The organism is Aporhodopirellula aestuarii (genome assembly GCF_023701485.1).
Lineage (GTDB): Bacteria > Planctomycetota > Planctomycetia > Pirellulales > Pirellulaceae > Rhodopirellula > Rhodopirellula aestuarii.
Window position 1 is genome coordinate 1 of sequence record NZ_JAMQBK010000060.1, and the last position, 230,686, is coordinate 230,686.

Annotated in this window: 172 protein-coding genes, 2 tRNA genes and 2 rRNA genes (1 of these 176 cut by a window edge); 73 read left to right on the top strand and 103 right to left on the bottom strand. The window is 55.3% G+C overall.

All coding sequences use genetic code 11. The features are described from left to right. Window positions 1-71: 71 nt before the first annotated feature. The 3 genes from NB063_RS20640 to NB063_RS20650 are packed head-to-tail and all read right to left on the bottom strand — an operon-like array spanning window position 72 to window position 4,992. The gene (locus tag NB063_RS20640) at window positions 72-2,108 is read right to left on the bottom strand and encodes an IRE (iron responsive element) (protein ID WP_250930663.1); all 2,037 of its coding nucleotides are present in this window, start codon (window positions 2,106-2,108) and stop codon (window positions 72-74) included. Next, on the bottom strand, window positions 2,105-3,994 hold the full coding sequence (locus tag NB063_RS20645; RefSeq protein WP_250930664.1) for an ABC transporter permease: 1,890 nt from the start codon (window positions 3,992-3,994) through the stop codon (window positions 2,105-2,107). Before NB063_RS20645 ends, NB063_RS20640 begins: the two co-directional genes overlap by 4 nt. After that, window positions 3,991-4,992, bottom strand: a complete 1,002-nt coding sequence (locus NB063_RS20650) for an ABC transporter ATP-binding protein (RefSeq protein ID WP_250930665.1) — start codon at window positions 4,990-4,992, stop codon at window positions 3,991-3,993. Before NB063_RS20650 ends, NB063_RS20645 begins: the two co-directional genes overlap by 4 nt. 123 nt (window positions 4,993-5,115) lie before the next feature. Here NB063_RS20650 and NB063_RS20655 point away from each other — a divergent pair, with 123 nt between their 5' ends. Beyond that, complete coding sequence (locus NB063_RS20655) at window positions 5,116-6,738, top strand: bifunctional folylpolyglutamate synthase/dihydrofolate synthase (RefSeq protein ID WP_250930666.1); 1,623 nt, start codon at window positions 5,116-5,118, stop codon at window positions 6,736-6,738. On the opposite strand, the gene NB063_RS20660 is transcribed toward NB063_RS20655, so the two are convergent. Further along, window positions 6,735-7,508, bottom strand: a complete 774-nt coding sequence (locus NB063_RS20660) for a 4'-phosphopantetheinyl transferase family protein (protein WP_250930667.1) — start codon at window positions 7,506-7,508, stop codon at window positions 6,735-6,737. The genes NB063_RS20655 and NB063_RS20660 overlap by 4 nt on opposite strands. Window positions 7,509-7,544: 36 nt before the next feature. Here NB063_RS20660 and NB063_RS20665 point away from each other — a divergent pair, with 36 nt between their 5' ends. Together NB063_RS20665 and NB063_RS20670 are read left to right on the top strand one after the other, a co-directional pair. Next, window positions 7,545-8,018: a hypothetical protein gene (locus NB063_RS20665; RefSeq protein WP_250930668.1), complete on the top strand. Its 474-nt coding sequence runs from the start codon at window positions 7,545-7,547 to the stop codon at window positions 8,016-8,018. Between the two features lie 56 nt (window positions 8,019-8,074). Continuing rightward, entirely contained in the window at window positions 8,075-8,554 is a 480-nt protein-coding gene (locus NB063_RS20670; protein ID WP_250930669.1) for a dihydrofolate reductase, read from the top strand. A gap of 59 nt (window positions 8,555-8,613) precedes the next feature. On the opposite strand, the gene NB063_RS20675 is transcribed toward NB063_RS20670, so the two are convergent. From NB063_RS20675 to NB063_RS20690, 4 genes are all read right to left on the bottom strand, one after another. Beyond that, window positions 8,614-9,672 (bottom strand): AI-2E family transporter, encoded by a 1,059-nt coding sequence (locus tag NB063_RS20675; protein WP_250930670.1) that lies wholly within the window; start codon window positions 9,670-9,672, stop codon window positions 8,614-8,616. A 207-nt stretch (window positions 9,673-9,879) separates the two neighbouring features. Further along, window positions 9,880-13,413, bottom strand: coding sequence for a DEAD/DEAH box helicase (locus tag NB063_RS20680; RefSeq protein WP_250930671.1), 3,534 nt, complete (start codon window positions 13,411-13,413; stop codon window positions 9,880-9,882). 39 nt (window positions 13,414-13,452) lie between these two features. Next, complete coding sequence (locus tag NB063_RS20685) at window positions 13,453-14,202, bottom strand: sulfite exporter TauE/SafE family protein (RefSeq protein WP_250930672.1); 750 nt, start codon at window positions 14,200-14,202, stop codon at window positions 13,453-13,455. A 246-nt stretch (window positions 14,203-14,448) separates the two neighbouring features. Further along, window positions 14,449-15,954 (bottom strand): sulfatase family protein, encoded by a 1,506-nt coding sequence (locus tag NB063_RS20690; protein ID WP_407652686.1) that lies wholly within the window; start codon window positions 15,952-15,954, stop codon window positions 14,449-14,451. A 272-nt stretch (window positions 15,955-16,226) separates the two neighbouring features. On the opposite strand from NB063_RS20690, the gene NB063_RS20695 reads away from it, so the two are divergent. The 3 genes from NB063_RS20695 (at window position 16,227) to NB063_RS20705 (ending at window position 18,675) form a co-directional block, all read left to right on the top strand. Beyond that, on the top strand, window positions 16,227-17,252 hold the full coding sequence (locus tag NB063_RS20695; RefSeq protein WP_250930673.1) for a hypothetical protein: 1,026 nt from the start codon (window positions 16,227-16,229) through the stop codon (window positions 17,250-17,252). A gap of 91 nt (window positions 17,253-17,343) precedes the next feature. Next, complete coding sequence (locus NB063_RS20700) at window positions 17,344-18,021, top strand: DUF4190 domain-containing protein (protein WP_250930674.1); 678 nt, start codon at window positions 17,344-17,346, stop codon at window positions 18,019-18,021. Window positions 18,022-18,141: 120 nt separating this feature from the next. Beyond that, entirely contained in the window at window positions 18,142-18,675 is a 534-nt protein-coding gene (locus NB063_RS20705) for a DUF3299 domain-containing protein (RefSeq protein ID WP_407652687.1), read from the top strand. Window positions 18,676-18,737: 62 nt separating this feature from the next. Here NB063_RS20705 and NB063_RS20710 read toward each other — a convergent pair whose 3' ends face one another. Then, window positions 18,738-19,076 carry a hypothetical protein gene (locus NB063_RS20710; protein ID WP_250930676.1) on the bottom strand — a complete coding sequence of 113 codons (339 nt, stop codon included), beginning with the start codon at window positions 19,074-19,076 and terminating at the stop codon, window positions 18,738-18,740. Between the two features lie 182 nt (window positions 19,077-19,258). Here NB063_RS20710 and hpt point away from each other — a divergent pair, with 182 nt between their 5' ends. The 3 genes from hpt to NB063_RS20725 all read left to right on the top strand — a co-directional run bounded on the left by hpt (window position 19,259) and on the right by NB063_RS20725 (window position 22,243). Continuing rightward, entirely contained in the window at window positions 19,259-19,798 is a 540-nt protein-coding gene (gene hpt, locus NB063_RS20715) for a hypoxanthine phosphoribosyltransferase (protein ID WP_250930677.1), read from the top strand. Then, a complete protein-coding gene (locus tag NB063_RS20720; RefSeq protein WP_250930678.1) occupies window positions 19,795-21,066 on the top strand; it encodes a glycosyltransferase in 1,272 nt (423 codons plus the stop codon). The genes hpt and NB063_RS20720 overlap by 4 nt, the downstream gene beginning before the upstream one ends. Window positions 21,067-21,130: 64 nt before the next feature. Continuing rightward, window positions 21,131-22,243: a glycosyltransferase family 4 protein gene (locus tag NB063_RS20725; RefSeq protein WP_250930679.1), complete on the top strand. Its 1,113-nt coding sequence runs from the start codon at window positions 21,131-21,133 to the stop codon at window positions 22,241-22,243. A gap of 40 nt (window positions 22,244-22,283) precedes the next feature. Here the strand turns inward: NB063_RS20725 and NB063_RS20730 are convergent, their stop codons facing one another. Then, window positions 22,284-22,790 (bottom strand): DUF1499 domain-containing protein, encoded by a 507-nt coding sequence (locus tag NB063_RS20730; protein ID WP_250930680.1) that lies wholly within the window; start codon window positions 22,788-22,790, stop codon window positions 22,284-22,286. A 38-nt stretch (window positions 22,791-22,828) separates the two neighbouring features. On the opposite strand from NB063_RS20730, the gene NB063_RS20735 reads away from it, so the two are divergent. Next, window positions 22,829-24,163, top strand: a complete 1,335-nt coding sequence (locus NB063_RS20735) for a replication-associated recombination protein A (protein ID WP_250930681.1) — start codon at window positions 22,829-22,831, stop codon at window positions 24,161-24,163. A gap of 123 nt (window positions 24,164-24,286) precedes the next feature. Here the strand turns inward: NB063_RS20735 and NB063_RS20740 are convergent, their stop codons facing one another. The 3 genes from NB063_RS20740 to NB063_RS20750 form a co-directional block, all read right to left on the bottom strand. Further along, complete coding sequence (locus NB063_RS20740) at window positions 24,287-25,729, bottom strand: aldehyde dehydrogenase family protein (RefSeq protein WP_250930682.1); 1,443 nt, start codon at window positions 25,727-25,729, stop codon at window positions 24,287-24,289. Window positions 25,730-25,851: 122 nt separating this feature from the next. Then, window positions 25,852-26,985 (bottom strand): acyl-CoA synthetase family protein, encoded by a 1,134-nt coding sequence (locus NB063_RS20745; RefSeq protein ID WP_250930683.1) that lies wholly within the window; start codon window positions 26,983-26,985, stop codon window positions 25,852-25,854. Between the two features lie 342 nt (window positions 26,986-27,327). Continuing rightward, on the bottom strand, window positions 27,328-28,572 hold the full coding sequence (locus tag NB063_RS20750; protein WP_250930684.1) for a carboxypeptidase-like regulatory domain-containing protein: 1,245 nt from the start codon (window positions 28,570-28,572) through the stop codon (window positions 27,328-27,330). A 114-nt stretch (window positions 28,573-28,686) separates the two neighbouring features. Between NB063_RS20750 and NB063_RS20755 the strand changes: the two genes are divergently transcribed. Next, on the top strand, window positions 28,687-29,079 hold the full coding sequence (locus NB063_RS20755; RefSeq protein ID WP_250930685.1) for a hypothetical protein: 393 nt from the start codon (window positions 28,687-28,689) through the stop codon (window positions 29,077-29,079). Window positions 29,080-29,215: 136 nt separating this feature from the next. On the opposite strand, the gene NB063_RS20760 is transcribed toward NB063_RS20755, so the two are convergent. Both NB063_RS20760 and NB063_RS20765 read right to left on the bottom strand, forming a co-directional pair. After that, the gene (locus NB063_RS20760; RefSeq protein ID WP_250930686.1) at window positions 29,216-31,840 is read right to left on the bottom strand and encodes a DNA gyrase subunit B; all 2,625 of its coding nucleotides are present in this window, start codon (window positions 31,838-31,840) and stop codon (window positions 29,216-29,218) included. A gap of 167 nt (window positions 31,841-32,007) precedes the next feature. Beyond that, window positions 32,008-33,789 carry an outer membrane protein assembly factor BamB family protein gene (locus NB063_RS20765; protein WP_250930687.1) on the bottom strand — a complete coding sequence of 594 codons (1,782 nt, stop codon included), beginning with the start codon at window positions 33,787-33,789 and terminating at the stop codon, window positions 32,008-32,010. Window positions 33,790-34,030: 241 nt separating this feature from the next. Here NB063_RS20765 and NB063_RS20770 point away from each other — a divergent pair, with 241 nt between their 5' ends. After that, complete coding sequence (locus NB063_RS20770) at window positions 34,031-34,615, top strand: DJ-1/PfpI family protein (protein WP_250930688.1); 585 nt, start codon at window positions 34,031-34,033, stop codon at window positions 34,613-34,615. Between the two features lie 28 nt (window positions 34,616-34,643). Further along, window positions 34,644-36,356, top strand: coding sequence for a vWA domain-containing protein (locus NB063_RS20775; RefSeq protein WP_250930689.1), 1,713 nt, complete (start codon window positions 34,644-34,646; stop codon window positions 36,354-36,356). A 72-nt stretch (window positions 36,357-36,428) separates the two neighbouring features. Here the strand turns inward: NB063_RS20775 and NB063_RS20780 are convergent, their stop codons facing one another. The 4 genes from NB063_RS20780 to NB063_RS20795 form a co-directional block, all read right to left on the bottom strand. Beyond that, the gene (locus NB063_RS20780) at window positions 36,429-37,535 is read right to left on the bottom strand and encodes a DUF3500 domain-containing protein (RefSeq protein ID WP_250930690.1); all 1,107 of its coding nucleotides are present in this window, start codon (window positions 37,533-37,535) and stop codon (window positions 36,429-36,431) included. 65 nt (window positions 37,536-37,600) lie between these two features. Then, entirely contained in the window at window positions 37,601-38,653 is a 1,053-nt protein-coding gene (gene truB / locus NB063_RS20785) for a tRNA pseudouridine(55) synthase TruB (protein WP_250930691.1), read from the bottom strand. After that, entirely contained in the window at window positions 38,650-39,879 is a 1,230-nt protein-coding gene (locus NB063_RS20790; protein WP_250930692.1) for a flippase-like domain-containing protein, read from the bottom strand. The genes truB and NB063_RS20790 overlap by 4 nt, the downstream gene beginning before the upstream one ends. 6 nt (window positions 39,880-39,885) lie before the next feature. Beyond that, window positions 39,886-40,161 (bottom strand): 4Fe-4S dicluster domain-containing protein, encoded by a 276-nt coding sequence (locus tag NB063_RS20795; protein ID WP_250930693.1) that lies wholly within the window; start codon window positions 40,159-40,161, stop codon window positions 39,886-39,888. Between the two features lie 263 nt (window positions 40,162-40,424). On the opposite strand from NB063_RS20795, the gene NB063_RS20800 reads away from it, so the two are divergent. The 6 genes from NB063_RS20800 to NB063_RS20825 all read left to right on the top strand — a co-directional run bounded on the left by NB063_RS20800 (window position 40,425) and on the right by NB063_RS20825 (window position 47,294). Beyond that, window positions 40,425-41,909 carry a class I SAM-dependent rRNA methyltransferase gene (locus NB063_RS20800; RefSeq protein ID WP_322975260.1) on the top strand — a complete coding sequence of 495 codons (1,485 nt, stop codon included), beginning with the start codon at window positions 40,425-40,427 and terminating at the stop codon, window positions 41,907-41,909. A 178-nt stretch (window positions 41,910-42,087) separates the two neighbouring features. Next, window positions 42,088-42,747, top strand: coding sequence for an FHA domain-containing protein (locus NB063_RS20805; protein ID WP_250930694.1), 660 nt, complete (start codon window positions 42,088-42,090; stop codon window positions 42,745-42,747). Between the two features lie 10 nt (window positions 42,748-42,757). Beyond that, a complete protein-coding gene (locus NB063_RS20810; RefSeq protein WP_250930695.1) occupies window positions 42,758-44,533 on the top strand; it encodes a hypothetical protein in 1,776 nt (591 codons plus the stop codon). Between the two features lie 95 nt (window positions 44,534-44,628). Then, window positions 44,629-44,781: a type B 50S ribosomal protein L36 gene (gene ykgO, locus NB063_RS20815; protein WP_250930696.1), complete on the top strand. Its 153-nt coding sequence runs from the start codon at window positions 44,629-44,631 to the stop codon at window positions 44,779-44,781. Between the two features lie 204 nt (window positions 44,782-44,985). After that, complete coding sequence (locus NB063_RS20820; RefSeq protein ID WP_250930697.1) at window positions 44,986-46,170, top strand: GNAT family N-acetyltransferase; 1,185 nt, start codon at window positions 44,986-44,988, stop codon at window positions 46,168-46,170. Between the two features lie 161 nt (window positions 46,171-46,331). Further along, complete coding sequence (locus tag NB063_RS20825; RefSeq protein ID WP_250930698.1) at window positions 46,332-47,294, top strand: hypothetical protein; 963 nt, start codon at window positions 46,332-46,334, stop codon at window positions 47,292-47,294. A 19-nt stretch (window positions 47,295-47,313) separates the two neighbouring features. On the opposite strand, the gene NB063_RS20830 is transcribed toward NB063_RS20825, so the two are convergent. The 10 genes from NB063_RS20830 to smpB form a co-directional block, all read right to left on the bottom strand. After that, entirely contained in the window at window positions 47,314-47,607 is a 294-nt protein-coding gene (locus NB063_RS20830; protein WP_250930699.1) for a hypothetical protein, read from the bottom strand. A gap of 116 nt (window positions 47,608-47,723) precedes the next feature. After that, window positions 47,724-48,083 carry a hypothetical protein gene (locus tag NB063_RS20835; RefSeq protein ID WP_250930700.1) on the bottom strand — a complete coding sequence of 120 codons (360 nt, stop codon included), beginning with the start codon at window positions 48,081-48,083 and terminating at the stop codon, window positions 47,724-47,726. 60 nt (window positions 48,084-48,143) lie between these two features. Continuing rightward, window positions 48,144-48,863, bottom strand: a complete 720-nt coding sequence (pgl, locus tag NB063_RS20840; RefSeq protein ID WP_250930701.1) for a 6-phosphogluconolactonase — start codon at window positions 48,861-48,863, stop codon at window positions 48,144-48,146. Between the two features lie 150 nt (window positions 48,864-49,013). Next, window positions 49,014-50,951 (bottom strand): membrane or secreted protein, encoded by a 1,938-nt coding sequence (locus NB063_RS20845; protein ID WP_250930702.1) that lies wholly within the window; start codon window positions 50,949-50,951, stop codon window positions 49,014-49,016. Window positions 50,952-51,193: 242 nt separating this feature from the next. After that, on the bottom strand, window positions 51,194-52,564 hold the full coding sequence (locus NB063_RS20850; protein ID WP_250930703.1) for a porin: 1,371 nt from the start codon (window positions 52,562-52,564) through the stop codon (window positions 51,194-51,196). 377 nt (window positions 52,565-52,941) lie between these two features. After that, window positions 52,942-53,349 carry an SseB family protein gene (locus NB063_RS20855; RefSeq protein ID WP_250930704.1) on the bottom strand — a complete coding sequence of 136 codons (408 nt, stop codon included), beginning with the start codon at window positions 53,347-53,349 and terminating at the stop codon, window positions 52,942-52,944. 313 nt (window positions 53,350-53,662) lie between these two features. Further along, a complete protein-coding gene (gene arsS, locus NB063_RS20860; protein ID WP_250930705.1) occupies window positions 53,663-54,664 on the bottom strand; it encodes an arsenosugar biosynthesis radical SAM (seleno)protein ArsS in 1,002 nt (333 codons plus the stop codon). 20 nt (window positions 54,665-54,684) lie between these two features. Then, window positions 54,685-56,046, bottom strand: coding sequence for an ABC transporter permease (locus NB063_RS20865; RefSeq protein ID WP_250930706.1), 1,362 nt, complete (start codon window positions 56,044-56,046; stop codon window positions 54,685-54,687). A gap of 4 nt (window positions 56,047-56,050) precedes the next feature. Next, entirely contained in the window at window positions 56,051-56,728 is a 678-nt protein-coding gene (locus NB063_RS20870) for an ABC transporter ATP-binding protein (RefSeq protein ID WP_250930707.1), read from the bottom strand. Between the two features lie 99 nt (window positions 56,729-56,827). Then, on the bottom strand, window positions 56,828-57,406 hold the full coding sequence (gene smpB / locus NB063_RS20875) for an SsrA-binding protein SmpB (RefSeq protein WP_322975262.1): 579 nt from the start codon (window positions 57,404-57,406) through the stop codon (window positions 56,828-56,830). A 159-nt stretch (window positions 57,407-57,565) separates the two neighbouring features. On the opposite strand from smpB, the gene lipA reads away from it, so the two are divergent. Next, a complete protein-coding gene (lipA, locus tag NB063_RS20880; RefSeq protein WP_250930709.1) occupies window positions 57,566-58,513 on the top strand; it encodes a lipoyl synthase in 948 nt (315 codons plus the stop codon). A 293-nt stretch (window positions 58,514-58,806) separates the two neighbouring features. Beyond that, the gene (locus tag NB063_RS20885) at window positions 58,807-60,153 is read left to right on the top strand and encodes an O-antigen ligase family protein (protein WP_250930710.1); all 1,347 of its coding nucleotides are present in this window, start codon (window positions 58,807-58,809) and stop codon (window positions 60,151-60,153) included. Here NB063_RS20885 and NB063_RS20890 read toward each other — a convergent pair. From NB063_RS20890 to NB063_RS20920, 7 genes are all read right to left on the bottom strand, one after another. Then, window positions 60,137-61,657: a sulfatase family protein gene (locus NB063_RS20890; protein ID WP_250930711.1), complete on the bottom strand. Its 1,521-nt coding sequence runs from the start codon at window positions 61,655-61,657 to the stop codon at window positions 60,137-60,139. The genes NB063_RS20885 and NB063_RS20890 overlap by 17 nt on opposite strands. Before the next feature lie 69 nt (window positions 61,658-61,726). After that, on the bottom strand, window positions 61,727-63,481 hold the full coding sequence (locus NB063_RS20895; protein ID WP_250930712.1) for a C25 family cysteine peptidase: 1,755 nt from the start codon (window positions 63,479-63,481) through the stop codon (window positions 61,727-61,729). Between the two features lie 82 nt (window positions 63,482-63,563). Then, window positions 63,564-64,100 (bottom strand): Holliday junction resolvase RuvX, encoded by a 537-nt coding sequence (gene ruvX / locus NB063_RS20900; protein WP_250930713.1) that lies wholly within the window; start codon window positions 64,098-64,100, stop codon window positions 63,564-63,566. Window positions 64,101-64,194: 94 nt separating this feature from the next. After that, entirely contained in the window at window positions 64,195-64,710 is a 516-nt protein-coding gene (locus NB063_RS20905; RefSeq protein ID WP_250930714.1) for a hypothetical protein, read from the bottom strand. Window positions 64,711-64,771: 61 nt separating this feature from the next. Then, entirely contained in the window at window positions 64,772-65,290 is a 519-nt protein-coding gene (locus tag NB063_RS20910; protein ID WP_250930715.1) for a Crp/Fnr family transcriptional regulator, read from the bottom strand. 205 nt (window positions 65,291-65,495) lie between these two features. Then, entirely contained in the window at window positions 65,496-67,298 is a 1,803-nt protein-coding gene (locus NB063_RS20915; RefSeq protein ID WP_250930716.1) for a glycoside hydrolase family 71/99 protein, read from the bottom strand. Window positions 67,299-67,535: 237 nt separating this feature from the next. After that, the gene (locus NB063_RS20920; protein ID WP_250930717.1) at window positions 67,536-69,455 is read right to left on the bottom strand and encodes an ATP-binding protein; all 1,920 of its coding nucleotides are present in this window, start codon (window positions 69,453-69,455) and stop codon (window positions 67,536-67,538) included. A 238-nt stretch (window positions 69,456-69,693) separates the two neighbouring features. Here NB063_RS20920 and NB063_RS20925 point away from each other — a divergent pair, with 238 nt between their 5' ends. After that, window positions 69,694-70,734, top strand: a complete 1,041-nt coding sequence (locus NB063_RS20925) for a hypothetical protein (RefSeq protein ID WP_250930718.1) — start codon at window positions 69,694-69,696, stop codon at window positions 70,732-70,734. Window positions 70,735-70,751: 17 nt separating this feature from the next. Here the strand turns inward: NB063_RS20925 and rsmH are convergent, their stop codons facing one another. The 3 genes from rsmH to NB063_RS32765 form a co-directional block, all read right to left on the bottom strand. Next, entirely contained in the window at window positions 70,752-71,666 is a 915-nt protein-coding gene (rsmH, locus tag NB063_RS20930; protein ID WP_322975263.1) for a 16S rRNA (cytosine(1402)-N(4))-methyltransferase RsmH, read from the bottom strand. 149 nt (window positions 71,667-71,815) lie between these two features. Further along, the gene (locus tag NB063_RS20935; protein ID WP_250930719.1) at window positions 71,816-72,205 is read right to left on the bottom strand and encodes an acyl-CoA thioesterase; all 390 of its coding nucleotides are present in this window, start codon (window positions 72,203-72,205) and stop codon (window positions 71,816-71,818) included. A gap of 147 nt (window positions 72,206-72,352) precedes the next feature. After that, window positions 72,353-72,976: a hypothetical protein gene (locus tag NB063_RS32765; RefSeq protein WP_250930720.1), complete on the bottom strand. Its 624-nt coding sequence runs from the start codon at window positions 72,974-72,976 to the stop codon at window positions 72,353-72,355. A gap of 6 nt (window positions 72,977-72,982) precedes the next feature. On the opposite strand from NB063_RS32765, the gene NB063_RS20945 reads away from it, so the two are divergent. Next, window positions 72,983-76,603, top strand: coding sequence for a proline dehydrogenase family protein (locus NB063_RS20945; protein WP_250930721.1), 3,621 nt, complete (start codon window positions 72,983-72,985; stop codon window positions 76,601-76,603). 397 nt (window positions 76,604-77,000) lie between these two features. On the opposite strand, the gene rrf is transcribed toward NB063_RS20945, so the two are convergent. The 4 genes from rrf to NB063_RS20965 all read right to left on the bottom strand — a co-directional run bounded on the left by rrf (window position 77,001) and on the right by NB063_RS20965 (window position 81,141). Further along, a 5S ribosomal RNA gene (rrf, locus tag NB063_RS20950) occupies window positions 77,001-77,109 on the bottom strand. Window positions 77,110-77,219: 110 nt separating this feature from the next. Next, a 23S ribosomal RNA gene (locus tag NB063_RS20955) occupies window positions 77,220-80,104 on the bottom strand. An 805-nt stretch (window positions 80,105-80,909) separates the two neighbouring features. After that, window positions 80,910-80,982 (bottom strand) — tRNA-Ala (locus tag NB063_RS20960). Between the two features lie 85 nt (window positions 80,983-81,067). Next, window positions 81,068-81,141: transfer RNA gene (locus NB063_RS20965), tRNA-Ile, on the bottom strand. 396 nt (window positions 81,142-81,537) lie between these two features. Between NB063_RS20965 and NB063_RS20970 the strand changes: the two genes are divergently transcribed. Together NB063_RS20970 and ald are read left to right on the top strand one after the other, a co-directional pair. Further along, window positions 81,538-83,475: a TlpA disulfide reductase family protein gene (locus NB063_RS20970; protein ID WP_250930722.1), complete on the top strand. Its 1,938-nt coding sequence runs from the start codon at window positions 81,538-81,540 to the stop codon at window positions 83,473-83,475. Window positions 83,476-83,598: 123 nt separating this feature from the next. After that, window positions 83,599-84,678: an alanine dehydrogenase gene (gene ald / locus NB063_RS20975; RefSeq protein ID WP_250930723.1), complete on the top strand. Its 1,080-nt coding sequence runs from the start codon at window positions 83,599-83,601 to the stop codon at window positions 84,676-84,678. A gap of 100 nt (window positions 84,679-84,778) precedes the next feature. Here the strand turns inward: ald and NB063_RS20980 are convergent, their stop codons facing one another. The 3 genes from NB063_RS20980 to NB063_RS20990 form a co-directional block, all read right to left on the bottom strand. After that, window positions 84,779-86,074 (bottom strand): hypothetical protein, encoded by a 1,296-nt coding sequence (locus tag NB063_RS20980; protein WP_250930724.1) that lies wholly within the window; start codon window positions 86,072-86,074, stop codon window positions 84,779-84,781. Window positions 86,075-86,147: 73 nt separating this feature from the next. Beyond that, window positions 86,148-87,599, bottom strand: a complete 1,452-nt coding sequence (locus NB063_RS20985; protein WP_250930725.1) for a hypothetical protein — start codon at window positions 87,597-87,599, stop codon at window positions 86,148-86,150. Window positions 87,600-87,761: 162 nt separating this feature from the next. Next, a complete protein-coding gene (locus tag NB063_RS20990; protein ID WP_250930726.1) occupies window positions 87,762-88,661 on the bottom strand; it encodes a TrmH family RNA methyltransferase in 900 nt (299 codons plus the stop codon). 171 nt (window positions 88,662-88,832) lie between these two features. On the opposite strand from NB063_RS20990, the gene NB063_RS20995 reads away from it, so the two are divergent. The 3 genes from NB063_RS20995 to NB063_RS21005 all read left to right on the top strand — a co-directional run bounded on the left by NB063_RS20995 (window position 88,833) and on the right by NB063_RS21005 (window position 93,555). Next, the gene (locus NB063_RS20995; RefSeq protein ID WP_250930727.1) at window positions 88,833-90,011 is read left to right on the top strand and encodes an N-acetyltransferase; all 1,179 of its coding nucleotides are present in this window, start codon (window positions 88,833-88,835) and stop codon (window positions 90,009-90,011) included. Window positions 90,012-90,130: 119 nt separating this feature from the next. Continuing rightward, on the top strand, window positions 90,131-92,128 hold the full coding sequence (locus tag NB063_RS21000) for an ATP-dependent DNA helicase (RefSeq protein WP_250931169.1): 1,998 nt from the start codon (window positions 90,131-90,133) through the stop codon (window positions 92,126-92,128). 116 nt (window positions 92,129-92,244) lie between these two features. After that, window positions 92,245-93,555, top strand: coding sequence for an alpha/beta hydrolase family protein (locus NB063_RS21005; RefSeq protein ID WP_250930728.1), 1,311 nt, complete (start codon window positions 92,245-92,247; stop codon window positions 93,553-93,555). Between the two features lie 88 nt (window positions 93,556-93,643). Here NB063_RS21005 and NB063_RS21010 read toward each other — a convergent pair whose 3' ends face one another. Further along, the gene (locus NB063_RS21010) at window positions 93,644-96,475 is read right to left on the bottom strand and encodes an SdrD B-like domain-containing protein (protein ID WP_250930729.1); all 2,832 of its coding nucleotides are present in this window, start codon (window positions 96,473-96,475) and stop codon (window positions 93,644-93,646) included. A gap of 240 nt (window positions 96,476-96,715) precedes the next feature. Here NB063_RS21010 and NB063_RS21015 point away from each other — a divergent pair, with 240 nt between their 5' ends. After that, window positions 96,716-98,443: a BBP7 family outer membrane beta-barrel protein gene (locus NB063_RS21015; RefSeq protein ID WP_250930730.1), complete on the top strand. Its 1,728-nt coding sequence runs from the start codon at window positions 96,716-96,718 to the stop codon at window positions 98,441-98,443. Between the two features lie 38 nt (window positions 98,444-98,481). Here the strand turns inward: NB063_RS21015 and NB063_RS21020 are convergent, their stop codons facing one another. The 3 genes from NB063_RS21020 to NB063_RS21030 form a co-directional block, all read right to left on the bottom strand. Then, window positions 98,482-100,545 carry a M13 family metallopeptidase gene (locus NB063_RS21020; protein ID WP_250930731.1) on the bottom strand — a complete coding sequence of 688 codons (2,064 nt, stop codon included), beginning with the start codon at window positions 100,543-100,545 and terminating at the stop codon, window positions 98,482-98,484. Between the two features lie 310 nt (window positions 100,546-100,855). Next, window positions 100,856-104,356 carry a hypothetical protein gene (locus tag NB063_RS21025; RefSeq protein ID WP_250930732.1) on the bottom strand — a complete coding sequence of 1,167 codons (3,501 nt, stop codon included), beginning with the start codon at window positions 104,354-104,356 and terminating at the stop codon, window positions 100,856-100,858. A gap of 34 nt (window positions 104,357-104,390) precedes the next feature. Continuing rightward, window positions 104,391-106,067: an MFS transporter gene (locus tag NB063_RS21030; RefSeq protein WP_250930733.1), complete on the bottom strand. Its 1,677-nt coding sequence runs from the start codon at window positions 106,065-106,067 to the stop codon at window positions 104,391-104,393. Between the two features lie 259 nt (window positions 106,068-106,326). On the opposite strand from NB063_RS21030, the gene NB063_RS21035 reads away from it, so the two are divergent. The 4 genes from NB063_RS21035 (at window position 106,327) to NB063_RS21050 (ending at window position 112,143) form a co-directional block, all read left to right on the top strand. Then, window positions 106,327-107,337, top strand: a complete 1,011-nt coding sequence (locus NB063_RS21035; RefSeq protein WP_250930734.1) for a LacI family DNA-binding transcriptional regulator — start codon at window positions 106,327-106,329, stop codon at window positions 107,335-107,337. Window positions 107,338-107,564: 227 nt separating this feature from the next. Next, window positions 107,565-108,761: a DUF1559 domain-containing protein gene (locus NB063_RS21040; protein WP_250930735.1), complete on the top strand. Its 1,197-nt coding sequence runs from the start codon at window positions 107,565-107,567 to the stop codon at window positions 108,759-108,761. Between the two features lie 107 nt (window positions 108,762-108,868). After that, window positions 108,869-109,054 (top strand): hypothetical protein, encoded by a 186-nt coding sequence (locus NB063_RS21045; RefSeq protein WP_250930736.1) that lies wholly within the window; start codon window positions 108,869-108,871, stop codon window positions 109,052-109,054. A gap of 44 nt (window positions 109,055-109,098) precedes the next feature. Further along, window positions 109,099-112,143 (top strand): FG-GAP-like repeat-containing protein, encoded by a 3,045-nt coding sequence (locus NB063_RS21050; RefSeq protein ID WP_250930737.1) that lies wholly within the window; start codon window positions 109,099-109,101, stop codon window positions 112,141-112,143. 172 nt (window positions 112,144-112,315) lie between these two features. On the opposite strand, the gene NB063_RS21055 is transcribed toward NB063_RS21050, so the two are convergent. Together NB063_RS21055 and NB063_RS21060 are read right to left on the bottom strand one after the other, a co-directional pair. Continuing rightward, entirely contained in the window at window positions 112,316-112,819 is a 504-nt protein-coding gene (locus tag NB063_RS21055; protein ID WP_250930738.1) for a tetratricopeptide repeat protein, read from the bottom strand. A gap of 209 nt (window positions 112,820-113,028) precedes the next feature. Then, on the bottom strand, window positions 113,029-114,084 hold the full coding sequence (locus NB063_RS21060; protein WP_250930739.1) for a LacI family DNA-binding transcriptional regulator: 1,056 nt from the start codon (window positions 114,082-114,084) through the stop codon (window positions 113,029-113,031). Window positions 114,085-114,170: 86 nt separating this feature from the next. Here NB063_RS21060 and NB063_RS21065 point away from each other — a divergent pair, with 86 nt between their 5' ends. The 3 genes from NB063_RS21065 (at window position 114,171) to NB063_RS21075 (ending at window position 119,101) form a co-directional block, all read left to right on the top strand. After that, window positions 114,171-115,478 (top strand): glycoside hydrolase family 2 TIM barrel-domain containing protein, encoded by a 1,308-nt coding sequence (locus NB063_RS21065; RefSeq protein ID WP_250930740.1) that lies wholly within the window; start codon window positions 114,171-114,173, stop codon window positions 115,476-115,478. 168 nt (window positions 115,479-115,646) lie between these two features. Beyond that, window positions 115,647-116,882 (top strand): ABC transporter substrate-binding protein, encoded by a 1,236-nt coding sequence (locus tag NB063_RS21070; RefSeq protein WP_250930741.1) that lies wholly within the window; start codon window positions 115,647-115,649, stop codon window positions 116,880-116,882. Next, a complete protein-coding gene (locus NB063_RS21075; RefSeq protein WP_250930742.1) occupies window positions 116,879-119,101 on the top strand; it encodes a response regulator in 2,223 nt (740 codons plus the stop codon). The genes NB063_RS21070 and NB063_RS21075 overlap by 4 nt, the downstream gene beginning before the upstream one ends. 80 nt (window positions 119,102-119,181) lie before the next feature. Here NB063_RS21075 and NB063_RS21080 read toward each other — a convergent pair whose 3' ends face one another. Next, the gene (locus NB063_RS21080) at window positions 119,182-122,232 is read right to left on the bottom strand and encodes a DUF7133 domain-containing protein (protein WP_250930743.1); all 3,051 of its coding nucleotides are present in this window, start codon (window positions 122,230-122,232) and stop codon (window positions 119,182-119,184) included. A gap of 436 nt (window positions 122,233-122,668) precedes the next feature. Here NB063_RS21080 and NB063_RS21085 point away from each other — a divergent pair, with 436 nt between their 5' ends. Then, a complete protein-coding gene (locus NB063_RS21085) occupies window positions 122,669-124,102 on the top strand; it encodes a cryptochrome/DNA photolyase family protein (protein WP_250931170.1) in 1,434 nt (477 codons plus the stop codon). A 115-nt stretch (window positions 124,103-124,217) separates the two neighbouring features. Here NB063_RS21085 and NB063_RS21090 read toward each other — a convergent pair whose 3' ends face one another. Further along, window positions 124,218-125,042, bottom strand: coding sequence for a hypothetical protein (locus NB063_RS21090; protein ID WP_250930744.1), 825 nt, complete (start codon window positions 125,040-125,042; stop codon window positions 124,218-124,220). A gap of 276 nt (window positions 125,043-125,318) precedes the next feature. On the opposite strand from NB063_RS21090, the gene NB063_RS21095 reads away from it, so the two are divergent. From NB063_RS21095 to NB063_RS21105, 3 genes are read left to right on the top strand one after another with little or no spacing between them, the layout of a single operon-like run. Beyond that, a complete protein-coding gene (locus NB063_RS21095; protein ID WP_250930745.1) occupies window positions 125,319-126,188 on the top strand; it encodes an HAD family hydrolase in 870 nt (289 codons plus the stop codon). Window positions 126,189-126,219: 31 nt separating this feature from the next. Then, the gene (locus NB063_RS21100) at window positions 126,220-127,485 is read left to right on the top strand and encodes a glycosyltransferase family 4 protein (protein WP_250930746.1); all 1,266 of its coding nucleotides are present in this window, start codon (window positions 126,220-126,222) and stop codon (window positions 127,483-127,485) included. Then, complete coding sequence (locus NB063_RS21105) at window positions 127,482-129,293, top strand: sugar phosphorylase (protein WP_250930747.1); 1,812 nt, start codon at window positions 127,482-127,484, stop codon at window positions 129,291-129,293. The genes NB063_RS21100 and NB063_RS21105 overlap by 4 nt, the downstream gene beginning before the upstream one ends. Before the next feature lie 22 nt (window positions 129,294-129,315). Here the strand turns inward: NB063_RS21105 and cutA are convergent, their stop codons facing one another. Then, window positions 129,316-129,657: a divalent-cation tolerance protein CutA gene (cutA, locus tag NB063_RS21110; RefSeq protein ID WP_250930748.1), complete on the bottom strand. Its 342-nt coding sequence runs from the start codon at window positions 129,655-129,657 to the stop codon at window positions 129,316-129,318. Between the two features lie 467 nt (window positions 129,658-130,124). Here cutA and dnaN point away from each other — a divergent pair, with 467 nt between their 5' ends. From dnaN to purH, 4 genes are all read left to right on the top strand, one after another. After that, a complete protein-coding gene (gene dnaN / locus NB063_RS21115; protein WP_250930749.1) occupies window positions 130,125-131,243 on the top strand; it encodes a DNA polymerase III subunit beta in 1,119 nt (372 codons plus the stop codon). 9 nt (window positions 131,244-131,252) lie between these two features. Then, window positions 131,253-131,597 (top strand): DUF721 domain-containing protein, encoded by a 345-nt coding sequence (locus NB063_RS21120; protein WP_250930750.1) that lies wholly within the window; start codon window positions 131,253-131,255, stop codon window positions 131,595-131,597. A gap of 162 nt (window positions 131,598-131,759) precedes the next feature. After that, a complete protein-coding gene (gene hisF / locus NB063_RS21125; RefSeq protein WP_250930751.1) occupies window positions 131,760-132,530 on the top strand; it encodes an imidazole glycerol phosphate synthase subunit HisF in 771 nt (256 codons plus the stop codon). 93 nt (window positions 132,531-132,623) lie between these two features. Then, window positions 132,624-134,186, top strand: a complete 1,563-nt coding sequence (gene purH, locus NB063_RS21130; protein WP_322975273.1) for a bifunctional phosphoribosylaminoimidazolecarboxamide formyltransferase/IMP cyclohydrolase — start codon at window positions 132,624-132,626, stop codon at window positions 134,184-134,186. Between the two features lie 300 nt (window positions 134,187-134,486). Here the strand turns inward: purH and NB063_RS21135 are convergent, their stop codons facing one another. Genes NB063_RS21135 through NB063_RS21180 form a run of 10 tightly spaced genes read right to left on the bottom strand, consistent with a single transcriptional unit; the run spans window position 134,487 to window position 142,368 of the window. Further along, entirely contained in the window at window positions 134,487-136,205 is a 1,719-nt protein-coding gene (locus tag NB063_RS21135; protein ID WP_250930752.1) for a Na(+)/H(+) antiporter subunit D, read from the bottom strand. Then, entirely contained in the window at window positions 136,189-136,461 is a 273-nt protein-coding gene (locus tag NB063_RS21140) for a hypothetical protein (RefSeq protein WP_250930753.1), read from the bottom strand. The genes NB063_RS21135 and NB063_RS21140 overlap by 17 nt, the downstream gene beginning before the upstream one ends. An 18-nt stretch (window positions 136,462-136,479) precedes the next feature. Beyond that, window positions 136,480-137,991 (bottom strand): proton-conducting transporter transmembrane domain-containing protein, encoded by a 1,512-nt coding sequence (locus tag NB063_RS21145; RefSeq protein ID WP_250930754.1) that lies wholly within the window; start codon window positions 137,989-137,991, stop codon window positions 136,480-136,482. A 1-nt stretch (window position 137,992) separates the two neighbouring features. Beyond that, window positions 137,993-139,483 (bottom strand): monovalent cation/H+ antiporter subunit D family protein, encoded by a 1,491-nt coding sequence (locus NB063_RS21150; RefSeq protein WP_250930755.1) that lies wholly within the window; start codon window positions 139,481-139,483, stop codon window positions 137,993-137,995. Between the two features lie 34 nt (window positions 139,484-139,517). Continuing rightward, entirely contained in the window at window positions 139,518-140,012 is a 495-nt protein-coding gene (locus tag NB063_RS21155; protein ID WP_250930756.1) for a sodium:proton antiporter, read from the bottom strand. Next, a complete protein-coding gene (locus NB063_RS21160) occupies window positions 140,012-140,449 on the bottom strand; it encodes a Na(+)/H(+) antiporter subunit B (protein WP_250930757.1) in 438 nt (145 codons plus the stop codon). Before NB063_RS21160 ends, NB063_RS21155 begins: the two co-directional genes overlap by 1 nt. Beyond that, window positions 140,446-141,012, bottom strand: a complete 567-nt coding sequence (locus tag NB063_RS21165; RefSeq protein ID WP_250930758.1) for a DUF4040 domain-containing protein — start codon at window positions 141,010-141,012, stop codon at window positions 140,446-140,448. The genes NB063_RS21160 and NB063_RS21165 overlap by 4 nt, the downstream gene beginning before the upstream one ends. After that, window positions 141,009-141,356 (bottom strand): monovalent cation/H(+) antiporter subunit G, encoded by a 348-nt coding sequence (gene mnhG / locus NB063_RS21170; RefSeq protein WP_250930759.1) that lies wholly within the window; start codon window positions 141,354-141,356, stop codon window positions 141,009-141,011. Before mnhG ends, NB063_RS21165 begins: the two co-directional genes overlap by 4 nt. Beyond that, complete coding sequence (locus NB063_RS21175) at window positions 141,353-141,682, bottom strand: monovalent cation/H+ antiporter complex subunit F (RefSeq protein WP_250930760.1); 330 nt, start codon at window positions 141,680-141,682, stop codon at window positions 141,353-141,355. The genes mnhG and NB063_RS21175 overlap by 4 nt, the downstream gene beginning before the upstream one ends. After that, window positions 141,682-142,368: a Na+/H+ antiporter subunit E gene (locus NB063_RS21180; RefSeq protein ID WP_322975264.1), complete on the bottom strand. Its 687-nt coding sequence runs from the start codon at window positions 142,366-142,368 to the stop codon at window positions 141,682-141,684. The genes NB063_RS21175 and NB063_RS21180 overlap by 1 nt, the downstream gene beginning before the upstream one ends. A 172-nt stretch (window positions 142,369-142,540) precedes the next feature. Between NB063_RS21180 and NB063_RS21185 the strand changes: the two genes are divergently transcribed. The 4 genes from NB063_RS21185 to NB063_RS21200 all read left to right on the top strand — a co-directional run bounded on the left by NB063_RS21185 (window position 142,541) and on the right by NB063_RS21200 (window position 148,416). Next, the gene (locus NB063_RS21185) at window positions 142,541-143,410 is read left to right on the top strand and encodes a hypothetical protein (protein WP_250930762.1); all 870 of its coding nucleotides are present in this window, start codon (window positions 142,541-142,543) and stop codon (window positions 143,408-143,410) included. 249 nt (window positions 143,411-143,659) lie between these two features. Further along, complete coding sequence (locus NB063_RS21190) at window positions 143,660-144,817, top strand: AAA family ATPase (protein WP_250930763.1); 1,158 nt, start codon at window positions 143,660-143,662, stop codon at window positions 144,815-144,817. Further along, window positions 144,810-147,236 carry a DUF5682 family protein gene (locus NB063_RS21195; RefSeq protein ID WP_250930764.1) on the top strand — a complete coding sequence of 809 codons (2,427 nt, stop codon included), beginning with the start codon at window positions 144,810-144,812 and terminating at the stop codon, window positions 147,234-147,236. Before NB063_RS21190 ends, NB063_RS21195 begins: the two co-directional genes overlap by 8 nt. Next, on the top strand, window positions 147,211-148,416 hold the full coding sequence (locus NB063_RS21200; RefSeq protein WP_250930765.1) for a VWA domain-containing protein: 1,206 nt from the start codon (window positions 147,211-147,213) through the stop codon (window positions 148,414-148,416). Before NB063_RS21195 ends, NB063_RS21200 begins: the two co-directional genes overlap by 26 nt. A 70-nt stretch (window positions 148,417-148,486) precedes the next feature. On the opposite strand, the gene NB063_RS21205 is transcribed toward NB063_RS21200, so the two are convergent. The 9 genes from NB063_RS21205 to trpB all read right to left on the bottom strand — a co-directional run bounded on the left by NB063_RS21205 (window position 148,487) and on the right by trpB (window position 159,540). Beyond that, window positions 148,487-148,915 carry a hypothetical protein gene (locus tag NB063_RS21205; protein WP_250930766.1) on the bottom strand — a complete coding sequence of 143 codons (429 nt, stop codon included), beginning with the start codon at window positions 148,913-148,915 and terminating at the stop codon, window positions 148,487-148,489. Between the two features lie 180 nt (window positions 148,916-149,095). Further along, entirely contained in the window at window positions 149,096-150,751 is a 1,656-nt protein-coding gene (locus NB063_RS21210) for an arylsulfatase (protein WP_250930767.1), read from the bottom strand. A gap of 399 nt (window positions 150,752-151,150) precedes the next feature. Beyond that, entirely contained in the window at window positions 151,151-152,362 is a 1,212-nt protein-coding gene (locus NB063_RS21215) for a DUF1559 domain-containing protein (RefSeq protein WP_250930768.1), read from the bottom strand. A gap of 74 nt (window positions 152,363-152,436) precedes the next feature. Continuing rightward, a complete protein-coding gene (locus NB063_RS21220; RefSeq protein ID WP_250930769.1) occupies window positions 152,437-152,682 on the bottom strand; it encodes a hypothetical protein in 246 nt (81 codons plus the stop codon). Between the two features lie 826 nt (window positions 152,683-153,508). Next, a complete protein-coding gene (gene pepF, locus NB063_RS21225) occupies window positions 153,509-155,320 on the bottom strand; it encodes an oligoendopeptidase F (RefSeq protein WP_250930770.1) in 1,812 nt (603 codons plus the stop codon). Window positions 155,321-155,413: 93 nt separating this feature from the next. Beyond that, window positions 155,414-155,950: a pantetheine-phosphate adenylyltransferase gene (gene coaD / locus NB063_RS21230; protein ID WP_250931172.1), complete on the bottom strand. Its 537-nt coding sequence runs from the start codon at window positions 155,948-155,950 to the stop codon at window positions 155,414-155,416. Window positions 155,951-155,998: 48 nt separating this feature from the next. Beyond that, window positions 155,999-157,114, bottom strand: a complete 1,116-nt coding sequence (locus NB063_RS21235; RefSeq protein ID WP_261367522.1) for an aminotransferase class V-fold PLP-dependent enzyme — start codon at window positions 157,112-157,114, stop codon at window positions 155,999-156,001. 68 nt (window positions 157,115-157,182) lie between these two features. After that, window positions 157,183-158,238 (bottom strand): methyltransferase domain-containing protein, encoded by a 1,056-nt coding sequence (locus NB063_RS21240; RefSeq protein WP_250930772.1) that lies wholly within the window; start codon window positions 158,236-158,238, stop codon window positions 157,183-157,185. 66 nt (window positions 158,239-158,304) lie between these two features. Continuing rightward, the gene (gene trpB / locus NB063_RS21245) at window positions 158,305-159,540 is read right to left on the bottom strand and encodes a tryptophan synthase subunit beta (RefSeq protein WP_250930773.1); all 1,236 of its coding nucleotides are present in this window, start codon (window positions 159,538-159,540) and stop codon (window positions 158,305-158,307) included. A 39-nt stretch (window positions 159,541-159,579) separates the two neighbouring features. On the opposite strand from trpB, the gene NB063_RS21250 reads away from it, so the two are divergent. The 3 genes from NB063_RS21250 to NB063_RS21260 all read left to right on the top strand — a co-directional run bounded on the left by NB063_RS21250 (window position 159,580) and on the right by NB063_RS21260 (window position 163,319). After that, window positions 159,580-160,515 carry a DUF429 domain-containing protein gene (locus tag NB063_RS21250; RefSeq protein ID WP_250930774.1) on the top strand — a complete coding sequence of 312 codons (936 nt, stop codon included), beginning with the start codon at window positions 159,580-159,582 and terminating at the stop codon, window positions 160,513-160,515. Window positions 160,516-160,611: 96 nt separating this feature from the next. After that, entirely contained in the window at window positions 160,612-161,346 is a 735-nt protein-coding gene (locus tag NB063_RS21255; RefSeq protein ID WP_250930775.1) for an NAD(P)H-hydrate epimerase, read from the top strand. Window positions 161,347-161,453: 107 nt separating this feature from the next. Further along, entirely contained in the window at window positions 161,454-163,319 is a 1,866-nt protein-coding gene (locus tag NB063_RS21260) for a chloride channel protein (protein WP_250930776.1), read from the top strand. A 102-nt stretch (window positions 163,320-163,421) separates the two neighbouring features. Here the strand turns inward: NB063_RS21260 and NB063_RS21265 are convergent, their stop codons facing one another. From NB063_RS21265 to NB063_RS21275, 3 genes are all read right to left on the bottom strand, one after another. Continuing rightward, complete coding sequence (locus tag NB063_RS21265; RefSeq protein WP_250930777.1) at window positions 163,422-165,056, bottom strand: alginate export family protein; 1,635 nt, start codon at window positions 165,054-165,056, stop codon at window positions 163,422-163,424. 1,304 nt (window positions 165,057-166,360) lie between these two features. Then, entirely contained in the window at window positions 166,361-167,395 is a 1,035-nt protein-coding gene (locus NB063_RS21270; RefSeq protein WP_250930778.1) for a tetratricopeptide repeat protein, read from the bottom strand. Between the two features lie 71 nt (window positions 167,396-167,466). Continuing rightward, on the bottom strand, window positions 167,467-170,556 hold the full coding sequence (locus NB063_RS21275) for a hypothetical protein (protein ID WP_250930779.1): 3,090 nt from the start codon (window positions 170,554-170,556) through the stop codon (window positions 167,467-167,469). Window positions 170,557-170,733: 177 nt separating this feature from the next. On the opposite strand from NB063_RS21275, the gene NB063_RS21280 reads away from it, so the two are divergent. Continuing rightward, window positions 170,734-173,292, top strand: coding sequence for a hypothetical protein (locus NB063_RS21280; protein WP_250930781.1), 2,559 nt, complete (start codon window positions 170,734-170,736; stop codon window positions 173,290-173,292). 289 nt (window positions 173,293-173,581) lie between these two features. On the opposite strand, the gene rplL is transcribed toward NB063_RS21280, so the two are convergent. From rplL to rplA, 3 genes are all read right to left on the bottom strand, one after another. Then, the gene (gene rplL, locus NB063_RS21285) at window positions 173,582-173,995 is read right to left on the bottom strand and encodes a 50S ribosomal protein L7/L12 (protein WP_250930782.1); all 414 of its coding nucleotides are present in this window, start codon (window positions 173,993-173,995) and stop codon (window positions 173,582-173,584) included. Between the two features lie 78 nt (window positions 173,996-174,073). After that, window positions 174,074-174,601: a 50S ribosomal protein L10 gene (rplJ, locus tag NB063_RS21290; RefSeq protein ID WP_250930783.1), complete on the bottom strand. Its 528-nt coding sequence runs from the start codon at window positions 174,599-174,601 to the stop codon at window positions 174,074-174,076. A 172-nt stretch (window positions 174,602-174,773) separates the two neighbouring features. Further along, window positions 174,774-175,451, bottom strand: a complete 678-nt coding sequence (rplA, locus tag NB063_RS21295) for a 50S ribosomal protein L1 (protein ID WP_250930785.1) — start codon at window positions 175,449-175,451, stop codon at window positions 174,774-174,776. Between the two features lie 444 nt (window positions 175,452-175,895). On the opposite strand from rplA, the gene NB063_RS21300 reads away from it, so the two are divergent. The 3 genes from NB063_RS21300 (at window position 175,896) to NB063_RS21310 (ending at window position 178,161) form a co-directional block, all read left to right on the top strand. After that, window positions 175,896-176,660 carry a glycosyltransferase family 2 protein gene (locus NB063_RS21300; protein WP_250931173.1) on the top strand — a complete coding sequence of 255 codons (765 nt, stop codon included), beginning with the start codon at window positions 175,896-175,898 and terminating at the stop codon, window positions 176,658-176,660. A 46-nt stretch (window positions 176,661-176,706) separates the two neighbouring features. Continuing rightward, on the top strand, window positions 176,707-177,522 hold the full coding sequence (locus NB063_RS21305; RefSeq protein ID WP_250930787.1) for an Fpg/Nei family DNA glycosylase: 816 nt from the start codon (window positions 176,707-176,709) through the stop codon (window positions 177,520-177,522). 258 nt (window positions 177,523-177,780) lie between these two features. Then, the gene (locus tag NB063_RS21310) at window positions 177,781-178,161 is read left to right on the top strand and encodes a hypothetical protein (protein ID WP_250930788.1); all 381 of its coding nucleotides are present in this window, start codon (window positions 177,781-177,783) and stop codon (window positions 178,159-178,161) included. Here NB063_RS21310 and NB063_RS21315 read toward each other — a convergent pair. From NB063_RS21315 to NB063_RS21355, 9 genes are all read right to left on the bottom strand, one after another. Further along, the gene (locus tag NB063_RS21315; protein ID WP_250930790.1) at window positions 178,079-178,981 is read right to left on the bottom strand and encodes a hypothetical protein; all 903 of its coding nucleotides are present in this window, start codon (window positions 178,979-178,981) and stop codon (window positions 178,079-178,081) included. The two genes, NB063_RS21310 and NB063_RS21315, sit on opposite strands and share 83 nt — an antisense overlap. A gap of 5 nt (window positions 178,982-178,986) precedes the next feature. Next, window positions 178,987-179,832: a DUF1559 domain-containing protein gene (locus NB063_RS21320; protein WP_250930792.1), complete on the bottom strand. Its 846-nt coding sequence runs from the start codon at window positions 179,830-179,832 to the stop codon at window positions 178,987-178,989. 141 nt (window positions 179,833-179,973) lie between these two features. Then, window positions 179,974-180,357: a hypothetical protein gene (locus tag NB063_RS21325; protein WP_250930793.1), complete on the bottom strand. Its 384-nt coding sequence runs from the start codon at window positions 180,355-180,357 to the stop codon at window positions 179,974-179,976. Next, on the bottom strand, window positions 180,354-180,848 hold the full coding sequence (locus tag NB063_RS21330; RefSeq protein ID WP_250930795.1) for a prepilin-type N-terminal cleavage/methylation domain-containing protein: 495 nt from the start codon (window positions 180,846-180,848) through the stop codon (window positions 180,354-180,356). The genes NB063_RS21325 and NB063_RS21330 overlap by 4 nt, the downstream gene beginning before the upstream one ends. Continuing rightward, the gene (locus NB063_RS21335) at window positions 180,845-181,225 is read right to left on the bottom strand and encodes an acyltransferase (protein WP_250930797.1); all 381 of its coding nucleotides are present in this window, start codon (window positions 181,223-181,225) and stop codon (window positions 180,845-180,847) included. Before NB063_RS21335 ends, NB063_RS21330 begins: the two co-directional genes overlap by 4 nt. Before the next feature lie 18 nt (window positions 181,226-181,243). Further along, a complete protein-coding gene (locus NB063_RS21340) occupies window positions 181,244-182,524 on the bottom strand; it encodes a type II secretion system F family protein (protein ID WP_250930799.1) in 1,281 nt (426 codons plus the stop codon). A 2-nt stretch (window positions 182,525-182,526) separates the two neighbouring features. After that, window positions 182,527-183,336: a type II secretion system F family protein gene (locus NB063_RS21345; protein ID WP_250930801.1), complete on the bottom strand. Its 810-nt coding sequence runs from the start codon at window positions 183,334-183,336 to the stop codon at window positions 182,527-182,529. Continuing rightward, window positions 183,333-184,376, bottom strand: coding sequence for a type II secretion system F family protein (locus NB063_RS21350; RefSeq protein ID WP_250930803.1), 1,044 nt, complete (start codon window positions 184,374-184,376; stop codon window positions 183,333-183,335). Before NB063_RS21350 ends, NB063_RS21345 begins: the two co-directional genes overlap by 4 nt. Beyond that, a complete protein-coding gene (locus NB063_RS21355; RefSeq protein WP_250930806.1) occupies window positions 184,373-185,545 on the bottom strand; it encodes a GspE/PulE family protein in 1,173 nt (390 codons plus the stop codon). The genes NB063_RS21350 and NB063_RS21355 overlap by 4 nt, the downstream gene beginning before the upstream one ends. A gap of 83 nt (window positions 185,546-185,628) precedes the next feature. On the opposite strand from NB063_RS21355, the gene NB063_RS21360 reads away from it, so the two are divergent. Continuing rightward, on the top strand, window positions 185,629-186,879 hold the full coding sequence (locus NB063_RS21360) for a DUF1559 domain-containing protein (RefSeq protein ID WP_250930808.1): 1,251 nt from the start codon (window positions 185,629-185,631) through the stop codon (window positions 186,877-186,879). 27 nt (window positions 186,880-186,906) lie between these two features. Here NB063_RS21360 and NB063_RS21365 read toward each other — a convergent pair whose 3' ends face one another. Then, entirely contained in the window at window positions 186,907-188,016 is a 1,110-nt protein-coding gene (locus NB063_RS21365) for a pyridoxal phosphate-dependent aminotransferase (RefSeq protein WP_250930810.1), read from the bottom strand. A gap of 81 nt (window positions 188,017-188,097) precedes the next feature. Here NB063_RS21365 and NB063_RS21370 point away from each other — a divergent pair, with 81 nt between their 5' ends. The 4 genes from NB063_RS21370 (at window position 188,098) to NB063_RS21385 (ending at window position 193,733) form a co-directional block, all read left to right on the top strand. Then, window positions 188,098-189,423, top strand: a complete 1,326-nt coding sequence (locus NB063_RS21370; RefSeq protein ID WP_250930812.1) for a glycosyltransferase family 4 protein — start codon at window positions 188,098-188,100, stop codon at window positions 189,421-189,423. A gap of 205 nt (window positions 189,424-189,628) precedes the next feature. Beyond that, window positions 189,629-191,080, top strand: coding sequence for a DUF3108 domain-containing protein (locus NB063_RS21375; RefSeq protein WP_250930813.1), 1,452 nt, complete (start codon window positions 189,629-189,631; stop codon window positions 191,078-191,080). Window positions 191,081-191,091: 11 nt separating this feature from the next. Continuing rightward, a complete protein-coding gene (locus tag NB063_RS21380; protein ID WP_250930815.1) occupies window positions 191,092-193,041 on the top strand; it encodes a sensor histidine kinase in 1,950 nt (649 codons plus the stop codon). Then, entirely contained in the window at window positions 193,041-193,733 is a 693-nt protein-coding gene (locus NB063_RS21385; RefSeq protein WP_250930817.1) for a response regulator transcription factor, read from the top strand. The genes NB063_RS21380 and NB063_RS21385 overlap by 1 nt, the downstream gene beginning before the upstream one ends. A gap of 283 nt (window positions 193,734-194,016) precedes the next feature. Here the strand turns inward: NB063_RS21385 and NB063_RS21390 are convergent, their stop codons facing one another. Beyond that, window positions 194,017-194,268: a hypothetical protein gene (locus NB063_RS21390; RefSeq protein WP_250930819.1), complete on the bottom strand. Its 252-nt coding sequence runs from the start codon at window positions 194,266-194,268 to the stop codon at window positions 194,017-194,019. A gap of 230 nt (window positions 194,269-194,498) precedes the next feature. Then, window positions 194,499-195,824, bottom strand: a complete 1,326-nt coding sequence (locus NB063_RS21395; RefSeq protein ID WP_250930821.1) for an SAM-dependent methyltransferase — start codon at window positions 195,822-195,824, stop codon at window positions 194,499-194,501. A 520-nt stretch (window positions 195,825-196,344) separates the two neighbouring features. On the opposite strand from NB063_RS21395, the gene NB063_RS21400 reads away from it, so the two are divergent. Together NB063_RS21400 and NB063_RS21405 are read left to right on the top strand one after the other, a co-directional pair. After that, window positions 196,345-197,481, top strand: a complete 1,137-nt coding sequence (locus NB063_RS21400) for a DUF4832 domain-containing protein (RefSeq protein ID WP_250930823.1) — start codon at window positions 196,345-196,347, stop codon at window positions 197,479-197,481. Window positions 197,482-197,676: 195 nt separating this feature from the next. Next, entirely contained in the window at window positions 197,677-198,273 is a 597-nt protein-coding gene (locus NB063_RS21405; RefSeq protein ID WP_250930824.1) for a thioredoxin family protein, read from the top strand. A 28-nt stretch (window positions 198,274-198,301) separates the two neighbouring features. On the opposite strand, the gene NB063_RS21410 is transcribed toward NB063_RS21405, so the two are convergent. Further along, window positions 198,302-199,441: a S1C family serine protease gene (locus NB063_RS21410; protein WP_250931174.1), complete on the bottom strand. Its 1,140-nt coding sequence runs from the start codon at window positions 199,439-199,441 to the stop codon at window positions 198,302-198,304. 645 nt (window positions 199,442-200,086) lie between these two features. On the opposite strand from NB063_RS21410, the gene NB063_RS21415 reads away from it, so the two are divergent. The 6 genes from NB063_RS21415 to NB063_RS21440 all read left to right on the top strand — a co-directional run bounded on the left by NB063_RS21415 (window position 200,087) and on the right by NB063_RS21440 (window position 210,176). Then, window positions 200,087-205,807 (top strand): cadherin domain-containing protein, encoded by a 5,721-nt coding sequence (locus tag NB063_RS21415; protein WP_250930827.1) that lies wholly within the window; start codon window positions 200,087-200,089, stop codon window positions 205,805-205,807. 95 nt (window positions 205,808-205,902) lie between these two features. After that, window positions 205,903-206,844, top strand: a complete 942-nt coding sequence (locus tag NB063_RS21420; RefSeq protein ID WP_250931175.1) for an SMP-30/gluconolactonase/LRE family protein — start codon at window positions 205,903-205,905, stop codon at window positions 206,842-206,844. 12 nt (window positions 206,845-206,856) lie between these two features. Continuing rightward, window positions 206,857-207,837, top strand: coding sequence for a GTP 3',8-cyclase MoaA (moaA, locus tag NB063_RS21425; protein WP_250930829.1), 981 nt, complete (start codon window positions 206,857-206,859; stop codon window positions 207,835-207,837). 56 nt (window positions 207,838-207,893) lie between these two features. Further along, window positions 207,894-208,124: a MoaD/ThiS family protein gene (locus NB063_RS21430; RefSeq protein WP_250931176.1), complete on the top strand. Its 231-nt coding sequence runs from the start codon at window positions 207,894-207,896 to the stop codon at window positions 208,122-208,124. A 1-nt stretch (window position 208,125) separates the two neighbouring features. Further along, entirely contained in the window at window positions 208,126-208,572 is a 447-nt protein-coding gene (locus NB063_RS21435) for a molybdopterin synthase catalytic subunit (RefSeq protein WP_250930831.1), read from the top strand. 155 nt (window positions 208,573-208,727) lie between these two features. Next, window positions 208,728-210,176: an SWIM zinc finger family protein gene (locus tag NB063_RS21440; RefSeq protein ID WP_250930833.1), complete on the top strand. Its 1,449-nt coding sequence runs from the start codon at window positions 208,728-208,730 to the stop codon at window positions 210,174-210,176. A gap of 15 nt (window positions 210,177-210,191) precedes the next feature. On the opposite strand, the gene NB063_RS21445 is transcribed toward NB063_RS21440, so the two are convergent. Further along, on the bottom strand, window positions 210,192-213,851 hold the full coding sequence (locus NB063_RS21445; RefSeq protein WP_250930834.1) for a hybrid sensor histidine kinase/response regulator: 3,660 nt from the start codon (window positions 213,849-213,851) through the stop codon (window positions 210,192-210,194). A gap of 143 nt (window positions 213,852-213,994) precedes the next feature. Here NB063_RS21445 and NB063_RS21450 point away from each other — a divergent pair, with 143 nt between their 5' ends. Continuing rightward, window positions 213,995-215,398: an outer membrane protein assembly factor BamB family protein gene (locus tag NB063_RS21450; RefSeq protein WP_250930836.1), complete on the top strand. Its 1,404-nt coding sequence runs from the start codon at window positions 213,995-213,997 to the stop codon at window positions 215,396-215,398. A gap of 3 nt (window positions 215,399-215,401) precedes the next feature. Here the strand turns inward: NB063_RS21450 and NB063_RS21455 are convergent, their stop codons facing one another. The 5 genes from NB063_RS21455 to NB063_RS21475 form a co-directional block, all read right to left on the bottom strand. Continuing rightward, entirely contained in the window at window positions 215,402-216,217 is an 816-nt protein-coding gene (locus NB063_RS21455; protein ID WP_250930837.1) for an exodeoxyribonuclease III, read from the bottom strand. A 147-nt stretch (window positions 216,218-216,364) separates the two neighbouring features. Beyond that, window positions 216,365-217,417, bottom strand: a complete 1,053-nt coding sequence (locus tag NB063_RS21460) for a hypothetical protein (protein WP_250930839.1) — start codon at window positions 217,415-217,417, stop codon at window positions 216,365-216,367. A 98-nt stretch (window positions 217,418-217,515) separates the two neighbouring features. Next, entirely contained in the window at window positions 217,516-218,142 is a 627-nt protein-coding gene (gene tmk, locus NB063_RS21465) for a dTMP kinase (RefSeq protein ID WP_250930840.1), read from the bottom strand. 8 nt (window positions 218,143-218,150) lie between these two features. Then, the gene (locus NB063_RS21470; protein ID WP_250930842.1) at window positions 218,151-218,747 is read right to left on the bottom strand and encodes a hypothetical protein; all 597 of its coding nucleotides are present in this window, start codon (window positions 218,745-218,747) and stop codon (window positions 218,151-218,153) included. A 43-nt stretch (window positions 218,748-218,790) separates the two neighbouring features. Beyond that, the gene (locus NB063_RS21475) at window positions 218,791-220,884 is read right to left on the bottom strand and encodes a POT family MFS transporter (protein ID WP_250930844.1); all 2,094 of its coding nucleotides are present in this window, start codon (window positions 220,882-220,884) and stop codon (window positions 218,791-218,793) included. Window positions 220,885-221,160: 276 nt separating this feature from the next. Here NB063_RS21475 and NB063_RS21480 point away from each other — a divergent pair, with 276 nt between their 5' ends. Then, the gene (locus NB063_RS21480; RefSeq protein WP_322975274.1) at window positions 221,161-222,063 is read left to right on the top strand and encodes an RDD family protein; all 903 of its coding nucleotides are present in this window, start codon (window positions 221,161-221,163) and stop codon (window positions 222,061-222,063) included. Here the strand turns inward: NB063_RS21480 and NB063_RS21485 are convergent. Beyond that, window positions 222,060-223,622, bottom strand: a complete 1,563-nt coding sequence (locus NB063_RS21485) for a prenyltransferase/squalene oxidase repeat-containing protein (RefSeq protein WP_250930848.1) — start codon at window positions 223,620-223,622, stop codon at window positions 222,060-222,062. The two genes, NB063_RS21480 and NB063_RS21485, sit on opposite strands and share 4 nt — an antisense overlap. A gap of 359 nt (window positions 223,623-223,981) precedes the next feature. Here NB063_RS21485 and ppnP point away from each other — a divergent pair, with 359 nt between their 5' ends. Then, on the top strand, window positions 223,982-224,260 hold the full coding sequence (ppnP, locus tag NB063_RS21490; RefSeq protein WP_250930850.1) for a pyrimidine/purine nucleoside phosphorylase: 279 nt from the start codon (window positions 223,982-223,984) through the stop codon (window positions 224,258-224,260). Window positions 224,261-224,275: 15 nt separating this feature from the next. On the opposite strand, the gene NB063_RS21495 is transcribed toward ppnP, so the two are convergent. Continuing rightward, entirely contained in the window at window positions 224,276-225,847 is a 1,572-nt protein-coding gene (locus tag NB063_RS21495) for an MraY family glycosyltransferase (RefSeq protein ID WP_250930852.1), read from the bottom strand. Window positions 225,848-226,685: 838 nt separating this feature from the next. Between NB063_RS21495 and NB063_RS21500 the strand changes: the two genes are divergently transcribed. Both NB063_RS21500 and NB063_RS21505 read left to right on the top strand, forming a co-directional pair. Next, window positions 226,686-227,552 (top strand): hypothetical protein, encoded by an 867-nt coding sequence (locus NB063_RS21500; protein ID WP_250930854.1) that lies wholly within the window; start codon window positions 226,686-226,688, stop codon window positions 227,550-227,552. A gap of 157 nt (window positions 227,553-227,709) precedes the next feature. After that, complete coding sequence (locus NB063_RS21505) at window positions 227,710-229,059, top strand: polysaccharide biosynthesis/export family protein (RefSeq protein WP_250930856.1); 1,350 nt, start codon at window positions 227,710-227,712, stop codon at window positions 229,057-229,059. Window positions 229,060-229,201: 142 nt separating this feature from the next. Here NB063_RS21505 and NB063_RS21510 read toward each other — a convergent pair whose 3' ends face one another. Continuing rightward, on the bottom strand, window positions 229,202-230,374 hold the full coding sequence (locus NB063_RS21510; RefSeq protein WP_250930857.1) for a hypothetical protein: 1,173 nt from the start codon (window positions 230,372-230,374) through the stop codon (window positions 229,202-229,204). A 238-nt stretch (window positions 230,375-230,612) separates the two neighbouring features. After that, a protein-coding gene (gene rtcR / locus NB063_RS21515) for an RNA repair transcriptional activator RtcR (protein WP_250930859.1) crosses the window boundary here: on the bottom strand, window positions 230,613-230,686 show its final stretch. The gene runs 1,540 nt beyond the window's last position; the window shows 74 of its 1,614 coding nt (coding positions 1,541-1,614); its start codon lies off the right edge, out of view; the stop codon is at window positions 230,613-230,615.

Consider the following 230,686-nt stretch of genomic DNA (forward strand, 5'->3'; position numbering starts at 1 on the left):
CAGGACATAAAACACGGCGCTTAAAACAACAGCCCGCTTGCGCCGTTCCGCTAAAAAGAGCATTAAAACAATCAACTTCCCTCGACGACTTCAACAGACTCACTGCCGTCGGTAGGTTCAGCGGTCTCGGCCGTTTCACCGGCCTCGGCGGGGGTTTCCTCGACCGATTCCGATGATACTTCCTCAACTTCGGAGGCAGGTTCGCTGTCGCCGGATTCCGCCTCCTCAGTCATCTCGGGAGATTCATCAGCCGATTCCTCTCCCGAATCGGCTTCGGGTTGCTCGGCATCCGCTTTATCAGCCTCAGCCTCGTTCGACTCAGGCTCGCTGGCCTCGGACTCACTGGCCTCGGCCGGTTCTTCCATCTCGGCAGATTCTTCCACTTCCGTGACTTCCTCCACGGCGGCGGCAGGCTCGTCCTTCATCTCAGCTTCCTCGGCAGCGGCCTTCTGAGCGGCTTCTTCTTTGAGCAACTCTTCTTCGCGTTTGCGTTCTTCCTCGGCAAGTTCCGCCTTTCTCGCAGCCAACTTCTCTTGCTGCGTCTTGCGGACTTCCTCGTACATCTGTGGGTTGACGTCGCCGTACTCACCCATCAGTTCCACGAACGTTCTCAGCGGGAAATCCTCAGGAAGTTCGTCCGAGTCGGTCGCCTTCATGTAATCCCGAATCGATTCGAATAAGTCCTGCGCACTGTCATCGATCACGAGAATTGGATAGTCGTCAAAGATCTCTGCCCACTGCTCGAACGATTCTTCGTACAAGCGAATCGACTCTTCGAGTTCACCTTCTTTGCTGAGAGCTTGCTCGGCTTCGTAGATCAACCGACGGGCGTTAACAGTCCGTTCCTCTTGCTCTGCCAACGCGAGCGTTTCCCAGTAGGCATAGTTGATCTGCTTGCGGTGACCGTCTGTTTTCGTGATGCGTTCATCGAGGTCTTTCACGAGGTCGACCAATTGCAGCACTCGTAAGCGGACATTCGGAGCGGCCTCGCGAGCAACGGTGTTCAAATCCGGCACTAAGCTTCCCGTATAGTTGTCCGCAATCGACTGCTGCGATTTCGTGCGATCTTCCACGGGTGTCCGCAACGCATCTTGGATAACCGGATCCAGCGTCGTGATGAGAGACTCTTGAGCGCGTTCGTATGCCGGCTTTGCGATCTTACGAATCTCTTCAATTGCTTCGGCTCTGCGGCGTTGCAGCTCGCCGATCTGCCCCATCTTGATCGTGAACGACGCGGTCGTCGGGATCGAGCGTTCGCCGAGACCTTTCCAGTCTTCGGATGCCCGCTGCCAAGCTTCTTGAGCTTGGTCATTGAGAACGCCTTCGCTCTCGATCGCCTCGGCGTGCTTGATCCGCCACTTAGGACCGGTCTCGTAGAAGTTGATTGGCGTCTGACGGCGAATCGGAATACCGGCTTCCACCAAATCGTAACCCGAGTTGAGCCACAACCGACCGATCAGCCAATTATCAGGTTTGCGGAAGGGACCAAGAGCCTCGGGACCTTCGACATCGATGCCTTGTTCTCGCAGGTTTTCGTGCAAAACCTCATCATCGGCGAACAAGCGACGGAACTGTTTTTTCTCGTCCGAGAGACCGAGTTTGGATCCATAGAACCAACCGGTGTACCAAATCAATCGTGGAGCCTTACGGTTTTGCTTGACGCCCTTCGTCAAAAACTCGGTTCCTTCACGGACCATCTCGTAACGTTGACGGTAATCATCAAACTCCGTCGAAACGTTGTACGCGAGGTTGTGAGCTTGGAATTCCCAAACCTTGTCAAAGTGCGGTTGCAACAATGCGATGTTATTGAGTGATGCCTTGAGACGATCCCACTCATGCATCACGCGATACTCGTGCGACTTCTTCCACAACAGCGACGCGGCGACTCCACGCATCCCTAAGGACGCGAGCTTCATCGTTTCGCTGGCCGGGCTGATCTCGCCGAGATCACTCTCAGAAATATCGAACTCGTCCCGCATCTGCGCGAGCCGACCACCGCCATCGCTACCACCGCCAGCGGGCTGGCCGAGCAGGTAGAGCGGGATCAACATCACGACCAAGATGGTCAGGTAAGTAAGTTTCCGACGAAATTGAGTCGTGCGATTCATGCCGCGATCTCACGTGCTTTCAGAGTAAAATAGCTGATTAGAAAAGCGAACAGGACATAGCCCAACGTCGCCACCGCATGACGTGCGAGGAGCGCACCGAAAATATCGAACCCGGATGCCGCAAATTCTGCGGTGTTCACCATCTTGGGCAGGTTCGGCAGGGCCGTTGCGATCGCATCGAGCGTGTAAACGATTCCCGCATCCGCCGTTTTGATCACCTTAGCAGCTACGGTGTCGACATCGAGTTGGGTCGTCATGGCGTCCTGTTTGAGCAGACGAACCATCGATTCGATCGGTCCACCACCCCGCTCGATTCCGGCATCGATGTAATGCCGCGTGTCGTATACCTGCTCCGCAGAGAATCCGAGCAACACACACACCGCGGTTGCGACCATCGCCACAGGACCGGTCAAGAACGTACTAAACATGACACCAAAAGCGGTCACCATGGTCATCTGCAACCAGATCGACATGTAGGCTTTGGCCAGGTTCCATGCGAACGAGTGGTCTGTCGGACGCAAATAAACACTCGCGGGGGTCATCCCCAAATACTGGGAATCGTCGAGACAACGGACAACGATGGTCATCCGACCTTTCTCGTCGACCAAATCCTCAAACACGTTGAGCATCTCGGTTTTGTTACCGTTGGTGCCTTCGACTTCGATCGGCAAGAACTTCTGATCGACTTCGTATTCGTTCACCGTGAATCCGATCGGATTGCTCTCGATCGGCTTGCTCGGGTGCTTCATCGTGATCGAGCCGCGGATCCCTTTTTCGATGTTTCCCTTGTACGAACGATAGGCTCGCAACGAGAGGTCGACCGGAATGCTGCTGCCATAACGATCTTTGGTAACACCTGAGAACGTGTACTCAGCCGTGCCGAGGCCGCCGCCTTCGACGTAACCGTGTTCGATCTTTCGCGTCCCGTGAGCGACACCGATCAGACGGGCGATCCCGGCACTACCGTAACCACCGGCCAGACGCTCGTTGCCGACGTCAATTCCCTCTTCTTGAAGGTTCCCGGAACGGTCCCGGAACACCAAACTGCCGTAGGACGGCACGCGAGCACGCAAAGCGCCTTGCGGACGACCAACACGGAAACTGCCATCGGCGTTCTTGGTCACCACGTGACGGTGGCCGCGAACCATGTCTGTCACGCCTTCGCCGTCTTCGTTGAGTTCGAAGTGATGCGAGTGAAACCGCGTGTAGTCCGTTTCACCCTCGAAACCGCCCGATGCGAGCTCGCGCACATCCGCGACCTCGGCGTGAGTGTGATCTAAACCGCGAGTCACAAACAAGTAACTCAGTAAACCCATCGGAACCAGGATGACGGTCCCCATGGCGACGAACCCGAGCATCCGTCCGAGCACGATCTCCGTCGCCCGAACCGGCTTCGTGACGATCGTGTAAAGCGTCTTGTTCTTAATGTCTTCGGGCAGCGAGAACGCACTGATGAACAGAGCCAACGCCAGCACGAGATAGTTGGTCGCCGTCAACACGAAACTGATGTAAAGCCGGGCCGGATCGTCACTCTGCGGGTTCAAATACCAACCGGCGAGCAGCAACAGCACGACAAACAGGCCGACCACATACAACACTTTGCGGCGAATCGCTTCCTTAAACGCGAGCCGCGCCAGAGCAACGATGCGACGAATCCGAGTGCCGGGCAAGTCAAATCGAAACAGATCTCGGACCGCGCGAGCGACGGCAAAGAAACCTTCACCGGAACCGTATCGCGAGGAAGAAATCACGTAACCAACAACCAGTCCCAAGACGATCCCGAGAACGCCCAGCACGATCCCCTTCAGGGCCGCGCTTTCTAAAAACGCTCCTGGTCGGAAGAACCATTCGTAAAATGACCAGAAGTCATCGAGTTGCAAATTCATGCTTGGTCTCCGTCACTCGACGATCCGCTCGCAGCATCATTTGCTTCGGCCGATTGCGAAACACGGCGGGCACCCGGACGTGCTTCGCTTTCGCGGACGATGTTGAGGAACAAGTCTTCCATCGTTGCGGTCGGGTTATCGATCGATTCCAGCTTGCCGCCGTGACGGGCGATCACTTCGGCAATTTCAGCCTTCGCCGCATCATCCAGGCCGGTGGCATGCACCTCGGTCACGTCTTGAACCTTCAACAGATCCGAAACGCGTCCGAGTTCTTTCAACTCGCCCTGGTGCAAAATCGCGACCCGATCGCAAACATCTTGCACGTCGGCGAGCTGGTGCGAACACAGCAACACGGTCTTGCCCCGGTCACGCAGACCGAGAACCAAGTCCTTCATCTCGCGGGTTCCGATCGGGTCCAGACCCGTGGTCGGCTCATCGAGCAGAATCAAATCGGGGTCGTTGATCAACGCCTGAGCCAGACCGACCCGGCGGGTCATTCCCTTGGAGTACTCTTTGAGTTGGCGGTGTTTCGCCCCTTGCAATCCGACCAATTCGATCAACTGCTTGACCCGGTCGCGACGTTCTGCCGCCGAGAGATCGAAAAGCCGGCCGTAAAAGTCGAGCGTTTCTTCTGCGGTCAAGAATTTGTAAAGGTACGACTCCTCGGGCAGATACCCGATCCGTTCGTTCTTCCGCGTTTCGCTCGCGTCCTGGTCGAAGACCAAAACCCGGCCACTGGTCGGAAAGAGCAAACCGAGGATCAGTTTGATGGTGGTCGATTTACCGCTACCGTTCGGACCCAAGAGGCCAAAAATTTCCCCGGGTCGGACTTCGATATCAAGAGATTTCAGAGCGTGAACTTTCTTCCGCCCCCAGAAATCGCGATAAATTTTGCTGAGGTTGCGGGTCTCGATGACCACGCTGTCGGACGATTTCGCGGTCGTCGGCGTGGAGTCTTCGGACGTTTCGGCGACGGCGGTACTGTTATCGGTATCCACGTAATAATGATCCCGACGAGGTTGGGAGACAAAAACTTGACAAAGAGAGTCCGATCGCTACGGGGGAGGTCCAAAAACGGTTCGCAATTTTGTTCGCATCCGGTGGCTCGGGAGTGGCATTCTATGCAGTGTCGTTACAATGTCGGGTTTGCCGGGGGCGCGATCGCCTCCTCGTCCATCGCCTTGCGATTGCCATCCCGCTCTCTTTTGCGACGTTCTGCTGCCATGCCACACCCGAAATCGGCCGCCTATCAATCGGCGACCCGGTGGCTTTACGACCGGATTGATTACGAGAGGATGGCCCGGCCGGGAACGCGATATCGCTTCACTCTCGACCGCATGCGAGACCTCATTAGGCGGCTGGGGCACGCAAACTGTCTCGCCGGCGACAGCCCTACGTCCCAAAAATCGGCCGCCAAACGCGCCGGAATCGTGCACGTCGCGGGGACCAAAGGAAAAGGCTCCGTCTGCACGATGATCTCAACCATGCTGACGGCGGCCGGATACCGCGTCGGTCTCTACACGTCGCCCCATTTGGTCGACCTGGAAGAGCGATTTCGCGTAAATGGGTGCCCGGCATCCCCCTCCGAAATGACCGACCTGATCAATGCGATGCGTCCCGTCGTGGAGGAAATGTCGAACGAAGAAATCGGCGGCCCCACGTTTTTTGAGCTGACCACGGCAATCGCGATCGAGCATTTCCACCGCAGCGGGTGCGATTATTGGGTCCTGGAGACCGGGCTCGGCGGGCGACTCGACAGCACCAACGTCTTCCAAAGCGACGTCACGGTGATCTCCAGCATCGGGCTCGACCACCAACACGTCCTCGGCAACACCGTCGAACAAATCGCCAAGGAAAAAGCCGGCATCTTCAAAACCGGCGTTCCCGCCATCAGCGGTGTGACTCGCCCTTCCGCCCGAGATGTCATTCGGCAATCCGCCAAAGATACCGGCGCCCCTTTGATCGAAATCGGTCTCGATTTTCAAATCGAGGGGATTCGCGACCACGCTTTGACAGCCGACCCACTCGACGCCCCGTGGGGCAGCTCGTTTGACCTGGTTCACCGTCGCAGCCACAAGGCCTCTGATTCCGCATCCGCCACTACGACGGAAACTGTGGATGCCGCCCAACCGATGCGGACTAGCGTTTCCCTATCACTTGAAGGGCAACACCAAATTGGCAACGCGGCGATCGCCATTCTCGCACTCGACCGCCTCGGAATTCCGGTCGGACCGGAATCGCTCGACGCCCTGTCGGAACTGCAGATGGACGCGAGACTTGAGCGGTTTCAATTGCCTTCGGGCCCCACCGTCATTCTCGATGCCGCTCATAACACCGATTCGGTGGCAGCCCTCGTCGCCACGATCCAAAAACGATTTGCCGGTCGCAAAACGATCGGCGTCTTCGGTACCAGTGTCGACAAAGACGCCGGTGCGATGCTCTCAAGTCTGCGGCCCTGCCTCGATCAAGTCATCCTGACGCGTTATCACGGCAACCCGAGGTTTGTCCCGACCGAAACTCTCATCAATATCGCGAGCGAAACACCCGCCATCACAGATCCAGCTTCGCCGAACCCCGACACACCCCCGGCGCCTTGGTTCTCAGCCAACGATACCCCACTCGCTGCTTGCCAGACCGCCATCGATGCCGCGGGCCCGGACGGGATCGTTGTTGTTTGCGGTTCCTTCTTCCTCGCCGCAGAACTTCGTCCCTGGCTCGTCGGCCTCGTCCTGCAGGAGTGCTAAACGCTCGCCCAGCCAGCCTGCTCGGCAATCCACGTCTCAAAGTCGGTGAGCTTGACAGGCGACTCAGCCGCTTCGGACTCGTCCTCCACGCCGACCGCGACAGCCGCCACAAAACCCGCCCGTGGCACGAAACTCTCAAACCGCCACTGCCGACCACGGGCAAGCGCCGGGTCCTTTAATACCAATCTCGGTTGGTCGCTGTTGGCATCCTCGAACGCGAACTGATCCAGCGGCGTGTACAACCCGGTCCCGATCGCTTTGATGAACGCTTCTTTCAGCGTCCAAAGTTTCAAAAACAAATGGCGATGTTCGTCCTCATCCTTGGTCGCGTCCAATTGACGAATTTCAGCGGGTGCAAAATACCGACGCGCCAGATCCGGATCGGTGCGTCGGTCCATCCACTCGACGTCCACGCCTAACCATTGATGCCGATTCCCCAACCCACAAACGACCAAACCATGGGTATGAGCGACGTTAAAGGCGCGACACGCTACCTCCGGTGACTCGACAATCGGTTTTCCATGATCGAGCACCCGAAACCCGATCTCATGGGTGCAGCATCGACCCGCCGAAAGCAACGCTCGAGCCATTCCTCGTCCAACGACGTGTTGATGGCGAGCCGAAGCGACCCGGAACCGATCCGCACGAACCTTCTCTTCGTCGAGCAACAATCGCTCGCAGAAAGCTTCCGTCGGGCCGGGATGGGCGGTCGCCGCAGGAGCGTGCCAAACCTCCACCGGTGCCGGTCGTATCGCTGATCGAGATCTCATGTCTGGCATGATCGTCAAAAACGAACTCGGACGTCAATGAGTCTCAACGAAACGCAAGCAAGTATTGAGTCACCGGGGTGCGCATTGACGATGACAACGAATGAAGAATTATCGCTGATTTTACCGCCAAAACTTGTCGTCATGCTCGAATTACCGCTCACCCTCTGCCCCGTCGCGATGGCAATCGTCAACCGCAGCGGGTTGTGGATGCTCGCGGGTTTTCTGCTGCTCGGCTGGGTGATGGCCCGGATGACCGTGCAACGACGTCGTCGACGAGTACGGCAGAACGGCGAAGACCGCGAGATCCAGCGACGACTCGACGCCAAAGTATCCACGGCGCTACCGCTCAGCGACGCCCCCATCGAAGTCCAACGCTGGCAAGTCGCCATGTTCGATCTGCAACGCGAACTCAAAGGCGAGCTCGATTCGCGGATCGCGATCACGCAGTCCCTGATGCGGCAACTCGACCAACGGATCGCGGTCCTACAAGAATTGGAAAAAGGACGTTAGGCTACCGAGCGAGCGAACCAAAACTCCAGCAGCCTTTCATCTAAGAAATCGATCGCATGTTGATCGCAATCGTCGCCTCCACCCCCGACGGAGTCATCGGACTAGACCAGACCATGCCCTGGCGGTTGTCATCGGATCTGCGCCGGTTCAAGACGTTGACAATGGGCGGCACCCTCCTAATGGGCCGCAAAACGTTTGATTCGATCGGACGGCCGCTTCCCGGACGAAAAACCTGGGTCCTGACGCGCAATGAACAATGGCATGTCGATGGCGTGCGAACAATTCATGGAGACACCGAGGTGATCGCCGCGGCCGAACACGAAGACATCTTTGTCGTCGGTGGCGGCGAGATCTATCGCCAGTGGCTGCCGCATTGCGAACAACTTTGGTGGACCCGTGTCTGGGCGAAAGTCCCCGGAGACACCAAAGTCGATCTGCCGCTGAGTGAATTTGAAACCATTTCACAAACCAGCGTTCCCATGACGGCCAAGGACGACTACCCGACCGATTGGCTGAAGATGCGTCGCAAGAAGTAGCAACTCTTTTGCATCCTCTCATTTTGCGTCCCCACATAAGCATCACGCGAGAATGCTGACTACGCATCACTCGTGAGACTACCGGGGTGAGGATCACCGAGCTGATCTTCGACATACAGCATCTGCACGAACACCATGATCACCACCACCAAAGGTGCCGCCATCATGATTCCGACCACCCCCACGACCACGCCCATCAACAACTGAGCGGCGATCGTCAGGATCGGCGGCAGCGTGACTTCGTGCCGCTGGATCATCGGCGTGATCACGTAACTTTCGATTCCCTGCAGCGCCAAATTCAATACGATCACGTAGACAACCGTGTCGCTGCCTACGTTCAATGCAAGCATGATCTGGGGCACGGCGGCGAGCAACGGACCGAAATTAGGAATAAAAGTCAACAAGGCAGCCACGACGCCAAGCGTCACTGGCAAGGGAACACCCAACACCGCCAGACCGATCGAAGTCAACACGCCCACGATCGCCATCGACATCAAGCGCCCCACGATCCAACCCGACAAAGCCTCATTGAGCTGCTTCAACACCTCCGCACCACGTTCTCGCTTTCGCATCGGAACGAGCTTCAAGATTCCCGTCCGGTACAGGTCGGGTTCGTATGCCGCGTACAGACCAACAAACAGGATGACAAACATCGCGGTGATCGCCGATCCGACCGAACGCATGCCGCTGAGCAGGCCCAACAGTGCTGACTTGCCTTGGTCAGACAACATCTTTTTCAATTCAAAAGATTCTTGCAGCGATTCCTTGTCGACCCCCACCTCGCTCAGTTGGTCGGTTGCCTTCTTAACAGCCGATTGCAACTCCGACCCCAATTGATCCGCACGCTGGACCGTTTGCGAGCCTAGGTAAAAAACCCCCAGTCCCCCACCGACTAACATCAACGTCACGATGAGTAGGTAACTGGCGATATACGGTAGCGGAGTGTGCTTGGTCAGCCATCCAGCGATACCGTTGACGAAAATCCCAAAGAGCACTCCCGCAAGAACCAACAACAGCACGTTGACTGTCTGAATCAGAACGCCCGCTGCCGCCAATACCAGCATGACTAGCAACGTCACAAGGATCAGTGATTTCGACTTCGTCGTGTTCTCGAGCATGGAGTGTTCCGGTGAATGACATGATTCGACACGCTGATCGGCGCAGCGAGACAGACCGCCACGATCAATTCATTCACAAGGCCACACGCAACTGACATACCAAAAACATGCCCGTCGCACGTCAAACCGACCTACACTCCAAAATCTCCATGCTTCACCGCAAAATATTTTCCGCAGTCAGAAATCCCGGTGGGGCTGTGTTCGCGATCAGACTCCCTTTTTCAACATCGCGATCAGCTCGTCGTTGCTGAGTTTCGCCGCGGCAGCGGTGCCTTCCATCACGCCCGCGACCAAATCGCGTTTGGTTTCGTGCAACGCCAGAATCTCTTCTTCGATCGTGCCCCGCGCGATGATCCGATAAACCATCACCGGCTGGTCTTGCCCGATCCGGTGGGCACGATCGGTCGCCTGATCTTCCACCGCCGGATTCCACCAAGGGTCCATGTGGATCACGTAATCCGCCGCTGTCAGATTCAAGCCCGTGCCGCCCGCCTTGAGCGAAATCAGGAACACATCGGCGTCTCCGTTTTGGAACGCATCGACACGATTTTGGCGTTCCTTCGCCGGCGTGGATCCGTCGAGATACTCGTAGGAGAATCCCGCTCCCTCGAGTTCCTTTCGGATTAGCGCGAGATGTTCGGTGAACTGGCTGAAGATCAACGCCCGGTGCCCTTCCTCCTTGAGGTCGGTCAGCGTTTCGCGAAGCTGCTGCAGTTTTGCCGCTTCGCCTTCGTACGACGCATTGACCAACTTCGGGTGACAACTGATTTGCCGCAACCGCGTCAACAACGCCAGGATCCGGAACCGTTGATCCTGGGTCTTCACCAACGACTCGAGCTGATCCACTTCGCCGATCGCTTCGAGCCGCACCCGTTCGTACTCCTCCCTTTCGGCCTTCGAGAGATCCACGTAAAGATTCATCTCGGTACGAGGCGGAAGGTCCTTGAGCACTTCCGATTTCTTTCGACGCAGCACAAAAGGTTTGAGCCGATCGGCGAGTCCGGCTCGGGCCGACTCTTCATTGTTCTTTTCGATCGGTGAGGCAAACCGTTTGCGAAACTGCTCCCAGCCGCCGAACACACCCGGTGAAACAACATGAAACAGGCTCCACAATTCACCAAGATGGTTCTCGACCGGCGTTCCTGTTAGCGCAATCTTCCACTGCGCCGGAATCATCGCGATCGCCTTCGACGTTTTGCTGCGGCTATTTTTGATCGCCTGCGCCTCGTCCAAAACCATCGACCCCCACTCAACCGCTGCGAGTGCGTCGCTGTCCCGCAGTGCCAAGCCATAACTGCAAACGACCAGATCTCCGGGTCCCACCGATTTAAGGAACTCCGTTCGGTCGGTTTCTCGATAGAGGTGCACCGACAACCCCGGCGTGAATCGTTCGGCTTCGCGAACCCAGTTGAATCCGACACTCGTCGGCGCGATCACGAGCGTTGGACCTTCCTGTTTACGATCGAGCAAAACCGCCAGCGTTTGCAGCGTTTTCCCCAACCCCATGTCGTCCGCCAAGACGCCGCCAACACCCCACTCGGCCAATCGCCGCAGCCATCGAAAACCCTCGATTTGGTAATCTCGCAGCTCGGCATCGAGCCCCTTTGGCAATTTGGGATCGAGCGACTCAGCTCGGGCAAGACGCTCAAGGCACTGGTTCCACGCCTTCACCGCCTTGAACTCGATTCCGCCTTCGTCCAGAAAATCACGAATGGCGGGAGCCGCGGTCGCGTCAATTTTCATCGTCTTTCGATCCGCGTGAGTCGCGTCTCGCAAGCGAGTCAATCGCCGCCGCAGCTTCTCACCGATCCTCGCCCATTGGCCGTCTTTGAGCTGGATGAAATCGCCGTGTACGTTACCAGCGTCTTCACTGGAGAGATTCTGCAGCAGCTCGCCGAGCTCGAGCTTCTTACCGCCGACATCACACTGCCCTGAGATACCAAACCAATTCCGTTTGCGATTGATTTCGACTCGAACGTTGTTGCTCGAAATACTGCCGAGCACCGAGACCGGTTTCTCGCTGTTGCGATCCCAAAGCACCTCGGGGGCCGGCATCTCGTCCGCTTCTCGATGACGAGACACGTCCGTTGACCACGATTGCAATTGCTCGATCACGTTGAGCACATCACCAAAATCATCGATATGTGCGGCGTAGCGTTCCGTCTCAAGGGTTTCATTCTGGGCCATGTGGGTCAGCCCGAGCTTATCGATCAGTTGTTCCGACTGCCGTAACTCCTGCGCAACATCACGACGAAACTGCGTCGGTTTCCCATCCTGCTGCCCGATCGAAATGGCGGGCGAAGCACCGGGATAGCGGATCCGTCCCTCCGCGTCACGAATCCGCAATGCGACGTCGAGCGAACCGTCCGAGTTGCTCCGTAGCAGCACTACGGGTATCGAAGGAACATCAACGATTGTTCCCAACAACGTCTCCGGCAAACGAATCGTTAACCGATTCTGAATTCGCTGCAATCGCTTCAACAACTCATCGGCTTGGTCAATTGGAACCGGCGGCAATTCTGTCATCGCCACAATCAGCTTGATATCTTCGGCGTCCACATCGATGACGGATAATAGATTGCGTCGGAGGTTTAGTTGGAGGATCGCCCCGTCGCGACTGGCAATCAGAATCACGTCATTTTCAAATTGTTCGCCTGCAATTCTTCTTCGATACTTCGCGACCGCGAACTCGCGGTCAACTTGCTTGGTCGCCTCATCATCTCCGGCAAGCAACGTGAACATTTTGTAGTGGCCATCCACCTGGATCAACTCGAACTCTAATTCATCCGCTCGCACCACCATCTGAGCTGAATCAACATAGACATTGGGCGCACCGACCAATCGACGGGCAGCGTCGAATGGGTCGAGAATGGTGTCATCGCGATAGCTGTAATAGCTTTCCTCGTACTCGACGCAATCGAGTACACGCCGATCTTGGTCGGTTCGATGAATGGTCCGATCGCGCACCGCCGACTCGAGTTTGATCCTGCGGCCTTTGGTGTATCCACCGCCACGTTTCTTGGGCTGCTGGCTGACCGGAAACAGATCCAAGCCATATTTGCCGTTTTCGATTCGCCACGCCAACCGATTCCCACCGACAACCTCTCGCCGAGCAACGGTATCGTTCTCTAGGATCGTATCGGTATCGAAATCCCCCGCGTCCTGCATTGCCAAATCGAGTTCGCCCAACGCCTTTTGAAGGGGGTCACACTCAAATTCTTTGTAACTCGGCTCGCCGCGTGTGAACTGTTTCGTCTGAACGCGATGGTATAGTTTCGATCTGGAGTTCGCTAACTCCTGGGCAAGATACCGAACGAACTCAACCGCATGCGGACAGGGTGCTTCTCCCTGCGAGATGGGACAGCCACAGGCCGCAGGGGGCTCAACTAAAGATGCCTTGGCAAATACCGGGTAGTCTCGCTTTGCGTCGGTGCAGACCCCGTGGAACTCGCCGGTTGAATAAACCTCGGTAACGCGATATCGAAAACCATGCGATTCACGCTGCAGATTCTCCGGAGCGGCGTAGTACAGACCTTCGAGATAGTCGTACCACTGCTCGGCCAGCGTCAGCTCGTCATCATCGTCGTCTAATACGTCCGGTGCGAAACCCTCGAATTCCAATTGAGAAACTGGAATCCCGAGAGATTCCAAACTTTTTCTAAGTTGCTGCGGATTTCGCCCTATAAAACCGGCCAGTTTTTTCAATTCCTCGAAACTGGGAAGCGTGTTTCGTCGGTTCATTCGTCCCGTCCGTGTGAAAAAAATGCAAAGAAAATCCGCTCAAATCCAGCCGATCAGCCGTATGGCGGCGATGGCGGTGAAACCGAGCAAGATCAGATTAAACCATTTTTGCGAAACCCGACCAACCAACCATCTCCCCGCTAACATTCCCAGCGGAATCGCCGGAGCCATCACCGCCCCCACCAGGAGCGTCGACTCACCAATCAGCCCCAACTGAAAACTCAGCGGCAGCTTGAGCACGTTGAGCACGAGGAACAACCACGCACTCGTCCCGATCAATTCCCATTTCGGTAGCGTCACGGCGAGTAAATACAGCGCCACCACCGGTCCAGCGGCATTGGCGAGCATCGTCGTCACCCCCGCGAGCAACCCCAGCACCACCGCAAACCAGGTCTGGTGGGGAAACGCATCGAACCAACCGGGCCGATACGTCCGCACCAACTGAATACACGTCAACACGAGGATAATGCCCCCGACAATCAGCTTGAATTGCCCGGCGTCGAGCCGATCCATCATCGCCCAACCGATCAAGATGCCGACGATCGTTGGCGGCAATAATCGCCGCACATGTCGCCAATCCGCTTCGCGACCAAAGAAATAGATGGCACAGACATCACCGACGACCAACATCGGCAACAACACGCCGGTCGATTCGAGTGCCCCGAAAACGAACGCGTACAACACCACATGCAGCATGCTGATGCCGGGGAAACCCGATTTCGAGACTCCGATCCCCATCGCCCCGATAATCAAACACGCCCACTGAACTAGCGTGAATTCCGTCAGCATAAAAACATCCGTTGTGAAACCGAAGCGAGTTATTGAAAACTCCGCTGAGCTGACGTCGGTCTCGTCTAACGACTCCGCGGCCGTGCTGTTGCCGCCTAACCGAAACGGGGCAGAGTGACCAACGGAGCACGGCCCCGTTATGATCCCAAACCCGCTGGGGCACAACCAACGAATCACGATCGCTGCGACCGGTGACGCAAAAAATCCAAAAACGGCTCCGCAAACTTCGATGTCGAAGTCGCGCGTCTACTCAGCCGAGTACCCGGACGTTTGAATCCGCTTCAGCATCGCTTTCATCTTGTCGATGCGTTCCGGGTGCATTGCGGCAACATTTTCGCGTTGGCCAATATCGGCCGAAAGGTCGTAGAGTTCCACAGCCTGCTTATCGTCCGCAGAATACTCGTGCTTGGATTCCCACGCTTTGTTGCGGGCGCTGACGTATCCGTCCTTGGCATCCACGAGCAGCCACTTACCGTCCCGGATCGCGTACTCTCCTTGACGTGTGTTATGCACCAAAGCGGAGCGGACGGTATCTGATTGAGCCTTCAATACCGCCACCAAACTAAACGAGTCTTTTGCTTGGCCTTCGGGCAATTCGAACTGCAACATTTCCGCCAACGTCGCCATCAAGTCGACCTGTGAAACGAGCGAGTCGGAAACGCTTCCCGGCGAGGTGACGCCCGGCCATCTAATTAAAAATGGTACGTGGTGCCCACCTTCGTAGATATCTCGCTTCAGTCCGCGAAAAGGTTTCGAAGACCAATGGTCGTACTTGGCGTCGCGTGCATATGCGTATTTTTCGGGACCGTTGTCCGCCGAGAAAATCACGATCGTGTTGTCTGCTTGGCCGGACGATTCGAGTGCCCTCAGCAACTGACCACATGCATCGTCTGTTTCGCATACGAAGTCACCATAGGGGCCAGCCTCTGAACAACCATCGAACTGGTCGTTCGGAATGATCGGCGCGTGAGGCGATGGGAATGCGAAGTAAAGAAAGAACGGTTCCTCACGATCGCTTTGCGACTCGATGAAAGCCACACCTTTGGCGGTGATGGTGGGAATGTTTTGGTACGGATCCCAATCCGACACCATCGGGCCAGGACGACATTCCCAATTGCCTTCTTTAATTGGCTTCCACTTCGAAGTGTCCATCATCACATCGGGTGCTTTGACCACACGATCGTTCTCGATCCAACAATACGGCGGGAAATTTATCACGGTATCGCCAAAGTAAGAATCGAACCCATGTGCGAGTGGTCCATCGGGAATGGGCTGTGTCCAGTCAAACGCGTCGAGTCCGTAGGCGCGTCGCCTTCCTTCACCGACCAATTTCGCATTCGGTTTCTTGATCGCGTCCCAGTCCCAACCAAGGTGCCATTTTCCGATCGCAGCGGTCGTGTAACCCCGCTGCTTCATCATTTCCGGCATCGTTAGTTGTTCTGGTTTGAAGACCGAATCTCCAAATGCGTTGACGATTCCGTGGAAATCTCTCCAGTGATGTCGCCCGGTCAACAACGCGTATCGGCTCGGCGTGCATATGCCGGACGAGGAATGACCGTCGGTAAAACGCATGCCTTCCTGTGCGAGACGGTCGAGATGAGGCGTGGGAATTTTTGATTCGGAATTCTGAATACCGAGATCACCAAACCCCATATCATCCGCATAGAGAATCAATACGTTTGGTCGCTTTGCAGATTCGGCTCGGACTTGAGCGATTCCAATAAAGAGCCACGCAAGCATCAGGCTAGCCATGGCTAACCTAACGGCAACATCCTGAACGCTGGAACGATGCAAACGAACCTGACGAACCTGACGAACATTCAGCGATAGAGTCTCGGCATTCATATCTTGTTCTGTTGTTATCGTGGGGAGATCGGAGTTCACCAATATAGTTTCCGGACGGGTCGTCGGTGGGACAAAGAAGGTCGAAACGAGGTGTGAATCACAACCCGCCTGCAGTCTACCAACATATAATCCAGCGCCGCTGTACATAGATTGCCCCCAACTACGCGTGGATACATTTGATGGGTCAACCCGACGACGCCTTGCAAGATCTAATCGATGACGTCATCAACGCAGCTGGCATGCAGCGCGGAGAGCAATGCAGCGATGATCTTCGAGACACACTTAACTCGCTCGCTGAACATCCGCGACGAGGAGATGCGCGAGTGGCGATCGCCGGGCGGCTCGGCGAGATCGACTCTGCCGCAGGAGCGGGCTTTCTCGCCGTGTGGCTGGGAGCGGGAGTGGAAGGCGGAGCCGATCCTGAAATGACGGCGCGTCCGATTCTCGATGCGCTGTTGAAGTGGTCAGCAACCGTCGAAACGGGGCCGGACAGCGATGAAGGGAATAACGACGACAGGCAAGAAGAGGAAGAAGCCGATCCCGAGACGATCGTCGGGATGGAGATGCTCGGCCAGGGACTCGTTGCTCACGTGTCTCGCTCACCTAGCCTGCGTGACAACATGGCGGCGGATGCCCGCATCACCGCCGAACTCGAGCGGGTAGAACACGTCTCGGCGGGACCGATGTGGGTACTTGAGTTACTACGCAAGTGCAGCGGTTCGCTGGTGGTGATCCACATCGAACGGCGTCGTGGTTTTCGAGTGACATACGAAAACATCTCGAACTGCTTTCATCTTTTCACGTTGCTCCAGGATGCCCTGTCCGGGGCGAAGATGGCGAGAGGAAAACGCGTGTCGCCGCAACTGCTCGCCGTCGCCAATGGGCAGACGATGGAAGACTGTCACGACAATGCGTGGTGGCATTATGGTGTCGGCACCCATCCCGCCGCCGACCTAGCGGGCTCGGTATGGGGAGAGGCCAGCCCAAATTCGATCCCCTCGGTCGATGGACAGCAGGTCCTTTTGCTTTGGCCACCGATCCTCAGCTCCCGAGGATGGGGAGCCGGCTTTTTTGGACCGTTTCTGATGGCGTCGCCTCCCAGCGTTTCAATCGTGGAGGACTTGAGCCAGGACGAAGTGCAGCAATGGTGGAGGACGCTCGAACTTCCCGAGGCAGACCCGCCGCCGTGGTGGAAGTTCTGGTGAGAACCGAGTAGCCAATAGTCGCGTAGAGCCTAAACTCTGAAATTCTCGTTTCGATCCCCCCGCTTCCTATCCATTGTCGTTCTCTGAAGCCATGTCTGACGAAGTCCAACCGTTTTCCACCCCTGAAACCGTCGATTTCCCCTATCGGGCGATCAGCCGCGGTGCGATTTGGTCGATCGTCTTTTTCGTCGTTGCGCTCGCCGGAATCGTGCCGACGTTTGCTCCGATGCTGATTTTGGCGGTGCCGGGCATCTTTTTCGCCGCCTTCGGGCTGCGGTCGATCAAACAATATCCCGAAGAGTTCAGCGGCCGAGGGCTCGCCATGTTCGGCCTGATCGCCTGCTCAGTGCTGTTCATCGGAGGTGTGGGCCAGCACACGTACATTTACTTGACCGAGGTCCCCGAGGGCTACGAACGGGTGCCATTCTACAAGTTGCAAGCAGATACCCAGGGTGCCGACCAGCCTACCGAAACGGCGCTTGCGATTGACGGCAAACCGGTGTTTCTGAAAGGCTATATCCACCCCAGCAGTGGCAGCGGGATGTTGCGGCAGTTCATCCTGGTTCCCGACCTGGGGACCTGCTGTTTCGGCGGCCAACCGCGGAGCAGCGACATGATCGAGGTCAACTTGCCCCCGGGAAACACTGTTCGTGCCAACGTGATCAAACGAAAATTGGCGGGAACGTTTCAGGTTAACCGCATGCCGCAAAAGAAAAGCGACTTCGATAACGCGTTGTTCTATAAAATGCGGGTCGACCAGTTCAAATAAAAAACTCAGGAACGCGTGATGCCGAAAACGAAAATTAGCCCTCGATCGACCTCAATCGTTCCTGCGGCTGTCCGGTTGGTTTGCGGCTTGGCAGTGATCGCATCGCTCGCCTTGGCCTCCATGCCGACGCTTCGTGCCGAAAACCCGAAAGAAAAACAGCTTTCGATCATCGAGCAACGCCGCGCCATCATGCGTGGTGACGCCGCCGGCCGAACCAAGGTCGAAGTTCGGAAAAGCAGCCAGGCGGAACTCGAGAAAGGTGAGATTACGTTCGACGATCTCAAATTTGACATCGAGAAAGACGAGCCATTCGACGCCGAAAAGCTGACCGATACGCTTCGATTTCTCAACGGTCGCAAAGTCAAACTGAGCGGCTACATTCTGCCCAGCACGCTGTTCAAAGAAACCGACATCAGCGAATTTGTGCTCGTTCGAGACAACCTCGAATGCTGTTTCGGCCCAGGCGCGGCCCTTTTCGACTGCGTCATGGTTGAAATGGTGCCTGGGAAAACGACCGATTTCGTGACCCGACCGGTGACCGTTGAGGGCAAATTTGTCTTCGACCCGACAAAATATCAATATCCGCCGGGAGTCGGCCCTGACGGCGCGAGCCATTTTGCCATTTTCCGGATCGAGGGCGTCCAGGTTCGCTAGGCGAATCGGGAAATCCTCACCACGAGACCCCCTCTAATGGGAGTGCCGATTGGGCCGCGTCATTACGCCGCCCGCCGCACAGATTGATCGCCGGTTTCGGTCGACTCCGATGTTCGTGACGGCATCGGCAGGGTGCTTGGTCCGATTTCTTGCAGCTTTTGCTCCATCTCCGTCTCGTCCCAACTTGCTAGACAAGAGCCGTCGAGCGAGTGGATTTTGAGTTGATCTTCTTCAGCAAACCAGATCGCGGAGACTTTTTCACCGCGAAATCGGCGTCCCCGATAAAACCCGTCGTTGATGAAAATGCTATCACGTAGCTGCGTCTCGTCTTCGGGAAACTGTTCTTGGCAAAAAGCATAAACGCAGTTTCGGGCCCGAGCCAGTTTTTGCGACGGTGTCATGCGTCTGTTCGACCTCGATAGAATGCGGCAAAATATTGCCACCGGCGAAGAACCGGCTGCCGGAATTTATCGGCAACCCTGACCTTCACGCATCGGCGAGACCGTCTTTCGCGGCAACGTCGCCCCAATCACCATCATCGGCCCTTCTTGCCCAGACTGACTCGATCCCAAGCCTATATCACGTGCGAACCCTGATTACCGAACCCCAACTTGCTGACGGCGTCTCGCGTTTGGCTGGTGAAATCGACCGTCACTACCAAGGGCGCCCGATCACGGTCGTGGCCGTGTTAACCGGATCGGTGGTCTTGTTTGCCGACCTGATTCGTCGGCTTTCGATGCCCCAACGTGTCGGTGTTGTTCAAGCGTCGAGCTACCGTGGTGGCACGAGGCCAGGAGAATTGGTCATCGATGCCAAGATGTTGATCGACGTTAAGAATCGCGACGTGCTTTTGGTGGATGACATTTTTGATACCGGGGCAACGATCGCAAAACTGCGTGACGAACTTCTAGCGTTCGGGGCAGCGAGCGTGGCAACCGCGGTGCTGCTACGAAAGGTCCGTGAGAACCAACACACCGTTCGCCCGAACTTTGTCGCGTTCGAAATTCCCGACGAGTTTGTCGTTGGTTACGGCTTGGACTTTCACGACATGTACCGCAATCTTCCTTTCATCGCGGTGCTAGAACCCGATGAGATTGCTGCGACGGCAGCCGAATTCGGATGAGTTCTCAGCTCGCCATGACATCATCGAATCGCCCGACGGCCTCCCCGCCAGCTGTGTTGTGGGTGACGCGGCGATATTGGCCTCACGGCGCAGGACACCACGCCCGCGCCGCCGCCTCATTGGCGCTCTCGAATGCGTGGTCAGCAATGGGTACCCAGGTCGAAGTAGTGACCCCTCGCTATGCCGCCAGTTGGTCTGACGAGCTGTTTTACGACACGATCCACGTGCACCGCATCGCATCGGCGCCGAAAGGCGAATGGTCCATGCAGCGCTATGTGCGTCACCTCGGCAATTGGCTTTCTGAGCAAGCCAACCGCTTTGATTGGATCATCTGCGACGGAATCACCGATGACGTTCGGAGCGTGGCCACCGCGATCATCCACGCGCGAGGTGAGAAACAACGCACCCGCGGCGGCGTACTCTGTGACGGTTGGGGTGCAGACAGCGACGAAGTGTGGTGCCGCCAGTCGCGCGCTGGCAAGAGATGTTTGCATGCGATCACGACTTTGGATCAGATTTTCACGCGGCATTCCGATACCGATCGAGCGTTGGTCGCCAAGGGAATTCCGTCGCACCAGATTCACCGGATCGCTTCGGGTTTTGCTCGTCCCAATCGCGTTTCGCTAGACCAACGTAATGCATCGCGTCGGTCACTCGAAGGTATCAACACAGACTTGCGCACCGACGGCGAAAATCAAGTCTTGCTGTGGTGCGGCCACATGACCGGACGACACAACACCGCAGGTGGAGCGAAATTGATCGTCAGTAGCGCGAGACTTCTTTGCGCGAAATATCCCAACCTGAGAATCTGGATGCTCGGCGATGGCGAACTCCACGATTGGATCCACACCGAACTGAAAGCCGAAGGTGTTCGCAGTGTTGTTGCTATCCCCGGCACGTTTCCCGACATGACGGACATTTGGAATGCAGTCGACGCAGTCGCTGTCACCGATGAAGATCAACTGCGATACACTCTGCCCAACGCGATCGCCCACGCATTGCCGACGATTGTGGCCGATCATGCATCAATTCGGGCGTGGATGAGCGATAAATTCGCCACCGATATCGTCGATTCGTTTGCGTGGTACGATTCGAATAAGCCCACTTCGTTTCGAAAAACCTTCCGCACCGTCTGGGACGATCTCCCCGCAGCGGTCGACCTCGCGTGGGAAGTCGCAATCGACGCCTCACGGCGGTTCAGCATTACCGAAGAACTCAATCAGTGGGCGTCCGTTTTTTCGTCAGACTCGCACGTTCATTCCTCCTAACCGATCAACCGTTTTGTCTTCCTCTTCGTCCACTGCAGACTCTGCGCTCGCTTCTAGCCGAAGGATGAAGATCGCGTTGGTGATTCCGACGATGGACCGGGGCGGGGCCGAAAAGCAAGTCGTGCTTTTAGCGATCGGTTTGCATGAAGCCGGACATGACGTCAGGGTGGTTCTATTGACTCGGGACGGACCACGTAGTGAAACGCTCCGCCGCGCCGGAGTGGAAGTTGTGTTGATCGGTAAGAAGTTCAAACTCGACCCGACTGCACTGTGGCGACTGACGAAATGGATGAAAACTTGGCAACCCGATCTCGTTCACACGTGGTTGTTCGCCGCAAACAGTTTTGGACGAACAGCGGCGAAACTGGCTGGCGTTCCCGTAATCGTAGCCAGCGAAAGATGCGTGGACCCTTGGAAACGTGGCTGGCACTTTTTCATTGATCGATATCTGCAAAAAATCACCGCCGCGATCACGACCAATAGCCATGGCGTTGAAGAGTTTTATGCCGCACACGGAATCGACGAAAACAAATTCGTCGTCATCCCCAACGGCGTGGAAGCAAACTCGTCTTGCGATCTGGATACGGAGATCGATCGTGCAACCGCACTCAAACGATTGGAAGTTACCCCCGGACGCAAACTAATATTGGCCGTGGGACGTCTCTGGCCGCAGAAACGCGTACGTGATTTGATCTGGGCAGGTGAATTGCTGGGAACCCTCCGTCAAGACACGACGCTTGTCATTATTGGTGATGGCCCTCAACGTGAGGAAATGTTGCGTCACCGTGACGCCGTCTCTCGTCCCGAACATGTCCGATTTGCGGGTGCCCGCGAGGACGTTCAGCAACTATTGCCACACGCTGATGCGTTCTGGATCGCTAGCGAATATGAAGGCCAAAGCAATGCGGTGATCGAAGCGATGCTTGCGGGCGTCCCCGTGATTGCCTCCAACATCCCGGGCAATCGTGACCTCGTCATCGATGGACAAACCGGTTTTCTCTTTGAAGTCGGAGACGAGGCAAAACTCGTTGAGAAGACCAACACACTGCTTAACGAACCTGACCTGGCCGACCGGGTCAGCACGGCAGCGAAGACACGTATCGAAACCGAGTTCGCGGTGACGACCATGGTCGATCGTCACATCGCCCTCTACCAACGATTGCTAAACGATCAATAAGGTTTGCCCTCCCCCAACGCGATCAAAACGTGGTGGTAAGCTATTTGGTCGTTGGATGCGATTGATCAAGAATGCCTTGGCGAAGTTCCTTTAGATTCCGAGGATTCTGGCCGAGATCTCCTTTGCCCACTCGCGACCGGCTTCCGGCGTCAACGCGAGTTCGCGGCCCCCCGCTTGGTCCACTCTCAATCGGCGTGAGTTCGATTTGGATGTCGTCCACGAATCGAAAAACGGGGGTGGTGCGGGTCAGGTGCAAACGTCGCATACTGGACGACGCTCCGATGGAAGGCTGTTGAGATAATGGGCCTTGTCCGGTTTCTGTCTCGGACACAATTGCCCAAGCCGGTTGCAGATCAACCCAATTCTGGATCACCGTTTCAACATCTTTGACGTCCGCATCGATTTCGATCGGCTGCAGCATTGGATCTGTTTGCGTCGCCGACAATCGGGCATGATTGGTAGTCCAATCACGCCCCCAATCATCGATCATCCAAAACAGCCGTCCCGCCATCGCGGCCCCGACACCGATCGCAACATAACCCAACATCATTTTCCTTCGCTGACTTGGTAACTCTGGTGGACTCAATGGATTTGTTTGCACAACAAGAAGCCGATCATTTATTCGCCGCCCAACCTCTGGCCGCTCGCATGAGACCCCAAAGTCTCGAAGAGTTCGTCGGCCAACATCATATTCTAGGCAGCGGCAAACTGCTCAGGCGATTGATCGCCAGTGGCCGGATCGGATCGATCATCCTGCACGGGCCACCGGGTAGCGGAAAAACCACGTTGGCGCGGCTGATCGCATCAGAAACCGGCTCCAAATTGCTTTCGCTCAACGCCATCAATAGCGGCGTTAAAGAAGTCCGCGAAGTATTGCGAACCGCAACCGATGACGTCGCTGCGGGTGAGCGGCGTCCGATTCTGTTCATTGATGAGATTCATCGCTTTAACAAATCGCAGCAGGACGCGTTGCTAGCTGATGTCGAATCAGGGGTGATCTCACTGATCGGCGCCACCACCAGCAACCCTCACTTTGCCGTCAACGGCGCGTTGATCAGCCGCAGTCAGATTTTTACCCTCGAACCCCTGCCACCCGAATCGATGGCCGGGCTTCTGCGGCGAGCGATGAACGATTCCGAACGCGGACTCGGCGGACGCAGTGTTGAGGTAACTGATGACGCGGTCGAGTTTCTAGCGAGTGCGACCGACGGCGATGCGCGGCGTGCCCTGGCCGCCCTCGAAGTTGCCGTCGAGAGCGTGGTCGGCGAAACGAAAAAGGTTGATCGCGAGGTAGCTATGGAATCGTTGACCAATCGCGTCGGCGGTTATGACGCGACCGGCGATGATCATTACGACCTCTCAAGCGCATTGATCAAGAGCATTCGGGGCAGTGATGCTGACGCTGCGATTTACTGGCTTGCGCGGATACTAGAGGGTGGCGAGGACATTCGTTTCCTATGCCGCCGCCTCGTGATCTTGGCGAGCGAGGACGTCGGCAACGCCGACCCGCAGGCATTACCGCTGGCGGTTTCGGCCATGCAAGCTTGTGAGATGATCGGATTACCCGAATCGCAGCTGATTCTCAGCCAAACCGTCGCCTACCTTGCGCTCGCACCCAAAAGCAACGCTGCCACCACAGCGATCGGAGCGGCGCGGCGGGATGTTCGCGACCAACAAATTATCCCCGTTCCCAAAATGCTACGGTGCACCCATTACGCGGGTGCGGAAAAACTCGGTCATGGCGAAGGTTACGTCTACGCTCATGACGAAGAGGACGGAATCGCGGAACTCGATTACCTCGGAGTGGATCGCGAATATTACCAACCAGTGAACCGAGGACACGAATCACTGATGCGTGAGCAACTCGAATCAATCCGCAAACGACTCAGACCTTCGCGGGCCGCAAGCGACAAGGAATAGCGAGAGATCTCCTCGCGGTTCAAACCCGATGACACTCTCGCGTTCCAACATCCCGCCCGGCAAAATCGCCTAACGGGTGAACGGAGCACACGAACTGCATGCTCCGCGATGCTCGCAATTTGACTAGCTCGAGGAGGCGGCAACCGGCATCGGGGCAATTTGGTAGGCTCGATTCCGGAACAGAAACTCGATAATGTTGCCCTCGTGTGGCTGCAGCCAATTCAAACGATTCGTTGGCAACGGCCCGACATTAAGCCGGTCGATGTCAACGCATCGGCTCGCTGCCGTAATGAACGATTCATCCGAGGTGATGACCGTTCCCACAAGCGTCGGTCCAATATGACGCAGCATTTGTGCCTGAGGACATTCGACCACGCTCACAAATGGGAACATGTATTCTTTTGCTGCCACCGCTCTCTCATGCGAATTCGCATGCACAACCATCGGGCGGAGATACGCACAATGTTCCCGCTCGATCAACTTCTCACCGTACTCGGCCGTCATATCCGTGACGCCGTTCTCAGCGAGATCTTGTTCGACCATCGCCCACGTTCCCGTCGCCATTGCTGGCACCGTGAATGCTGCCAATTGAGCATTCGAATCACCCGGAGGCAACACACCAACAGGACCGATTTTTTCAGCGATCGCGGCGGCGATTTCTCGCGTGTGCCGACTCGCCCAGATTCCTGAACAATTGATGCAGCTTCGCCCCGAATTACTCAGCACGCTCTCGACCATCACATCGAGATACATCTCCCAATCATCAACGATGTCATCACCGAGGAGAATCTTGGAAAAGCCCGGTCCGTGTGCTTGAACCCGTGGATTACCCGAGTGTTGAGCGACGGTCTGCGCACTACCGAAAATCATGCTGCGTGGAGCTTTGGTCATGATCGCACCACCGGCGTCATGTCCGCCCGGATACAAACCGAACGCTGCGGCAGGCACGCCCGCTTCCATAAACGCCGAAACCATTCGGTATGGAGTCCAAGGTTCTTGCGAACCAGGCTTCAGCGCCAACCCGATTTGCAATGCGATTGCCGGCAACCACAGTGTGTGCACACCCGGCGAGTTATTCGGCAGGATCGCACCGAGAATCGGCGTTTGAGCTTGGTAGCTGACCGTTACCCCGCGTCCCTCGTCGCCGTAGCCTTTTGATAAAATCGACAGGTCCAATCCGCGGGTCAAGCACTGCAGGATCTCGTCCATCCGGCTGAGCACAAAGCTGTTTTTGGCCATGTTCGAACGGCACATGTGTTCGGGCAATCCGGTGCTCGCAGATTGCTGATGAACGAAATCATCCACACTTTGCTGCGAGTCACCCACGGTGAGCGTTGCGTGCTCAAATAGCTCCGCCGCCTTCTTGCTCATCGCGATCAATTCTTCCGTGGGAACTGCGAGCAGAGCTTCGCGGGCGAGGTGGGCCTTTAGCAAATCTCGCGTCACGATTCCGCCACCCACCGTTCCGACGCGAGCGATCGGCTCACCGGTATCAAAGTGAACGACGTCGTTGAACTCGAGGGATTCGTATTGTTTGCCCCATCGAAGCGGGTTGAGAGTAATCATGCGAAAATTGGTAGCGGGTAACAGGAAACAGATACGTGAATTAAGTTGCGAAAAGGTCAGCGACCAGAAACGGTCGGCAGCATGCTCGTGCTACCGACCGACAATCGGTCACCGGTCGACCGTTAATACACACCAACCGTAGTTGCGCTGGCGAGTTCGTGGAAAGGACGCACGCCGCTGACGCCGTCCCACGGGTAGGTGTGGAACGGACGCTCCCGTTCACCTTCGTCCCGTTCCATGAAACCAGGCACAAAGAACTCATCCGTCAACGTATACAGCTTCACGCGGCCCGTCTCGCCGTATCCGACAACCGAGTTGTAATCGTCAAACGTAACGACCTCGGTAACGGCGCGAGGTTGAGGCGCGTAATAAGCGATCTTGTATCCATCGGCAGCTGTAATGGGTTTACTGCAAGCCAACCCCATCAACGTGTTGCCATAGGTTGGCGTCATGTAGATGCCACTTTCCTCCGGCAGTCCACCAAGCAATTCTTCGACACAGAAACGTGTCCACTGCGATGTGAACTCAGTTCCGCCGGAGAAGATTCCCGTGATCCCGACTTCCGCCAGATTCGTTCCCTTCTCTTCAAGAGCTTCGCACAGCGACTCGAGCAATTTCGGGGTTGCGAACATGCACTTCACGTCGTGTCCCGCAGTCAAAATCGTGACCGCTTGATCAATGCAGTGTTTCTTGTATTCCTCGAGATGCTCCATCCAACCTTTCTTAATCAACTTGACGACCCAACGCGGGTCGAGGTCGATGCAAAAACAGATTCCGTCACGGTGCTGGGCCAAGTGCTCAACGGCAAGTCGTAAGCGACGCGGGCCGCTCGGGCCCAGCATCAACCAGTTGGCTCCTTTTGGAAAGTATTTGTCTGGCAGGGTTTCACTAAACAGTTCGTAATCCTTCCAGTGATCTTCGATCACCATACGGCTCTTAGGGATCCCGGTCGTGCCGCCCGTTTCAAATACGTAAACCGGCTTCCCCGCATGTCCCTTGGGAACCCAGCGACGAATCGGGCCACCCCGCAACCATTCGTCTTCGAACTCTGGGAATTTCTTGAGATCATCGAATGATTTGATGTCCTTAAGAGGATCGAAATTCAGTTCGGCTTTCTTCTCGAGCCAAAACGGGCAACCCGTGTCGTCGCTGAAATGCCAATGGACAGTTTTGAGCGTGTGCTCGTTGAGACGGTCGCGTGCCGCAGAAACGGCAGCCTGGAGTTCAGCTTCGGAAACTTCCCCAACAACACTCATGTCTTCCTCGGTTGTTTGATCAATTGAATCGGAATATCGCGTTGATATTCTGAGTAGGATGTGTCGTCACCACAACCATCGGAACCATTGTCCAAGGTAGAAAAGGGGGGCAACGACTGGTCTGAGCCTTCAGCGAGGCACCATTCAGAATCTTCGCTGCAAATTCACGCGGGCATTGCTCGCATCGATTATCAGACCACCCCTGCGTCGCCCCAGGTGCAGGATGCGGCACGCGGACCTCAGAACGATACCCGGGAGCGAACAGCAATCCATCCAGAAAACAAAAAAGCCTCGGGAGAAATCTCCCGAGGCTTTACTATTCAGATTGTCCGTTTGCCGAAACTATCGGGTCGGGCTCGCTGGTGGTGCTGGAGCAGGCAAGGGGTCGTTGTCGTCGCTAGATGCGATAGCCGCGATTGCGGCCAAACCGGCTAGGCCACCGAGACCACCAAAGCCGCCTCCACCGCCACCGCCACCGAACCCACCACCGCCGCCGGCGAATCCGCCACCACCAACTCCACCGCCGCTGAGTGCGCCGTTTCCGCCGAGGGCTGGGTCACCAAAACCTACACCACCGATTGGATTGCCAAATTCATCGAGCAAAATTGGATCACCGATGATTTCCTCTCCGTACACCACTTCTTCGTCTTCTTCGGTTTCATCGAATGATTCGATGGCTTGTGGAAGCGGCGCAATTTGCAACGAGAAAGTCCCACTTACCTGGACAGGTAAATCAGCCAATGCCGCAACAAGTGTTTGACTATTCACGGAATTCGTTGAGATCCGATTTGCTGTCTGTTCTTCGACGAGTTCGAAGCCTGCCATCCCTAAACCGGTCTGACCCAAGGCCAGAATGGAGTATTCACCAGGAGCACATTCATCGAATTGGAAGGTGCCATTCTGGCTGGAAACAACTCGGTCGATGACCTCACCCTTGTGTACCAAGAACACATTCAGCAAACCGGCGTTATCGAGCGAAGACCCGCTCGCACCTGCGACATGGATATGTCCTTTCAGACCGCCGTCAGTCTGAACAACCTGGAACAAGTTCTTAGCCGTCATCCGACCAGCGATGCTCTTAAGGTCCGCACCCACGAAAGAACGCGGCTGTTCGCTACTATATGGGGGCAAGTAGCGAATGATCGATGACTTAATGATCGAGTAATCAATCGCGGCCGCAGCAACTTCGACCTGCCGTGGGAGCATTTCAACCATTGCCATATCGCTGCTGACAACATGCATCGCATAGCAGGCGAATATACCTTTTGCACGAGCGCTCAATGCGTACACACCCGGTTCAACACCAGTCATTACGAACCGACCAGCGTCGTCGGTACGACTGCGGACGGTTTCGCCTTCACTATTCGTCATCACGACAGTGGCGTCCGCAATTGGCTCTGCCGATCCGTCCGCTGCGGGCAAAATGACCCGTCCACTAAGTTGTCCCGGTGTTTCTGGGTTGACCCACTGCGGTACAGTGAGGTGATCAGTCACTTCGAGTGAAGTGGACTGAGCGGTGGCAGTCGACGATGTGAGACCGCAAACGGCCCAGCTGCAAACGGCAACCAAGGCAAGTAATCGTTTCATGTTGAGTTTCATAGTAGAAGGTGCTCAGCCCGGACAACTGGTAATTTAGGCAAACTATTCAGGACGATAGTAAGCAAAAGGAACTTAAAATTCAACACTGCTCTTGAGAAGAATGTGGGAAAAAACAGCGTCAATCCGTTCTCGATCAGCACCGCCGCCCCTTTGGAGAAAGGAGTTTTCGCTGACCAGGCGATTCTCAAGCGTCGTGGGTTCCTATTTCGGGTGATTGTATTCGAAAATCCCTTCACTGGGACACTTACGTACAGTGGATGGTGGTTTCGCCAAACAATCGAAATTGACGGGCAATCGTGCTGGTTTCAGATCAGCTGGCTGAAGATCCACTCGCGTTTTGAATTCCGTCTTCCCGAAACGATCAAGGTCGATCCCAAGTGGGGGGACCCTGACGACCGGAACATGGTCGTCGAGATCAACTTTTCGCGAGGGCTGACGATCCGTCGTTTTCGAATCTGGCTGGCAGGCCGAATCCTGTACGACGAAATCAACTAGCAAACGGTCGAAAACTCTCCGCGGGTGAGCCAATCGTTTCAATTCCATACCCGCGAGCATTCAGAACGGTCGCGCGGTGGGACGAAAACACACAGCCCCCTTAACTCTTCGGGGCCGAATTATCTCCCGGTCAGAATCAAACGTCGAGGTTGCGGACATCGAGGGCATGCGTTTCGATGAATTCTCGTCGCGGCTCGACTTTGTCCCCCATCAGCAAACGGAACATTTCGTCTGCGGCGCCGGCATCTGAAAGATTGACCCGAATGAGCGTCCGGTTGGCGGGATCCAGGGTCGTTTCGCGAAGTTCTTCCGCGTTCATTTCACCAAGACCTTTAAAGCGCGTCACCGAGAGTCCCTTTTCCCCCGCCGCACGTATTTCCGGCAACAGGGCACGCAAATCTTCCATCGGTCGGCGGATATCTTCGCCGCGGATCAATTCGAATCGCGGTGTCGTGGATCCGGTACGGTCAGCAGGGATGAGATCATCCAACCCGAAACCGAGCGGCTGCAGGTCTTTGAGTCCACTGTTGATCGTTCGCACCTCGTGCAATTCGGTCAGGTGTGCGACAACCCGTTCCTCGGGCTCCGAGTCCGCTTTGCTGGCTGCGACTACCGAATCGGGACCGACTTCGCCATCACTCGCTTCAGCATTTTCTGTCTGAAGATCTTCCTCAATGTCCAAGTGGGCGCCGCGCTCGGTCAGGAACTGCTCGACTTCTTCGAGCGTGTGGAACCAGTGTTCTTCGCCTTGGAAAGTCACCAGGAAGGTCGGCAATTTGCCGGCGACCGGGTCGAATCGCATCGCATGAACTCGCAAACTGACGCCACGTCGTTCAAGGGCGAGCACGGCATCTTCCATGCTCGCGAGCGCGTCGGCGAGAGCCCGCATTTTGTCGGCTTCCACACGTCGTCCGTCTTCGGCTTCGAAGATGGTGTCGTTGATACCGCGATCGAGCAACTGAGACTTCATCTCTTCTTCGCTCTGCACGTAGTAGCGTGTTTTCCCGTGCGAAACGCGGAACAACGGAGGTTGGGCGACATAGACATGTCCGGAGGCCACCAACTGATACATTTGCCGGTAAAAGAAACACAGCAACAGCGTACGGATGTGACTGCCATCGACGTCCGCGTCAGTCATGATGATGACTTTGTTGTACCGACGACGCGTCAGGTCTTGATCGACACCGATCCCGGTCCCGATCGCCTGAATCATCGACTGGACTTCTTCGTTGGCAAGCACCTTGTCTTCGCGACTCTTGTACGCGTTGATGATCTTACCGCGGAGTGGCAGGATCGCTTGAAACTCGCGCATTCGTCCACCCTCGGCTGACCCGCCTGCCGAATCACCTTCGACCAGATAGACTTCGCATTCTTCCATCTTTTTGGAAATGCAATCTCTCAGCTTGCCGGGCAATCCACCCCCGCCGAGCGCATCTTTTCGCTTGCGAAGTTGATCCTTCGCTTTGCGGGCTGCCTCACGTGCCTCAGCAGCGAGCAATCCCTTACGAACAATTGTTTTGGCGACCTTCGGGTTTTCTTCGAGGTATTTCGCCAACGCTTCGCCAACGCCGCTGGTCACGATGCCGTCGACTTCGCCGTTGCCGAGCTTTGTCTTGGTTTGCCCTTCGAACTGTGGATGAGGCACCCGGACGCTGATAACGGCGGTCAACCCTTCTCGGAAGTCGTCTCCGGTCGGAGTGGTGGCCTTAAACAACCCCTCTTTCTTGCCGTAGTTATTAAGCGTCCGAGTCAGTGCGGAGCGATACCCCGAAACGTGTGTCCCACCCTCGGTCGTGTGAATGTTATTGACGTATGACTGCACCGTGTCGGTGAATTCAGTCGTGTACTGCATCGCGATATCGTACTCGACCCCATCTCGGTGCCCGACGATATGGATGACGTCGGGATGCAACGCATCGCTAGCGCGGTTGAGATGCTGAACGAACTCAACGATGCCTTGGTTGTACTGGAAATCCCCGCCTTCGCCGTTGCGTTCGTCGAGGAACTTGATCCGCACGCCACTGTTGAGGAACGCGAGTTCCTGCAATCGTTTTAGCAACGTGTCGTAGACGTACTTGGTCGTCGTGAAGATCTGGCTGTCGGCTTTGAAAGTCGTCTTGGTACCGGTCTTCTTGGTCGCTCGACCTTTCTTGACAGGACCGGTCGGGACACCTCGCTCGTATTCCTGGGTCCAGGTGAACCCGTCACGGCTGACCTCCACTTCAGCCCACTGACTGAGGAAGTTCACCACCGTCACACCGACGCCGTGCAGACCGCCGGACGTTTGATAGGCCCCTTTCTCGAACTTGCCCCCGAACTTGAGCACCGTCATCACACCTTCTAGGGTGCTGACCTCACGGTCCAACTCTTCGGACAACTGATCGTGTCGGGTGACCGGGATTCCACGGCCATCATCTTCGACGGTAACGCTGCCGTCGGTGTGCACGACGACCGACACCGCTTTGGCAAAACCCGCCATCGCCTCATCAATCGAATTATCGACAACTTCGTAGACGAGGTGGTGCAGGCCGCGTGAAAACGTATCCCCGATGTACATACTCGGGCGTTCGCGAACGTGCTCGAGGTCCGAGAGGTGCTGGAGATCCTTGTCGGTGTAGTTGGAGTTCGCCGACACAGGCACATAAGCCTCCTCGTTCTCGGCACCCGTCGGCGGCGAAACGGCCACGCCGGCCTCATCCGTCACGGGGACATCCGGGGTCGATTCAGGATTGGAAGGATCAGAAGAGGAAGAGTCGCTCATAAAACGGCGGCTGCTAGGCCGACCAACACGGACGAAATCACACGGAATAGGGGCCGGATTGTAGCAAAAATTCGGCCCGAGCGTGAGGCGTCTCCGCTGGTCTTTCACCAATCATCTCGACGATTTCGTCCCTTCCGCGACGAACGGTGACGCAAGCTTCCCGCGGCTCAGAATCCGCCGAAGGGGTCGGCACCGCCACCTCCGGAAGGCGCGAACGGGTCAACCGCTCCTCCACCTCCAAACGGGTCTGCGCCACCACCCCCGAATGGATCAGCTCCGCCGCCGCCAAACGGATCGACGGCTCCATCACCAAACGGATCGCCCGCTGCAGGTGTGTTGTTCTTGGATTTCTTGGCTTCCTCTGCCTTCATGGCTTCTTCTTCCTCTTCGCTCACCGGTTCGACTGCCGCCGGGAGGGTCGGCATATCAGCATTTGGATGCCGCAAACACTGGATCGCTCCTTTTTGATCGATGAGATACAAACGATCGCTAACGATGTTGGTCAGCAAGACTTCGGGACGGCAACTCGGCACCTGATGCACGACATGCCCATCGGCCGCGTCCAAAACAACCAAAGCGCCACTCAACGAGGAGGCATAGATGCGATCACCGATCACTCCCAACACCTTCGAGATGCCGCCAGCCAGCCGATCCCACAGATCGTTTCCTGTTCCTGCCTCGACGCACATCAGATTGCCGTAAGTCGTGAGAAAAAGAACCTTTTCATCGAAAAAGATTGGCGAATCAAAAATCGGGTCTCCGGTGGGCCGGCTCCAAATCACTTCTCCAGAACGAGTCGCACGGAGGCCGTAAATCTGGCCAGCCGCCGAACCAAAGAAAAACCGACCGCCTGGTGCTGCTGCCGGGGCCCCACCTACAACTCCGTCGGTGTTCAAACGGAATTGGATCTCAGGCTCGCCAGTGGCCTCCATCACGTAGACGAAACCTTTTGAGGTTCCCCACGCTAATTTCTGTTGCCCCATTGCCAACGCGGGCGGAGACAATGAATCACCTGAAACAATTTCTGCAAACACATCGCGGTGTTCGTTATCGAGCGGGTATCCGACCACTCGACCTCCCACCGAAGGGATGACCGCCCAAGCTCCGCAATGACGGGGGCCACGCATCGGGACATATCGCAATCCAATGACCCCAAATACCTCGCCATTGACGACATCCATCTTGATCAGATCGCTGCCGTTAACGACTGTCAAAAACTTGTCGTCCACCCCCAGACCACGGTAGCCGCGAACGCGATCTCCCACACGCCGCAACCACACGATTTCGCCGGTTTCCGCATCCCGGCATTCGACGGTTCCGTCGTCCGAGAGCGTGTACATCCGGATCGCAGGCACATCACGAGAACTGATCTCAGCATCAATCCCGCGCAGCTTCAGCCGTCGGATGTCATTCCGGGCTCGGCGTTCGGCTTCGGCACGATTGAGCAGTCCGCTGGTCGCAAAACTCGCACGTCCTCCAAATGTCATCCGATCCAACATCGATCCGGTCGCCGACTTCTTCTGCACCGATGTCAGCGATTCGCCTTCGGGAGCATCGGGAACCTCGAGGAGATATCTCGCATAAACCGTTTTTTCGACCGGTTTCTCGATTTTGCTGTCTTTTGCGTCGTCGGTTTTCGCGTCTTTCTCTGCGGGAACTTTGTCCACCACCTCGACAAACTGTTTGGCCAGTTCGTTGTGGACCACGATCGTGTGATCAACGATGGACTGGGTGCCCGCCGGTACGCTTAAAAGCCGTCGCCATGCCTGAACGAGCCCCACTCGCTCCATATCATTTGGCGATAGTACGCTGGGTTCCCCTGCGGAAATCGACCGTTGACCGGCAACACCGACCACCACAAACGAGAAAAACACCGCCAATGCGGCGACCGAAAGCCCGCGGGACGAAATACGTGAATTGACCGAATGCGACTGGAGGACGCGATTCATGGAAAGGATCCAAAGATCGGTGTGAATAGGAGAGAAGGCAGGATTCGTGCAGCACGAACGCAAAACCATGATAGTCGATGCCAGTGAGAAACGCCAAAATATTCACTCAGACTTGGTCAACTCCCGACGACAATCCGGTAAGCTGATTTGATTCCGCGTCGACTTGATCGCATTTTGTACACTGCCTTGAGTCTGTCGAACGCACCACCCTTTTTGCTGAAAAACACGTCCCGGAACGGAAATGGCACGCACAGGAAAGAAAATATTGATGATCGTCGGCGACTTCGTAGAGGATTACGAAGCGATGGTGCCCTACCAGATGCTGCTAATGCTCGGTCACGAAGTCTCCACGGTTTGCCCAGGCAAACGCCCAGGCGATACCGTCGCCACGGCAATCCACGACTTTGAGGGTCATCAGACGTACACAGAAAAGCCGGGTCACCGATTTGCCATCAACGCGGAATTTGCCTCCGCCGACCCGGCCGCCTTCGATGCGCTGATCATCCCAGGCGGGCGGGCACCGGAGTATCTGCGGCTCGATCCGCAGGTCCTCAACATGGTCCGTCACTTCGCCGAAACATCCAAACCGCTCGCCGCTATTTGCCACGGCCCACAAATTCTTGTCGCCGCAGGCGTTCTGGCAGGACGCGAATGCAGCAGCTATCCAGCCGTCGCACCCGAAATCACCGCAGCAGGCGGGAAATACATGACACCGGGTGAAGGACTCGACACCGCTCACGTGGAGGGCAACCTCGTCACCGCACCGGCATGGCCCGCCCACCCGGCGTGGATTCGAGAGTTCCACAAATTGCTTGAGACCGCTTAAATGAAGTAACCGCGATGAGCGATATTCCATGAACGCTCCCGAACCGAACGGCTTTTCTGACCCGGACGCCATCAATCCGGGCGAGACGAGCCAAACCACGGACAACCAAAGGGCGATCATTCTTCACGAACTGATCCGCGTTCGGCGTGAAGCGGAAGCCGCTCGTCTGGAAGCCCAAGCAACCCGTCTGGATGCTTCGGCCGAACAACTTCAATGTCTGCTCAGACGGCTTGATGCCGGAGAATCGATCCCTCCCGCGAAGCTCCTCGAGTTCGGTATCAGCGACGTCAAGTCTCTCGGATCGCTTTCCCGCACTGCTTCAGCATCGATTGCTTCACCGGAACTCGCGTCAGACACCTCCCTCGGCGATCCGGCCACCTTCTCCACGAACGCCCACGAGCAAGACGCTACATCGACGCCAACCGGTGCGGTTCATTCCAGTGATCCCCAACCTGACGTGCCTGAAGAAGGTCTCCCGCGATTCAACAGTTGGGATGCCATTCGCAGTGCACAACAGAAGTCCAGAGAATTTGTGCGGCCAGACAGCCCGCATCCCGCTGTCAGAGCGCCCCGAATGCTGCGGCGAACAGAACAAGACGGCAGTGAGACTCCTTTAGAAACGGGAACCGCGCCGGAATCGATCAATGACGGCAACCGTCAACACGTAAATGCACCGGAGAATTCGCTCGATCCCGATTCTAAAGAAATCGTTGACGACCGCGAGCTACTGGAGCCTGATCCCGATCCAAGTTCCGCTGAACCGGCCCTCCATCCGCCTCCCCTGACCGACGTGGTGCTCGATGAAAACGAAGCACCACCACCTCGTCGACGACAATCCGTTGCGGTCATCGTCAGCGCCGTTGTGCATCTCGTCATTCTTATCTGCTTGGCGGGCTTTACTCTCACCAGTGTCATGCCCAAGGACCAAGTTGCTTTATCGGCCTCAGTCAGTGAAGCCAGCGAAGAGGCGATGGAAACGTTTCAAATCGAAACGGTCCAACCGGCCGAAGATCCTTCCGAAACCACGCCGGATGAAACTCAGTACGAACTCGATCCACTCGGCGAAATGGCGGTCGTCGAAGTCACGCCTGGTATCGCCGCCACAGCCTCCACACCGCCCCCGTCAACGCAGGCATTTCGCAGACCGACTGCTGCCTCCACGGCATCGCTGAAATCACTGAAATCCGATTCAAAAAGCAAGATGCAGTTTTGTGGCGTCGAAGGCGGTGGCAACCACTTTGTCTATCTCGTCGACAGTTCCGGGAGCATGGGCGAGGCTTTCATCTCCGCTCGGCGGGCTCTCATCGAGTCCATCGGCATGCTCACCGAATCACAGCGTTTCTATGTCATCTTTTTTGACGCCAAGTGTGACTTCATGCGTATTACGCGGGCCGACCAGGATGAACCCCGAAGTGTCTACGCCACCTCTGAAAACAAACAACGACTCAAGAGCTGGGCGATGCGTGTGGAAATGGATCGCGGCAAAGCCCCTTACGAACCGCTGGAATACGCTCTCCAAAAGCTCAAACCCGACGTCATCTTCTTACTCTCCGACGGCGAGTTTCCGCAGGGTATCGAAGACCTGCTACAGGAGAAAAATCGGGTCACCAATCTGTTTGGTGACAGCAACCCGGTCAGCATCATTCACACGATCAGCTACCACAGTCGCGAAGGCGAAAGTCGCATGCGACGCATCGCCGAAAACAACTTCGGCCAATACCGACACGTCCCCAAACCCTGACGCGGAAGGGTTCCCGGCGGGGACCCTCGACGCCGCTTCACTCACCGCTGGGCGAAAACTACTCGGAGATAACTACTCGGAGATCGGCAGGTCGAAATCGCCCGTCAAGTCTCGGTAGAAACAGTGAATATGGTTCGCCGGATTTCCGGCCGGATCGGATTGAGTGTTTACGAATTCGATCAAGAATCGTTTGCCCGTGATTCGGTAGTAGTGACCAATGCCCGGTTCCATTGCTCCCGCCCACGCGAATTGCACCTGATCCCAGCCGTCTTCTTGAATTTGCGCCCGTCGCGCTGCCGCGACCGGCCCCGCAGCAACATCGGTGTACGCCGAAATGAGATCTCGCAAAATGTCTTTTTGAGATTGATCGAGCTTCGCATATTCAATCCCCTTCGCAACCGTCACTTTCGGCTGTGGCTCTCCCGCGAAGCGCACCTCAGCGGGAGCCTCGTCGGCGATCACAGCGAGCTCTCGTTGCTCGTCCGACATTGCGTTGATGAGCTTGAACCCGAGTTGCTCTTCCAAGCTTAGCACGGCTGTCCCTTTGCCGAGCGTGACCGTCGTTTCATTCATCACGGTCGCTGGGTTTGACGCGAGAAACTGGGGCGTGCTGTCGAGGACTTCGTTACCGCGGCAAACGAAGTTGAGCGACAGATGGTGCCCCTCGAAACTGAGCCCCCATCGGCCCGCTGATTCATCGTCGACTGAACCTTCGCTTAACCCGCCGTCGCCACGTGGATCACCAAACAGCGTCACGAAGTAACGCTGCGGGTTGCGTTCCCATCGCCCCTTGCCGCCTTCCATTTCATTGAGCACTTCTTCGAGCAGCATGATCCGGTTGGCCTTGCTGTATCCCGCTTCACTGAGTGCGGCTCGCAACAATCGAAGTGCGGCGGTGCGTTGGGCATCGTTCATCTTGCCGAGCATCAGCCCCTTGCGTTCATCCTTCGGGATGAAGTGCCAACCGACACGAGTGGGCGAGTCGAAGTCCTCCATCGTCAACTCTCGCTGAGAGTCATCGAGAGTCTCGAGATAAGCCACCGCAAACGTCTGCATCTGTTCGGCGGGTGATTGCCCAATTTTTAACCCAACGACGACAAGGCCGACTAAGCAAACGACAATCGGCGGAACCACACGCGCCAGCAGCGATGTGTTTTTATTAGCAGAGGGAGATGCCATTGGACGGGAGACTCTCGATAGGAAGGAGGGAGGTGGGGGAGGCAGGCGTGCGTGGAGATTCTAGTTCAATCGGGCGACTGAAACACGCGGTAGGGTGCCCATTGACCAAGTTTCATTCGCAACACCCCTACCAACCTTCCCTCCGCGTCAACGGCAATGCACTCCTCAGGCGGTGCGTTGGTTTGGCCGTGCTCCCCAAACGGCTTCGTGATCGACTCGGCCCGAAAACCCGTCATAGCCAAATCCGCCTCCGGTGGTTGTTTCGGCACTCCCGTCACCGGCAAGCCCGTGCAGACGCGTTGCCTATCCTCGGCTGAAAGCGTTAGACAGGGCATGTGCCCCAGTCCCGACATGGGTGAACAAATGCGAGTCCTCAGTTCGGTGAAATCGCCCATTGGTGTCAGACCCTGGGACAGTTGCTCCAAATTTTCAGGCGGCGGATCGTTGGGAGGCACCTCGGCCACAGCGGCTTGAATGTGAAACGGCCCGACCTCCGTCCTTGTCAAACCGGTCATCACCGCCACACTGCCACAACGTCGAGCGATGTCCATACCAAGCGAACGCAAGTAGGTGCCCGACCCGCAACGCACATCAATGACCAAGTGCGGATACTCGTAGCTGACCAGCTCGATCGAATCGATCCACACCCGCCTCGTCGGCATCTCGATGTCTTCACCGAGACGTGCCCGCTCATGAGCCCGTTTCCCGTCGACCCAAATCGCCGAATGTGCCGGTGGAGTTTGGTCGATCCAGCCATGCAAATCCTGAACCGCACGCTGTATCTCAGCGGTCGAGGGTTGGGGCGCCCCGACCAATGGCGTTGTTGGCTCCTCGAGGTCACCCGAGATGCTCGAAACGCCGAGCTCGAAACGAGCCAGATACCGCTTGGCGTGCTGCAACATCCACGGCGTTAGACGGGCACCACTACCGACCGCAATCACAACCAACCCATCGGCCAACGGATCAAGGGTACCCGTGTGTCCGACCTTCAGCTTCCGACAATTCATCTCGCGACGAAGACGGCGTTGCACCCGATTGACGAGATCACGCGACGTCATTCCGACCGGTTTGACGTATGGAAGAAAACCAAAAGTGTTCAACGTCGATGTGGGGGTCATCCGTGAGGAAGTGGTTGGAGCATGTGGAGATAAAGGGCCGCCAATCCCGCCAGTAGCGTTTCAACGGCGATAAACATCAGCCGAGCCGCGATGACAGCGAGCAGAGCCTGCGTCTCGCCAATCACCGGCATCAACACCAATAAGGTGACATATTCACGCACGCCCGCACCACCGGGCAACAACGACGCAAAGCCGATGACCATCCCCAGCGAGATCGCCGCCGTGGCCATTGGAATCAGCCGCGTCATTGACGGGATCGGCTCGAACGATGGGATCGCGGTAATCAAAACCGCAAACGACAACCCGATCATCAACCAAGACACCAACGAGATCAAATAACACCCACCTAACAAAGTCCAGGTAATCGGAGCTGTGGAATCATCCTGAGATTTGGTGTCAACGGGTTCGGATGACGTGTCCGCTGCCGAATTGCCCGCGGGCTTCTCATGAGGCTCCGCTTCGCCGGGGCGACGAGCCTCTTTGATGCGTCGCCGAGCAGCAACGAACTCGACCAATCGACGCAGTACAGGGGGACAAACAGGAATTGCCGAACCGATCGCCGTGGCCGCCGCGAACCAACGAACCCAGGCAGGCAAATCCGAATTCCAGAGCAAAACGCCCGCGAGCGCGCCACCCACGCCCATCATCAGCAGGGTTTCGAAAAACACACATGTCGCCACGCGACCGATCGGACGCTTCGCACGCGGTGATTCCTCGTCCGGAGCCGGCACCTCGGATTTATCCAGAAGGGTTTTATCGAGAGGCTGGGCTGCCGCAGCATGCTGCGTTTTGGGCAAAACCGCGTCGATACGCAGAAAAACCACCATGGCTTTGCCCGGGATGTACTTGCCGAGATGGCCTAGCAGTTGAGCCGCGAGAGCCCGGCGATGCGTGCAATTAACCGCAAACGCCCTCAGGCACCGATGCAATACCAAGCCCGCGGGCATCAGTCCTAAGGCGTACAAAAAAGCCGCCCCTCCGACGCGTGTCCAACGGACGCTCGCTAACGAAGGAATCGAGGCCGCCCGCAGATCGGCCTCACGCTGCCATTGAGCGGCAGCGTGCGGATCCGATTGCTCCGCCGCTCGCTCCTGAAGAGCCAACACGTCCGCTCGTAACGCAGACGTCTCGTTCTGCCATCGCTCCACCGCCTTATTCGTCGCACTGAATAATCCGATCAGAACGATCAGAAAAACGAGACGCTTGATCCAGGCGAGGGAGACCACTGAGGATTAGTTATCCGCCAATGGTTCTTGTTTTTCCGTGATGACTTCGCACTTTTCCGATTCAATCGCGTTGATTTCGATATAGTTCTTCCACTCTTCGGGAAGATTGTCTTCGTGGAAAATCGCTTCTACCGGACATTCGGGCACGCATGCTTCGCAGTCAATGCATTCCTCAGGGTGGATGTACAGCATCTTTTCGCCCTCGTAGAAACACTCCACAGGACAAACAACAACGCAATCGGTGTACTTGCATCCCGAGCAGGGTTCGGCGACGACGTGCATAACTTTTTACCTTTTTAAGTTTTGAAAAAAACGTCTTCTGGTCTCGCAACCATCAACGAGCGTCTCGTCGAGTATCGGCGTGGTAGCGTCCAAACCTTCGCATAAAAAAGTTCAGAGACTGACTCAATCGACAACCCAACCTAACCGCCAACGTCCTATTTTGCCTATTTAGCAAGTTTCAGCAAACCGCCCAACGAATAAAATTCTTTTTTACTAGCATACTTTCCTATCCGTCGCTTTTAACACCTACGAAATAACCCCACGTGACATCGCCCTCAGATCAATCGTCGTCCGCAGACCAACCGTCCTCAGATTCCGCATCTCTCGACCCAACCTCTCGCAATTCAGCCGTCCACACAGAGCAGCTTTCATCCGATTCTGCCCCGGCGGCAGCCAGCACGCCTCAAACAGTACGCACCAAACCGAACCGGCATTTCCCGTTTCTGTCTCGGCACCCATGGGTATTGGCGACCGCGCTCGCTGAAACAAAGAAACCCGCGTCGGACAAATCTGCGGAGACGGCACCCTCAAACGACGAACCCGCGGCCGGGGCACCGGAGGCAAATCGGATCTCTCAACAGGTCGATTTGCTCGACCACGACGGAAACTGGATCGCACGCGGGCTGGCCAACCCGGCCAGCAGGTTGCGGTTGAGGCTGTATAGCTTTTCTCGCGACCAACCCATCGATGACGCCTTCTTCGCACAGCGGATCGACGAAGCGGTTGCCCGTCGCCGCCTCGCCCGATCCACTGATCACACCGGCGTGCAAGAATCTGGATCGAAGCTCGCCGAGATGGGTGAACGGTTGATTTTTAGCGAATCCGATCGACTCAGCGGGCTCATCGTGGACCGGTACGCGGATTGCCTGAGTGTTCAGTTCACCGCCGCAGCACTGCTGCCTCGCGGAAAATTCTTGATCGACCAAGTCCTGAACGCGTGCGAGAAACACGGGACACCGTGTCGACGCGTGATCGCCCGAATGGACCCCGCGACTGCCAAACACGAAGGCGTCGCCGCCGACCAAGTCGCCGAAGTCGAATCTTGGAGCCGAGGAATCTCGCCCGCCGCAAACGGATCAGACGCGGCGACCGACGACTCGTCGCCGATGGTTTGGTATCGCCACAATGATTTGAAAATGGGGATCGACCTGCGAGATGGCCAGAAAACGGGCGGCTATCTCGACCAACAAGCCAATCACGCCGAAGCGGCCCGATACATGGCTGGAAAACGGGTCCTGGACATCTGCACCTACACCGGCGGTTTCGCGCTGGCGGCCGCAAAAGCCGGAGCGAGCGAGGTAATTGGGGTCGACAGCAGTGAGAAGGCTCTCGAGATGGCACGGCAAAACGCGGAGGCCAATTCGCTGTCCCAAGTTCGATTTGAGAAGGCCGACTGTTTCGACCACCTCAAGAATTGCGCCGGACGCGGTGAAACGTTTGACGCGGTCGTCTTGGACCCTCCCCGCTTCGCCGGTTCACGTCGCCAAGTCGATGCGGCATTGCGGGCGTACGCGAGATTAAACATGTCCGCCGTGGACCTACTGCCACCCGGCGGGATTTTGGTCACGTGCAGTTGCTCAGGGCATGTTTCGCGAGCCGACTTCCTAAATATGCTTGTTGATGTGGGACGAAAACGACAAAGGGACATTGTAATCCTGCAGTCCAGAGGGCCCTCTCCAGATCACCCATGTGCGGTATCTTGCCCGGAAAGTGACTATTTGAAATGCGTGATCGCGCAAGTTCACTGAGTCGCTAAGCGGGAAATTTGGTTATCCTATGATTTTGTTGGACTATCGCCTGCGGCCTGAGCACTCAAATTTCGCATTACCAAATTGGCGGCACGCTAGGCGCAGCGTTTGCGCATTTGGATGGAGTCCTGACGATTTTGCCCGCTATAACTTCTTTTAATCACGATCGAGGCTATCGGTGACGAATGTAACGATCAAGGTCTTGCACGGGTCGGATCGCGGCAAGGTATTTGAAGACATCAATACCCCGCTGACGATCGGTCGCGAAGAGGGCAACGACATTCAGCTCAACGACGAGCGAGTGAGCCGGTGTCATCTCAAAATTCAACGCGACAACGATCGCCTTGTACTGACCGATCTCGACAGCACTAACGGAACCAAGGTCAACGGAGCCGAGTGCCAACTGAAGATCCTCAGGCACGGCGATTTGATAGCGGTCGGCCGCAGCTTGCTGCTGCTCGGATCAGAAGAACAGATTGCCGAACGGCTAAGGTTGATGGGTGGCGGCAGCGGTTCGCAAAGTCGGGACGTTAAATCGTCCGATGAATCCATTGCCGTTGAATTGCACCAGGAGCCTGAAAGCCCACTCCCGGTCGAGGTCCTGCAGGTCGACGAACTTCCGGCGATCCCTGACAGCCTGACCCCTGGCCAGAAGGCACAGCTGTGCGAGATCCTAGACTACCTCCAAAACCGCCTCGAACGATTGATTGAGACGGCAGAAACCGACGAAGCCACGGAACAGGTTTTGCTTAAACAGTCCGCATGGCAACGCCTGCTCGACGTACAATCACGGTTAGCCACGCTCAATCGATCGATTACCGACCCTCAATGGCCCTGAACTTCGCACTTTGACTGACACCCTCACCCCTAACGCAACGCCGACACCTCCCGATTGTTCCATGGGCTTGGAGCCCAATGGCACAGACGCCAAAGCCTCTGATGTCGGATACCTTGCCTATCGGGCCCGTGGTGAGAACCAGACCGCTTTAATCGCCCCGCCATTAGGCGACGCTGAGTTGCTGCTAAAAAGCAACCTGTCCCGACGCGGAGCTCTCCCCCGCCCAAATGCTTCCGCCGCAAGCCCAGGGGCCGGAGACAAAAGATCAGCTCCACCGTCGGATTTTTGGGACGACCTGCGAAATCTAGCCCGGACACAGCTTCTTTCGGACGCACGGCAGTACACGTCCGCCTACCGCAACGTGCCTTCTTCGTTGCCGGTGGCAAGCAACACAGGCTCGCGTGAACCGCTGCAACCGGAACGTGCCGCGGTGCCGATCGTCATGGCGGGTCACCAGCCAACTTTGTTCCATCCCGGCGTTTGGTTCAAGAACTTTGCCCTCAACCGAATCTCTCGGGATGTCGGCGCCCACGCCGTCAATCTCGTCATTGATAACGATGTCGCCGCGAGCCGATCCATTCGGGTTCCCGTACGCGATTCGGCAGGACGCGTACGCTACGAAACCGTCAGCTACGACGCCGGGGGAGCTGGAATTCCGTTTGAGCAGGCGAGAATTCGGGACCTCCGGCAATTCGACCAATTCGATACGGCCGTTCGTCATGCGATCTCACCACTGGTATCAGATCCATGCGTGACCGATTTGTGGCCGCACGCCCGCGCGGCCATTCGGCGGTGTGAAATCGCCGGATGTGCGTTGGCCCAAGCCCGACATTCACTCGAGGGCGAATTCGGTTGGCAAACACTCGAGATTCCGCTCGGTGTCGCCGTCCGAGGATTGCCGTTCGCCCGTTTTGTGATGGAAATCATCGACGATGCGGACCGCTTCCACCGCGTCTACAACGGCGCCGCGAATCATTACCGTGCCTGGCACGGCATCCGCAGCTCCGCCCACCCGGTCCCCAATCTGGGACGAGAGGACGAATGGATCGAACTACCGCTGTGGCTCTACGGCAATGACCGTCCCGTTCGTCGCGCCGTTTGGGTCAGACGAATCGGTAATCAGTTGGAATTGAGCGATCGACAATCCGGTGCCAGACCGGCCTGCTCGGTGCTGCTACCCGCCGACGATCGCGATGCCGCCGCGACAGCTCTCGCCGAAGCTTCGTCACCCGAATTCAAGCTACGGCCTCGGGCACTGATGACAACCATGTTCGCCAGGTTGTTGTTAAGCGACCTGTTTTTACATGGAATCGGAGGCGGGAAATACGACCAACTCGCCGATCGAATCATTTGTCAGTTCTTCCAAATCACCCCTCCCGCATTTCAAGTCGTTTCGGCAACCGTTCGATTGCCTGGTCAGGATCGCGACGCGGACCGTCCTGCGGCAATGGAAGAACTTTGTCGCCAAATTCGTGACACTCAGTATCACGGCGAGCGGTGGTTAGCCGATGGTAAGCCAGAGCTGAGATCGTTGGCCGAGCGAAAGCGTGAGCTTCTCGAGCACCTTCCCCCGAAGGGACGACGTGGCCAGTGGCACCGCGAGATGGACTCGGTCAACCAGTCGCTCGCAAACGGATTGCAGTCCGAACGTCAAAAATTGCAGGCGAAATTGCAGCGACTGAGGCTAGAAGCTGCCGAAGAGCAGATTTTGGCCAGCCGGGAACTCTCATTTTGCCTCTTTCCCATCGATGAGCTGACCTCCGCGTTTGAGCAAATGCTGCGTTAGCTTCCGATTGCCGTTGCCGATCGCAGAAATTTCGCTATTCTGCGGGGCCAAAAACAAAATCCCTTACAATCGCCCATCTTCCGAGAATCCATCCCATGAAGGTCGTTAGCAGTATTGGCGCGTTGAAATATCGCCACCCTGATTGCCAAGTCGTGAAGCGTCGCGGCAGAATCTACGTGATTTGCAAGAGCAATCCGAAATTCAAAGTCCGCCAAGGCGGAGCCAAAGTCAAAAAACGCCGCAGATAGCCCCGCTTTCTATTGGCTAACGGGGTTCCTCGGCTAATCTAGGTTCACGCGTCCATCGCGAACGTATCAAGAACCTTTGCCGAGTAGAACGTCTCCCAGGTGTTGCCCAACGCTTCTCCCGAGCCCCCCGCTAATGTGGGCAAGTCACCCGGGTCCCGTAGTGATTCACGGGGCGGCGGTCGAAGCGCGCACCTCCAAAACCCTTTGCCCATCGCATCCGACGGTGCGGAACCGCTCAAGGAGTCCGGGCCCCAGGCGGAAAGAGATGGCGAGCCCCTGAGTTGTGCGGTGGTGCCGTTCGATCAACTCAGCCCAGAATGGCTCGCGAGGTGGGAACAGCTGCGGCAGCAGAGTGGCCGTTGGAACCAGCCTTTCTTTGCTTCTCGGTTTTCCGCCGGCGTCCACCAAGCCCGCGGTGATGTTCTCGTCGCGGTGATTTCTCCCGCAGGCCCCGATGGCTCAAGCGAACCCGTCGGATTTCTACCCTTTCATCGCGTGGGGCGCGTGGGCGTTCCGGTCGGAAGATTCCTCAACGACGCCCAAAACGTCATCGGACTTCCTCCCGAGAAAGTCGACTGGTCCTTGCTGATGCATGCGTGTGGCGTCCTCGCATTCGACCTGCACGCGATCGTTGATCCTGCGGAAAGCTGGATGTGTGAGTATCGCCTGAAGAGCGTCGGAGCGTTCCGCGCAGATTTTGGAGGCGACTCACGCGGCTATCTTCGGCGACTGACCAAAGACCATCGGACGATCGGAAAGCAGGGACAGAAAACACGCAAACTCGGTCGCGAGGTCGGCAAAATTCGGCTGGAGGTCGACTGCAGATCTCCGGACGTCCTCTCCCAAACGATCCAATGGAAGAGAGCTCAATATCAACGCACGCACATCCTCGATTTGTTTCTCCCCGACTGGACACGTCGGATGATCGACGTGCTGCACGGAGGCCAGGATATTGCTTCTTCCGATCGTCTCGAAAACGAATCTCTGCGTGGACTCCTGTCGGTACTCTGGGCGGGAGACCAAGTGGTTGCGGCCCATTACGGGATGATCGAGCAGGGGCGGCTGCATTATTGGTTTCCCACCTATGATCCCGTCTTCTCCCGCTATTCGCCTGGCACGGCGCTGTTCACCGAACTGGTTCGCGAATCAACTTGCCATGGCATCGACTGCATCGACATGGGTTACGGCGAACAACCGTACAAGCAGAAACAGACGGCGACGGCGACTCGCGTGGCCTACGGGACGATCACCAATTCGAACTGGCATCGCCTGACTCACTCGGCCGGTAACGCTCTTTCGCACTGCGTCAAACGAATGCCGATGAAGGAGAAGCTCAAAAAGGCGTGGCGGGCAATTCATCCCACCGCTGGGATCAAGAAACTCGGCTAAATTCGCCAATCAGTGACCCTGCGAAACTTTTTCTAGGGGGAAGTGTTTTATAGGAGATAGACCATCTTGCGAGGGTGTGCTAGGGCGTACTCCCCTTTGCCGATCACCTGCGCGAGAACACTGCTACAACCAACCCTTGATCATTTTTAGGATCCTCTACCATGAAAAAACGCTTCGTCCTTTTCACCGCTGCGATTCTGGCTGTCAGTTTCGCGATGGAACTCCCGATTTCCTCGATCGCTTCCGCCCAACCTCCAGGAGGCGGTGATCGCGGCAACCGAGGTGGACAGGCTGGTGGCGGCATGCGAGGTGGAGGATTCGGTGGCGGAGGCTTCACCCGGGGCGGTGGAGGTGACCCTGCCATGGCGTTGTTGCGATCGCCTGAGGTTCGCGAAGAGATCGGCTGTGACACCGAACAAGAAGTAGCGCTCAAGAAAATCGAAGAACAAATCCGCAACCAACCGCGCGAAAACAGCGGCATGGATTTTCGAAATGCCAGCCAAGAAGAACGAGCCGAGTTCTTCAGCAAGATGCAAGCAGAACAGAAAAAACAAGCTGCCAAGCATCGCGAATTGCTCGAAGAAGTTTTGATGATGCCAGGGCAGATGGAGCGTCTCGACCAACTCGTCCTGCAACGGCGTGGCTTGATGGCCCTCGCTGACACCGAAATCCAAGATCAGCTCGAAATGACCCAAGAGCAACGCGAACAACTACAAACCGTTCGCACCGAACAAGAAAACAAAATGCGCGAACGGATGCGGTCACTGATGCAATCGGGCGATCGAAGCGGCATCCGTGAAAAGATGGAAGAAATTCGCGACGAAATCGAAAAGGACGTTTTGGCCGTTTTGACAAGTGACCAAAAAGCCAAATTCGAAGAAATGAAAGGCAAACCTTTCGACTTCGGAGACGTGGGCGGCCGCGGTGGTGATCGTGGCGGAGATCGCGGTGGTGATCGTGGCGGAGATCGAGGCGCTCGGGGTGGCGACCGAGGCGGGGATCGCGGTGGCGACCGCGGAGCTCGTGGTGGTGACCGGGGCGGCGATCGCGGTGGCGACCGCGGAGCTCGCGGCGGTGACCGGGGCGATCGTGGTGGTGACAACAGTAGTGATGATGAGGCCTGAGACTCTTCATCACCACCCGTCACTCACTCGACAACAGCCGATCTACTAGCGAATGCATGTTGTCGCGAAAACCCGTTAGGGTTGAATCGGCTAACACCTCGGAACGGTCGCTATTCAAGATCGCAGCAGCCAACGGTTTGTGCTGCTTCCAGTCTTCGAGTGTGAACCCGCGGATATCAACGTAGACGTCACTCAGATCACTGGTGACTTTGGGAACCATGAAAATACCATCTTGTCCACGGACAAGATGGTAATGCATTGCGCCGTACATCATCGCCGCGCCCAAAATGATGCCGAAGAAAAATCGTGACATCGATGTCGTTCCTTCTATGGTGACCGATAAAAAGTCCAAGTGTGACCTGTCGTTCCAGGTTCGCTGAGACAGGCTATCCTTGGCTCCTGCCTCCGTAAAGGCAAGCCGTCATGCGGTCATCGGTTCGGATGATCGTAATATCCGAGCGAGCTGCGAACCTGCTTCGGATCAATCAAGAAATCGGCAACTCGCCCGCGATCACGTGAAAATCGGGGCAAGTAGCGGACGCATCCCCAGGCTCCCGCCGCCGCAGAGAGCATCAGCCAGACGGCCCCAAAAGAGGGCAATCGGGCCACTTCCAGATCCCAAAACACGCTCATGCTCAACAGGGTCGGGCCGCCGATGACCTCGGTACCGAAAATCATCCCGATCACGATTTTGAGCGACACTTCGGCGCCGCTCTGCGATTTTTTCCGGCGACCGGGTGCCCATTTCGCTGAATGAAAATCGTTTCTTCGGGACGTTTGGGTTCGCATTGTTCGCTTCCGTAAGATCATCCAGTGATGCGTCGCGGAGCGATTCTCATACCAGAGAGGCTACAGTTTTTCAGCAGCTGCGCCGTCGACATAGAAAACGACGTCGCCCTCATTAATGTAGGAGGCCGGATAGGTCTCAAAGGCACCTCGATGTTGAATGACGTCCGCGAGCACGTCCGCTTTTGCTTTGCCGGTCACCAAAAACACAATCTTTGCCGCCGCCTTAATGACGGGGCCGGTCAATGTGATTCTTGTTTGGCCCGAAACGGGATGTTGTGCTACTTCGCACACACGAGACGACTCTAACAACTCACGTTGGTGCGGAAAGATGGAAGCCGTGTGCCCATCATCGCCCATTCCAAGGAGCATCAGATCGAATCGCGGCAACCCGGTCTCATCGGATGCTAAAGTCGCCCGGATTTCGTCTTCATAGCGGCCCCGCTCTTGCTCAGGATCTGCCTCACCATGAACGCGGTGGATGTTTTGATCAGCGATCCCTACTTTGTCGAAAAACAGTTCTTTCGCGACGCCGTAATTGCTTTCGGGATCATTAGGAGGAACGCATCGCTCGTCTCCCCAAAAAAAATGCAGTCGCGACCAATCCACCGCGTCTGAGTACTCACTCGCCCACAAGTCGAACAGCATTTTGGGTGTGCTCCCGCCGGACAACGCGACGCAAATTTTGTCCTGCGATTGCGATCCCACCCACGCGGCGAAGTCCTTCGCAAACCCTGCGGCCAGCGATGAGGGATCGGCGAATTTTTTTGTTTCGACAGTCATGATGCTTTTGCAAGGTTAGGGAGTGAGTGATTTCTCGACGTCGCGTCTCACGTTGTCACCGGAACCGGATCGGGTGACATCAGCGTGAGCCGGATATTCGCGACTTGGGCGACGTGCGCAGAAGATCAATGATTCACAGCGATTTAAATCTTAGTGCAGCAGAAACGCGTTGAGAGACCATCCGGTATCCGTCGTCTCGACGAAGCTCGATGCGTTTTTGAAGAACTTCTTCACCTGCGAATATGGCGGCCACTTATTGGCATTCGGCCGTTCGATTTCTTCCTGCTCATCGTCTTCGAACAAACGACGAATGACCGACGCGAGCACCGAGTCACTGTCCTTGAGTTCCCCTCGACGCCGCAACTCGTACTTCGCTTGCAACGATTCTCGGAGCCGCACGATGCGTTGAATCGCAGGCTTCTCCCCACCAAATTCCTTGGTCGTTTTGAGCAGCTCCTTGATCTCATCTTGTTCGTTCAAGCCGTCGCCTGCCCCCGATCCGATTCGCTCAGCGACTTCGATCAAAAAGTCAACGTGGCTGGAAAACATTAAATAAGGCGTGGTCGAGCCGGGGCCTTTGCCGACCATCGCGATCGCCCATGTATCGAGCAGTGGCGGCTGTTTCTCTTCCATATCGTCCTCGCCGCCGAAATCGTCAAAAAAGACTTCTTCCTCGATTTCACCTTCGCCACGTTGGACTTTCCAGATATCGACACCCTTTACCGACTCGACCAGCTGAACGTCGGGTTCGACCTCCATCGCCTTGGCGATCGCGTTGGCGATCACGTCTTGGTCGATCACTTCGATCGCGACCAGCAAACGCTCCGAATCGACGGTGATCGGTTCGGTATTGTCCGTGAGCAGCAACAGGTGCTCGCCGAGATTCGGCATCACGTTTTTCTCGATATCGATTTGTGGTCCTTCTTCGTCGTCACGAATCCCAGCAATAGTCGGTCGAAAGATCTTGTCGTTAAAGGCTTCGTTGACGAGCGACTCCAAAGCCCAGAACGCTTCTTCCATTTTCCAATTCATTTGCGTGACTGTCGCGGTGGTTTTGGGGATCCAACCAGGCAACTCCTGCAAGTTTCCGTTGGGAAACTGCAGCACTCGGGCGGCCAAGCGATACCGATCCGGAAGATCCGTCACCGGGGGTGCGTGCACGTATCCGCGATGCAACAGATCAAATTCGTCCTGGCGAACAACAACGGTCCCTCCCATCGCCTCTATCGCGTCGAAGCCTTGATTCTCAAGCAAATTGAGAATCTTCACTTTGTTACCCCGATCGACTTTGGCAACATCCCGCAAGATGCGGCCCATCGAAAGCGGCCTCACGTACCACTGAAATGTGGAACCCGGCTTCTTCACCTCAATTCGATCGCTAACTTGCTCGGCAACCGCCTTGAATAACGGAGCCTCCTCGACGGGTTCGGCGAGTCCTCCGTTAGGAATCGCCTCAAGCATGTCGATCACGACCGTGTCTCGGTTGGAGGCGATGATACGGTCTTCGGTCACCGCGATGACGACCTGTTCGATCTTTAGCTGGCCGGGGCGGGTTTTCGGCTGGTAAACCCGAATCGTTTCACCGAACTTCTCAACATCGGTGCGCGTTGCCCCGTCCGCTTTCAAATCTTGATCAATCCGATCGACGACGCTGATCGCTTGCTGATGATTGCCACGAATATCCGCGACCACGCACAAACACGAAGGTCGACGCCGATCATTCTCAAATGGCAACCAAGCGACGACGACTTCCCCAGACGCAATCTCGTAGAATTCTTTCGGTCGTACACCGATCTTGTCGCCCACGTTGCTCCACAGCGCGCCGTCGGCACCCAGATTGGCCTCGATCAGAGGTCGCATTAAGTCATCTTCGCCCAGCTCGTGCAGCGTCGTTTCCTGCCAAGACGCAGCTAAGACCGGCATGTTGGCGACCCAGGCGACTCCCGCCGCATCGGCAGGCAATAACCGCAATCCACTGACGTAACCGTTGGCTACGGCGTTTTGCGGCCGTCCACCGAGTACTGTCGCGACGACGAACAGCGAAAAGAACAGAAGATGGAGATGATTCGATTGAAAACGATGGATCACGTTGGATTCCGCGAAAGATTGTTTTGGGGGGAATTCGAGGACTATGCATGGTATCTCACGCATATTACCAGCGAAATGGTGCCAGCCAACCGCCAGCCACAACAAGTGGAAAACACCCCTCCCGCAGAGGTAAGACACCCGTTCAGGCTCATGCAAAAAGACGAGTACGGCAACAATCGTTACCGCCTCGTCTTAAATGGTTCACAGAGAACAACGATTCAGCGATGTGCTGACGTTTTCGTCTAGAACAAGAAAATGGTGTCGATCCCAAACGTCGTTTGCTGATCGTCGTCGTTTTCCAAAATGCCTGTCGCAACACCATCGACCCAGTCCCAGCGGACTTCAGGTCGGACCAACACGTTGGCGTGTGGTTTGAAGTTAGCACCTAGGGTGCACGCATAAATGTCGACCTCATTGTCAAACACGCCTGAGGCTTGATACCACTCGAAGCGTGAACCGAGAGCCAAGCAATCGCTCACCGTATAGATCAGATAATTGTTCATCCCGATCGTATCGCGGAGAACATTGCCCGCTGCGTTTTTGGTGCGAAGGTAGTCCGATTGGCCGATGTACTGGATCTTGTCCGTGACCGTCACGTCAGACACGATCGAGTGCATGTATCCACGTTCGCTCTGACCACCGTCCGGGAAAGCTTTACTGAAACGACCCGCGGTCGTGGCGTACGTGACGGTGTAGTTATCCGTCAATGACACCGTCGCTCCGCCCAAGAACGAGTCGCCGTTGTCTTCAAAACCACTGTCCCAACCAAGCGTGTAACCACCGTAAGCCGTGATGTCATCACAGGCTTCATAAGTGAACAGCGCCCCCGTATGGGTAAACGGCTCGCTGTTGTACATCGTGTAGGCGTGGCTGTAGAAGAAGTTGTCTGGTGCCGCGACGACTTCATAACCGATCAGGGTGAAAAAGTGACCAAACTTCACCGACAGGTCGCCATAGCCGATCTCGCCGTAGACCTGTGGCAACGCATGGCCGTAGCCATTGTCCGTCGAACCGTGGTCCCAATCGTTGTCCCAGTGGTCGTTATTGATACCGAATGCCTGGGTATCCTGAGCATCGGTACCGTAGACGTAATCAATACGTCCACCGAAATCGAACCCTGAGCTCGTGTCGATGGCTTTTTCGGCATACAACCAAGCTTGATGCAATTGGTACTCATCAGGACGATTGTTAAAAAGTGGCACAGCCTTGGTGTGATACCCAAACTGAGTCCAACCGCCGACGGTAATGCCGTGAGCTTCGCCGAAGAGCGAGAACGGCTCGCCGAGGTCGCACTGACAACCGTTGAGCAAGAAACCACCGGCTTCGTCGCAGCCACAACTTTCATCAGTACAGTAACCGCCCATGTCGCAATCGCATGGCGATTCGCAACCACAGTCGCTTTCGTAGACTGGCGATGCGTCACATTCAGAACCGCCTCCGCAGAAACCGACCTGCTGGATTTGTCCAGCATTCTGGCTCGTCTGCTGATAAATCGCGTCGGAGACAAAGGTATCCTGAGCTGTTGCCATTGTCGCCGTGGGGCCGACTGAACCCCAGGTCGCAGCGGCAATCCCGCAAATAGCCAACAATAATTTAGATCGTTTAGATTTCATCTTTAGTGGATCCTTCCCCCGATGGTGCCCTTGATTTCAACGGTCTACTTCCATCCCGCCCACTCTGTCTCGCTGTCGTCCGTGAACAGCGGTTTGAGGGTCGTCCACCCTACAAAATAAGGCGACTGAGTGATGCAAGTCCCTAAATCAAGGCGTTAAGTTCACAACAGTCGTATCGGCCCGCATAATCGTCAAAATTAAGACCATCGGCACGAAAAGACCTCTCAGAACGCAATCCGACGGCCAGAAAGTTAACCTGTTCCGATTACGGGGCTTTTAACTCAGCTTGTTTGTGAATTTTCGTCGCGACCACCCCCGACGCGGCCAGAGAAATCTAAATTCTCAGCTGATCGCGGCTTCTCAGAACGAGGCGATGTTCAGCCCTCTAAACCCAATTCGTCGAGAATCTCTCGCACGAGGTCCACTTCGATCTGGCGATGCCCCTCACCGTCCGGATTGAGCAAGATCCCAAGTTCATCGTCGAGATAGTCCAGCAAAGTGCGGCCATCGACCCAAAAACCGCTCACCTCCGACTCCTCCTCAAACAGATCGCTTCGCGATTCGACAAACCGGCTGGCGTGTTTTTGGCTGGAAAACGCGACCAAATAATCGCGTCCCCCGCTCGTCGCGGTCAGCGCGCCCAAAACGTCGTCCGACTCTGCTTCCTCCGCCAAGTGAATCAATACGAATTGGCTCTCAACAAGCTGCTGCGTAATCGATGCGACGTCATGGCGCAAAATCGCTTCACGAAAGCTCTGACCGTTCAGCTCCGACTCGGCACCCATGAATGAACGTGACCCAAAAAGAGTATGGCAGGAGGCACTGCATCATCCATCGGGCAGCTACTGTTGACGGGAGAGGTCCGTTCCCACCGACCAAAAGTACTCACTTTCTCGAGTCGGCCCTGACAATATAACCAGTTTGGAGGAAATACAGAAGCAATGCATACCGTCGCGGCGCTACCACCCCCAATTTCCTGGCGATCGCGTCGAATCAATCGGCCCCAAAACGCTCCAAAACGGCTCATTCCATCCTCAAGATGGCGAGCCCGCAGCCCAAAACGCTGACCTCGAGCCCCCGGATCAGGTATTGGCTTCATCAGGTCAAACTGCCCGAACAACTGCTTCCGGCCCCCGCGGTACATCCGTAGCAGTGGTCAGCCAACGCAATCGGCCGCTCCACAAATTCGCTTAGCGATTCGATCGTCCACACTGTGGGCGACTCGATCGACAAATCCACCATCTGGTTGAAATCGCAATCGTAGATTCGGCCATCCCAACCGATCGAAATCAGCGACCGACACATCACTCCTTCGATAGCTGCGGGATTAAATGCGTCAGCCAACATTTTGAGGTAATCGTCAAAGACTCCTCGCTTGCGGAGATACTGAGCGTAACGCCGGATCGGAATGTTCGTGATCGCGAGCAACGAATCGAATTCAATCGCGTACCGATTTCGAAGCTCGCGTCGATAATCGACCTCCAATGCGTCCTGAGCCGGTGGTAGATGCGGACCGGTGGGGTTGTAAACGAGGTCCAACCGAAGCCGACCATCGGTTTTTCCGGGAACGGCATACCCGAGTTCATTGAGCCGGCGCAACCCCTCGATGCTCCGCGTGAAAACCCCCTCACCTCGCTGTGAATCGACGTTGTCTTCCAAGTAACAAGGTAACGAGGCGATCACATCGATTCCGTTATCTGCCAAAAACGGGGCCACCCATTCGTAACCCGGCTCCGACAAGATCGTGAGATTGCATCGATCGATGACGCGAATCCCCGCATCACGAAACAATTTGGCCATCTCGCGAAAATGCGGATTCATTTCGGGGGCGCCACCCGTCAGATCGATGGTCTTCAAACTCGGCGTCTCCATGGCGAGTTCCATCACCCGCCGGGCTACGTCGGCAGACATGTTTTCGCGTCGCTTGGTGGGCCCCGCGTCCACGTGACAATGTGTGCAAGTTTGATTGCAGAGTTTGCCCAAATTGATCTGAAGTTCGCTCAACTCACGACGCAAAAAACGCTCCCCGTTCGCTCGAATCCGCTGCGAGAAAGGCGTGACGACGCCCGTGGGCGAGTCATTCTGAACAATCGGGAGCATCGAAGATTGCCTGTAAAAAACTAAGCGGAGAGATTCGAACCGACGTCGGTGCGATACGCCGCCATCGCCGGAACGATCCCGGCCAAGAGGCTCAGAAGGATCACAAACGGCAACAAGAGCCACTCAAACTGGCTCACCGAAAACAGCCCCACCTGGACACCGGTTTGCTGTTCGATAAACGTTCCTGCACCATAAATCGCGATGTGCGCGAGCAGCCATCCGGCCGCACCACCGATGATCGCGATGATCAAACTTTCAAACAGGATCACCCACGTGACGCTGCCACGCCGCGCCCCAAGAGCTCGCATGACGGCAATGTCCCGCCGACGATCATTCATCGAATTGTAGATCGCGACCAACACGCCAAATGCCGCGACCACGCAAGTAATCAACGTGATCACCAACAGCGCCGACAATAGGGGTCCGACGATCATGGACATCAATTTATTGATCTCGCCGATTGGTGCGGCGGCCTGAGCACGACCGCTCTCGTTGATCCGGTTCTGCATCCCTGGCGCAAACATCACGTTGCCGTTTCGAACCAGGATCGAAGTCACTTCGCGTTCGGGAATCATCAACAGCGGCGGACGTGGATCATCGGGGTCGCGTTCCGGAGGTACGATAATCGCATCATCTTCAATCGGTTTGGCGTGACCTTCGAGCAAATAAAAGCCTTCCAAATTAACAAACACCGCACGATCGTTTGGTGTCCCCGTTGGCGACATCACACCGACGATTTGGAACCCCTGACCGTGCCCTTTCCCTTCCGGATCTCCGTGGGTCGGATTCATCGTGTCGCCGACACCGAGCCCGGTTTGAGCCGCAACGCGAGACCCCAGCACACATTCGAAATATTGGTTCTCCGGGGTGAATGTTTTTAAGGCGCGGCCATCTTGGAATGTAAACGGTTGATCGACCTCCGGTCCGTGTCGCAACTTTTCAAAGAAGTCCGGTGTCGTTCCCACCACGCGGAACTCACCGAAATAGTCGCCCAACGCCAACGGGATCGCATACCCGCCGGCAACAAATCCCGCGTAGACTCCGTCTCGCTCCCCGAGTGCTGGATCGCCACCATATTCACGCACCATCCGGGCTCGTTCCTCGGCGGGAAAGAACTCCATGAATTCGGTGTATGGCAAATTCTCGATCGGTTGGCTGAGGTAGTACACGCTGTTGAGCGTCAACTGCAACGCACTCCCACGCGGACCAACGACGAGGTTGTATCCCACCGCCGCATTGCGGACGAAGGCTTCACTGACGATGCCATAGATCGCCATCACCAGCACGACCAATCCGACCCCGAGCATCAGGGACAACGTGGTCAAGAAACTAGACAGCGCGCGATAACGAAAGTTTCGCCACGCGATAAACAGGAGATTCATTCGGTCAGACCTGTTTCAGAGCGGGAATGTGGTTGATGTCTTCGAGTCGGTCGATTCGTTCAAACCGACCCGCTACTTCCATACTGTGTGTCACCATTAACAACGCGATCGATTCATCGCGACAGGAATCGATGATCAGATTCAGCACCAAATCGGCGCTGGCGGGATCAACGTTCGCAGTCGGTTCATCGGCGAGCAACAACTTCGGCCGCCCAGCCAGCGAGCGGGCGATCGCGACCCGCTGCTGCTGACCAACGGATAACTGTTTGGGGCGGTAGTTCGCCCGATCCGCCAATCCCACTCGGTCGAGCAAGTCCATCGCGCGAGCATGGTCGACTCGCCCATTGCCGAACGACATGCCGAGCTTGACGTTCTCCAGTGCGGAAAACGCCGGCAGCAGATTAAAGGTTTGAAAAACGTAGCCGATGGTCGCCGCTCGAAACCGATCGCGTCCCTGTTCGCTGAGCCGCGTCAGCTCAATATTGTCGATCCGGATCGATCCCGACGTGGCCGCCAACATCCCAGCGATCAGATGCAACAGCGTCGTTTTGCCGCCACCACTTTCTCCGATCAACGCGACCTGTTCGCCGTTCGCGATTTCGAACCGGGGGACGTCGAGCACGGTCAGCTCCCCGCCACCGGGCTGCTGAAACTTTTTGATGAGGTTCGCGATCGTCAACATAGACGGGAATCCTTGCTAATTGGCATCTTGATAGGCAAGCGAAGAAACGGCGAGCCCGTGAAATGGGGCCGGGCTGTTGGATTTCCCGGCCGATAAGAATCATCCACGCCGTATCGCTCGTTGAAGTCCGCGATCGGCATCGCGTTTCTTGATCGTCTCGCGTTTATCGTGCAGTTTCTTACCTTTGACCAACCCCATCACGCACTTGGCGATGCCGCGGTCATTGAAATAGACCCGCAAAGGAATCAACGTGAGCCCTCGTTCGAACGCTAGACCGGCGAACTTGTTGAATTCTTTCTGATGGACGAGGAGTTTGCGGGGACGGCGGGGGTCATGATTCCACAACCCGGCGTTGGAGTATTGTGCGAGGTCAGCGCCCACCAGCCACAACTCGCCGCTCGTGACGCGAATGTGCGCTTCATCGAGCGACAATTTGCCTTCGCGCATCGATTTCACTTCGCTGCCGGTTAGCATCATGCCACACTCGATCGAATCCAAAATCTCGTAGCGGAATTTCGCTTTGCGATTCTCCGCGACCGGCGTGGTCGACGGTGCCGCCGACTTAGCGGATTTCGAGCCCTTGCCACTTTTTTTGGCTTTCGTATCGGCTTCCTTGCGGCCGGCGGCCGTCAGGGTGGTTTTGTGCGATCTGGTTTTTGACTTCGACATGGCAGGCATTGTATCGCGAAGACAGGAATGGGAAGCAGTGGGGGCGGCAATGGTGAGATTTTGGTCTCGTGTCTACAATGGGTTCGCAGCCGATCCCGAACACTCGGGAACTGACTCCGCAACCTGCGTCCTCCGCAAAATTTTCTCTCGTTTGAACTGATTGATCCGATGGCTTTTCGATTGCCCGTTGTTTCCGCCCCCGAAATGCCCGAAGGCACCTCCGTGAGCGCCACCGGGCGTCTACCGCGATGGCTGAAACGGCCGATCCCGAAATCGAATTCAAACCATCTGACGGATCATTTGATGGATGAACTCGGGCTCGAAACAGTCTGCGAAAACGCCAAATGCCCCAACCGCATGGAGTGTTACAGCCAACAAACGGCAACATTCATGATTCTGGGAAATGTCTGTACGCGGCCCTGCGGATTTTGTGCGGTCCATCGTGGACGCCCCCCCGAAGCTCCGGCTGCCGATGAACCAGATCGAATCGCCCAAGCGGCCGAAAAGCTGGGACTCAAACATGTCGTGATCACGTCGGTCACCCGCGATGACCTACCCGATGGCGGGGCCGATCACTTCTACCGCTGCGTTGTCGCGGTGCGGGAACGGACCGGGGCGACAACAGAGGTGCTGACCCCCGATTTCGTCCATTGCAAAGAAGCGTTGGGTCGGGTCATCGAAGCCCGCCCCGATGTTTTCAATCACAATATGGAAACCGTGCCACGACTCTACCGCCGCGTCCGCGGACCCAAGAGCGACTACGCGTGGACGCTGCAAATGATGCGTGAGGTCAAAAAATATGACTCGCGCGTCAAAACCAAGAGCGGACTGATGCTTGGTCTCGGTGAAGAACGCGGCGAACTACTCGACGCCCTGTCGGACCTACGTGACCACGGCGTCGATTTCCTGACACTCGGCCAGTACCTCCAACCGGGCGAAAAATATTTGCCCGTCGTGCGTTACGTTCCACCAGAAGAATTCGACGAACTCGCCGACCTGGCTCGCCAGATCGGATTCACCAAAGTCGCCGCGGGCCCCTTCGTACGCAGCAGTTACCACGCCCGCGATATGGCGGAAACGGAAGTCGAAGGGACACCAGCCGGAAACGGGATCTGAACCGGTGCGAACGCGCGGGCGGTGCGGACGCATGCTAGCAGTCCCATCCGCCGGCAAATGGCTTCACCGAAATGCGGGCAGACGCCTTTGTGATTCGAATCTGATTCGGTGATCCGTCTCAGACTGGGTGATCCGAATTGGGCGTTCAAACAGGCGATTTCGAGTTGGGCGATACGCGAAAAACCGTGCCAAAGACGCCTCGCGTCATCGCTCGGGTTACAATCGGTGCTGTTCTTACAGCTCCTGAGCGCGTTCTCATCGTCCACGCCTTCCACACCCATTTTCTCGCCGACATGCCGTCATCCGATGAACGACCGCGAGCGGCACTGCCGTGGATCATCGGACTGATTTTGATCGGGGCCGCCGCCCTCAATCCGCTCGACTTCATCACCAGTGCGTCCGAGTACGATCGAGCGACCAGCTCCACGGGCGTCCAAACACTGCTGAAACTCGTTTTGGCCGGAGCGGCGTCGCTGATCGGTGCCGCCGGACTGCTACTGAGCCCGCTCACCCGAAGATTGCTCAACAGCGTACCGGGCGCGGGGCTCCTAGCCCTCGGCGGAGTGTTTTGTCTGACCAGTTTTTTTTCAGCTCCTTCGGTTCGGCTCATCGGCATCGCGTCCGCGCTGATCTACATGGGTTACTTACTTTTCATCACGACAGCACTCGCCACGCTGGGCGTAAAACGCGTGATGATTTGTTTGGTAGTTGGCACCTCGTTTTACCTGTTGTTCACTTGGGGGCTGCTCATCCTGATCCCCGAAAAAGGGATGTTCATCGAATACATCAGTGCCACCGATACGGTGACACGCATGGGAGGAACCGGACATCCAAACCTGATCGCAAAAGCCGCCGTCATGACCGGTTTGATGGGCCTCGCATTCATGACCGGCCGGTCCGACGATCCCGCGCCGCCCGACCTTTCTGAAGCGGGGCCTGAGCCTGGACAAGGGAAAGATCCACTGGCGGTCGCGACACTGGGACCGTGGTGGCGAATCATTTGGAGCGGTGTCGTGCTGGTCGCGGCCGCGACCACTCTGGCGACAATCAGCCGAACGGCCATTCTCGCTGGCATCGCTGCGGCCGGCATGATGTTGATCAACCGCATCTACGGTCGCGGAGGACTCGTGATCGCGATCACTTCAGTTGCCTCCCTTTCGCTCCTCATTGTGGCCGTTTCACTTTGGACGGGTGAAGGCCCATTCTCGGAGTCCGCAGTCAGCGTGGTCACCAAAAGCGGTGACGTCGAAGAACTCACCTCACTAACCGGGCGAACTGTCATTTGGAAAGAAGCGATCGGTTTGATCGCGGAGAGACCGTTAACGGGATGGGGCCTCGATAGTGCCGCAACGATCATGAGCCGCGAAGCCACCGGGACTCACAACCTGCTGTTGCATGTTTCGTTTTCAGCGGGCCTGATCGCGGGCGGATTGATGTTCGGATTGTTGACGTGGTCGTTGCTATTCGGCGTCACATCGCAATATGAATGGATCCGCGGCGTGATGGTTTTCATTCTCATATCGGGTTTGGTCGAAGACACCATCTTGGAATCCTTCCCAACGATGTTGACGCTCCTGTGGATCGTCGGGCTGCTCGCCCCAATCTTGGCCTACCCGAGGAATCCTATTGAAGCTCTTTGATCGAACCCGGCCCGCGAACTTCGCTACCACGGCGTTTTTGCAGACTGTCACCCAGAGTTTCACGATACCGTTCAGCTTCCGCACTTAGCCGAGATGCGACCTCGGGGTGGCTGTCGATGACATTCACGCTCTCATTCGGGTCATTGTCGAGGTCGTAGAGTTCGAGCCCTGCATTGACCATCTGATAGCCGCTCGGCATCCCATTGGTACCACCGCTTTTTCCAGCGAGCGTGCGATAGCGATGAGGGAAAACGAGTTTGAATCGTTCGTTTCGGATCGTTTGCAATTGGCCACCCCCGTAATAACCAACCAGCGACCGATGCGGAGTCACTGCTCCCGGAGCACCGATCAACAGATCGACAATGGACTCACCGTCAATCTTCTTATCCGACAAGGGGACACCCACCAGTTGAGCGATTGTGGGCAGGATATCAATCGTCGAACAAAGGTGCTCGCAACTCGAACCGGCTGGCACGCGTCCGGGCCAGTGCATTAGCGTCGGTTCACGACAGCCACCCTCCCACATGGTTCCTTTGCCCTCACGCAGCCTACCCGTGCTGCCGGCATGATCGCCATACGATAGCCATGGCCCGTTATCGCTCGTGAAGATCACCAGTGTATTGTCGGCATGATGACTTCGCTCGATCGCACTCAAGATTTCGCCGACAGACCAATCCACTTCCATCATCACGTCGCCAAACAAACCCGCGCCACTCTTGCCGGCAAATCGCTCGGAAACATATAGCGGCACATGAACCATCGGATGTGGAAGGTACAAGAAAAACGGCTCTTCTCGATCGGTATCCTCAATGAACTGCACGCTCCGCCGCGTGAGTTCGACGGTCATCTGTTCTTGATCCGAAGGCTGAACATCCGCATTCACGATTTCAACTTGCGAGCCAGCCTTGGCCTGCATGATCGGCAGCGGCGGCCAATTCCCTGGGTCATTCGGATCTTTTAAACGCCTGCGGATCGTGTCGGGATGCAACGGCCACATGTCGTTGCTATACGGAATGCCGTAAAACTCATCGAACCCTTGGTGGTGCGGCAGGAACGGTTCCAAGTGCCCTAAATGCCACTTTCCGAAACAAGCCGTCCGATACCCTGCTGCTTTGCATATCTCGGCGATCGTCGTTTCCTCAGGAGCCAGACCGATACGAGATTTGGGACCGAGTGCACCCGAAATACCAACGCGGCGGTGATAACAACCCGTTAAGAGTGCCGACCGGGACGCTGAACAAACGGCCGACGATACGACGAAATCCGTAAAGCGGCGACCTTCATCTGCCATGCGATCAAGATTCGGCGTCGGGTACTCCGATGCTCCGAATGGGCCGATATCTCCATATCCCATGTCGTCCATGAATATCAAAACGATACTCGGACGTGCCCCCGAAACATCCTCAACAGAAACACCAGATGCTGCGGCCGCAAAACTCGAAAGCGGTCCAGCGCAGAGCAAGCTCGTAATGAAACGAATAATAAACTGATTGATTCGCGGCATGACCGATCCCATGAGTGACCTTGCGTGCCGAGTCCAATACAAAACGGCTCGGCGACGCTGCCACCATAATCAATTCAGAAGCAAACGTGTTGCTCCGGTCGCCCACGCATCCACGCCCTGCACAAATCCACGAATGACGACTGGTCCGTTCCAACTCTCAGGAAGCGGAATGACCGCCATCCCGCTTTCGCTGACATCGACCGGAAGAGACACCTGGCCGAGTGTGCATCCGTGAGGGTCATCGCGATCGTTTGTATCACCGCCGGATTCAATCGGCGGTGCAGCGGTGAGCGGCCGGTCAACGCACACCGTCAACGTACCCGCGATCGGACTCGTCACGCTCACACATACTTTGCGGCCCGCTGACTCCTGCTCATCGGTCTCACTCTCGGTACTTTCAACTGTCATCGTGAGTTCCTGAGGTCGCTGCAGTCGCAGCGTGGGGTCTCCGAGCAGTTGATATAAACCGGCATGCTCACGGCGTTCATCCGCCAGATTGCTGCCGGCCGGCGAAATCAATCCAGCCAACCCGTCCACCATCATCTGGGTCGTTGAAACGGGAGCGGCAGTACCCTGCGGAGCCCCACCCACGGCAGGATTTTTCTGTAGCCGATGAATCGCAGCGAGCATCGCATCACCAAGCCGTTCGGGCGAAGTCTCGTCACCAATCGGCTTGTATGCCGACTCGAGCAAACCGAGACCAAACCTCGCGTTCCCATAAGGCATCGTCAAACGGCTCGCCGCGATCACCGCGATCGGTCCGCCTTCGGCGAGCAGCATACGTTCTGACAAACAATCCCCGGGGGCATCATACGCGCCCGCATAACACGCCAACAACACAGCGATCGGCGATCGATGAGGATCACCTTCTAAATGGGCGGCGGTCTCGTTGTTGAGCAAAGACTCGACCTGCCATTCTTGGTCGCCGGTCTCGGGATTCCCGTTCGAAGGTTTTGTCGTCGGCTGTGACAAACCATTCGCATCCTCAGTCGAACGCGTCAGGAAATCGAGACGATCGACGCTGCCGTGCCCCGCATACACCCAAAACCTCGCGCCGCTGCGGTATCGCTGAATCACCGCCTCACCAAACGAACGACCCACCGGGCAAAACGCATGTCCGGGACTCGCATAAGCGATCTGAGGTTTAGCATCCGCCGGCAAAACACTCGTTAACACCGTTCGCGTCACCGATTCGATCGCGCCATCCACCAGTGCGCCAAAACCGCCCACGCCCGCCGTCAGTTGCAGACAACGGCGCCACGAGCCGAAATCAGGCGACGACTCATAAGAAACAATGCGACTGACCAAACCTGCCAACTGCTCCGGTGTAACCACCGGCAACCTACCGACGATGACATCCGAAATACCATCTCGATCGAAATCGGCGTATGGTAAATCAGTCGGATAAGTCGGAGTGGATCCGTATCCCGCGGTAACTTGGGAACGCAAATAGAATGTCGGAATTCGACTCAATTTACCTGAACCGGTTACGGTACCCGCTCCGCCTTGGGAACCGAATGAAGGTGCATCCCCGACTAGAACGACGTACTTCGTGTCGGGGCTACTGGTCTTCTGAATCGCTGCAGACATCCCATCGGTAGTCTGCTGTGGCTGACAAAATGCGAGCGTCAACCCTTCGGCCCGTCGAAGTGCACACCATGGTGCGAGTGCATCACGGTATTCATCGCCGCACACCACCACAACGTCTGCGGCCTGCGTCCATGTTGATAGCGCGAGCACGCAAACAACGCTGAATGATCGGACTAACGTCGACACGAATTGAACCCCATGACAACCGCTATTAAATACAAACCATCGGCTCATCCAACTTTCCTTCCGTGTAACCACATCTGTAATCCCTTTGTTTGCATGACGACGAAGCTCTTTCACATCGCCGCTCCGCCCTCTAATCAATCAACGATTCCCCCGTTGAGCTCACATCTTCCAAATCGTTGCCTGCTAGCTCGCCACGATACCGACAGGCTTCGAGGAATGACTCGAGTAGCACCTGTGCGGCAATGGCATCGATTCGCTTTTTGGTTTTCTTTCGTGTCGTTTTACTCTGTCTTATCTTCTGGTTCGCGGCCACCGTGGTGTATCGTTCATCAAACAAACGCGTGGGTAGCTGCGTGACCCGCTTGAGCCAAATTGCAAACTTTCTCGCCTCCGCGCTCTTATCGCTTTCCCCGCCGTCGCAGTGAATCGGAAGCCCCACGACCCAAGCCGAAACACGCTCCTCGATGGCGAGTTTGCAAAAATATTTCTCGTCGGCTTCGTACCCGCCCGCGTCAGGTTGCGTCACCGGGTGAACCTCCAACGGACTCGCCAAGATCCGATCCGGATCACAAATCGCAATCCCGATCCGCACCGTACCGTAATCCACCGCTGCAATTCGCCCCTCGGTCGGGAAATCGCTGGTCGGAGCTGCTGTTGTGTTATTCATACGCACTAGTCAACGCAAGGTTCGCTACCACGTCAACGCCGAAAACAGCCACATCGCGACGATTTCGGCGTGGAGACACGCCGCGACGGCCCAATCAGGGGTTGAGGCTGGTCTTTTCCTTCCCAAACGCCATCTCAACCGCTCGTTCGAGCCGCCCCCGCAACAACGTCATTTGGTCGGCACTGAGCCCCTGTCCGATCATGCTCGCGACGTGCAAACAGGAAATAATTAGCAATCCGATCGGTACCGCAGCGAGTGACCAAGGCGTGTAGCCGAGCGCCCACTGCACGTACCCCGCGATCATCGCCAAGCACATCAAAATGGCGACGACGAAATAAATCGCGATGAACATCGTCCAGACTTCCGGACGCGGGGAGAATCTTGCGAACAGTTGGGTGCCCGACTCCGTTTCGCTGAACTGGATCGAAAGATGCGGAGACCAAAAACGACGGTCTGGTCGATCAATTTTAAAATCGAAAACCGTTCCGGCCGATTCAGCAAATCCGCATAACTCCTCACTGGCAATCGCCGATTTCAATCGCTTGATCGCCTCTCTCTGATCCAACGGGACCTCAATCGTGAACGCGGGTTGAAGCTGAAAAATCTTCATCGTCGATAAGCTCGGACAAAACAGTGACTCACGGACATCGATTCGATCAGGCGCGGATCACTTACGACGTGATGTGATGGTGTCGCTGCAATTCCTTAAGCGGCACGAGGAGTGCTTGTGGCTCGAGCAGTCGCCGCAACTCAAACAATCGCTGATCCGCTTTGCGAAGACGGCGACTAACCTCTCGACCCAAATTCATCATGATCATGGTGTACTGCTGGAGATCATTCTTACATAACGCTGCGATCGAGTTTCGCGAAATTTCGATCGAGCAACAGTCTGTTTTGGCGACCACGCTCGCCGATCGTTTTTGAAAGTCGATCAATGACATTTCGCCAAAGCAATCACCGGCGCCAAGCGTGCTCAGCAGTACCGGTTCGCCCTCCCAATCTCGCAAAACGTTCACGTTACCGGACTCTAAGATGAAGAATGATTCGGCGGTATCACCTTCACTAAAAAAGACGTCACCGACTGCTTTTTCAACATCCTTGGATTCTGCCAGAATGGCCTCGAGGGATTCTTCTTTCATCCCGCCAAAGGCGGCCATCCGACGCAATAATTCGATTCGTGTCGCAGTCACGTCGCTTTTCCTCGTTGCACTTGGCGAATGCGGTAGTCCGATTCAGACGACGTGTGACGACATCGGAACCGGCTGCTGGAAACCTACCGCCTAATCAACCGTTCCTAGTCTAACCGTTCTCCTTCCCGCAGGCGACAAATTTGCACCATTTTCGCACGCGTCCAATGTCGCAGTCGCGAGCCGCTCGTGCCCTCACGGATTCAGCCTATTTCAACTCATAGTAAAAGCGAAAGCGGCCGCCCGGTGCGGCATCACCGTTGGTGTATGTATCCATGATGTCACCGGCCGACTGGGCGTTATCAATCCATTTGAAACCGAGCGTTTTGGATCCCGACTCGAGATCGAGCACCTCCTTCGAAAGGGCCAAATGCCTCTGATTTCCTTCCGTACGTTCAACAACTCGTCCGACCGTTTCCCAACTCCAACCCCCTTGGCATCGTTCGATCTTGCCTCCGCGAACCAAAAACTCAAACCCTTCCCAGTTCTGCTGCCCAGGAATGTCCAGGTCGATCAACAACCGCATGCCGTTGGAATCCTGAGGTTCGGAGATCGTCTCGCGGGTTTGCATGTAGAAGTAAACGTTGTCCGCATCCTCCGTCACTTTCGCGACGTGAAAGTCGTTACGCCCCGTATGGATCGTGTAGTGATATCTACCGCACCCATCGAAATCTCGCGGGTCGGTATCGTGCACATGATCGCGATAGGTTGCGGAGACATCGTCCCACTGTGCCATCGATCCTTTGATGTCGATCGTCTTGTTATCCGTCGAGGTCGGTGCCGGTTGCATCCCTTTGAAACGACGAATATTGGCAGACATCTGCATGTAGTAGTTGTCCCCATACCCGCCTTTCATCATCTCCACATCCCGACTGTTTTCGACATCAAACTGATCGCAGAAGACCGGACTTCCAGACTCGTCGTCATTGAGCTGCATAGCGATCCATTCATTCCACCCCGTTACAAAGGTCACTTCGGGGTCGAGCTTCAACGCATATTCCCACTGCTCCTGAAAATTAAGACCGTCTAAAAACGCATCTTCGCGTGTATCGACCTTTCCATCGCTGAAGCTACGTCCGCGAGCTTTTCCGGAACTCATCATCTCCACGCGTCCGCTATCTTGATGCAGGTTCTGACCGACAGACACATTCACCTGCTCAGGCTGACTCGGATCTTTGTCATACGAATACACCTGCGGGTAGGTCGATTCCCAGTGCCACGCGTTCTGCGTATTGTCGAGTTTAAAAGGCCAGTGAGCTTTTCGCAGGGTGAAGAATTCCAAAACCTCATCGCTGGCTTTTTCAGGGTCGCAAATCAGCAGCGGTTTGCCTTGCCACCGAAACCACAGCTCAGGAGACCGGGCCTGTTGATAAAATGTCTCATAGATACGTTCAGCGGTTTGCTTGGCCCGCGAGTTGACCATAAATGTGATCTGCGGCACGTGTTCACCAGCCAATCGTTGTTCCTCGAACACTTCCATCATCTTTAAAACAACATTCTGATAGATCAAACCATTCGTTGCATCGAGCACTAGGAAATCGACCCCCGCATCGGACAACAACGCGGCATGCCGGCGAAGAACCCACGGGTCATCACTTCGGTAGTATCCGAATAATGGCTCGCCCCAAAAGTGAAATGATTTCTTGCGCCCCCACGGCGGTGTCGCGCTGGTGGTCATCGCATCGGGATGTTGCTTTAGGATCATTGAGATGTCATGCACCGGGATGTTTTGCATCCACGCGAAATAAAAAATGCCGACATATCGATCCGATCGGAACGGCCGCACTTCCTGAGGTAACGGCATCGACCGACCTAACGCATCATTGCCTATTAAGAGTGGGGGAGCGGCACTTTGAGCGGCTGCGTGGTTCCCAACTAACGCGGCAAAAACAAGCGTGCCCCAAAGCATCGCCGCCGCCAAACACGTACTTTGGAAATGATCGCGTTGCCGCTGTGAGTTCGATGGAATGAAGACCAAGCGGAACAATATACGCAACAAAATTGGCTTCATTTGATTCGCCGGGAGGGATGGCGGAGGTGGGAATTCGCGTTGGAGGGCAGCAAACTCTAATGAGCTCACACCAATCACTATAGATTAACGCCTCGCAAGTTGGAAACGTTCGCGTCGTCATTTGTAGCGAACGCTAGATCCCCCGCATAGATTGGATTTCCGACCGCCATTCACGAACAAGACCGACACCACGTGTACCTTCGCGATCGCCAATTGCGGGTCGACCAGCGTAACAAACTAAATTTGGGTTTCCCGTCCGCTCACGTTGTTGATATCGGTTCCCACTGTCGGAAGAATCATTCGGAAGCAAGCTCCTCCATCTGCGGCATTGGTCACCTCAATGCTCCCTCCATGCTCTTGCATAATTTTTGCCGTCACAGGCAATCCCAGCCCGGTACCGCGAGCCCCTTTTTTCGATTCGAATAGCGAAAATATTTGCTCGCGTTCATCTTCATCGACACCTTCTCCATCGTCCTCGACGTCAACAATCCATCCGACTGCGGCGTCGAATCGGCTACTAACACGAATGGACGATTCAGCCGCATCGATCGCATTGGTAATCAGGTTGAGCAGTGCACGATGGATCGCATCGGGATCGAAGCTGGCAGTCGGTAAATCTTCCTCAAGATCACGTTGGAGACGAATATCCGACTCGTCTGCTCTGCCTTGCATGAGTTCCAGTACGTCGGTGATCGTCGCATTCAAATCGGCGTCAACTCGCTGCGGTTCACGCTCTTTCGAAAACGTGAGCATGTCGAGCACTAAGTTACTGATCCGTTCTTGATTCCGATCAACGATCGCCCACCCACGACGGATCGCCTCGGTATCGCCTTTGGAGAGTCCGGATTCGATGAGATAGCTGCCGCCACGAACGCCTTGCAGGATGTTCTTGATGTGATGCGACAGTGTTGCGATCGTTTGTCCCATTGCAGCCAGACGTTCACCCTGCAACAGCGCCGAATAATAAAAAGTATCTTCGATCGCCAACGCAGCCTGATGCCCGATTGCGGTAATCAGTTTGAGGTGCTCGTCATGAAAACGCGTGGCCCCTTTCTTTTGAATCCACTCGCCGGGCGGCGTGTAGGTATCAACGTACAAGGCCCCGACCACGTCATAGCGACCTTGCAGCGGCACACAGAGCGCTTCGCGAACTCCTCCTTGCACAATTGAGGCTGCGTTATCGAAACGTTCATCATCGACCGCGTCGCTGGTTCGCACGCCCTCTTTATGCTGGAGAACATAGTCGAGGATCGTGTGGCTGATCGTGATTCGCCCAGGCGGCTTGGCCGGCTTGCCGGGGTTCGATGATGCCGACCGGCTCTGCTCGCGGTCACACCGAGCTGCCGGGGTCAGCCGCTTGGTTTCTGGGTCCCGCAACATCACGCAACCGCGATCCGCTTCGAGCCAATCAAAAATCAACTTCAAGACCCGATCGAGAACTTCATTCAGATCATCAGTACGCCCAACGGCGAGCGCCGTCAGATACATCACCTCGAGCGATTGATCGGTATCGAGAAAGCTTTTTGTTGGTTCATGAAGCGTTTGGATAACCGACGAGGCCGACTCGTCAAGCGAAACCTGATCACCTAAGTCATCGGCGACTGGCTTTGTGCGATCGATATTTTCTGGTGGTGACTCGACCTTTCGGACTGCCGACTTGTCGCCAGAGGATTTCGATGTGCTGGATGGGCTCGCTTTCGAACGGCGTCCCTTGGCCAAGATTTCACTTGCCGGCGAACCGCCTGGAGTTCTCCCCCGGGCCACCCCACCGCGTGAAAACGACGACACGATGCGGCTGGCATCTCCCGCCCGCACTTGCCGAACGATGTCGACACCATGAGCGGCGTCCATCGCCGCGACATTCCCACCACCGGTAAAAATCAGCAGCGTCCCGCCGATTTCGATCCGGTCCCCACTGACGAGTTCGCGGCGAGATACCCGGTCACTGTTAACGAACGTTCCGTTGCTGCTGCCTAAATCGATCAGTTCATAACGTCCCGCCGTCAGATCTCCCCGGATCTCAGCGTGTCCTCGCGAAGCCTCGTTATCGAGCAACTGGATATCGTTCGTCGAGTCACGCCCCAATCGCGTGACCGGTGCAGCAATTTGAAAGTGCTTGCCCTGGTCACGTCCTCGAATGACAAACAACGAGGCCATGATGGGGTGGTTCCTATGAGTTTCACGCAACAAGAAAAACTGCCGTCATGTCGAAAACAAACGGCTCGGGCTCCCAAGATAGCTTGTCATTAGCGGGCATGTTTGGCTACCGTCGGACTTTTCTGAATCGACCTCGTTTGCGTTTCGCAGGGAATCCTCAAGCCCGTCCATGTGTTGCCGCGGAATCTATCGACAATGGCGTCGAAATGACCGAAATAACCACATTGCGAGCCCCATCGTGGGGGCGTTGGTTGCGTGCGTCTTACTGGGCTGCCAAACGACCGCACCGATCAACCTTTGGCAGCCGCCCCAACTTGCTTCGTTGTCGGGCGAATCGCTCGTCCTGATGGAAATCGCCGGACCGACCGACATTGCCACTGGGCTCCGAGACGAATTATTAGCCCAATCCAAACCGATAGCTCAAAAAACTCCTACGCAAACGGTCCCTGAGAATACGGTCACGTTTCTTTTACCCGAACAAATCGCGGACGAATCCACCATCCGGCTCGTCTCGGGCTTTGAAAACGAACCGAGCGATCTGGCGATCGCCGCGGCAGCCCGCCGGTCGGGGGTTCGCTATCTGATGCGAGGTGAAATCATGCACGCGACCGGCAACTCTCATTCCGGCGAACGGTTAAGCGTCGTCTGGAAACTGGTGGGACTCGATGCCGATAGCCCCACGGAAGGAATGCCCATCACCATCAGTCAGGAACAAATCGCCCAAAAGTATCCTGATCTGATGCAGGTCATCGATCCCCACACCCGCCTTCAGAAGGCGATGGTTCGCGAGACCCTCAGCCTCATCAATCAATCCGTGACCCGAAAAACGGCAATTCTGTCGGAGCCTCGCTACACGCTCGGCAGCGCCGCGGTGCGAGAAGGAAACCTCTTAGCTCAACAAGGCAAATGGCCAGCTGCTGAAAAAGTTTGGGTCCTGACGCTCGAGCGATATCCCGCTCAAGTCGGTGCCTGGATCAACGCTGCGATCGCCGCGGCGGCACGCCAAGACTTTGCCCAAGCAAAACAGCGGATCACGCGAGCGATCCAGTTGTCCGCGTTTTCGCCTGCCAATCGATCCTTGGCCAAAGAAACGCTCGTTTGGCTCGAGCTCCAACAACGCGACTACCACGAAACCTTTGGTCTACCCGATCCTGCTGAAGGGTGGCGTGTGACTCACGGGGACGAAACGTCGCTCGAAAATTCAACGCTCGCGAATTCCACAATCGTGAGTGCAGCAAGCACAAGTTCGACGCCCGCGAATTTCACCCCAAATCGCTGAACAGCTGCCGATTCGCCTTAGGTTTCGTTCCGCTGGGCGACGCGTAATTTGGCACTGCGACTGCGTGGGTTACTTTGAACTTCCTCATCGGTCGGACGCAGCGGCTTCTTCGTCAACACAGTCCACCGATCGTCTTCACGGAACGCGTTCTTGACGATCCGATCCTCAAGCGAATGAAAACTGATCGCAGCAATCCGTCCTCCGGGTGCAATCCAATCACCCGCCGACGCCAAGGTTCGCTGCAGAATGCCGAGCTCATCGTTCACCGCGATCCGCAACGCTTGAAAGGTACGCGTCGCTGGATGGATGTCATGATTTTTTGAACGTGGCACACACCGCCGGCAAATCTCGACAAGGTCACCGACCGTTCTGACCGGTGACTTTTCTTTCGCACGCAAGCAAATTTGCCGGGCAATTCGACGACTGAATCGCTCTTCGCCGAACTGATAGATCGCGTCGGCAATGTCTTTTTCGCTGTGAATGGCAAGCCACCGGTAGGCGGGTAAATCCGATTCAGGGTCAAACCGCAAATCGAGCTCCGCGTCGGGAAGCGTAAAGCTGAATCCTCGCTCTCGGTCAGCGAGTTGATCGCTCGACAATCCGAGATCGAGTACCAAAGCATCCGCGTGCGTGCGGCCGCAATGCGAGATCGCTGCCGGAGCTTTTTCGTAGCTACCGAGGAATAATTCGATGCGAGGATCGCCTCCTGGTCCGTCCGGAACGTCGTCACGACGAATCACCGCCGGATCACGATCCATCCCGATGATCAACGGACTCTCACCGTCTGGACCTTCGTCGCTGGCGAGGACTTCACAAAGCAAACGGGTGTGCCCCCCGCCCCCGTACGTTCCATCGACGATCGTTCGTGGACGCAGCTCCCCGATCCATTGAACGATCTCATCGGGCATCACAGAAACATGTTCAGTAGTCACGATCAAAAATTCTCGATCGTAAGAAGAACACCGCCAATATTCGCGGACATGACACAGAGAGATACGATGGAACGAGGCGACTTCGATCGCAACGGTATGGTCATGGACGATGCTTCAATGGTGAGTGCGTTGGGAACCGCTGCCGAAGCTCATTGTATCAACGATTCAGGCACGCGTTGCAATCGCCCTTCGCGGTCAATCACCGCCAATGTCACCGTCGCCTCAACCAAAATCTGGCCGTCTCGATGGATCTCGTACTCATGAATTATTTTTGCCGCGGTGACCCTTGCGATCCGAGTAGTCAACTGGATCTCATCGTCGTATTTTGCAGACATCCGGTAGCGACAATCAATGTGGATGACGACAACAAATAAGCCCGCCTCTTCCACGTCACGATACCGACCGCCGGCCGAACGAAGAAACTCGGTTCGGCCGATCTCGAAATAGCGTAGGTAGTTGGAATGATGAACGAACCCCATCGGGTCACATTCATCGTAGCGCACTCGAAGCGTGATGGTCTGCTGGTTGCTGTCGGACATGTAGATTTCGCGTCCTCATTTGCAAAATCGAACTTATGATTCGCGGCAGAATAACAGCATTCCACTTTTACTTACAGACGCGATATGCCGTCTCGCAAGACTGGTGTTCCCAAACAGCACGACTGACTATGCGCTATACAACTGAAACTATGCGCCATACCACTGACCACCTCGTTGCTGTGCGAGTTTTGCAAGCGCGTTCAATTCCGTTTCAGGTTGATGGATTAGCAACCAACTCACTTTTCCATCGAAGTGATTCTCAAACGAGAACTCTTTGATTGATTGCACATACTCATACGAAGGAGATTTCTCGAAACTCCCATCCGTCGGAATAGCGAGCACCAAGTTATGGCAATCTCGGAATGCTTCATCATTGAAAAACTGATCCGTCAGTTCTTTAATTTGTTCCATAGACACCGTACCGCAATCAATTGCGATAGGGCAGCGATCGGGATGTTCGAGCGTACGAAACAAACGCCGACCCATGTGAGCAATTTCCTCATCCAATAGACTTGGCGCGGATGGGGAACTCGCCAGTGGAACCGGCACTGGCTCAGACGGGTTGCCTTCAGGCAACGATGCTGAGGAACCAATCACTGTCCCCGTTTTTGTCGGGGCCATCAAAGATGTTCTCATGGTAAGAATCCATGGAGGACGAAACGGGATGATACACCACACCCCTCCAGCGGCATCACATATCTTAGCAATATTTGTACCAAGCTGGTAGAAATTAAATGACCCGCCTTGCTTCCCGCCATTACTGGAATCCAATCTGCCATGAGCAACCCTAGCAACGTTCGACAAACGGACGCTCGTGCGGCCATCGACCTCGCCGAAGAACTCCTGATTGCGGCTCAAAAACTGCAAACACCCCAAGAGCGGCGACAGCAGGCTGAACTCAATCGGATGATCGATCACGATGCAGATAAGGCAACATTGGTCGAAATGACCGACCAAGCCTTCCGGACGAACACGCCGGCACGCGTCGCCGATCAACTCTCTTTTCTGCTGGACGTCCAAGGGATTCCACGCTTTTTCAGTCCCGTCGAACAGGCAATGCTGCGCGGATTCCAATCGTTCGGCGAATACTTGCCCGGCGTCGCCGTCCCGCTCGTCAAAGACAAAATGCGGCAGGAAACCGCGAACGTCATTCTGCCTGCCGAACCGGAGTTATTGGTCAAACATCTTCGCAAGCGACAAGAGACGGGCGTTTCGATGAACGTCAACTTGCTCGGCGAAGCGTTGCTCGGTGAAGACGACGCGCGAGGCCGGTTGCAGACATACATTCATCTGCTGCGGCTACCCGACATCCGATGCCTTTCGGTCAAACTCACGACACTCTATAGCCAAGTCTCGTCGCTCGCATACGAACACACAATCAGCATCGTTTCGGATCGACTCGAATCGCTCTATCGAAATGCGAACCATCATTCGCCCGCGAAATTCATCTATCTCGATATGGAGGAGTACAAAGATCTCCACCTCACGGCCGATATTTTGAAGCGAACGCTCGATCGTCGCGGACTCGAGCAGACGGCCGCGGGAATCGCTTTGCAAGCATATGTCCCGGACTCGTACGGAGTCATGCAGGACCTCATCGCGTGGTCGAAAAAACGGGTCACTCAGGGAGGTCGCCCCCTGACGATTCGGCTGGTCAAAGGTGCCAACTGGGAAATGGAACGGGTCCACGCCAGCGTGTCAGGATGGCCCATGGCGCCTTACTGCAGCAAATTGGAAACGGATGCCAACTACAAGAAGATGCTGCGGGAGCTAATCGATGCTTCCGCCGAGGGTTTTTTGAGAGTGGGGGTGGCGTCACACAATTTATTTGACGTTGCCTTGGCAATGATTTGGTGCGCCGAAGCGAAAACGTCGACAAATGTGCAATTCGAAATGCTCGAGGGCATGGCAAATCACCAACGGCGAGCGATCACCAATCGCGGCGTTCCGATGTTGCTTTATGCACCGGCATGCCGACGCGTCGATTTCCTCAACGCGATCGGCTATCTGATCCGCCGCCTCGACGAAAATACCGGTCCCGAAAACTTCCTCCGCCACTCGTACTCGCTCCAAACCGGTTCAGAAACCTTCGCTCGACTCGCTCAGGGATTCGAAAGCTCGCTGCAAAACATGGATTCGGTATCAACCGAGCCAAGAAACCCACAAGACCGCACCAAGCCACCGGCCCAACCGCCCGCCGCCGCCCATTGGACCGACTTTGTCTGCGAACCGGATACCGATTGGTCGCTACCCCATCACGCTCGTTGGGCCTCGGACATATTGCAACAGTGGAAAACACGTTGCGATGAGAACGCAGTCGACATTCAACCTGTTCTCGCCACCGAAAACACGCTGGACGACGATGCGTCGAACCCATGGCTGCCGTCGTATGACATTTCGCGGCCAGAAAAACTCGTCTGCCGAGTCCAACAAGCCTCATCCGCTCAATTGACGGAGGCCATCCACGCCGTTAGCCAATGGACTCAGTGGCGAGACAAACCGGCCGCATCTCGGTACGCGATACTGCGGCAAGTTGCCCAAAACCTTCGCGAACGCCGAGGCGATTTGATTGGTGCGATGGTCGCTGATGCGGGCAAAACGGTCGCTCAAGGGGACCCGGAGGTCAGCGAAGCGATCGACTTTTGCGAGTTTTATCCACTCACCATGGTGAACTGGTTGGATCGGAAAGAAATCGACATCCAACCGCGTGGCATTGTGGCGGTGATCACACCGTGGAATTTCCCATTGGCGATCGCCTGCGGTGGGATCGCGGCGGCACTGGCGGCGGGAAATATTGTTGTTCTCAAACCTTCCGCGGAAACCGTCTTACCCGCATTTCTACTTTGCCAAGCGTTTTGGGATGCTGGAGTTCCGATCAATGCGCTGCAATTCGCACCGTGCCCCGATCAGGTCGCCGAACAAACGCTGGTAGCGAATCCCGAGATTGATACCGTTATCCTGACCGGAGGTACTGCAACCGCCAAACGGATGCTCCACGTTCGCCCAGACCTCCATCTTCTTGCAGAAACCGGCGGCAAAAATGCAACGATCGTTACCGCCATGGCTGATCGCGACTTAGCGATCAAGCACGTCCTGTACTCCGCCTTTGGACACAGTGGTCAAAAATGCAGTGCAACATCGTTGTTGTTGCTCGAAGATGAAGTCTTCAACGACGAATCCTTCAAGCAGAATCTGGCCGATGCCGTTCGCAGCCTTCATGTTGGATCCGCATGGGACCTGCACACCGCGGTCACGCCACTCGTTTCACCCCCCAACGACGAACTAACCCGAGGATTGAGAGAACTCGACGATGACGAATCGTGGCTGGTCATGCCCGAACACGTCGATGGAAATCCCACGCTCTATCGTCCCGGTGTGAAATGGAACGTGAAACCAGGTAGTTTTTCCCACACCACCGAACTTTTCGGGCCCGTGCTCAGCGTCATTTCGTACGGCAGACTCGAAGAAGCCATCGAAATCGTCAAGTCAACCGGATACGGCCTCACCAGCGGCCTCGAATCTCTCGACAAACGCGAAATCGAACTCTGGCGAGAGAACCTCCCTGCGGGAAACCTTTACATCAACCGACCCACCACGGGCGCAATCGTACTTCGACAACCCTTTGGCGGCGTTGGAATGAGCGCTTATGGCCCAGGCCTCAAAGCCGGTGGCCCCCACTACGTTCTCGCCCTCTGCAAAATCACCGACTCCAATTTGCCGGAGACCTCAGTTGAGCCACCATCGGAGTCAAAACCAACCGCCGGCCATCCACCCCTGGATCGACTCACCGACTGGCTCGAGCGTAGTCCGCATACCCAATCGTTCCCGACGAGCGAAAAGAACGTCATTCAATCGGCAATCGCGAGTGCACGCACCGCCTCCGACAGCGATTTCTCTCGGGAACACGATACCTTCCAACTCGTCGGTCAAGACAACCTGCGACGTTACCTCGCCGCACCCGACCTCACGCTCCGAATTGCGCCGACGTCAGAGGAAGATTCAGTCGACGAGCTAAGAGAACGAACTCTGATTGCAGTGGCCGCCGCAACCGCCGTCTCGGCCCAGCTCACGTTATCGATCGACCCAAAGGTTTCCGATCCCGATCGCGAAACATTCGAGTCGATTGCAGATTGGTTGCCAGGACTCATCGACCCGCTCGAAGAATCCGAATCTCAACTTGCCAAGCGAATCCGCAATTCCAAGGTATCCCGTTTACGAAGTGTCAATCGACTCAGACGAGGACCCGTTCGCGACGCGTGCGCTGAAATGTTTGTATCCATCATCGATGAACCGGTCCTACGCGACGCAAGAATCGAATGCCTGCGATACATCAACGAGCAATCGATCTCATACGACTATCACCGCTACGGAAATCTCGGCCGCCGGCAAACCTCGTAGATAGTAACCAACTCACATCAACGCAGCGAAGGTCGTCACGACTTTCGTCGTGTTTTAAATCCACCGCCAAGAGCAACGAAATGTTGGCTCAATCACACTCACTGCATCGTCTCGGCATCGCGATCCGATGTCTTAAAGAATCGATCAATCGGTAAACACTGACACGTTTGCATCCGGCAAATTCCGTTCACGGGCGCTAAAGGTGCGGGCGCGAGTATGCTGACCCTCCCGGGACGACGGCGTGCCCAACATCACGCGGTTCAGTGGGCTCAATCACCCGACTCCAAAGAGACGTTAACCGGCAACGAGCACCGGAATGAATCAAATACGTCAATGCAGTGACATACGATCCGCGCATAAAAAAACCCTCCGATCGAAACCGGAGGGTCTTTTAAAAATCTGGCAATACCTACTTTCACGCTGGTGGGCACTATCATCGGCTCACAAAGCTTGACTTCTGTGTTCGGGATGGGAACAGGTATAACCTTTGCGATATGGTCGCCAGAAAGACCAAGCGACGAGTATTTCGCCGCCGCTTGGCCGAGTTGTTTGGTAGCTGCATATGATGTTCTTGCGGTCGCCATCGATTGGCACTTTTCTTGAGTGCGGGATATCGGTGGCCAAACCTTCGCCCGTTAGTATTGGTTTGCTGAACACGTTACCGTGCTTACACGTCCAACCTATCAACCTGGTCGTCTTCCAGGGGGCTTTCGACTAATGTCTACGAATCTTAATCTCGAGGCGGGCTTCACGCTTAGATGCTTTCAGCGTTTATCCTTTCCGAAGTTAGCTATCCAGCCGTGCCGCTAGCGCGACAACTGGTACACCAGAGCTTCGTCCAACTAAATCCTCTCGTACTAAAGTTGAATCCTCTCAAGATTCGAACGCCCACGGCAGATAGGGACCGACCTGTCTCACGACGGTCTGAACCCAGCTCACGTACCACTTTCATTGGCGAACAGCCAAACCCTTGGGAGCTTCTACACCCCCAGGATGTGATGAGCCGACATCGAGGTGCCAAACCGCATCGCCGCTGTGGACGCTCGGATGCGATAAGCCTGTTATCCCCGGAGTACCTTTTATCTGATGAGCGATAACCCTTCCATTCGGGATTACCGGATCACTAAGACCAACTTTCGTTCCTGCTCGACTTATGGGTCTCGCAGTCAAGCACACTTATACCTTTACGCTCTACGCCTGATTACCGACCAGGCTGAGTGTACCTTTGCACTCCTCCGTTACTCTTTGGGAGGAGACCGCCCCAGTCAAACTGCCCGACTGCCACTGTCCTTTGCCCCGATTCAGGGGATCAAAGTTAGAATTAAAATATAACCAGGCTGGTATTTCAACAACGGCTCCCGATGCACTGGCGTGCAAAGTTCAAAGCCTCCCAGCTATCCTACACAAATTATATCTCAACCCAATAGCAGCCTACAGTAAAGGTTCACGGGGTCTTTCCGTCTAACCGCGGGTATGTGGCATCTTCACCACAACTACAATTTCACCGGGTCTGTGGTTGAGACAGTGCTCCAATCGTTACGCCTTTCATGCAGGTCGGAACTTACCCGACAAGGAACTTCGCTACCTTAGGACCCTCATAGTTAGGGCCGCCGTTTATTGGGGCTTCGGTCGCGAGCTTCGCCGTGAGGCTAACCCTCTTCCTTAACCTACCAACACCGGGCAGGCGTCAGTCTCTATACATCCACTTGCGTGTTAGCAGAGACCTGTGTTTTTGATAAACAGTCGTTAGAGCCGATTTTCTGTGGCCTCTCTCAGCGTGAACCAAAAGAGGCGCCCCTTATCGCGAACTTACGGGGCCATTTTGCAGAGTTCCTTAACCACAGTTCTCCCGAGCGCCTTAGAATTCTCATCTCGCCTACCTGTGTCAGTTTTAGTACGGTCAGTTGCTTAATCATCGCAGCTTTTCTTGGACGTCCTTCCAATGACTTCGAGAACTTGGATGCTCTCGAGCTATACCTTGGCTATAACCGGACATTTAACTCCGGTCACCTCAGTGGTCGCTACGGACATTTCTATTCGTACCGCTCACTTTCTGGACGCCGTCCTTGCTTTGAATACACAACCGGCGAAGGAATATTGACCTTCTATCCATCCCCTACGCTTTTCAGCCTCGGGTAAGGTACCGGCTAACCCTGGGCGGAATTACCTTCCCCAGGAAACCTTAGGCTTTCGGCGAACAGGATTCTCACCTGTTTTATCGTTACTCATTCCGGCATAATCACCCGATGACGCCAACACCGCTCGTTACCGTACGGCTTGTATCTCGTCATCGGCGCTCTCCTACCACTCTAGATAAATCTAGAATCCGCTGCTTCGGTGAATTACTTACTCCCGTTCATTATCGGCGCAGAAATGCTCGACTGGTAAGCTGTTACGCACTTTTTAAATGGTGGCTGCTTCTAAGCCAACATCCCAGCTGTCATAGCACTTCAACTTCCTTAGTGACTAAGTAATTCTTCGGGACCTTAGCAGGCGATCTGGGTTGTTTCCCTCTCGACCCTGGAGCTTATCCCCCAGGGACTGACTGCCGAGGTACGGCAACCGGTATTCGGAGTTTGGTTCAGTGGGGTACCCCGGGAAGGGCCCCCATCCGATTCAGTATCTCTACCCCCGGTTACTAATTTACTCGACGCTATCCCTCAAGATATTTCGGAGAGAACGAGCTATCTCCTGGTTTGATTACACTTTCAGTCCTCCCCACAAGTCATCCCCTCAGTTTTCAACCTAAGTGGGTTCGGTCCTCCACGCAGTTTAACCCGCGCTTCAACCTGCTCATGGGTAGATCACACAGGTTTCGCGTCTGCAGCAAACGACAATCGCCCTATTCAGACTCGGTTTCCCTTGGGCTTCGTTCCGTCAGAACTTAACCAAGCCGTTTACCACAACTCGCCGGATCATTATGCAAAAGGCACGCCGTCACACATTAAAATAGTGCTCCGACCGCTTGTAGGCACATGGTTTCAGGTTCACATTCCTCCCCTAGCAGGGGTTCTTCTCACCGTTCACTCACGCTACTGGTTCGCTATCGGTCGTTAGAGAGTATTTAGCCTTACGGGATGGTCCCCGTGGATTCAGTCTAGGTTTCACGTGACTAGACCTACTCAGGTGCTTCTAAGGTGTGATGAAGTTTTCACTTACGGGGCTGTCACCCTCTGTGGCCGACCGTTCCAAGTCGTTCTGTTAACCAATCACAATCCCATATCGAAGTCCTACAACCCCGAGAGGGAAACCCCCTCGGTTTGGGCTATACCGATTTCGCTCGCCGCTACTGACGGTATCGATTTTTCTTTCTATTCCTCTAGTTACTTAGATGTTTCAGTTCACTAGGTTGTTACAGACATGCCTATGTATTCAGCATGCTGCGGTCGGGAATCCCGGGATCATCACTTGTGTGTCAACTTCCCCAGGCTTTTCGCAGACTTCCACGCCCTTCTCCTTCTAACGCCAAGACATCCCCCATGTGCCCTTGATAGATTGGCCACCGAAATCCCGAACTCAAGCGGATCAACTTTGACCGCGGCGAACCGCGAACTCAATCGACCTTGCTTCAGATCATCGATTTCAATAGTATCTATTAACGATATCACATAGTGGCCAAGCTCTTCTAAGTGAGCCTGGCCTCTCAAGAATCCAATCGAAATTAATCACCAATGCTCAATCACCCGTGCGAACACAGGAAACAAAGATTGGCGACGCTTCCGAAGAACTTTATAAACTACCTTGCGTGAATGCTTTGCTGAGCCCCGGAAAAAGGCCAGCTCAACACCCACATATGGTGCTCTTTTCAGATGCCAACTACCAAACAACCAAATTGTCAAAAATCATTTTCCTGGCCAAATCGCCTTAACGATCGAACCAAGAGACGCTACTGAAAGCAGCCGGCCAAGATCAATCTGCCTCATGAAGGAGGTGATCTCGGCCGGTCGTTTTCGAGTGAGCGGAGAAGTTAGCGATGGGCCAACTTCGCGTCAAGCGGAAGACTGAAGAATTCTTTAAAAAGTTTTCATCAGGTTTTCCCTCGAATCCCACAATCAAAATCAGGCGGAGCGGTGAGGCTCGCTGCCGTTTCTTGGCTGCGGGTTGAGAAGAATAGCGATCCGTCGCCGGAGGTCAAGTGTGATTCGAAACAAAGTTTCAAATTGTTTTCTTGGGCCGTTTTGACTCGTGTTTCTCGGCCGATTCGGGGATCTGGAGAGCGGCCGTAGACCACTGACTCCTCCTCCGACAAACCGACTGAGCGAATCAAAACTCACTCACTCTTCTCTTCTTCTTCAATCTCTTCTAGTGGAGGTAGACGGACTTGAACCGACGACCCTCTGCTTGCAAAGCAGATGCTCTCCCAACTGAGCTATACCCCCGGGGATCTGAGAAGTCTGAAGGGTGAGGTGTGAAAAAGATAGGGGGTTTCACCCTACATCACTTCACTCTTCAAACTTCTCAAAGTGGGCGTGCCAGAACTCGAATCTGGGACCTCGTCGTTATCAGCGACGCGCTCTAACCAACTGAGCTACACGCCCGTGCGTTCCGGCCTCGCGACCAGAGGGGACGAAGTTTAGGAACTTTTTGACGCTTGTCAAAGGCTCTTTTGCCTCCAAGCGGTCCGAAAATTGCCAAAACTTTCTCCCCCGCACGTTCACGATCTTCAACTCGTCATTCTCGCACGAGCAAGTTTTTTCGGGTTCTCGTAGGGGAACTCTTGAATCGACATTCCCCTGAACGACCTAGTTTGGGCAAAATATGCCGATCTGGTGCGGAAAATCCAGATCCATCGCCAGCGATTCCCAAAGCAAAACGGCACGGTGCCGTCGTTTGGGGTTCATCCGGCGAAACGATGCTGCATTCCTCCCGCACTCACGAAACTGACAAACCTCAACGTTAAATCGGTTACCCTCAGAAGGATTTGAAGCGTCACCATGAATCATTTGCTGTTCCAGCAGTCTCGATGCCTGCTCCCCACCGCCCTCTCACTCGGGGTGATCGTCTCCCTTCTGTGCTGCAACTCGAGCGCGCACGCGGCTCCACCCTCAGCTGCGGCCGCGTTGGGTCTGAAGCCAGTCCAAGCCGGAGTGGAATACGACGAAGTAGCCGGTGACCAGATTGCGCGATGTGAAGTTCGCGATATCGAACGAAAAGATTGGTCTGGCTGGGAGGTTATCGCCGCCGATGGCACGCTTTTGCGTCGATTCGCTGACACCAACGGCGACAAAAAAGTCGATCTTTGGAGCTATTTCCAATACGGCGTCGAAGTCTACCGCGATGTCGATGCGAACTTTAACGGCAAGGCCGACCAGTATCGCTGGATGGCCACCGGCGGGTCCCGTTGGGGTCTGGATTCCGATGAAGACGGTGTGATCGATCAGTGGAAGATGATCTCCGCTGAAGAAACGACGATGGAATTGATCGCCGCTTTAGCGACCGCAGACGCGAACCGTTTTGCACTCCTGCTGGCATCTCCCAACGAGATCAAAAGCGTCGGAATTACGGGCGATATGCAGCAAAGTCTGTCGAAAAAAGCGGTCCGCGCGGCCTCCAAATTCAAGGAGTTCGCAGCATCCCAGAAGGTGATCGATCGAAATGCCAAATGGCTGCAGTTCGCTGCAACGACCCCCGGCGTGATGCCGGCGGGCGAACCAGGGTTCGACAAAGACGTCGTGGCTTATGAAAACGCGGTGGCGATGTTTGAATCGGGCGACCATTCGGGGCAATTGTTCGTCGGAACGATCCTGCGAACCGGAGATACTTGGAAACTACTCGACCTCCCCGTCGTCGCCGAAAACGGCGAAGCGATTGCCCAGTCAGGGGGCAACTTTTTCACTCCTGGCGGAACCACCGCACCGACCACGACCGGCTCCAGCGTTGGTGACGTCAAAACTCAACAGCTCGTCAGTCAACTCGAAGCAATCGATTCCCAATTGGTTCGAGCGACCGAAACGAAGGACTTGGCTGTCCTCAATGCCAAGCGTGCTGACGTGGTCGAAAGCCTCGTTGACGCCGCAGCTACTCCTGACGAGCGCGATACATGGACTCGCCAATTGGTCGACACCGTCAGCGTCGCGGTGCAAAGTGGTGCCTACCCGGATGGACTGGTACGACTGCAGGCACTTGCCCGATCTCTCGCGAAATCCAACTCTCCAGAGAGCCAATCGCTCCGCGCCTACACCGAATATCAATTGATCGGGACCGAATACATTGCCCGCCAAAGCCCCAACGCTGACTTCGCCAAGATCCAAGAATGGTGGTTGGGCGAACTGACTGAGTTCACGGACCGCTACCCGCGGGCTCCTGAAACAGCTCAGGCGAAACTGCAGTTGGCACTCAGCAAAGAGTTCGAAGGAAACGAAAAAGACGCTCTTAAACTCTATAAGGAAGTTGCCACTGATTTCAGCGGTACCGATACCGCCGAACGAGCCGCTGGGGCTGTGGTTCGCCTTCAATCGGTCGGCCGCGTGGTCGAGTTGGAAGGCCATACGATTCAAGGCAAATCGTTCCGTCTGAGTCAAATGCGTGGACGTCCGATCGTGCTGCACTACTGGGCGACTTGGTGCGAACCTTGCAAACAAGACATGAAACGACTTCGCGGCCTGCAGGCTCGGTATCAGCGTGCCGGCCTCCAACTCGTCGGCGTCAACATCGACAACTCGCGTGATCAGGCCATCGCGTACCTCAAAGAAAACTCGGTCCCGTGGATTCAGCTCTACGAAGACGGTGGACTCGAGGGAAGTCCCTTGGCCAAACAGTTCGGGGTGCAAACACTCCCCACGATGATGCTGATCGACAGTAAAGGACGCGTCGTTCGCCACAATGTGGGTGAAGCGGAACTCGACGAAGAATTAGCTGAATTGCTCAAGTAGCCCCAGTTGACCGGCAAACAAACTGGTTCGATATCTATAGGCTCGCACCGTTAATTCGGTGCGGGCTTTTTTTATAGCCGACCACTTTCACCTCCATCGAAACTCATACACCCGACCAACAAGATGCGAATAGGCGTTCCCACCGAAGTCAAGTCTGATGAATACCGTGTGGCAATGTTGCCGGTTGGCGTGGAGGAATTGTCGGCACGCGGACACGAGGTGCTGATCCAAGCAGGAGCGGGGGCCGGATCGGGTATGCCCGACGAAGTCTACCGCGCCGCAGGCGCATCCATTGTCGAAACCGCGGCGGAGGTCTTTGCAGGCGCGGACATGATTGTCAAAGTCAAAGAACCGCAGACAGACGAATATGATTTGATCCGTCCTGATCAGATCGTATTCACTTATTTTCACTTCGCTGCCAGTAAAACATTGACCGACGCGATGGTCGCATCGGGAGCTTCGTGTTACGCCTATGAGACCCTGCGGGACGATGAGGGACGTCTGCCGCTGTTGACTCCGATGAGTGAAGTGGCAGGCCGCATGAGCATCCAACAAGGAGCCAAATATCTTGAGCGGCCACAGATGGGGCGCGGCATCTTGTTGGGCGGAGTACCAGGCGTTGCACCCGCCCACATCACCGTTCTCGGTGGCGGAATCGTGGGTGCCAACGCGGCCCGAATTGCGGCCGGTTTCCAAGCAAATGTGTCGATTCTCGACGTGAATCTCGATCGGCTACGTTATCTCGACGACATCATGCCGGCTAACGTCAACGTGCTTTTTAGCGATCGATATACGATTTTGGAAGAGATTCAGCGTGCCGATTTGGTCGTCGGCGCCGTGCTGATTCCGGGTGCCAAAGCACCGTGCCTCGTTCGCGCCGAAGATTTGAAAATCATGAAGCCCGGAAGCGTCGTTATTGACGTGGCAGTCGACCAGGGCGGATGCATCGAAACCACTCGTCCGACGACCCACAGCGACCCGACATACATCATCGATGAGGTCGTTCACTACTGCGTCGCCAACATGCCCGGGGCAGTAGGACGCACAAGCACTTTTGCGTTGTGCAATGCAACGCTTCCCTATGTGATTCGCTTGGCAAATCAGGGCAACGCGTCTCCAACAGGGACACTCGCCTCGGCACTGAATATTCACGGTGGCGAGATCGTACATCAAGCCGTCGCGGACGCATTCAAGGCCGCCTAGCGACCGTTCCAAACTACTGTTTCCCTCAATCGTCGCACCGGCTCACGCAGGACGACGATTGCCTTCCGACCGCCGAAGCGGGCGGATCACAATCCTTTGCCTAGTACTTCAGCGTTGCACCCACGTTGAAACCAACGAATAAGACGTCGTCTCCGGTTTGGATTCCACGACTTGGAGCCCGGGCCCCGACAACTCCAGGGAGTTGATCTTCTACAGTTGCGATCTCTGCGAGATACCAAACTTCCGAACCAGCGTGGACTGAGAGCATTTCGCCGAACTGATAGCTAACGCCGTTGCTCAACTCGAACATCGCGGCGAAGTTGCCATCATCATCACGAGAACCGTACAGTCGCTCGTCTTGGTCGTTGACGATTGTGGTGGCTTCGGCAAGGTTCCAATAGCCGCCCGCACGAGCTCGCAGGTAGGTCGATCCGAATCGGCAAACCGGGGTAAACATGTCCAAACCGACTTGCAATCCGATCAGATCATTGGTGGTATTGGAGTATAGGATGCCATTTTCAGCTGGTGTCGGACCGTCAGATGCGGTGTAGGTGTACTCTTCTTCAAAGCTGATGTATCGGGCACCAAACAGTAGTTTGGCGACATCCCATGCGATCGACGTTTGGCTCGCTTCGATGCTCCAATAGGTCGACTCGAAGCGTTGGGTTTGAAGAGCCACGGCGTCGTTGGGGTCATCGGCAGGGCTGATTTCCGGATCGTAGAGGAACGTGAATCCGATATCCTGGTCAGGGATGGTACTCCCCAGCAACACGCCAGGAACCCGCTCTGAAAGAAACGTATTTCCACGCAATCCGGCTACACTATTGGCCATTTCCCATTTCATTGGGCCCGTGAGGCTGACTTCCGTACCGCTGACGCAATCTGGAACACTACCGATGGTGATGCGGGGTCCGAGTTCGAAATCATACTCGTCGAGATCGAAAAATCTCGAGCGGGTGAACCCTGATAGCCCTTCACGACGCATCATTAGTGCATCTACTTGACCGTAGTAGTACGGCTGGCAGGTCGGACAGCTAATTCCGCAAGCCGCCCCGCCGCAATATCCACCGCATTGACCGCTGCACTGGCTCGAACCGTATTGCCCAGTGTTACACGAATTGCCACGGTTTGACCGAGCTCCTCCCAGGCAAGCAACCTGGTCGATTTCAGAATCAAATTGTGTGATTTGCTCTGAAAACAGGCTCGACGCTTCCGAGGCTTGCACCACGGGGAACGACTGTCCACCGTGCTGAAGGCTCTTGAGTTGTTGAGCATCCGCAATCGTCCCGGTGAGCGAACACGCGAGCGTTGTCAGAGCGACACCCAAGGAGACTCGGTAGCGGGCAAAGGTCCCGCCGGAGCGTTGAAGGGTGCGAGGAATCCAAGTAATGTTCATGATCGAACCTCGAGACATTGATTGACGGTCACCAGACCGACACGTTGCGAATGACAGAATTATTTTGTTGCTACTAACGGATAACCAACTGGTCATCCACCGGAACCAAGTGGTGACTTCGAATCAAACGAATGATTTCAATCGCCTGTTCTCGGGTGCGACAGATGCCCCGAACGATCACCTTGTCCTTCACCTCCGCCATGCTGACGCGTGCCGTCGGGTGAGTTTCACGAATTTCTCGCATCAAAGCCGACTCCGGAGCCTTGGCGACTGGAGTGACGGTTTGCTGTGGCATCACCGATTCTTCCGCCTCAGCAGGTTTTGGCATGGTGAAACCTGCCAACCTAGCCGGAACAATCGGGGCGGCGGAAACCGTCCCGGTCTTCCCATTGCGGGCGATCGGGATCATCGGTGGCGCTGCCACCTCCACGTGTCGTCGATGACGATTCGGGTATTTTTGCGCCGACGCTGATGACGGCGAGGACGCTACCCATTGCCGACTCGGCTCGGGTAGTAGCGGCAACGGCTCGAGCTCGGCGGCGAACGGATTGGACCGCGTGCCGTCTTCAGGGGCCTTTGCTTTCGTTGCCTGAGCAACGACGCGTGAATTGTCTTTTGGCGGAGGTGGGATGAAAAACCCACCAGAATCCGCTGGCGTCTTCACCGATTCAGCAGCGAACTGGTCGGCATTTGCCTCGGATTCGGATGCTTCGGTGTCCGTACTCTCAGCGAGGTCGCTGAACGAGAAAAACACCGGTTCGTCGGTGGTGGCCGCTTCGGATGAACTCGGAGCGGCAGCAAGACCGGGCATCCTCGCTTCGGGCTTGGTCGCTTCGAGAACGACCGCTTCAGGCTCGGATGCTTCGGGAACAGCCGCCGGAACCGGCGTTTGCACAACGTGCGGGATCCCCCATTGAGGTCCGGCAGAACTAGCGACCGCATCATCCGGCATCTCGACCGGGATTTTATCCGCGGCAGGAGCACCATCGTTGCGGCGAATCGATAGGATTCTGGGATGATTGCTCGAATTTTCCGGGCTCTCATCCAATGCAAGCACCGGTTGATCGATCAGCTCAGGTGAACCACCCGCCATCGGATTGACGCGAATTTTCGACGGATGAGGTTTGGTGATCTCGATCGTCGGAGAGACTGAGCGTGGGTTGCCGATTGGCACCAGCCCGACCGCGGTTCCGATGCTTTTGAGTCGCAACTCTGAATATTGCAAATCGGAAGTCTGAGCCACATGCGTGGCCGATAGGCCTGTGGCGAACAAACCGCCTGATGGAGACGTTGGGGCAACATACGGGTTGCTCCGAACCACACCAGCGGATACCTGTTTCGAAGACACCGCAGGACGAGCGTCCGCAGCCAAAGCACTTGCTCCGACGAGGCCGCACGAGGCAATACCTACCGTCACACCGGCTCCCAGCTTGAGCAAGTTTGAATCGATCAAACTTGCCAGCCAAATTCGCTTCTTCGAAACCCGACGACACTGACGGTTTTCTCGAGGCTTGTCTCTGTCCATGGCGGAATCCTTACGCTCACGATCTGTGGGATCATGTACCCCCCCGGCACATTTTCCGCTCCGACATTCAGAGGTATTCACCAACGGATTGTCGAACAACATCTGTATCGTCGACCGATCGCGTCGACATTAACGATTCTCCGAGATGCAACAGTGGTTCGGCTAGAAACAGTTATTCCGAAGGTCCGTTTCGCCCGGATTATTCCTTTGGCGGACCGTTTCAAATGCCACCAAAGCCGCCGACACCGACACATTCAGGCTATCCACCCGCCCCGCCATGGGCAGGCGAATCCCCGCGATGGGAGCATCCACCGACGCGTTTTCATGGGTTTCGTCGGTCTTTTTCCAGGTTTGCCACCGAGGCCCCAGGCCATCGGACTCACTGCCTAAGACGACCGCAATTCGTCCCCGAGAGCCATTCGCCCTCAAATCCACCGTATACAGCGGTGTCGAACCCTCGACACGCATCGCAAACACGCCATCCACCTGCCCAGCGAGAAAATCTGCGATCTCCTCCGCGGTCCCTGACGCCGACGGCACTGTGAAGACGGCTCCCAGTGAACCGCGAATCGCATTGGAATTGAAACGATCGCTCGGACAATCGCTCAACAGCACGGCGGAAACTCCGGCCCCGTCAGCGGTCCGAAAAACCGCACCGACGTTGCCAGGCTTCTCGACTTGGTCGAGCACCAAGATCAATCCGGGAGCCAGGGGCGGCAGATTCGCGATCGAATCTCCCGGGTTTTCAAACTCCGCCAAACAGCGATCCTCGGCCTCCCCGTAACAAACCTTCGCGAATAACTCGCGGGTAACACCTCGATATACCCCCAAGTCCACCGCGTGTGCCCGGACAATCTGCAACTCGGAACCGCCACCGACCGGAAGAGAGCCCGAATCGATCTGCTCATAAAACCCCAGCAGACGCAGCCCCGATTCGATCGCCCGTAGCGTTTCCCGAGCCCCATCGACCAAAACGACCCCGGCCGCCCGACGACGACGATTGTTGCGTAGGCCTATCAATCGGCGAATGGTCGCGTTTTGGCTGCTACGGAGAATTTCCAATGTTGTCGGCCTTTCCAGTGCTCGTTTCAAATGTGTCGATGGGCTGATCGGGTGAGGTTTGCTATTCTTGGCGCGTCTTATCGTTTGCGATACCCACGACCGGTTCAACACCAGGTCGCTCGTATCGTAGTCGCCTCATTTCATCCCCGCCTCAGCGAAGTCAATCCAACCATGTCGGAGGTCACCTGTCACGCCGTCGAGAGTCGCCGCGACCAGAAAGCGTTCCTGGAACTCGAACGACGCCTGTATCGAGACGATCCGAACTGGGTCCCGCCGTTGTGGGATGAGCGAAAAAAACTCGTCGGATTCAAACCTCACCCGTTCTATCTCGATGCCGAAGGTCAAACCTTTCTCGCCCGCCGCGGTGACGTCGTGGTTGGCCGCGTGCTCGCCGTTGTGAACCACGCTCACAACCGAGCTCACAAAGACAAGATCGGATTTTTCGGTTTCTTCGAGTGTGAAGACGATCAGGAAGCCGCCACGTCGCTGCTCAACACCGCCTGCGACTGGCTTCGCGAACGAGGCATGACGGCCGCACGCGGCCCGGTCCACCCCAGCCTGAACTATGAGGTCGGATTGCTGGTCGATGGATTCGATTCGCCGCCGACGTTCCTGATCACCTACAACAAGCCGTACTATGAAAAGCTGATCAAGGCGGTCGGTTTCGAAAAGTCGCAAGACATTTTCAGTTACGAAGCCTCAATCGACATCCTCAGCGAACTCGACCCCAAGATGATGTTCATCATGGAAGAGTCGATGAAACGATTCAACGCGACGACACGGCCAATCCGCCGTTCGCACTTTCGCGAAGACGTGCGAATCTTTCTGAACATTTACAACCAATCGCTCAAACAAACGTGGGGATACGTCCCCATGAGCGAAGCCGAAGTCGAAGAGCAGAGTGACGGGCTGAAGCATTTGCTCATTCCTGAATTGACGAGTATCGCTGAAATCGATGGCAAACCTGTCGGAGCGGGTTTCGGGCTGCTCGACTACAATCCGATCATCCGACGTATCGGCGGGAAACTGCTCCCGTTCGGTTGGTTGCATCTGCTTTTGGGACGCAAGAAGCTCAAACGGCTGCGGCTCGTCAGCGCGAACGTCCTACCCGAGTATCAAAAATGGGGCCTCGGCCTCGTCACGCTTTACCCGATCGTCCCCGCGTCGATTAATTTCGGTATCACGGTTGGCGAATTTTCCTGGGTACTCGAAAGCAATCAGCTCTCACGCGGAACGATTCAACGTGGTGGAGCGACCTGCACGAAGACGCATCGGATCTACGACCGCCCGCTGACTGATCCCGATGCGGAAGGTCAAAGCCGTGATACTCCACCGGATGCCGCTTCGTGAGCCCGAGTCCCAACGGGCCGCCGAGCGGGACGGGGCTCGACGTTGATTCCATTCTCGGCCCCGCCGGCAGCATCAGCCGTCGACTCCCCAATTACGAACCACGCGAACAACAACTCGCGATGGCTCGTGAGGTCGCCGCTGCAATCGCGGCAAAAGAGCACTTGGTCGTCGAAGCGGGAACGGGGACAGGCAAAAGTTTTGCCTACCTCGTCCCGGCAATCTTGCACGCCACCGCAGACCAAGCCGAGGGCGCACCGAGCAGACCGGCGTCCGATGATGAGCAACTCGACGATGTCGTTTCCAAAGCGAAGCAAGCTGCCGGCGGAGAGACAAAACGTCGTCGCGTATTGATCTCCACCCACACGATCAGCTTGCAAGAACAGCTCATCGGAAAAGACGTGCCGCTGCTCAACAGCGTCATGCCGCGAGAGTTTTCCGCCGTCCTCGCCAAAGGACGCGGAAACTATTTGTCGATCCGTCGGATGGAACGAGCCATCGCCAAATCAACTTCGTTGATGGCTAACGATTTCCAAATGCAACAACTCCGCGGCGTTCAAAAATGGTCCAAGCAAACCGGCGACGGATCACTGGCGACCTTGCCGATTAAACCTGATGCCGCCGTTTGGGACGAAGTCCGTAGCGATACTGGGAATTGCTTGCGAAGCAAATGCCCTCATTTCAAAGAATGTTTCTACTTTCGCGCCCGACGCCGTGCCCAAAACGCGCAAGTTTTGATCGTCAATCACGCGATGCTGTTCACTGACATGGCGATGCGGCGACAGGGCTTCTCGCTGTTGCCAGACTACGACGTCGTCATCCTCGATGAATGTCATACGATTGAAAGCGTCGCGGGAGACCACCTCGGGATCCGGCTGACCAGCGGGCAATTCGATTACACGTTCGATCGATTGTATAACGATCGACAACAAAAAGGTTTGCTCGTCGCGCATGATTTGCAAGGTTTGCAAGGGGAAGTCGACCGATGTCGTTTCGCCGCCAGCAATCTGTTTGCGGACATTCTCGATTGGTTTGAGCAAACCAAATCCCGCAACGGACGCGTGCATCACCCCGACCTCGTCAGTAATCCGCTCAGCGAACCGATGGAGCAACTCGCTCGTAAACTGCGGGCACATGCCGACGCTCAAGAAAACGATTCCGACCGACAGGATTTTCAGTCCGCTCACGATCGTCTGCTCGCACTGGCGGGTGGCCTTCGTGAATGGCTCGCTCAAAAAAGTGAACACGAATGTGTTTACTGGGTCGAAACCACCGGTAACCGTCGGGGCATGGACCGCGTGTCACTATCCGCCTCGCCGGTCGATATCGGTCAGACGCTGCGAACCGAACTGTTTCAAAACGAGGACATTGATTCGGTCATCATGACGAGTGCGACGCTCGCCAGCGGTGACGAACAAAAGTTTTCGTTCTTCCGAAGCCGGGTGGGTCTGACCGGCGGTCGCAACCTACAAGTCGGCAGCCCATTCGATTATCAAAAGCAAGCCAAGCTCGTGATTGTCAACGGATTACCCGATCCGTCTTCACAGCGAGAAGAATTCGAACGCTCGATCCCGCAACAGATCAAACGGTTTGCCGGCTACTGCGACGGGCACACGTTCGTACTCTTTACCAGTTACGCGTTGCTGAGACGGTGCGCCGAAGCGATCACGCCCTGGTTGATCGAACGCGACCTGGAACTGTACAGCCAAGCCGGCGAGCGAAACCGAACTCAACTGCTCGATGCGTTTCGCGAAAACCCTCGCGGTGTCCTGCTCGGTACCGACAGTTTTTGGCAGGGCGTTGACGTTCCTGGTGACGCCCTGACGAACGTCATCATCACCAAATTGCCGTTCTCCGTTCCGGATCACCCGTTGCTCGAAGCTCGGCTCGAAGCCATCAAGGCGTCCGGCGGTAATCCGTTTTCAGACTACCAGCTTCCCGAAGCGGTGATCAAGTTTCGTCAGGGTTTTGGACGACTCATTCGCACGCGAAGCGACGAGGGAATGGTTGTTGTGCTCGATGGACGCATCAAAACCAAACCCTACGGCCGACGGTTCCTGAGTTCGCTGCCGGACATGCCTGTTCTCAACGTCCAACCGACGAAGAAGAAGTCCAAGTAGCAGAACGCAGCGGAACAAGTCATCTCCTCAATCGCACCCATTCGGCGTGCTCGGGCCGGTTATACTTCGATTCGGTTATGACTCGATAAAGCCGTTCAGCCTCTAAAATCCCCGCCATGCCTACTCCTCCGATCATCGTCCGTTGCGGCAAATGTCAGCAGCGAATGCAAGTCGTTCCGCTGGCGACGGATTCCAAGGTCACCTGCGTCGGATGCGGCGCCGTGCTGCGAATCGCCGGCACGAACCGATCTGCCACCCATTCGCCACTGCAATCGGATCCAGCTCCGCAGCAATCGCCGCGACCGCAGACACCACCGAGGCAACCTCCTCAACCGACGTTCCATAACCCGCAACCCGCTGCGTTTACCACCCATCCGCAGGTTCGCTCACCCGTGCCTGCCAGTCGCGGTGCGGCTCCCAAAAACGGAATCCCCAAATGGATTTTCTTCCTTATCGGCGGCGTGGTACTGATCCCGATCGTGTGTTGCGGCGTGCTCGCGCTCGCATTTTCATGGCGAGTTAACAGTGGCAAACCGGTTCCGATCGCCGTCTCGTTGAAAGCCGCGCTCCCGCCCCATCAGTTCCCGCCGTTGGGAGCTCCAGAAGAGACATATCCATCGGGAGTGAAGCGGTATTTCATCCGATTTGCCTCCAACCCTGATCTTCCCGGCCACACGATGCAGATGTGCGTCTTCGTACCTCCGGGTGAGCACGCCACTCATTCGCTGCCCTGCGTGCTTATCGCGCCCGCGGGCACACCCATGCTGCACGGCGTGACGTTAGAAGAAAACGACAGCTACGACGATGAAACATTGCCTTATGCCGAAGCCGGATTTGTTGTCGTGCAATACTCACTCGATGGTGGGTTGCCCGCCGGTTCCGAAAACGCAGACGAAGACGACATGACGGCATTGATCGGCAAAGCGTATCCGGCATTCAAGGCATCCGGAGCGGGGGTCGTCAACGGACGAAACGCGATCGAATTCGCTCTCGCCTCGCTGAAGATGGTTGATCCACAGAAAATCAGTTGTGCGGGGCACAGTTCCGCGGGAAGTTTGTCGTTGCTGCTCGCCGCACATGATCACCGCATCCATCGCTGTGTCGCTTACGCCGCGGCCTACGATTTGGAATCACGTATGGGCGAGATGACATCGAACATCGTCGTGCGAACGATCTTTCCCGGCATTAACGAGTTCATTATCGAGACATCCCCGATGAATCATGTCGATAAACTCGATTGTCCCGTCATGATTTTTCACGCCCGCGATGACAGCAATGTGCCGTTCTCCGATGCCGAAGCGTTCGTCAGTCGATTGAAATCCGCAGGCAAAGACGTGACTTTTGAAACCACGCCAACGGGCGACCATTACGAATCGATGATCAACCCCGGCATTCCAACCGCGATCGAATGGCTCAAGACGCGTTAGCGCTCTCTCAAGCGATACGTTTCCGCGGCGGCGCAGTTGCGCGTCTGGGATAGCACGCTCTGTTTACCAAACGTAGTCCACTCGCCACTCAGTTCCAGTCACCGGCGAGTTGCAATACAAAATCGATCGCCTCAATCGTCGCCGAATCCTCCGCGTCGTCGATGTTCGAAATGGCTTGAACATACGGGACATCCACCACACCGATACTCTGATCCCCCGCGAGATTCACTAGGACAGCAGGTCCCGCGGCGGTGAGCTCGTCCGACCCCGCAGAGTCCCGAAGGATCGCAACGTCATCACCGCCACCGCCTTGAACACGGATGTCATCAACGTCGAAAACGCCCAGCGATTGCGTCGGTGTTGTGACCGAAAACTGCGACGGACGGGCAGACACCTGTTCTGCCTGGACGCTGCCGCGATATTCCACCCGATCTTGCCCGCCGAGCCCATCAACAATCACCAATGACGCTTGCTCGGGCGAAACGATCACACCCGGATCGTCGTTAACAAAGATTTGAAAACCTTGATCGTCTAGATTTTCGATGATGATGAGATCGTCACCACGCGTTCCGCGGATGGTCAAACCAGGACTTCCCGCGTTAGAGGCAAGCTCACCCCGCAGATCCGCCGACGCCACGAACATCCGTTTGGTAACCGCGGTCAGGACCTCGCCAAAGTTGTAATCGATCGCGGTTTGGTTTTCGCCCAGTTCGACGCCGCTAAACTCGCTCAAACCATCGGCACTACCGCGACTCTCACCGCTCGGTAAAACCTTACCGAGAGAGATCGAAGCGTCTCCAAAACCGCTCGGCTGATCTTCAATGATCCGATAATTGCCTGCCGGCACATTTAAGAAAACGTAGCTGCCATCGGCCGCAGTCGTCGTCGTCCGCATGACTGAGTTATCCGCCGAAGCCAAACGAACGGTCACACCCGGCAGCCCCATCTCGATCGGATCAAAAACCCCATCAAAGTCATTGTCGGTGTAGACGAATCCTTGGATGCTGCCATCAACAGGCACCTGACGAAGGTTTGCAAAGTCAAGATCATCTCGATCGACACCGCTCTGATTTGCCACCGAGTACTCTGCCGGTGTCGGCGGCGCAACAAAACCGGCCGGCACAACTTCGGTAACTCGATGAGAGCCCGGACCGACACCATTAAATTGATAACGACCATCGGCATCGGTGAGAACGGTCGCGTCGACACTTCCGTCGCTGTCGAGATCCAACTCAACGGTGGCCTCTATCCCCGGTTCGCCTGGATCTTGAACGTCGTTCTCGTTGATATCTTCGAACACAACACCCGCCAAACTGGTCAGGGTAAAGTTTCCGAACAACAAGCCATCAACGATTGCCGGCGGGTTCACGTCGATGTTGAAGATCCCCGTTCCTCCAGGTGTGGTTTGGACGGCGTTGACCGGCAGCATCTCCGCAACGCTGTGCATTCCCGCGGGGACGTTCTCAAACATAAACGATCCATCGGCGGCAGTAACAACACTGCGGACGTCGCTGCCGTCACTATTGATGTTGAGCTGAATCGTGATGCCACCGACGCCATTTTCACCGGTCTGCCGGACACCGTCGCCGTTGATGTCGTTAAATTTGGTCCCCGAAACGGTCGTGGTCAGTTCGGAATTGCCGAAATCGAGTCCTGAGATATTCTCGCCACTGGTAACCGTTTGGACGTACCCATTGTCGTCGATCGGAAGAGTTTGCACGAATCCGGTCGGGACAACTTCGGTGATCGTGTGTTGTCCAGGACCGACACCGGTGAATTGGTAGTCACCGTTGGCATCGGTGGTGGTCGTCCTATCGATCGTGCCGTTGCTATCGAGATCGAGGTTGATCGTGACGTCCGGAATCGCGTCTTCACCCGTGTCACGGACACCATCGCCGTCGAGATCGTTGAACTTCATTCCCGACAACACGACTTGGGTGAAGTTGCCGAAATCCAAACCGCTGCGGTTCTGGTTGGCTTGGTCGAGGACCACGTTTTCGAATTGGTCGAGGGGCGTTGTTGCTTCGGTGCCCACGGGCACCACTTCGTTGATCGTGTACGTGCCTTTGGCCAAATCGCTAAAGACATAGTTTCCATCGACGTCTGTCGTCACCGAAGGGATGTTCATCGCGACGTCGGTGCGAGTGATTTCAATCGTGACGCCCTCCACACCCGGTTCGCCGGCGTCGCGTGTTCCGTTGCCGTTGAGGTCTTCGAATTTGGTACCGCTAATGGAACCGCCGACAATCTCGGCTCCGGCTTGAACAATGTTCAACTCATCCGAGAGGACAACCGTTTGATCCAGACCGACGACGTCATCGAGCACCGCGGCATCGGCAAACGACATCGCTCCATCAAGCCCCACGGTAAAGAACGTTTCAGTTGCATTCGCGACTGCGAGGAACTGCATTTCGCTGAACGTCTCGGCCGAACTTTGTCCGATCGCCTGGCCCTGTCCGAGGGCGGGCAACGCTCCCCCGCGGATATCTTGCAAATCAAAATCAGGATTGTTGATGTCGAATTCCCCGTCACTTGCTGGCACATTGAAGGCACCAGCGGATCGCTGCAACGGAAAGTTCGACGTGACGAGCGGATCCGATAAGGGAAGTGACGGGTTGCCCGATGCGCTGAGATTCGCGTCGCCCTCGAACTCGAGCCGGTCCCCATTCCAATCAAAGTTCAGTGGCAACGCGATGATGCCCGTTGGGTCGGCATCACGAACATCTTGCACCTGGACTTTGACGTAAATCGTCTCGCCGCGGAGAACCGGGCCGCTGATCTCACTCGCCGGAGTCGCTCCCGATTCGGTGAAAAATCCGACATCAATTCCGAGCGTTGCCAGGACACGACGGTCTTCGAGCGACTCGACTCGGAGACCACGATCGCGTCGGCGGAGGGAGCGTTTGGGTAGAAACGGCATGATAAGCATGAATAGGCGGATCGAGGCGTCTGCCCAATTCAGGATAGACCGAATACCCCAAATTGCCACGAAGCAGCCTCTGGATGCCAGAAAAATCCATCCGGCTTGACTCTTTTCGCTCAAGTTTGCTACCCCCGACGCCGACACTCCCCGCCTTTGCGAATTTTGCCGGTTCGGGAGCGCCCGAGACGTCGCCCGCAATCTTCGGGTCCAAGTCCTCACTAGCACATGATTTATCCGATGCAATGGCTCCCTATCACGCACCGCAGCAATCGACTTTTTGATGAATCCGATCGGAAATCCGAAGTGAATCGGTCGCCATCCGTCGTCGCTTTCGCATTGATCTGCGTGATTTCCGCAACCGGATATGGGCCCCCAATTGCTTCGGCGCAGAATGCGTCGAACGGTACCACCACGCCGCGGAAGATACCCGTCCGCCGGTATTCCGGTTCCGCCGTGCCGGCCTCACGAGTCCTCAAAGAAAAGCCCGGCGAACAACCGGGAGTCGTCACCAGCATCGAAATCCGCAACGAAGCCGGCGAACTGATCGATGGCACGCTCGACGAAAACGAATATTTCCTCGGTGCCGAACCGATGCCGATTAACGTTGGGCAGAAAATTCCCGCCCGCGTCGCTTCATCACCGTCAACGTCCTTTGAGCCTGATTTCAATGGGGACATGGAATATGTCGAAATTGATGACGGGATCCCGCTCGAAGGTCCTGCAGTCATGCACGACCCTCCAATCCTGCACGACTTCGAGGAGGGAGCGTGCGATAGCTGCGGCGAGATCGGCCGCTACGGACCGAGCGGTCACTGCGATTCCTGCCGACCCCATCACATGTCGGTCGACCCCAGGGTAGAGCGAATTGCGAGAGTTCTCGCGCACCCGCTCTCGGGATTCTGGGCCCGCGCCGAGTACATGCATCTGATCCTTGACGGACAGATGGCCCCGCCGTTGGTAACCACGAGTACCGCGGGCACGCTCCGAGAAGACGCCGGTGTTCTTGGTTTGACCAGCACGACGACGCTTTTCGGCGGCAATAAATTGGGCGATGAAGAACGCTCGGGCGGAAGATTCGAGATCGGTCGTTACTATGGCGACACCGGACTAGGAATCTCTGCTTCATTTCTTTTCGCCGAAGACGTCCACGAAAATTTCTCTGGCGACTCGGTCACCTATGGAATTTTGGCTCGTCCCTTCGTTGACGTTTCTCCCGGTGGGCTCGGCAACGACGCCGAACTCGTGGGCTTTCCCGGTGAACTGATTGGTGACGTCGACGTGCGATCGTCGACCAGTTTTCATGCCGGTGACGTTTTGCTTCGTGGCATGCTGCTCTGCAACCGCGATCGAGAACTCGAAGGCTTTTTCGGGTACACCTACATACGACTCGATGACGATCTCTCGATCCACGACTTCAAACGTGTGGTCGGAGGCGGTGGTGGATTAGCCATCAATACCACCCTCGATGAAACCGATCGCTTCGCTACCGAGAACAATTTCGATGGCGCCGCGTTCGGCATTCGTGGCCAGACATGCTTCGGCCGATGGTCGCTCGCGACGATGATGAAGCTCGGACTCGGCGTGACACGATCGACCATCACGGCCAGCGGATCGACAACGACCTCAGTGCCAACCGCTGGCGGCACGGACGTTTCCACTCGCAATACCGGCCTGCTCGTCCAAGACAGCAACGCGGGCACACGCGACGATGACGAATTTGCCGTCGCCCCCGAAATCCGATTGGTTCTCAATCGTCGTTTCAATCGCGACTGGAGCATATCGGTGGGCTATCAGCTGCTGTATCTCAGCCGGGTGATCCGCGCTGGCGAACAGATCGACCCTCTGCTCAACCTCACCGCTCTCGATCCGGGCGGATTGCAAGGGTACGAAGCACCTCGGCGAGATGCGTTTTACAACGACCTGACAGCGCAGGCGATCACGTTCGGACTGCTCGGCGAATTCTGACTCTCAATCAAGACTCAGAATCAACTTGCACCGATTTCCTACCAGATCCGAATGCGATCCTCGGGTGCGACGTAAAGCGGATCGCCCTTTTGAATGTCAAAGGCGTCGTACCACTCGTCCATGTTCCGGACGATGCCATTGACGCGATACTCGCTCGGGCTGTGCGGGTCGGTGACTAGCCGCTTACGCAGCTCTTGTTCGCGGTACAGCCGACGCCAAATCTGCGACCACCCCAAAAAGAATCGCTGATCGCCGGTCAACCCATCAATCACGGGCGCTTTCTTGTCACCGAGCGAAAGCCGGTAGGCGGCATAAGAAACGGCGAGTCCACCCAAGTCACCGATGTTTTCGCCAAGCGTTAACTCACCGTTGACGTTCATGTCTTCATACGGTTTGAACTCGTTGTACTGCTCGACCAGCCCCGAAGCGCGTTTTTCAAATTCCTCGCGATCCTTCGGAGTCCACCAATTACGCAGATTCCCGTCACCATCATACTTGCTGCCTTTGTCGTCAAACCCGTGGCTCAGTTCGTGACCAATCACGGCGCCAATGCCGCCATAGTTCACGGCATCATCAGCGGCCATGTTGAAGAACGGCGGCTGCAAAATCGCGGCCGGGAACACGATCTCATTCATCGTTGGGTTGTAGTACGCATTGATCGTTTGCGGTGTCATGTGCCATTCATTGCGATCAATTGGTCCTCCAAGCTTCGCGAGATCACGCTCGAACTCAAACTCCGCCGCCGCAATCATGTTTGTGGCCGGTGACGCGTCGGTGATTTGCAGTTCCGAGTAATCTTTCCACTCATCGGGATACCCAATTTTCGTGGTGAATTTTGCAAGTTTAGCCAGTGCTTGCTTCTTGGTACCTTCGCTCATCCACGGCCGCGACATGATTCGCTCGGCAAAGGCCGCTTTGAGGTTTTCGACCAATTCGTTCATGCGGGCTTTCGCTTCCGGAGTGAAATGCCGCTCCACGTAGAGTTGCCCGACGACTTCGCCGAGCACCGAACCGGTTGCATCAACCGCCCGCTTCCACATCGGCTGTTGCTCATCAGTTCCCGTGACCGCTTTGCCGTGAAATTCAAAGTGACGTCGTTCCAGATCTTCGGTCAAAAACGCCGCGTACGAATCAATTACGTGGAACGCAAAGTAATGCTTCCACGCGTCGATAGACGTTTCCGAGATCACGTCGTCAATTTCGGAAAAATAGCTCGGTTGGCTGACAACGACGGCTTCTTGATCCGTGATTTCGGCGGACTGCAACATCTGTTGAATCGGGAACTGCTCGACGAGTTCGGCGAGCTGCGACATGTCTTTTCGGTTGTATGTCTTTTCAGGGTCGCGGTTCGCGGTCTTGGTCCACTGTCGCTCGGCGATTTGTTTTTCGATCGCAACGACTTGCTCGGCTGCTGCTCCGGGATCGGCAACTTCGAGCACCGTCAGCATATCGGTAACGTACGTGTCGAGTTCTTGCCGCAAGTCGGCATAACGCGGTTCGTCTTCGAGGTAGTAGTCTCGGTCGGGCAGGGTCAATCCGGACTGTGTCAGGTAGACGATGTATTGATCGCTGTTTTTGGCATCGACGCTGACATAAGGTGCAAACGGTCCATAAACGCCTTGCCGCACGAGTTCGCCGAGGGCTTCTGCTAGGCTCTCTTTCGAATCGATTCCGTTGACGATTTGCAACAACGGTTCGATCGGAGCGATTCCGATCTGATTGCGGTTTTCCATGTTGAGAACCGAGCGGTACATGTCGCCGACCTTTTGGCTCGGCGTGCCTTTCGGAGCGTGATCCTCTGCGGCTGATTCAATCAATGTTCGAACTTGCTCGCGAGTTTCATCATCGAGCACCGTGAAAATACCGTAGTTGGATTTGTCCGCCGGAATGGGCGTGTTCTCCAACCATTGTTCGTTGGCATAGAGATAGAAATTCTCGCCCGGGCCCACCTTTTCGCTGAACAAGGATTGGTCGATGCCGGATGCTTTCTGGGCGATCTCGACGTCCGTCGCGAGACTATGTCCCTCCCACGACGCTAGAAAAAGTGACTGAGCTGTGATCCAGAGAACCGCAGTGGAAAACTTCGTCAAAGTGCGTGTCATCGATAGTCGCGTGGGTAGTGAGGAAAGGTCGATGCCCGTCGCGAAATTTTAGCGCGGATGGTGCTTCTCAATCGAAATGACCACCGGCGCACCGATTTCGCGGACTCACCAACGATTCTGTGCCATGAATCAGGAATTGCCCAGAGGGCCCCTCGTTCGGTTGCAACCTACCGTTTGCAACACGGCAACTTCCGCGCCCAACAATTCAAAGTGCTTTGGCTACTTTCGCTCCCAACACGGGCACCGATGCTTACGAAATCCACGTTTCGCGCACAGTCGCTGCCATCGGGTCGGCCGAAAAATCGCTTATTTACTCCGATAACAGCGGATCGAAGCTAACCTCGATTTGACGGATTTCGCCCCGGCGGGCGAACAACGCGTCCGTCTCAGACGGCAACAAAACGAGGTCGTCGCGAATGATTGATTCATCTCCGACGCGGTGGACGACGACCTGCTGAAGCTTGTTACGGCGATAAACGATCGGAACCTGACACAGCGTAAACGCAAAACATCCCACCGGAATCGGTAATTGCTGCCGGTGGCCGTGTACGTCGAAATAATCGAGCACCGATTCGGATTTGAGAAACTCAGTCGCTTCAAAGAAAACGGGTTCAAACCGCAATTGCCCGCCATCGATTCGGATTCCGATTTCATCCCAACGCGAAAGGATGTCCTCCTTCACTTGGCCGGTCATCCCTGGTTGCTGAACACCTCCGCCTTCGGGGGTATGCGAATAAGGGTCCGACGGAAAAGCACCGTAGTGCAGCGGCGTTTTGGTGAGTCCGATGCCGTCGCGAATTTCACGATAATGAGTGTGCAACCTACGAAGCATCGTCGAATCCCGATGCTCGGGGTCTTCGTGAACGTTGACACAGTGTTCCATGACCGCGAGAGCGAGTTTGGACACCATATGCCAATAGATCGATCCGAGCCCTTCGTATCCAAAGAACGTGCCCGAACGCCCGGTGAACTGATGATGCCCGAACGTCTTTTCGAACAGTTCATTCAACAGATCGCGTTCCAGACAAACCAATTCGTGATACTCGGCCCGAGACTGTAGTCGGTCGAGCGACGAGTTCAGATCGGCGACGTTACGAAACTTCCCGTGAAAGTGAAAATCGCCGTGGACGTCCTGGCGCACGATCGAATTTTCGTTTTCGCTCGTCAACTTTTTCAACAACCGAGAACGCATCGCATCTTTCTGCGGCAACAAGTTCTTATTAAGGAAACGAGGCAACTGCCGATTCGGATACAACATGTAACTCTGCTGATCCTCTCGGTAAATCTTGCTACGTCGCAATGCATCGAGCACATCGACTACTTCGGAACCAGACAGCAAACCGCTGCTGAGCACCGCGACCTGCCCCTCCAACATCTCATAGAGATGAGAGATCGGAGCGATCTGGGGCTCCAAATGCAACAAGTTATACGAGTGATACATGCCATCGTCGCGACGATTGGCACGAATCGTATGGTCGATCATCCTCACCGCTCGCCCAAAAAGATCAACGAGCCAACTCAGCGAGACCTCCTGCGCATGATCGCCGATCCCGCGGTCATAGAGCCCCTCGCGATAATCCGAACCCGCCATCGCCAGTTCATCGAGAATCTGTCGTCGCCGCGAATCATTGATCGCACCGTCAAATGCGTCAGCGTGGTCGCCCAGAACTTGCTTAATGCGGTCAGCAAATTGATAAACGCTTTGAGAAATCAGTACCGACTCCGGAATGGAATCGCGTCCACTTGAGAACCAATCAATCAAAAACGTCAGATAGCGTCGAAGGTGACACGCCGTTACGACGGACATACCGCGGCCGACGAGTGCATTGTTCGCATCATTCCATTCGGGACGCTGGGTATTGAGCCAGATACCGCCTTCGGGCACAAATCCGCTCAATTTGGCCAGTGCCGGAACGAGTAATTTTTCGACCAGGTTCACTCGCACCGTTTCGTCGTTCACACTCCACAGGAGCTTCCCGTCGCCACCGATTCGCTCCACACGTTGTGCGATTTCAGCCGCGCCGGCTGAATCAAAATCGATCGTATCCTGCGGATCTCGGCAGATCGCCTCGTGGGATCGAATCCGGTAGGGAATGTTGGCGTAGGCGCAACGTTGACCGCTCAAACATTCATCCAGTCGATTTGGCGTCATCGCCTGGCCACGTTGCAACAGTCTCAACAGATAGACGATCTGGTGGTCACCCCAATAACCGATGTTCGCCCACGGATCATCCGGATCAGGAACTTCCCAATCAAAACCGTCTTTCGTTATCCGGTACGGGTTGTAACCGTCCGCCGTCGATGCGTTGACGAATCGGAGGATCATGTTGATGGTGAAGTAAGGATAGGCGACCGAGAGGGCTTCCCAGTTCTGGAAAATATCCCGCCAATTCCCTTGATAGCTCAAATTCTCGGTACCGTCCTCGGCACGCAAATCGATCGAAAACTTGTTCCACGGACGCGTCGGATCACCATGTCGCCGGCTAAAACGTAACGGCAGATACTCCGACGTGATCCGGATCAGATCCGCATCCTCGGTTACCGCAACCTGTTGTTGCAGTTCATCCATTGTCAGGGTATCGGGCAAACACGAGAGGATATTTTCGCATCGCTGTGCGACACCGTGATTGGCCTTCCGCACATGCTCGCAAAAGTCTACGACGTTGATCCGATATCCATTCGCGGGAATCCCGCCACGCATCACGTTAAAGAGTACGTTGGATTGATGGCGCTGCGCTCGGAGTCGGTCGTCTCCAACTTGGCGTCCGTCTGACGCCGATACGATACGCAACAGGTTATCTTCCATGGCGGTGATGTCCTGTTCGATTTGGGAAGCGACGTTGTTTTGACCGACGATGTTTTCGTGTAGTTCGATCACATCGCAATGGTCGTAGTTCACATCCGCAATGACCTTCCAACGCAGCGGCTCCAACGAAGGTAATTCCAACGTTTTCGATATAAAATAGGCGCCTCGCTTCCCGCGAATATCGCTTTCGGCAGTGAGCCCGTTTCCCCGACGAACCTCCTCGACCTGAACGCTGCTGATCGCAACGGTCGGATCATCCAAACCGTGTTGCCACGCGACCGTGGCCAACAACCCTTCACTGGGTTCGGCACGGTCGGTCGGGATGGAGCTGAGATAGAAGATGCCCAGCGACGAATCGCTGAGCCGTTCGCTCTTCTTGTAGGCATCGGCCAAGTTGCTGTAGCGCAACTGGAAGTCTTTCCCAACACCGCTCGGTAGCAAGTTTTCTAAGCCATCGGTGAGTTCAACCTGCACCGGGCGATCGTCCAAATTCACCAGCTCACAACTGCGAATGAAGCCGAACTTCTCACCAAACGTCCAGGAATACCGGAACGCGAGTTTGAGTGAATGATTAATTTCCTCGAACAGAATGCGGCTGCCAAACCAATTCTTGTAAAGGTTCTGGGAACAATCGCTGGCAAGGGAATTGGCCGCAGAAAAGGGCTCCCAAAGCACGCTGGTTCCATCGTCCTGGAGAAGTCGCACGAATGTTTTGGGACCGGTGCACCCGGCCGTATCGACAATTTTGTCAGCCGAGTAATACGGAAACATCGCCGAATCGGGATTTTGTCTTCCCGCCGTCAACGCGCCACGGCTCGAAACGAACATCCAATGATCGCCCGAGCTGATCGCGGTCAAAAAGAAACTCGACATACGATGACTGTTCACGATTTTGTACCAAATCGTGTTATCCATCGACACGTATTGCCCTGTCACAGCGTTCGTCGAATCGGTTTTTTTGGAACTCGAAAGAACGGAATCAGATGGTGAATGCAGATTACTCATGGGTCAGCTTATAAATAGATTTCGATTGATTGTTTTAGCGAGTCGTTGATGATTCGATTGATTTTCGAGCCTGAAGTTCAAGCTCGATTTTCTCAGTGAGATGTTTGTCGATGCCGTAAAACATCAAACAGGCGGCGGACATAAAGAGAAACGCCGCAGGTATCAAACTCATCATCATTCGCAGCCCTTGCAGAGTGGTATCCGATTGAACTTGATCAACACCCTCGAGTGGTTGCGCGTACAAATAGAAGTCGAGAGCGAAGCCGGTCATGGCCGCACCCACCGCACAACCCATCTTTTGTGAAAACGTTGCGGCTGCGAACACGAGTCCTGTTGCCCGACGTCCACTTCGCCACTCGGAATAGTCCGCGGTGTCGGCGTACATCGCCCACAGAAGCACTGGAACCGGTCCACCCACAAATGATGCCGCCACCTGCAAACCGATCATCCAGTTGATCTGATCCGGCTCGAGGAAAATGAAAGCGGCGGTAAGAATCGCGACGCTAGCATTCATTCCGATCATCAGCACCTTCTTACCGAAGATGCGTGTCAACGGTTTTGTCAACAACATGCCCGCAATTGCCGCAAAACTGCCCGAGACCCAAAACGTCGGTGCGATGCTCGCATCCCCGCAGTAGTACTTGAAGTAGTACAGAATCGCGCCACCGCGGATGAAAAGCCCTGACAGTTGCAACAACCCAAAAACGAACAGCACCATCCACGGACGGTTGGAGAGTAGGTCGTTGAAATCCAATTCGAAGGTGGATGTCTCTGTCGTTTCTGAATAGTGTTTCAACGCCAGGGCACGAATAATCAGCGAGACCACGCTCAAGACGACATACCCGATCACGATCGGAATTAATGTTTCGACCGCAAACGCAGTCGCCAAACACGCCAAGAGAGCGAGACCACCGAGCAATACCTGGTGCAGACGCAGACTGGTCAGGAGGAATTTCAAGTCTGCCCGGAAGGTAGAGGCTTCCTCGCTAATCGGTTGCACCCGTTCTCTGGTTGTCGCGAACGTGATGAAAAACAAAACCACCGAAGCAAGCGAAAAGACAACCATGGTTAAGAAGAAGCCACGCTGCTCGTTAAGAACAACGTCTTGGGCCACCCCATCGACAATCTTCGTCTCGGTACCACCGAAGAACGCAACAAGGTCGAGTGTGCAGTACTGAACGACGATGCCGCCGCAAAACGCTGCGATGAATCGGTACGTCGAAACACTCGTCCGCTCGATCGAATCGGACGAAATCACCCCCATCAATGCGCCGTACGGAATGTTGATCGCGGTGTAAGCCATCATCACCAACGTGTAGGTGATGTACGCGTAGATCAGCTTCCCCGTCGGTCCAAGGTCAGGCGTGTAGAACGTCAACATCCCCGTGATCGCGAACGGAACCGACATCCAAATCAGATACGGGCGAAAACGTCCCCAAGTCGTGCGTGTGCGATCGGCGATGTAGCCGACTAACGGATCATTGATCGCATCCCAGATCCGCGTGACCAACATCAGCGTGCCGGCGGACTTGGCCGTCAGTCCGAAAACGTCGGTGTAGAAGTAGACGAGGAAGAATTCGAAGGTCTTCCAAAACAGATTGGAGGCGGTATCGCCCAACCCATATCCGACCTTTTCGGTAACTCCCAATTTTTGGCCCGCGACGGGACTCGGATCGGCGGTGGGCGGTGGCCCAGGTTCGATGGATGACACGAAAACCCCGTTTTCTGGTGAATCTATGGATTGAAAGGCGCCCAATGCTGCAAACAGTTTCATGTTTGCGGCGATTCTGGGCCCTCTATAAGTACCTACCGTAGAGATTATTGCAACCGGTTGCAACAAATGAGCACATATTCTGCCCTAGAAGGCTATTTTTGGATTTATTTACTGAAACCGGTTGCAATCAGGTGTCCAGATGGATACATTTAAGTGAAAGCGGTTGCAGACACCTCCCGGCTCACTGAAAACGGTCATGAAACTCAACGACATCACCATCAAAGACATCGCCGAGCGAGCCAACGTTTCCAAGAGCACCGTTTCTCGAGTGCTCAATGACTTGGCAATCGTTAACCCCAAAACGCGACAAACGGTGCTCGAAGCTGTCGAGTCATTGGGATACCAAGCCAACGTGTTCGCCCGGGGACTCGCCAGCGGACGCTCGATGACGGTCGGCATCGTGACCCAAAAGATCGGCAGCCCCTTCTACGACATGATGATGCAGGGTGTGATCCAAGGCTTCACCGGAACCGGTTACTCGCCGATCTTCGTTGATGGCCAGTGGGAACAAAGCACCGAACTCGACGTCATCCGCACCCTGCTGGGTCGCAAAGTCGATGGGCTGATCCTCCTCGGAGGCGACATTTCACAGAAAGACCTCGACACCCTGCGAGATCGATTACCAACGATCGTCGTCGGTCGAGACGTTCCCGGTTGGGAAAATCAATGTGTCTACGTCGATAATTTTTCTGGTGCGTATGACGCGACCCGACACCTGATCGAATTCGGACACCGCAACATCGCCATCATTCGCGGAATCACACACCACCAAGATGCGATCCGTCGTTTCCAGGGATACGCCCAAGCCTTGTCCGACGCATCCATCGAACTCGATCCGGACCTGGTTCTCGACGGCAATTTTTCTGCCCAGTCAGGAATATTGGCGATCAACTCACTGCTCATGCGTGGCAAATCATTCTCGGCCGTGTTCTGTGCCAATGACATGGTGGCCTATGGCGCCCGGTTGGCATTGCAGCGGAAAGGCATCCGCGTCCCCGAAGATGTCTCGATCGTCGGCTTCGATGATCAAGCGGAATCCTCTTACGTTTCCCCACCTCTGACCACCGTCCGGCAACCCGGTGTCGAAATGGGTGGCGTGGCGGCAAAAGGTTTAGTGAAGCTTATGCAAGGCGAGACCTGCGAATTGCCTGTCATGAAAGCCGAACTGCAGCGAAGAGAATCGGTTTCGCGGATCACCACCCCCTAACACTGGGGCTTAGAGTAAGCCGTAATCATAAAGACTTCGGTTGCAATTTTAACATACACATTAACATTCCATCCACATACAGTTGATCGAGGCGCCTATGCAACTGACTTATTAGATACGTGCTCCATGCACACAGAATTGGGTTGCGAATAACTTATTCCCTCCAATTTTTTTCCAGTCTTTCGATGTGTTCATAATCCCCATCAATTACCTAGAGGTAAATTAACATGCCACGTTCAAACCAAACACGATCAGGTTTTACCCTGGTCGAGCTGCTCGTCGTGATTGCAATTATCGGCGTCCTGGTTGGACTCCTTTTGCCGGCAGTCCAAGCTGCTCGCGAAGCCGCCCGTCGTATGAGTTGCAGTAACAACTTCAAACAAATCGGTCTTGGAGTTCACAACTACCACTCCGCTTACAACCAATTGCCAATCAACAAAACCGGCACGGGTATCCTGCCGGGAGCCAACTGGTGGGACGACTCCACCATTGCGAACAACCAACAACTCAGTTGGTTGGTCGGCCTGACACCTTTCGTCGAAGGACAGGCGTTGTGGGAGCAAATTTCTAACCCAAGCGTACAAGGTGGTACCTGGCCAGCGATGGGTCCCAAACCTGTTGACTTTCGATACTCGTATCAACCTTGGATGACAAACATCCCGACCTTCCGTTGCCCTTCGGATCCCGGGTTTGGTTTGCCTGCACAAGGCCGTACGAACTACGGAGCCTGCTTCGGTGATTCGATGTACAAGATTGAAACTGCTGCACGCACGGGTGGCGACCTTAATAAGACTGACTCGACCGCAGCTCAAGAAGCCCGTGCTGGGTGCCGTGGTATGTTCGTCAATCACCAAAAGATGGCTTTCCGCGATGTTCTCGATGGTCTCGCCAACACTATTATGGCTGGCGAATTGACCACCGACCTTGGTGACAACGACACCCGTACCAACGGAGCCCGCCAACTCAACGCAGCTGGCACCCCTCCGATGACCAACCCGCTGGCATGTGTCGATGCAAACCTGCCCGACCCACAACGTCCTCAGTTCTGGGTCGCAGGAACCAACACCATGGGTAGCGTCAATGCAACCTTGGGACGTGGTTACCAGTGGGCCAACGGCGAACACTACTACTCAGGTGTGATGACGATTCGTCCGCCAAACTCGGAAGTTTGCTACGGTGCCGATTGGCCTGGACAAGAAGGCATCGTGCCACCAAGCAGCCGTCACCAAGGTGGTGCACACGTTCTGATGGGCGATGGTGCTGTCAAGTTCATCACTGACTCGATCGAAGCTGGCAATCAACGAAACGGTCAAGTCGGATTCGGATTCACCGGCAACCGAAGCCCAGGTTCGAAGAGCCCTTACGGTCTCTGGGGAGCACTGGGAACTCGTGCGAGCAAAGAGGTCATTCAAGAATCTTTCTAAGCTCAGTTAACTGACCGATAAACAGCCCCGGTGCAGCTTTTGGTGCACCGGGGCATCTTCGGTAGCTCAAACCTTTTTCTAACTTCTTGCAACGATATGAATTCAAAATGACAAAAATGCTCTCTAAAGCTTGTTGCGGCGCGGTATTACTGGGTGCTTTGATGACGATCGGTTGCGAAAGCAACACTGGTGTCGTCGAGCCGCCTGAAATGACAGCCGAGGACCAAGCCGCCCTCGAGGCTCGGCAAGCCGAATACTCGAAATCAATGGAAGAAGCCTACGGGAAGAAATAATCGTACGGACCGCGACCCGTTCCATCCCATAGCCGGTCGGCCCTATGAAAATCCCAACGCGGCAATTCGATCCAGTGCGGAAAGTCGATACGACCAACCGCAATCTCGGCGGTCGCTTCTGGGTCTTCAGCCTACTGGCTTTCTTTTTTCTTGCCGGTTGTGCACCCCATGTCGAGGAGCAATCCTCGACGCGTGATACGGAGCCAACCGATGCGTTGCTCCTACTGCGTGCGGCGGTCGATCGTCAAGATTGGCATGAGACCAGCACGCTCAGTCGTGCCGTCCTACTGCAACACCATGACAACCCCGACGCGATCGAACTGACCGCACGTGCGGCTCATGGCAACGGCGAAGCTGATGTTGCCGCCACGTTGATGTCCGATGCCTGTCGCGTGGAGTCTTTCTCAAATCCGACTCGGTTGAAGCACGCAGTGGCCGCGCTCCTGGCTGTCGGACGCGTTTACGATTGCATCGAATTGTTAGAGTCCGCGATGCTCCAACAGCACGATCAACACGACATCCGCCGGATGCTGTATCAGATGTGCTGGGGCGTGGAGGATCGTCCACGCGCTATCGTCCACGGCCAGTACTTGGTGATGCACCGACAGTTTGATGTGGACCTGCTTCTCGAAATCAGTGCGACCGAAGCCAGAACCGAGAGTTCCGATTCGCTGGTGGAAATGGCGAATCGTCATCCCCGCGACAACCGCCCGCTTATCGCTGAAGCGAGGATTCAGTTCGATCGAGGTAATTTCGATCAGGCCGCTGAGTTACTTCGCAACATCCTTCAGTCTCACCCTGACCACGCCCCCTCGTTAGCGCTGCTCAGCCGTGTGCTTGTCAATTCTGGTAGCCACGATGAGTTCGCAGAACTGTTGATGTCCGCGCCGAAGAGCGTCGAATCCTACCCATTCTTTTGGTTGGCGCAGGGCGATTGGTGCAGGGCACATCAACATCACGACCAAGCCGCGCGGGCCTACTGGGAGGCGACTCAGCGAGATCCAGATTTGCGGGAATCCTGGTCCAAATTAAGCACTTCGCTGGCACAACTCAGCGGTTCCCGAACCGACTTATCCGCCGAAACAATGCAGGCGGTTGAACATCGGGCCGTCTTACTGACGCGTTTCAGCCATTCGCGGGCCAGTTTCCTCAAAACCGGAAAGAAATCTCGTAGTGCGGCAATCGAGATGGCCTCGACACTGCAAGATTTGGGACGTCTGTGGGAGGCGGAAGCTTGGGCCGCGATCGCAACGACGCTTCCCGAAGAACAATCCGTTGACGTCGATGCTGTTCGAAACTCCATTATTCGCAAGCTTCGCAAAACCACCCCATGGCAAACCACCGCGAATTACCCAGCGTTGAATCTTGATCTGAGCAATCTGCCATTGCCACAGATTTCACCCGACGCACTCGCGGATCCAAAGGATCGGAGAATTCTCTTTTCCGAAATGCAAAATGCTGCGGATATTCGGTTGACCGATGAAGCCAATTCAAGAGGCTTGAAGTTTTTTGGACGAACCGGCGATGATTTAGATCAACCGGGAATCATGCACTATCAAACGCTTGGTTGTGGGGGTGGAACGATCGATTTCGACCTCGACGGATGGAGCGATCTGTATTTGGCTGCCGCGGGCGGAACCCCACCGCATCGAGATTCGCAACCCAACTCGCTTTGGCGAAACCTCAACGGTGAATTCACCCAAGTAACCACCCCTTCACAAACCGGGGACATGGGGTTTGCCCAAGGCATCGCCGTGGGTGACGTCAACGAAGACGGATTCGCCGATCTGTTGGTTCTGAACTACGGCCCCAATACGCTCCTGATCAATAACGGCGACGGCACATTCGCGGATGCAAGCGACCGGCTTGGTGAAGACGAATCCAAATTGGCATGGTCTTCCAGCGGCGCGATTGCCGATCTCGATGGCGATGGACTGGCCGACCTTACTATTCTGAATTACGGCGCAGGGCTCGACCCGGTCACGCGAGAATGTCGGCAGGAGAGCACCAACCTCGTCCGCGCCTGTTCGCCACTAATTTTTCCCGGTGCAACGGATTGTTTTGTTCGCGGCACCCAATCCGGGCAATTCGTGGACACGACCCTCGCCTGGAGCGCGATCCCGTCCGTTATCGGACGAGGACTAGGAGTTACGATCGGATCGTTGGATACCGAACCCGGACTCGACGTTTTCATCGCAAACGACCTGACCAGCAACCATTACTGGAGCCAATCTTCGCACGATGACCTTGAGCTACGTGAGTCGGCCATTCTGCGGGGACTTGGATCCGATGACCGTTCGCCTGGCCAAGGATCGATGGGCATGGCAACCGGCGACTTTGATCGCGACGGAGACATCGATTTCTACATCACCAATTTCGTGGGTGAATGCAACACCTACCACGAGCAAGTCGGCGCGGGATTGTGGCGTGATCAAACCGCACTGCAAAACCTTTACGCTCCGACATTGCCTTTTGTCGGGTTCGGCACCGAAGCGATCGATCTCGACAACAACGGTATCCTAGAACTCATCGTGGCCAATGGTCATATCGATACCTACCCGGGTGAAAAAGCCGCACCATACGCCCAATTGATGCAGATTTTCCAGCGACAAAGTTCAGGCGGTTATCAAGCACTCGCGGCATCCAGTGAATGCGACTATCTACACACGCCTCATGTTGGTCGCGCCTTGTGGACTCTCGATGTCAACCGAGATGGCCTCACTGATTTCGCCGTCACGCATCAAACCGAACCGGTGGCATTGCTCGTGAATCAGACTCGTGATGCTGGGCATTGCATCGAGCTCCAACTTGTCGGTCGCGATTGTTCGAGAGACGCGATCGGCGCGACAATCGAACTGCATTCCGACGATCAACGCTGGACTGTCCCCGTAACGTCAGGAGACGGTTACCTATCCAGCAACGAACGAATCATTCGTATTGGGATCGGGGAATCGACCGATGATTGTGACGTTACCGTCACTTGGCCTGACGACTACCGGCAAACTTACAGATCACTAACCGCGAACGCGAGTTGGATGCTAGTCCAAGGCGACGAAAAAGCCTTTCCGATGTCACCCGCAAATCCTTAAAACGCGGTTGAGTACGAATGGCATCCGACAAAGCCATCGACATCAACTATCACGATTTTAATAGTCGTCATTACATAAAAAAACTGGTCCGTCCGCTAAACGGAAGGACCAGTGTTCGCGATGCCTTCTTCAAGGCATCGGCTTTGAATCACAGATTGTCTTCTCAACTCGACTACTGATCGTCTTCACTTTCGAGCTTGGCAAACTCAAGCATTTTGACTTGTTTTTTCGCCGCGTCGGCAGGCTTCCAAAACCAACCTTGTGGATCCCAACACTGGGCAAACGAAACATTCTCTAATAGTTGTTTGTACGCCTTGATGGCCTCGTCGGTCTTATCAAGTTTCTCCAGCGACTGCCCTAAGATGAAGTAACAGGTTCCCACGTCATTGAGCGCCCACTTGCTCAGCACGGCATCCTTATCACTCGCAGGCATTGGCTCCTTGAGTTCTTTTTGCATGGCGATCGCCTCCGTCCGATATCGATCGATGCATTCCTTCGCATAGGCCGCCGCATCATCATAATTTTTCGCGTTGTACGCATTCCATCCTTTTGTGGTGAGCGTTGCTGAGGAGTAATCTCCAAAATCCAGTTTTTTAACAGCGGTCACGTCATCAGCGTGCAGCATTGATACGAACAGGGAAGCCAAGACAAGGGGGATGACAGATAGACGTTTCATTGATTTTCTCGGAAGTGGGGAAAGGACACGTTTTCACGATTCTTCGTTCTATGCGACGCACGAAGGCGCATCAATAGAATAATGTAATTTTATGCACACAAATGTTTTTTTCCCGCATTTTGCTAGACTTTTCGAGCCCGCGTCCGGTCAAAATCACGTTCAATTTGAGTGTCCGACGCGTCGTCTGTTGGTGGCAAAAACGGAGCCGCTTATTGAATCGGTCCGACGGTAGCGCCATCGCGAAGAGCACAATCAAGCATCGTGTGCTGGGCAGACCCGAACCGCTTCACCGCAAGGTCTTGAAGTCGTTTGCAACCGATTTGGCCAATCTCATAATAAGGAATGGAGACCGTTGTGAGTTGCGGTGCGCCTTCGGGAGGATCAATCCCATCAAAACCGGTCACGGAAACATCTTCGGGTGTTCGAATACCGTTATCACGGAAATAGGAAATCAAACCGTATGCTTGATGATCGGCCGCACACACCCACGCGGTGACACCATATCGCGTTCTCTCAAGTGCTCGCGCGTAGGTTTCCTCAACATCAAACCTTTCGCTGGGACGCACGTTCAACACATTGGCAGGATCGATCACAAAACCGAGCCGTGTCATCTCTTCCACATAGGCTGAATGACGTCGCAATGCCCAGTTGGCATCGACGCCATAATCGTGGGTCAGGAATCCGATTCGTTGATGTCCCAACTCCGACAAACGTCCTAAAATCGCGTAAATTCCGCGGTGATGATCGACATCGACGCAGTTCACCGGAGTGCCGCTGTACTGCTCAACGAGCGAAACCACGGGCACCAAAAGATTCAGTCCGTCCACGATCGTTTTGGGAAATGGGTAAACCAACAATACGCCATCCCAAGACCGCTGATGTAAGGACTCGATCTCTGCATAAGACGGATCCGTAAGATCAGTATGCGACGGCGCGACATAATGAATCTCTAACGATACGTCATTGAGTTGTGCGTAATCGCTGACACCGGCAATAAGATTTTCGCCAGGACTTTGGTAATCCGTGTTGAGATAATCTTCTACATCGGTACAGATCAAAATACCAAATCGATTCGTAGCAGCTTTTTGGCGACCTTTCCCAGTGCGCGTCTCCAAATGTGTGTAACCAAGAGCGGCGGCGAGACGAAAAACTCTTCCGCGAGTTTCCGGGTTGATGCCGGGGTGATTGGTAAAGCATCGCGACACGGTCGCGCGGGAAATCTTTAGTTGATCGGCGATCAGTTGTTGGTTGACCGTTTTTGCCATAACGAACTCTTTTTGGAACACTCAGGGCGACACTGCTGATACAATGCAATTTTATGCACACAGTAGTCTCAGGAGAACAACACACAATGAATACCGCTAGACGATTGACAATTTTTCTTGCCGGCTTGTTGTCGGTAGCCCTCTCAGTACCTGGGGCGACCTTCGCGTCGGAAGTAACCGTCGAAAAAGATGACCAAGGGCACTTTTTCCTCAAACGGGAAGGAAAACCCTATTTCATTTATGGGGCAGGTGGAACGGATCATCTGAAAACGCTGGTCGAATGTGGCGGCAACTCCATTCGCACCTGGGGAATCGAATCACTTGAAAAGCAGATCGACGGCAAACCGTTGCTTGACTATTGCCACGAGCTAGGAATCACCGTCACCGTGGGGTTGTGGCTTGAGCATGAACGGCACGGGTTTGATTATTCCGATCCTCAACAAATTGCCAAACAACGCGACGCGGTCCGCCAAGCCGTACGTCAGTACAAGGACCATCCGGCGATTCTGATGTGGGGGCTTGGCAATGAAATGGAAGGCCCCGAATCCGACAGCGGTGCGGTCCGGATTTGGAAGGAACTCAACACTCTGGCCAAGATCGTGAAATCAGAGGATCCGAATCACCCGGTCATGACGGTAATTGCGGGGGCTTCGGCGGCAAAAATCAAAGGCATTATGGAGCACTATCCCAACATCGATGTTCTTGGGGTGAATTCGTACGGGGCCGCCTCTTCGGTCGCCAGCGACGTGAAAGCGGCGGGTTGGAACAAACCATTTGCTTTGACCGAATTTGGCCCTTCGGGACACTGGGAAGTCCCCCAAACATCCTGGGGCGCCGCGATCGAACCGAGCAGCCGAACGAAAGCGGCCAGTTATTACGTCACGCAATCGATGTTGGCCGATGACGCGGGCGACATCTGCGTCGGTAGCTACTGCTTTCTTTGGGGCCAAAAACAGGAAAAAACATCGACCTGGTATGGGATGTTTTTGCCCTCAGGCGAAAAGCTGCCGCAGGTGGACGCAATGTGTCGAGCCTGGACCGGGAAATGGCCCGCCAACCGTTGCCCAAAAGTCACGAGTCTTGAAACGGAACTTAACGAGGCCAAGGTTGCCCCGGGTGCACTCGTCAAGGCCCGCGTGAATGCAACAGATCCGGAGCAGGATCCCCTACAGTGGACTTGGTTTGTGCAAGCCGAAACGACTGAGATCAGTGTCGGTGGCGATCGCGAATCGGTTCCTCCGGTTTTTCCGGAATGCATCGTGGAGGCCAAAGACGGCGAAGCTGTCATTCGAACACCCACCAAACCCGGCAATTATCGATTATTCATCATCGTGCGGGACGGCCAGGGTAACGCGAGTGCCGACAATGTTTGCTTCCAGGTGACTGCAAGCTAACTCCGAAAAACCGATTTCTGAATAGGTTTATCGCATTCCTGCTATAACTAAACGCAGCTTGCGCCACTGAAATCAGTTGTCACCGTTAATTTTTATAGCATCCGGGGGGTTCCCCCGGTGGTCTCTGATGGTTCGGGCTGTGAGAGAATGGCTTGAGGAATGAACGTCGTGTGTGCAAATTCGGTTGAGTCGTATAAATGGTCAATCCATTTGCGTTGGATCTTTGCCTTCGTCTTTTTCGCGATCCTATTCACATTCGCCGGCCATCGAACATGGGGTGGTGATGCCGTCGAAAAGGATCGAAAACCTCGTGTTTTATTATTCAGCGGGAGTGATAAGGACGACCCGTTTTGGATTCTGTTTACTGATTTCATGAGCGTCGCAGCCGATCAACTCGGCTTCGAACTGAAGGTCCATTTCGCTGACGGCAGTCTCAACGCGATGGCGAGTTTGATGCGCGTGGAGTGTGAAAGAAAGGTGAAGCCAGCCGGGATCGTGATCCAAAGTTTCAAACGTGGAGGCCCGAGATTTTTAAGGATCGCAAATTCTTATCGCATTCCGGTCTTCCTTGTTAACTCGGGGCTCACCGCCGAGCAGTCCGCCATCACCGGTGAACCGAGAACCCATCTAGAACATTGGATCGCGGAAATGCTGCCGGACGACTACGGCGCAGGCTTTCAACTGGCCAACGCGCTGATCGATGAAGCCCGCAAAGATCCGGCTAAAATATCCGCCGACGGACGCGTTCACATCATCGGGCTGAGTGGAACCGTCTCTCACGGTGCCTCGGTTCAGCGAGCAGCAGGGTTGATGGACGCGATCGCTGCGCGTGAGGACGAGGCAATATTGGATCAAATGGTTTCCGCTGATTGGAAGCGAGGTTACGCAAAGAATCGTTGCCGGATCTTGCACCGGCGGTATCCGGAAGCGTCGATTGTTTGGGCGGCGAGCGATCAAATGGCGCTGGGTGCCGCGCAAGCGATCCGTGATCGCGGCTTCGTTCCGGGAAAGGATGTGGTGATCGGAGGCGTTGATGCCACCCGCGAAGGTCTCAAGGCGATCGAAAAGGGCACTCTCGCGGCCACCGTGGGTGGCCACTTTCAGGAGGGCGGATGGGTCGCCGTGATCCTTCATGATCTGGTTCACGGATTGGATTTGGAGAAGATTCCGACGCACTTTGTATCTCCCATGACGCTCGTCACGGCGGAAAACATGGCCACCTATCGCGCCGGATTACGAGCCAAGCAATGGAAACAGATTGATTTCTTACAGTTCTCCCGTTTGCACCAACCCGAATCAGACAACTATCGTTTTCGTTTTGACTTAGGGGAAAATTCAGCGGAGACCTCGATGCCGTCCATCAAGGAGTCGCCCCCCGTTGAAAAACCCGCGCGAAACGAATGACCCCGCTACCACCACGTGTATCCCAATCGAGCAACGACACCGATGAGCGTCAAATCGCGCTTCGCTATATCATCGCGCTCGTCACCACGGTTCTGGTCACGCTCGCGATCTTCGGCGGTGTTGCGGCCTTAGTCACGCTGCGACAACTCGACGATCGGATCCGAGAAGAGGCTGAACGAAGTGCCGCTGCCATTGCAACAAGTACCGCAACGCCTTTGTGGAACGTCGACGAACAGACCATTGGTGATTTGCTCGGGGCAATGCTCACCAATCAAGAAATCGTCTATTTGGAAGTCAACGATGGAACCGAGATATTGGCTTCTCGTCGGCAAGCAAACACACCACAACTCAATCTGAAGGGATATACGCGGACACCACAATATGCCGTCGCCAGCAGTCCCGTCACCTACAACGCTCAAGTGATCGGCGAAGTGAATTTGGTCATGTCACGTCTGGCGATCATTGATCAAGTTCGCCGCAATGTATGGTCCGCAGTCGCGCTCGCAATGGTCCTGAGCCTCGCCGTATCGATCACCTCCGTCATCATTACTCGCCAGTTCGTTTATCGGCCGCTCAAACAGCTCAAAAACGAAGCGATGCGTGCGGAAGAAAAGGCCGAAGCGGCTAATCACGCCAAGAGTGAATTTCTTGCTTCGATGAGCCACGAGATTCGAACCCCCATGAACGGAATCATCGGCATGACCGATTTGTTGCTGGGTACCGAACTATCACACGATCAGCGAGATTATCAACTGATTGTGAAGCAATCCGCCGAATCATTGATGCAATTGCTCAATGACATCCTTGATTTTTCTAAGATCGAGGCCGGCAAACTGGAACTCGAGTCGATTCGCTTCAGTCTTCGCGAAACACTCGGTGATACCTTATTAACACTCGCCAATCGTGCAGCCGATAAACGCATCGAACTGGCATTGCAGATCCCCACATCCGTCCCGGATTTTGTCGTCGGCGACCCTATGCGTCTGCGACAGATCGTGATGAACCTAGCCAGCAATGCGATTAAGTTTACCGATGTCGGTGAGATCGTTGTGGAAGTCCACGTTCGTTCACGCACCAATGAGAGCGTTGTTTTGGACTTCGCGGTGCGTGACACCGGAATCGGAATCCATGCCGAAAAACAAGCGGAAATATTCAACATGTTCAGTCAAGCGGATATCGCGACCGCTCGACAATTCGGCGGAACTGGACTGGGATTAACCATTTCGCGACGACTCACGGAGTTAATGAATGGAGAAATATCGGTTGAAAGCGAGGAGGGCAAAGGAAGCAAATTTCGGTTCAACATCAAACTAACACTCGCTGAAAATCAAACATCACTCATACTCCCAGAATCCATCAGGGGGCGTTCGGTATTGATCGTTGATGACAACGATACCAATCGACATATACTCAAAGAATTACTCGGCGAGTGGGGACTTAACGTGACCACCGCTGGTAACGCGACACAGGGAATCGCGGCAATGGAAAGTGCCGCAACATCCAGCATCCCATTCCAGCTGTTGCTGGTCGATGAAGTGATGCCTGATATCGATGGGTGGGCATTCTCAGAACGGGTTCGCAATCATCCCGACGCTCGCATCGCTAAGACGCCAATGGTGGTCATGACTTCCGCGACCGATGGTCGCAGCGGTTCGGAGGTGCGAAAATGGAACATTGCTCGCTGTCTTCCCAAACCGCTGAAACAGTCCGTGCTGCGTGAAGCGATTATCATGACGTTGGCCCCGGTGGGTTCACCGCAACACCAAGACGCAGTCTTGACGTCCGCCAGTCGTACCGCTTCACCGTTGAACGTGCTGCTCGTCGAAGACGGGCTGGTGAACCAAAAGGTCGCCAGCACGATGCTGCGACGACGCGGACACTCCGTACAAATCGCGTGCAATGGCCAGGAAGCAATCGATGTCCTGTTCTCAGACGAAGCCCCTCAATTTGATCTCGTGCTGATGGACGTGCAGATGCCAGTGATGGACGGATTAGAGGCGGCGCGAGAGATCCGACAACGAGAAAAATCTCTAGGCAGTCATATCCGAATCCTAGCGATGACAGCCAACGCGATGAAAGGTGATCGCGAACGCTGCCTCGACGCCGGCATGGACGGATATCTATCGAAGCCGATTCGGTCGCATGAGTTTTTCCTCAAAATTGAACCGGAAAACCCTCCTCAATCCGCCCTCAATCACGCTGACAGTCCAGCGAATTGAGTCTCTGAATAAAAAGGACGCTGTTGGTAATTTGGTCGTTTTGCGACGAGCTAATCTTCTCCGCTTGATCGTCCTACTCATTACTGGTTCTTGAGACGATTCAACGCATCAGCGCCGCCGTTCTGGATTTCGATCAGGAATCGAATCAAGTCCGAAAACTCTGTCTCATCGTTCAATTGATTGACCAGCCCCGCGGGCATGGCGGATACCTTCAGTGGCACAACGTCATCGATGTCATCCTGGAGGATCTGGATTTCCTTACCACCGGCTGGTTCACGAATGACGATTTCTTCGTCGTTTTCTCGCACCAAAAATCCTGTCAGTATCAGTCCGTCCGCCGTCACCACCGACACTTGCTGGAAGTCCTTGTGAATCTCCTTCGACGGATCCAACACGGCCTCGACCAAAACTTGCTCCGTGACTCCATCGCGTTTCACAGTCAAGTCTGGACCAAGTCGGGGGCCTGAGTCAGGATCATGACACTTGGCACAAGAGATCGATTCGCCATAAAACAAACTCGCACCGCGCATCGCATCGCCGTCCCGTGTTGCCCGCTTCGCCAACGTGTTCGGATCGATCTCGGCGAGCGACTCCGCCATGGAAACAGGCGGCTTGGCGTCGGCAGGGATTGCTTTGATTGAGAGTTCGTGCACCGACCAATAACTGGTATCGGACGCACCGGTTTGTGTGATGCGAATGTGCCGCACTAAACCGGGACTATCAAGCTCGATTGTCGTGATCGGACCGTCGCCATACCCTTTTGCGACTGGCCCGGTCCAAGAAATGCCATCTTCGGAGACTTCCGCGACATAACCACGTGGATAGTCTCTTTTCGATTTACGGGTGTCGAGCTCCACGCTCATCACGATCATCGGCTCGGGCAACTCAATCGCGAACCACATCCCCGGCGATTGACGAGCGGCGGTGTCCCACCGCGTTGAGTTAACACCATCGATCGCTTGGGAAACGTTTTTTTGGTTAGCGCTCGCCGTGATTTTCCACTCGGTCCGATTCTTCAGCGACGGTGGATCGTAATAGTCCAAATCCTTCATTGTCCAAGGTCCGATCCGCGAAGCCGTTTCTTCGCGGATACGGCGGATATCCGATGGCTGAATCATCGACGCTTGGTTGTCCCAACTGTTACGAACATAGTTCGCGACGTCTGCGATCCACGCATCTGGATTCGAAGCCAAAGGCATCATCAGCCCGTCGGCGTAAGTCTTATTGTCTATCGGACCAATCAAACCTTGCAGGAGGATTCGACCCAAACGTGCCTTATGGCCTCGCACGCGGGGTGAACCGGCCAGCGGCGGAGCCAAATGTAAATTGCCGCCCTGGGGTGATGGATGTCCCTTTCCATTTTCGCCATGACAGGTAACGCACAAGGTGGAATAGATCACTTTGCCACGGACGACCGAATCGGCGAGTTCCTTATTGCGACTTTGCATCTCCTCGAATTTCCTGCGTTCGGCGAGGATCGCTTCGATTCCCGATCGATATTGTTTGGCAATCGACGCGATGTTCTTGTTCGCCTGATTGGCGGCCACGATCCAATCGGTGATCTCCTCCGCCTTAGGATGTCGACCGTGGTTGACCGAAAGCAGCGTTTGAATGACGACTAGGGCCGAAGGGTCTTTACCTAATCTCTTGATGGCGACATCGAATTGATCATCGGATGCCAAAAGAGGCTCGGCAATCCGCATCGCCGCCGCGCGAACTTGAGCATCGTGATCCTGCATCCCCTTTTCGAGTAACTCCGGCCTGATGGCACCGAGTCCTTCGAGCGTCCAGAATGCATGCAATCTCGCCAACGGATCACTCCCGTGCAGTGCGAGTTCTTCCAGTTCCGGAACCACACTCTTGTCGCGATGCAGAATGATCAGTTTCTGCGCTTCACTCCGCCACCAACCGTTGGGATGCGACAGGTGCGCGACCAATTGAGCGGGCGTTTCATCGAGCATGTGAGGTTGGGGACCCCGTTTCGTCGTTTCGTGATCGACGCGATAGATCCGGCCTCGTCCGATGTTTTTGTCCAATTCGTACTCTTCAACGACCTTTCGCAAATAAGAACCCTTGCGCACCCAATTGCTCTCTTGAATGATGCCGCGATACATGTCAACGAGATACAAACATCCATCCGGTCCGGTCGCGCTGTTGACGGGTCGGAAATTGGGGTCACGTGCGGCGATGAATTCTTGCCCGTCGTAGGCAATCGATAACGTGATACGGCCGTCGTCGTTCGTTACTTTCGCACGTCGAATTAAACGGCCCACCGGTTCGCAAAGGATCAAGTCGCCGTCGAAGTCTTTCGGTAACGCATCACCACGAAAAATCGATTGCCCGCCGCCACCTGTAAATTGTGTCAATGTGTTGTCGTCGCGAACCCGGATGAGGCCGCCCTGAACGTCAGGAATATTGTCGATCGGAAACACCTCACGAAAGCCATCAACCTGCTCACCGGGCAGTTCGATGCGGCCGTAAACAATCGGTTGTTGGAACGCGAGGGCGGGGTTCTCGCCACCGGCAGTCGAGAAAAACATCCGCCCCACATTGTCATGGGTTAATCCCCATTGACCGGTGTTGTAGACCATCGGGTCCATGACCACGGTGCCGTCCGTGAATCGAAGCCGGTATCCCGTGTAGGTCGTGTAGATCCAGTTATCGATGTTCCAAATCAATCCGCTGGGTTGATGTTCGAGGTTGCCTCCCCGGTCGCCACCCTCGTGCCAAAGCTCAATTTCGTCGGCGACCCCATCCTCGTCGGTATCGCGATAACTCTTCAGGTCGAGCGTGTTGGTTTCTCCAATGATGACGCGATCCAAAAGGGGCAAAACCATTCGAGGCAAGACGAGATTGTCGGCGAAAACGGTATGTTTGTCGTAGACACCATCACCATCGGTATCTTCGTGCCGCGATACTCGACTGGTCGGCGTCAATTGGCTTTTACCGTCGATATTCTGCATGTAGGTCCGCATTTCAACGACATACATACGGCCGTTGCCGTCCCACGCGATTGCCGCTGGCTCTTCGACCGCGGGTTCGGTCAGCACCGGAATCACGGAGTAGCCGGGCTGGATCTGCATCGTGGCGATTGATTGCTCAGGCGACAACGGTGGAGCTTTGGAGCTCACATCCGCCGCGTCGGAACTGGACGCCAGGAGTCCCAGGCCGAAAACGACGAAAATAAATAAACCCGGACTTTTCGCGGAGAAATACGTTTGGAGGGTCAAACTTCAGTACTCGGTTTGGGTGAAAGACGACGTTACAGAACCAATCATAGATCGAATTCGACCGGTTACCAACATCGCCGGATGGGCTCGCAAGTTAACGGTCGTCTGCCGAGCTGAAATTTTCGCGGTCAGGTTTCGACTTCAAGACGGTACTCGTCGCTACGATATCCTTCCAACCGATCGAACCGCACAGTCCCGTTATGCTTGGCCGTTCTCTTCCGGATTATTTCTGCCCGCGGCAATGGCAACTTTCATGCTCGACGAAGTTCTTCAACACCGGTTAACGACCTCAAACGATCACGCTTTGCGAGCCGACGGTGATTATGTGCTGTACTGGATGATCGCCCAGCGGCGATTGACTTACAATTTTGCCCTACAGCATGCAATCGATCGTGCAATCGAATTTAGCCGTCCACTGCTGATCTTTGAGCCGCTTCGTGTCCGTTATCAATGGGCGAGCGATCGCATCCATCGTTTTGTTATTGAGGGGATGCGGGACAATGCCCAATCTGCGAGGCGCGTCGGTATTGCGTACTACCCCTACGTGGAACCCAAACCTGGCCACGGCACACCGTTGCTACATCAATTGGCCAACCGCGCCTGTGTGGTCGTGACAGACGAATACCCTTGCTTCTTTTTGCCGACGATGATCGAAGCGGTCAAAGAACGGATCCCGGCGAGACTCGAGCTCGTCGATGGTAACGGTATCCTACCGCTTCGGCTTGCTGAAAAAACATATACCGTCGCTCACAGCTATCGTCGGTATATGCAAAAAAATGTACTCGATGCTCTCGATCGAGTTCCCTCTGCAACTCCCCTGCCCTGCCCTGCTCTGCCCTCCCCTGCCCCGATCGAGTCCAAGAACATCCGTCCGGTCGATGGCTTCCTCGCATCGAATATAATTTCACGGAAGATACTCGATCGCTGGCCGGCCGCCGATTTCGAACGGCTCCTTGATCAAGGCGGCATTTCAGAAATACCGATCGACCATGACGTGGTTCCTTCACCGGTTTGTCCAGGCGGGACGATCGAAGCGGAACGACGATTGGCTGATTTCCTTGATCATAAACTCGATCGCTATGGCGATGACCGCAATCATCCTGATGAACACGCCACATCCGGTCTCAGTCCACATTTGCATTTCGGCCATATCTCCGCTCATGAGATGGTGCTCAAACTCTTCGAGCGTGAAGAATGGTCTCCTGAGAATGCATCCAAGCCCAACGGGAAAAACCATGACTTTTGGAACGTCAGCGAACCGGCGGAAGGGTTTCTTGACCAGGTACTGACATGGCGTGAGATCGGGTTTAATTGGGCGTTCAAAAATCCCGACACGTATGACAAGTTGGAATCGCTTCCCGATTGGGCTCAAAAGTCACTCCGGGCGACCGCTGACGACGAACGGCCCTTTCTCTATTCACTCGAACAATTTGAGAACGCCGACACGCATGACGAATTGTGGAACGCCGCACAAAATGAAATTGTTCGCACCGGAATGATGCACAACTACATGCGGATGTTATGGGGAAAGAAGATCTTTCACTGGACGCGGTCAGCCCAAGAAGCTCTTGATGTCATGATTCACCTCAACAACAAATATGGACTCGATGGGCGCGACCCGAATTCTTATTGCGGCATCTTATGGGTTCTCGGCCGCACCGACCGGGCCTGGGGACCGCGGCGACCGGTTTTTGGAAGCATCAGGTACATGACCAGCGACAGCGCTCGGAAGAAGCTCAAACTGAAGAAGTATCTCGAACGATTCGCTTGAAACCGTCTGAAGATCAGCTCACAAGAGCCCGTTCACGTTTAACACATATCAGTCGCTCTTCAGTAGGCAGGCAGGAGTCATTCGCTAGTTTGCCCAATGATTCCTGCCAACCGGCTTAGTCCTTAAGGCTATTATCAACGTTTGACTTCGATTCGTTCGCCGAATTGGCGGGTGTCGGGTTGGCTCGATCGGCCACGAAGCTCAGCACGGTTCCCTTCATGCCATCGAATTTGAACGTGGCTGACGCATCGGCTGTTCCTTCGCTTCCTTCGAGCAAGGCGTGAACTATCAATCCTTCGTCTTCGCTGATCCGGTTTTCGACTTCCGTGATCATTACGGTTGGATTCTCGCCCAACCAAACATCCACTTTGTCGACGATCCCATCGAGTACCTCATCATTCGCGACTTCGATAAAGGATTCATGCATGAGAGGTTTCATTTTCTCATAATTTCGCTCTAAGAGTTGGGTAAAGAACTCTTTGGTACGCTCACGATATAGCTCGTCGCTCGCCGGTCCGGTGAACCAATCGTTACCGAGCTTGTCTGGATTGATTTTGAATTTGATCAATTTGTCGTTTTGAAAAACGAACTCGCTGCTCGCCACGCCATTCTCAAAGGTCATCTCGCCTGAGGTGGTCACAACACTTTTTCCGGGTGAGCCGTCGTAATGAATGTTGAAGTTCGTGCCGGATTCAAATTGACACTCTCCCATCACCGCGTTGACTTCTTTCATCCAAGCCAACATGACAGGTGCATCGACTTCGGTGCGGAGTGTTGGGTCGCAGAGATCGAGGAATGCTTCAGGGTCTTCCGCAACAATGGTTTCGAAGACCGGACGTTGGTAAGCTTGGGTGGCGCTGGTGGCAAAATAGAATCCAATCCCACAAAGTGCCAGCAACAAGAATCCGGCTCCCAATACCGCAATAATGACCCATTTCATTGCAATCTCTCCCCCCTGAAATCAGCTTCCGTTTTTGAGAGAAGCCGTGGTTGGTGGACGTTCGAAAATCATCAAGGAAGCGACCGGGCTTGATGCTGCCCAGACACCGACCGGTCACCCTCCTTGTTTCCCAAGATAGTTAACCGAGGGACCCCCGTATAGAATAACCGCTCACAACAAGCTCGATATGCGGTGTATAACAATCTCTCGCCACCTTTTAGCAATCCTCGAGTGATGTCTCCTTTGCACACCTGTATTCCCACTTGTTTATCACCTGTGATCGACAATCGTCGACCACTCGAGCCCGCCCCGACCGAGATCGAGACGCAGTTATCATCACTCGGCAACGTCCGCGTGGTCGTTTTGGATGTGTATGGCACCTTGATCATCAGCGGCAGTGGCGACGTCGGCACGGCGGAAGATGTGCCAACGGCAACCGCCAGCCCGATCGGTTCCCACGATCCCGTTGCTCAGGCCGTTTCGGCGTCGGGCGTCAAGGTTCTCGATCATTTGCCGTCGATGGAACAGATTCGGGCTCGCATCGAACGGGTCAATCGATCCCGGTTATTCGACACCAATCCCCGACCCGAAGTAGAGATTTTGGATATTTGGCGAGCCGAATTCATCGAAGCCGGTCGGAGCGATATCGCCTTGGATCCTCCGCTCCTGGCCAACATCGTCGCGTGGTTTGAATCAATGATGAACCCGACATGGCCGATGCCGGGCGCCGCTGAGGCACTTGATCATCTACACGCGAGCGGCAAATCGCTCGGGATCGTCAGCAACGCCCAGGTTTTCACCATCCCGTTGGTGGAAGACTTGATCGATGGTCCGTTGGAAAGTCGGTTTGATTTGAATCTCTGCCATTTTTCGAACCGGTATCGGGCATCAAAACCGGGGCCGTTGATGTTCGATCGTCTGGTTCGCGAAATGGCTCGCCGCAATATTGCCGCTGAAGAGGCGGTATACGTCGGCAATGACATGCTCAACGATGTCTTTGCGGCCAAAAATGCTGGATTGAAGACCGCTTTGTTCGCGGGCGACGCCCGCAGCTTGCGATTACGGCAAGATCATCCCTCTTGCGCTGACTTGTCGGCCGACGTGGTGATCACATCGTGGAATCACCTATTAGAGTGTATTAGGTGAAGGTCATTTAAACCCTCGATCGTGAGTAGTGATGGGCGTTCAAATTGGATTCGTGGGAACCCGTTTCGCGGGCACCGATGGGGTGTCTCTCGAAAGCGCTAAATGGGCACAGGTCCTCTGGGATCATCGCCACGTCAGCCACTGGTACAGCGGGCTGAGCGATCGTGACCCCACGGTTTCGATGGTGGTACCGCACGCCTATTTCAACCATCCCGACATCCAATGGATCAACCGGCGGGCGTTCGGGACGCGGACGCGAACGCCCGATGTGACGCAGCGAATCTACACGCTCGCGGACTATCTCAAGGGGACGTTGTACGATTTTACGCAGCGATATCACCTCGATCTGTTGATCGTTCAGAACGCGTTATGCATTCCGATGAACATCCCGCTCGGCGTCGCGTTGACGAACTTCATCGCCGAGACCGGATTCCCGACGATCGCCCACCATCACGACTTTTATTGGGAAAGAGATCGTTTCAGCGTCAGCGCGGTCACCGACATGCTTTGGATGGCGTTCCCCCCTGCCCTGCCCCAAATCCAAAATGTGACGATCAACTCGTTCGCTCAGGAAGACCTTTCCCACCGGCGAGGTGTTTCGTCAGTGCTCGTTCCCAACGTGCTCGATTTCGAAAACCCGCCCCCGGAAGCGGATGATTACGCGAGATGCTTTCGCAAAGACATCGGTATCGCCGAGGACGACATCCTTTTCCTGCAACCCACCCGCGTTGTCCCTCGCAAAGGCATCGAACATGCAATTTCGCTGGTCGCCGCCCTGAAGGATGATCGCTGCAAGCTCGTGATCTCGCACGCCAGCGGCGACGAGGGAAACGAGTATCTGCAAGTGTTGCATGATCTCGCCGCCCAAAGCGGCGTGGATTTGCGATTAGTCGACGATCAAGTCGGTGACAAACGCGGCCTCAACGCCGATGGCAATCGCGTCTACACCCTCGCAGACGCCTACTCACAAGCCGACTTCATCACCTATCCGAGTATCTACGAGGGATTCGGTAATGCGCTCTTAGAAGCGTTTTATTACCGCAAACCGTTGCTGGTGAATCGCTATTCCATCTACGTCGCTGACATCGAACCGAAGGGTGCGAGAGTGATTTCGATGGACGGCTACCTGACCAAAGACGTGGTCGCCAAAGTCAAGCGGATCATCAGCGACCAAGCGTTTCGTGAAGAAATGGTGGATTTCAATTACGAAATCGGCCGTGCGTTTTTCTCTTACGGGGTGCTGCGTCGGAAGCTCCGCGCACTCGTCACCAACTTCACCGGACAGGATAACTTGTGAGTGAATCAACCGCTGAGACGCTGCGACATCGGATCAAGGATGTTTACGGGCATGTGCCACTCTCCTTGTTCGACGGATTGCTGCACTTAGTGGGTGAAAGCTCAGGATCCGATGGCGGGACGAATCGAGACGGGGAGAACGCGGATTCGACTTTAACGCCCTCGGCGGCACCGGCACGATCAACCGCACCGGGCAAGTTATGGGATCATCGAGATGTGGTGTTGATCACCTACGCCGACCAAGTTCGCGAGCCAAATCCTGGTGATGGACGTGAGGATGCTCCTCCCACTCCAGCCCGTTCGCCGCTCGCCGCCCAGCATCGTTTTCTCGTCGATCACGGTCTCAATGAGTTAATCCGATGTGTGCATTTGCTGCCCTTCTGCCCTTCGACGAGCGATGACGGGTTTTCGGTCGCCGATTACCTCCGCGTCGATCCTGACTTCGGCACGTGGGAGGACATCGCCAACCTCGGTGGCGATTTTGACCTGATGTACGACCTCGTGCTCAACCACTCGTCCCAGCAGCACGAGTGGTTTCAACAGTTTCTCGCTGGTGATCCGGAGTATGCCGATTTCTACACGACCGCGGATCCGACGATCGACCTATCAGAAGTGATCCGCCCCCGAAGCCTGCCTTTGCTGACTTCGTTTGAATCCGCCGAAGGGCCGATCTCGGTTTGGACGACATTCAGTGCCGATCAAGTCGATCTGAACTACGCCAACCCGGATGTCATGTTGGCGATGATCGAGACGCTGGTCGAATACGCTCGCCGGGGTGCCAGGATTGTTCGGCTCGACGCGATCGCGTTTTTGTGGAAGGAGATTGGCTCGTCGTGTTTGCATTTGCCACAAACCCACGCCGCGGTGAAGTTGATGCGGTGGGTGCTCGATCATGCCGTGCCGGGGACGTTGATCCTGACGGAGACCAACGTGCCGCACCGGGAGAACGTGAGCTATTTCGGATCGGGCGATGACGAGGCCCACATGGTCTACCAGTTCAGCCTCCCACCGCTGCTGCTCGATGCCATCCACAGCGGCGACACGAGCGTCCTGACTGAATGGATGGGCAGCCTCACTCTGCCATCGGACGAGACTACCTATTTCAATTTCACCGCCTCGCACGACGGCATCGGTGTGCGGCCCGCTGAAGGTTTGTTGCCGCCCGAAAGGATCGACGCCCTGGTGAAAATAGTCCGCGACGCCGGTGGCAAGGTCGGCATGCGGGCTCAGAGCGACGGTAGCGAAAGCCCCTACGAACTGAACATCACCTACCTCGATGCGGTCGCCGATCGACGACAGGTTTCGCCGGCGGAACACTCCCGCCGATTCTTGGCGACGCAGGCGGTGATGCTATCCATGCGAGGGATCCCCGCTATCTATTTCCACTCGCTCGTTGGTTCGCCCTGCGACTTTGCCGCCGTCGAATCGTCCGGCATCAACCGCCGGATCAATCGCCACAAATACGATCGCTCGGAACTCGAGTCGGCGCTGCTGGGACCTGATTCGCTGCAGCGTCAGGTGATGGACGGCTACCGGCAATTGCTCGACGTCCGCCGGTCCCAGACCGCGTTCGACCCCGCCGCCACACAAACGATGCTAGACCTGCCCACCGACGGTCTGATCGGTTGGGTCCGTCAAATTCCCGGCGAGGCACCGCTCATCGTCGTCGCCAATTTGAGCGGTCAACCTCGATCAATCGACCCCGCGCTGCTGCCTTCCGGGTACCGCCTCGACGTGCTCGCGGAGGAGGACTTAGACCCGTCCAAGCCACTCGATGTCCGACCATTTCAGGTGCGTTGGATGGTCTGAGAGTCCGGGAGATTTTTCCCACTCAGGCACCGGTTTGCTCGGCGACCCAACTGGCATAACCTGGGCTCGCCGCGGTGACCTGCGTGACCAAAATCTGGGGCTCGTCATAGGGGTGATTTTCGGCGAGCCACTCCATCAACGGCGACGACAATGCGGCCCTGGTTTTGATAATCAGCCGGTACTCCTGATCGACGTGCAGCCTTCCTTCCCACCGGTAGTGACTCTCCACCGGCGAGTCGATTTGGACGCAGGCAGCCAACCCCTTTTCCAACATCGATGATGCAAGTCGCCGCGCCGTTTCTTGCTTGTCGACGGTCGTCCAAACGATCGCCAACGCCTCCATCTGTGAATTATTTTCGCTCATTTTTTGCTCCTGTTTGGGGGCGTTCCAGCTTACCTAGCCCGCTGTTCACCCTGTGGAAAAGCTGTCTTTTCAGTGTCTGCTTACTGTCGATCTCTGTCGACCATTTGACCACCCCTGAGCCGCGACTGTCTGGAACTGTCCAGAACGCTGACATTTATCGACAGCTTCCAGACATCGGGAAGACAAGTTATCCACACGTGAACAAGACGTGGTTTTGCCCTGTTTCGCCAGTGATTTGCGTCCTTATCGTCCAACCGTCGACACTCGATGTCCGCACATTACGACGACGACGAAGAAAGATATTAAGTTCTTTGATAGCAAAACCTCTGAGTGAGTCAGTTGGTTGCTAGCAACCTCCGTGATGGCTCCCGAGTCGCTTTCAAATTTGAGGGGGTGCGTCGCTGAGGCCGCCCCGGTAAAACATCCACTCGACCAACGGTATCCGTCGCTAACGAAAACACTCGCCCATGAAGATCACCTGTCAACGAGACATTCTTGCCAACGCGTTCGCACTGGCCGCTAGCATCGCGCCATCTCGGTCGCCCAAGGAGATTTTGCAGAACGTGAAGATCACCGCCGCGGGTAGCAAGTTGACCCTTTCGGCGACGGACCAAGAGGTGGGAATCCGGTTGGATGTGACCGAGGGGGTGGAGATCGAAACTGAAGGCACGGCGTTGTTGCCGGTGCAGCGAACCGGGGCGATTTTCCGGGAGAGCAACGACGAAAAAATTACCATCGAAACCGACGAATCGGGCATCCGAATTTCGGGCAGCCGCAGCAAGTTTCGCCTGCCCGGGAACAACCCTGATGAGTTTCCGACGGTGCGAGAATTCGACGAAGAGAAGTACCATCAAATCAGCACGCGGCTGTTCCGTGAAATGCTCAAACGGACCGCCTTCGCGACCGATTCGGAGTCCAGCCGATATGCCCTAGGCGGGGTGCTGTTGGAGATGGAAGAGAACACCGTGATCGCGGTCGGGACCGATGGCCGTCGCTTGGCACGGATGGAAGGCACCGGTGAACCGGTCGGCGGTCACCAGACCAACGGCATGACAACGATCGTTCCGACACGGGCGATCGCCCTGATCGAAAAGGCACTCAGCGACAAGGACGATACCGTCGAGGTCGCGTCGCGCGGAAACGATCTTCTGATCCGGACCCCGCGGGCGGTGATCTCGAGCCGATTGGTCGAAGGTCGATATCCGAACTGGCGGCAGGTGCTTCCCAAACGCGAGAATGCGGTTCAGATCGATGTGACGGTGGGGCCGCTGTTTGCCGCTTTGCGTCAGGCCGCCATCGTGACTGATATCGACAGCCGCGGGGTCGATTTCACGTTTGCCGACGGGACACTGAAATTGGAGGCGTCGACCGCTGACCTCGGCGAGTCGCAGATCGAACTTCCGATCGTCTATGATGGTGAATCGATCACGTTGACAATGGACCATCGGTACCTAGCGGATTTCTGCAAGGTGATGGATTCGGAAGCGACGTTTGTGATGGAGATCGAAAGCTCGAAGTCCCCTGCCCTGCTCAACACCGACGACGGGTATGCTTATGTCATCATGCCGATGGCTCGCGATCGTTAAGGCTAGCAATTGAAAAAGAACGTCCCAAACCCGGATGATGAACGGGGACGCGGTGCTCGCCGTATCGGGACCATCGTTTCCCAATTGATGAGCCGGCGGGGCTACGCGAGTGTCGCCAGCGACAATGCGATGACCGCCTCGATTGCCAAGAGCGTGGGACCGGCTCTGGCGGGCAGCATCATGGTCGGCAAGCTCAACCGCGGTGTGTTGCAGGTCTACGCGGTCGACAGCGTCGTGATGCAGGAACTCACGTTTCAAAAACGTCAGATTCTCCGAGCGCTGATCAAGGATCACCCGCAAGCCAAGATCACAGATATCCGGTTCAAGCTAGGCGCACAAAAATCCGGCGGGTGAGTGGTCGTTTGGCGAGTCGGTTGGCGGAGTGTTCCCCGTTTGGACGAGCGTAGCTACATTGGGGCCATCGGATGAAGTCGCGAACGCTGAGTGAACGCTCGGCCACGCGATCCAACTAGGCTTCCGATTTTCAGCCCTCGACACTCACTCCGCATCCCATCCATGCTTGCAGCTCGAATCATTCCTTGTTTGGACGTTCATGGTGGCCGGGTCGTCAAGGGAACCAACTTTGTCAACTTGCGTGACGCGGGCGATCCCGTCGAAGTCGCTCGCCGTTATGAAGCCGACGGGGCCGACGAGTTGGTTTTTCTCGACATCACGGCCAGCCACGAGGAACGGGACATTCTGCTCGACGTTGTCCGTCGAACTGCAGAGCAAGTTTTCATGCCACTGACGGTCGGAGGCGGCGTTCGAACGATCGAAGACGTCCGGGCGTTGTTATCGGCGGGATGTGACAAGGTATCGATCAATTCCTCAGCGGTGACCGATCCGGAATTCGTCCGGCGGGCGGCAGATCGTTTTGGCAGCCAGTGCATCGTCGTCAACATCGATCCCAAACGGGTCCAACGAGACGGCGAAGAATTCTGGGAAGTCCACATCAACGGGGGTCGAAAACCCACCGGATTGCAGGCGGTCGAGTGGGCAAAGGAGGTCGAACAGCTTGGTGCTGGCGAAATAGTTTTGACGAGCATGGACGCCGACGGCACCTGCGACGGGTACGACATTCCGATCACGCGAGCGGTCAGCGAAGCGGTGTCGATTCCGGTCGTAGCCAGTGGTGGAGCGGGGAATCCAGACCATCTGGGCGAGGCGATCCGTGACGGGAAGGCGGATGCGGCTCTCGCGGCGAGCATTTTCCACTTCGGAACGTTCACCATCGAAGAAACCAAACGACGGATGCGAGAAATGGGAATCGCCGTCCGGCTGCCTTAACTCCTTGACCTGAACCGCTATCGCAAGGAACATGTCGGTCAAACTTTCCCGAAGGCGTTTTTCCCCCACCCGAAGTGATTGCTCGTGTCTGATGTGGTTCCAGTTCGTAATGCGTTGATTAGTGTCAGTGACAAGATGGGGCTGACCGATCTGGCCGCAGGTCTGCGTGCCGCTGGCGTGACGATTTACAGCACCGGAGGGACCCGGTCTCACTTGGAAAATTCCGGCATCGAGGTCGAAGATGTCGCGAATTACACGGGTTTTCCCGAAATGCTCGACGGACGCGTCAAAACGCTCCACCCGAGAATTTTCGCCGGGATCCTCGCCCGCCGCGATCGAGAAGATCATCTCGAAACGATCGCCGAACATGACATCGAGCCGTTCGACCTCGTGGTGGTAAACCTCTACCCCTTCGCAGCCACGGCGAGTCGTGCCGGTGTCAGCCGCGAAGAATGCATCGAGCAAATCGACATCGGCGGCCCCAGCCTCGTGCGAGCGGCGGCAAAAAATCAAAACGATGTGGCCATAGCGACCAGCCCCGAACAATACAGCGAGATCATCGAGCAGTTGCAGAGTATCGGCGGAACGACCGCCGAACTACGCAAACAACTCGCCGCAGAAGCCTTCGATCACACCGCGAGCTACGACCGGGCAATCGCGGATTATCTGCAAGGCGAAACTGTCAGTGGTGAGTTCCCGCAAACCATGCACGTGACGCTGCGTCGCAAGACCCAACTCCGCTACGGTGAGAACCCTCATCAACGAGCCGCCCTCTACAGTGACCGCAACGATCGATCAGCCAATTTGGTATCGGCACGTCAAATCAGCGGCAAGGAGCTCTCCTACAACAACTTGCTCGACCTCGACGCGGCGCTCGAAATCGTTCGTGGATTTGCCAATCCCGCCGCTTCCGTCATTAAGCACAACAACCCTTGTGGTGCAGCAACAGCGACGACGTTGGTCGAAGCGGTTACCAGTGCGATGGCTGGTGACCCATTGAGTGCGTTCGGAAGTGTGATCGGAATCAACCGGACCGTGGATCTCGCCACGGCGGAGTTCTTGTGCGAACCGGGACTTTTCATCGAAGCGATTGTCGCTCCCGATTTCGAAGCCAGTGCGGTGGGACTGCTCACCACGCGTCCGCGTTGGAAAGAGAATGTCCGATTGATGCAGGTCGGACGACTCGACAGTGACCCCTCCAAACTCGCTCGCCGTTTCATCAGCGGCGGGATGTTGGTCCAAGACGCCGATTGCATGTCCAGTTCGTCGTTGCAGTGGAAGACTGTCACGGAGACGCCTGTCGACAAAGAACTGTGGGACGATATTTCGTTCGGTTGGGAGATGGTGCGACACGTTAAGAGTAACGCCATCGTGCTCGCTAAAGACACGTCCTTGGTTGGCGTTGGTGCCGGACAGATGAGCCGCGTCGACAGCGTCGAGATCGCCATCGACAAAGCGGGTGAACGATGCGAAGGATCGATTCTCGCGAGCGACGCGTTCTTCCCCTTCCCTGATTCGATCGAAGCGGCAGCCAAAGCAGGCGTTGTCGCCATCATCCAACCAGGCGGATCTCGACGTGATAATGAAGTGATCGCCGCTTGCGATCAGTTCGAAATCCCCATGGTCTTCACCGGCCGCCGACACTTCAAACACTAAGTCGGCTGAGCTTGCGATGTGTTCGATCCAATACGGACACCGATACGGCCGCGGCGATGGCATGCAGTCTCGATCGTGACTAACCATTCACGAGACGCAGGATCCAACGTGACTTTAGTCGGATCGTTGATGCGTCTTGTTAGTAACGACGCTTTCGAAGTCCGGCGGTTGCCGTGGTGGAATGACGGAGCTGTGGTTAGCCGCAAAGACTAATAACTGAAAGACTCCTGCTTTCCTGCTTCGCGATGGTGAGCTAAGCCGACCTTCGCACTTGCCAGCCTAGTTGGAACTACTGGGCTGCTAGAAGTAGTACACCAACAACGAAGCCGCCAACAGCACCGATGCCCAAAACGTCATCGTGTTGGTCGACCATGTCCGACCGAGCAATCCGGTTTCGTTGAAGCCATCGCGAACCGTGTTGAGCGAACCACGCAGTCCGTTTAAGAACACGCTTCGGAAGCCACCGTCGATTTTCTCGATACCGAAGCGGAGCCCTGAAACGGCCTTGGGCATGGCGACCCGGTAAAACCAATCGGTGTCCAGCACCGTGGCACGTTTCTCTTCTGGATACAAACCTGTCTTGATCAAAAAGACAAACGCCAGACACGCAAACAAGAGTAGTTGCAACTGCGTGACAACGTGTGTGATCGTGTAGGGGTGGTAGTTTGATTCATACGGAAGCAACGCATACAACATTGGATATGCGATCCCGAGCGTGATGCAGCCCACCGCCGCAATGCCCATCGCCAAGAGCATGTTCCAGGGGGCTTCCTTGGGACGTTTCCCACTGTCGTGTGCAAAGAACGCAAAGAACGGAATTTTGATTCCCGAGTGTTCCATCACCCCCGCTGATGCGATCAACAGCACGATCCAAACGCCAGCAAGATGATGTTCCGCGGCTGCGGAAATGATCATCGACTTGCTAACAAACCCGCTCAACAACGGGAAACCCGAGATCGCCCCGGCTCCGATTAAACAGAACGTCGTGGTCCATGGCATGGATTTGTGCAAACCGCCCAGCTCGGTCGCTTTGGTCGTTCCCACGCGGTACAACACCGCGCCCATCGACATGAACAACAACGACTTGTAGATGATATGGCAAAACGCGTGCGCGACGGTACCGTTAATCGCCAGTTCGGTCCCGATCCCGATTCCGACAACCATGAAACCGAGTTGGTTGTTGAGGCTGTAGGCGAGCACTCTTCGCAGGTCATTTTCGATCACCGCAAAGACGATCGGAAACAATGTCATCGTGCATCCGACCCAAATCAAGGGCTCGAAACCGGCAAAGCCTCGGCACAGCGAGTAAACAGCGAGTTTCGTCGTGAAGGCGCTGAGAAACACCGTGCCGGTCACAGTCGCCTTCGGGTAGGAATCCTGCAACCAGTTGTGTAGCAACGGGAAGGCACACTTAATACCGAAGGCTGTCAAAACTAATTTGCCGGCGGTCGTGAGTCCGTCGCCCGCACCGTCGAGTCCCACAAACGATTCGAATGCGAGTGAACCCGTCTCGACGTATTGCACAATCGCTCCGGACAGCAGCAAGACGCCCGAGGTCACCTGGATGATGAGATATCGCATCCCCGCTCGGTAGGAAGTCTCTGAGTCGCTCGCCCAAACCAGGAACACGCTTGAGATGGCGGTCAATTCCCAAAACACAAACAGGGTAATCAGATCGCCCGCGCACGCCGCCCCGATAGCCGCACCCGCGTAGAACACGCCCGCCACATGTTGACGGGTATCACGCACGTGCAACGCATAAATCGCTGACACGATCGCCGCGAGATGAAACACGATTCCGAAGGGACGCGATAACTTGTCGATTCGAACGACGTTGAGTTCATCGCCAAACAGTTCGATGATTCCGTAGTTGCCCGCCGGTGTGCTCAAAAACAGGACCAGGCTCAGTGTTGAGAGTGCGAGCACGACCCATGGTTGAACCCGCCGCGCGAGCAGCGGCAGAAACAACGCACCGACCATCATGATCAGCCCAGGGGGCATACTAGCGATCGCCGTCATGATAATAATCCTCCGGACGTGAAACGATCATGCGTAGCAAGCGACCTAGAAAAACGATCACAACAAACGTGACGAATCCAAACCAAGCCTGAAAAGCGAAACTGCTTTCGATCGCAAAGTGAGGATGCGGGTTGGTATAAAACAAATCGGCGAGAGCCAGCCCGGCACAGATCACGACGAGCGCGATGATCATCATGCGAACGTTTTGGGGACGTTCGAACCAGCTCGGATCGGTGGGTTCATTAGGGTGATTCATGTTCGTCCTTGCGGCTCACTAAGAAGGCGTCATCGTGATGGGCAACAAAGCCTGATAAATCCACTCGGCCGCGAAGAACAACACGACACTGCCGATCGCGGTCACGCACAACGGCACCACGCACATCATCGGTGCTTCCTGCATGTTGGCCAACCAACTGCCGGTTTCTTGACTTGGGTCGTCCGGCGTATCAGATTTCGGCTTCATGAACGCACGCATCGGGATCGGAATGAGGTACGCAATGTTCAGCAACGAACTGACCATCAAAGCGGCTGTGAGAAGGTACTGATGCGTCTCGACCGTGCCGACAGCCAAGAACCACTTGCTCCACGCACCTCCGCCGGGAGGCAATCCGATGATGCTCACCGACGCGATCAAAAACGCCGCGAACGTCAGCGGCATCTTGCGTCCTAAGCCTTCCATCTCGCTAATATTCTTCTTATGCGCGGCGACATAGATCGCTCCGGCACAAAAGAACAATGTGATTTTGCCAACGGCATGCATCGCGATATGCATTCCGCCACCGATCACACTGTTGGGCGTGGCAAGCATCGCACCCAACGTGATGTAAGCGAGTTGCCCGATCGTCGAGTAAGCCAGTCGGGCTTTCAGATTGTCTTTGGTCATTGCCACCAGTGATGCGACCACCAAAGTGAATCCCGCGACGTAGGCGAGATACAAACTCACGCCGGTCTCCCGCAGCAGTTCCAATCCGAAGATATAAACGCATACCTTCATGACTGAAAAGACGCCGACTTTGACGACCGCGACCGCGTGTAACAAAGCACTGACGGGTGTCGGAGCGACCATCGCGGCCGGTAACCAACGGTGAAAAGGCATCAAAGCCGCCTTGCCGATTCCGAACGCAAACAGCCCGACCAGCACGGCCAAGCCCGTTTGCGAAATGCGATTTTCGGCAACCGCATCTGCCAAGATTCCGCCAAGTTTGAAATCAACCGTACCGGCCAGCGACCAGGTCCAAACGATCGCCAGCATGAAAAACGCAATCGATGTCGACAACAAAATCCCGAGATAAATGCGTCCGCCCCGTTTGGCTTCCTCGGTTCCGTGATGCGTCACCAGCGGATAGGTCGAGATCGTCATCACCTCGTAGGCGATGAACAAGGTAAACAGGTTTGCCGAAAAGGCCGCGGCGAGAGCCGCAAAAATGGCGATCGCGAAACACGCAAAGAACCGAGTTTGCTGCTTTTCATGGTGCCCTCGCATGTAGCCGATCGCATACGCCGTCGTCAGAATCCAGAGACCGGATGCCACCAACGCGAACAACATCCCAAGGGGCTCGACGCGAAACGCGATCTCGAAACCGGGCAACATTTCGCCCAAATTCCATTCAGGTCGTTCACCGGCAAACACACCGATCGACAGCGAAGCGGTGACGATAAACAAAAGTCCGGCGATCGTGCCTGATGAACCGTCGCGCAGGTCGGGTGTCTTCCCAAAAAAGACGATCAGTCCTACCGCCAAAATCGGTAGCGCCAGCGAAATCCATATCATGTGATCGGGAGACATCTTAAGGGGTTCCTCCCAAGAGAGCGATCGCAGCTTGGCGAGCTATACCCGCGGAATAAGACGTCCAAACCCCGAACACCAATGTTGCACCGATCAGGACATACGTCGGTATCAGCATCCGCAGCGGCGCTTCGGTTGCATTCGCTGCCGCTTCACTCGGCTCTGCAAAAAATAACGTCTCGACCACCCGCCAAATGTACACAACGGCGAGCAATGAGCTGAGCAACATCAATGCAGCGACCGGCCATCGGCCTGCTTCGAACGCACTGGTCAGCAGTAGCCATTTGCTAATGAATCCAGCCGTCAAAGGCACTCCAATCAATCCGAGCCCACCGATCGCCCATGCCAGCGAAGTCAGCGGCATCGTTCGACCGGCACCCTTCCAATCCGACAACTGCACACTGCCCAATCGTAACGCGAAACAACCCGCGACCATGAACAACCCGCCCTTGATCAACGCGTGGTTGAACATGTGAACGATGCCGGCGGACAAACCTGTTGGAGTGGCCATCGAAATACCGAGCAACATGTAACCGATCTGAGCCACACTCGAGTAGGCGAGCAGTCGCTTGACATTGTCTTGATAGATCGCCGCGATGGAGGCAATGAAAATGCCGACCAGCGAAAACAGCATCAGCTCGGTATCCAACGGCAACACATCGAATGCGAACCCCGGTGTGATGATTTCGAAGATGATCCGCACGAACGCATACACCGAAACCTTAGTAGCCGTCGCCGCGATGAAACAGGTTACCACCGACGGGGCATACGTGTACGCATTGGGCAACCAAGTGTGCAGCGGGAAGACCGCCATCTTCACGCACAACCCCACGGTTAAAAACGCAAACGCGACGAGAACCGTTCGAGGGCCATGTTCATGTGGTACGCGAGCGGCGATATCACCCATGTTGAGCGTGCCGGTCATTTGATACAGCAACCCGATGCCGATCAAAATAAACGTCGCTCCGATACTGCCCAGGATCAAGTATTGAAACGCCGCCAACGGTGCCCGTCGGGTCCGTCCGAGACTGATCAACGCGTACGACGAGAGAGATGAGATTTCGAGAAATACAAATACATTGAATAAGTCACCCGTGACGCACATACCGAGTAGCCCGGTCATGCACAACAGATACGTCGCATAGAACAGATAGTGCTTCGACTCCGATATCTCATCGCGGACACTCAGCGGAGCATAGACGAGAACGATCGCACCGATCCCGGATACAAACGACATGACGAAGCCGGAAAAGATGTCGACCCGATATTCGATGCCGTACGGTGGACTCCAATCGCCGAGTTCGTATCGCACCACTCCATGAACGAGTGTTTCCTCAAGCAACGTGATGCTGCAGGCAAACGTCAACAGCGAAACAACGAGCGCGAGCGCGTACGCAGCACGACCGTTGCCTGTGAGTACACAGCATGGGGCAGCGACCAACGGCATCACGATCAATAGAATCGGCAGATGGGCAAAGATCGCATCGATCATGTGATCTCTCCCAAAGTTCCCAAAAGACAGTGCCTCATTCGCCGCGATCCAATTCCAAAATACGTTCTTCGTCCACTGTCCCGTAGTCTTCTCGGATCCGAACGACCAGCGCGAGGGCCAACGCCGTTGTCGCGATCCCGACCACAATCGCCGTCAGCATCAGGACACTCGGTAGTGGGTTGGAGTAAATGATTTCTGTCGTTGTGCTCGCCAACTCGCCACCGTGCTGCAGGGCAGCATGAGCGACTTCATGAGCACCTTCCACGTGGGGCGTGGCGGCATGGCCGGCATCCGATCCGTGTGCGGCGTGAGCCTGAGCGGCTGCGATTGCCGGCGGCACAATCGGCGCGGTCCCGCCCTCGACCTTGCCCATCGTGATGTAGAGCAAGAACACCGAGGTCTGAAAGATGTTAAGACCGATTACCGATTTGATCAGGTTCTTACGCGCCAGCACGATGTAGAACCCGGTCATCATCAAAAAGATCACGACCCAGTAGTTGTAAAGTCCGGCGACGGATTCGAGCGTCATTAGACCTGCTTCCTTCCTGCGAACGCATAAAAAATCATCGTCATCACCGCGGTCACCGTGATACCGACACCGAGTTCGACGAGGAATATTCCGAGGTGCTGTCCGCTCGGCACGTGCCAGTGTGGCAAGACATCATGTTCGAGCACGCTGTAATCGAGAAACTTGCCGCCGAGAGCCATCGTGAGCACCCCGGTGCCGGCGTAGATCAACACACCGAGCGCCATGCATTTCTCAATCACGATGGGAGGCGCGACCTTTTTGATCGCATGAAGTCCAAAGACCAATCCGTAGAGAATCAAACCCGACGCAAAGATAACGCCCGCTTGGAATCCACCACCGGGACCGTAGTCACCATGGAATTGAACGTAGAACGCGAACAGGAGGATATAGGGGATCAGTAACTTGGTAATGATCCGAATGATTGGAAACCCGGTCATGACGATTTGTTCCTCGCCAGTGGAGCGGTGTCATCCTGTTCGTCTTCGTTTTTTCGTAGGATCAACAACACAGCAATGCCCGCTGTTAACACCACGGTGGTTTCACCCAAGGTGTCGTACCCCCGGTAGCTCGCCAGGAGCGCGGTGACGACGTTGGGGAGTCCATGCATGTCCGCTTCGGATCGTTCAACAAACGACGGATCCGGGTACACCTGGACGGGAGCGTCTGGTGAACCGAAATGGGGCATGTCGAGCGTCCCATATACCAGCGTCGCGCCGGTAACGATGACGACAAATAAGGGAACAACAGAAGATTTTCGCGGAATGTCTTCGGCTTTGCCCGTCAACGCCATCGTGCTGAGCATCAACACCGTCGAGATTCCCGCACCCACTGCCGCCTCGGTAAACGCGACGTCGGGAGCATCCAAGATGATCATCCAACTCGCGCTGAGAAAACTGTAGATGCCGGTGAACATGATCACCGCCCACAGTTCCCGGAGTTGTGCGATTGCAACCGCCGTGATGGCGAGCAGCGCGAGCAAGGCAAATACGATCAAATTCATTCGGGGTTCCCTCCGCTGATGGTCGGCAATTCGATGTCATTTTCGACATCGAGTTGCGGCTTGAGTCCATGGGAAATCGCCGATTTCGCCAATGCGTGACATGAACTCGGACTCGTGACCGTCAGGAAAAAAAGGATCACAAACAATTTGAATGCGGTGAGTGTTGGGCCGGCCAACAGTAGCAAACCGATGATCAACAATCCGGCACCCATCGTGTCGGTAATTCCGCCACCGTGCATCCGGGAATAGAATTCGGGCAATCGGACCAACCCGATGCCACCGATGACCGAAAAGATCGACCCGGCGATCAAAAAGAAATAGCTTGCGATTTCTAAGACGATCATCGTGTTTCGGATTCTCCCGGAGCAGCGACACTACCACCGAAGTCGTTGTATTGTGTGAATCGCAGCAGCGCGACCATGCCGATGAAATTCATCAGGCTGTATAGCAGTGCGAGATCGAGAAAATCACTCCGTCCGGTCACGAAGCTGACTACCGAAATCAGCAGCACCGTCTTGGTGCCGAACATATTGAGTGCCAACACGCGGTCAAAAACGGTCGGCCCGAGTGCCGCCCGAATGAGTGCCAACGTCATCGTCAACAGCACCGCGAATGAGGTGGCCATCAACACGCCCGCGGTCAATTCACTCGGTAAGAGATCCGGCGTCATCAGGAGGCTCCTTGGCCAGATGTGTTCGAATCGGAAACGATCGGCTCGTCATCGCATTCGTCAACCGCATCGTCGTAACCGCGCTCGATACGGCAAACCCGCTCACCCATTTCGTCCGTCATTTCGTCGGAAGATTCGCTCAACGACAATCCGTGAACGAGGACCTGGTTGCCTTCCAGACGCACCGAAACGGTACCCGGCGTCAACGTGATCGAGTTCGCAAAGATGACCCGCCCGAGTTCACTTTTTTGCCTCGCCGGAACAGAGATCAGGTTTCGCCGCAGCGGCATCTCACGCGAAAGAATGATTCTTGCGACGTTGATGTTGGACAACACGATTTCCTTGGCTAACCAAGGTGCATACATTAAAAAAGGTCGTACACCCAGATGAGCCGGGGCTCCTTCCTCGTCGACGATGTTCATTCGTGAGGAGAGCCACAGGCATATGACGCACGAAGCAATCCCTAGCCCGATTAGAAACGGGTTGTCAAAATGCCCTGACCAAAGTAGCCAGTTGGCGGTAAGAGCGACAAAAAGGGTGAGAGCGTATTTCACGTGCGAAGCATTCAATCCTTTGATAGACGCGTGTCGAGAAGCGGGTAGCCTACATATCTTTCGACCGACATAGCCTATACCGCCTGCACAAATCAAGACAAGCCGGGCAAATTGTATGACTATGGCTGGCACGTCTGGTTCGACTCGAACCTGAACCGCCTTGATAACCCATTGTCTAAAATGGTCAGGTTGACTTCTTTGCGTGTCCCCAACGGAAGCATCCTGGGTGTTCAACTAACTAAAATGGGCAATATGCGGCGCCTTGCCGCCTTGCTCTCCAATTCCATAGACAGCTCGCGTAGCCATGTTGATCCGAGTGGACCCAATCCTATTCTCGAATGTCTCCACCGCAATTCAGCGTACCGCCCACCTCACCGGCGGCGCCGTCCGCGGACTACCCGGAGGCAACGTGATCGAGGGGCTAAAGGGGATCAATTCCTTTAACTCTGAAATGGCCGAAGCCCAGAAGGAATTCAATCAGGGCCGACCTCAGTCCGCATTGCAGCGGGTGCGACAAATGGAAATGACGTTCAACGGCATCGCCGGTCGTTGGAATTCGATGGTCGGTTCGATCATCACGTCAGCCAGACAAGGGAAGACGAACCTCTCTTTGCAGAAACTCAACGAGGTCAAAAACGCCCAAGCGAAAATGCAGCAGTTAACCGGTCCGGTCACCAAAACGTTTCGGGACCTGATCTCGGCCCTCGATCACGCCGTCTCGAACGAGTCGGATGAGTCCGAAACGGAGTCTGGGCAAGACAGGGACACCCACGAACAAAAGATCGCCGACGGACAAGCCGAAGAAGCTTCTGTGGCGGGTGACGAAGGTGAAATTTCTGGGAATGAATCGCAGCCGTCCGAACCCGCTGCTATCCAACGTCCGCAAACACCGGACCCCAACCTGCTCGAGCGTTTTGCCGAGAAATATCATTACGGTCCCAAATTACGGATCGAAGTGGATGCAGATCGCAAGGTTCGCATTCGGCCAAAGCTCGAGAGTGGGCAGTTCTATTTTATGGAAGGACTTGAACCTCCGAGCGTTGTTCGCGTGCGCGAGGTACATCGTCAGTCGGTTGTGATCTATGATTCGCGAGCGAGCGTCGAAGTTTCACTCGATGCTGCGGAAATCAAGCGGCTGCTCGATAAAGGCATCTGGTTGCTTGAACCACGCTAAGGCTCAGATGGCGTTCGCCGCAGTTCTCAACGCGGAAATCGCAACCAACTCCGTTGGGCTAATCAAACTCGTGACTGTCCAGCTATGCCGGGTAAGGATCAACTGATTCTCCTCGTGAGTGATGTTCAGCGGTTAGGGATGCGATCGCACCACCAGCGGCGATGAAGGGTTTGGTATATTGCGGGTCTCGTTTGCAGGTCGTGTTTCTCTACCGACTGTCCCCACCCCTCATCGCCGAGCCTTCGTCGTATGGCCAAAAAGTCAGCTGCCTCCAAGTCGACCGGGTCTGAATCAAAGAACAAACAGAACACGAATACGGTGGATGACTCATCGGTGTTGCGGCAACCCGCTGAGGTGGCCTTCGCCGAAGAAATCGAAGCATTGATCGCCGCGGATAAAAATCCTCGTCCGGCCGGATGGCGGATGTCACCGCGGAGCGTGCTGACGTACATCACGGGTGGCAAAGTCGGCTCGCGGACGATTCTTCCCAAGTATGTAGGCAACGACCGCGTGGTGCAGATCGCCATCTCGACACTCGTTACCGATCGAGCCCTGCTTCTCATCGGCGAACCCGGTACCGCCAAGTCCTGGTTGAGCGAGCATCTCGCGGCGGCCATCAACGGTGACAGTACCAAGGTGGTCCAGGGGACAGCGGGCACGACCGAAGAACAGATCCGCTACACGTGGAATTACGCGATGCTGATCGCTCATGGTCCCAGTCACGAAGCGTTGATCAAAAGTCCGATCTACCGCGCAATGGAACAGGGCAGCCTTGCACGTTTTGAAGAGATCACCCGATGTGCGTCCGAAGTCCAGGACGCGATGATTTCCTTGCTAAGCGAAAAGCGACTTTCGATTCCTGAACTGTCAACCGAATTGGCAGCAGCGAAAGGGTTCTCGGTTATCGCGACCGCCAATACCCGTGACCGTGGTGTCAATGACATGTCCGCGGCACTCAAACGACGATTCAATATTGTTGTCCTGCCGACTCCCGCAAAGATGGAAACGGAAATCGAGATCGTGACCAACCGCGTCAAAGAGTTGTCAGCGGATTTGGCATTGCAGTCCGAAATGCCCGGCGAGGACGCCATCGAACAGATCGTTACGATCTTTCGTGAACTTCGCGAAGGGCAAACGCTTGACGGGAAAAACAAAGTCAAAACGCCCTCGGGAGTGTTGTCGACCGCCGAAGCAATTTCGCTGCTCACGGGAAGCATGGCACTGGCGGGCAATTTCGGCGATGGCAGCGTCTCACCCGCTGATCTTGCCGCCGGCCTGCAGGGCGCGATCGTGCGCGATGAGGAAAAAGACAAACTCGTCTGGGCCGAATACCTGAAGAACGTCGTCAAGAAACGCGGCTCGGCTTGGCGGCCGCTCTACACCGCCTGCGAAGATCACAATGGCTAAACGCAAGTCGGCATCCTCACGATCCATGCCCGCTTCGGCATCGAGGGCGTCCACCGCATCGCGTCAAGGCGTGCACGTTTTCGGTGTTCGACACTTGTCGCCGATGGCCGCTCGAGATTTGTGTTTGTTGCTCGACGAGATTCAACCCTCCATCGTTTTGATCGAAGGACTCTCAGACGCGACGAATTTAATCGGCGACATCACCCGCAAAGAAACGCAGCCGCCGATCGCGATTCTTGCCTACACCGAATCGGTACCCGTTCGAACGCTCGTCTATCCGCTTGCCCGGTATAGTCCAGAGTACCGAGCGATCCAGTGGGCAGACGACAATGACAAGGTCGCGAGATTCATCGACTTGCCGTCGAACATCTTTCTGGCGCTACAGCGACAGATGGTGCCATCAAGTGCACCGGAGCTTCGCGACGAATCAGACGACATCGACGAAACGCCGGAACCCGCACCCGCACCCGCACCCACGACGCTTCCTTTGCCGCTGGGCGTCTATGAGCGGATCGCGTCCGCCGCAGGGGAATCAGATTACGAAGCCTATTGGGAGCGTCGGTTCGAACATCTCGACACGCCCGGCGCGTATCGTCACGCGGCCATGACCTTTGGCGAACAACTGCGTGATCTTCGTGAAGATCAACCTCATGATCTCGCGGAAAACCTGATCCGCGAGTCGTTCATGCGACGTTGTATCGATGAGGCGATCGCCGAAGGTCACACGCCTGACAAGATCGTTGTCGTCGTCGGCGCGTTTCACGCCAGTGTGCTCGGCGATGAGTATCCATCGATGACGGACGAGGAACTCGCGAGCTTGCCGAGTTTGGACGCGAAGCGAACATTGATGCCGTATTCCTATTTCAAACTCTCGTCGCAGTCGGGTTATGGTGCGGGCAATCACGCGCCGGCTTACTACGAACTCCTGTGGGATTGTCTAAACAAGCCTTCCCTCGATGCTGCATCCGGTGACCGAGGCGTCGACGCTCTGGCAGCCCGTTACTTAACCGGGATCGTCCGGGAACTTCGAAAATCGGGGACGCATCGCAGCACGGCGGAGGTGATCGAATCGGTACGACTTAGCCGCACGTTGTCCTCGCTCAAAGAAGGTTCGGCGCCGGTGCTCGAAGATCTTCGAGATGCCGCTGTCGCGATCATCGGCCAAGGTGATCGAGGCGTCTTGGCGGATCCGATGGCTCGCGTCGAAGTCGGGACCGCGATCGGCACTTTGCCCAAAGGTGTCAGCCAAACGTCGATCCAGGACGATTTCAATCAGAAATTACAGTCGCTGAAATTGGAGAAGTACCGTACGACGGTAAAACAGGATTTGTCGCTGGACTTGCGAGAAAATCGTCGAGCCAAGACGGAGGAATCGGCGTTCCTGGATTTGAACCGTTCGACGTTCCTGCATCGACTCGATCTGCTCGAAGTACCCTTCGCGACGAGGCAAGAGTCACGTCAGACCTCAACGACCTGGGGCGAATCGTGGCAATTGCAATGGTCACCCGAAGCCGAAATCGCACTGGTTGAATCGGTTTTGATGGGTGAAACCGTCGAGCTCGCCACGGCGTACAAACTCAAACAACACATCGACAATGCTCAGAGCGTTGCCGGAGCTGCGTCGCTCGTGAAGGTTGCCAGCCGCTGCGAGATGTTGCCGGGGATGTTGGCCGCCCGCGGCAAATTGCAAGAACTCGCAACGGCAACGTCCGCGGTCGTTGAAACCGCCGCGGCCGCGTATGAATTGATGCAAACGATCCGGTTCGGCGACGTGCGGCGACTCGATACATCACCGCTGTTACCGTTGGTCGACGAGTTGTTCGTGCAATCGGTGTTGGGCCTAGTTGCGTCGTCCGGCGGCGATACCGCGGCGGCACAAAAGATGATGAGAGCGATGGACCAACTCAACAACGTCGCGCTGGAATTTGACGAACGCGTCGATGACGAGTTGTGGATCGATCGTTTACGAGAGCTCGCCCGGCGTGATGACCGCAATCCGTTGTTGTCCGGTTACGCGTGTGCCATTCTGCTGGAGCGAGGCCAAATGGACAACGATGAGTTGTCTCGCGAAGTGTCGCGGCGGCTTTCGCCGGGCATTCCAGCGGACCTCGGTGCGGGATGGTTTGAAGGTCTGGCAGGCCGTAATCGTTATGCGCTGTTGGCTCGCCAAGCGATGTGGTCGCAGTTGACCGAATACATCTCGTTGCTCGACGAGGAACAGTTTCGCCGCAGCGTCGTTTTTCTACGGCGTGCGTTTGGAAGTTTTAGTGCAAGCGAAAAAAGAACGATTGCGGAAAACCTCGGCGAACACTGGGGCATCGGTGCCGAGATCGCAACGGAATTGATGCAGGCCGAACTCACCGAAGACGAACAGGAAACATTGGAGGAGCTCAATGAGTTCGACTTCGACGAATTCTAACGAGATCGAAGAACAGGTCCGTCGCTGGCGATTGGTTCTCGGCCGATCCGCAGCCGAGGAACTCGGTCGTGCTTGCGGCGGTGCCTGCCCATCGCTATCGGAAGATCAGATCGCCATGGACGAGGCGCTGGCGGCGATCTACGACGAAACCGAACAGGAACCAACCAGCCAACGTTCGGCGGGACTCGGCGGATCGTCACCGCGGCTCGCCAAATGGCTCGGTGACGTCCGCACGTATTTTACCGAAGACGTCGTGTCGGTCATTCAATCCGATGCGATCGAGCGGAAAGGCTTGACGCAACTGTTGTTTGAGCCCGAGATGCTCAAGAACGTCCAACCAAACGTGCAGTTGGTTGGAACACTGATGTCACTGCGAGGACAGATCCCCGAGCGTACGAAAGAGACCGCGCGGATGGTCGTCCGCGCGGTCGTCGAAAAAATCAAATTGGAACTCGAAAACAAAATACGCCGAGCCGTCACCGGAGCACTCAATCGCGGCGAACACTCCCCGATCCCTCATGCCGATTCGATCGATTGGAAGTGGACGATCGGACGCAATCTCAAAAACTACAATCCGCAGCTCGGCAAACTGATCCCCGAGCGAGTCTACTTTTTCTCGCGAGCGCAGCGACGACAAAGTTGGACCGTGATCGTCGACATGGATCAAAGCGGATCGATGGCCGATTCGGTTGTGTACGGCGCCGTCGTCGGATCAATTTTCGCGAGTTTACCGGCACTCAAAACCCACGTGATCGCGTTCGATACCGAAGTCGTCGATTTAACCGAGCAATGCGGTGACGATCCCGTTGATATGTTGTTCGGTGTGCAGCTCGGAGGCGGTACCGATATTAATAAATCGGTTGCTTACTGCGAACAATTCATCGAGTCGCCTCGAGAGACTTTGTTTATCTTGCTGACGGATCTGTACGAAGGCGGGAACCAATCCCAACTCGTCCGTCGACTTAGCGAGATGGTCGGTTCGGGTGTCAAAGTCTTATGCTTGCTCGCGTTATCGGACTCGGGAATTCCGAGTTACGACGAGAGCCTTGCGAAAAAGCTCGCCGGTCTTGGTATCCCCTGTTTTGGCTGCACGCCCGATCGCATGCCGGAACTTGTTGCCGGTGCCCTACGAGGTGACGACCTGTCGAGTCTCGCGAGTCGATTGACTGCCAAAGACTGACGTGAGGACATGAAAAAACCATCGCGTCACGTGAGCGAAGCGATGGCTTTTGAGTTTGCTCTGCCGAGACTTAGGCGGCTTTGCGGGTTGTTTTGGTCGTCGATCGGGTCGCCTTAACTTCTTTAGCGACGGTCGGCTTCTCAACCTTGGTTTGCTTTTTGGCAGTTGCCGGAGTCTTGGCCGCGGTTGGAGTTGTCTTGGTGACAGCACCTTTCTTCGCGGTCGTAGTCTTCGCGGTCGTAGTCTTGGCGGTCGTAGTCTTGGCGGTCGTAGTCTTGGCGGTCGTAGTCTTGGCGGTCGTAGTCTTGGCGGTCGTAGTCTTCGCTTTGCCGGATTCCGCTTTCACCTTCGGGGCTTTCACTACCGCGTTAGCCTTGGAGGTGGTGGTTGCCTTGGACATGGTGGCTGTCTTCGCAGCCGGTGTTGTCTTGGCTTTGGGAGCCTTTGTGGCAGGGCTCTTTGGTGCTGCGTTTTTAGGTGCAACAGTGTTCTTCGACATTTTTGTTTCCTATCGAAACTTGACGAAATTTTTGAAGGCGAAGTGCCTCTGCGCAGGGAAATATCAGATCCGATATCAAAACGCAAAGAGCACTTGAGATTCAAAAAAACAAAATGTCAAAAATTGGTCTCTTCGCGACGCAGGACGACTCACTGTGGTTTGCCCGTCGCCGAGCGGCAATTACTTGTTGCTCGATTTTGCGGCCGCGCGGCGGCGTTTGGGTTGGTCGGCTAAGGTTTGTTTGGCAAGTTGGATAAAGCTGTCGGTCTGCTGCTGCCAAACCTGTTCGAGTTGTTTGACTTTCTCGGGCATGCGCGGCGCAAGGTTGTCCTGCTCGGCGCGATCCGACGTTAGGTCGTATAGCTCCCAAGGATCTCCTTCGGCAGCGACCAGTTTCCAGTCACCAACGCGTATCGCACGGTTGCCGTCGTGCAGCCACCACAGACTGTCTCGCCGGATCGTTTGATCCGTCGCGAATGCCGGCGTGAGGCTCTTGCCGGGTAGGTCTGGTATTTCCTCGCCGCCCAAGTGCGTGTGCTTCTCGATTCCAACGATTTCCAACACGGTGGGAACGATGTCGATGACGTGTGCCGGCGTATGACGTAACTCATTGGCAGACTGAATCCCTCGCGGCCAATGGGCAATCAGCGGAGTGCTAATGCCACCCTCATGCACCCAAGTTTTGTGGCGACGGTGGGGTGTATTGCAAGCACTTGAAAACCCTGGGCCAAGACACAGATAGGTGGCGGCGCTGCCCGGTGCGGCGCTCGGGTCATGACCACCGTGTCGAACCATGATTTCGGCGCTGGCACCGTTGTCAGACGCAAAAAGAATCAACGTATTGTCAAACGCGTTCATCGATTTGAGTTGATCGATGATACGACCAATCTCTTGGTCCATGCGATCGACCATCGCGGCGTGAATTGCCATCTTGGTCGCTTGGAATTGTTGCTGCGACTCGTTCAATTCGTTCCAGGGTAAGGGACGATTGACTTCGTCGGGTCCGAGCTTTTGCATCGCATCCGGAAATGCATAAGGCGGACCGAGATCGCGTTCGAGGGGTGAGAGTGTCGTTGTCGTGATCCCGAGTTCTTTCTGTCTCGCAAATCGAGTCGCCCGCATCGCGTCCCAGCCGTCGCGATAAGCGTCTTGGTACTTGGCGATGTCTTCGGGGAGCGCGTGCAAGGGGAAATGCGGGGCGATGAAGGCGACGTAGTGAAAGAAAGGCTTGTCGGCATGGTTCTCGGCGTGCTCCTGCAAACAACTGATCGCGTGGTCAGCGGTCGCGATGGTTGCGTAGTAACCTTCTTCATCCGTCGGAGCTTTCACCGGAACGTCATCAATCGAGTTGCCTTTCGAGGTGAAAAAGCTGCCTTGGTTTCGCATATCCAACGAGCGATCGAAACCAGCGTCGAGTACTTTTCCGTCGATGTGCCATTTGCCGCTGTGATAGCTGCGATAGCCAGCCGGTTGTAGATAATCGGGCAATAGCTTCGCCCAGCTTTGCCGCACGCCTTGACCACCACCACCGAGACCCGGCAGCGCATCGCGATGAATCTGTTGAGCGTAGTAGCCGGACAACAAGGCGCCGCGGGTCGGCCAACAGCGAGCGGTGTTGTAAAACTGTGTGAATCGCAGGCCCTGGTTGGCGAGCGAGTCAAGATTCGGAGTTTTGATCTCGCCGCCGTAGCAGCCGAGATCTGAGAACCCCATGTCATCAGCGAGAATGATCACGATATTGGGAGGCGAATCGCTCGGCGGAGACGCCGCAACGGCAACAGGACCAAAGGCAATCACCGTTACAAACACGGACGCGATGACGGACGTGGACTTCATGTTGTCAATCCGAGTAAGAGATCGAGTGGGAATCATTGACGGCTATCGTCATTTTAGCCGACGCTCGAATCGCATGCCTCCGTGGTGCACATCGTCTCGCAAATTTGGAAGGGACATGCAATTCACTTTTTACATCAAACTCATGATTCGTCTTGCGGCGTTGCAAAGACGACCGGATATGCGGGCTCTCGGGTTAGGTGCGCCATTGCCAAAATCAAGTGAGTGCAAATGATCGAGGCGTTGTGGCACGATGCGTTAGCGAGTGGATCGTGATGATTTCTCGCTGACGCATCGGGTGAGTAGAGCACCAGCCCGTTTGCCACGGTTCCAACATCGAACCGAGGCTTAATAGGAACCCGCTAATCAAGATTCATCAATTCGTCCTGGTTAGCGTCGTTGCTAGAAGTCCTCGTCGATGATTTCTTTGGAGGCACGAGATCCCAACGCCCCCCACAAGCCGAACGGGCTTTGGCTACCTGGCGTCTCAAGGTCCGTCCGCGATCCATGAATACCCACGTGCCCGCTGGCGCTATTACCTGCTTCGATAGAATCGGTAATGAACTTCACCGCGCCATCGGTCATCAATACATGGCACCCGCCCTGATGGCGACTGCTAGGAGGGCAGATGCCTTCATAGTGAACTGCGTTTCCGCCACGATTCATGCAGACGCCTCGGTTGGGCGGCAACACGGTATTCATGCCGCTGAAGAAGATCCGGCCATAAGCCCACTTATAGCCTCGTTTTTCTTCCGCGTTACCGCGCATCCTTGTGGCCCAGAATTGAGGACGATCTGCTTGCAAATTGTCACGTTCGCACCAAAGCGTTCGAAAGGTAATGTAAGTCAAAATGGCTCGCTCGGACGCGTGAGTTCGTTTGTCTTGATCTCCCAGGTCAGTGCAAATTTCACCCATGCAGATCGTATTCGCGAGGCCGTCGAGGATATCACGAAATTTCGTTTTTTGACGCGGTACAAACACTCCCCGCTGCGAGGCGCGAGTCTCGATTTGGGCGGTATCGTTCGTGCCGCCAGTATCATTGTGGGCACCTGAATGGCTGCGGCGCGCGGAATCGCCTAAGCAAACCACGTAATTGGTACGGCCCTGGCTAGGGAGTCCGACGCCGGGATCACTCGGACATCGCAATGACGGGATGTTCGTTAACCATGGCGCGTAAGGTCCTAAGGCACCGGTGTTGTGATTGTTGAGCGTCATTCGAGGGTTCGGACCCATCGGAGAAAAGCTAGCCGTCATACCCGGTGCGCGGTAGGGATTCGAAATTTGTTCCCAAAGCGCTTGTTGCTCAAGAAATGGCGTCAAGCCGACCAAGGCACTTAGTTCGAGTCGATTGTGTCCTGGGTTTAACAGCGGGGCGCCACCTGACGGGCTCGCAGTTGTACCACCCATATGCACCGGAAGTTGATGATAAGCAGAGTGATAATTGTGAATACTCAGCCCAAGCTGTTTGAAATTGTTACTGCAACTCATTCGACGAGCAGCCTCGCGCGCCGCTTGAACGGCTGGTAACAGCAATCCAACCAGTACACCAATGATCGCGATGACGACCAACAATTCGACAAGAGTAAAACCTGTGCTTCGACAATGTTTTTTCATGGTCAAGCCTTCGTATAGAAATGAAAAAAATCACTCACGTGAGTAATAAGAGTGGGCTTCGTTCTGCGAATAAATCATTCGCTACCTGGGTCACCGAGTTCTCGTAGTTCAGCTTCAATGTCAGCATTCGAGACGCCCGCGCTCGGATCCTCATCAAGAACCGTCATGTCATTGTCTCGGAGGTCAGGATTCGAATCGAGAAAACGCTCCAACTCGCCTTTATCCGGTGACGTGCTGGCACCGGATCCTCCGCAGCCAACAACGCTGAGGACCAGTAACGCAACAAAAATCGATTCATGTCTTCGGGGGAACTTTTTCATTTTTGCCTTTTTGGAAAACGGGAGTGTGTGGGAGAAACCACTCACGGATGAACAAGCCGAAAAAACGAAACCGAAGGAGACGGTAAGTTTTGAACCCCCTAACTCTGACTTATCGGAAACCTAATAACCTTAACAAAAGGAGACCGAAAACCGCACAAAAGTGCCAAAAGGTCATTAACACGCGTCCAGTGACGCTTCAGATTCCTGTCGTAGCGACGCGATGAGCAGCTTGCCATACGCGTGTCTCACTCCCACGATTCGGATCGACCGACGATCCCCCAATGTCCGAGCGACACCTGAACGTGGTGTGCGACTACGCGTCAGATGATCGAGGTCGCGCGGTTTTCAAGGCGGCTCCTTTTTCCCAGGAACGTTGATTGTTTTAGTGCCTTTTTTAGCGGAACGGCGCAAGCCGTCCGGTCCGGAGTCGCCAGACGGCTCGCGCCATTTCGCTAGATTTGAAATCCTTCAGCAATACAATCGACGTCCCAAGGGAAAGAAAAGCCGGTGAAAAGAGGTGTGGCTTAGCGGCGAGATTTGGAACAAGCCAAGGACCTCTCCACGAAATGCCACGAGGGGAGCCGGTCTGTTTTCCGGTTCCTATGAACCGAAACGTTTGCAAAACGGCACAACTTCGAGTGCCGGGAAAATGGCAACAGCCAGCATGTGGGAAACAAGCTCGGTCAGCGGAATTCAGTGGCTCGGCCATCTTTCGCAATGCGACGTGTTCACCTGGGTTGTTGGTTCGACAACCGCCACTGACGCGGTGCGGCTGATACGTTCAACAAGCCGCGACTGATATCGAGATCTACTTCGCCGATAGGCTTTAGATCAACTCGTCGAGTTGTTTGGTGAGGTCGGCGAAGTGATCGAGTGTTGTTTTGACCGCTTGTGGTTGGGTCATGTCCACGCCCGCTCCCTTGAGGAGATCAAGAGGATCTTGGCTGCACCCGCCGCGAAGGAAATTGAGGTAATCATTCAGTTCCGCTTCGCCGCCACCGAGTACCCTGCGGCTTAGCGCGACAGCGGCACTTAGACCGGTTGCATACTTGTAAACATAAAACGCACGGTAGAAGTGCGGGATCCGGAAACACTCGAGTTCCAACGCTTCGTCGACAACGAAATCGGGTCCGAAATACGCGTCGAGTAGTTCGCGATAAGTTGCCCGTAAGGAGGCGACCGTCAACGGCTCTCCTGCTTCGGCCATCTCATGTGTGCGTTTTTCGAATTCGGCGAACATGGTTTGACGAACGACGGTGGCTCGCAATCCGTCGAGTTCGTTGTTGATCAGGTAAGCGCGCTCGGTGTCATCGGTCGCCCGCTCAAGCAGGTGCGCGGTCAACAATTGTTCGTTGAAGGTGCTGGCGACTTCGGCGACAAAGATCGTGTAGTTATAGTATTGGAACGGTTGATGCGATGCCGAATACCAACTGTGCATCGAGTGTCCCGCTTCGTGGGCGAGCGTAAAGACGTCGTTGAGAACTTCTTCTTTGAAGTTCATCAGGATGAACGGGTCGCCATCGAACGATCCACAGCTGAACGCGCCGCTTTGTTTACCCCGGTTGGGATATCGATCCGACCAACGGCCCCGCAATCCGCTTTCGAGCGTGCCAACATATTCGCTGCCAAGCGGTGCGAGTGATTCCAAGATTACTTCGACGGCTTGGTCCCAGGTGTGATGTTTCTTGACGTCCGAAAGGATCGGCACGTAGGTGTCGTAGTGGTGAAGATCGGACAGGCCCATCTTGCGTCGGCGGACGTCGAGATAGTGGTGCACGGCGGGCAAGGAATCTCGCACCGCCGAAATCAAATTATCGTAAACCGTCGTCGGCATGTTGTCGGGGAACAGCGACGCTTCCAAACTGCTTTCGTAGTTGCGAGCCCGGGCGTAGTAAACGTCCCGCTGGATGCTGCCGGCGAGGGTCGCGGCGAGTGTGTTTCGGTGGTTGTCGAATACTTCGTAGTATTGATCAAACGCCGCTTTGCGGACTTCCCGTTTTGGGCTTTGTAGGAATTGGCTGAACGTCGCGTGCGAGAGTTCGATCGTTCGTCCGTGTTCGTCGGTGAGGTCACCAAACTTCAAGTCGGCATCGTTGAGTTGGCGAAAGGCGTTTCCTGCGGCGCCGGACATTTCGCCCTGCATGGCGAGCAGCCGCTCTTCGCGATCGGTGAGGGTATGCGGCCGATAACGCACGATCCGTTCGAGTTGCAATTTGAAATCGGCGAGTTTGGGATCAGCTAAAAACGCGTCCATCTTGTCGGCGTCGATGGCGAGCAGTTCGGGTCGCACGAAGCTGGCCGCCTGCGACGCTTTCATGACGAGGTTTTGAAACCGGAGCTTGCGTGCTTGATGATCGCTGTTGCCTTGGTCTTCGCTTGTTCGCAGGAACGCGTACGTTCCTAGTCGTTCGGCGAGCCGGTCAATTTCAAGGTCAAAGGTCAGGAACTCAAGCAGCGTGTCGACGCTTTCACCTAACCGGCCTTGATAGGTTTCGAACCGATCGATTTGGCTGGCGACTTTGTCGAAGTCTGCTTGCCAACCTTCTTCGGTTTCATAGAGGCTCGACAGGTCCCAGCAATCTGTGGCGGGCACTTCGCTTCGTAGAGGCAGTTTGGTCGTGGCGGTAGTCGCGGTCATCGTTGCAATCCATTGAAAAGAGGGTTGGGCTCAGTTGAGAGCTGAGCGACATTCGTGAGTGGTTAGTGAATCGAAAGTAGAAAATGGCGAACGTTAGTTTGGGATTCGCATCTTTTGGCGAATCGCAGTCACGATTTCTTGAGGAACGAACTTCGCCAGATGAGCATCGTCATCGCTGATCATCGCGATTTGCTTCAACAACGAACTGCTCACGTGAGCAAACCGTTCGTCCGCCATCAGGAACACTGTCTCGATTGCGGGATCGAGTTGGCGGTTGGCCATCAACATTGTGAATTCACCCGCAATGTCGGTCAGCGGGCGGATACCGCGAACCATCACACCGGCACCAAGAGATCGAACAAAGTCGACGGCGAGCGTATCGAACGTTTTCACGCGGACGTTGGGCAAATCGCGGGTGACCATCGACACCAATTCGACTCGTTCGTCGATGTCGAACAATGGCCGCTTGTCGGCGTTGATACCGATTCCGACGGTGAGCGAGTCGAAGATTTTGGAGGCTCGCTCGATGATATGTAAATGTCCCGACGTGATCGGGTCGAACGATCCGGTGTAGACCGCCGTTCGATGAGAGAGCCCGTCCGAGCCAACGGTTTTTTCGCCGGGGCGCACGTCGTTCGTGGATTCACGCAAGGGATCGGGTCCGTGTCTGGGTGGGGTTCAGGAGGAAATAAGATCTGCCAGTCGCTTAAGATCGACGTCGTCATTGTAGACGTGAACGCTGGCCCGTACGCCCCCGCCTCGGCAACTGACCACAACCCCATTTTCGATCGCGCGGGTGCGGAAGTCCGCGGGTGACTCTCCCGGTACTTCGAAAGTCACGATTCCGCTGCCGTGAATCTCGGGAGGATCGTTCTGGAAAAGCGGTTTTGCCCCTTTTTCGGTGATCAATTGGCGGAGCCGGGCGGCCCGCTCGAGCACGCGATCGCCGATCGCAGCGGGGCCGTGGATTCGGCCGACCTCGACAAACAATTCCAGAGACGAGGCAAACGCCATCAGTCCCGACATGTTCGCCGAACCGGTTTCGAACCGCCCCGCGTCGTCTCGCAGATCAAACGTCGCACCGGAAAACAGATGGGCGTTCCGCACGCTCGCCCATCCCACGTTTTCGCACCGCAGCGTTTCCAGATGCCGGCGACGGATTACTGCCACGCCAGCGCCCTCGGGTCCGAGCATCCATTTATGCCCGTCGGCGGAGAGGAAATCGACGTCACAGGTACTGAGATCGAGCGGATAGATTCCCATCCCTTGAATCGCATCCAAGAACACCAGCACGCCGCGGGCGTGGGCTTCGGTGACCAACGCATCCAAATCGATCCGAAATCCGCTCGCGTAGCCGACCCAACTGACGGCGATCATTTTCGTATTGTCGTCGATCGCCGCGATTAGATCGTCAACTTCGACACGGCCATCGCGGCGGGCAATCGTTTTGACTTCCACACCACGATCGGCGAGGTTGAGCCACGGGAATCGGTTACTCGGAAATTCGCCTTCGGGCAAAACCACGTTGTCGCCGTTTTGCCATGGGTAACCGTTGGCGACGATATTGATCCCCGCGGTCGTGTTGGGAACCAGCGCGACTTCGTCCTTGTCGCATTGAACCAGTTCGGCGGTTAAGCCGCGGAGCGTCTCGACTTTGGCTGACCACTCGAGCCAATGCACGTCACCACTCGTCGAGGCCATGTCGGTGAATTGCCGCAACGTTTCGGCAGCAGGTTGGCTGAGCGGCGCGACGGCGGAGTGATCGAAGTATGCCCAATTATTGGTGACAGGCATTTGATCTCGCCACCACGACCAGACTTCGTCGAGTTGTTTGGGACACGGGATCGATGTCAAAGATTCACTCACGACTTCGTTCCGATCATCATGCCCAATCCCGTGCGGCTGGCGGCGATGAAGGTGAATTGGATGTTTTCATAGCCCGCATCTTTCATTCGTTGTTCGGCGACGGGAAGCTCGGGAATCTCGCCTTTGTCGGTTTGAATTTCCATCCGCAACGCTTCGAGTGATTCGGCAAGCATCGGTTGATGCGGGCCGCGGAACGAATCGATCACGATCAAACGCCCACCGGTCTTGAGGCTCGCGAACGTGGTATCGAGCATCTGTCTGACTAGTGAGGCCGGAAACGCGTGCAACCGTTGAGCGATGACGATCATGTCATAGGTCGCATCTGGAAGGGTCACGCCGGGAACGTCGCCGACTCGCGTTTCGAATCGCTCCGATAAACCGATCGACGTTGCGGTGGTCGTTGCGGCGGCCAAGGCGGCTTGGTTGTCGATTGCGGTAACTCGCATCGCAGGCTCACGAAACGCCATCGCACAACTCCAGACCGCTGACCCGCAGCCGAAGTCGAGCAGCTCGATCGGTTCGCGTGTCGGCTCGGCCGAGGAGGCTTGGTTGTTTTCAACTTCTATGGGGTCGGGCGGGGTAGATCCCAGGTCGAGGATCTCGGCGACCTGCATCGCCGCAGGCGTATGAACCCACTGCGTCGCGGCGATCGCATCGAATCTCTTCTGCAATTGGCCGGTGATCGCAGAATCATTCGGTGTCGTTTCGTCGGCGGATGGGTCCGCTGGCGAACGACGCAGCGAGTCAGCGAGTCCGTTCCAAGTTGAGTCACCGAGATCCGCGTCGTACTGACAGAGCAACCGCGCGGTGGACGAGAGTGCGTAGTCTTCCTGGTACTGTTCGATGATTCCGACAGCGATCAATGACTGGATCAACATGAAGACGCGTGGTTGCGGAATTTTTAAGTTCTCAGCCAACGTCTCGACGGTCTTTTGCCCTTCGGCGAGTTGATCAAAAAGACCGATTTGTCGCGCCGCCCGCAGGATGTGCGAGGTCGCGTTGATCGTCATGAGCTCCTGATAGTGATCGAGCGTGCGATCTTGATTCGACATATTCTGTATGGGGTTGAGTGTGTGGTTAAGTTGCGATCAGGGAGCCGAGGGGGCGTTGCCGCTCGCTCACCATTCTTCGCCACGCAGGCGTGCGATTTCCATCGCGTCTTTGTCGCCGCGTCCCGACAGGCAAATCACGAGATGTTCTTTCTCGGACATGTCGGCTGCCAGTTCGATGGCTTTCGCGACCGCGTGAGCCGTCTCGAGTGCACACAGGATTCCTTCGGTGGTTGCCAGACGTTCGAACGCTTTCATCGCTTCGTCGTCGCGGCAGCCGATATAGTCGACCCGGTGCGTGTCTTTCCAGTAGCTGTGTTCGGGACCGACGCCGGGATAATCCAAACCAGCACTCATTGAGTGAACGTCGCAGGTTTGGCCGTCTTCGTCTTGCATCACGTAACTGTAGCTGCCGTGCAACACTCCGGGGCTCCCGTAGGACAATGGCGAGGCATGATCGCCAGCGGCGTTGGACCGTCCGCCCGCTTCGACGCCGACCATGCGGACGCCTTCATCTTCGACAAAGGGATAGAACATGCCGGCTGCGTTGGATCCGCCACCGACACAGGCCACCACGCAATCGGGCAACCGTTCGAATGAGTCACGGCATTGTTCGCGGGTTTCGCGACCGATCACGGATTGAAAATCGCGAACCATCATCGGGAACGGATGTGGGCCGATGACGCTGCCGATGATGTAGTGAGTGTCTTCGACCGAGGACATCCAATCCCGCATCGCCTCGTTAACGGCGTCACGCAGGGTTCGCGAACCGCTCTCGACAGGCGAGATGGTGGCCCCGAGCAGCTTCATGCTGAACACGTTTGGTTTTTGCCGACGGATGTCTTCGGCGCCCATGTAGATCGTGCACGGCAGTCCGAAGTGGGCACAGGCGGTGGCGCTGGCGACGCCGTGTTGTCCAGCACCGGTTTCGGCGATCACGCGGGTCTTGCCCATCCGCAACGTTAACAGTGCTTGGCCGATCGTGTTATTGATCTTGTGAGCGCCGGTGTGGTTGAGATCCTCTCGTTTGAGCCAGATCTGTGCACCGCCCACGCTATCGGACAACCGTTTCGCATGGTACAGCGGGCTGGGGCGACCGACGAATGTTTTCAACAAACCGCTGAGTTCTCGTTGAAACTCGGGATCCTTCTTGGCAGCTTCGTATTCTTCAGCGAGCTGGTCGAGGGCCCGGGTGAGGGTTTCGGGAACGAAGCGGCCACCGAAGTCGCCAAACCGGCCATTGGGATCGGGAACGTGGGCGGTCGCGGGAGTGTTATCCGAAGCGGACGAATCGGCAATACTCATCAAATCTCAGTCGGGTAAAAAGGGATGCACCGGGAACGAATGATTGTCACTGGAGAGGAAAACTTGGTCAACGCGACGCACGCTCGGATCTCGCGTTTTCAGCCTCAAACAATCATGGGGGTTGACTTCAGTGGCGCCGCACAGGCGGGTAAAAACGCTTGGATTGCGGAATTGCAGGTCAACGGTGGAGGCAAACGCTCGGCAGCCTCTCAACCGCTTAAACTCGTCGATCTGCAACCGCTCGGTCGGGCTGCGGGCGATCCGGGACGCAATATTGTGTGCAAATACCTGGCCGAAAAAATCCTCGACAGCCGGGGGGCGTTGTGGGGAATGGATTTCCCGTTCGGTTTGCCGATCGAACTCGGGCTGGGCGATTGGCCGGATCAGATCCGACACGTCACCGATTTCGATGGAGATGCTCAATCGTACGGCCGTCATCTGGTAAAAATCGCCCGCCGTCTCGGTGATTCGATGCACATCCGACGGGAAACGGATCGCGAGACCCGCACCCCGTTCGACTGTTATCACTACCGAATCATCTATCAAACGTTTCACGGAATGCGGGACGTCCTGGCCCGCATCGCCGGAAACGCACACACGCTCGTGATGCCGTTTGATAGTGATCGTTTGGACCGGGGAGAGTTGAAAGTGATGGACGTGCGGCGGATCGTGGTGGAGGCGTGTCCATCGTCAACGCTTTGGCGAATGTCTTTGCCACGCCAAAAATACAAACAATCAGGAGGAAAACCGCCGGATGAGGTTCGCCGCAAAAATCGTCGCGTGATCCTCACTGCGATTTCACGTGTCGTGGAGATGTCTGCGTATCGACGCAAAGTCATGATGGAAAATCCGGGCGGCGATGCCCTCGATGCGGTGATCGCCGCGGTGGGGGTGTGGTCCGCGTGGAATCGCGACGACCATTCGGAAATCGCTCGACATTCACGCTATCGACAAGAGGGCCGAGTCTATTGCTAGCTTTTGTTGATTGCCCGCCTTTTCTGAACTGATATTTTCTCATTCCAAATCCCAACACACTGATTGCCCATCCGAACACACTGGGAAGCTTGAACCATGTCACTCAAATCGATTTCCCTGGCCGAGGCTGAACGGATGAATTGGCCAACCTTCTCAGTGGCGGAATCTCGGGAAGTGGACCGAGCCGCGATCGAGCAATTCCATATCCCTGGCATCGACCTGATGCGAAACGCCGGCCGCGCCTGTGCGGATTGTTTGCTGGAGGAACTTCGTACCTCGGATCCGCCCACGATGATCCTCGCCGGGGCAGGCAATAATGGGGGCGACGGATACGTGATCGCGAAATGTCTCGCGGCGGCGGGTCGGCCCGTGTTTGTCGTTTCTGTCATCGACACCGGGAAGCTGCGCGGCGATGCCAAACAGAGTCACGACGATGCCGTCGACGCGGAAGTACCGATCGAAGTCGCCGGTCAGGCTCAGATCACGACGAGAATTGAGCAGCACGACGGCATGATCGTTGATTGTTTGTTGGGAACGGGTTCCAAAGGAGCCCCTCGGGAACCGTTTGCGGAAGCGATTCGGGCTGCCAATCGTCTTTTAGAAAGAGACCGAGATCGCGGGCGGAGGGTTGCGATCGATATCCCCTCAGGCCTCGATGGCGACACCGGCGAACCCTTCGATCCGACCTTCCGAGCCGATTTGACGCTCACCTTTGTCGCCCCCAAGACGGGCATGAAAAATCCGAAGGCCGCAGCATATTTGGGTGAGTTGGAAGTGATCGATATCGGAATCCCGGATGAGTTAAAACGGCAATTGCGTCTCCCCGGATAGCCATCCGATCGGATACTGCTAGGCTGTTCACAGAGACCATTCTCACTCCACCAAATCCGTCCAATCGCTACTTTCTCACCGCGTTACCAAACACAGAAATCGTTCAAGTGGATAGCGTTCGCAAACTCGTCGAAAACCACGAACTTCATTCTCTCGGCAAATGGATTTTGCTGGCGTCCTTGGTGGGGTTGGTCTCTGGCGTCGGTGCGATTTTGTTTGATGTGGTTGGTCAAAGTGTGACGCGATTCACGCTCACGCAATTTGCGGGGTACACACCGCTCGAGGCCGCCGGAGAGCATGCGCGTTTCGATCACGTGCCCAACTCGCTCTCGCCATGGCTACTCGTCGCCGTGATGACGATCGGTGGACTCATTTCGGGAGTCATTGTCTACACGTTCGCTCCTGAAGCGGAAGGTCACGGGACGGACGCAGCGATCGATTCGTTTCACAACAAGCGGGGCAAGATGCGGGCCCGCGTGCCCTTGATTAAGACGATCACGTCCGCGATCACGCTCGGTACCGGTGGTTCCGGCGGCCGGGAAGGACCGATCGCCCAAATCGGTGCCGGTTTCGGATCGTGGCTCGGCACGACGATGAAACTATCCAACCGCGAACGCCGCATCATGTTGGCGGCGGGCATGGGTGCGGGGATTGGTGCGATCTTCCGCGCACCGTTGGCCGGTGCTGTTTTCGCGGCCGAGATTCTGTACAGCGACGCGGACTTAGAGGCGGACGTGTTGGTGCCCGCTGCTGCCGCGTCGGTCGTCGCTTACAGCGTTTACGTTCAATCCCTACCACCGGATATTCGATTCATCCCGATCTTTGGAGCGGCCCTCCAACACAATTTCGTTTCACCGTTGGAACTGATCGCGTACGTCGTGTTGGCGATCGTTTTGGTGATCGTCGGGATGGCTTATGTGAATGCGTTCTACGGAACTCAGAAACTGTTTCATCAACTGCCGATCGTGCCTCACGTCAAGCCAGCGATCGGGGCGGCCATGGCCGGATTGATTGGCATCGGACTGCTGAAACTCTACGATAACAACCACGCCGTGTTGGGGGTGCTTGGAACCGGATATGGAACGCTCCAAATCGCCGTTACTTCGGCGACACAGCTCGGCATTCCTCTGTTGATTACCGTCGCGATTGCGAAAGTCGTGACGACTTCGCTGACGATCGGTTCAGGCGGCTCGGGCGGTGTGTTCGGTCCGTCGATGGTGATCGGTGGCTGCTCCGGTGCAGCGGTTGGTTTGACGTTTCAGATGTTTTTCCCCGACATCGTTACGGAACCCGAAGCGTTCGCGGTCGTCGGCATGGCCGGATTTTTCGCCGGGATCGCGAGGGCACCGATTTCCACGATCATCATGGTGCGTGCGTTGACGGGCGACTATGGCTTGTTGTTGCCGACGATGCTGGTGTCGACCTCGACATTCGTGATGAGCCATAACGTTCGCCTGTATCGGAAACAAGTTCCAACCCGCATGGATTCAATGGCCCATCGCGGCGATTTTATTGTGGATGTGCTCGAAGGGTTGCAGGTCAAAGACATCTACCAGCGGGATCGCAAGGTCACCATGATTCCCGAAGGGATGACGGTCGAAGATATCGTGCACCGATTGGCGTACAGCAACCAGCACTATTTCCCCGTCGTGAATGCCGATCAGAAGATGGTGGGAATCTTCAGTGACAACGATGTTCGCGCGTATCTCTACGACGAGAGCCTATGGAAATTAGCTGTCGCTCGCGACGTGATGACGGACAATTTCATGTCGGTTGCCCCAGATGACGATCTCAACACCGCGCTGCTCCGTTTCACCTCTCACGACCTCGATGAGTTACCGGTTATCGATCACACGCGACCGGGAGTCTTGCTCGGTATGCTCCGCCGCCGCGAAACAATCGCAGCCTACAATCAGCGAGTGATGGAACTCAAACGAGAGTCCAAAGAAGAAGAAGACGTCCACGTTTCATAGGATCAAAGCCCACCTATAACGAAAAAGCGACCGCCCAGAAAAGACTAGGCGGTCGCTTTGTGACAATTTACCTTGGTGGGGAAATGGTCTCGACTCAGTGGATTAGTACCGGGTCGTGTACTGGAAGTAGAAGAAGTCGGCGTCAAAGTCTCCGTTTAACATCGTAGGAGGAGTCGTCGTCTTGTAGTAGTCGCCTCCCGCGAAGTGCGAGTACCCGAACAACACGTTGTTGCGAGGATTGAGGTTGATGTTGAACAAAACATCGATTTCACTACCCAGATCTTTCGACGCAGCGGCAGTGGTCGTGTTGTAAGGTGTCATGACAACACTGTATGGCGTGGTTGCTTGATCGAGCCGGAAGTAGTGATACCAGAGAATCAACGATACCTTTTTGTGCAACGGTGTCACCGACAACACGTTGAAGTCGTGTAGGTTTCGGCGACCGAACAAATCCATGAAACCGTTGTATTTGTGTGCGAGTGGATAGAGGTGATCGTATCCACCGTCAGCACGACCGACTTCGTTGAAGTCTTCTTCTCCCGAAGCCCAATCGTAGTAGAGCCACACGGTAGGACTGAGGTGCTTGGTTTCAATCTTACGTCCCAGTCCGGCGGTGATGAATCCGGCGCTGTGGTCGTCGGGAGTTTCGTTCTCGCCAAACTGGTACGCACCTTCGAATTCATACAACATACCACCGTTGGTCTTGCCGCTGATGCGGCTGCCCGTTGTCTGATAGCTGTATCCGACATTGCGATCGTCGGAACCGAGCCAGTAGGCGTCCACATTACCGAGAACCGTGTTTTTGCGAGTCGCGTAGGCACCGTAGAATTGGATGTCGTAGTCTGCTTCGTCGGCATCGTCCGGTTGCACGGGGACGTAGCCTGTCCAGAACGCATCAATCGAGGTGTCGCCGTTTTGGTAGATGCCTCGAATGCCTTCGAACGTGCGGCGGGTGTTGGCCCAGTCCAACGGCGATACGGTTCGTTGTGCACCAAACAGTAATTCTTGGCGACCGACGCGAGTAATCAGTTTGCCGTGATCACCATCGTACAACTTGACGTCGACGAAAAGGTTGAGGATATCGGCGTCTTGCTCTTCAATGGGACGAGGTGCGAAGGTTTCGCCCATCGATTCGGCGTTGAGGATTTCACCGTAGACGCGGATGTCGTCGCATACGTCCCAATCGGCGTAGAGACGCGTCCGTGAGAGCCAGAAATTATCGTCACGGCCGGTGATTCCGACGCCGCGGTGATTCCGTTCGTTATGATATCGATAGCGGGTTTCCCCACCGAGATCCAGTCGACCAAACGGCGTACTGAGATTCTTGAAGTTGTCCGAGAAATACGTTGGACCGTTGTAATAGGGATCGTTCAGATACGAAAAATTATTCGCGTAGAACACGCCGGCATAGGCCGCCTTCATTTTTGCAGTGGCAGCCTCCTGTTTCTTCGCACCACCGGCGGCGTAGCAATTGCACGCGGGCTGGGAATCGTACGTGGGCATCGGCTGCTCCACGTAGTACGATTCCGCCATCGGAACGGGCTCTGCTACCGCTTGTTCAACGGGTGCGTCGACAACGGGTGCGTCTTCTACACCCGCAGTTTGTAAGATGACCGTCTGAAGTCCATTTTCGCTGATCTCTTGTGCCTGAATGGCGTTGGTTGAGAATCCGACGAATGCCATGGACGACAACGCGGCGAAAATCATTCGCCTGCGGCGGCTGGTTGAAGAGACCATCAATTGAGTTCCTTCCCTGCAATGGGGTATTTAAGGCGATGAATCGACCTCGCCGCCTATGAAAACATGGGACCGATTTGTTGGTTTGGGGGTGCCTAAACCGGTCCCTGTTCTGTCGAGGTTATTTAAGGGGGGCGCAATGATTTTGGTGAAAAGCGTTGCTATCCATTCAATCGCTTGGCCTACGACACCACGTATCGACTTCATAAACATCAGCGGTGTTCCAAAAGCATGCGACAACTATGAATTTTCGCGTCTACTGGGATGCGAAATCGCGTGATACGAAAGAATCCGCAAAGTCACTCAGCGACAGAGAGAATCTGTAGCGATTGCGGGGAGTGTTCGACTGAGCTTTCGAATGCCGAATTGTCGGTATTTCTTCAGTGACTGCTCAAAGTGATCGAAACAGGCGTTGTCTGAGTGCTTCAGCCGCGAGCGAATGTGAAGGAGACGAGAGCGATCACGGCACCCCCGTGGCCGCTCAGGCAACGGCATTAACGCGAGTGCGTTATCTAACCTAAAACGCCGCGTTGCTCGAACCGGAGGGCTCGCTAAAAAGCGTCGCGGAACGGGGCGAGCCCTCTGGTCTTACCCCCATTTTTAATGCTGATAGAGCACTAGTTTGGTTTCCCCAAATCCGATCCAGCGTTCCAGCTGTTCCCATTGCCCCGTTCAAAGCAAATGGATGTTGAGGTAATCGAGATAGAACGACCCATTCAAAATGGACGCTTTGGCCTTCTAAGCACGTAGGCTGGAGTTTTTCGGTATATCGGTCCTTTGATGCTAACCATGGTTCCTACGTTCAACCAACGCTATCACAGGATTGCCAAGAATTTGTTCTGGACAAGACGTGTCGCTATCGCTTTTGCATTTAGCTGGATCCCGTATCTCGCCAATGGTTAGTCACGACAGTGACGAGATCCAAAAGCCACGAACGTGAGTCCGTGGTTTTGGAAAACAAAGCGAAGCAAGTCGCAACGCGACGACACATGACACGGTTGTGCGTACGAATGAACCACCGGGAGCGGAACCTGTCATCGCTTCGCGACTTGGTGTAAGCGGGGAGCGACGTCGTCCCCGGACTCGCGTCCGAGGCTTTCACCTGCCGTCGCTATCGCGACAAGGAATAAAACATTACTGGCGTGGCGTTGTCTTTCCACGTCTTCACAACCATTTAGCAGTCCAGGATAACGCCCAAATGGCTCATGGGATTTTGCCCAATTAATCCTGCCTACCTGCTTAGCAAGACAACTCGGTCGTCTGACTCGCACCAACCGTCTGCGCCGGAGATTGGCAAATTGAGACTAGCCGCTCAGGCCAGGATAACGTTGCTGCAGTTCACCTCGAGCTTGGGCGGCCCGATCCGGTTTGCCAACCTTGTTCCATAGGTCCGCCAACTTCTTGAGCGCCTCGGCATGCTCGGAGGCATGCATCGAGTACATCAATTGGGTATGGAGATAAGCCAACAACGCTCCCTCATCATCTCCTAGCGCCGCGTAACTTGCGCCTTGCGCGTTGTAGATTGTTGCTGCGGTTTGTGTGTCAGTCGGGTTTAAGTTGGCGATCAATTCATTCACCATTTTGATCGCTTCGCCACCTTCACCTTGCTTCGCCGCGATGACGGCGATAGCCGCTTTGGCCAGCGTCTGCAGCCGTTTCTCTTCGGCACTGTTGGGTTTCAGGCCCGCGACTTTGGCCAAGTCGGATTTTGCGTCATCAAGATCACCTTGTTCCATCTTGACCATACCCGTCTGGTAGACGGATTCGATTTGCAGGCTTCGAGAGGGCGCGTTGCGTAGATACCCATAAAATTGAGCCGCTTTTTCATAATTCCCTAACGCTTTGGCAAGGTCACCGAGCAGTCTCATCGCCGGATAGAAGTGCCACGAATCGGAATTGCTTCTCGCAAATTCGACAGCATCTGCGGTCGACTTGTTGAGATCACCCTGCCCCGATAACGCCAACTCACCCTGCGAAAGAACGAGGTAGAACTGCGCGTCGGCTTTCATGAAATCGCGTGGCAGTTTAGCAATATCAATTTGTTTGAGTTCGTCAAAGGCCTGATCGTATTGGCCGTCCATCACGAGTTCACGGGCGCGGGTGAGTTCCGGTGGATCGCCTTGGAAAAGCAAACGGCGAACGTCGCTCGATGGAAACGATTGATCTTTACCGCCTGCCGTGATCACGATCTCATTCTTGCTAATCGTTTTAACTTTGCCGATCACCGCCTCGCCATCAGTGGGATAGAGTCGGTCGGTTTGGGCGTGCACCACTCCCGAAAGAACAAGGGTTGCCAATAGCGTGGAAGCGATGAGACTGCGAGTTGAGAAACGGATCATGGATAATTGTTTCGTGTGTTGTTTCGATTTGTTTGACATTGTTTAACGGCTGACGCACTCCACCTGACAGATTATCCGGGTGCCGCCGCAGGTGCCGCCGCGGGTGCGGCTGGTTTCGGAGCTGGAGGTAGCCCGTCGGGCGCGTCACCCAGTTGCACCTGAATTTTTTTCAATAGCGCATTGAACTTCCGATACATTTCGGCTCCTCCCATATCCGGATAGAGCGCCGCGAGACTCGTGATGTCCCGGGCGGCTTGTTGAGTGATCTTCTTGTCGCCCGCTGCCTGTCCTTGTTCGAAACGGCACAACGCAACGTGGTAACGTGCCGTGAAGAACCGCTCACGGAATGCCGGATTGCGTTGGGTCATCTGGCTGATTTTCCCCCATCCCCAGATGACCCCTTTTTTCCCGCCACCCAGAGCGGCGCTGTAAGCACTCGCCTTGAACTTCGGATTTAGTGTCGCCGCCCATTGTTCGTAGGCGAGAGCACCTTCTTCTTGTGCATCGATCATTGTGGGTTTCTTAGTCAGGATGTCGCGGAATTCATTCAGTGCCGCGGAATACTCGCCCTGCAATCTCAACGACTTACCCAACATGAATGGAATCGAATCCGACGCATCAGGCTTATTCTTAAGCGTCTTGAACGTAGCGACCGCTGTTTCGAGAAGCTCGGCTGCTTGACCTTCGGCTTTGACTTGACCGGGTTGCATCGCCGACTCGGCCATCCCCAACATCGTTTGACCGACCCATAACAACGTGATGTCGTCTTGGGCGATTGAGGAGATCCGCGACAGAAAGATGTTAAACGCGTCGATCAGTTGTTCCTGGCGAGCGGGAGGCGCACTCTTGATTTGTTCTTGGATGTCCGCGGCCAACATGCGAAAGGTGTCAATCAGTTTTTTCTTGCCGGTCTCGTCCGTCGCCGTCTTTTGAAGTTTGTCGATCGAATCGGAAGCCCGCTTGAGGAGCTTTTCTTGATCGCCGGACGAGGACGTCATTTGACCAACGACGGCCTGCAGTTCGGTACGATAAAGATCGAACAAGAAATCATCTGACGGCGCATCGAGCTTTTTCAATACTGTGATCGCTCCATACTTTGGATGATCGAGAGCTCTTACCGCCTCAACCGGTTTGTCTTGTTTGAGGCGAACCTTTGCGAGGACAACCGCCGCCTTCATGGCTTCTTCGCCGACCAATCCGCCTGAGATCTGTTCGAGTCCCAAGGTCAGTTCATTGGCCGCGATTGGCAATATTTTGTCTGCCTCCTCTGGCTTGTTTTCACGTCGCAATTTGAGTGAATCGTTCCAGTAGAGTTGGCCGAGCAAACGGCGGAACTTCGCCTGTTCCGGACCGCTGGGCATCGCATCGATAAGTCGTTTGGCTTCGGAAAGATCGCCCTGTTCCATCGCCATCACGATCGAGATTCCTTGCGCGGACGCGGCCTTGGGGTTGTCCGGCCATTTTTCGACAAGGAAGTCACCGAGCGATTTGATTTGGTTGACCCAGTAGTCGTTTCCCGTGCCTTCGGAGGAAATGATTTGTTGGGCTGAGTTCAACGCAATCAGTCCGCCACTCAATCCCGTTTCGGTCCCGGGAGCGAAATGGGCGAGAAAATTGCCAACCACAAAGCTGTCTCGGTAGTTCTTTTCTTGCAGCAACAGAAAAGCAAGAAATTGACGTGCCTCGTTGATCGGAACGGATTCGGTTTCCGCGTGGATCATCGACAAGCCGCGGCGAAGGATCACGATTCCGGTTTGGCGGGCGGAGGTGATCGAGTCTTCCAACGATTTAACTTGCTCGCCTGTTCCACCTTGCTTCTTCAGCATCTCGAGTTGTTCGGAGAGCGTTTGGACCGTTTGAAAAATCTGCCGCGCCGATGCGAGCGCCTCGTCAAAACTATTGGGATCTTCCGCCGTCGGCATCTCCGCAACCGCTTCGGTAGCGGAAGCATCGATACCGACCTCAGCGAGCAATTCGATCACGGCGTCAGCGTGGGTGCCCGGAATTTTTTTTGCCTGTAAGAGCAATTTTCGTGCGTCAGAAACGGCGCGTTTTCGCTCGTTGGGTTTTGTGTTTTTCTCGTCTTTGTTTTTGGCCAGATAAGCTCTCGCGAGGGCAACCCGTAAATCCTGAGCGACTTGGGTCCTTTCCTCATTGGGTCGCAGAGTGCGTTCGAGCGGTTCGGCAATTTTGATCGCTTCGGCGTAGTCGTTCTTTTCATCAGTGAGGATCAAGTCGACCAATCCGGTCGCGGCGCCGAACTTCGCATCTCGGAGTTCATTGACCTCCGCTTGTTCGAGCATGCGTGAGAAACTGTCGTAGGCTTGATCGCGTTTGCCGAGTGTTTTTTCGACGCGGCCGCGGGAGTAAAACGCGGTCGCGCCTTGCACGTAGGACTCGTATTTTTCACTCAGATCGGTGTAAATCTGAAGTGCTTCGTTCAATTGCTTGGTGGCATCTTTGGCGGGATCCTTAAACGTCTCGGCGGACATCAAGCGGGCCTCACCCGCGTTGTGCTGGGCCATCAAGAATTCAAACCGATACTGGTCACGCAATGCCGCTTTGTCGGGATCTTTTGTGGGATCGATTTTCGCCCCCTGCATTTCTTTCAGCGTCGATTTGAGTTCTTCGATGATGTTGTCGAAGGTATCCGCCGCCGCTTGGTAGAGTTCGCGTGCCTTGCGACGATCCGTATCATCGACGTCTCCAATCATGAACTGGGACGCCCGAAACATCCTCAATTTTCCTAATTGGGATCGGGCTTCGGAGGCTCGCTCGTTGTTGGGATGATTCTTGAGAAACGATTGCAGTTCCTTTTCGGCGTTTGCAAACAGTTCATCCCGTTGGTCAACCGAGCGAGCTGCGACGGCTGAGTCGATGTACGTTTGGGCCTTCTCGAGAGGCACGGTCGTTAGGTATGCCGAGTCGACACCGGGGTATTCCTCCAACCGGTTCAGATAGGCGAGCGCCATGTCGTAGTAACCGACCGACCTTAATTGGTTGACGAAGTCGGCCGCCGGTTCACCTTCGGCGCGCGCGATCGATCCTCCAATGAAATTGCCAAGAATCAGCACTGCCACGACGGGCCAAGTCGCCCCCCCTGTTGATGGTAGCGAGGTCGCGGACGACTTTAAGCGAGCCAATAAATGCGATGGCGGCATAGGGAGCTATTGCTGGAGAGGTAATTCGACGAATTGTCGCCATGACGTCGGCATGTTGAGCGACACTCCTCTAGGGTAAAGTGCGGGTAACGGACTAGCAACCTTTTCGACGGTTTGTTGGTCGACAGTTTGCCAATACAGTGGTACGCGTTCTCAAACTTCCGTGGCTAATTTGCGATGCGAATCCCCAGTCAACTTCACGGCGAATCTCTCTACGGTAGGACGTCCTCCCGTCGAAAAGCTCCTTCCGCCGGCCAATCGTGGCGACGTGTTCTACGATTAACCATCGTGTTGGCACTCGTTGTCGTGGTCATGCGGCAGGCGTCTCGACCCGGAGTCTATCACGTCTTTTTCCCCGAAACCGCTCGGCAAGTTGCGGTCGCTTCTGCGGGGCCGGCGACGGCGACGAACCAGCCCCCAGGCCAAGCACCTGGTCGCGGTCAAACGGTGATCGCCTCAGACGAGGGTGATTCTTCAGCGAACCGATCGGATCGCGGCCCGGAAGAATGGACGTCACAAAAGCGGGGTCAATTCGAGGAGTGGCGGGACACCAAGTCGGACGATGAATTGACAACTCTCCTGTCGCAATGGTTACGTGGCGATGACATCGACGTTGATGAAGACGACCTCGTTCTCGAATCCGAACGCGATGAATCCTTCTTGGCGTTGGCGGTTCAGCAGCGATTGATCGAATCGGCGAAAGACGGCACGGTGTGGAGGGCAGCCGATGGGCCTGCGTTGTTGACGACTCTTGCGATGCACCGAGTTGACGGGGGGCGGCTGGAATCGCTGATGCGGTATCGACCGGTCGCCACGGTTGCTGGCGTGCTGCCCCTGCTTCAACAGCCGGAGGTTTATCGCGGTCGTAGTTTGATCGGGCGCGGCGAATTGGTGCGAATCGAGAAGGTGGCGGCACCGGAGAACCCCTACCAATTGCAGCACTACTGGAACCTGTGGCTGATGCCGCTTGATGCCAGCCGCCGACCGTGGCTCGTCATTGTCGCTGACCTCCCCAAGGAGTTCGACGGCTTGGTTTCAGATTCCGATCAAGGCTCGCCGGACGCCGAGCCGGAAGCTGTTAAGCAGTCCTTTTCGATCACTTCGCCGCGTCCGATCGTCGAGGTGCACGGCGAATTTGTAAAGCGATTGTCTTACCAATCCGAAGCCGGTGCTGAGCTGACGCCCGTGATCGTCGGCCACCTCGCCTCATTCCTGGCCAACGGGAACCCGATCATTACTAGAGCGATTCTTGCGGCGGACCCAAGCCGGAGCGAGCAAACTGACCAAGACGACGATATTCCGATGTGGTGGATCGTCGTGGGGTCAGTCGTGATCGGTTTACTGTTTTCGTCTTGGGTGATGTGGCGGACCGCCGTCCTGAATCGGCAACTTCGAGAGCGACGTGCTCGCAAGGACGTCGTCTTGAGTTTCATGATTGCGGTCGGATCGCTGATCGCGACATCACCATTGTCGGCGCAGTCGTTGATGGACCTCTTACCCGGCTACGACCCGCAGCGGTTGGACAGTATTGCCGAAGAGGCACGACCGGACGTCAGCAACCCACGACTCAACGCCGATGAGATCGCCAAGGTCGTGTTTCGAATCGATCGGCTGAGTGACGCCGTTTTGCGGGAGCGGCTGGCAAAGTCCGCGTCGTCGCCATCAGTTGGTGATGCTGTCAGGGTCGACGATGTGATTGTCGAATCACAGTCGATTCCGGTTAGTACCACCCTCCAAGAGTACCTCAACCTCGATCGCATTGAGATCATTCAGTTGTCTCCGATCAATGGCGTGCCTCGAATTCTTGTTTCGCGATCTTTACCGGATGAAGCGGTCCCAGGTGATCATCTCTCTGGTGTTGCTGTGCGAATTCGAAACCCGGCATCGAACGAGACGCTCGCCATGATCGTCGATGTGGCAGGGCGTTTACGGTGGACCCCGAAGCAGCCCGAGTCTCCCGCCGACGAAGTGCTCTCGCTCCAAGGCGTTGACCTGAGCCGACTGGCCGAAGTCAATGAGTTGGATCGAGAACCTCTATCGGAATCGGATTCGGCGGTTTTCTATCCGATGATTGGTGCGGCCGGCGTCGTCTCAGGCGACGCCCCAAAAAACGAAAAGCTGCGAAACGCGATCCAGCGAATGAAAGCGACCGTGATCGACGCATCCCCGGTAGACCTACTTCAAAATCCAGGCGGTTTCATCGGTGATTGGATTCGGCTTGACGTCGAAACCGTACGAATTACACGCGTGGCTGTCGAAACCGAACAGCGACGCCGCGAGATCGGCGGCGACCACTACTATGAGATTGACGCGATCGGTGATCTCGGTGCCGTGCAATTACAGATCGAGGTGCCTGATCGCGAACCGGTGGTGATGGAGAATCGTTATCCGGTCACAATCGTGATGGCAACGTTACCGGATTTCCTGCGCACCGACACTGATGGGTCCGAACAACTCGTGTCGACCTTCAATCGCGCCATCCGGGTCGAAGGATTCTTCTACCGGCTCTGGAGCTATGAGTCGGACTTCATGCAACAGCATGGCGGGAAGCAATTTGCGCCACTGATCGTTGCCGGAGTGATCACGGACCTGCGTCCCACCTCCGACGATCCGATGGGCGTTCAGATGATCGGCCAAATTGCAGCGGTCGCTGTCATCGCAGCCCTATTGGGCGCAATCGCGTTCCACTTCATTACACGACGTGGCGATCAAGAATCGAGAAAGCGACGATATTGATTCTGTCGGCGATCTGATGCCCATTAGGGCTGCACCATTACAGTGCGGATGATGTGTCGAGTGGATGGACCTGAACCAGCTTGACATTTGATGTAGCCAACGTCGCCAGACGGTGGACCACGTTCTGGCGAACCTAGGCTACCTATCAAGACGACGTCTTTTTTCCAAAATTGCGTTAGCCTAGCCAGGCGAGCTGTCTTGCTAATGTCCGCGCAGGAAAAAACGTTCGTCGAATCCGAAAAGAACTCGACGAACGTTCGTGTTAGGTTTCCGAAACCACCGCGGCGAACTACTTGAGTTCGACAGCTCCACCGGCTTCTTCGATTTCAGCCTTGATCTTCTCAGCATCTTCTTTCGAGACGGCTTCTTTGAGGGTGGCAGGCACGCCTTCGACCATCTTCTTGGCTTCCATGAGGGAAGCACCGGTGATGTTCTTGACGACCTTCACAACGTTCAGCTTCTTATCGCCGAAGCTGGTCAGGACGACGTTGAATTCGGTTTGCTCAACAGCAGCGGCAGCGCCACCACCATCAGCAGGAGCCATCATCACAGCACCACCGCCGGCGGCAGGCTCAATACCATGCACATCCTTGAGGTAGTCGCTCAATTCTTTGGCTTGTTTCAGGGTCATGTTGGCGATCTTGTCGCCCATTTCTTTGGCTTCGGCGCTGTACTCGGCGACCGCAGTTGCTTCTTCGGACATGTCAAACTACCTCAAAAACGAAAAAGGTGATTCGGAAAAGTTGGATTGGGAAAGTGCTTGGGTTTGATAAAGGAGACGTTACGACTCGTCGCCTTCGCCCTTGCTCTTGATTTGGCTGTTGAGCATTCGACCAGGGCCGAGCATCGCAGCACTGAGGGTCGATCCTGGTCCCAGGATTTGGCCGACCAACATCGAGATTTGCTCTTCGCGACTAGGCCATTTGCTAATGGCTTTGACGCCCTCCTGGTCGAGAGGTTCACCGTCCATGACGCCGCCGGTGGCGATGAATTTGCTGTACTTCTCGGCATCTTTGTCGAGGCGTACGGCTTCCTTCACGAGCGACACGAAATCACTCGAACCCCAGATCAACGCGACTTGGCCGCGAGTGCCTTCAAACGCTGGTGCCAGCGTGGAGCCTTCGGTTGCCCGACGAGCCAGCGAGTTTTTGACAACCATCATCTGGATGTTTTTTTCGCTTAGTTCGCCACGCAGTTCGTTGGTCGTGTTCGCGTCCATGCCGCTGCAGCTAACGAGCACCGCATCGGAGACCCCTTCGAGTCGACGCTTCAGGTCACGCGTGACCAGGTCTTTAACGTATTTACTCATTTGATTTTTTCGCTGTCTAAACTCATCTCCGCGTTAACCGCGGCTGGGCAAAAATTCAGGTTACCGATTCGCGTGAACCACAACCGTCTCGGAAATTCCTGAAACGCTTGATCTCACATTTCAATTGTGAGGTTGCGTCTGCGGAGAGGCAGGGGCTCGGAGAGTGGCTTGCTTAGGTCTGGACTCGGACGCTCGGTGTCATCGTTGCACAAATGGCAACGCCTTTGATGTACGTCCCCTTGATCGTCGAAGGCTTCATACCAGAGATGTAGTTGACGAAGGCGGTGATGTTTTCTTCGAGTTTTTGTGACTCAAAGCTGATCTTCCCGACCATCGCGTGGACGTTGCCACCTTTGTCGTTTCGGAATTCGACCTTACCAGCCTTGTATTCACCGACCACTTTACCGACGTCGGCGGTAACCGTTCCGGCACGCGGACTCGGCATCAAACCACGGGGACCGAGCACTCGGCCGAGTGGACCGACTAAGCCCATCATGTCTGGGGCAGCGATACAAACGTCAAAGTCAGTGAAACCGTCTTTGATCTTTTTAGCCAAATCTTCCTGGCCGACTTCGTCAGCACCCGCGGCTTCGGCGGCTTTTGCAGCGTCGCCCTTAGCAAACACAACAACACGTTGAGTTTTGCCAATACCGTGAGGAAGAACCAGCGAACCACGAATGATTTGGTCCGCTTGATTGGGGTCGACACCCAAACGCATGTGAACTTCGACAGTTTGGTCGAACTTCGTTGCGTCGTATGTCTTTAGCGTCTCGACCGCTTTGGATAGCGGTTGGAGCTCTTTTGGTTGCTTTGCAAGCGCGGCGCGATACCGCTTGGATTGTTTTGCCATATTGGTCACGACTCGGGTTGTCGGGTGGTTCGGCGAAACGACTCAATCCTGAAAAATGCCGCAATTCACGTGCGATCAATCGTCAGTGGTCGGTTCTCCCACTTGTGGTCTCGCGAGATTCCGACTGGCCTAACGGCGTGGTCGACTCGGGAGAAGTGGCGGAGTTTGGCGAAGTTGCTCAGTATCGTCAACCTCAACTTTGCCTGCTTATTCGTATTTTTTGGTGAAAACTGGTGTAACGTATGGCTTAAGGACGTTGTGGAACACCGCTTGCTCCGTCCCTACCATGGAATGATCCGCTTCTGTCGCAGTGGCAGATGTGTCGCCGACTTGACGACCGACCTCTCCCCACGGAAGGCGGATCATACGATTTCAACACGAAGGACTTTTATGACCGCTCCTGTTCCTGATGACCGCTGTAACCACGACGAGTACCCTCGCTGCATGAGCTCCCGCTGGCTGACCGCGCTACCCGTTTATAACGAGGTCAACTACGTCGACGAGGTGCTCGATCAAGTACTCCGCTACAGCGACCAGATTCTCGTCGTTAATGACGGGAGTAATGACGGAACGGCTGAAAAGCTAGAGGCCCGACGGGCAGCCCAGCCGGATCAAATCGCGGTCATCCACCACCCCAAAAACCGTGGTTACGGTGCCGGACTGCAAAGTGCCTTTGCCTACACTCTCGATCAAGGTTATGAGGGCGTCGTCACCCTCGACTGTGACGGGCAACATCAACCGCATCGGATTCCTCGCTTCATCGAAGCGGCACGCAATGCGGATATCGTCTCGGGAAGCCGTTACCTGAAGAAATACGAAGGTGACGATGAGCCGCCTGCGGAGCGAATGTTCATCAACCGCCGCATCACCGCGGACATCAATGAGAGACTCGGGTTTGCGTTGACGGACGCGTTTTGTGGTTTCAAAGCCTACCGAGCCGATGCTCTTCGCGCGATGCGAATCACGAATGATGGCTACGCGATGCCGCTGCAGTTGTGGGTTGAGGCGGCCGCATCCGGATTGAGCGTCGTTGAAATCCCGGTTCCGCTGATTTACCTCGACTTGGATCGTTCGTTCGGGGGTTCGCTCGACCACTCCGAAACGCGATTGAAGTACTACAACGAAGTCATCGAGGAAGCGATCGCGACGGTACGCAGCGAAGGTCGTTTGCCTGACACTCCGTTCTTTCGTGCCCAGTCGTGCGGCTGACGCAATCGTCCGTTGAACGTAAGAAAACTCCGCCGAGCCCGTTTGAATGCCTGAAGGCCATAAAACACATTTTTTGGCCGCCGAGCATTCACGCCAGTTTGCTGGAGAAATGCTGAAGGTCACCAGTCCGCAAGGACGGTTTACGCCTGACGCCAAAAAGGTGAATGGGCGGATCTTGGAATCGGTCACCGCGGCAGGCAAACACCTTTTCTATGGGTTCGAAGGTGACCGCATCGTGCATGTGCATTTGGGTCGCTACGGAAGCTTCGTGTGCGAGCCTTCGCCGCCCTCACCCCCGCGTGGTCAGGTGCGGATGCGAATGGTGGCACCGGAGTACACTCTCGACTTGCGTGGTCCAACTCAGTGCAGGGTGATTGATTCGGAGACACGGTCATCGATCGTTGACAAGCTCGGCCCGGATCCGTTGGCCGGCGGGAGGAAAGCCGACTTTTGGTCGAATGTCTCGACTAGCGGCAAACCGATCGGCGGATTGCTCTTGGATCAATCCGTTATCGCAGGCATCGGCAATATTCTTCGAGCTGAGATTCTGTTCGAAACCGGTATCGATCCCAATTGTGCCGGCAAAGATCTGACTTCGGAAGAGTTTGCAAGTCTTTGGAAATCGCTCACCAAGATGATGAAGGTCAGCCTCAAACATGGCCGGATTATCAGTGTGACCGCAGGGGAAGCGGGCAAGCCACTTGCGAAACTGAACAATCGGGAACGGTTTCGTGTCTACGGAAAAACCGAGTGCCCTCGGTGCGGCGGACCCATCACGAATGAACCAATCGCCTCCCGCAAGCTGTACGCGTGCCCGAACTGCCAGGGCATGAACGGTGCCGACCGAGCGGAAACTGAATGACGTAGTGAATTTCGTCAGAATTCCTCGGGATAAGGAATTCCGGAGAATCTAAACGCTGTACCCAATTTCAGTTCGGATCGCGATGAGCTTCCGCGGATGCCGGTTGTGATGAATGCATGGCTTGCGTCGGGTTTTATCGCAATTGCGGCTTGTCATTTGAGCGACCAAGGATGATGAGTTTGATTGTGTGACCTAGCGTTGATCTCCGGGGTGACACGATTCGTGAGTCACTCGGTGCTCTTGAACGTGGAGATTCCCTTGGCTCGTCACACGCTTACCACCGTCGCATTTTCAATCGTCGCCGCGCTGTTCCTCGTCGTTGACGTTTCGCGTGCCTCGTCGCAAGGTTTTTCGCGATCAGGTTTTGGGTACGGCTACAGCGTTCCCATGTACAACACGCGATTCGGTGCCGGCTACGGAATGGGTTACGTCTACGATCCCTATGCGACCGGCAGCTTTGAGCCACCGGACTTGCTCAACGCCCCGATGTTCCGCGCCCAGCACAAATTTGATAGCCACTATCCAGGACGGTACTCGCATCATCGTCCATTGGAATTCAAAGAATCGGTGACGCACCAACCTCATCACGTGCCGCAGCGTCGTCATCGTTCGACAACGCACTATTATCGCGGTTGGTGAGTGGTTCGGTTGGTTCACCAAACCAACGGTGTCCGCTCGATCGCATGAGCAATAAGAAAATCAACGCAAAGAAATAGAAGCCGACCAGGATGCCCGTGCTTCGTAAAATTTGTGCTTCTGAATCTCGGCTACGTAGATCGATCAGCGAGAGCACAACCATCCTGAAGAAGAAACCGGTTGGGAGCACGGCGAAGATGAATGCCCACCATCGGCCGAGCATGATCCTTAGCATCAGAAGCCAACTGATCGCCACAGAAACAAGCAATGTGGTCGCCGAGGCCGATAAGCCGAGGCAACGTTCGTAGAGTTTGAGCGAGGCCATCGCGACAGCGATCGTGAATGCGATCCCTAGGATTTGACGGATGCTTTGACGCCCGGCCGTTTGCGGCTCACCACGGTGGATTCGTCGATGCGACCATTGCCAAGCGATCATGGGGCCGGTGATCCCGAGCCCGACAATGGCCAAGAGCTGGGCAATGATGTCGAATTCTTGTGGAATCAGCGCAATGAAAAGGACGAGGTTTGCAAACCACGCCAGCACCACCGCGATCCGCGGTCGCATCTGCTGTTTCGCCGTGTCACTGCGGGTCTGCAAATCATCACGCCTCGGCAAATGGATCAACGCGACCCACGATCCGATCGTGATCCAAGCCGCACACAAACCTCCCAACGCCAGTCCCAATGTCAACTGAGTTTCATCGGGCAAACCTCGGCTGGTTTGACCGTTGAGGATACCGCCGATCGTGAACGTGAGCACCAGCGACCAAACCGCGAGCCAGCCTAACAGGACCCAATCCGGATGAGCTTCGTCGTGCGGCATGCTCTTCATTGGATGCTTTGACGACGCAGCGTTTCGAGCGATTGAAATTGCTGTGGTAATTGCCCGTCACGGCGGTCGACCATCTGTTGGAGAACGCGTGGATCGGTTTGGTTGGCGACGAATCGAATCTCACCCGATCCGAAAAGCATGTGCACACCCGCCGGGTGGTGACTGCCGATGGATCCGACTGTCGACGGTGGTGCTGATGCAAATGGATCGCCGGACGCAACGATCCCTCCACCGACGTTTCGGAGCGTCGCCCGCGTTCCGCTGAGCCAGCCTAGATCATCGTAGGGGGTTAGTTTTTCAGATACGAACGCGGTGTTCGACAAGCCGTCGGTGATGTCGTCACGATTGATTGGAAGGTTTAAGACAAACACTCCGTGATCCTTTTCGTCGATCGACTTTTCGGTCGGATGGTGCAGGCCCACGTAACTGCTCGCGTTGCTTTGGTTGCGAGTCGCCGAAGGACATTGGACGCCGGAATAGCTTAGTTCTAAAACCGCCGCGTTGGCTTCATCGTAGACACTCACCGATCGATCGATGTGGGCAGCGATGACGGATTGATCCAACAGGTCGAGCAGGCGACCGAGCCAGTTGTGATGATTGCCCGCCGCAACGCTTTCCACCGGTCCAGACTCCGCTACGGTGCCCACGGGGAAGTGCAGCCATCGATCGTGATAGCTCTGGATTGCCATTCCGATTGGTGTTAGGCGAGCTTGACACGCCGCACGACGCGACGATTCACGCATCGTCTGCACCGCCGGGGCCGCCAAACCGACCAGGACTCCGATGATGGCGATCACGACCAAGAGTTCAACGAGTGTGAATGCGTGTCGAGGAGAAGACATGAGAATCTATCAAGATAGAAGGACGATCGAAATGAACAATTAAACCGAGGGGGATCTCGCGGGCCATCCGACACAAAGGGTATTGGCTAAGCCAATCGCTCCAACAGCGAATCGACTGGCAACGGCAGGAAACGCGACTTGTTAGTTTCTCTCCATCGGTCTGCGGACCGTAAGGCCGGATTGGCCGTTGTGGTAAAGCGTGGCTTGGTACAACCGAGTTTCGTCAGGCTGCGTGATCGTTTCAACAACAATCCACCGTCCCGTCTCATCGGTTGCTTCTGAACTACCGAGGGGAAGCCGGATTTCGGTTTCTTCCATCTCGCCTGATTGAGCGACCGCTTCGATCGCCGATTCTAAGGTTGCGATCGAACGGTGGTGATGTTCGTTGCGCCGTTCATGTGATGCACGGCTTGTCACGGACGCAGCAAACGTGCCCACGAGTAGTGCCAAGATCAAAACGAGAACCAATGAAGCCGATCCACGTCGGTTGCGTCCAACTTGCGATGGGTACGCAAAGGAACTCATGGTGCGAGCCTCCTTGCCGCGACGATCCGGATGGGAGCGTTTGGACGGTCTGATTCGGTGATCGTCCACTGAACGAGTTTGTTGTTGTCCAGCAATTCAATCTGGATTCCGGCGTCGCGGCCGATCGCGTATTCGTCCCGTGTTACGCTCGATTCGTCCGGATTGAGAACAACACGACTCACACTCGTTGTCGATTCGACGCGATAGACGATTGGTTGCGTCGATGATTCACGTGACAGTGTCAAGCTGGTCTGATCGGTTTGAACGTCACTCGCCGAATGCGTGTCGCGGCGAACGTCATCGGCGAAACGGCGGAGTTCCTGTCGAACCGAAAAACCCTGTTTGGAAGTCTTGTCACTCTTTTGCACGATTGACATTAACCCGATCGTGCCACCCATGAGCGAACTCACCAGGGAAAGCACCACTAGCACTTCAATCAGCGTGTATCCCGCCGAAACTTTTTGTATGCCGTGATTCAATACCCGATTCATGGTGTTGCCTCCAAACGCCAAACGTGGTGCGTCAGCGGGCCGCTTGCCGATTCGATCGAAATCAGCACATGACGACCTTTTGCGGAACCCGATTCGAATGGCTCAACATCCAATTGCACATCAGATTCTTCAGTAAGACGCGAGGCGGCAGCAGAGATCTCCGAATAAGGGACCACAGACAATGTTTCAGCCAAGTTCTCGATCGCGAGTTGATCGGCTAGGCGTTCCGTCGAGACGCGATCAAAGTCGAGTCGGGATTGGTGCAGCTTGAGGGTTAATCCAGTCGCGACAGCCAAAAACGTCAACGCGAGCAGAATCTCCAAAAGCAAGAAGCCATCATTACTACGTCGGCGGTGAAGAGAAGGCCCAGAATTCATAAGAGCGATTCGTGATTCCTAGGACAATGCGAGGATGAAGGTGTTCATCAGGTAGAACATGTACATCGTGTGTGCCAAAACAAAGATTCCGATCAGCAGCGTCGCTACCGGCACGAACCATGCCATGCGGAGCTTCCATAATAGCGTTTGTCGACGTTGGAGGTTTCCGACCAATAGTTGGATCGCGTCAGCGAGGTTGCCGTTTCGTTCGGCAGTGGTCAGCCACACGCGTTCGCGAGGAGTGATCAGTTTCGCGTTTTGCATCGCGGTGGGCAGTGTTGTGCCACTTTCAACTAACCGATGAACCGCATCGCAGCGTCGACTAACCCACCGCACCCGCGCGGATTGGCTGGCGAGGTGAAAAATCTGGCTCGCAGGTTGTTGAACACGGATTCCACGTTCTAACGCTTGGAGAACGTCGCACCGCCACCGCGTTACCGCCTGATCGCCGAACCAAGGAACCCACCGCACCACCGAGAGCGGCAACCAGCGAATCGCGACCGAAACCGCCAACCAAACCGCCATGAATGCGATCAGGAAATTACCGATCAGGCCGACGAAATTAAGCGTTTCTGTCGTAATTGAAGATGTCATCGAAAACTGCTCAAACATTTCGTCGAACAACTTTGTCAGATATGTCCGAATCGAGATAGCAATCAACCACGCCAAGAACGCTGTCGCGACGACATAGACAAATTGTTGCGGTACGAGTGAAGTTGGCCTGGACGAGTTTTCGTCTTGGAGCGTCAGTTCACGCGATTCACGCAGCAGCGAAAGACGTGTGGCATCGTTGTTCGACACAACTTCCGGCGTCGGCACGAGGAACGCCGCGAGCGTGTCGGCGTCGAGCGGCAAACGCGAACGCCGGGCCGCATCCACGATCGACTCGCCGCGATTCAGACGCATCGCAAACACTCTTGTTTGTTTGGCGATTCGGCTACGGAATCCGTCGGCCAACTTTTCTCCCACAGGGATGATCGACGTACCCGTTTCGGCAGCCAATTGCAACCATCGATTCAGCGAGCCCGCTTCCTCACGATAACGGAGTCGCCCTGCCGTGACGATTGACGCGGCGAACATCATCAATAGCACGATAGTGATGGGATGCGGTGCGGCAACGACGAGTGAAATGAGACAGGATGTCCATAGCAGCCACTCAATCGTTTCGAAAAAGATGATGGCAATTCGTTGTGACGTTGTGCCCGGGTCGCGCAGCAAGTTAAGGCGAATGGAACGAAACGTTCCCGCCAGCAGCGCGAGCACAAACGTGAATGAGAGAACAGGAAGAATTTGTTCCATGGTTAGGTGAGCCCCACCAAAACAACCGACATGAACATTGACGCGGTCAACATTGCAAACGCAGCGAGAAATACTGAAACCAAGAGCCCCGAAACCGAGAGGAACTGGGTCGCCCGGGTCAGACGCGATTGAGCCATACTGTGGCATTCCATCGTCGCGTGATGCCACACCCGGACCGACTCATCGACGGATCTTGCGTTCTCGACCATCACGCACACTGCGGACAGCGGCTGGTCTCGGACCGGACACAACTGGAGGACATTCGTCAACGATTGCCCTCCTCGGATTCGCTGAGCCGACATCGCAGACCACCTTCGTAAAGCGGCATCGCTGACTTCTTCCGATGCGGTCGCTAACGCGTCGCCATAGGTTTGCGAGCGAGCGACGGACTGATACATCGATTGACAAAAACTACCCATCGAAACCATCCGCATGGTCGACCCGATCCAAGGCATTCGGCCCACAGTCAGAGCGAGTTGGGTGGGCAATTTGTTGTGGATGAAGAGTATCGTCAGGACATAGACGATCGTCGCGAGGAGTGCTAATACCCCATAGCTCCAAACAAATTGCGTCATCCAACTGACGTTAAGTTCCGTCGGTTCCCATCCGACAAAATAAACGGCATCACGTCCCACTTCTTTCACGGAATTGATTAGATAGGACCCAACTATCAAGGATGCCAACAGATACAGATATGCGATCGTGATCGCCCTCGTTAGTCGACTGCGTGTTTCGTCGCGGATGTTCTTCCACAGTTCCGCTTCCGCGGCTTGCGCGATACTGCCTTCGACAGTGACACGGGATGGGGTCATCTCACCACCTCGCTGACAACGTCGAATAGCGGCTGCAGGATGGCTCGCAGGATGATCACGATCATCGTGATCATCAGGATCGCGCTCACCCGTTGCGGTACCACGTCGATCCACCATGTTCGGCGTCGACGCGAAGTTTGCCGGTACAGGTCACTCAGACGCAACATGTCGAGGGCGATGGATGCACCGTCGCGTCGTCCCGACACTAAGTCGATCACGCACTGTCCGACGGGTTCCGGTGTGGTTTTTGGCATCGCTAATGCAGCAGGCGTTTGGGAACCACGGCGGATGTTTTCAACAACGGTCGCCCAAGCTTCAGCGAACTGCGGGCCGGCCACCTCAGCCGCCGTCTCGATCACTCGTCCGGCTTCTGTATTGCCGGCGTTTGCCGAATGAGGAAGGCCGACACGCATCGCCACCCACCGGCAAAACGTCGAATAACTCTGCGACACGTCACTGCCGCGGAGTGATCGCTTCAAATTCCAGTACAACATTGCGCCGAACAATCCGACGACGGCAACGGTGGCGGCCCCGGCGATGAAAAAGTTCTGCGCGAACGTTTGCCAGATTTCTGTGGGCGTCGGAGAGAACGCTGACTTGATCAGTTCGGCTTCGGAAAGCGACACCATGATCCACGGTAGGACAAAGAACGTGACCGTCGCCGCAACGACCACGTTAAACATCGGATTGACTACTGAAAGTTGAACCTGACGGCGGGTTTCGTTCGCCTCGCGAATCAAACGTACGGTTTCGTAGATCGGTTGCGTCGACCCCGTTTCCGCCATGATTTCCATCGAGACACGGATGGGGGCCCGATACTTTTCCGACAAAGAGGCAATCGCCGCGGAGGCGGGTTCCCCGTTTTCGATCCGAGTACGAACGAGGCTCGCGGCACTCCCGATTTTTCCCATGGCACCGTCATCGAGATCGGCCAACCCACTGACCAAGGAACGACCCGATGCGGCCATCGCGATTATTTCCTCGAGCAGCATCGCGAGCGATTCGTTGTCCAATGTTGTCGAATCAGCCGTATCGCTCATGATGCTCGCCCCAACACGCGAAACACTTCAGCCGCGTCTGTCTGTCCTTCATCCACCAACCGATTCGCTTGATCACGCAACGATTCGATTCCCGACTGGGATGCGACTTGATCAATTTCCGGTGCAGGACGATGGCTGATCAATGCGTCGAAAACCGATTGTCCGGTCGAGGTCCCGTCGAACGTGACCATTTGTGCGATCGGGACTCGACCGAGGTATCCGGTGCCGTGACATAGATCGCAGCCGGATGTCTTGTTGGTCTTCGCGTCGCCCCGACACGTCGTGCATGATCGCCGCAGCAAGCGTTGGCAGAGAACCCCACGCAGACCGCTCTGTATTGCGAAGGTCGGTAGTTCCATCTGCACCAGCCGTCGCAGCGTCGCGCCAATCGAACCGGCATGGATCGAGGAAAAGCACAGATGCCCGGTCATGGAAGCGGCCAGGACGGCTTCGGCGGTTTCGACATCGCGGATCTCACTGACCAACAACACCTCAGCATCTTGTCGCACGGCGGCCCGCATCGCTGAAGCCAACGTCAGGCCGCTGGTTTCTTGTAATTGACTCTGGCTGATCGAATCGATCACCGACTCGATCGGGTCTTCGATTGTCAAAACGCTGCGTCGAAACTCTCCCGCGGCGATCTGTGACAGACACGCGTACAGTGTCGTTGTCTTGCCGCTGCCCGCAGGACCGGCGACCAACAACCATCCGTCTCGTGATTCACATACGGACTGCAATTGCCTCTGAATTTCGGAATCAAATCCGAGGCGATCGAGGTGGCGAATCGATTCACGGCCGTCCATGATCCGGATCGCTGCGCGTTTGCCGTGAACGGTTGGGAAAATTCCCACACGCATCTCGCGTTCTTCACCATCGCCGCCCTGCCACCTCAGCGGCCCTTCTTGCGGGACTCCTGCCCGGTAGGACGGCAAACCCGCCAACGCCATCAAACGCGCCACGGGATCGCTCGCTTCGCTCCGCTCGAATGAATCGACTGGTTGCAAAACACCGTCGATACGAAACGAAACGTCCCACGTCCGGGAACGCGGTTGAATGTGCACATCGCTGGCCCCACGCTGAATCGCCGCCGTCAAGCAGTCCTTCACCATCTCGATGGAAAAGTTCGGATCCGAGGGCGGAAGGCGAGTTGGAGAAAGGGAGACCAGCATGACTCTTTCTGAAAAGTTTGCGTCGGGAACCCGCTGTACGCCCGGGATCGCTAAACTGATGTTTTCAAAAACACGGGGACATCATGAAACGATATCGACATCGTAACGGATTCACGCTGCTAGAGTTGCTCGTTGTGGTGGGGATTATCGGCGTTCTCGTCGGGTTGTTGTTGCCTGCCGTTCAAGCCGCTCGGGAGGCGGCCCGTCGGATGAGTTGTAGCAACAATTTCAGGCAAATCGCCCTCGGTGTTGCCCAGTATCATGCCGCGTTTGGTCACCTGCCGCCACACGGGACCGGCACGTTCAGCAACGCCAACGATCCCACCAACACCAACCAATTTCGGTTGAGTTTTTTGGTCTCGATAACGCCTTACATCAGCCAGGGGCCGATCTGGTCGGCGATTAGCGAAGAGTACGTTGGTCCGCCACCGGAAGGTGATAAGAACATTGAGGAGAACTACGACGAGATGATGATGGGTTTCGATGCCTACGAGTTTTCGGGAGGCTACGAGGACCCGAGCCACCGCTATCCAGCCATGGGACCGGTTCCCTCGATGAGCTCCTACGAGCCTTGGGCGAATGAGATCTCCGTCTATCGTTGCCCATCCGATCCGGGTATCGGATTGCCCTCGTTGGGACGAACCAACTTTGCCGCTTGCCTCGGCGATGCGATCGAAGGTTTGGACGATGGGCTGTGGCGGTACGAAGCCGGTCAATGGTCACCCAGCGGTGAAGCACAAATGAGGGCGACCGGTCGTGGCATGTTCGTGCCACGAATGGTGACGACGTTTGACGATGTTACCGATGGCTTGTCAACAACGATCATGCTCGGTGAAGTCGCGACCCATCTCGGTGACAACGACATCCGAACCGTGCCATCAATTCAGAACGGTTGGGTCGGAGGTGTTTTAGATGACGTTGAGACATGCCGCAGCCACATTGATGAGATGCGTCCCCAGTTCTGGAATAGCGGTTCGTCTATCCAATTGCCGACAAACAGTGCCCAAGGTCGTGGCTATCGGTGGGCTGACTCGAATCCTTTGATGACCGGTTTCAACACGATCCTAACACCGAATCGCGAACTCTGTTTTGGCGGTGACGAAACGACCACCGGAACGCTGACGATGAGCAGTCGTCATCAAGGCGGAGGTCACATCGCGATGGGCGACGGCTCGATCAAGTTCATTACCGACTCGATCGAATGTGGCGACAGCAAAGGCACGGTGACTTTGAGCGGCGAAGCCGAACTCGCACCCGGCAGCCCTAGCGTTTTTGGATTGTGGGGCGCGTTGGGGACCCGCAATCAAGCCGAACTCTTTGGCGTCGAGCTCTAAAACGAGCGGCCCGTCCGGAGCGTTTCGCTATTCTTTAGCGAGTTTGATCAACATCTCGGCGCCGCGGCGGAGCGTTTCATCGCTAGCGGCAAAACTGATCCGAAAGTGCGAATCGCGTCGACTGAAGATGTTGCCGGGGATGATGAGCAATCCTTGCGAGATCGCACGTTCGACGAACGCTGCCCCGCCTTGATTTCCGGGTGCTTTGGGGAATAGGTAGAACGCGCCTCCGGGCGATGTCAACTCATAGTGCGGTGACAATTGATCGACGAGATAATCACGTTTGGCACGGTACTCGTCAACGTTCGCTTTCATGGAAACTTCCATCGCACGCAGTGCACCCCACTGTGCCGGTTGTGGCGAGCACACGAAGGAATACTGTTGGATCTTCAACATCGTCGAGATCACTTCACGTGGCCCGTGCACATAACCGACCCGCCATCCAGTCATCGCGTGCGACTTGCTAAATCCATCGATCACGATCGCGTCGGGGTTGTCCGAAGCGGGGGAATAAAACTCGCCGTCGTAGAAAAAACGGCTGTAAATTTCATCCGACAGCAGTGCCACGTTGTGCTTGGCGGCGATTTCGGCGACCGCTTTCAAATCGGCTTCCGTAGCCGTCACGCCGGTCGGGTTGGCGGGGCTGTTGACCAAGATCATTTTGGTCTTGGGAGTGATGGCGGCTTCGATCTTTTCGGGGTCGAGCCTGAAATCAGGATACGAATCGACCATCACGGGAACGCCACCGCACAACCGGACCAGAGCCGGGTACATGACGAAGTACGGGTCGAGAAAGATCACTTCGTCGCCCGGATTCACCATCGACAGCATCGAAAGGACGAGACCGCCGCTGGTGCCGCTGCTGATGAAAACGTCGCGATCTTGCCCGGGATATTTGGCGTTCACCTCCGCCAAAATCGCTTCCCGCAGCGGGGCGATTCCCTGGGTCGGGGAGTACGCGTTGCGACCCGACCGGATCGCCTCGATCGTCGCCTCTTTGATTTCGTCGGGGACGTCAAAATCGGGCTGACCGATCGACAGGTTGATGGGATCCTTGAGTTTCGCGGCAAGGTCAAAGACGCGGCGGATCCCGCTGCTGTCGAAGGAGGCCGTTCGGTCGGCGATCCATGGGTGCATGATGACGTCGATGTATAGTGGGTGAAACGGATTGGAAAGCCCTAGTATCGACGTTGTTGCCCCTTTGAACAGTGATCTGATTTGAAAATCGTCTATCTCACCGCCGGTGCCGCCGGAATGTACTGCGGCAGTTGCATGCACGACAATTCGCTCGCCAAGGCGATGCGTACGCTCGGTGACGACGTCCTGTTGCAACCCGTCTACACCCCGATCCGCACCGATGAAGTTGATATCGCGTCGGATCAGGTCTTCCTCGGCGGGATCCAGGTATACCTCCTGCAACAGGTTCCACTGATGCGATGGGTGCCCCGTTTCATGAGGTCATGGATGGATCGACCGGGCATCATTTCCGCCGCGACGCGGCGTGCCGTCGGCACCGATCCGGCAAAACTCGGCGACCTGACCCTGTCGATGCTCCGCGGATCTCATGGACGGCAGGCGAGCGAGATCGAACGATTGGTCCAGTGGCTTGAAACAGAGATTCGTCCCGACGCGATTATCTTCAGCAATCTGCTCATTGGCGGAATGATCCCCGTGGTCGCCGATCGACTACCTGACGCCAAGATCGTCGTCGTTCTACAAGGCGACGATCTCTTCCTCGACCAACTACCCGAAAGCGTTCGCGCCGAAGCGATTGAACTCTGCAAAGGATTGGCCACAGATGTCGATACGTTTGTCACCTACAGCCGTTTTTACCGCGACAAGATGAGCGGTCTGTTTGATATCCCCGAATCGAAATTTGATATTCATCCGCTCTCGATTGACCTCACACCGTTTCGTGTCAACGCATCCGCGACGGAGCCAGCCGGCACGGGACGAAGCGAACTTCCGCACGACAAAACGCCCGGCGAGTTTCGCGTCGGCTACTTCGCCCGAATTGCACCCGAGAAAGGTTTGCATGTACTCGCCGACGCGTTCGAACGGTTGTCGCGAGATTCGGCGAACTCACACATCACCTTGCATGCGGCGGGGTGGTTGGGCGAGCATCATCGATCGTACCTCGATAAGATCATGTCTAAGATCGGGGCGGCGGGTTTGTCGGATCGATTTCATTATCACGGCAGCCCTTCGCTCGCCGAAAAGGTATCCCTGATGCAAACATTTGATCTGCTCAGCGTCCCGACGCCATACGAAGATCCCAAGGGCTTATTTTTGCTCGAGGCGATGGCTTCCGGGGTGCCGGTCTTGCAACCCGCTCACGGTGCGTTTGTCGAGTTGGTCGCCGCGACGCAAGGAGGGGAGTGTTTTCCGCCGGGCAACATTGATGCCCTCGCTCGCCAAATTGTCGAACTCAGCAAAGACAGTGAGCGATTAAAGAACTTCCGATCGATTTCCAAAAATCTGCTCGAGCAAAATCACAGCATTGAGGCGGCGGCGATACGGATGCGTGCGACCTGTGGCGGGTGAGATACGCGGCCGACTCTCCTCAACCGGTTGGCGAGGAAGCGTGCGGGGTGAGAAATTTTCGAACTACGGACCGCCGACGTAACACAATGGTAACATTCGGTTCCTAATTTGAGCTTAATGGGTTCTCGGCGGTTGTTGCCGCCAGCAGGTTACAGTCCTGCTTCATGTGGCCCACGAAGTATTCGAGAGTGAAAGGAACCTGGAAATGCGAGACCAATGTTTGACGCTTTGGCGAGTGGGGGCGGCCTCCCTATTGGTCGCCGGTGGCATGCTCCTGCTGTCCCCGACAGCGCACGCGCAGAGCCCGGCGGAACTGTTGGAAAAAGGGATCTACGCTGAGGAAACGGTCGGCGATCTGGCCGCAGCGATTCGGGTGTATCAACAGGTCGTCACGGCGGCTAATGAATCACGTACCGCGGCCGCCCAAGCACAATACCGAATCGGGTTGTGCTATGAAAAACAAGGCAATTCAGCCGAAGCTGTCAAAGCTTTTCAAGCGGTCGTCGACGACTACCCAACCGAAACGGAACTGGTCGATCAGGCAAAAACGCATCTGCCGAGCGAACCCGAGTTACTGCCTGTGCCTTGGGGCGATGGCGATGAGTTGGTTTTTGAGATGAAACTCCAAACCGGTCTCGGCGTCGGAATGCAGGTCTACCGCGTTGCTAAGTCGAAGATGGCTGATCGTGACGTTTGGGAATGTCAGAATTGGCAAATCGTGACGATCAATGGTCAGCGGGGCAAAAGTCGCGTCCTCGCCGACGCCAAAACGTTTGCACCGATTGAGAGCACATGGATGCATACGATGCTCGGCAAAGCGTCGGCCAAATACCAAGACAATCAAGTCACCGTACAATTGGCGAACAAGGATGAGCCTGTCGTTCTGAAATCAAGCGGACCTTTGTTTGATAATGAACAAGCTGCGGAAGTTTTTCGCCGATTACCGTTGAAAGAGAACTACGAAACAACGTTGCAAGTCATCTCGTCGCTTGGCGCTACGGAGGTACCGATTGCTCTGAGCGTTCCAAAATTAGAAACGATTGAGGTTCCGGTCGGAAAATTTGAGTGTTTCGTCGTCAAACTTGAGATCGGACAAACGTTCTGGATCTCCAATGACGAGCACCGGTACATCTTGCGATTCCAAGCCGGTGGCGTGACCGCTGATTTGACCGAAGTACGCCATCCACACGAGGAGACTCGCACGTCGGTAGAGCGGGAGCGGTTCACGGTGGAACTGCCCCCGAATTGGTTCGCATACACACCTTCTAGTCTCGGTGACAACAATAAGTCGACGACGCAGCTTATCGATCCGGATGCCACCATGGATGCCAGGATCGAGGCCGGCCCGTTGGACGACATTCAATCGAAGCATGAAACCGTACGTGAGTGGTTGGACGCTTCGTTGGACGAATACCGAAGACGCAGTTCGTCGTTTGAACTCAGCGACGAGGGTATTCAAACCATTCAGGCAGGCGACCGAGAAGGCGTCGTCGCGGTTTTTGAATATTTCGAAAACGACAAGCCCAAGAAGGCCTACCGGGCAGCCATCTTCGGCGATGATTCAGCGGTGAATGTACGTTTTACCGCTGATAAGGAAATCTTCGAAACGCTGCAGAAGTCGTGCGACCAAATTCTCGCCAGCCTTGACGTGAAGTAAAGGCGTCGAGAATGCGTGATGACCGTTTGGCGTGGCCAATCCTGCTGCTTTTGCTAATCGTACTTGTGCCCTCGTTGGGCATGACGTGGATGATGCGCGAAGCGATCCGGAACGAACGTCTGGCAGCGGATCAACGATTGCAAGAGGCCTACGAGATCCAATTGCAATCCGCCAGCCAGATGATTCGTGATCGGTGGAGCGACCAAATCGAACGTGAAGCGGAGATGTTGGAAGCCGAGCAACCCGAAATCGATTTTGAAAGATTGGTTTCTCAGGGTTTCATCGACAGCGTTCTGATCTGTGACGACCAAGGAAAACTGATCTATCCGGATGTGCAGGGTTTGAGTCGGATTACGGCGATGGAATCTGATCCTCGTTGGCGACGGGCTCAACGGCTGGAGTTTGTGGAACAAGAATACGATGCCGCACGAGACGTCTACGCTGAGCTCTCTCGTAACGAGGGCACTGCGGCGTCACGTTGTCGAGCACAGCAGGCTCAGGTTCGGTGTTCTCTCAAACTCAATGAGACCGACGCCGCATTGGTCTTGCTGACGCAGCTCGCCGGGCAAAGCGAAACTCTCGACGAACAGGGACGCTCGTTCGCGGCCGCCGCCGAATTGCAGATGCTCGAATTGCTCGAACCCGACACCGATCAATGGAACAAAGTCTCTCGACAACTTCAGACGCATCTGAACGATTATCGCAATCCGATGTCATCTTCTCAGCGGCAATTTTTGATGAGGCGGCTGAAGGAATTGGATCTTGAAAATGCTCGCTTGCCGACGCAAGGTGCCGAGCTACTCGCGTCTGAGGCGGCCGCTGTCTTTGACAGCCAATTTGCGACTCCCGATTTGAAGTTGGCTTCGTTGCCGGGCGTTTGGAGCCGATCGTCGTCGGACGGCCGGCTCATCGAACTTTACAAGACAACAACCTTGAAGCAACGATTGCTCGAGTTAGCCGACAACGTGCCACTGCCCATAAACGTCACTTTCGTGGTGTCACTGCCACAGGAAGTGTCGCCCGGCATGGTGGACGTCTCACTCGGAGTTGATCTGGGTGGTCTGCGCTTGGGTTTGCAGAGGCTGCCGCAAAATGGCGTCGACGACAGTTCGCAACAACGTCGTGCCGTGCACGTTTGGATCGCATTGCTCGTGTTTGCGATCACGTGCGTTTTGGCATGGTTGCTCTCAATCGTCCTCCAACGCAAGCTGCGTTTGGCGAGGCTCAAGAACGACCTCGTGGCGACAGTGTCTCACGAACTCAAGACGCCTCTGTCTTCGATACGGCTCTTAGTCGACACGTTGCTTGATTCGGATCAGGACGTTTCCACCGCAAAATCAAAGGCAAGAAATCGTGAATATCTCGAGTTGATCAGCCACGAGAACGCGAGACTGACTCGGTTGATCGACAACTTCTTAACGTTTTCGCGTATCGATCAGCGCCGACAAAAATTTGATTTTCAGATCATTGATTTGCGTGACGTCGTTGAACAAGCTGCCGCTGTCTTTCGTGAACACTGGAGCGACGTCGATTCTTGTTTGACAATCCATCACGCTCCAGCCGCAATCATTTCGGGCGATAAAGATGTGTTGGTGACGGTAGTCGTTAATCTGTTGGAGAACGCCTGGAAATACAGCGGTGAAAATCGGCAAATTTCCGCCACGACAAGTGTTGATGGAGCTTATGTTTTGCTCGCCGTGCAAGACAACGGAATTGGGATGAATGCTCGCATGACGAGCCGAATTTTTGAACGCTTTTTTCAGGTTGATCAGCGTGTCGCACGGTCGCGAGGCGGATGTGGGTTGGGACTAAGTATCGTTCACGCGATCGTCGATTCACACGGCGGTAGCATTCGTGTCGAGAGTGAACCCGACGTCGGCAGTACTTTCACGGTCCAGTTGCCGGTGGCAAACAAGTCCGAGAAACATGGAATTTTGGCTAAGAACGAGGGACTGGTTTGATGGGACAATCGCCTCGGATTCTCATTGTCGAAGATGACCCTGCTTTGCTTCGTGGTCTGAGTGACAATTTTCGAGGGGCGGGATTTGATGTTACGACGGCGACCGACGGCCAACTCGGATTAACACATGCACTGACGCAACCGCCGGACCTGATGTTGCTCGACATCATGCTTCCTAAAATCAACGGCTACGACCTATGCCGTCGTGTACGCCATGCCAAACATCATTTTCCGATCGTGATGCTGACCGCGAAGGGCCAAGAGGAAGAGATCGTGCGTGGTTTGGAATTGGGCGCCGATGACTACGTCACTAAACCGTTTGGGATTCGCGAGTTGCTCGCCCGAGTGAAGCGACTACTTCGACGCGAGCTGATCGATGGCAAAGAGCTCATTGTGCTCGGTGAATTGGTTCTCGATCGCGACGCACGCAAACTGACGCGTGATGGGAAAGAAATTCCGTTAACCCAGAAAGAGTATCGCTTGCTCGAATACTTCGTCACGAACCCTCATCGAGCTTTGGCCCGCAGCAGCATTCTTGATGCGGTATGGGGCCGTTCGATCATCGTTAGCCACCGCAGCGTCGATCGCTGTATCACGACTCTACGAAGCAAACTCGAAACCCTACCCTCCCAACCCAAATTCATCCACACCATCCGCGACATCGGCTACCGATTCGAGTTACCTGTGAAATAACTTCCACAACGCCAAGTTCTCGGCCATCGGCATCGTGTAATGGTTACCGGGATGACTCCCGGCGTAGGGGACCGTTCGAGCTTTGTGGGCGCATGGCCACGCTAGGCTCGGCCTTGATTGACCCGATGGTGGCTGACCCGCCAGGGCCCTAATTTCGACGACACCTAGGGACCCAAGCAGGTGTAATTGGCAAAATCCTATGAGCCGTTTGGGCGTTAGTCTGGACTGCTAAATCATTGCGAAGACGTGCAAATACTAGGCCGCGCCAGTATTGCTTCCATTCCTAGTCGCGATAGCGACGGCAGGCGAAAGCCCCGGACGTGAGTCCGGGGTCGACGTCGCCCCCCGCAAACACCAAGTCGCGAAGCGATGACAGATGCTGCTCCCGGTGGTTCATTCGTGCGCACACCCGAGTTTTGTATCGTCGCGTTGCGACTTGCTTCGTTTTGTTCTCCCAAGCCACAGACTCACGTTCGTGGCTGTAGCGTGTCGTCGCGATCGTGATTAACCATCCGCGAAAGACGGGATCCGACATGGCGTACGATGGAAAGTCGCAACGTCTCGTCAGCCACGAAGCTTTCGCATCCCAACGCTAGCCGTGGTTGAACGTCGCAAGCGTAGTAAACGAAAAACGGCTCATATCTCGAAAGACGCCTGCACGCTTAGTTGTCACGCATGACAGGATCAGGTTCGCTATCCGCTCTAGCTTGATGCGACGGACTCTGCATTGGACTTGCTGAATCAGCTCGTCGCAGCCTTCCTGATCTACGCGGCGCGGTAGAGGTGTTCTCGGGTGGGAGGCATTCCTGTCAGGCCTTTGGCCGCTCGTTTAACGCCAACGACTTGGAAGATCTTGATTGATCCGGCGGCGAAGCCTGCTGATCCACCCGCGAGGTAGGCGACCCATAACCGGTATCGTTCTTCGCCGACGAGTTCGATCGCTTTCTCTTTGTTGGCTGACAGGTTTTTGCACCAGTACTTCAGCGTCAGTGCGTAGTGCTCGCGCCATGACTCGACGTCGTGAACCTCGAAACCGCTGCGTTCCATGAAGTCGGTTGTCATTCCGACGGGGGTCAGTTCGGAGCCAGGAAAGATGTATTTGAGAATGAAAGCGCGTTCGGGACGAATCCGTTTGGCGAGTCGTTTAGATGCTTTGGCGCGACTGGCGATGGCGTGGTTGAGCATGATGCCGCGGTCGCGAAGCATCGAGTTGATTTTGCCAAAGTATTTGGGATAGTTTGCGACGCCGATGTGCTCGGACATCCCGATGCTGGAGATCTTGTCGTATTGTCCCTGGTGGTCGGCATAGTCGCAAAGTTCGACGGTGACTTGATCGGACAATCCGAGTTCGTCGATCTTTTGTTTTGCGTAGTCGTGTTGTGTTTGTGATAGCGTGACGCCATGAGCTTGGACGCCGTAGTGCTTGGCAGCATGACAAATCAGTCCGCCCCACCCGCAGCCGATGTCGAGCATTTTTTCGCCCGGCTCGAGCCGCAGTTTGCGGCAGATCATATCGAGTTTGTCATGCTGGGCTTGGTCCAGCGAGTTGTTCCAGTCTTTGAAGTAAGCACAGGTGTAAACCACCTCGGAACCGAGAAAGAGTTTGTAGAACTCGTTGCTGACGTCGTAGTGAAACTGGATATAATCTTTGTTATCTCGCTTGGATTCGGTACGGCCGACCATGTCGTCACGGAAGGCTTGGTTGAGTTCGCGGTTGTCTGTTTTTGCAAAGAGAAATGGCAACGTCCGCCGGGCCACCATCGTTTTGCTGATGGTCTTGAGCCGCCTGCGATTGGATCGTTCGGTTTTGAGAGCGGCCGTGAAGTCGATCAGGTCGCCTCCCTCGAAGCTGATGTGGCCGGTCGCATAAAGCCGCACGAGCGTTTCTAACGTGGGGCGACGGATCAGCGATCCGATCACGCCCGGGCCGGAAAGTTCGATGGTATATTTCCCGTCGGCCTTCGTGCCGAGCGGAATCACTTCGCCGTTCCAGAGCCGAACCGAGGTATTAAGGTCTAATGGTTCGGCAATCGATTGAAGGAGTTCCTTGATCGAACTTAACTGAGCTTCAGCTGAAAATGGGTGTCCCATCCTTGGAATCTCCGGCAAAATTGCGGTGTTGCGGGCCCGGCTCTTGTAACCGACGCACCGGAATGAAACGGTTTCGTCGCCCTTGATTTGACGACGATAGCAAAAGGGAGCTTTGATCCTTAGGCCAATTCGACGGAAGCATCTTTCGCATTTGCGGTTTCACGGGCGAGTTTCACAGGTTCGTCGAGCGTAATTGTCGCTGAGAAGCATCGACGATTCCGCGGGGCGCGTAAATCGATTCGACGTAGCCGAGGTGGAAGATTGAGCCCCGGGCGATTCGGCCGCCCCATTTTCTTGGTGGGGTGATAAAGTGGTTTTGTTGAGATTTCCACCGCTTCGTTGGCGTGAATGCTCGCCACGAAAGACAAACACAACCAGACCATGGAGTAGCCAAGTGTTGCTAGCTCGGACCGTGACGTTTTGTGCTTTTGCCGCCATTATGCTATTGGGACCGCCTCGCGTTGGTGCGGATGACGTTTCGCGAGTGCGTCTGAAATCGTCTATCACACAAGTCCAGCCGATGACCGGGATTGTTTTGTGGACGGACAATCCAAAAGTCGACACGAGAGCTGTGCAGTTGGAGTTTCGCTATTGCGGGTACGACGAAGTCGTCAGGCCCGACGGAGTCTATGACTACTCACTGATTGAGTCGGTACTCGACGCCGCCGCATCCCGGAACCATCAAGCGGTCTTGCGTTTCTATTTCGTTTATCCGAGCAAAAAGACGACCGTGCCCGATCACATTCGACTACGTTCCGACTATCGCGAAACGATTGCGAAGAGCGAAGGCAAGACGACGCACTTTTGCGATTGGAGTAACGCGGCACTGAAGCAGTTCACCTTGGAGTTCTACGAGAACTTTGCCTCGCGTTATGACCGCGATCCACGGATTGCCTATTTGGAAACAGGGTTCGGATTATGGGCCGAATACCACATCTACGACGGACCGAGAAAACTCGGTGCAACATTTCCAGATGAGTCTTTCCAATCAAAGTTTCTAAAACATCTGCAGTCGAGTTTCGAGAACCTTCCTTGGATGATCAGTATTGACGCGTCCGATCCGCGGTACTCGCCGATCAAGGATGATGCTGAATTGTTGTCACTGGGGTTTGGTGTCTTTGATGATTCGTTTCTGTGTAAACAACACGCGGAAGAGAACGAGATCGATTGGAAAATATTGAATTCGGATCGCTGGAGAAGAGCACCGGGCGGCGGCGAGTTCAGCTACTACAACAGCCGTGATCAGAAATTCGCGTTGGCTCCGCAAGGTCCCAACGGCGTCAGTTTTGAATCGGACGCTCGCAAGTTTCACATCACGTTCATGATTGGAAACGACCAAGTGAAGTTTCAGTCTGAGGAGCGGATCAAGGCGGCCGGAATGGCGACCGGATACCGGTTGCGTATTACGGAGGCGGTTCGCGTCGGTGATCGTGTTCGATTAGAGGTGACGAACGACGGTGTCGCGCCGCTCTATCGGGATGCGTATTTTTCGATCGCAGGTAGTCGATCGACGCAAACGTTGAAGGAGCTGTTGCCTGGCGAGTCCATTTCAATCGAGTTGATGGATCCGGATCGGGTTGCCGAGAATGCACTGACGGTCGAATGTGACCATATTCTTCCGGGCCAGAAAATACAGTTTGCTGCGGACCTGGACTGATGCGGATAATGAGACGAGGCGGTTGCGGCGACGCATGTTTGCGTTGGACCCCAGGAACGAAGGAGTTGAATTCGTTGGCGATGCGCGGCGCCCTACAGGACACGCGGTCGACGGGATAGACTGTTTCTGCCTGGGCGACTCGCCCGCCACGTCCCCGCCTTACTCACCCGTTTTCTTCAACAATACGATTGACTTATGGTTCGTACCGCTTCGACGATGATGCCGCTGGGCACCGCTGCCCCCGATTTCACGCTTCCCGAAACCGAAGGAGGCACGGTCTCGCTGGCTGATTTCCAGGACAACAAAGCTCTCCTGGTGATCTTCATGTGCAATCACTGTCCGTACGTCAAACACGTCGCCGAGCAATTAAAATTGCTGACTGATGAATACATGCAGCACGGGGTAGGTGTTGTCGGAATCAACAGCAACGATGTCGAAACGTATCCCCAAGACAATTTCGATGCGATGAAGACAGAGAAAGCGGAGCGGGGTTACGCGTTTCCTTACGCACTCGATGAAGATCAATCTGTCGCGATCGCCTATGGCGCCGCCTGCACACCGGATTTCTTCTTGTTTGATCGAGACAAGAAACTCACTTACCGCGGTCAACTGGACAGTAGCCGACCGAGTAACGGTGAAGCCGTGACTGGCATTGATCTGCGTGCCGCGTTAGACGAAACGCTTGCTGGGCGATCGGCAGCGCTCGAGCAAAAGCCTTCGATCGGTTGCAACATCAAATGGAAAACCGGAAACGAGCCGGGATATTTCGATCCCAAAGGCAGTGGCTACTAGTCCTTGAGGCTAGTGGTCCTTTGGGTAACTAGGGCATCTGCCGCAGCGTGACTTCGGTGCGGTAACGTTTGCCATCACGCAGGATGATCATTTCGAGTGGCTCGTCGGTAGGAGCCATCCCCACACGGGCCACGAGGTGATCATCGTCTTCGATCAAGATGCCATCGAATTGCAGAATGATGTCGTCGTTCTGCAACCGGGCAGCTTCGGCCGGCGAGCCCGCTCGGACGTTCTTGACGCGAGCCCCGCCGAATTTCAGTTCTTCTTCACGATAGAGTCCGGCCCCGGCATCCGGGCTCAATTTCATCGACGCGTAAAGACCTGAGCCGGTCGGAAATTCAGCGGCGGCAAATTCGGGATCGAGGGTGACACCGAGGTAACCGCGGCGGAGTCGGCCGTGCAGGATCAACTCTTCGGCCACGCGAGCGGCCATGTTGATCGGGATCGCGAAACCGATCCCTTCGCTGCCGCCACTGCTGCTGGCGATGGCTGTATTCAGTCCGATCACTTCGCCGCGAAGGTTCAGCAGCGGTCCACCACTGTTGCCAGGATTGATTGCCGCATCGGTTTGGAAGAAATCTTGCAAGTCGATGCGTTCTTCGCCCAACGAGAGATCGCGACGGCCCTTGGCACTCATGATGCCGAACGTGACCGAGTGACTGAGGCCGAAGGGGCTGCCGATGGCGATGACGAAATCGCCGATTTGCACCCGGTCACTGTCGGCCAACCGGGCGGGTGGCGGTAAACGATCGGGGGCGGGCATCGGACGTCGACCGGAATTACCCGAGCGAAAAGGAGCCGTTGTCAGCTTCATCACGGCAACGTCGGTGCTGGGGTCCATCAATATTTGCTCGGGAGCCCACCGTCGTCCGTCGCTCGTCCGCATCACGATTTGATCGACCGAAGCGCCGTTGATGACGTGACGGTTGGTCAATACCCACCGGTCCCCCGCGATTTCGAGCACGACACCACTGCCGGCTTCATCGTAGGATTCGGCGGTGGCCCCTTTTCCGGTCACCTTGTGAGCCTCGATATGAATCACGCTCGGTTTGACAAGCTGAGAGACTCGGCGGACCAGGTTTCCCAAACGATCAAATTGAGCAACTTCCTCGGCCAATTCGTTAAATAGGCGTTCACGATGAGCGTCGATTTGCCCGCTGGTGGGCATCCCACCGAGGCTCGCCCGAGGTGTGGGGGGCGTCTGAGGGTACTGGCCGGATCGTGAAATCGGGCCGGTATGCGAGATCGGACCTGCCGCGTCCTGGGCCACGGCAAAGCCGGGCGCTGACGCGAGGCCGACGAGAATGGTAGCGGCAAAAAACACCGTTCTTCGCGGTGAAATTGACCGGTTTCCGACGATCTTTTGGTTCCAACTCGGCATCGCGACCCTTTCCATCAAATATTGACCCCGACTCTCTGATGGAGCCCGGACGCCAGATTGTAGGCATCGACTAGGCCGGCGGGCCAGCTTTGAGAATCGGAGCCGCTGAGTCACGACTGCGAAAACCCGCCCAATCGGACCCCGGAAAGGCGACGGTTGTTCCGATTGTGCGTCAGTTGTCAGTAATTTCTGTTGTTCCGATTGGGATGCATATTTATCCTCTACTAGTTAATCTAGGCGGTTCGGTCCGTCCTTGGGTTTCTGTCGGGGGATTTCACGTTCGCTATGTGGATCTGCGATGGTGCTCATTCGTGCATTATTTTTGACTTGGAAAATCGGTGACGTGTCGGTGAATTCGAGGGGACGATTTGGATCCTTCGTCGGTAACCCACGGAACATTCGCAACGGGAACTATTGGACTCATTTCTTATCATGAAACGCTTCAAATCGAATTCTCTCCGAGATTGGTGGGTTGGTGATCGCACGACGCAAAACGCTGCACTGTCATCAACCTCTCAGCGTCGTCGCAACCTCGCTCGCGCGCTCGGTCGAACAAATCGTCCACATGGAGAGAAGCGCCGAGTTCAAGTCGAAAAGCTCGAAGCTCGCAATCTGTTGGCCGTGGTCAGTGGCGATGTCTACGTCGATGCGAATCAAGACGGTTTGCGGCAGGACGACGAGGTCGGTGCGGCGGACGTTCGCGTCTACTTGGACCAAAACGCCAATGGTCAGTTGGATGACGGAGAGGTTAGTACGCGCACCGACGGCGATGGGTTGTATTCGTTCCCGACCGTCGTATCTGGAACTTATGAGGTTCGCCTCGAACCACCACCAGGTTTCGTCCAAACGGCCCCCGCCCTCACGTTCGGATGGAACGATACCGTCGTTGAGGACCGCAACGGAGAATTCTACCGCGCCGCGCAGTTGTTTCAGGTGGATTCGGAAGGCAAGATTGACACGATTGGGCAACCCACTCGCAGCCGCATGGATGGGCTCGTTAGGGTTAGAGATGACTCGTTGATCGGCGTCGACACCCGAACCAACGAAGTGTTTCAGGTGAATCCGTACACGGGAGAACGGATCCGCATTGCAGAATCAAACCTAGATATCATAGGCGGTTTAGCATACGACCGGGTCGGCAACACGGTTTACACGTTAGTTCGCGATGACGCCGGAAGCTCGACCCGCACGCTTGCGCGTCTTGACATCAACACGGGTCAAGCCACGCTCATCGGTGGCGGGTACGCGGGACTCAACACCGTGTCGGACCTGCTGTTCGATTCTAAGACACGACGGGTGATCGGTTTCGACAACAAGGACGACGAGTTCTTTGCATTCGATCTCAACGGTGCCGGTCGAACGTTGGCACGTTCCGTCACGACGGAGGTTGACCCGGATACCGGCCAAACGATTCGAACCGGTGAGATCGATTCTGATTCGATGGCACTCGCGACCGCCGAACAACTTGTCGGAGTACTACCCGACGGGCCTGTTGCGACGTCGACATACGTTTGGATGTTTGACGCCGATGACAACGGCCGTACGTCTACGTTGCTCGTCGAAATTCCCGACGCGGTACCAAACATTGTCGAAACCGCGATCGTGATGAGCTCGATCAATGTCAGTGAACCGGTCCGGCCGGTGGCTCTGACACGAAGTGCGGTTGGCAACAATCCGCGAAGTGTCACGTTGACTCGGTTTGAATCGCTGAGTAGCATCGACTTTGGGATTGCACCCGATGTGATCGGGTTTCGACTCACGCCAAGCAATCCCGTGACCGGGCCCGGCGCGTTGAGCCAGTCCGGCGTGACGGTGGTCGGTGGCGCGATCGGTTCCGACTTTGTGGAACTGACGCTGAACCGACAACCCGCATCGGATGTTATTTTAGATCTGAATCTGTCGGGCAGTCTCGGCGGTGATCCTGGTGCGGTGTTGGATGTCAGTCGTTTCACCTTCACCCCTGACGATTGGCATGTGCCCCGACGCGTTATGCTGTCACCGGACCCCAGTAATCCGGTTGCGGTTATTACACCGAGTGTTTTGACCGCGTCGGTCGACGTGGCGAACTCAGACGCCGCTTGGCAAAACCTCGCAGATCAGACGTTGCCGGTGCGTACGCTGCCGGAAATCGATCCCGATCAATTCACCACACCGGTGATTAGCGAAATTTTGGTGGATGGATATTTGTCGTCGGCCGTCAGCCAAACGACGGACCAGTACATCGAGTTGCGCGGACAGCCAAATGAAGTGTTGCCCGCCGGTACTTACTTCGTGGTTATCGAAGAAGGATCGAGCCGGGTCGGTGAAGTTAACACCGTGATTGATTTGAGTGGTCAGTCGTTCGGCCAGAATGGTTTCCTCGTGCTCTTGCAAGCCGGTCATTCCCACAATGTCGCATTCGGTGCGAATGTTTTGGAGAGTGATCAGTCGGGATTCAATGGGTTGCCCGGTGGGATTTTCACGAGTTCTCAGTCTGACGGATCGCTAGATACTTTCTTTAGCGACGCGAGTTATTTCCTGATTCAATCTGACACCGCTCCGGTGGTGGGCGACGATATTGATACCAATAATGACGGGTTCATTGATTCGACCAGCTCGGCGGCTAATTGGGACACCTACGATGCCGTCGGCATGCACTACTTCAGCTTCTTCGATGCTTCGTTTGCACCGATTGTTTTTGTGGAAACATTTAGCAATCACCACCCTGTCGTCACGCAAAACAGTCGCGGACAAACGATCGTTTCCACCGACGGGTACGGGTATGTGGGCCGTATCGGGGATTCGATCGGCAGCGACTATGAAGATTGGGTTTTTGGAACGATTCAAAAAGTAGCACCCGGTTTTTGGGGTGGCGAAAGTGATCCGGCGGGTCTCCTTGAATTCCATGACGAAGAGATCTCTTATCCGGCGTTGTTCGACCACGCTCTCGATCATATTGGTGAGAGCAACTTCGTTGGCGGCGTGCGCGGCCAGATTACGCTCCTGCCGTCGGCGGGCGATATTCTCAACGGCATTCCCGCCGATACACGCTTGCCTGCCGAAGGGGTGACTGTGTTCGTTGACACCAATGGAAATGGCGTGCGAGATGACCTCGTGAAGGTTCTCGAACCGAATGATGTCGTGCAGCCGTTTGATGGTGCGAATCCTTTGGCGACGGACAGTGATTACCCGCTGACGCAGGAATTTGATGGTGTCACGATCTCGTGGGACCGCGCCTCGGGTGTCTTTGTGACGGACGATATCGTTGCGGCTCGCCAACGCGTCAGTAGTCAAGTCGTCGGTAACCGCATCTTCGCAGCGGGGCCGTTCGACACGTTCTTTAGTTCGTCAGACACGTTGCGTTTCGATTTCTTTCAACCGATTCGCTCAGCCTCGATCGATGTTATCAACTGGTCCTCGAGTGAGTTTTCGACCGTTTTCGGTCGGATCGATGCATATAACGCGAAGGGAGAGTTGGTTGCCTCATCGCGGAGTTCGGGGGTTACCGGCACACGACGCAGCACCGTAACCGTGTCCGCACCGGGTGAACAGATCGTGCGTTTGCAGGCCTACGGTGACAACGCAAGCGTGAGTTTTGATACGTTGCGTTACGTCCAACCGGAAGCGGCGGCGGTTACAGATGAAAACGGAATCTTTGAGATCAGCGGATTGTTCCCTGGCAGTTACGAGCTCGCCGTTTCGGGGACGGTCGAAGTATCGAATTTGATCACGGAGGCGACTATTCCGTTTGATATTTCGAAGTACGACAACTACTTCTTTGAAAGCGAGTTCCGTCCAAACACCATTCCGACCATGCCCAGCGGCGCCGATGTGATCTTTACCATCGATGAAAACCCACCAATCGGAAGTGTGATTGCGAAGGTAGACGCGTTCGACGCGGATAACGCCGGGTTGTCATACGAGTTTATCGGCGGCGACAGCACCGGACTCGAACTCGTGACGCTGCCTGATTTTACTGCGGAAATCCGCGTCGGCGAAGGAGCAGACCTGAACTTCGAGGCCGATACTGAACGCGTCCTGAGGGTGCGTGCGACCGATTCGTATGGCGCGAGTGTGACGGCACGCATCACGCTGCAGCTGCGGGACATCAACGAAGCCCCTGTTGTTCCTCCCAACGAATTTGCCGTCCCCGAAGGGGCGATCGCCGGCCCAGTAACGGGCACCGTAATCGGTCGGATCGATGCCGTCGATCCGGATGCCGGTTCGAGTCAGCAGTTGACCTATACGATTATTCCGAGCACGCCAGAAAACCCGTTCGAACGAGATGCATCGCCCTTCTTCTCAGTGAATGAAACCACCGGGGTCGTGCGATTGATCGCTCCACTGGACTTTGAAACGACCGACTTCCTCGTTCTCCGGGTGCAAGTCAACGACAATAATTCGACTCCTGGGCAAACGCCTGGTATTGCGATCGTCGAAAAAATTATCCGTATCTCTGATGAGAACGATGCCCCTCAAATCGTTACCAAGTCTTTCGACGTCGCCGAATCAGCAACGGGTGAATTGTTTACTCTCGAGGTGAGCGATCCCGATGAAGGTCAGAGTCATCGTTTCGAACTTATTGAACCGAATGCGTTCTTGCAATTGAGTCCCGCCGGCGTCGTTTCTTTAAAGCCGGGTAAGAAGCTCGATTTTGAAACGCTTCCGCTGATCCAGTTGATGGTTTCGGTCAGCGACAACGGAAGCCCCGTGATGGCGACGCGAGCAGTCATTCGTGTTAACGTTCAAGACGTCAATGAACCGGCGGTGTTGTCGCGAAATGACAACCGGAACAGCCCCGCGAGCGAAAATCAGCCAGGACTGCTGATCGCAACTTTGAGTTTAGTGGATCCCGAAGGATCCGATAGCGATTATTCGTTCGGCTCCGTGTCTGGGCAGCACGCGGAACTCTTTGATTTCTCACCGGCGACTGGTGAACTGCGGCTCGCCGAGGGCGTGACCCTTGATTATGAGGCGGCGGAGTTCCATGATTTGAGTTTCGAAATCATTGACAACACCGGTCAGTTGGCGACCTCAACTCAAACATTCCGTGTGTACGTCAACAATGTCAACGAACCTGCCTTCGTGATTACTGACCGTATCTTTGTGTCCGAAGTACCGCGTCCGGGCGATCGAGTTGGAAGGATTCGTGTCGGCGATCCTGATGTCGGGATCCCAGGCACGCAACTTTCGATCGAATTGGTTGGCGGGACGGCGCAGGCATTCTTTGAATTTGAGTCTGCCGCGAACAGCCCCGGTAAACCTCTTTCTGCCATCGATCCGTTTACCCTCAAAGTACGTGGTGACTTCGATCTCGCTGCGTTCCGTGCGATCGATCCCGCCAACGTGACGCTGCAGGTGAGGGTCTCCGATGGCAATAGTTCGACCATCGAACCGATCAATGTGAAAGTGGAACTTAACGAAGTCAACGAGCCACCAGTGCTCGACACGAATGTGCTCTCGTCGGTCTTCGCTAACAAACGCATCACGATCGGTTCCAAGTTTGAGTTGCAGATCCCTGATAACATCGCGACTGATCCCGAAGGCGAAAACTTTCTCCTGCGAGTCGGAAAAAGAGTCCGAGACGCCAGCGGCAATTTCGTGCTGGACGAAGACCAGAAAGTGAAATTGGAATTGCCGGCTTGGCTCACCTTTGATCCCGAGACACGAACGTTGGTCGGACGTCCGGGGGCAGAGGTCAAACAAGAGAACCTGGAATTGACCATTCGGGCTCTCGAATTTGGTCCGTTTCGATTGTCGAACGACTATGACTTCCAACTTGAGGTGTCCGCCTTATCAAACCCGAGGGACGCGCACGACGTCAATGACGACGGCGTGACCAGTGCGGTCGACGCCTTGAGAATCATAAACTTCCTCATCGAAAACGGCGGCCAGACCGCGTCGTCGTCAAGGCTTACCGATTCGCTCGTGTATCTCGATGTTTCGGGGGATGGAATTGTCACTTCACTCGATGCGCTCCAAGTGATTAACAAGCTGAACCGTTCATCTCGTTCGGCATCCTCGGCGGCCAGCAATGCGTCGGGTGAATCTGTGGAGCAGGCTGAATTGGCGGTTGCGAGCCTCGTTGACGATCAGGGGACATGGTCGACGGAGGATCAGCGTCGTCGTGAAAACGCGGTCGATCAAGTTTTGGGTGAGTCGAGCTTATTTTAAGGATGAAGAAAATCACACGTTTACTTTGGATCGTCTTGTCCACGCTTGCTCTGGTCGTGGGCGATGAATCGCGGGTGCTCGCCCAATCGGCAGGCATGATTGGGCACGTCGAATCGCTCGATGAGAGGTTGTCTGCTTACTTTTCACGTGAGGCAAAATTCGAGGTGCTCGCCGACGGTTTCACTTGGACCGAAGGCCCGTTGTGGGTTCCGCCGGGGTCGAGCGTCGACGGATGTGATGGCGATAGCGGTTGTCTGTTGTTTTCAGACATCCCTCGCAATACGATTTTTCGCTGGCGACCTGGCCGGGGCGTGGACGCATTTCTAACGCCGAGCGGATATACCGGGATCGAGTTCTACGGACTCGAACCGGGAAGCAACGGCCTAACGCTCGATACACGCGGGCGATTGACGATCTGCGAACACGGCGATCGACGCGTATCGGTGCTCACAGTCGGCGGTGGCAAGCGAACCCTTGTCGACGCATATGAAGGTAAACGGCTCAATAGTCCTAACGATTTGGTCTTTGATGCGGAGGGGAACCTGTACTTTACCGACCCGCCGTACGGATTACCCGATCGAGAGAAGGACGCTCGGCGAGAACTCGATCATTTTGGGGTGTACCGATTATCGGTCGAGGGGGAACTCACGCTGTTGACGACCGAGTTGGTTCGCCCCAACGGGATCGGATTGTCTCCGGACGCGAAAACCTTGTACGTCGCCCAGAGTGACTCTCAGCGTCCGGTATGGGTCGCTTTTGCGATCCAAGACGATGGCACGCTGGGTCCGTCTCGGGAGCTGGCCAATGCCCGGTCTTATATGAAGGAATTTCCAGGAGCACCCGATGGATTGACTGTACACTCCAGTGGTACATTGCTGGCGAGCGGGCCGGGCGGTGTGTACGTAATGACACCCGATGGTGAATTGCTCGGGCGTTTGCTGACGGGAGGGCGTGTAAGTAACTGTGCTTTGGATGCTGATGAGAAGTGGCTTTACATCACTGCAGATAAACAACTTTGCCGGATACCTCTCCAATAACAGGTATCTGTCATGTTGACTGATCGGTTCGGGCGGAATCACCGCAGTCTACGGATTAGCGTTACCGATCGTTGTAATTTGCGTTGTACGTACTGCATGCCGGAGCACACGCCGCAGTATCAACCTCGCAGTGAGATTTTGACGTTCGAGGAAATCGTCCGGTTTGTCAAAGTCGCGGTGACGCTCGGCGTCGATGACGTTCGATTAACCGGTGGTGAGCCACTCGTGCGTGCTCAACTCTCGACACTGGTTCAGCAACTCAACGAGATCTCAGGGCTTCGCAAGGTTTCTCTGACCACCAACGGCATCCTACTGATTGATCAGCTCGAGGCTCTCGTCCGTGCTGGCTTGAAACACGTCAACGTGAGTTTGGACGCATTGGACGAAGAGTCGTTTCGCGGTGCGACCAGACGTAGTGGTTTGGAAAAGGTGCTACGCGGAATCGACGCGGCACAGCAGGCGGGCCTGATGGTGAAAGTCAATTCGATTGCCATGCGAGGATTGACGGATAACCAAATTGGGGCCTTTGGTGAGTTCACCCGTCGCACGGGGATACCCGTTCGCTTTATCGAATTCATGCCTTTGGATAGCGACGGTAACTGGAATACCTCCGCGGTTCTGAAAGGCGCCGAAATCATTGCGATGTTTTCAGAGCAGATTCGGCCGCTCATCCCTATCCGCGACGGTGGCTCATCTCCGTCGGCGGACTACCGATTCGACGACGGGCTCGGAACGATCGGCGTGATCGCTTCGGTTTCCAAACCGTTTTGTGAATCCTGCGATCGGTTTCGATTGACGGCTGACGGGCAACTTCGCAATTGTTTGTTTGGCGAAGACTCGGGAGATATTCGGGCCCTGTTGCGTGGCGGTTCTGATGACCAATCAATCGCCGCAGCAATCAAGGCAGCGGTCGCCGCTAAAATGCGTGGACATGGGACCGATGATCTCACGTTTTTACGGCCCACACGCCCTATGCATGCCATCGGAGGATAATCGTGCAACCCGTTTCATCTAGAACCAACAGAAGCACCGGAGAGTTGCAGGTATTGGTGTTTGGGCCTCAGGCGAAATTAATCGGGTGTGACCGCTTGATTCTCTCGGACGTCAATTTTCCAGTCCGAGTGGATGAGCTGATGCCTATGCTCATTCATCATTACCCGGATTTATCGGCGTCAATTGGCGTGAGCCGACTGGCCGTCAACCACGAATTCGCCGCAGCCGATTCATTGATCAATGCGGGGGATGAAGTAGCCTTAGTGGGTTTGATCAGTGGAGGTTGAGGTGGAAAACGCGTCTCGCGAAGCGAACGTGCGGGTGCGATTAACGTCCGGGCCGATAGCGTCGGCGACACCATTTGTGTTGTCGGATTCCGAGACAGCATTGGCGGGTGCCGTGGTTACCTTCCAAGGACGTGTCCGCAATCGTGAGGTCGACGAGAATGAAATGAAACCGATTCTCGGACTGGAATATGAAGTTTATGAACCCATGACTTCCCAAGAACTTCATCGCCTCGCCGACCAATACGCACGCAAACATGATGTGATCGCCGTCGACGTCGAGCACAGTTTTGGGTTCGTGGGAAATGGCGAGTGTTCGTTCCTCTTGCAAGTCGCAACATCGCATCGGCGTTCGGCGATCACTTTCGTTGACGAGTTCATTGACGCGATGAAAAGCCACGTTCCGATTTGGAAGGTGCCTCGTTGGAGTATGCCGGATTCGACCGCGTAAGCGACGCAGCGTCTGTTTGAGAATATTCACTTCACGTCGTTGCTCGAAACGTGGCATGGTGTGTGGCGACATGTTACAAAATTGATACGGATGCGGATGGCGATGATATCCGTTGCTGCCAGCTTTCGTTTTCTCATGTCGAGGGTTCCGAAGAGATGAATTTGGATGCAGATTTTGTGAACTCACAGGCGCCCAACGCCGCGGCGATTAACAACGGACGCAGCTTGGTCGTCAAAGGCAAGTTCGTTGCCTTGCACCGCTGTGAAGATGATTCACTCTTATTTGGAGAATGCAGCGGTAGTGGCAAATCGAACTATCAGTGTTCCTGTGATTTCGTACGTCCTACCCAACCGACGTATCGATGCACTTGCCCATCGCGACAGTTCCCGTGCAAACATTGCCTCGGGTTGATGTATGCATTGGTAGAGGGCAAAACATTCACGGTTGCCGAGATACCCGCTGATCTCGCGGAGAAGCGAGACAAGCTTGCTCAACGGAAAAAGGCATCGGCCTCGCCAAAACCTAAAACGGTGAACGTCTCGGCGTTGAAGAAAAAGATCAGCGCTCAGTTGAAGGGGCTCGATTTGCTAGAGGCTCTGGTTTTCGATTTGGTTTCCAAGGGGATGGGGGCGATGAACGCCAAGTCCGCTCGGCAGGTCCAAGAACAGGCCAAGCAACTCGGCGACGCATATTTGCCGGGAGCGCAGGCTGCATTGTTGGCTTACACGAATTTATTCATTGGCGATGATGGTCGGTTTGATGGTGAATTGCCACCTCAGAAACGTGAGTCCATCTACACCGATGCTCTCGATCAGTTGACTCGTCTATCCACACTCGTCAAACATGGTCGAAAGGTTCTCAATGCCCGGCTCGAAGATCCGAAGGCACCACCGCAGACCGATTCGCCGATCGCGGCGTGGCTCGGACATGCGTGGCAGTTGCAGGAACTACGTGACGCAGGTCTGACGCAGCGGGATGTCGAGTTGGTCCAGCTCGCATTTCACAATTACGACGATGCGGCGCGCAAGGAGTTCGTAGAAACCGGAATTTGGATGAATCTCAACACGGGCGCGATTCATCTAGCTCAAAATTATCGGCCATACCGAGCAGCGAAGCACATTCGCGAACAAGACAGTTTCTTCAAAGTTGCGAAGGTTCCGGAGCTGTGCGTTTATCCAGGAAAGATGAACGTGCGTGTTCGTTGGGACGAGTTTGAACAACGTGATTTGACACCGGACGATTTGAAAGTCATTCGGTCGCACGCAACCGATCGTTTTGAGTCATTGGTGAAGACGATTCGCACTGAACTTAAGAATCCGCTTGCCGATAAACGGGTCATCGTTGCGATCGCATTTAATCGTATGGGAACACTTCCCAACGGAGATCTGGTGATCGAGGATGTCGCGGGCGAGCGAATCGTGATGACCGAAACCGGACTCAAGGAAGAGCCGCCGAGTTGCCACTTGATGCCGATGTTGCCTGCGGAATTGACCACGGGCCAAGTCATGATTGGCCGTGTGCATCAAGACCTAGACAACAAAACGTTGAGAGTAAAACCGCTGTCAATCGTGACCGAACAGCAGGTGTTTCGGTTGACCTTGTGACGAGGCTTTCGTTCTTCAGAAGAGTCGAGGTGAGCTAGGCGGAGCCGGCGTTGCGTTTGCGTCCTTACGTGACTCTTTCACCCGGGTGACCCAGGATTTCGCGATCGTTTGAACTTGGCGGAGTTCTTGAATTTCAGGTCCATCGGACTTGGACGTGGTGGCACAATGAAGTCGATCGAACCATTCGGTGTCATCACATTGTTTTTCCAGGCTGGCGGCGAGGTCGTTGTGGGCGGGTGCAGCGATATAACGCAAACAGGATTTCAACGTGTGGGCAGCGGTCTTGAATGATTTGGCGTCTCCGTTACTGGCCGCACGGTCGAGTCGACGAACAAGGTCAGGGACCTCCATCGTGATCGCTTCGCAGACCGATTCGATTGTCGAGGTATCGCCGCCGCAGTGTTTTGACAGCCGATTTCGCCATTCGTCGTCGGGTTCGCTGCTGACGGGGGTTTCTGGATTGGCAGGAGATGTAGACGGCGTAGGTGGTGTGGTCGGAGCGGGAGACGCCGCCGGAGTGGACGCATCGGTCGTGAGCGGTTGGGTGACGACGGGTTTGGGTTTCGGAGGTTCGGTTGATGCAACGGGGCGACGAGTGTGCGAGTGGACAACTCGTTGAATCTCAACCAGTAGCGGTTCCAGATGAATGGGTTTGGTAATGTATCCGATCATGCCTGCGTCGCGACACATCTTTCGATGTTGATCGGTCACGTGCGCGGTCAAAGCGATAATCGGTGGTACGGGGCGACCGAGTTGTTTTGCGATTTGGACGAATTCCGCGGTTACTTCGGTGCCATCCATCCCAGGCATTTGGAGATCCATTAACACGCAGTCAAACGAACCGCGTCGAAAATGGCCGATCGCTGTTGGACCACCGTCGGCGGTCGTGACGACATGACCCGCAGAAACCAATTGGTCATGGATGACAAGTCGGTTGGTGGGGCTGTCGTCGACGACGAGTAGGTGAAAGCGATCCCGACCATTGTCACGAGGTTCCGCAGACGAACTGGTCACAGTACTCAGTGCTGTCGTGGTCAATGTCTCGCTGGTTTTGGTGGCGATTCGATTGGGGGTGATGGAGCCAACGGCGCTGACTCGTGCGGTTTGCCGGAGAGGTTTGCCCGCGAGCCAGCGTCGGAGTTCGTCAGGATGCAACGGTTCGATGATGATCGTATCTTCTTTCTTCGCTCGACGTGGAACGGATTCACCGGTTCGGGTCAACCAGAGTACTCGGTCGTTTGTTTTGCGGGCACGAACTCGCCATGCCGCATCGGCGGTGTGGTTGGTAAGGATCCAAGCAATCGGCTGGGTAGCGTGCTCGGCGGTGGTACCTTGTTTGGATGGTTGACTGGTGGGCGACGAAATGTCACTAGGTCGATACGTTTGCCAGCCATCGTGAGCGAGTGTTTCTCCGATTGCTTTTTCGATTGTTTCGTTATTGACGGAAACGACCACGGCTCCACGAGGTTGAGAGTCTTCGTTGTTCGGCCGCGACAGCGGTTCCAATGCGGTACCGATTCGCATCGGTATCCATCGTTTGGACGGAACGATTTCGTCGGCGAGTTTGAGTTTCAGTCGCACGCGGAAACAGCTTCCTGTTCCTAGCTCGCTATTCAACTCGATTCCGCCACCCATCCGCTCGGCCAAGCCACGGGCGATGGCGAGCCCCAGGCCGGTACCACCGAATTGCTTATTGGTTCCGCGATCGGCTTGCTCAAAGGCATCAAAAATGCGTGCCTGGTTTTCTGGCGCGATACCAATGCCGGTGTCGACAATTGTCATTTCGAATTCGCGGGTGTTTTCGTCGGAACGCTCACCTTTCTCGGAACGATTGAGCAGTGATAGAAAGTCATTGCCGGTTTTGCGACGCTCCGATTGGCGAACGTTTGAAGCGTCTCCATCGGCGAGCGACAATCGCAAACTTACCAATCCTTGCGGGGTGAACTTGATGGCATTACCGGCAAGGTTGACGATGATTTGCCTGATCCGTTTGGGGTCGGCAACCACGCGTCGCGGCATCTTCGGATCGATCGAAAGGCACAATCGAACGGGCTTGTCCGCGACCCGAATCGCGAGACAACCAAAGGCATCTCCGACGACCTCATGGAGATCGATGGGAGTCGGATCGATCGCGACACGTCCGGCTTCGATCGCGGAGAAATCAAGAATATCCTCAATCGCGTCGTGAAGCAGTTCGGTGTTTTGTGCGATCAAATTGACGTATCGTCGAGCCGCTGCCGGCAGCGTCTGTGCGGCCAATAGTTCGGTAAGCCCTCGGATCCCTCCCAGCGGCGTTCGCAGTTCATGGGAGATACCTGCCATGAATTGCGTTTTGGTGCGGTTGGCTTGTTCAGCAACCGCCTTGGCTTCACGCATTGCTTCAAACGCTTGCTGTTGCAGCGTGATGTCGCGAATGATGACGGCCCTTCCGTCCCGGTCGCCCAGTGGAATCGGGTGGATCGAGACTTCACTATCGAACGCGACCCCATCGCCGCGGCGGAGACGTAACTGGTGCCGCTCGGTGAAGGGGAGGGTTTCCCAGGTCATCGTTTGTCTTTGGAACACTCTCCGAGTCGACTGGGGTTGCTCGGTGGTCGCAACCGGCATGATGAGGTCTTCGAGTGGTCGACCAACCAATCTACCGCCGCCCGCTTGGAGCAGGTTCATCGCGGCTGGATTAGCCTCCATGATCACACCGCGGTCATCGACTAGCAGAACGGCGTCCCCCGCGGCGTCGAACAGGGCTCTTTTACGAGCCTCGCTGTTTTGCAGCTCCATTGCACCGCGATGTTTTTCAGTCACGTCCCAAAAGATTGCCTGAATACCGATACACCGACCGTGTTGGTCATACTCGGGCGCTTTGAAGACCTGAACAAATCCCGTGCGCCCGTCGATTCCAGGATGCTCTTCGACTTTATCGACATGCAGTCCCGTGGTCATGACGTTGAGGTCGTCGGCGCGATAGCGGGCGGCGAGCACGGGGGCATACAGGTCCGCGTCGGTGCTTCCGATGACATCGATCGGTTTCAAACCGAGTTCTTTGCAAAACGGATCATTGGCGTACGTAAAAACACCTTCGGCGTTCTTTCGCGCGACCTGCAGATGCATCCGGTCCATGATCGATTGAAACGTGGTTTCACTCTGATCGAGTCGGTGCTGTGTCGCTTGACGGCGGGCGACTTCGTCCCGGAGGGCGTGATTGACTCGGGCAACCTCTTGCGAACGCCTGCGGACGCCTTGCTGCAAGTATTGTTGGTGCTTAAGTCGCAGCCTCAGCCGACTGCGCAAATAGACATGGAAATAGCCCGACGCGATCAACGCGAGCAGGGTCCACAATCGGACCGGATCGAAATAAAGTTGGTTAACGCCCGTCGTGGCTGAACCGGGGGCCACGCCGAAGAAAGCTTCACCGAGCAGCGTCCCATCAAAAATTGGACCATACATCGCGTGCCATAGACCAGCGAACGCGACTGCGGTTCCCTGCGCGATCGTAATTCGCGTGATCACGCGGCGGTGCAGAAACCGCCATGCCAACGGCAGCATCAGGAGGTGGAGGACACACAATCCCCAATTGGATGGTGCCGCGATGTCGGCCAACATCAGCAATGCGATGGACAGACTCCACCACAGGGGGCGTCGTTTTTGCGGGATCAGCGTTTCGGGGAAACTCTTCATGTGATCATTTCAATCAAACAAATACCGATTCGGATCTTGAGGTGCTGCTGAGGTAGAATCGACCTAGTTTACCAGACAGTCGCCGAACGCAAGTTCACATGCTCTTCGGCCATCTTAATCGAGCGATATCACTTAATATGAGAATGACATCCAACTTTGTTCACTTGATCGCCCCCGCTGCCTGTGTTCTCTGGTTGGGCGGGCTCGTTGGCGGAGGCGTCGCGGTTGCTGAGCAAGCCGGGGTGGCCACTGCAACTGTTTGGCCGCGGTTTCTCAACAGCGATTTCAGTGGTACCGCGGAGACGAACGAAAGTGTCGCGGCCTGGTCATGGAAGGCACCGCCCCGATGTCGCTGGAGTTTGTCCGTCGGCGAAGGATACGGGCTGGGAGTAATCGATCGGGGGGCCTATTTCCACATCGACGCTCAAAACGGAAAGGAACGGTTGCGGAGAATTGATTTGCAATCAGGTGAAGTGGTCTGGTCGCAATCCAACGATTTGGAATACCGCGACCTCTATGGCTACGAATCGGGGGCACGGTGCAGCCCCACGATCGACCACACGCAGATTTTTACGCTAGGAGTTGCCGGCGCCCTAACCGCAAGAGACGTCGAGAGCGGTGAGGCTCAGTGGCGAGTCGAAACCAATGAACAATATCATGTTGTACAGAACTTCTTTGGCGTTGGTTCGGCACCGCTCGTGCTTGGCGACGCGGTGATCGTGATGATCGGAGGGAGCCCGATTGCGGATCAGGCAATCGCCCCTGGACGTCTGGATCGTGTGTCTCCCGACGGTTCCCTCTTGGTGGCGTTCGATCGACGCACGGGAGCGGAGCTTTGGAGGTGTGGCGACGATCTGGCGAGTTATAGCAGCCCTCGGACAATACGAATCAATGACCACGAGTATGTCCTCGTGTTTGGGCGAGAGTTCTTGCATCTCGTTGACCCCGAACATGGACAGAGCCTAGGGAGCGTGCGTTACCGAGCCGACATGCTCGAGAGCGTTAACGCGATGGTCCCGGTCGTTGAAGGAAATCGAGTGCTGATTAGCGATTGCTATGACTTGGGGGCGGGTTTGTTTGAAATCGACATCGTCGACGCAAAGGCGGAGTTCACTCCGATTTGGCGTGACCCCGAAGGCAGACGCCGCGATCAATCGCTGAGATCACACCTTTCGACACCGATTTTGCATGAGGGGTTTCTGTATGCATGCAGCGGTCGCAACGCACCTGACAGCGACTTTCGATGTATCGAGTTTTTGACGGGCAAGGTCCAATGGACGGCGATGGAACGCAGTCGCAGTACCGCAACTCGGCTTGGCGATGTGCTATTGGTGCTCAAGGAGTCTGGGCCGCTGCATATCGTGCGATGCACCCCGGAAAGGTTTGATGAGATCGCGGTCTGGCCCCTTAATGAAATATCCGAAGACGAGTCCAATCCGTGGCCTGCGATCCGCTATCCCTGTTGGGCGGCGCCAATAGTCGCCGGTAACTGCATGCTCGTTCGTGGCGATGAAACGGTCCTGTGTTTGGAATTGCCTCGCCCGTAGTTTTCATGCTGTTTGAGGTACTGCGATTTCGAGTTCGACAGGACAATGGTCCGAGCCGTGGATGTCGTGGCGGATCGCGGCCGATGTCACACGCGGCATGAAGCGTCCGGCGACCCAGAAATAGTCTAGACGCCATCCGATATTCCTCTCTCTGGCGTTATTGCGATAGGTCCACCAAGTGTACTGATCGGGTGAGCTGTCAAAGTGCCGCAACGAATCGACGAAACCGGCCGCTTCGATCATGCTTAATCCGCTGCGTTCCTGGTCGGTAAAGCCGGCGTTCTTGCGATTCGCTTTGGGGTTGGCGAGATCGATTTCGTGATGAGCACAATTGAGATCACCGCAAAAGATGACCGGTTTTCGCTTATTTAATTTTTGCAGATAGGCGAGGAAATCGGCGTCCCATGTCGCACGGTAATCGAGCCGTGTTAAGCCACGTTGTGAGTTTGGAGTGTAGACGTTGACGAGGTGAAAATCGTCCCAGGTTGCGGTGATCACGCGTCCTTCGCGGTCATGGTCTTCGCTTCCGATGCCAAACGAATGTTTTTTCATCGGCTGCCGCGTCCAAATGGCTGTGCCGCTGTATCCAGCCTTGTCCGCGCAATTCCAAATCTGTTGATATCCGAGTGGCTCGGCCCATGAGGTGTCGGCTTGCTCCGAGCGTGCTTTGGTTTCTTGCAAGCAGATGATGTCAGGTGTCTCGCGCTCGATGTAGTCGCGGAACCCTTTGTTCATCGCGGCACGGATGCCGTTGACGTTCCAAGAGACGAGCCGCCAATTCGATGTTGGGGTAGTGGGAAGAGGTTTGGTTTTTGGCATTCGTAAGTTAATTGCGTTCGAAGTCACAGGGTCTGTGGTCGTGTGTTGACGACAACAGCAGCAACAATTCGCCCCATCTGGTATCGCCGAGAAGCTGTTCGTGATGGTTTGATAGATTGCGTCGTGGGTTTGATGATTTGCAACAACCTACGGGGTCGGCAAGATCGGTGCTACCGACCCTGGATTCGCCGCACCGGCGGCTGCAGCGAAAACATCAATCGTCCCTGAAACGAGCTGTTCCCCAGGAGGCAAGACAAACCTGCCAACACCAACGCCTTGAAAGTTCACGTCCTCAATCTCATTGGGGCTCGTTCCGGTCCGGTCGATCGCGATCGATTGGATCCGAAGGCGATGCACGACAACCTCGTACCGTACTTGCGGATTAATCGCAACACGGCGTTCTTGTTGGACCGGATTACCAAAGGTGTCAATGGTTTGATACAGATCCACTCTTACCTGCCCGGCATCACGCGGAAGTTTGACGCGTTGACTGCCGCCGGGTTCGATCTGGTACTGAGGCTCTCTACCAGGGTGACGTGTATCGGTCAGCGTGACAATCAGCGTTTCGTTTTGCGTGTTGCGAAACTCGATTTCGACCGGTGGTAGATTCCCGACATCGACGATTCGTGACTCAATGACCACCGATTGCGGAAGGGTGCTGGGGTATCGAGAGACAATCGGGGATGGAGGCAATCCGAGCGGACCAACGCTCAGCGTCGTGCCGCTGGAGTAATAGCCGCCGAAATAGGTACCGCCGCCATACGCAATGCCGGGGTGACGAAAATAGTCTGGCTGCGGTGTGCCGAGCCACACATCGAGGTAAGGTGCAAACCCTCGCCCGCTTCCCACCGGGCGGACCGAAACCGATGCTGGGACAAATCGCGGGTACGGTGCATCGAGATCGGCACGCTCGATCGGTCCATGGCCGCTACGGGGGAATCGGATGATCCGATTGAGTTCAAGATTATAGAATCCCAAGTATCGTCCACCTGGCAGATCGTATTGGCGAGCTCGCTGGTAAAAGAAACGATTTCCAGAACTCTCAAATACGGATAATCCCTGTCGTGAGACGTCGATCACGCCAGTCACATTGCCGTACCCGTCGACCATCTCAAGGTCAGCTGCCGATGTCGAAGACGTCAAGAATGCCGGGAAAAACAAAGCTGCGAGAAGAACACCGCGCTGAAATGTTCGGCACATGAGACTGCTCTCTTTTCAAAACAGGGAATCCGAAGTCTGACCGATGGACACCTGAATTGTACCGAATTGGAGTCTTTCATCCTGTTCGTTTCTGGAGTTTAGACGGTGGAAAACACCGCGGTGGCGACTCGGTTGGCGACTTCCTCCATGCTGCCGATCGCGGAAATGACTTCGCCGCGACCGCCCGTGTGCGGCAATTGCTGCAAAAATGCGTTTCGAACTCGTTCAAGGTAATCCAAGCCGCGTGATTCCATTCGATCGGTTTCACCGCCGAGTCTCGCGAATGCCTGATCAGCCGGTAAGTCGAGCAGCAATGTCAGCTCGGGATGGACACCGTCACAAGAAAGGTGCCCCATTTTCCACAGTAGTTCCGGTGTAACTTCTGGTATGCCGTCTTTGTCGTTTGTGCTTTGATAGACAACGTTCGCCAACAGGAAGCGATCGGAGATCACCGTTTTGCCTGCGGCTAATGCCGGTTTCAAAATCGTTTCGATCATTTCGCATCGGCTCGCCATGAACAACATCGCTTCGGTGCGTCGGTGCATATGCAATTCGCCCCCAAGCAAGATTTCACGCAGTCGAGCACCGATTTCCGTGGAGCCTGGATCGCGGACAACGAGCACATCTCGGTCGCGCTCGCGGAGTGATTCCGCAAGAAGTTCGATTTGGGTTGTTTTTCCGACACCGTCGATGCCGTCAAACGAAATGAAGTAGGGAATACTCATCAGTCGAATCAGTTTCGTTCCAATGACGGTGTTACCGTATTCGAAAACCCATCGGGGCCGCCGACGACGGGTAAGTGCTGATAGCTCGTGACGACCCATCCGCCGCCAGCCGCGTCGGATCGATCGCCTCGTTTTTCAAACGTCAGTAAGAGCCGACGAGGGACACGGATATTTTGCATGCCACCACGCTGGCTACTGACTTCGACCTTCACGATCATGTCCACATCGGCTTGGGTGGGCGATGTGTTTTCGATCACGCGTATGCTGCGAATGCTACCCACGTCAGCCTGACTGAAAACCCACTGTGGCAATTCAGCTGCAGCCTGACGACGTGTCGCTTCATCACCGATGACCGCCAGTGCCTTTTCATGGTCGTTTGCTTCCACTGCGTCCGCTGTTTGGCGGATTAACAGCTCAATTTGCTCGCGATCAGTGACCCAGTACTCCGAAACGAACCACGAAACGGGAACGAGGCAGGCAATAACCAAGCCAACAATCGCGAGTGGTTTTCGTCCGGTTTGCAACCATCCGAACACCAACCCTGCGGCGAGCACGGAGAGCATCAGTGCTGTAATCAGTGGACGTTCAGCGACGAGCTGTAACATATGAATTCCGTAAGCAGGCGGCGTCAGATGGTGGCACCGAAGGTTAGGCGGACATCGACTCTTCAGCTAGCGATTTTTCATGAATTTCTTCCTCGGTATCGTCTTGGATATATGTTTTCTCTTTGTAGAAGTATCCAACCGGTACAAATACGATCGCGGTGAAGAAGATGCACTTCGTCCAGAACCAGAAGTAGTCGGCTCCTTCGAGCAACACGCGTCCACCGATCGCGTAGTTGCGTGAAAACGTTGTTTCGATTCCACCGCCGCGACCGCTCTCAATTTCGGTTTTGGCGGCTGCGGTTTTTGCTTCATCCCCTTCACCGAGTATTTCGATCTTTCGTCGCTCGAGCCAGCTGTAGGAGGGCTCGCCACCGTCGCCTTCGGTCGTTCGTTGCAGTACTCCGGTCAGCGTTTCATCCCATTTCGTACCGTCGATGCCATCGGCACCTGCGGAAACGAGTTGATAGCGGTCACGTGAAATCAGTTTGTAACGGATCGGATTTCCATGAGCGTCTTTAAGGTCGCCGAGCAACGAATTCACTTGCTCAATACTGGGAAGCGTGTCACCCGATGTATCAGCAGCATCGAAGAACGCCTGTTCAATCTTATCGGCTGCGCTTTCAAAGATCGGTTTGGACGCATTCGTGAGCGATTGCAGCCCACCCTCGGAGTCCAGCGTCAGGACGACATCGTCGTCGGTGCCTTGCTTTGCATCAGGGCCGTCGACAAGGAGTTGATAAATAGCAGTATCATCACCACCGGATTCGAGAATCGTTCCGCTGAAGTCGCCACCGGAGATCGTTTCTCCGGCCTTCAATTTTTTGGCATCGATTTCTGATACCAGGGCGCCAACGGTCGGTGTTTGAATGAAGTGGTTGACGATTGCGGTGAAGGCGTTTCCGAGTGAAACGGAAAGGAGGAATACCGCCATGACGACGGACTTCATGTTTTTGGGTGCTTGCGTGTAAGCGAATTCAAGACATGTGATCGACACCATGACCTCTGATGCAGTTAGTACCGCGTAAGCCAAAAACTGCCAGGCGATTGAGGGTTCGAGACCGGCATCAATCTTTTCTTGCAACATCGATACGATTGCAAATCCGCCAACCATTATGAACAGACCGATCGAAATCTTGCGAATCGGTGTGAGCGTGAAGACTCGGTTGACGGCGGGATAGATTGCAAACTGGAAGAGCGGAATCAGCGTGAGAATCAGGATCGGGTTGACCGCTTGAATCTGAGATTCCAGCCATGTCATTCCAAGCCAAGTGCGGTTGAGACTCTTGGTCTGCAGCACCCATGAGGAGCCGGTCTGGTCAAAAAGTGCCCAGAACACCGCAACGAACGAAAAGATGATCATCAGCTTCAGAATCGCAGCGATACCAGTCGCGCTGAAAGTCTCCCTAATGAATTCTTTTCCACCGGGTGGAATGTGGATGAAGGTGTTCCTTCCCATCCAAAACAGCAGCGTGGCGAACGCCATCAACACACCGGGAATCCCAAATGCCCAGTGAGGACCGTAGTGTTGCAGAACCCAGGGGGTGAGCAGGGTGGAGAGGAACGCGCCGAAGTTAATGCTGAAGTAAAACCACTGATAAACTTTCGTCAGTAAATGGTGATTCGATTTCCCAAACTGGTCACCAACGTGGGCTGAGACACAAGGCTTAATACCGCCGGACCCGATGGAGATGAGCAATAGACCGGCGAATAACCACCAACCCGCACTCATCGGGGGTGAACCCATGAAGGCAAGTGCCGCGTGACCGAGACAGTACACGATCGAGAGATAGAGAATCGTCTTGTATTTACCCAAGAACACGTCGGCCAGCAACGCACCGATGACAGGAAAGAAGTAAGCTGCCATGGTGAAGGAGTGGTAATGCTCAGTCGCTGCGGCGTTGCTCATCCCGGTGCCTGATGCGGAAGTCCCCATCCAGTGCAGGTAGTCCGTCATGAAGATCGTTAAGATCGACTTCATGCCGTAAAAGCTGAATCGTTCCGCCGCTTCGTTCCCGATAATGTAGGGAATCCCGGCGGGCAATCCACTCGACGTCGAGGGGCGTGTTCGGTAGGTAGGGGTTGAGGATGGTTGGGTGCTGGATTCAGAACCGGCAGTAGCAGTACTGGAAGGTGACATCGAGATCCTCTCAGAGGGATGATATTGGAGGGGGCGACGACTATCGGGGCCAGCAATTTGCGTGGTGGGGTTGCAAATCGTCAGATGGAAGTCAGGCGTGCACTCGGCAAGGACGCGTAACTTAACAAAAACACCGGGTGAACACGTACACCGGGGAAAGCTGAAATTAGGTAAAGTAAGCACATGTCTACCGCGACCCGCTCCAATGATCGAACCGCCACCGTAGGATCACCCCGTGCGTCGAAGGTTCAACCCGACGCGAGCAGCGAGGGGACGATGAATTTTTTGTCGCGTCCGCTCGACACCACGATCGAGGTCGTTACACCGGAGAATATCGCGTTTGAATATCAGTTAGCGGGGCCGTTTCGTCGCTTGCCCGCTTACCTCGTGGACGTGTTGGTGCGATACGGGATCATCGTCGTTCTGGTGATAACGTTGATTTTCGTCGTCGGTATGATTGATATTGATGTCCTTGGGGCATTCGCAATCGGTGCCGGGTTGGTCAGCTATTTTCTCATAAGTTGGTTTTACGGCGCCGCGATGGAGACCTATTTCAATGGTCGGACCGTCGGAAAATGGATGTTCGGCATCCGGGTAATCGATGTCGATGGATGTCCGATCACGGGCCGTCGGGCAATTATTCGGAACTTGCTCCGGATCGCCGACTTGGCTCCCATGTCGGCCCTACCTTCGGTCGCGATGGAGATGCCGCCCGTACTCTTTATTCCGACTGGAATCATCGGCCTGATAAGTGTTATCTGTACACGGCGGATGCAGCGACTCGGAGACATCGCCGCTGGGACGATGGTGATCGTAGATGAAAAGACGTGGCGATTGCCGGTTGCCAAAATTGATGATCCGCGAGTCGCCCCTCTGGCTTCGTTCATTCCTGGGGACTATCTCGTGTCTCGAAATATGGCACGAACACTCGCCATTTACGCGGAACGGCGGCATTACTTAACTCCAGGGCGGCGGGCCGAGATCGCCCGCCACCTAGCCATTCCGCTTATTGAACGATTCGACTTCGTTTCGGATGTCGATTTCGATTTGCTGATGCTCGCTTTGTATTACCGAACGTTCTTGGCGGATCCTTCGCAAGAGCCCGCGAACCTCGGTCCGTTAGCTGGCTACAGCCCTTTGCGTCGAGATCAAAATCGTACGGTATCGATTCCAACCTAAAGAGGGAAATCGTCTTCGGCGGATTGCTCCGTGTACAGCGGCATGTGTCGGTAGTAAACCTCGAGAATCATGGTGGCAAATGAGGTCACACATAATCGACCAGCATCCGACACGTGCTTGCTGTGGAAGTGCCAACTCCCCTTGGCACCTCCGTCCTGTGCTTGGGTTTCTACCAGCCAGTCACGAAGTTTGGTGTTGAACGCATCCCATTCTGGACCACCGTTCTGACGGAGTACTTGAGCCGCGTAATAGTTGTAATAGATGTCGTTCTTGAGGACGCCGGTCTTGGCGAGACCCTTCACACCTTCTTGAAGGGCCTTATTGTTTTTGTCCCATCCCGTATACATGCGGCACAGCAATCCGACCGCGGTGGTCGCGGGACGCAACTTGGTTTCCGGCTTCGCATAGCCATACCAGGCTCCCCCGTTCGATTGCACTTTGTCGAGGAACATCATTGAACCTTGAATCGTTTGTGGGGGGACGATCAGGTGCCCCATGTATCCACTCTTGAGTGCCATGATTTGCCAGCCGACAACGGAGGTGTCGCCGCCTCGGGCATCTTGGAAATCGTAACGCCAGCCACCGTCGCGGCACTGAGCAGCGACGATGTAATTGATCGCTGCTTGAGTGGGCGCGGCAAGTGTTGGGTCTTCCGTCATCGCGTACGCTTCGCTCAGCGCGATGGTAGCGAGGCCATGTGAATACATGTTGCCGTCTCGCTCGCTCAGGTCTAGGACCGGAAGTCCCGACTTCATTCCAGGTTTCCCGCTGCGGATGAGGTACTGTAACCCCCGCCGCACGACCTCTTGGAAATCACCGGATTTGTGAGTTTGCCCCGCACCGAGGAACGGCAGCAACGCCATTGCGGTTGCGCCGTTGAACGCGGTTGCACGTTTTTCCACACATCCGTCTCCGCACGCGTTATTGCAGACGAGATTGTGAGCAAACGTCCAACGCCCGTCGCGCATCTGATGCAGTGAGATCCACTTAAGGGCTTCCGTTACCGCGGCTTCGCTAGCAGAGTTGCCCCCGTATTCTCGAAGAAGTTTCTTCTTCATCTTTTCCGACCGACTGTCGATCGCGGACATTTGGACGGACGCGAGCGTTTGGAGCGTGGCGGCGGTGGGTGCCATTTCCGCAGCTAAGTCGGAAACGTCCAGTGGCACAGCAGCAATATCCATCGGTACATCAACCGCTACCGGTTCCGCCATTTCCAGCGATTCGGTCATTTCGACCGGTTCGGTGACGTCTTCGACAACCTCCATCTCACCCGGATCGATTTCTTCGATGGTAAACTCTTCGATTTCCGGACCTTCCTCACCGGTCGCTGTTGCCGAGAGCACATTGACCATCCGGACCGGATCGGTCAACGAAACCAGTCCGAGCGTTAAAAGAATCCCCACGTGAATCAGCGTGCTGATCAGCCACGCGGGGGCGTCTTTCAAGAAACCGAATCGGCCTGCACCAAGTACTTCGTCGTCTGTGTCCTCATCTGGGACTGGAAGTGTCGTTGGGAGCGATTCAAGATCAGGAGGTGAGGGTTCCGTCGTGGTCGACATAGAGAATCCGAGATGACGGTGGCAATTAATAAACGAGCGATCCCAATTGATCTACGGCGGCGAAGGTGAGTTACGTTCGCAACACCATGGGATTATAGGTGTCGAGCCAACCTTAAAGCAACAAAATGCAAGGCGGCATGGTCAAAAACGCGTAAGACCAGCTTTTGTACCCACGTGGCTACTTTCGCGGGGGGGCCAAGCGTAACTAAAATGATCGTCGTTCATGCTCTGATCATTCTTGGCGACGGTCGCAAAAGTATCGTCAGCCTAGTCGGATCAATAGCCAGGGCTTTTGAAAGGCCGTCTTCGCGTCGATTAAGCACGCAATTAATCCCCAAGAACTAACCAGGATCTCTCTAGTGGAAGTAAACGAGTACTTCGACGGAAACGTTATATCAATTGGCTTTTCCAATAGCGAGGGACGTATTACGTCCGGCGTAATGGCTGCTGGCGAATACGAATTTGGAACCAGCGAACACGAGCGAATGAAGATCGTCTCGGGAAGGATGGACGCAAAACTACCTGGCAAGGATGATTTCGCGACCTTTTCGGCTGGACAAGAATTCGAAGTAGAAGCGAATGCGAGGTTTCAGGTTCGTGTCGTTGAGCCGACAGCTTACCTTTGCTTCTATAGCTGATTTCCTAAGCTGGAACTAAGAAAGATTCGCAAGAACGTCTTCGGGAATTGGCGCTGACGTCGGCTGAGTCGGCTTCGTCTTTCCGGTTCGAGCAGGTGTTTGTTTAATTGCTTCGATGCGATCGACTACATCCTCAACCTGCAGTTGCAGCTCGGCAGCGTGCTCGAGGAAATCGCCCAGTCGGCTGAGTGAATCCGAAGTCGACGTGGCAATGATTTCAATTCGACCAATCGGAACCTGTTCTACTTCTTCACCGTTTTCTCGGCTCACAAGCAGTGGGATGCGGACCACGCTTTGTAACGCGGGTTCAGGCAACCGAATGCTTCGCCATGTAGCGTGATAACTTTCGTGCAACCACGCCATGTTGACGTCAATCTTGACGCTTGCCAGTTCTTGTTTTTCGGCGAAATCGATCAGCGGCTCCCAGACGTCCTGCCATGGGCCATCCCCTTGCATCTTGAGCGACCGTTCGTGCTTCTTGGCATCACAGACGTGAGGTCGAACCAGAAACGACATGATCCAGTGTCGGACCCGACCTGCAAGCAAACGGCATTCGGAGTAGCCGAATGTTCTGGTGCTGACGAAAACCGCTAGAACGAGAATCGCTCCCAAAGGTGCTAGCCAAGGCATGCGCAGCCATGTTGACGCTATCGCGCCCGCGGAGCTGACGGAGCAGGCCGCAGCCACTACACACAGTGTCCCCGCACGCCCAAACTTCTCGTTGAGAAGGTGGTGCATGTGTCCGCGATCGGTCGCGTAGATGCTGCGTCCGGTTAGTCGTCGCCGAACGATGGCCGCGAGCGAATCAAAGAGAGGCAGGACTAAAATTGCCAGTGGAGCGGCGGCGAACGCGGTGGTTTCTTTGTGAGAGCACCACATCGCGAGAACACCAACGAAGAGTCCCACCATCATGCTGCCCGCATCGCCGAGAAAAATCGAGGCGGGCGGACGGTTGTAGAACAGGAACCCGACCAACGCGCCGCAAAGTGAAAAGGCGGCAACCACGCTGAGTATCGCGTTTCCGTTGATCAAACTGACGACTGCTAGACTGCCTGATACGAAGATGCCGACCGTCGTCGCCATCCCATCGGCACCATCGAGTAGGTTGAGGGCGTTGGTGCAAAGCAGTAACCACAACACACTCACCGGAAGTGCGAAGACACCAAGAGGAATAACAACACCAAAAAATCCGACAACCTCCAAGGCGGTGCCACTGCCGACGATGACCATCGCAATGACGCATTGAGCGAGCAATTTTTGGCGACCGCGGAGAGACCATTTGTCATCAACTAAACCGACGACTAGGATTGCAACGGCGGCACCCAGCAAAACGAGCCATCGTTTGCTGAACAACTCCATTTCCAAGTTGAAAGACCACTGGTTCTGAAATCCCACGGTCAAAATGATCGAGGCGAGCATGCTGGCAAAAACGGCCACCCCACCCGCCAGAGCAATAGGACGCGAGTGTAACTTGCGTTCTGCGTCAGGGTTATCCACCAGACCGACTCGGATCGCGAGCGAGCGAACCAACGGAACGAGCACGACGGCTGTTGTAAGAGCAGTGAAGAAGGCGAAAAAAGTATTCATAGTCATAGAACGGGGGCAAAAAAGAGCAATGAATCCGATTTCGAAGAGAGGCTCACACTAATTCAACGAGGAGATTCTCGCCACCAATCTCTCCAAGGTCTACCCGTATATTTTGCGAGGGCAATCATGGAATCTTCTCTTGAAGAAGAGACGCGTTGTAACCGCCACAATATTTGGTCAGACAAACGTCCCCAGAGCAGACGCCTAAATCTAGCTGCTGAAAGTTGTTAGCAGGGCCAAAAACGTGAATTTAACACGATCGAGGGTAGCTTTTGCCGACAGGTTACGAAATCTCGACGTGAAAGTGTTCGTTTGTGCACTTTGGCAGGGGTGCACACCCTTTTCAGAAGGGTGTATGACTGGTGTTTTGGGGTATAGCGGAGCAACAGGGCTGATTGTTCGTCTCACTCCGCATTCTCAGGGCGACCCGCATTGTCGTTAATCTTGGTTTAACAGGCTGTATCCGGATTTCAGGCGCATTTGATTAAACCGATCGGGTTGAACAGGCGATAAGTATCCAAGGAAGATTCCTGAGGCCAAAGAATCGCTTCAGGCGTTAAATTCCGATTTCTGAACGCCGTTGTAGCCTATGGGGGGCGAGATGGTGGCAGGAGCTGTTTCGCGTGACTTTCGCGCGAAGTTGACTAATCCGCCGCGAGGGGAACCGGCTATGATGCCCGTGTTAAACAACCATGAATCTCGACTCCAGCAGGAGTCTCCGTCCACCAAAGCCACGTCATCTCGACGCCGTCGCTCGAGACAGCGTTGGGTACTCGGATTGGCCCTTGGGATGACCATGACTGGTTTCTCAGGCTGCACAATGTGGAATGGGCTTCAGATGAAGCTCAACAACAGCGAGTGTGTCGACGATTTTATGATTGGTCATCGCAACAAGGTGATGGCGACTCGTGCTTGGCTTCGAGTCAAGCACTGCTATCGCGGTCACCGTTACCAAAAAGACTTACGGGCGGGATTCATTGCCGGCTACCTCGAAGTCGCAACGGGTGGATCTGGATGCACGCCGACAGTGGTTTCACCACAATATTGGGGTTGGCGTCATCAGTCTGGAAACGGACAAGCTGCGGTTAACGCATGGTTCGAAGGCTTCCCATTGGGCGTCAAGGCTGCCGAACAAGACGGTATCGGGCATTACAACATGATCCGACTCAACGCCGTTCCTCACGTGACTTCGAACATGACTGGTTCGGCAGCACCAACTCCTGCAGGCCCAATACCTCAGCCGGTCCCGATGGGTACCAATCTGCCGCCGGGAATTAAACTTGGTGATGGTGAAATGTTGGTTCCCGGTGGGGTGATCATGCTAGACATCGATCTTGAATCGGGCGATGTTGACACAGACACTGAGGCAGAACCGGTCGAGGTCATTCCCGGTGTCGAAAGTGATAAAGACGCCGACTCGGAAGGCAAGGCCGACCCGTTCTCAGATGAATTGGGGCGGCGACCGAATCGTCAGTCACCTCAAGAAATGCAATTCAGTGATCATCACTCGGATAACGTGCAAGACACTCAACCGAGGCCAACTGATTCGGAACCCGCTTTTGAATTGGTGCCGGTTACTTCGGTTCCTACTTCATCGTCGAACACGGATGAGTTTTTAAGCGACGATGAAGTTAACGAACCGAGCCAAGCCGAGATTGACATGGTTATCGAGGAAATCTTCGGTAAACCGTCACCCGGTCTGTAATTCACGCGGTTTGCAAATGCGAACCTCATCAACCTAGCTGACGCGACAGGCTGTGTTGTCGTCGCCCATGGGTTCAGCCGACGCAGGTTCGAACCGCTTTCATCTCATTCAATCACGGGCGAAAAGTCACCCGATCGTTTTCCTGGAGAGTTCAAGGATGAACACCAACCTCTTACATTCTAAAGTCTGGCGACAAATTCGCTCAGCAATTGGATGCAGCCTCGCGGTCGCGGTAGCGACATCTTTCACCGGATGTTCGACTTTGACACAGCCGATTAACGGTATCCCCGCACATCGGTTGTCGCCTGATTTTTTCCCGCCACCTAAGAATGACCTGGTGCCGGTTGATATCGCACTCTTATCACTTGAGCCACCACGTGATTATCAGTTGGGGCCAGACGACATTCTCGGTGTTTACATCGAAGGTGTGTTGCCATTTAACCCGCCCAACGCTCCGCCAGAACCGCCCCCGGTGAACTTCCCCGAGAAGGACAGCACGTTGCCGCCTTCAATTGGCTATCCGATTGCGGTTCAGGATGATGGGACATTGGCCTTGCCGCTTATCGAGCCACTCAAGGTCGAAGGTCTGACGCTCGAACAGGTGCGCGAGAAAATTCGCCAGTCGTATATCGAAAACGATATTCTGCGTGAAGAGAAAGCACGTCCAATCGTCACCCTGATCAGGGAGAGAACATTTGACGTAATCGTGGTTCGCGAAGATTCGGTTGATGATCTCAGGTTGAGAAGAGAAAGGGATTCGATTCGCGGCAACGACAGCGCGGCGAGTGGTGGATTGGTAAAACTTCCAGCTTATAAGAATGATGTTCTTCATGCACTGGTCGAGACCGGTGGCTTGCCAGGCCTGAATGCCAAGAACGAAGTATTGGTATTGCGAGCGTCAGAAGCGGATAAACGCAAACGAGCCGATTTTCTTCGAAAATATTGGGCGAAGCAACGTGTGGCGATGGCTGACCCTTGTTATTGTCCACCTGAGTTGCCGGAAGACCCCTCGATACTGCGGATTCCTTTGCGAGTTCGTCCAGGCGTGATCCCGAACATCAAGGAAGCCGACATTACCTTACAGGATGGTGACATTGTTTACATCGAAAATCGTGAGACAGAAGTGTTTTATACCGGTGGCTTGTTGCCTGGCGGTGAGCATCTTCTGCCTCGCGACTATGACCTAGACGTTCTGGGTGCGATGGCGATGGCAGGAAAAGGTGTCGGATCGGCGTCTGGGACGTCCGGGGGTGGCCTGGGAGGGGTGAGTAGTGTTGGTGGTGTGCCACCCGGAATGCTTTACATCCTTCGAAAGACACCTTGTAACGGCCAAATTGCGATCGAAGTTGACCTGGCCAAAGCTGTCAACGACCCTCGGAGTCGACCACTTGTTCAGCCCGGGGACACTCTCATCCTACAGTACAAGTGTGAAGAAGAGATCCTGAACTTTGGACTCGGTTCGTTCTTCACCTACGGAATACAGGCGTTGTTGCAGAACAGCAACTAGCAGGCTGCTTCGAATTGGATTCAAAGCCGCTGGTGTTAGAACCAGCGGCTTTTTTCTTATCTGTTCACAATAGGGCACGTCGGGGATATGTGATCCTCATTGGATATCCACACGCCGCCTCTTGGCGTTGGCAACTTTGCCGCTATGCCGCTTGATTTCCGCGTTGCTTCATCGGCGAGAGCCAACCCTGGATCGCTTTCAGGTCTTTCGACCACGCTGCGTCGGTACGTCGATCGCAGAACGTGTGGAACAACCCGTCAACCGTGTCGCATAGCGTTCTTACCGCTTCAATCCGATCTTCATTCTCGAATTCCACATCATCATCGAGAATGATCTTGGCGCCGCTGATACCAAATGTTTCGGCTTGCAGCGTCAAGTCGAATTGTTGTCCATCACGGACAAGAATCATGCCAGACTTGCGAGGTAGCTTCCCATGTTGGATCGCTTGCATCGCTTCAGGCAATTTCACCGGTAATTCTGCCGTGATCGTTTCTTTTCCAGACTCACCAATAGGGCATTCAAGCGTCAATGTTTTCGACAACATCACGGTTACTTCCGACCCATCCGGAATTGTGATCGTGTCGGTCTCTGTTTCGAGCTTCCACCACAGCCAGAGTAGGAATTCGTTGCCGAGGAAATCGGGAGCTTGAGAATGTTCATTCGCCCATGCGACGCTTCCATGAGCGGGACCGGGGCAGAAGCCGGCTGGCACGACTTCGTCCATTTCCGCATACCGGTCGGCTTCAATGGCCCATGCTTGTGCGATGGTTCCGGCACTCACGTGGCCGAGCTGAACCTGAAAGATCCGTTCGAGCAAATCGGCACAGTGGCCGCTGGCGGTTCCCGCCGACCCGCCGAAGTACAGCATCTCGTAACCGTAATCCCAGAGAAGCGAGAATGGTTGAAACTTGCGGTATTTTCCTGTCGCGGCTTCGACTTCGCAACGTTGCTCGACCGCTTCCTTCGCTTCTTTGCGTTGCGACTTGGTTGCCACTCCGCTCGGGTTGTCCTTCGCACGCGCGGCAAGTTCCATTTGAAGCCATGCGTTCTTAATCGCTGAGGGGATTTGGTTTGTATCGATGCGGATCCCAAAATGCACGGCGTCGTTGATAACGTTCTTGTCGAGCGAGAAATCTTGATCGAAAAGATGAGCCCCACCGAGGAAACCGGTGTGGACGTTTTCTGTCGAGCCAGTTTCGAACCTTCCCGCCGCGTGTTTGGCCATCAAGTCGATGTGTTCTTGATCAAAACTATCCCATTCGAAATTTTCGACGCGGAATCGTTCAAATGAGAGGCTACCGGACAGGAATGGCATGAAGGTTTCCGATCAGATGCTGTGAGAGGAGGGGACGGAGAAGACGTTTGAGGCTTATCGTCCATCCGCTCTTTCGTATTTGCTTCTCATCGAGAGAGGTGTCTTCACCACACCGCCGTTGAGAAAACAGCCTGATGCCTATAACCCGACGTTTCGGTATCGTTGACGCAGGTTGTACAGTGGTTCGGCTCAATCGTCGCGGTTTCCAACTTCGTCGTCGGTTCATCTCGCAATCGATTCAAGTCAAATCCTCCCAGCCAAGTCCAAATCTTGCTAGGTATTTGCGCAATCGATCAGCGTCATTCGGTCGCG

Bases quoted from the DNA above. Each gene is read 5' to 3' on its own strand.
- NB063_RS21005 (WP_250930728.1), top strand. From the start codon at position 92,245: ATGCCTACTCCTCCGATCATCGTCCGTTGCGGCAAATGTCAGCAGCGA.
- NB063_RS21055 (WP_250930738.1), bottom strand. From the start codon at position 112,819: ATGAAACGTCTATCTGTCATCCCCCTTGTCTTGGCTTCCCTGTTCGTA.
- NB063_RS21500 (WP_250930854.1), top strand. From the start codon at position 226,686: ATGAAGCTCAACAACAGCGAGTGTGTCGACGATTTTATGATTGGTCAT.
- NB063_RS21470 (WP_250930842.1), bottom strand. From the start codon at position 218,747: ATGTTACAGCTCGTCGCTGAACGTCCACTGATTACAGCACTGATGCTC.
- NB063_RS20865 (WP_250930706.1), bottom strand. From the start codon at position 56,046: ATGAATCTCCTGTTTATCGCGTGGCGAAACTTTCGTTATCGCGCGCTG.
- NB063_RS20685 (WP_250930672.1), bottom strand. From the start codon at position 14,202: ATGCTGACGGAATTCACGCTAGTTCAGTGGGCGTGTTTGATTATCGGG.
- NB063_RS21410 (WP_250931174.1), bottom strand. From the start codon at position 199,441: ATGCCCACCAGCGGGCAAATCGACGCTCATCGTGAACGCCTATTTAAC.
- NB063_RS21480 (WP_322975274.1), top strand. From the start codon at position 221,161: ATGAATTTTTTGTCGCGTCCGCTCGACACCACGATCGAGGTCGTTACA.
- NB063_RS21270 (WP_250930778.1), bottom strand. From the start codon at position 167,395: ATGATCCGTTTCTCAACTCGCAGTCTCATCGCTTCCACGCTATTGGCA.
- NB063_RS20830 (WP_250930699.1), bottom strand. From the start codon at position 47,607: ATGTCACGATTTTTCTTCGGCATCATTTTGGGCGCGGCGATGATGTAC.
- NB063_RS20980 (WP_250930724.1), bottom strand. From the start codon at position 86,074: ATGAACATTACTTGGATTCCTCGCACCCTTCAACGCTCCGGCGGGACC.
- NB063_RS20690 (WP_407652686.1), bottom strand. From the start codon at position 15,954: ATGGCTAGCCTGATGCTTGCGTGGCTCTTTATTGGAATCGCTCAAGTC.
- NB063_RS21020 (WP_250930731.1), bottom strand. From the start codon at position 100,545: ATGACACGCACTTTGACGAAGTTTTCCACTGCGGTTCTCTGGATCACA.
- NB063_RS21190 (WP_250930763.1), top strand. From the start codon at position 143,660: ATGGCCAAAAAGTCAGCTGCCTCCAAGTCGACCGGGTCTGAATCAAAG.
- NB063_RS21510 (WP_250930857.1), bottom strand. From the start codon at position 230,374: ATGCCATTCCTGTCCGGTAGCCTCTCATTTGAACGATTCCGCGTCGAA.
- NB063_RS21145 (WP_250930754.1), bottom strand. From the start codon at position 137,991: ATGTCTCCCGATCACATGATATGGATTTCGCTGGCGCTACCGATTTTG.
- NB063_RS21210 (WP_250930767.1), bottom strand. From the start codon at position 150,751: ATGAAGTCCACGTCCGTCATCGCGTCCGTGTTTGTAACGGTGATTGCC.
- NB063_RS20770 (WP_250930688.1), top strand. From the start codon at position 34,031: ATGGCACGCACAGGAAAGAAAATATTGATGATCGTCGGCGACTTCGTA.
- NB063_RS20935 (WP_250930719.1), bottom strand. From the start codon at position 72,205: ATGTCCGACAGCAACCAGCAGACCATCACGCTTCGAGTGCGCTACGAT.
- NB063_RS21445 (WP_250930834.1), bottom strand. From the start codon at position 213,851: ATGAAGAGTTTCCCCGAAACGCTGATCCCGCAAAAACGACGCCCCCTG.
- NB063_RS21000 (WP_250931169.1), top strand. From the start codon at position 90,131: ATGGCTCGTGAGGTCGCCGCTGCAATCGCGGCAAAAGAGCACTTGGTC.
- NB063_RS20655 (WP_250930666.1), top strand. From the start codon at position 5,116: ATGCAGTGTCGTTACAATGTCGGGTTTGCCGGGGGCGCGATCGCCTCC.
- NB063_RS21220 (WP_250930769.1), bottom strand. From the start codon at position 152,682: ATGAAAAAGTTCCCCCGAAGACATGAATCGATTTTTGTTGCGTTACTG.
- NB063_RS21135 (WP_250930752.1), bottom strand. From the start codon at position 136,205: ATGACGGCGATCGCTAGTATGCCCCCTGGGCTGATCATGATGGTCGGT.
- NB063_RS21330 (WP_250930795.1), bottom strand. From the start codon at position 180,848: ATGAATCGGGTATTGAATCACGGCATACAAAAAGTTTCGGCGGGATAC.
- NB063_RS20995 (WP_250930727.1), top strand. From the start codon at position 88,833: ATGTCGGAGGTCACCTGTCACGCCGTCGAGAGTCGCCGCGACCAGAAA.
- NB063_RS21050 (WP_250930737.1), top strand. From the start codon at position 109,099: ATGAAAATCCCAACGCGGCAATTCGATCCAGTGCGGAAAGTCGATACG.
- NB063_RS21315 (WP_250930790.1), bottom strand. From the start codon at position 178,981: ATGCCGCACGACGAAGCTCATCCGGATTGGGTCCTGTTAGGCTGGCTC.
- NB063_RS20670 (WP_250930669.1), top strand. From the start codon at position 8,075: ATGTTGATCGCAATCGTCGCCTCCACCCCCGACGGAGTCATCGGACTA.
- NB063_RS21075 (WP_250930742.1), top strand. From the start codon at position 116,879: ATGACCCCGCTACCACCACGTGTATCCCAATCGAGCAACGACACCGAT.
- NB063_RS21195 (WP_250930764.1), top strand. From the start codon at position 144,810: ATGGCTAAACGCAAGTCGGCATCCTCACGATCCATGCCCGCTTCGGCA.
- NB063_RS21140 (WP_250930753.1), bottom strand. From the start codon at position 136,461: ATGAATCACCCTAATGAACCCACCGATCCGAGCTGGTTCGAACGTCCC.
- truB (WP_250930691.1), bottom strand. From the start codon at position 38,653: ATGACCCCCACATCGACGTTGAACACTTTTGGTTTTCTTCCATACGTC.
- NB063_RS20760 (WP_250930686.1), bottom strand. From the start codon at position 31,840: ATGAGCGACTCTTCCTCTTCTGATCCTTCCAATCCTGAATCGACCCCG.
- NB063_RS21355 (WP_250930806.1), bottom strand. From the start codon at position 185,545: ATGCTGGTCTCCCTTTCTCCAACTCGCCTTCCGCCCTCGGATCCGAAC.
- NB063_RS21235 (WP_261367522.1), bottom strand. From the start codon at position 157,114: ATGCCTGTCACCAATAATTGGGCATACTTCGATCACTCCGCCGTCGCG.
- NB063_RS20640 (WP_250930663.1), bottom strand. From the start codon at position 2,108: ATGAATCGCACGACTCAATTTCGTCGGAAACTTACTTACCTGACCATC.
- NB063_RS20660 (WP_250930667.1), bottom strand. From the start codon at position 7,508: ATGAGATCTCGATCAGCGATACGACCGGCACCGGTGGAGGTTTGGCAC.
- NB063_RS21375 (WP_250930813.1), top strand. From the start codon at position 189,629: ATGCGAGACCAATGTTTGACGCTTTGGCGAGTGGGGGCGGCCTCCCTA.
- NB063_RS20725 (WP_250930679.1), top strand. From the start codon at position 21,131: ATGAAGATCGCGTTGGTGATTCCGACGATGGACCGGGGCGGGGCCGAA.
- NB063_RS21325 (WP_250930793.1), bottom strand. From the start codon at position 180,357: ATGAGTTCCTTTGCGTACCCATCGCAAGTTGGACGCAACCGACGTGGA.
- NB063_RS21385 (WP_250930817.1), top strand. From the start codon at position 193,041: ATGGGACAATCGCCTCGGATTCTCATTGTCGAAGATGACCCTGCTTTG.
- NB063_RS21200 (WP_250930765.1), top strand. From the start codon at position 147,211: ATGAGTTCGACTTCGACGAATTCTAACGAGATCGAAGAACAGGTCCGT.
- NB063_RS21085 (WP_250931170.1), top strand. From the start codon at position 122,669: ATGATCGCCCAGCGGCGATTGACTTACAATTTTGCCCTACAGCATGCA.
- NB063_RS21380 (WP_250930815.1), top strand. From the start codon at position 191,092: ATGCGTGATGACCGTTTGGCGTGGCCAATCCTGCTGCTTTTGCTAATC.
- trpB (WP_250930773.1), bottom strand. From the start codon at position 159,540: ATGAGTATTGCCGATTCGTCCGCTTCGGATAACACTCCCGCGACCGCC.
- ruvX (WP_250930713.1), bottom strand. From the start codon at position 64,100: ATGAATAACACAACAGCAGCTCCGACCAGCGATTTCCCGACCGAGGGG.
- NB063_RS20735 (WP_250930681.1), top strand. From the start codon at position 22,829: ATGGATTTGTTTGCACAACAAGAAGCCGATCATTTATTCGCCGCCCAA.
- NB063_RS21450 (WP_250930836.1), top strand. From the start codon at position 213,995: ATGACATCCAACTTTGTTCACTTGATCGCCCCCGCTGCCTGTGTTCTC.
- NB063_RS21155 (WP_250930756.1), bottom strand. From the start codon at position 140,012: ATGACGCTCGAATCCGTCGCCGGACTTTACAACTACTGGGTCGTGATC.
- tmk (WP_250930840.1), bottom strand. From the start codon at position 218,142: ATGAGTATTCCCTACTTCATTTCGTTTGACGGCATCGACGGTGTCGGA.
- NB063_RS21205 (WP_250930766.1), bottom strand. From the start codon at position 148,915: ATGTCGAAGAACACTGTTGCACCTAAAAACGCAGCACCAAAGAGCCCT.
- NB063_RS21015 (WP_250930730.1), top strand. From the start codon at position 96,716: ATGCAATGGCTCCCTATCACGCACCGCAGCAATCGACTTTTTGATGAA.
- pepF (WP_250930770.1), bottom strand. From the start codon at position 155,320: ATGACCGCGACTACCGCCACGACCAAACTGCCTCTACGAAGCGAAGTG.
- NB063_RS20825 (WP_250930698.1), top strand. From the start codon at position 46,332: ATGAAAAAACGCTTCGTCCTTTTCACCGCTGCGATTCTGGCTGTCAGT.
- NB063_RS20740 (WP_250930682.1), bottom strand. From the start codon at position 25,729: ATGATTACTCTCAACCCGCTTCGATGGGGCAAACAATACGAATCCCTC.
- NB063_RS21460 (WP_250930839.1), bottom strand. From the start codon at position 217,417: ATGTGCCGAACATTTCAGCGCGGTGTTCTTCTCGCAGCTTTGTTTTTC.
- NB063_RS20750 (WP_250930684.1), bottom strand. From the start codon at position 28,572: ATGAAACGATTACTTGCCTTGGTTGCCGTTTGCAGCTGGGCCGTTTGC.
- NB063_RS20915 (WP_250930716.1), bottom strand. From the start codon at position 67,298: ATGAAGCCAATTTTGTTGCGTATATTGTTCCGCTTGGTCTTCATTCCA.
- NB063_RS20745 (WP_250930683.1), bottom strand. From the start codon at position 26,985: ATGAGTGTTGTTGGGGAAGTTTCCGAAGCTGAACTCCAGGCTGCCGTT.
- NB063_RS20890 (WP_250930711.1), bottom strand. From the start codon at position 61,657: ATGCCGCGAATCAATCAGTTTATTATTCGTTTCATTACGAGCTTGCTC.
- NB063_RS20695 (WP_250930673.1), top strand. From the start codon at position 16,227: ATGGGTCAACCCGACGACGCCTTGCAAGATCTAATCGATGACGTCATC.
- NB063_RS21405 (WP_250930824.1), top strand. From the start codon at position 197,677: ATGGTTCGTACCGCTTCGACGATGATGCCGCTGGGCACCGCTGCCCCC.
- NB063_RS21340 (WP_250930799.1), bottom strand. From the start codon at position 182,524: ATGGAACAAATTCTTCCTGTTCTCTCATTCACGTTTGTGCTCGCGCTG.
- NB063_RS20970 (WP_250930722.1), top strand. From the start codon at position 81,538: ATGAATCATTTGCTGTTCCAGCAGTCTCGATGCCTGCTCCCCACCGCC.
- smpB (WP_322975262.1), bottom strand. From the start codon at position 57,406: ATGCCTGCCATGTCGAAGTCAAAAACCAGATCGCACAAAACCACCCTG.
- NB063_RS21320 (WP_250930792.1), bottom strand. From the start codon at position 179,832: ATGTCTTCTCCTCGACACGCATTCACACTCGTTGAACTCTTGGTCGTG.
- lipA (WP_250930709.1), top strand. From the start codon at position 57,566: ATGGCTTTTCGATTGCCCGTTGTTTCCGCCCCCGAAATGCCCGAAGGC.
- NB063_RS20985 (WP_250930725.1), bottom strand. From the start codon at position 87,599: ATGGACAGAGACAAGCCTCGAGAAAACCGTCAGTGTCGTCGGGTTTCG.
- NB063_RS21360 (WP_250930808.1), top strand. From the start codon at position 185,629: ATGAAACGATATCGACATCGTAACGGATTCACGCTGCTAGAGTTGCTC.
- NB063_RS21420 (WP_250931175.1), top strand. From the start codon at position 205,903: ATGATTGGGCACGTCGAATCGCTCGATGAGAGGTTGTCTGCTTACTTT.
- NB063_RS21025 (WP_250930732.1), bottom strand. From the start codon at position 104,356: ATGAGTAATCTGCATTCACCATCTGATTCCGTTCTTTCGAGTTCCAAA.
- hisF (WP_250930751.1), top strand. From the start codon at position 131,760: ATGCTTGCAGCTCGAATCATTCCTTGTTTGGACGTTCATGGTGGCCGG.
- ykgO (WP_250930696.1), top strand. From the start codon at position 44,629: ATGAAGGTCGTTAGCAGTATTGGCGCGTTGAAATATCGCCACCCTGAT.
- NB063_RS20775 (WP_250930689.1), top strand. From the start codon at position 34,644: ATGAACGCTCCCGAACCGAACGGCTTTTCTGACCCGGACGCCATCAAT.
- NB063_RS21175 (WP_250930760.1), bottom strand. From the start codon at position 141,682: ATGACGCCGGATCTCTTACCGAGTGAATTGACCGCGGGCGTGTTGATG.
- NB063_RS21475 (WP_250930844.1), bottom strand. From the start codon at position 220,884: ATGTCACCTTCCAGTACTGCTACTGCCGGTTCTGAATCCAGCACCCAA.
- NB063_RS21485 (WP_250930848.1), bottom strand. From the start codon at position 223,622: ATGTCGACCACGACGGAACCCTCACCTCCTGATCTTGAATCGCTCCCA.
- cutA (WP_250930748.1), bottom strand. From the start codon at position 129,657: ATGAGCGAAAATAATTCACAGATGGAGGCGTTGGCGATCGTTTGGACG.
- pgl (WP_250930701.1), bottom strand. From the start codon at position 48,863: ATGACTGTCGAAACAAAAAAATTCGCCGATCCCTCATCGCTGGCCGCA.
- NB063_RS20705 (WP_407652687.1), top strand. From the start codon at position 18,142: ATGCCGACGCTTCGTGCCGAAAACCCGAAAGAAAAACAGCTTTCGATC.
- NB063_RS20850 (WP_250930703.1), bottom strand. From the start codon at position 52,564: ATGAAATCTAAACGATCTAAATTATTGTTGGCTATTTGCGGGATTGCC.
- rplA (WP_250930785.1), bottom strand. From the start codon at position 175,451: ATGGCAAAACAATCCAAGCGGTATCGCGCCGCGCTTGCAAAGCAACCA.
- NB063_RS21275 (WP_250930779.1), bottom strand. From the start codon at position 170,556: ATGCCGCCATCGCATTTATTGGCTCGCTTAAAGTCGTCCGCGACCTCG.
- NB063_RS20835 (WP_250930700.1), bottom strand. From the start codon at position 48,083: ATGCGAACCCAAACGTCCCGAAGAAACGATTTTCATTCAGCGAAATGG.
- NB063_RS20795 (WP_250930693.1), bottom strand. From the start codon at position 40,161: ATGCACGTCGTCGCCGAACCCTGCTCGGGATGCAAGTACACCGATTGC.
- NB063_RS21010 (WP_250930729.1), bottom strand. From the start codon at position 96,475: ATGCCGTTTCTACCCAAACGCTCCCTCCGCCGACGCGATCGTGGTCTC.
- NB063_RS21215 (WP_250930768.1), bottom strand. From the start codon at position 152,362: ATGAAAAAACATTGTCGAAGCACAGGTTTTACTCTTGTCGAATTGTTG.
- rplJ (WP_250930783.1), bottom strand. From the start codon at position 174,601: ATGAGTAAATACGTTAAAGACCTGGTCACGCGTGACCTGAAGCGTCGA.
- NB063_RS20855 (WP_250930704.1), bottom strand. From the start codon at position 53,349: ATGGGTGCCGAGTCGGAGCTGAACGGTCAGAGCTTTCGTGAAGCGATT.
- NB063_RS21300 (WP_250931173.1), top strand. From the start codon at position 175,896: ATGAGCTCCCGCTGGCTGACCGCGCTACCCGTTTATAACGAGGTCAAC.
- NB063_RS21035 (WP_250930734.1), top strand. From the start codon at position 106,327: ATGAAACTCAACGACATCACCATCAAAGACATCGCCGAGCGAGCCAAC.
- NB063_RS20780 (WP_250930690.1), bottom strand. From the start codon at position 37,535: ATGGCATCTCCCTCTGCTAATAAAAACACATCGCTGCTGGCGCGTGTG.
- rplL (WP_250930782.1), bottom strand. From the start codon at position 173,995: ATGTCCGAAGAAGCAACTGCGGTCGCCGAGTACAGCGCCGAAGCCAAA.
- NB063_RS21280 (WP_250930781.1), top strand. From the start codon at position 170,734: ATGCGAATCCCCAGTCAACTTCACGGCGAATCTCTCTACGGTAGGACG.
- NB063_RS21165 (WP_250930758.1), bottom strand. From the start codon at position 141,012: ATGAATTTGATCGTATTTGCCTTGCTCGCGCTGCTCGCCATCACGGCG.
- NB063_RS20700 (WP_250930674.1), top strand. From the start codon at position 17,344: ATGTCTGACGAAGTCCAACCGTTTTCCACCCCTGAAACCGTCGATTTC.
- NB063_RS21455 (WP_250930837.1), bottom strand. From the start codon at position 216,217: ATGCCAAAAACCAAACCTCTTCCCACTACCCCAACATCGAATTGGCGG.
- NB063_RS21305 (WP_250930787.1), top strand. From the start codon at position 176,707: ATGCCTGAAGGCCATAAAACACATTTTTTGGCCGCCGAGCATTCACGC.
- NB063_RS21065 (WP_250930740.1), top strand. From the start codon at position 114,171: ATGAATACCGCTAGACGATTGACAATTTTTCTTGCCGGCTTGTTGTCG.
- NB063_RS20870 (WP_250930707.1), bottom strand. From the start codon at position 56,728: ATGTTGACGATCGCGAACCTCATCAAAAAGTTTCAGCAGCCCGGTGGC.
- ald (WP_250930723.1), top strand. From the start codon at position 83,599: ATGCGAATAGGCGTTCCCACCGAAGTCAAGTCTGATGAATACCGTGTG.
- NB063_RS21045 (WP_250930736.1), top strand. From the start codon at position 108,869: ATGACAAAAATGCTCTCTAAAGCTTGTTGCGGCGCGGTATTACTGGGT.
- NB063_RS21250 (WP_250930774.1), top strand. From the start codon at position 159,580: ATGATTGTCACTGGAGAGGAAAACTTGGTCAACGCGACGCACGCTCGG.
- NB063_RS20945 (WP_250930721.1), top strand. From the start codon at position 72,983: ATGAGCAACCCTAGCAACGTTCGACAAACGGACGCTCGTGCGGCCATC.
- NB063_RS21505 (WP_250930856.1), top strand. From the start codon at position 227,710: ATGAACACCAACCTCTTACATTCTAAAGTCTGGCGACAAATTCGCTCA.
- NB063_RS21185 (WP_250930762.1), top strand. From the start codon at position 142,541: ATGTTGATCCGAGTGGACCCAATCCTATTCTCGAATGTCTCCACCGCA.
- NB063_RS21090 (WP_250930744.1), bottom strand. From the start codon at position 125,042: ATGAAATGGGTCATTATTGCGGTATTGGGAGCCGGATTCTTGTTGCTG.
- NB063_RS21395 (WP_250930821.1), bottom strand. From the start codon at position 195,824: ATGGGACACCCATTTTCAGCTGAAGCTCAGTTAAGTTCGATCAAGGAA.
- NB063_RS21400 (WP_250930823.1), top strand. From the start codon at position 196,345: ATGACCGGGATTGTTTTGTGGACGGACAATCCAAAAGTCGACACGAGA.
- NB063_RS21040 (WP_250930735.1), top strand. From the start codon at position 107,565: ATGCCACGTTCAAACCAAACACGATCAGGTTTTACCCTGGTCGAGCTG.
- NB063_RS20710 (WP_250930676.1), bottom strand. From the start codon at position 19,076: ATGACACCGTCGCAAAAACTGGCTCGGGCCCGAAACTGCGTTTATGCT.
- NB063_RS21390 (WP_250930819.1), bottom strand. From the start codon at position 194,268: ATGTCGGATCCCGTCTTTCGCGGATGGTTAATCACGATCGCGACGACA.
- moaA (WP_250930829.1), top strand. From the start codon at position 206,857: ATGTTGACTGATCGGTTCGGGCGGAATCACCGCAGTCTACGGATTAGC.
- NB063_RS21160 (WP_250930757.1), bottom strand. From the start codon at position 140,449: ATGACCGGGTTTCCAATCATTCGGATCATTACCAAGTTACTGATCCCC.
- arsS (WP_250930705.1), bottom strand. From the start codon at position 54,664: ATGCTCCCGATTGTTCAGAATGACTCGCCCACGGGCGTCGTCACGCCT.
- NB063_RS21440 (WP_250930833.1), top strand. From the start codon at position 208,728: ATGAATTTGGATGCAGATTTTGTGAACTCACAGGCGCCCAACGCCGCG.
- NB063_RS21415 (WP_250930827.1), top strand. From the start codon at position 200,087: ATGAAACGCTTCAAATCGAATTCTCTCCGAGATTGGTGGGTTGGTGAT.
- NB063_RS21060 (WP_250930739.1), bottom strand. From the start codon at position 114,084: ATGGCAAAAACGGTCAACCAACAACTGATCGCCGATCAACTAAAGATT.
- NB063_RS20885 (WP_250930710.1), top strand. From the start codon at position 58,807: ATGCCGTCATCCGATGAACGACCGCGAGCGGCACTGCCGTGGATCATC.
- NB063_RS20730 (WP_250930680.1), bottom strand. From the start codon at position 22,790: ATGTTGGGTTATGTTGCGATCGGTGTCGGGGCCGCGATGGCGGGACGG.
- NB063_RS20680 (WP_250930671.1), bottom strand. From the start codon at position 13,413: ATGAACCGACGAAACACGCTTCCCAGTTTCGAGGAATTGAAAAAACTG.
- NB063_RS21255 (WP_250930775.1), top strand. From the start codon at position 160,612: ATGTCACTCAAATCGATTTCCCTGGCCGAGGCTGAACGGATGAATTGG.
- NB063_RS21335 (WP_250930797.1), bottom strand. From the start codon at position 181,225: ATGAATTCTGGGCCTTCTCTTCACCGCCGACGTAGTAATGATGGCTTC.
- NB063_RS20765 (WP_250930687.1), bottom strand. From the start codon at position 33,789: ATGAATCGCGTCCTCCAGTCGCATTCGGTCAATTCACGTATTTCGTCC.
- NB063_RS20905 (WP_250930714.1), bottom strand. From the start codon at position 64,710: ATGAAGATTTTTCAGCTTCAACCCGCGTTCACGATTGAGGTCCCGTTG.
- NB063_RS21350 (WP_250930803.1), bottom strand. From the start codon at position 184,376: ATGAGCGATACGGCTGATTCGACAACATTGGACAACGAATCGCTCGCG.
- NB063_RS21100 (WP_250930746.1), top strand. From the start codon at position 126,220: ATGGGCGTTCAAATTGGATTCGTGGGAACCCGTTTCGCGGGCACCGAT.
- NB063_RS21495 (WP_250930852.1), bottom strand. From the start codon at position 225,847: ATGAATACTTTTTTCGCCTTCTTCACTGCTCTTACAACAGCCGTCGTG.
- mnhG (WP_250930759.1), bottom strand. From the start codon at position 141,356: ATGATCGTCTTAGAAATCGCAAGCTATTTCTTTTTGATCGCCGGGTCG.
- NB063_RS21150 (WP_250930755.1), bottom strand. From the start codon at position 139,483: ATGATCGATGCGATCTTTGCCCATCTGCCGATTCTATTGATCGTGATG.
- NB063_RS20895 (WP_250930712.1), bottom strand. From the start codon at position 63,481: ATGAGCCGATGGTTTGTATTTAATAGCGGTTGTCATGGGGTTCAATTC.
- NB063_RS20665 (WP_250930668.1), top strand. From the start codon at position 7,545: ATGAGTCTCAACGAAACGCAAGCAAGTATTGAGTCACCGGGGTGCGCA.
- NB063_RS21365 (WP_250930810.1), bottom strand. From the start codon at position 188,016: ATGCACCCATGGATCGCCGACCGAACGGCCTCCTTCGACAGCAGCGGG.
- NB063_RS20720 (WP_250930678.1), top strand. From the start codon at position 19,795: ATGAGTTCTCAGCTCGCCATGACATCATCGAATCGCCCGACGGCCTCC.
- dnaN (WP_250930749.1), top strand. From the start codon at position 130,125: ATGAAGATCACCTGTCAACGAGACATTCTTGCCAACGCGTTCGCACTG.
- NB063_RS20675 (WP_250930670.1), bottom strand. From the start codon at position 9,672: ATGCTCGAGAACACGACGAAGTCGAAATCACTGATCCTTGTGACGTTG.
- NB063_RS21240 (WP_250930772.1), bottom strand. From the start codon at position 158,238: ATGTCGAATCAAGATCGCACGCTCGATCACTATCAGGAGCTCATGACG.
- NB063_RS21345 (WP_250930801.1), bottom strand. From the start codon at position 183,336: ATGACCCCATCCCGTGTCACTGTCGAAGGCAGTATCGCGCAAGCCGCG.
- NB063_RS20645 (WP_250930664.1), bottom strand. From the start codon at position 3,994: ATGAATTTGCAACTCGATGACTTCTGGTCATTTTACGAATGGTTCTTC.
- NB063_RS20920 (WP_250930717.1), bottom strand. From the start codon at position 69,455: ATGGCCTCGTTGTTTGTCATTCGAGGACGTGACCAGGGCAAGCACTTT.
- NB063_RS21265 (WP_250930777.1), bottom strand. From the start codon at position 165,056: ATGGTCTCTTCAACCAGCCGCCGCAGGCGAATGATTTTCGCCGCGTTG.